This is a genomic window from Tissierella sp. (assembly GCF_031460495.1).
Lineage (GTDB): Bacteria > Bacillota > Clostridia > Tissierellales > Tissierellaceae > JAVKTS01.
Window position 1 is genome coordinate 115343 of sequence record NZ_JAVKTS010000002.1, and the last position, 230686, is coordinate 346028.

General features: G+C 32.5%; 226 protein-coding genes and 1 other annotated feature (2 of these 227 cut by a window edge). Of the genes, 208 read left to right on the plus strand and 18 right to left on the minus strand.

Translation table 11 applies throughout. The features are described from left to right. The 10 genes from RIN63_RS04305 to RIN63_RS04350 all read left to right on the plus strand — a co-directional run. Positions 1–1015 carry the 3' portion of an iron-containing alcohol dehydrogenase gene (locus tag RIN63_RS04305; protein WP_310443447.1) on the plus strand. 155 nt of this gene lie to the left of the window's left edge, so the window shows 1015 of its 1170 coding nt (coding positions 156–1170); its start codon lies off the left edge, out of view; it ends in the stop codon at positions 1013–1015. Positions 1016–1131: 116 nt separating this feature from the next. Further along, positions 1132–2064 carry a PfkB family carbohydrate kinase gene (locus tag RIN63_RS04310; protein ID WP_310443448.1) on the plus strand — a complete coding sequence of 311 codons (933 nt, stop codon included), beginning with the start codon at positions 1132–1134 and terminating at the stop codon, positions 2062–2064. Between the two features lie 106 nt (positions 2065–2170). Next, the gene (locus tag RIN63_RS04315; protein WP_310443449.1) at positions 2171–3259 is read left to right on the plus strand and encodes a DNA repair exonuclease; all 1089 of its coding nucleotides are present in this window, start codon (positions 2171–2173) and stop codon (positions 3257–3259) included. 1 nt (position 3260) lies between these two features. Then, positions 3261–5699, plus strand: coding sequence for an AAA family ATPase (locus RIN63_RS04320; RefSeq protein ID WP_310443450.1), 2439 nt, complete (start codon positions 3261–3263; stop codon positions 5697–5699). An 81-nt stretch (positions 5700–5780) separates the two neighbouring features. Beyond that, on the plus strand, positions 5781–6464 hold the full coding sequence (locus tag RIN63_RS04325) for a metallophosphoesterase (RefSeq protein WP_310443451.1): 684 nt from the start codon (positions 5781–5783) through the stop codon (positions 6462–6464). Between the two features lie 11 nt (positions 6465–6475). After that, on the plus strand, positions 6476–7198 hold the full coding sequence (nagB, locus tag RIN63_RS04330; protein WP_310443452.1) for a glucosamine-6-phosphate deaminase: 723 nt from the start codon (positions 6476–6478) through the stop codon (positions 7196–7198). 14 nt (positions 7199–7212) lie between these two features. After that, complete coding sequence (locus RIN63_RS04335) at positions 7213–7755, plus strand: class IV adenylate cyclase (protein WP_310443453.1); 543 nt, start codon at positions 7213–7215, stop codon at positions 7753–7755. Between the two features lie 55 nt (positions 7756–7810). Beyond that, positions 7811–8011 carry a hypothetical protein gene (locus tag RIN63_RS04340; protein WP_310443454.1) on the plus strand — a complete coding sequence of 67 codons (201 nt, stop codon included), beginning with the start codon at positions 7811–7813 and terminating at the stop codon, positions 8009–8011. Positions 8012–8225: 214 nt separating this feature from the next. Beyond that, positions 8226–9617 carry a TldD/PmbA family protein gene (locus RIN63_RS04345; protein ID WP_310443455.1) on the plus strand — a complete coding sequence of 464 codons (1392 nt, stop codon included), beginning with the start codon at positions 8226–8228 and terminating at the stop codon, positions 9615–9617. Beyond that, complete coding sequence (locus RIN63_RS04350; protein ID WP_310443456.1) at positions 9610–10968, plus strand: TldD/PmbA family protein; 1359 nt, start codon at positions 9610–9612, stop codon at positions 10966–10968. The genes RIN63_RS04345 and RIN63_RS04350 overlap by 8 nt, the downstream gene beginning before the upstream one ends. 18 nt (positions 10969–10986) lie before the next feature. On the opposite strand, the gene RIN63_RS04355 is transcribed toward RIN63_RS04350, so the two are convergent. Next, positions 10987–11190: a DUF378 domain-containing protein gene (locus RIN63_RS04355; RefSeq protein ID WP_310443457.1), complete on the minus strand. Its 204-nt coding sequence runs from the start codon at positions 11188–11190 to the stop codon at positions 10987–10989. 165 nt (positions 11191–11355) lie between these two features. Here RIN63_RS04355 and eutH point away from each other — a divergent pair, with 165 nt between their 5' ends. The 12 genes from eutH to RIN63_RS04415 all read left to right on the plus strand — a co-directional run bounded on the left by eutH (position 11356) and on the right by RIN63_RS04415 (position 26944). Next, positions 11356–12426 (plus strand): ethanolamine utilization protein EutH, encoded by a 1071-nt coding sequence (eutH, locus tag RIN63_RS04360; RefSeq protein WP_310443458.1) that lies wholly within the window; start codon positions 11356–11358, stop codon positions 12424–12426. A gap of 5 nt (positions 12427–12431) precedes the next feature. After that, entirely contained in the window at positions 12432–14207 is a 1776-nt protein-coding gene (locus RIN63_RS04365) for an aminopeptidase P family protein (RefSeq protein ID WP_310443459.1), read from the plus strand. A 19-nt stretch (positions 14208–14226) separates the two neighbouring features. After that, positions 14227–15471, plus strand: a complete 1245-nt coding sequence (locus tag RIN63_RS04370) for an FprA family A-type flavoprotein (protein WP_310443460.1) — start codon at positions 14227–14229, stop codon at positions 15469–15471. A 175-nt stretch (positions 15472–15646) separates the two neighbouring features. Continuing rightward, positions 15647–17521, plus strand: a complete 1875-nt coding sequence (gene uvrC / locus RIN63_RS04375) for an excinuclease ABC subunit UvrC (RefSeq protein WP_310443461.1) — start codon at positions 15647–15649, stop codon at positions 17519–17521. Continuing rightward, positions 17521–17709, plus strand: coding sequence for a PspC domain-containing protein (locus RIN63_RS04380; RefSeq protein ID WP_310443462.1), 189 nt, complete (start codon positions 17521–17523; stop codon positions 17707–17709). Before uvrC ends, RIN63_RS04380 begins: the two co-directional genes overlap by 1 nt. 150 nt (positions 17710–17859) lie before the next feature. Beyond that, positions 17860–21381 carry a pyruvate:ferredoxin (flavodoxin) oxidoreductase gene (gene nifJ / locus RIN63_RS04385; protein WP_310443463.1) on the plus strand — a complete coding sequence of 1174 codons (3522 nt, stop codon included), beginning with the start codon at positions 17860–17862 and terminating at the stop codon, positions 21379–21381. A gap of 187 nt (positions 21382–21568) precedes the next feature. Further along, a complete protein-coding gene (locus RIN63_RS04390) occupies positions 21569–22804 on the plus strand; it encodes a S41 family peptidase (protein WP_310443464.1) in 1236 nt (411 codons plus the stop codon). A gap of 51 nt (positions 22805–22855) precedes the next feature. Next, the gene (locus RIN63_RS04395) at positions 22856–23212 is read left to right on the plus strand and encodes a hypothetical protein (protein ID WP_310443465.1); all 357 of its coding nucleotides are present in this window, start codon (positions 22856–22858) and stop codon (positions 23210–23212) included. Between the two features lie 165 nt (positions 23213–23377). After that, a complete protein-coding gene (gene murB, locus RIN63_RS04400; protein ID WP_310443466.1) occupies positions 23378–24289 on the plus strand; it encodes a UDP-N-acetylmuramate dehydrogenase in 912 nt (303 codons plus the stop codon). Then, positions 24290–25057: a PHP domain-containing protein gene (locus tag RIN63_RS04405; protein WP_310443467.1), complete on the plus strand. Its 768-nt coding sequence runs from the start codon at positions 24290–24292 to the stop codon at positions 25055–25057. Between the two features lie 12 nt (positions 25058–25069). Further along, a complete protein-coding gene (gene rapZ, locus RIN63_RS04410) occupies positions 25070–25927 on the plus strand; it encodes an RNase adapter RapZ (RefSeq protein ID WP_310443468.1) in 858 nt (285 codons plus the stop codon). A 12-nt stretch (positions 25928–25939) separates the two neighbouring features. After that, the gene (locus RIN63_RS04415; protein WP_310443469.1) at positions 25940–26944 is read left to right on the plus strand and encodes a YvcK family protein; all 1005 of its coding nucleotides are present in this window, start codon (positions 25940–25942) and stop codon (positions 26942–26944) included. 10 nt (positions 26945–26954) lie between these two features. Here RIN63_RS04415 and RIN63_RS04420 read toward each other — a convergent pair whose 3' ends face one another. Continuing rightward, positions 26955–27476, minus strand: a complete 522-nt coding sequence (locus RIN63_RS04420) for a hypothetical protein (protein WP_310443470.1) — start codon at positions 27474–27476, stop codon at positions 26955–26957. 229 nt (positions 27477–27705) lie between these two features. Further along, a complete protein-coding gene (locus RIN63_RS04425; RefSeq protein WP_310443471.1) occupies positions 27706–28731 on the minus strand; it encodes a M42 family metallopeptidase in 1026 nt (341 codons plus the stop codon). Between the two features lie 158 nt (positions 28732–28889). Between RIN63_RS04425 and RIN63_RS04430 the strand changes: the two genes are divergently transcribed. From RIN63_RS04430 to RIN63_RS04670, 49 genes are all read left to right on the plus strand, one after another. Further along, positions 28890–29297, plus strand: a complete 408-nt coding sequence (locus RIN63_RS04430) for an NUDIX hydrolase (protein ID WP_310443472.1) — start codon at positions 28890–28892, stop codon at positions 29295–29297. A 16-nt stretch (positions 29298–29313) separates the two neighbouring features. Then, positions 29314–30273, plus strand: a complete 960-nt coding sequence (gene whiA, locus RIN63_RS04435) for a DNA-binding protein WhiA (RefSeq protein WP_310443473.1) — start codon at positions 29314–29316, stop codon at positions 30271–30273. After that, the gene (locus RIN63_RS04440) at positions 30266–30652 is read left to right on the plus strand and encodes a GrdX family protein (protein WP_310443474.1); all 387 of its coding nucleotides are present in this window, start codon (positions 30266–30268) and stop codon (positions 30650–30652) included. The genes whiA and RIN63_RS04440 overlap by 8 nt, the downstream gene beginning before the upstream one ends. A 134-nt stretch (positions 30653–30786) precedes the next feature. After that, positions 30787–34257, plus strand: coding sequence for a DNA polymerase III subunit alpha (locus tag RIN63_RS04445; protein WP_310443475.1), 3471 nt, complete (start codon positions 30787–30789; stop codon positions 34255–34257). A gap of 62 nt (positions 34258–34319) precedes the next feature. Then, positions 34320–34514: a hypothetical protein gene (locus tag RIN63_RS04450; RefSeq protein WP_310443476.1), complete on the plus strand. Its 195-nt coding sequence runs from the start codon at positions 34320–34322 to the stop codon at positions 34512–34514. Positions 34515–34535: 21 nt separating this feature from the next. Beyond that, positions 34536–35495, plus strand: coding sequence for a 6-phosphofructokinase (gene pfkA / locus RIN63_RS04455; protein WP_310443477.1), 960 nt, complete (start codon positions 34536–34538; stop codon positions 35493–35495). A 14-nt stretch (positions 35496–35509) separates the two neighbouring features. Continuing rightward, on the plus strand, positions 35510–37267 hold the full coding sequence (gene pyk / locus RIN63_RS04460) for a pyruvate kinase (RefSeq protein ID WP_310443478.1): 1758 nt from the start codon (positions 35510–35512) through the stop codon (positions 37265–37267). A gap of 22 nt (positions 37268–37289) precedes the next feature. Further along, on the plus strand, positions 37290–38300 hold the full coding sequence (locus RIN63_RS04465) for an aldo/keto reductase (RefSeq protein ID WP_310443480.1): 1011 nt from the start codon (positions 37290–37292) through the stop codon (positions 38298–38300). Between the two features lie 141 nt (positions 38301–38441). Further along, positions 38442–39083, plus strand: coding sequence for a GntR family transcriptional regulator (locus tag RIN63_RS04470; RefSeq protein ID WP_310443481.1), 642 nt, complete (start codon positions 38442–38444; stop codon positions 39081–39083). Between the two features lie 189 nt (positions 39084–39272). Beyond that, positions 39273–39746, plus strand: a complete 474-nt coding sequence (grdA, locus tag RIN63_RS04475) for a glycine/sarcosine/betaine reductase complex selenoprotein A (RefSeq protein ID WP_310443482.1) — start codon at positions 39273–39275, stop codon at positions 39744–39746. A 57-nt stretch (positions 39747–39803) separates the two neighbouring features. After that, positions 39804–40187 (plus strand): GrdX family protein, encoded by a 384-nt coding sequence (locus tag RIN63_RS04480; RefSeq protein WP_310443483.1) that lies wholly within the window; start codon positions 39804–39806, stop codon positions 40185–40187. Between the two features lie 30 nt (positions 40188–40217). Then, positions 40218–41504: a glycine/sarcosine/betaine reductase component B subunit gene (locus RIN63_RS04485; RefSeq protein WP_310443484.1), complete on the plus strand. Its 1287-nt coding sequence runs from the start codon at positions 40218–40220 to the stop codon at positions 41502–41504. Positions 41505–41528: 24 nt separating this feature from the next. Further along, positions 41529–42827 (plus strand): glycine/betaine/sarcosine/D-proline family reductase selenoprotein B, encoded by a 1299-nt coding sequence (locus RIN63_RS04490; RefSeq protein WP_310443485.1) that lies wholly within the window; start codon positions 41529–41531, stop codon positions 42825–42827. A 97-nt stretch (positions 42828–42924) separates the two neighbouring features. Further along, on the plus strand, positions 42925–44007 hold the full coding sequence (locus tag RIN63_RS04495; RefSeq protein ID WP_310443486.1) for a hypothetical protein: 1083 nt from the start codon (positions 42925–42927) through the stop codon (positions 44005–44007). Positions 44008–44278: 271 nt separating this feature from the next. Next, positions 44279–45673 carry an MATE family efflux transporter gene (locus RIN63_RS04500; RefSeq protein WP_310443487.1) on the plus strand — a complete coding sequence of 465 codons (1395 nt, stop codon included), beginning with the start codon at positions 44279–44281 and terminating at the stop codon, positions 45671–45673. Between the two features lie 109 nt (positions 45674–45782). Then, positions 45783–47669, plus strand: a complete 1887-nt coding sequence (locus tag RIN63_RS04505) for an ABC-F family ATP-binding cassette domain-containing protein (protein WP_310443488.1) — start codon at positions 45783–45785, stop codon at positions 47667–47669. A gap of 15 nt (positions 47670–47684) precedes the next feature. Beyond that, positions 47685–49871: a DNA topoisomerase III gene (locus RIN63_RS04510; protein ID WP_310443489.1), complete on the plus strand. Its 2187-nt coding sequence runs from the start codon at positions 47685–47687 to the stop codon at positions 49869–49871. Positions 49872–50020: 149 nt separating this feature from the next. Beyond that, complete coding sequence (locus tag RIN63_RS04515; RefSeq protein ID WP_310443490.1) at positions 50021–51676, plus strand: phosphoenolpyruvate carboxykinase (ATP); 1656 nt, start codon at positions 50021–50023, stop codon at positions 51674–51676. 198 nt (positions 51677–51874) lie between these two features. Continuing rightward, positions 51875–52711, plus strand: a complete 837-nt coding sequence (locus tag RIN63_RS04520; RefSeq protein WP_310443491.1) for a S1-like domain-containing RNA-binding protein — start codon at positions 51875–51877, stop codon at positions 52709–52711. An 18-nt stretch (positions 52712–52729) separates the two neighbouring features. Continuing rightward, entirely contained in the window at positions 52730–53257 is a 528-nt protein-coding gene (locus RIN63_RS04525; RefSeq protein WP_310443493.1) for a hypothetical protein, read from the plus strand. A 20-nt stretch (positions 53258–53277) separates the two neighbouring features. Continuing rightward, a complete protein-coding gene (locus RIN63_RS04530; protein ID WP_310443494.1) occupies positions 53278–53598 on the plus strand; it encodes a putative heavy metal-binding protein in 321 nt (106 codons plus the stop codon). Between the two features lie 78 nt (positions 53599–53676). Further along, positions 53677–55044, plus strand: a complete 1368-nt coding sequence (rlmD, locus tag RIN63_RS04535; RefSeq protein WP_310443495.1) for a 23S rRNA (uracil(1939)-C(5))-methyltransferase RlmD — start codon at positions 53677–53679, stop codon at positions 55042–55044. Positions 55045–55432: 388 nt separating this feature from the next. Further along, positions 55433–55981 carry an RNA polymerase sigma factor gene (locus RIN63_RS04540; protein WP_310443496.1) on the plus strand — a complete coding sequence of 183 codons (549 nt, stop codon included), beginning with the start codon at positions 55433–55435 and terminating at the stop codon, positions 55979–55981. After that, positions 55968–56699, plus strand: coding sequence for a hypothetical protein (locus RIN63_RS04545; RefSeq protein ID WP_310443497.1), 732 nt, complete (start codon positions 55968–55970; stop codon positions 56697–56699). The genes RIN63_RS04540 and RIN63_RS04545 overlap by 14 nt, the downstream gene beginning before the upstream one ends. After that, positions 56686–57537 carry an ABC transporter ATP-binding protein gene (locus RIN63_RS04550; RefSeq protein WP_310443499.1) on the plus strand — a complete coding sequence of 284 codons (852 nt, stop codon included), beginning with the start codon at positions 56686–56688 and terminating at the stop codon, positions 57535–57537. The genes RIN63_RS04545 and RIN63_RS04550 overlap by 14 nt, the downstream gene beginning before the upstream one ends. 2 nt (positions 57538–57539) lie before the next feature. Then, a complete protein-coding gene (locus tag RIN63_RS04555; RefSeq protein WP_310443500.1) occupies positions 57540–58700 on the plus strand; it encodes a hypothetical protein in 1161 nt (386 codons plus the stop codon). Beyond that, a complete protein-coding gene (locus tag RIN63_RS04560; RefSeq protein WP_310443501.1) occupies positions 58697–59881 on the plus strand; it encodes a hypothetical protein in 1185 nt (394 codons plus the stop codon). Before RIN63_RS04555 ends, RIN63_RS04560 begins: the two co-directional genes overlap by 4 nt. A 22-nt stretch (positions 59882–59903) precedes the next feature. Beyond that, on the plus strand, positions 59904–60761 hold the full coding sequence (locus tag RIN63_RS04565) for a metallophosphoesterase (RefSeq protein ID WP_310443502.1): 858 nt from the start codon (positions 59904–59906) through the stop codon (positions 60759–60761). A 315-nt stretch (positions 60762–61076) separates the two neighbouring features. Next, positions 61077–61766 (plus strand): hypothetical protein, encoded by a 690-nt coding sequence (locus RIN63_RS04570; RefSeq protein WP_310443503.1) that lies wholly within the window; start codon positions 61077–61079, stop codon positions 61764–61766. A 14-nt stretch (positions 61767–61780) separates the two neighbouring features. Beyond that, positions 61781–63451 (plus strand): antirestriction protein ArdA, encoded by a 1671-nt coding sequence (locus RIN63_RS04575; RefSeq protein WP_310443504.1) that lies wholly within the window; start codon positions 61781–61783, stop codon positions 63449–63451. Then, on the plus strand, positions 63444–63740 hold the full coding sequence (locus tag RIN63_RS04580; RefSeq protein ID WP_310443505.1) for a DUF4314 domain-containing protein: 297 nt from the start codon (positions 63444–63446) through the stop codon (positions 63738–63740). Before RIN63_RS04575 ends, RIN63_RS04580 begins: the two co-directional genes overlap by 8 nt. A gap of 182 nt (positions 63741–63922) precedes the next feature. Further along, positions 63923–64261 (plus strand): hypothetical protein, encoded by a 339-nt coding sequence (locus RIN63_RS04585; RefSeq protein WP_310443507.1) that lies wholly within the window; start codon positions 63923–63925, stop codon positions 64259–64261. 18 nt (positions 64262–64279) lie between these two features. Beyond that, on the plus strand, positions 64280–65140 hold the full coding sequence (locus RIN63_RS04590; RefSeq protein ID WP_310443509.1) for a DNA adenine methylase: 861 nt from the start codon (positions 64280–64282) through the stop codon (positions 65138–65140). Beyond that, positions 65127–65624: a hypothetical protein gene (locus RIN63_RS04595; RefSeq protein WP_310443510.1), complete on the plus strand. Its 498-nt coding sequence runs from the start codon at positions 65127–65129 to the stop codon at positions 65622–65624. Before RIN63_RS04590 ends, RIN63_RS04595 begins: the two co-directional genes overlap by 14 nt. A 17-nt stretch (positions 65625–65641) precedes the next feature. Continuing rightward, positions 65642–66199, plus strand: a complete 558-nt coding sequence (locus tag RIN63_RS04600; RefSeq protein ID WP_310443511.1) for a YodL domain-containing protein — start codon at positions 65642–65644, stop codon at positions 66197–66199. Positions 66200–66260: 61 nt separating this feature from the next. Continuing rightward, positions 66261–66458, plus strand: a complete 198-nt coding sequence (locus RIN63_RS04605) for a DUF6133 family protein (protein ID WP_399324538.1) — start codon at positions 66261–66263, stop codon at positions 66456–66458. A 17-nt stretch (positions 66459–66475) separates the two neighbouring features. Continuing rightward, a complete protein-coding gene (locus RIN63_RS04610; RefSeq protein WP_310443513.1) occupies positions 66476–70204 on the plus strand; it encodes an S-layer homology domain-containing protein in 3729 nt (1242 codons plus the stop codon). A 14-nt stretch (positions 70205–70218) separates the two neighbouring features. After that, entirely contained in the window at positions 70219–70449 is a 231-nt protein-coding gene (locus RIN63_RS04615) for a DUF6133 family protein (RefSeq protein WP_310443514.1), read from the plus strand. Further along, entirely contained in the window at positions 70439–70867 is a 429-nt protein-coding gene (locus RIN63_RS04620) for an A24 family peptidase (RefSeq protein ID WP_310443515.1), read from the plus strand. Before RIN63_RS04615 ends, RIN63_RS04620 begins: the two co-directional genes overlap by 11 nt. A 12-nt stretch (positions 70868–70879) precedes the next feature. Next, positions 70880–71725 carry an RcpC/CpaB family pilus assembly protein gene (locus tag RIN63_RS04625; RefSeq protein ID WP_310443516.1) on the plus strand — a complete coding sequence of 282 codons (846 nt, stop codon included), beginning with the start codon at positions 70880–70882 and terminating at the stop codon, positions 71723–71725. 2 nt (positions 71726–71727) lie between these two features. Further along, the gene (locus tag RIN63_RS04630) at positions 71728–72540 is read left to right on the plus strand and encodes an AAA family ATPase (RefSeq protein WP_310443517.1); all 813 of its coding nucleotides are present in this window, start codon (positions 71728–71730) and stop codon (positions 72538–72540) included. Then, positions 72534–74087 (plus strand): CpaF/VirB11 family protein, encoded by a 1554-nt coding sequence (locus RIN63_RS04635; RefSeq protein ID WP_310443518.1) that lies wholly within the window; start codon positions 72534–72536, stop codon positions 74085–74087. Before RIN63_RS04630 ends, RIN63_RS04635 begins: the two co-directional genes overlap by 7 nt. Further along, the gene (locus RIN63_RS04640) at positions 74084–75013 is read left to right on the plus strand and encodes a hypothetical protein (protein WP_310443519.1); all 930 of its coding nucleotides are present in this window, start codon (positions 74084–74086) and stop codon (positions 75011–75013) included. Before RIN63_RS04635 ends, RIN63_RS04640 begins: the two co-directional genes overlap by 4 nt. A gap of 6 nt (positions 75014–75019) precedes the next feature. Further along, on the plus strand, positions 75020–75892 hold the full coding sequence (locus RIN63_RS04645; RefSeq protein ID WP_310443520.1) for a hypothetical protein: 873 nt from the start codon (positions 75020–75022) through the stop codon (positions 75890–75892). A gap of 13 nt (positions 75893–75905) precedes the next feature. Continuing rightward, a complete protein-coding gene (locus tag RIN63_RS04650) occupies positions 75906–76301 on the plus strand; it encodes a DUF4320 family protein (protein WP_310443521.1) in 396 nt (131 codons plus the stop codon). 8 nt (positions 76302–76309) lie between these two features. Beyond that, positions 76310–76855 (plus strand): hypothetical protein, encoded by a 546-nt coding sequence (locus tag RIN63_RS04655; RefSeq protein ID WP_310443522.1) that lies wholly within the window; start codon positions 76310–76312, stop codon positions 76853–76855. Positions 76856–76951: 96 nt separating this feature from the next. Continuing rightward, positions 76952–77518, plus strand: a complete 567-nt coding sequence (locus RIN63_RS04660) for a DUF6550 family protein (protein ID WP_310443523.1) — start codon at positions 76952–76954, stop codon at positions 77516–77518. A gap of 64 nt (positions 77519–77582) precedes the next feature. Next, positions 77583–79274, plus strand: a complete 1692-nt coding sequence (locus RIN63_RS04665; RefSeq protein ID WP_310443524.1) for a hypothetical protein — start codon at positions 77583–77585, stop codon at positions 79272–79274. Positions 79275–79302: 28 nt separating this feature from the next. After that, the gene (locus RIN63_RS04670; RefSeq protein ID WP_310443525.1) at positions 79303–79644 is read left to right on the plus strand and encodes a DUF3852 domain-containing protein; all 342 of its coding nucleotides are present in this window, start codon (positions 79303–79305) and stop codon (positions 79642–79644) included. Positions 79645–79745: 101 nt separating this feature from the next. On the opposite strand, the gene RIN63_RS04675 is transcribed toward RIN63_RS04670, so the two are convergent. Next, positions 79746–79979, minus strand: coding sequence for a hypothetical protein (locus RIN63_RS04675; RefSeq protein WP_310443526.1), 234 nt, complete (start codon positions 79977–79979; stop codon positions 79746–79748). 115 nt (positions 79980–80094) lie between these two features. Between RIN63_RS04675 and RIN63_RS04680 the strand changes: the two genes are divergently transcribed. The 35 genes from RIN63_RS04680 to RIN63_RS04850 all read left to right on the plus strand — a co-directional run bounded on the left by RIN63_RS04680 (position 80095) and on the right by RIN63_RS04850 (position 118995). Continuing rightward, positions 80095–80352, plus strand: a complete 258-nt coding sequence (locus tag RIN63_RS04680; RefSeq protein WP_310443527.1) for a hypothetical protein — start codon at positions 80095–80097, stop codon at positions 80350–80352. 176 nt (positions 80353–80528) lie between these two features. Continuing rightward, the gene (locus RIN63_RS04685) at positions 80529–81431 is read left to right on the plus strand and encodes a conjugal transfer protein TrbL family protein (protein ID WP_310443528.1); all 903 of its coding nucleotides are present in this window, start codon (positions 80529–80531) and stop codon (positions 81429–81431) included. Positions 81432–81451: 20 nt separating this feature from the next. After that, positions 81452–81808, plus strand: a complete 357-nt coding sequence (locus tag RIN63_RS04690; RefSeq protein ID WP_310443529.1) for a DUF4406 domain-containing protein — start codon at positions 81452–81454, stop codon at positions 81806–81808. Continuing rightward, a complete protein-coding gene (locus tag RIN63_RS04695) occupies positions 81805–82467 on the plus strand; it encodes a DNA cytosine methyltransferase (RefSeq protein ID WP_310443530.1) in 663 nt (220 codons plus the stop codon). The genes RIN63_RS04690 and RIN63_RS04695 overlap by 4 nt, the downstream gene beginning before the upstream one ends. Further along, positions 82436–83542 (plus strand): DNA cytosine methyltransferase, encoded by a 1107-nt coding sequence (locus RIN63_RS04700; protein WP_310443531.1) that lies wholly within the window; start codon positions 82436–82438, stop codon positions 83540–83542. The genes RIN63_RS04695 and RIN63_RS04700 overlap by 32 nt, the downstream gene beginning before the upstream one ends. A 3-nt stretch (positions 83543–83545) precedes the next feature. Beyond that, on the plus strand, positions 83546–83803 hold the full coding sequence (locus RIN63_RS04705) for a hypothetical protein (protein WP_310443532.1): 258 nt from the start codon (positions 83546–83548) through the stop codon (positions 83801–83803). Between the two features lie 2 nt (positions 83804–83805). Then, entirely contained in the window at positions 83806–84396 is a 591-nt protein-coding gene (locus RIN63_RS04710) for a hypothetical protein (RefSeq protein ID WP_310443533.1), read from the plus strand. Positions 84397–84475: 79 nt separating this feature from the next. Beyond that, the gene (locus RIN63_RS04715; protein WP_310443534.1) at positions 84476–84862 is read left to right on the plus strand and encodes a hypothetical protein; all 387 of its coding nucleotides are present in this window, start codon (positions 84476–84478) and stop codon (positions 84860–84862) included. Positions 84863–84986: 124 nt separating this feature from the next. Further along, positions 84987–86807 carry a helicase HerA domain-containing protein gene (locus RIN63_RS04720; protein ID WP_310443535.1) on the plus strand — a complete coding sequence of 607 codons (1821 nt, stop codon included), beginning with the start codon at positions 84987–84989 and terminating at the stop codon, positions 86805–86807. Continuing rightward, positions 86807–87319, plus strand: coding sequence for a hypothetical protein (locus tag RIN63_RS04725; protein ID WP_310443536.1), 513 nt, complete (start codon positions 86807–86809; stop codon positions 87317–87319). Before RIN63_RS04720 ends, RIN63_RS04725 begins: the two co-directional genes overlap by 1 nt. A gap of 51 nt (positions 87320–87370) precedes the next feature. Further along, complete coding sequence (locus RIN63_RS04730) at positions 87371–88378, plus strand: amidoligase family protein (RefSeq protein WP_399324541.1); 1008 nt, start codon at positions 87371–87373, stop codon at positions 88376–88378. Positions 88379–88387: 9 nt separating this feature from the next. Further along, positions 88388–88915 carry a gamma-glutamylcyclotransferase family protein gene (locus RIN63_RS04735; protein WP_310443538.1) on the plus strand — a complete coding sequence of 176 codons (528 nt, stop codon included), beginning with the start codon at positions 88388–88390 and terminating at the stop codon, positions 88913–88915. A 6-nt stretch (positions 88916–88921) separates the two neighbouring features. Then, entirely contained in the window at positions 88922–90031 is a 1110-nt protein-coding gene (locus tag RIN63_RS04740; RefSeq protein ID WP_310443539.1) for a C40 family peptidase, read from the plus strand. Positions 90032–90043: 12 nt separating this feature from the next. Further along, positions 90044–90622: a DUF6329 domain-containing protein gene (locus RIN63_RS04745; protein WP_310443540.1), complete on the plus strand. Its 579-nt coding sequence runs from the start codon at positions 90044–90046 to the stop codon at positions 90620–90622. A gap of 12 nt (positions 90623–90634) precedes the next feature. Further along, positions 90635–91015, plus strand: coding sequence for a DUF3846 domain-containing protein (locus RIN63_RS04750; protein ID WP_310443541.1), 381 nt, complete (start codon positions 90635–90637; stop codon positions 91013–91015). 96 nt (positions 91016–91111) lie between these two features. Then, the gene (locus RIN63_RS04755) at positions 91112–92065 is read left to right on the plus strand and encodes a DUF5688 family protein (protein WP_310443542.1); all 954 of its coding nucleotides are present in this window, start codon (positions 91112–91114) and stop codon (positions 92063–92065) included. Between the two features lie 22 nt (positions 92066–92087). Next, positions 92088–92486, plus strand: a complete 399-nt coding sequence (locus tag RIN63_RS04760; protein ID WP_310443543.1) for a DUF6103 family protein — start codon at positions 92088–92090, stop codon at positions 92484–92486. A gap of 70 nt (positions 92487–92556) precedes the next feature. Further along, positions 92557–92811: a DUF6103 family protein gene (locus tag RIN63_RS04765; protein ID WP_310443544.1), complete on the plus strand. Its 255-nt coding sequence runs from the start codon at positions 92557–92559 to the stop codon at positions 92809–92811. Positions 92812–93222: 411 nt separating this feature from the next. Further along, positions 93223–93645 (plus strand): hypothetical protein, encoded by a 423-nt coding sequence (locus RIN63_RS04770; protein WP_310443545.1) that lies wholly within the window; start codon positions 93223–93225, stop codon positions 93643–93645. A gap of 6 nt (positions 93646–93651) precedes the next feature. After that, positions 93652–95358 carry a MobP3 family relaxase gene (gene mobP3, locus RIN63_RS04775; RefSeq protein ID WP_310443546.1) on the plus strand — a complete coding sequence of 569 codons (1707 nt, stop codon included), beginning with the start codon at positions 93652–93654 and terminating at the stop codon, positions 95356–95358. Between the two features lie 164 nt (positions 95359–95522). Next, positions 95523–96290 (plus strand): Cthe_2314 family HEPN domain-containing protein, encoded by a 768-nt coding sequence (locus RIN63_RS04780; RefSeq protein ID WP_310443547.1) that lies wholly within the window; start codon positions 95523–95525, stop codon positions 96288–96290. Between the two features lie 386 nt (positions 96291–96676). Next, on the plus strand, positions 96677–98623 hold the full coding sequence (locus tag RIN63_RS04785) for an SEC-C metal-binding domain-containing protein (RefSeq protein WP_310443548.1): 1947 nt from the start codon (positions 96677–96679) through the stop codon (positions 98621–98623). 459 nt (positions 98624–99082) lie between these two features. Beyond that, positions 99083–100492: a DUF3991 domain-containing protein gene (locus RIN63_RS04790; protein ID WP_310443549.1), complete on the plus strand. Its 1410-nt coding sequence runs from the start codon at positions 99083–99085 to the stop codon at positions 100490–100492. Between the two features lie 59 nt (positions 100493–100551). Further along, entirely contained in the window at positions 100552–102399 is a 1848-nt protein-coding gene (locus RIN63_RS04795) for a VirD4-like conjugal transfer protein, CD1115 family (protein ID WP_310443550.1), read from the plus strand. Positions 102400–102411: 12 nt separating this feature from the next. Further along, complete coding sequence (locus RIN63_RS04800) at positions 102412–102672, plus strand: helix-turn-helix domain-containing protein (protein WP_310443551.1); 261 nt, start codon at positions 102412–102414, stop codon at positions 102670–102672. A gap of 427 nt (positions 102673–103099) precedes the next feature. Further along, on the plus strand, positions 103100–103309 hold the full coding sequence (locus tag RIN63_RS04805; protein WP_310443552.1) for a helix-turn-helix transcriptional regulator: 210 nt from the start codon (positions 103100–103102) through the stop codon (positions 103307–103309). A gap of 63 nt (positions 103310–103372) precedes the next feature. Next, complete coding sequence (locus tag RIN63_RS04810; protein ID WP_310443553.1) at positions 103373–103969, plus strand: DUF1819 family protein; 597 nt, start codon at positions 103373–103375, stop codon at positions 103967–103969. After that, positions 103970–104554, plus strand: coding sequence for a DUF1788 domain-containing protein (locus RIN63_RS04815; RefSeq protein WP_310443554.1), 585 nt, complete (start codon positions 103970–103972; stop codon positions 104552–104554). A 28-nt stretch (positions 104555–104582) separates the two neighbouring features. After that, positions 104583–108194 carry a BREX system P-loop protein BrxC gene (gene brxC / locus RIN63_RS04820; RefSeq protein ID WP_310443555.1) on the plus strand — a complete coding sequence of 1204 codons (3612 nt, stop codon included), beginning with the start codon at positions 104583–104585 and terminating at the stop codon, positions 108192–108194. A gap of 12 nt (positions 108195–108206) precedes the next feature. Next, complete coding sequence (gene pglX / locus RIN63_RS04825; protein ID WP_310443556.1) at positions 108207–111779, plus strand: BREX-1 system adenine-specific DNA-methyltransferase PglX; 3573 nt, start codon at positions 108207–108209, stop codon at positions 111777–111779. A gap of 11 nt (positions 111780–111790) precedes the next feature. After that, on the plus strand, positions 111791–112510 hold the full coding sequence (locus tag RIN63_RS04830) for a phospholipase D-like domain-containing protein (RefSeq protein WP_310443557.1): 720 nt from the start codon (positions 111791–111793) through the stop codon (positions 112508–112510). Positions 112511–112521: 11 nt separating this feature from the next. Beyond that, the gene (gene pglZ / locus RIN63_RS04835) at positions 112522–115041 is read left to right on the plus strand and encodes a BREX-1 system phosphatase PglZ type A (RefSeq protein WP_310443558.1); all 2520 of its coding nucleotides are present in this window, start codon (positions 112522–112524) and stop codon (positions 115039–115041) included. Between the two features lie 17 nt (positions 115042–115058). Beyond that, complete coding sequence (brxL, locus tag RIN63_RS04840) at positions 115059–117128, plus strand: protease Lon-related BREX system protein BrxL (RefSeq protein ID WP_310443559.1); 2070 nt, start codon at positions 115059–115061, stop codon at positions 117126–117128. Positions 117129–117226: 98 nt separating this feature from the next. Continuing rightward, complete coding sequence (locus RIN63_RS04845; protein ID WP_310443560.1) at positions 117227–117967, plus strand: hypothetical protein; 741 nt, start codon at positions 117227–117229, stop codon at positions 117965–117967. Further along, a complete protein-coding gene (locus RIN63_RS04850) occupies positions 117964–118995 on the plus strand; it encodes a hypothetical protein (protein ID WP_310443561.1) in 1032 nt (343 codons plus the stop codon). Before RIN63_RS04845 ends, RIN63_RS04850 begins: the two co-directional genes overlap by 4 nt. 54 nt (positions 118996–119049) lie before the next feature. Here RIN63_RS04850 and RIN63_RS04855 read toward each other — a convergent pair whose 3' ends face one another. Together RIN63_RS04855 and RIN63_RS04860 are read right to left on the minus strand one after the other, a co-directional pair. Further along, positions 119050–119589 carry an ImmA/IrrE family metallo-endopeptidase gene (locus tag RIN63_RS04855; protein WP_310443563.1) on the minus strand — a complete coding sequence of 180 codons (540 nt, stop codon included), beginning with the start codon at positions 119587–119589 and terminating at the stop codon, positions 119050–119052. Between the two features lie 38 nt (positions 119590–119627). Continuing rightward, on the minus strand, positions 119628–120083 hold the full coding sequence (locus RIN63_RS04860; protein ID WP_310443564.1) for a helix-turn-helix transcriptional regulator: 456 nt from the start codon (positions 120081–120083) through the stop codon (positions 119628–119630). Positions 120084–120256: 173 nt separating this feature from the next. Here RIN63_RS04860 and RIN63_RS04865 point away from each other — a divergent pair, with 173 nt between their 5' ends. The 25 genes from RIN63_RS04865 (at position 120257) to RIN63_RS04985 (ending at position 142661) form a co-directional block, all read left to right on the plus strand. Further along, positions 120257–120838, plus strand: coding sequence for a hypothetical protein (locus tag RIN63_RS04865; protein ID WP_285628531.1), 582 nt, complete (start codon positions 120257–120259; stop codon positions 120836–120838). Between the two features lie 338 nt (positions 120839–121176). After that, positions 121177–121650 (plus strand): sigma factor-like helix-turn-helix DNA-binding protein, encoded by a 474-nt coding sequence (locus RIN63_RS04870; protein WP_310443565.1) that lies wholly within the window; start codon positions 121177–121179, stop codon positions 121648–121650. A gap of 639 nt (positions 121651–122289) precedes the next feature. Further along, positions 122290–122451: an SHOCT domain-containing protein gene (locus RIN63_RS04875; RefSeq protein ID WP_310443566.1), complete on the plus strand. Its 162-nt coding sequence runs from the start codon at positions 122290–122292 to the stop codon at positions 122449–122451. Between the two features lie 81 nt (positions 122452–122532). Then, positions 122533–124122, plus strand: a complete 1590-nt coding sequence (locus RIN63_RS04880; protein ID WP_310443568.1) for a recombinase family protein — start codon at positions 122533–122535, stop codon at positions 124120–124122. Positions 124123–124132: 10 nt separating this feature from the next. Continuing rightward, positions 124133–125053 (plus strand): recombinase family protein, encoded by a 921-nt coding sequence (locus RIN63_RS04885; protein WP_310443569.1) that lies wholly within the window; start codon positions 124133–124135, stop codon positions 125051–125053. Next, positions 125046–126716 carry a recombinase family protein gene (locus RIN63_RS04890; protein WP_310443570.1) on the plus strand — a complete coding sequence of 557 codons (1671 nt, stop codon included), beginning with the start codon at positions 125046–125048 and terminating at the stop codon, positions 126714–126716. Before RIN63_RS04885 ends, RIN63_RS04890 begins: the two co-directional genes overlap by 8 nt. Positions 126717–126979: 263 nt before the next feature. After that, complete coding sequence (locus tag RIN63_RS04895; RefSeq protein WP_310443571.1) at positions 126980–127219, plus strand: single-stranded DNA-binding protein; 240 nt, start codon at positions 126980–126982, stop codon at positions 127217–127219. A 122-nt stretch (positions 127220–127341) separates the two neighbouring features. Beyond that, a complete protein-coding gene (locus RIN63_RS04900; protein ID WP_310443572.1) occupies positions 127342–128172 on the plus strand; it encodes a GIY-YIG nuclease family protein in 831 nt (276 codons plus the stop codon). A gap of 18 nt (positions 128173–128190) precedes the next feature. Continuing rightward, on the plus strand, positions 128191–128499 hold the full coding sequence (locus tag RIN63_RS04905) for a DUF6508 domain-containing protein (RefSeq protein WP_310443573.1): 309 nt from the start codon (positions 128191–128193) through the stop codon (positions 128497–128499). A 103-nt stretch (positions 128500–128602) separates the two neighbouring features. Further along, entirely contained in the window at positions 128603–128845 is a 243-nt protein-coding gene (locus RIN63_RS04910; protein ID WP_310443574.1) for a DUF6414 family protein, read from the plus strand. After that, positions 128838–129350, plus strand: a complete 513-nt coding sequence (locus tag RIN63_RS04915; RefSeq protein ID WP_310443575.1) for a DUF6414 family protein — start codon at positions 128838–128840, stop codon at positions 129348–129350. Before RIN63_RS04910 ends, RIN63_RS04915 begins: the two co-directional genes overlap by 8 nt. Next, positions 129347–130453: an AAA family ATPase gene (locus RIN63_RS04920; protein WP_310443576.1), complete on the plus strand. Its 1107-nt coding sequence runs from the start codon at positions 129347–129349 to the stop codon at positions 130451–130453. Before RIN63_RS04915 ends, RIN63_RS04920 begins: the two co-directional genes overlap by 4 nt. Before the next feature lie 51 nt (positions 130454–130504). Further along, positions 130505–131551, plus strand: a complete 1047-nt coding sequence (locus RIN63_RS04925; RefSeq protein ID WP_310443577.1) for a hypothetical protein — start codon at positions 130505–130507, stop codon at positions 131549–131551. Then, positions 131548–132201 carry an SIMPL domain-containing protein gene (locus RIN63_RS04930; protein WP_310443578.1) on the plus strand — a complete coding sequence of 218 codons (654 nt, stop codon included), beginning with the start codon at positions 131548–131550 and terminating at the stop codon, positions 132199–132201. The genes RIN63_RS04925 and RIN63_RS04930 overlap by 4 nt, the downstream gene beginning before the upstream one ends. After that, positions 132201–132542, plus strand: a complete 342-nt coding sequence (locus tag RIN63_RS04935) for a hypothetical protein (protein WP_310443579.1) — start codon at positions 132201–132203, stop codon at positions 132540–132542. Before RIN63_RS04930 ends, RIN63_RS04935 begins: the two co-directional genes overlap by 1 nt. Before the next feature lie 114 nt (positions 132543–132656). Next, entirely contained in the window at positions 132657–133217 is a 561-nt protein-coding gene (locus RIN63_RS04940) for a hypothetical protein (protein ID WP_310443580.1), read from the plus strand. 243 nt (positions 133218–133460) lie between these two features. After that, a complete protein-coding gene (locus RIN63_RS04945; protein ID WP_310443581.1) occupies positions 133461–134618 on the plus strand; it encodes an SAP domain-containing protein in 1158 nt (385 codons plus the stop codon). A gap of 18 nt (positions 134619–134636) precedes the next feature. Further along, positions 134637–135218, plus strand: a complete 582-nt coding sequence (locus RIN63_RS04950; RefSeq protein WP_310443582.1) for an SEC-C metal-binding domain-containing protein — start codon at positions 134637–134639, stop codon at positions 135216–135218. A gap of 634 nt (positions 135219–135852) precedes the next feature. Beyond that, positions 135853–135981, plus strand: a complete 129-nt coding sequence (locus tag RIN63_RS04955) for a hypothetical protein (RefSeq protein ID WP_310443583.1) — start codon at positions 135853–135855, stop codon at positions 135979–135981. Between the two features lie 57 nt (positions 135982–136038). Continuing rightward, on the plus strand, positions 136039–136587 hold the full coding sequence (locus tag RIN63_RS04960; protein WP_310443584.1) for a GNAT family protein: 549 nt from the start codon (positions 136039–136041) through the stop codon (positions 136585–136587). Next, on the plus strand, positions 136577–137200 hold the full coding sequence (locus tag RIN63_RS04965; RefSeq protein ID WP_310443585.1) for a class I SAM-dependent methyltransferase: 624 nt from the start codon (positions 136577–136579) through the stop codon (positions 137198–137200). Before RIN63_RS04960 ends, RIN63_RS04965 begins: the two co-directional genes overlap by 11 nt. A 123-nt stretch (positions 137201–137323) precedes the next feature. Next, positions 137324–137662 carry an ATP-binding cassette domain-containing protein gene (locus RIN63_RS04970; protein WP_310443586.1) on the plus strand — a complete coding sequence of 113 codons (339 nt, stop codon included), beginning with the start codon at positions 137324–137326 and terminating at the stop codon, positions 137660–137662. 1036 nt (positions 137663–138698) lie between these two features. Then, the gene (locus RIN63_RS04975) at positions 138699–140825 is read left to right on the plus strand and encodes an ABC transporter substrate-binding protein (protein ID WP_310443587.1); all 2127 of its coding nucleotides are present in this window, start codon (positions 138699–138701) and stop codon (positions 140823–140825) included. Positions 140826–141838: 1013 nt separating this feature from the next. Continuing rightward, positions 141839–142306: a hypothetical protein gene (locus RIN63_RS04980; protein WP_310443588.1), complete on the plus strand. Its 468-nt coding sequence runs from the start codon at positions 141839–141841 to the stop codon at positions 142304–142306. Positions 142307–142355: 49 nt separating this feature from the next. Beyond that, entirely contained in the window at positions 142356–142661 is a 306-nt protein-coding gene (locus RIN63_RS04985) for a hypothetical protein (RefSeq protein WP_310443589.1), read from the plus strand. A 29-nt stretch (positions 142662–142690) separates the two neighbouring features. Here RIN63_RS04985 and RIN63_RS04990 read toward each other — a convergent pair whose 3' ends face one another. Further along, positions 142691–143791, minus strand: coding sequence for a hypothetical protein (locus tag RIN63_RS04990; RefSeq protein WP_310443590.1), 1101 nt, complete (start codon positions 143789–143791; stop codon positions 142691–142693). Between the two features lie 4 nt (positions 143792–143795). Beyond that, positions 143796–145922, minus strand: coding sequence for a CapA family protein (locus tag RIN63_RS04995; RefSeq protein ID WP_310443591.1), 2127 nt, complete (start codon positions 145920–145922; stop codon positions 143796–143798). 307 nt (positions 145923–146229) lie between these two features. Then, positions 146230–146487 (plus strand) — a binding site (T-box leader). 143 nt (positions 146488–146630) lie between these two features. Between RIN63_RS04995 and RIN63_RS05000 the strand changes: the two genes are divergently transcribed. The 5 genes from RIN63_RS05000 to RIN63_RS05020 all read left to right on the plus strand — a co-directional run bounded on the left by RIN63_RS05000 (position 146631) and on the right by RIN63_RS05020 (position 150678). Beyond that, entirely contained in the window at positions 146631–147260 is a 630-nt protein-coding gene (locus RIN63_RS05000) for a branched-chain amino acid transport system II carrier protein (RefSeq protein WP_310444098.1), read from the plus strand. 317 nt (positions 147261–147577) lie between these two features. Next, the gene (locus tag RIN63_RS05005) at positions 147578–147868 is read left to right on the plus strand and encodes a hypothetical protein (protein WP_310443592.1); all 291 of its coding nucleotides are present in this window, start codon (positions 147578–147580) and stop codon (positions 147866–147868) included. A gap of 31 nt (positions 147869–147899) precedes the next feature. Then, complete coding sequence (locus RIN63_RS05010) at positions 147900–148571, plus strand: response regulator transcription factor (protein WP_310443593.1); 672 nt, start codon at positions 147900–147902, stop codon at positions 148569–148571. Then, positions 148571–149872, plus strand: a complete 1302-nt coding sequence (locus RIN63_RS05015; protein WP_310443594.1) for a HAMP domain-containing sensor histidine kinase — start codon at positions 148571–148573, stop codon at positions 149870–149872. The genes RIN63_RS05010 and RIN63_RS05015 overlap by 1 nt, the downstream gene beginning before the upstream one ends. Positions 149873–149997: 125 nt before the next feature. Continuing rightward, positions 149998–150678, plus strand: coding sequence for a hypothetical protein (locus RIN63_RS05020; protein ID WP_310443595.1), 681 nt, complete (start codon positions 149998–150000; stop codon positions 150676–150678). A 590-nt stretch (positions 150679–151268) separates the two neighbouring features. Here the strand turns inward: RIN63_RS05020 and RIN63_RS05025 are convergent. Together RIN63_RS05025 and RIN63_RS05030 are read right to left on the minus strand one after the other, a co-directional pair. Then, entirely contained in the window at positions 151269–152435 is a 1167-nt protein-coding gene (locus RIN63_RS05025) for an iron-containing alcohol dehydrogenase (RefSeq protein WP_310443596.1), read from the minus strand. Positions 152436–152690: 255 nt separating this feature from the next. After that, entirely contained in the window at positions 152691–153041 is a 351-nt protein-coding gene (locus RIN63_RS05030) for a winged helix-turn-helix transcriptional regulator (protein WP_310443597.1), read from the minus strand. Between the two features lie 285 nt (positions 153042–153326). Between RIN63_RS05030 and RIN63_RS05035 the strand changes: the two genes are divergently transcribed. Together RIN63_RS05035 and RIN63_RS05040 are read left to right on the plus strand one after the other, a co-directional pair. Further along, a complete protein-coding gene (locus RIN63_RS05035; protein WP_310443598.1) occupies positions 153327–153671 on the plus strand; it encodes a (2Fe-2S)-binding protein in 345 nt (114 codons plus the stop codon). A gap of 278 nt (positions 153672–153949) precedes the next feature. Then, on the plus strand, positions 153950–155497 hold the full coding sequence (locus RIN63_RS05040; RefSeq protein WP_310443599.1) for a WG repeat-containing protein: 1548 nt from the start codon (positions 153950–153952) through the stop codon (positions 155495–155497). A 69-nt stretch (positions 155498–155566) separates the two neighbouring features. On the opposite strand, the gene RIN63_RS05045 is transcribed toward RIN63_RS05040, so the two are convergent. Beyond that, the gene (locus RIN63_RS05045) at positions 155567–156904 is read right to left on the minus strand and encodes an MATE family efflux transporter (RefSeq protein ID WP_310443600.1); all 1338 of its coding nucleotides are present in this window, start codon (positions 156902–156904) and stop codon (positions 155567–155569) included. Between the two features lie 317 nt (positions 156905–157221). Here RIN63_RS05045 and RIN63_RS05050 point away from each other — a divergent pair, with 317 nt between their 5' ends. The 20 genes from RIN63_RS05050 (at position 157222) to RIN63_RS05145 (ending at position 179096) form a co-directional block, all read left to right on the plus strand. After that, positions 157222–157689: a flavodoxin domain-containing protein gene (locus RIN63_RS05050; RefSeq protein WP_310443601.1), complete on the plus strand. Its 468-nt coding sequence runs from the start codon at positions 157222–157224 to the stop codon at positions 157687–157689. A 159-nt stretch (positions 157690–157848) separates the two neighbouring features. Beyond that, positions 157849–158004: a hypothetical protein gene (locus RIN63_RS05055; RefSeq protein WP_310443602.1), complete on the plus strand. Its 156-nt coding sequence runs from the start codon at positions 157849–157851 to the stop codon at positions 158002–158004. Continuing rightward, positions 158001–158702: a hypothetical protein gene (locus RIN63_RS05060; protein WP_310443603.1), complete on the plus strand. Its 702-nt coding sequence runs from the start codon at positions 158001–158003 to the stop codon at positions 158700–158702. Before RIN63_RS05055 ends, RIN63_RS05060 begins: the two co-directional genes overlap by 4 nt. A gap of 201 nt (positions 158703–158903) precedes the next feature. Next, positions 158904–159860, plus strand: a complete 957-nt coding sequence (gene uvsE, locus RIN63_RS05065; protein ID WP_310443604.1) for a UV DNA damage repair endonuclease UvsE — start codon at positions 158904–158906, stop codon at positions 159858–159860. A 188-nt stretch (positions 159861–160048) separates the two neighbouring features. After that, positions 160049–160582, plus strand: a complete 534-nt coding sequence (gene thpR / locus RIN63_RS05070; protein WP_310443605.1) for an RNA 2',3'-cyclic phosphodiesterase — start codon at positions 160049–160051, stop codon at positions 160580–160582. 152 nt (positions 160583–160734) lie between these two features. Continuing rightward, positions 160735–161613, plus strand: a complete 879-nt coding sequence (locus tag RIN63_RS05075; RefSeq protein ID WP_310443606.1) for a pirin family protein — start codon at positions 160735–160737, stop codon at positions 161611–161613. A gap of 62 nt (positions 161614–161675) precedes the next feature. Next, positions 161676–163289: a potassium/proton antiporter gene (locus RIN63_RS05080; RefSeq protein WP_310443607.1), complete on the plus strand. Its 1614-nt coding sequence runs from the start codon at positions 161676–161678 to the stop codon at positions 163287–163289. Between the two features lie 197 nt (positions 163290–163486). Next, positions 163487–164320: a glycoside hydrolase family 16 protein gene (locus RIN63_RS05085; RefSeq protein WP_310443608.1), complete on the plus strand. Its 834-nt coding sequence runs from the start codon at positions 163487–163489 to the stop codon at positions 164318–164320. A 111-nt stretch (positions 164321–164431) separates the two neighbouring features. Beyond that, complete coding sequence (locus tag RIN63_RS05090; protein ID WP_310443609.1) at positions 164432–165607, plus strand: glycosyltransferase family 2 protein; 1176 nt, start codon at positions 164432–164434, stop codon at positions 165605–165607. Between the two features lie 18 nt (positions 165608–165625). Further along, complete coding sequence (locus RIN63_RS05095) at positions 165626–166324, plus strand: polyphosphate polymerase domain-containing protein (RefSeq protein WP_310443610.1); 699 nt, start codon at positions 165626–165628, stop codon at positions 166322–166324. 14 nt (positions 166325–166338) lie between these two features. Next, on the plus strand, positions 166339–167004 hold the full coding sequence (locus RIN63_RS05100) for a DUF4956 domain-containing protein (protein WP_310443611.1): 666 nt from the start codon (positions 166339–166341) through the stop codon (positions 167002–167004). A 23-nt stretch (positions 167005–167027) separates the two neighbouring features. Further along, entirely contained in the window at positions 167028–169436 is a 2409-nt protein-coding gene (locus tag RIN63_RS05105) for a CotH kinase family protein (RefSeq protein ID WP_310443612.1), read from the plus strand. Positions 169437–169455: 19 nt separating this feature from the next. After that, on the plus strand, positions 169456–170280 hold the full coding sequence (locus RIN63_RS05110) for a polysaccharide deacetylase family protein (protein WP_310443613.1): 825 nt from the start codon (positions 169456–169458) through the stop codon (positions 170278–170280). Positions 170281–170361: 81 nt separating this feature from the next. After that, complete coding sequence (locus RIN63_RS05115; protein WP_310443614.1) at positions 170362–171087, plus strand: hypothetical protein; 726 nt, start codon at positions 170362–170364, stop codon at positions 171085–171087. 261 nt (positions 171088–171348) lie between these two features. Beyond that, positions 171349–173043: a DUF4932 domain-containing protein gene (locus RIN63_RS05120; RefSeq protein WP_310443615.1), complete on the plus strand. Its 1695-nt coding sequence runs from the start codon at positions 171349–171351 to the stop codon at positions 173041–173043. 213 nt (positions 173044–173256) lie between these two features. Further along, positions 173257–174141: a radical SAM protein gene (locus tag RIN63_RS05125; protein ID WP_310443616.1), complete on the plus strand. Its 885-nt coding sequence runs from the start codon at positions 173257–173259 to the stop codon at positions 174139–174141. Between the two features lie 4 nt (positions 174142–174145). Further along, positions 174146–174715, plus strand: coding sequence for a class I SAM-dependent methyltransferase (locus tag RIN63_RS05130; protein ID WP_310443617.1), 570 nt, complete (start codon positions 174146–174148; stop codon positions 174713–174715). Beyond that, a complete protein-coding gene (locus RIN63_RS05135; RefSeq protein ID WP_310443618.1) occupies positions 174708–175571 on the plus strand; it encodes a class I SAM-dependent methyltransferase in 864 nt (287 codons plus the stop codon). Before RIN63_RS05130 ends, RIN63_RS05135 begins: the two co-directional genes overlap by 8 nt. Positions 175572–175592: 21 nt before the next feature. Beyond that, positions 175593–176867: a radical SAM protein gene (locus tag RIN63_RS05140; protein WP_310443619.1), complete on the plus strand. Its 1275-nt coding sequence runs from the start codon at positions 175593–175595 to the stop codon at positions 176865–176867. 60 nt (positions 176868–176927) lie between these two features. After that, entirely contained in the window at positions 176928–179096 is a 2169-nt protein-coding gene (locus tag RIN63_RS05145) for a DNA topoisomerase (protein ID WP_310443620.1), read from the plus strand. Positions 179097–179106: 10 nt separating this feature from the next. On the opposite strand, the gene RIN63_RS05150 is transcribed toward RIN63_RS05145, so the two are convergent. From RIN63_RS05150 to RIN63_RS05160, 3 genes are read right to left on the minus strand one after another with little or no spacing between them, the layout of a single operon-like run. Next, the gene (locus RIN63_RS05150; RefSeq protein WP_310443621.1) at positions 179107–181404 is read right to left on the minus strand and encodes a transglutaminase domain-containing protein; all 2298 of its coding nucleotides are present in this window, start codon (positions 181402–181404) and stop codon (positions 179107–179109) included. Next, the gene (locus RIN63_RS05155; protein WP_310443622.1) at positions 181397–182602 is read right to left on the minus strand and encodes a DUF58 domain-containing protein; all 1206 of its coding nucleotides are present in this window, start codon (positions 182600–182602) and stop codon (positions 181397–181399) included. Before RIN63_RS05155 ends, RIN63_RS05150 begins: the two co-directional genes overlap by 8 nt. Next, the gene (locus RIN63_RS05160) at positions 182595–183536 is read right to left on the minus strand and encodes a MoxR family ATPase (protein WP_310443623.1); all 942 of its coding nucleotides are present in this window, start codon (positions 183534–183536) and stop codon (positions 182595–182597) included. The genes RIN63_RS05155 and RIN63_RS05160 overlap by 8 nt, the downstream gene beginning before the upstream one ends. Positions 183537–183740: 204 nt before the next feature. On the opposite strand from RIN63_RS05160, the gene RIN63_RS05165 reads away from it, so the two are divergent. From RIN63_RS05165 to RIN63_RS05210, 10 genes are all read left to right on the plus strand, one after another. Next, entirely contained in the window at positions 183741–183947 is a 207-nt protein-coding gene (locus RIN63_RS05165) for a DUF1657 domain-containing protein (protein ID WP_310443624.1), read from the plus strand. A gap of 219 nt (positions 183948–184166) precedes the next feature. Next, a complete protein-coding gene (locus RIN63_RS05170) occupies positions 184167–185900 on the plus strand; it encodes a trypsin-like peptidase domain-containing protein (RefSeq protein WP_310443625.1) in 1734 nt (577 codons plus the stop codon). Between the two features lie 192 nt (positions 185901–186092). Further along, positions 186093–186611: an adenine phosphoribosyltransferase gene (locus RIN63_RS05175; RefSeq protein WP_310443626.1), complete on the plus strand. Its 519-nt coding sequence runs from the start codon at positions 186093–186095 to the stop codon at positions 186609–186611. Between the two features lie 196 nt (positions 186612–186807). Next, positions 186808–187512: an ABC transporter ATP-binding protein gene (locus RIN63_RS05180; protein WP_399324317.1), complete on the plus strand. Its 705-nt coding sequence runs from the start codon at positions 186808–186810 to the stop codon at positions 187510–187512. Continuing rightward, complete coding sequence (locus RIN63_RS05185) at positions 187512–190718, plus strand: FtsX-like permease family protein (protein ID WP_310443627.1); 3207 nt, start codon at positions 187512–187514, stop codon at positions 190716–190718. Before RIN63_RS05180 ends, RIN63_RS05185 begins: the two co-directional genes overlap by 1 nt. A 165-nt stretch (positions 190719–190883) precedes the next feature. Beyond that, a complete protein-coding gene (locus RIN63_RS05190; RefSeq protein ID WP_310443628.1) occupies positions 190884–192077 on the plus strand; it encodes an SPFH domain-containing protein in 1194 nt (397 codons plus the stop codon). Positions 192078–192107: 30 nt separating this feature from the next. Then, positions 192108–193163 carry a hypothetical protein gene (locus tag RIN63_RS05195; RefSeq protein WP_310443629.1) on the plus strand — a complete coding sequence of 352 codons (1056 nt, stop codon included), beginning with the start codon at positions 192108–192110 and terminating at the stop codon, positions 193161–193163. Next, a complete protein-coding gene (locus tag RIN63_RS05200) occupies positions 193157–193990 on the plus strand; it encodes a TPM domain-containing protein (RefSeq protein ID WP_310443630.1) in 834 nt (277 codons plus the stop codon). The genes RIN63_RS05195 and RIN63_RS05200 overlap by 7 nt, the downstream gene beginning before the upstream one ends. A 133-nt stretch (positions 193991–194123) precedes the next feature. Further along, positions 194124–195080 (plus strand): L-threonine 3-dehydrogenase, encoded by a 957-nt coding sequence (locus RIN63_RS05205; RefSeq protein WP_310443631.1) that lies wholly within the window; start codon positions 194124–194126, stop codon positions 195078–195080. Between the two features lie 139 nt (positions 195081–195219). Next, entirely contained in the window at positions 195220–195492 is a 273-nt protein-coding gene (locus RIN63_RS05210) for a DUF3343 domain-containing protein (RefSeq protein ID WP_310443632.1), read from the plus strand. A 1-nt stretch (position 195493) separates the two neighbouring features. Here the strand turns inward: RIN63_RS05210 and RIN63_RS05215 are convergent, their stop codons facing one another. Then, on the minus strand, positions 195494–196759 hold the full coding sequence (locus RIN63_RS05215) for a hypothetical protein (protein ID WP_310443633.1): 1266 nt from the start codon (positions 196757–196759) through the stop codon (positions 195494–195496). 95 nt (positions 196760–196854) lie between these two features. Here RIN63_RS05215 and RIN63_RS05220 point away from each other — a divergent pair, with 95 nt between their 5' ends. The 23 genes from RIN63_RS05220 (at position 196855) to sigK (ending at position 217944) form a co-directional block, all read left to right on the plus strand. Then, on the plus strand, positions 196855–197514 hold the full coding sequence (locus RIN63_RS05220; RefSeq protein WP_310443634.1) for a hypothetical protein: 660 nt from the start codon (positions 196855–196857) through the stop codon (positions 197512–197514). Between the two features lie 119 nt (positions 197515–197633). Next, on the plus strand, positions 197634–198062 hold the full coding sequence (locus RIN63_RS05225; RefSeq protein WP_310443635.1) for an Rrf2 family transcriptional regulator: 429 nt from the start codon (positions 197634–197636) through the stop codon (positions 198060–198062). An 18-nt stretch (positions 198063–198080) separates the two neighbouring features. Further along, a complete protein-coding gene (nifS, locus tag RIN63_RS05230) occupies positions 198081–199259 on the plus strand; it encodes a cysteine desulfurase NifS (RefSeq protein ID WP_310443636.1) in 1179 nt (392 codons plus the stop codon). Then, positions 199260–199697 carry a Fe-S cluster assembly scaffold protein NifU gene (gene nifU, locus RIN63_RS05235; protein ID WP_310443637.1) on the plus strand — a complete coding sequence of 146 codons (438 nt, stop codon included), beginning with the start codon at positions 199260–199262 and terminating at the stop codon, positions 199695–199697. Between the two features lie 176 nt (positions 199698–199873). Then, positions 199874–200044: a hypothetical protein gene (locus RIN63_RS05240; protein ID WP_310443638.1), complete on the plus strand. Its 171-nt coding sequence runs from the start codon at positions 199874–199876 to the stop codon at positions 200042–200044. Between the two features lie 42 nt (positions 200045–200086). Next, positions 200087–201286 carry an AI-2E family transporter gene (locus RIN63_RS05245; protein ID WP_310443639.1) on the plus strand — a complete coding sequence of 400 codons (1200 nt, stop codon included), beginning with the start codon at positions 200087–200089 and terminating at the stop codon, positions 201284–201286. Between the two features lie 136 nt (positions 201287–201422). Next, positions 201423–204062 carry an alanine--tRNA ligase gene (gene alaS / locus RIN63_RS05250; RefSeq protein ID WP_310443640.1) on the plus strand — a complete coding sequence of 880 codons (2640 nt, stop codon included), beginning with the start codon at positions 201423–201425 and terminating at the stop codon, positions 204060–204062. Positions 204063–204182: 120 nt separating this feature from the next. Next, positions 204183–204419 carry an IreB family regulatory phosphoprotein gene (locus RIN63_RS05255; RefSeq protein ID WP_310444100.1) on the plus strand — a complete coding sequence of 79 codons (237 nt, stop codon included), beginning with the start codon at positions 204183–204185 and terminating at the stop codon, positions 204417–204419. A gap of 17 nt (positions 204420–204436) precedes the next feature. Next, entirely contained in the window at positions 204437–206482 is a 2046-nt protein-coding gene (locus tag RIN63_RS05260; protein ID WP_310443641.1) for a hypothetical protein, read from the plus strand. Positions 206483–206497: 15 nt separating this feature from the next. After that, complete coding sequence (locus RIN63_RS05265) at positions 206498–207445, plus strand: aldo/keto reductase (RefSeq protein ID WP_310443642.1); 948 nt, start codon at positions 206498–206500, stop codon at positions 207443–207445. A gap of 15 nt (positions 207446–207460) precedes the next feature. Beyond that, complete coding sequence (gene ruvX, locus RIN63_RS05270; protein WP_310443643.1) at positions 207461–207883, plus strand: Holliday junction resolvase RuvX; 423 nt, start codon at positions 207461–207463, stop codon at positions 207881–207883. Next, positions 207883–208134 (plus strand): DUF1292 domain-containing protein, encoded by a 252-nt coding sequence (locus RIN63_RS05275; protein ID WP_310443644.1) that lies wholly within the window; start codon positions 207883–207885, stop codon positions 208132–208134. Before ruvX ends, RIN63_RS05275 begins: the two co-directional genes overlap by 1 nt. 57 nt (positions 208135–208191) lie before the next feature. Then, positions 208192–208638 (plus strand): Fur family transcriptional regulator, encoded by a 447-nt coding sequence (locus tag RIN63_RS05280; protein ID WP_310443645.1) that lies wholly within the window; start codon positions 208192–208194, stop codon positions 208636–208638. An 87-nt stretch (positions 208639–208725) separates the two neighbouring features. Next, complete coding sequence (locus RIN63_RS05285) at positions 208726–210387, plus strand: ribonuclease J (RefSeq protein ID WP_310443646.1); 1662 nt, start codon at positions 208726–208728, stop codon at positions 210385–210387. Between the two features lie 75 nt (positions 210388–210462). Then, the gene (locus RIN63_RS05290; RefSeq protein WP_310443647.1) at positions 210463–210762 is read left to right on the plus strand and encodes a LysO family transporter; all 300 of its coding nucleotides are present in this window, start codon (positions 210463–210465) and stop codon (positions 210760–210762) included. Continuing rightward, a complete protein-coding gene (locus RIN63_RS05295) occupies positions 210743–211348 on the plus strand; it encodes a lysine exporter LysO family protein (protein ID WP_310443648.1) in 606 nt (201 codons plus the stop codon). Before RIN63_RS05290 ends, RIN63_RS05295 begins: the two co-directional genes overlap by 20 nt. A gap of 25 nt (positions 211349–211373) precedes the next feature. Next, on the plus strand, positions 211374–211865 hold the full coding sequence (locus RIN63_RS05300; protein WP_310443649.1) for a QueT transporter family protein: 492 nt from the start codon (positions 211374–211376) through the stop codon (positions 211863–211865). 33 nt (positions 211866–211898) lie between these two features. After that, positions 211899–212966 (plus strand): endolytic transglycosylase MltG, encoded by a 1068-nt coding sequence (mltG, locus tag RIN63_RS05305; RefSeq protein WP_310443650.1) that lies wholly within the window; start codon positions 211899–211901, stop codon positions 212964–212966. A 5-nt stretch (positions 212967–212971) separates the two neighbouring features. Then, complete coding sequence (locus RIN63_RS05310; protein WP_310443651.1) at positions 212972–213628, plus strand: O-methyltransferase; 657 nt, start codon at positions 212972–212974, stop codon at positions 213626–213628. 4 nt (positions 213629–213632) lie between these two features. Continuing rightward, the gene (locus RIN63_RS05315) at positions 213633–214865 is read left to right on the plus strand and encodes a U32 family peptidase (protein ID WP_310443652.1); all 1233 of its coding nucleotides are present in this window, start codon (positions 213633–213635) and stop codon (positions 214863–214865) included. A gap of 2 nt (positions 214866–214867) precedes the next feature. Next, positions 214868–215488 (plus strand): uridine kinase, encoded by a 621-nt coding sequence (gene udk / locus RIN63_RS05320; RefSeq protein WP_310443653.1) that lies wholly within the window; start codon positions 214868–214870, stop codon positions 215486–215488. A gap of 46 nt (positions 215489–215534) precedes the next feature. Continuing rightward, positions 215535–217181: a penicillin-binding protein 2 gene (locus RIN63_RS05325; protein WP_310443654.1), complete on the plus strand. Its 1647-nt coding sequence runs from the start codon at positions 215535–215537 to the stop codon at positions 217179–217181. Positions 217182–217251: 70 nt separating this feature from the next. Continuing rightward, positions 217252–217944: an RNA polymerase sporulation sigma factor SigK gene (gene sigK / locus RIN63_RS05330; protein WP_310444101.1), complete on the plus strand. Its 693-nt coding sequence runs from the start codon at positions 217252–217254 to the stop codon at positions 217942–217944. A gap of 161 nt (positions 217945–218105) precedes the next feature. Here sigK and RIN63_RS05335 read toward each other — a convergent pair whose 3' ends face one another. Then, a complete protein-coding gene (locus RIN63_RS05335; RefSeq protein ID WP_310443655.1) occupies positions 218106–218774 on the minus strand; it encodes a YhcN/YlaJ family sporulation lipoprotein in 669 nt (222 codons plus the stop codon). 191 nt (positions 218775–218965) lie between these two features. Here RIN63_RS05335 and aroE point away from each other — a divergent pair, with 191 nt between their 5' ends. Both aroE and RIN63_RS05345 read left to right on the plus strand, forming a co-directional pair. Further along, positions 218966–219829, plus strand: coding sequence for a shikimate dehydrogenase (gene aroE / locus RIN63_RS05340; protein ID WP_310443656.1), 864 nt, complete (start codon positions 218966–218968; stop codon positions 219827–219829). Between the two features lie 71 nt (positions 219830–219900). Further along, positions 219901–220779 carry an ATPase, T2SS/T4P/T4SS family gene (locus tag RIN63_RS05345; RefSeq protein ID WP_310443658.1) on the plus strand — a complete coding sequence of 293 codons (879 nt, stop codon included), beginning with the start codon at positions 219901–219903 and terminating at the stop codon, positions 220777–220779. Here RIN63_RS05345 and RIN63_RS05350 read toward each other — a convergent pair. Together RIN63_RS05350 and RIN63_RS05355 are read right to left on the minus strand one after the other, a co-directional pair. Then, positions 220672–222387, minus strand: a complete 1716-nt coding sequence (locus RIN63_RS05350) for a recombinase family protein (RefSeq protein WP_310443659.1) — start codon at positions 222385–222387, stop codon at positions 220672–220674. The two genes, RIN63_RS05345 and RIN63_RS05350, sit on opposite strands and share 108 nt — an antisense overlap. 17 nt (positions 222388–222404) lie before the next feature. Further along, a complete protein-coding gene (locus RIN63_RS05355; protein WP_310443660.1) occupies positions 222405–223022 on the minus strand; it encodes an XRE family transcriptional regulator in 618 nt (205 codons plus the stop codon). A 164-nt stretch (positions 223023–223186) separates the two neighbouring features. Between RIN63_RS05355 and RIN63_RS05360 the strand changes: the two genes are divergently transcribed. The 15 genes in view from RIN63_RS05360 to RIN63_RS05430 are tightly spaced (at most 42 nt apart) and all read left to right on the plus strand, a layout consistent with a single transcriptional unit that may run on beyond the window. Then, positions 223187–223387 (plus strand): DUF739 family protein, encoded by a 201-nt coding sequence (locus tag RIN63_RS05360; RefSeq protein WP_310443661.1) that lies wholly within the window; start codon positions 223187–223189, stop codon positions 223385–223387. Between the two features lie 36 nt (positions 223388–223423). Next, complete coding sequence (locus tag RIN63_RS05365) at positions 223424–223615, plus strand: hypothetical protein (protein WP_310443662.1); 192 nt, start codon at positions 223424–223426, stop codon at positions 223613–223615. Further along, positions 223616–223774, plus strand: a complete 159-nt coding sequence (locus RIN63_RS05370; protein ID WP_310443663.1) for a hypothetical protein — start codon at positions 223616–223618, stop codon at positions 223772–223774. 17 nt (positions 223775–223791) lie between these two features. After that, complete coding sequence (locus RIN63_RS05375) at positions 223792–223995, plus strand: hypothetical protein (RefSeq protein ID WP_310443664.1); 204 nt, start codon at positions 223792–223794, stop codon at positions 223993–223995. Further along, a complete protein-coding gene (locus RIN63_RS05380; protein ID WP_310443665.1) occupies positions 223995–224231 on the plus strand; it encodes a hypothetical protein in 237 nt (78 codons plus the stop codon). Before RIN63_RS05375 ends, RIN63_RS05380 begins: the two co-directional genes overlap by 1 nt. Further along, positions 224232–224444, plus strand: a complete 213-nt coding sequence (locus RIN63_RS05385; protein ID WP_310443666.1) for a hypothetical protein — start codon at positions 224232–224234, stop codon at positions 224442–224444. 42 nt (positions 224445–224486) lie between these two features. Further along, positions 224487–225209 (plus strand): DUF5839 family protein, encoded by a 723-nt coding sequence (locus RIN63_RS05390; protein WP_310443667.1) that lies wholly within the window; start codon positions 224487–224489, stop codon positions 225207–225209. Beyond that, entirely contained in the window at positions 225209–225568 is a 360-nt protein-coding gene (locus RIN63_RS05395; RefSeq protein ID WP_310443668.1) for a hypothetical protein, read from the plus strand. Before RIN63_RS05390 ends, RIN63_RS05395 begins: the two co-directional genes overlap by 1 nt. Next, positions 225568–227661 carry an AAA family ATPase gene (locus RIN63_RS05400; protein ID WP_310443670.1) on the plus strand — a complete coding sequence of 698 codons (2094 nt, stop codon included), beginning with the start codon at positions 225568–225570 and terminating at the stop codon, positions 227659–227661. Before RIN63_RS05395 ends, RIN63_RS05400 begins: the two co-directional genes overlap by 1 nt. After that, complete coding sequence (locus RIN63_RS05405) at positions 227661–227864, plus strand: hypothetical protein (RefSeq protein ID WP_310443671.1); 204 nt, start codon at positions 227661–227663, stop codon at positions 227862–227864. The genes RIN63_RS05400 and RIN63_RS05405 overlap by 1 nt, the downstream gene beginning before the upstream one ends. Then, positions 227865–228749, plus strand: a complete 885-nt coding sequence (locus tag RIN63_RS05410; protein WP_310443672.1) for a recombinase RecT — start codon at positions 227865–227867, stop codon at positions 228747–228749. After that, positions 228749–229105: a YkgJ family cysteine cluster protein gene (locus tag RIN63_RS05415; RefSeq protein WP_310443674.1), complete on the plus strand. Its 357-nt coding sequence runs from the start codon at positions 228749–228751 to the stop codon at positions 229103–229105. Before RIN63_RS05410 ends, RIN63_RS05415 begins: the two co-directional genes overlap by 1 nt. Further along, complete coding sequence (locus tag RIN63_RS05420; protein WP_310443675.1) at positions 229102–229842, plus strand: MBL fold metallo-hydrolase; 741 nt, start codon at positions 229102–229104, stop codon at positions 229840–229842. Before RIN63_RS05415 ends, RIN63_RS05420 begins: the two co-directional genes overlap by 4 nt. 11 nt (positions 229843–229853) lie before the next feature. Further along, positions 229854–230174, plus strand: a complete 321-nt coding sequence (locus RIN63_RS05425; protein WP_310443676.1) for a hypothetical protein — start codon at positions 229854–229856, stop codon at positions 230172–230174. A 27-nt stretch (positions 230175–230201) separates the two neighbouring features. Then, positions 230202–230686, plus strand: the 5' portion of a protein-coding gene (locus RIN63_RS05430; protein ID WP_310443677.1) for a hypothetical protein. 259 nt of this gene lie beyond the right edge of the window; only the first 485 of its 744 coding nucleotides appear in the window; the start codon lies at positions 230202–230204; its stop codon lies off the right edge, out of view.

Below are 230686 nucleotides of genomic sequence, written 5' to 3' on the forward strand. Positions count from 1 at the left end.
TCAAATATTAAAGGAAAATGATATACCTTATTTTGAACTATCTGGAATTGAACCTAATCCAAAGGTTGAATCAGTAGTTGAAGGTGTTAGAATATGTAGAGAAAATAATATTGATTTCATTCTAGCAGTAGGTGGAGGAAGTACAATAGATTGTTCTAAAGCAATATCTGCAGCCTATTATTATGAAGGAGATCCCTGGGATTTAGTTCTTGGTAAATCAAAGATAACTAATACATTGCCTATTGGAACTATATTAACTATTGCAGCCACAGGTTCAGAGATGAATGCAGGTGCTGTTATATCTAATCCGAAAACTAACCAAAAATATGGTTTCGGGCATCCTGGTTTTTTTCCTAAGTTTTCAATACTAGATCCAACTTACACATATTCATTGCCAAAATATCAAACTGCCTCAGGGGTAGCGGATATTATGAGTCATACCTTTGAAGAATATTTCAGTAATGTAAAAGGTGCATATTTGCAAGATAGATTAGCAGAAGGAGTTTTGAAGACTTGCATAAAATATGGTCCTATTGCTATAAACAATCCTGAGAATTACGAGGCCAGAGCAAACATAATGTGGGCATCTTCATTAGGCCTTAATGGACTATTAGGATATGGAAAAGACTCCAACTGGACAGTGCATCCATTGGAGCATGAACTTTCTGCATATTATGATATTACCCATGGAATAGGTTTAGCTATATTAACTCCTCACTGGATGGAACATGTATTAGATGAAAACAATCTATGGAAATTTGTGGAATATGGTGTCAATGTATGGGATATAGACCCTAGTCTTGCTCATATGGACATTGCTAAACTTGCTATTGAAAAAACCAGTGAGTTCTTAAAGTATTTAGGTATTCCAATGACTCTTAGAGAAGTTGGTATTGGAGAAGAAAAATTAGAGACCATGGCAGCAGATGTAATAGAATATATGGAAGGACCAGTAGGAAATTTTAAAGCATTAAATTATGAAGATATTTTAAGTATCTTTAAAAAATCATTGTAGCTAGTATGAGGGCAAGGGCTGGTTCGTAAACCAGCCTACATAATCATTTTATTATTTTTAGCGTAAATTGTACACTATTAATTGCTAATTGCTAATTGCTAAATGGGGGGAGATATATGATATTAACTATTGATTTGAATCCAGCTATTGATAGGAAATATACTTTAGATAGGATTTGTATTGGAAAAGATACAGCCCTTAAATCTTCAGTCTACAGCCCAGGAGGAAATGGGATAGTATCTTCTGCCTTATTAGATACATTTAATGAGGACTCTTTTATTACTGGCTTTCTTGGAGGAATCAATGGAGAGTATTATCACAGGTCTTTAGTAGAAATAGGAATTATGCATGAGTTTGTGCCTATTAAGGATGAGACTAGAGCCAATATTAAGATATTGGATCAAGAGGACAATTTAACTTCATTTTCAGAAGAAGGTCCAAGGGTTAGTAGGGAAGAGATAGTAAAGTTCTATGAGCTATATAGTAGGCTAATGTCAGATGCAAATATTGTTTGCGGAGTAGGAAGCGTACCTATGGGAGTACCAAAGGATATTTATTTTGATTTTGTTTCTTTAGCCAATAAAAACAAGAAGAAGTTTATTTTAAATGTTAAGGGAGATAGTTTAGCCTCTGGCATTGATGCTTCTCCATATATGGTGATTTTAAAGCAAAGAGAACTTGAAGACTTGATGAAATTGAGTCTAAGTTTTGAGAATGAAGTCATTAAAGCTGGTAGATATCTTCTTGATAAAGGAGTACCATATATAGTTATTGACCTTGAGAAGAAAGGGAGTATTGTACTAGGCCAAGATAAAGGTTTCAGAATCGAGGTTCCATATTTAAGCAATGCAATTAATATAACTGATAATAGTGGAATGTCAGCAGGACTTGCCCTAGGTATTTCTAGAAATTATGATATGGAAATGACTTTAAGGCTAGGACAAGCCTTTAGCATAGCTCCGTATTTAAACCATAATATTATGAAGATTGAGATGAGTGATGTAAAAAGGATAATGAGTGAAATAGAGATATTTCCTATAAACTATTGATTAGACAACCAATCATTATTTGATTGGTTGTTTTTATTAATTTGGTAAAGGTTTTAACTTCATTCTATGATATAATTTTATTAGTATTATCGGGAGGGGGATAATTTTGATTAAATTTGTTCATACTGGAGATTTGCATCTGGGGCTAAAATTTAATAATGTTTCTTTTCAAGGGGATAAGGCTTCAGAGAGAAGAAGAGAATTGTGGTCTACCTTTGAAAGAATAGTTGATTACGCTAAAGATGAAAAAGCCGATTTTTTATTAATTGCTGGTGATTTATTTGAGGAATCCTACTTTACAATAGGGGATATAAATAGAATAAGAGATGTATTTAAAAATGCAGAGGATGTTAATATAATTATTTCTGCAGGCAATCATGATTTTATAGGAAAAAATTCATTATATAATAGGGTTCAATGGACTGATAATGTGACTATATTTAATGGAGAGGGAATACAGCAAAAGGAGTTCAAAGAATTAAATACAGTAATATATGGATATAGTTGGGATATGGTTGAAATTCGTGAAAATAATTTACTTAATGGATTGAATAATAAAGTGGATAAAGAAAAAAACAATATATTAGTAATCCATGGCGATGTAAGTAATAATTCGTCCTATCTTCCCCTAAATATTCAAGACTTAAATAGTCTAAATATGGATTATATAGCTTTAGGTCATATCCATAAGCCACAGATTATATCTAATAAAATTGCTTATTGTGGTTGTCCAGAGCCACTAGACTTTGGAGAAACAGGTGAGAGAGGCATTATTAAAGTAAGTATAGATAATAAAAAACTTGAGTTTGAGTTATTTCCTTTTAGTAAGAGGAAGTTTCTTGAAATAGAAGTAGAAATAGATGAAAGTATGGGATATGTGGATATAGTCCAAAAGTTAAAAAATATTAATATAGGAAATAAGAGTATGGATTTTTATAGAATAAATCTAAAGGGTTTTATTCAAAGGAATATTGTAATAGAAGATTTACATAAGGATATAGAGAGTGAATTTTATCATATAGAGCTAGTAGATAAGACTATTTGGGACTATGATTTGCAACTATTGGAAGAAGATAATAGGGATAATATAATAGGACAATTCATATCCTCCATGAAGGAAAAGGGATTGGATAATCCTATGATAAAGGATGCTTTATACTTTGGGCTTGAAGCACTATTAAAGGAGAGAGAATAGCATGATTCTTAAGGAACTAAATTTAATAGGCTTTGGAAAATTTAAGAATAAAGATATTCAATTCAAAGATGGCATAAACCTTATCTATGGAGAGAATGAATCAGGGAAATCAACCTTACATAGCTTTATTGATGGTATGTTCTATGGTTTTCTAAAGCCAAATGCTAAATCCACTATTTATTCTGAGGAACATGATAAGTATAATCCTTGGGATAAAAGCAAGTATGCAGGTATTATTAGATTTGAATACAATGGAAAGACTTATAGAATTGAAAGGACCTTTTCCAAAGGATCGGAAAGTACCATAGTGTTAGATGAAAATACTGGGTCAGATATTACTAAAAATATAGATGTAGGCACTGGAAAGATATTACAACCAGGAATTCACTTTTTTGGCTTTAATTCTAGAATATTTTCTAATACCATTTCTATTAAACAGCTAGCTACTAAGACAGAGGATAAGCTAGCCAATGAAGTCACAGAAAAGCTAGTCAATGTAGCTACTACACTAGATGATAGTATTTCTGTAGATAATGCCATATCTCACTTAAAAGTAAAAATGGGAGAAATAGGTACAGATAAAGCTCCGACAAAGCCTTATGCAAGAAATTTAAAGGATATAGAAGTTTTACAGGAAGAGAAAAGGAAGATACTAGAAGAAAAAAACGGCTATGAAGATTATTTAGAAAAAGAGAGTATATTAAAGGATAATCTTTTATTAGAAGAGGAAAATTTACTTAGATTAAGAGAAGAACTTGCTAAAGCTGAAACCCTAGAAAGGGCAAAAAAGCTTGAAGAAGCAAAAATATTAACAGATGAGATAGGTAATTTAGAGACTAAAGTAGAAAAACTATCTATATATTCAAATATATCTATGGAGCAATATAAAGAATCCATCAAATTAAGTAATTCTATTGATTTTATAGAGAAAGATATAGCTGAACTTAAATCTGAATTATATAATATAGAAGAAGACTTAAAATCTAGAGATCTAGCATTTGGAGAGAATAGGCAAGATAATGAGATAGAAGAAATCAGCAATGATTATAGCAAATATGAGGAACTAGAAGAGGAAAAAAATTCAATATCATATAATAAAGAAGATCACAAACTAGAGTTTTTAAAAAGGGATTACAAGGATTATAAAAGTAAAGTATCAAAGCATAAACTTTTTCAGTTTGCTTTAATCATATTGTCAATTATAGTAGCAGCTATAGGAATAGTATCAAATTACTATATTATATTTGCTATAATTGTTGGATTTATGCCTATGTTTGGATATTCTGCTTATAGGGCAAATGCAATTAAATCCAGTATTGAGGATATAAATACACAAATAAATAATATCCAGACTAAAGAAACAGAAAGGTTAAACAAGATTAATAGTATTGAAAAACTTCAAGATTCTCTATTGAATAAAAACAAGGTTCAAAGCAAAATGGAGTTTAAAAGATTATTAGAGAGTATTAAATTCGATGCTATTAGAAGAAAAAATAATAAGGAGTTATATAATTCATTAATCCTTAAGAAAAATTCTTTAAGTGAAAAGATTACTAGTGACGAATTTAATAAAGAAGAGAATTTAAAATTGTTAGACCACATATTTGAAGAAAATAAAGTACAGGATATAAATGAATTTAGCTATGCTTTAGATAAAAGAGCTTTAAGAGAAAAATATATTGGAGAATTAGAAAGTAAAGAAGAAATTCTTAGATCTGTCTTGGGAGGAGTCTCAATAAAAGGACTAATGGCTGAAATAGGTGAATTTAATTTTGATAGAATAAATATATCTGAAATTATGGACAAAAACCAAGCAAAGTATAAAATTGAGAGAGCAAATGAAAATATTACAGATTTGAAAATTTCACTAAAGGGAGTAGAAGAGAACCTTAATATCCTAAGTAAAAACATAGAGAGATTAGCAGCAATTGAGGAAGAGCTAGATAGAAAAGCTGCTTATAAAGAAGAGTTAGAGAATAAATATAATGCTCTTGATATTGCTGCCCAGACTATAGAAGAATTATCTAAGGATATCCATAGTCAGTTTGCTCCAGATATAAATAGAAAGGTTAGCAATATTATTCACCAGATTACTAATGGGAAATATACAAATGTTAAGATTAGTGAGTCATTAGGTATTAGTGTGGAAAATCCTATTACAAAAGAAATAATCCCACTAAATTCTTTAAGTGGTGGGACCATAGACCAACTATACTTTTCCCTAAGATTTGGTATAATAAATTCAATGGTGGAAAATAATTTTCCCTTGATTTTGGACGATTGTTTTATTCAATATGATGATATAAGGCTAAGAAATATAATGAAATTTTTAGATACCATTGGAAATGAAAGGCAGGTTATTTTATTTTCCTGCCATAATCGTGAGAGAAAACTATTAGATGATTTAGCTATGGATTTCAATTATATAGACTTAACTTAAAGTAGTACATTAACTAAAAATATGTTGAAAACACTAGATTTTATCTTAATGTTCATCAACAAGATTAACTGAGGTGATGTTTTGATATTCGCTATTGGAGATTTGCATTTTGATAATACTGGAGAAAAACCAATGGATATCTTTGGTGATAAATGGTTAGCTCATGAGGATAATATAATTAATAACTGGAAGTCTATTGTAGGCCATGATGATTTAGTCCTAATAGCAGGAGATATTTCTTGGGCATTGAAGCTAGAAGATGCCTATGAGGATTTACTAAAAATAGAAAAGTTACCAGGAAAAAAGATAATGATTAAGGGAAATCATGATTATTGGTGGAATAGCTTAAAAAAAATAAATGATCTTGGATTTAAAACTATAGATTTTATTCAAAATAATTGTTTTATATATGATGATATAGCAATAGTAGGCACTAGAGGATGGTCGTCAATTGATTTTGATGACTCAAATGCTCAGGATCATAAGATATTTATCAGAGAAATCAATAGGCTAAAACTATCTTTAGAATGTATCAAGGATAAAGTCAACAAAAAAATAGTAATGTTACATTACCCACCATTTAATATTGATTTTACTCCAAATGAATTTGTAAATATAATGAAAGAATATAATGTTGATATTTGCTTATATGGACATTTACACTCTGAAGGACATAAATACGCAGTTGAAGGATTGATTGAAGGAATTGAATTCCACTGTATATCAAGTGATTTTATTGATTTTATTCCAAAAAAAATATTATAGGGAGTGAAGAGATGAAGGTATTAGTAAAGAGAAATTATGAAGAAGTAAGTAAAGTTGCAGGAGAAATATTTATTGAAGCTATAAAAAACAAGCCTAATATAGTGCTAGGATTAGCCACAGGAAGTACACCTATGGGATTGTATAAGGAAATAATTAGGGCTCACCAGGAAGGACTTGATTTTTCTAAAGTTAAGACCTTTAATTTAGATGAATATGTGGGATTATCTCAAGATCACCCTAGTAGCTATGGATATTTCATGAATGATGAACTTTTTAAATATATTAATATAGTTAAAAGTAACACTCATGTACCAGATGGGAAGGCTGAAAACCTAGAGGATTATTGTAGAAAATATGATGAAATGATAATAGATGCTGGTGGAATAGATATTCAAGTATTGGGAATAGGCGAGAATGGTCATATTGCTTTTAATGAGCCAGCAGAGGCTTTGTCCCCAGGTACTAATATTGCAAGATTAACGGAAAATACCATAGAAGTAAACTCTAGGTTTTTTGATTCCATGGATGAAGTGCCTAAGACTGCCATTACAATGGGCATGGGCAGTATATTAAAAGCAAAGAAGATTGTGCTTTTAGCAAGTGGAAAGAGAAAGGCTCCAGTAATAAAAAGATTACTTAATGAAAATAAGGTAACTACTCAGCTGCCAGTATCATTTTTACACCTTCATCCAGATGTGACTATTATAGTTGATGAAGAAGCTTATAATGGTTAGTGGAGGAGATGAATATGAGAGAGCTTGAAGTAAAGATTTTGAATGTAGATTTAGAGGAGATGGAATCAAAATTAATAGCTTTAGATGCTACATTAATTAGCAGAGAAAGGCAAGTAAATACATTAATTGATTCTGAAGATGGTTTTATAGAGAATAATTTAGATAGTTATTTGAGAATCAGAGAGACTAAATCCTACTTAAACAATGACATTAAGTATACATTAACTATGAAGAAGAATATCAATAGAGAAGGTTTAAGAGAAAATATTGAAAGCAATGTAGATATCTCAGATAAGGATACTATGTTATCTATTCTAGAAGATTTAGGATATGTTGTAGTACAAGAAGGATTTAAAGAAAGAACTTCTTACACTTTAGGAAATGTAAGATTTGATTTAGATAGATGGGATGAAAACACATATCCTTACCCTTATATGGAGATTGAGGTTAATGATGAAGATGAACTTAAAGAAATGATTAAGCTACTAGATATTCCTAAAGAAAATATTTCTACTAAATCCATTGTAGAACTTAGAAGAGAAGCAAAGCTTATGTAACCAAAACCTCCCCATTAGAATAAGATATATTAATCTAATGCAAGGAGGTTTTTACATGTTAAATAATTTATTTGGTGGCGACGACAATAATATGATATTGATCATTATCTTAATCTTTTTATTGTTAAGCGGAGGGGATATTTTCGGAGGCAAATGCAAAGACAGAGACAGAGACAGATGTGATGACGGAATATTTGGAGGAGACAACATAATCTTGATAATTGTACTATTATTCTTAATAGGCGATATTTTCTAAAAAAACAGCAGAAATTCTGCTGTTTTCTTTATGACCTAACACAACGAAGGATACTGAGTTGATGTAGGTCAAACGCAATGAGCACCAAATCTATACGACCGATAGGGAGTAAATAGATTTGTGTTGCGAAACTGAGGGAAATTTTGAAAGAATATTTCAAGTTGTGAAATAATAATGTATAATGTATATATATCCAATTAAAGGAGGGGTTTAGTTGCTAGATAAAAAAGTAATAGAAAATGTACTTTGTGCTGCCTTATCAAAAGGTGGTGACTTTGCAGAGGTTTTTGTGGAGGATAAATACAACTCCAACATAAAACTAGTGGGAGGACAAATAGAAAATATCGTTTCAGGTAGGGACTACGGTGTAGGAATTAGGATATTCGATAAATACAATTGTATTTATGCTTTTACCAATGATTCCACAGAGGACAATCTAGTAAAAGTTGCAAAGGAAGCAGCATCGGCGTTACAAGGAACAACTATTGATTTAAGATTAAGCTTTATGAAGGCTAATTCAACTAATTATAATCCAATTAAAATAATGCCTTCTAGTGTGGAGAAAAAAGCAAAGATAGATTTAATGAGAAAAGGCTATGAAGTAGCTAAAAATTATGATTCTAGTATATCTCAAGTAACAGTAAACTATCTTGATGGAGAACAAAATGTACTTATAGCTAATTCAGATGGATTATTTGCAGAAGATAAAAGAGTTAGAACTAGATATTCTGTTTCATCAGTTGCATCTAAGGATGGAGAAATGCAAGAAGGTTTTTATGGACCAGGTGCATCCATGGGGTTTGAATTCTTTGACAAGATCAATGTAGAAGAAGTAGCTACAGAAGCTTCTAGAATTGCTAAGACTATGGTTCATGCTGAATACTGTCCATCGGGGGTTATGCCTGTTATCATGGATAATGAATTCGGAGGAGTATTATTCCATGAAGCTTGTGGACACGCTTTAGAAGCAACATCAGTGGCTAAGGGAGGGTCTGCTCTATGTAATAAATTAGGAGAGACCATAGCATCCACTTTAGTTACAGCTATAGATGATGGAACTATGCCAAATGAATGGGGTACTACAAATATAGATGATGAAGGTACTCCAACACAAAAAAATGTACTGATAGAAAATGGAGTTTTAAAATCATATATGATAGATAAATTAAATGGTAGAAGAATGGGAATGGACTCTACAGGCTCAGCTAGAAGACAATCCTATAAATTTGCTCCTACTTCTAGAATGAATAATACCTATATTGCTGCTGGAAATTCAAATCTAGAAGAAATAATTGCAAATACTGAAAAAGGTCTATATGCTAAAAAATTAGGTGGTGGGTCTGTAAATACTTCAACCTGTGATTTTAACTTTGCAGTTATGGAAGGCTATTTAATAGAGAATGGAAAGATACTAAAACCAGTTAGAGGCGCTACACTTATTGGGAACGGAGTAAAGGTATTACAATATATTGATATGGTTGGAGATGATTTGTCACTGGGTCAAGGTATGTGTGGATCATTAAGTGGGTCTATTCCTGCAGGATTAGGTCAACCTCCTATAAGAGTAAAATCATTAACCGTTGGTGGAAGAAAGGGGGATGAATAATTTGGATTACAAATTGCTAGCTAACAAGATATTTGAAAAAGGCAAGGAAAAACTAGAAGAACTTGAAGTATATATACAAAGCTCTAAGGATATTGAAATTGGAATCTTTGGTGGAGAAATAGATAATTATGCCATTTCTGAATCAGGAGGTCTATCTCTAAGGGGTATAGTTAATGATAAAATGGGATACTCCTATACAGAAAAAATAGATGAATCTTCTATAGATATGCTAGTAGATGAGGCTTTGGAAAATGGTAAATATATAGATTCTGCTGATAAGGAATCTATATTCTCAGGCTCAGATAAATACGAAAAAACCAACACTTATTCTGATTCCTTGGAGAAAACACCTATGGAAGATAAAATCAATTTCTTGAAAAATCTAGAAAAAGAAGCATTAAGCTTAGATAGCAGAGTATCAAATGTACAAATGTGTATTTATCAAGAAATGTCTGCTGAAAAGTATTTGATAAATACTAAAGGCTTAGATTTAGCTGATAAGATGAGTGGAGCTTTTGCTTTTGTTTATGTCATAGTAAAGGATGGAGAAGAAGTAAAAAATGGAACTAGTTTTAGAGGATTCAATGATTTCTCCAAATTTGATTATAAGGAAATGGCCAAGGAAGCTGTAGATGAAGCTATTTCAATGCTTGGTGCTTCATCCATAAAATCCAGTGATTATCCTGTGATTATTAGAAATACTACATTTGCAGATATTATATCTGCCTTTTCACCAGTATTTTCAGCAGATAATGTACAAAAAGGCTTGTCATTATTAAAAGATAAAATTGGCAGCCAGGTGGCAAATGAATTGTTGACTATGGTAGATAATCCTTTCTTAGAAGGGGGATTTGGAACTAGATCCTTTGATGATGAAGGTACAGCTACTAGAGTAAATAAAATCATAGATAAAGGGGTTCTAAAGACTCATTTACACAATTGGAAAACAGCTGAAAAGGATAAAATTGAATCCACAGGAAATGGAACAAGATCCTCATATAAAGGCTCATTATCTATTTCACCTTCTAATCTTTATATTGAAAAAGGAAATAATACTTATGATGAGTTAGTAGGGAGTATAGATAAAGGCCTGATAATAATAGATGTAGCAGGATTACATTCAGGTCTAAATACAGTATCAGGTGATTTTTCATTGTCTGCCTATGGATATGAAATAGAAAATGGTAAAATAAAGAGACCGGTAGATTTAATAACAATAGCTGGTAATCTATATGAAGTACTCAATAATATAGAAGCTATAGGAGATGATTTAAAATTTGGTTGGCCAGGTGCTGGATATATAGGCTCACCATCAATAAAGATAAAGTCACTTTCAGTGGCAGGAGAATAGAACTAGAGAAAGGATAGATTAATCTATCCTTTCTCTAGTTCTATCATTAACTAAGAATTTAATTGAATAAATTCCTGCAAGGCCAACTAATCCATATACTATTCTACTTAGTGCAGAAGCAGATCCTCCGAATAAGGTTGCTACTAAATCAAGTTGAAATAATGCAATTAGTCCCCAGTTTACAGCACCAACAATTACAAGTATTAAAGCTAGTTTATCCATTGTATTCCTCCTTATATTTTGTATAATTAATATCTCCAATTAAATTAATCTTATTCAAATATAATATTAAAAGTTTCAGCCATAAATCCTCTATATTAAGGGATTTTTCTTTTATTAAAGAGATAAATATAGTATAATATTGTTATTATAATTATGAGGTGTGAAATGCTTTATATAATGGTTGTTTTTTCAGTTTTAGCTGCTATTGACAAAATACTAAATAATAGATTTGGTTATGGTGAAAAATTTGATGAGGGATTTAAAGGCTTGGGGGGACTCGCTTTAACTATTATAGGAATATACAGTATATCTCCTATTATTGCAAAGGGTTTGACACCTATACTGTATCCTCTTGCAAATCTAGTGGGCACTGACCCATCTGTATTTATAGGCAGTATATTAGCTCCAGATTTAGGTGGCTATCCGACAAGTGTTGGAATAGCTAGCACAAGGGCTATTGGGAATTTTAATGGCGTCATATTGTCATCTATGCTCGGAACTACAATATCATTTACTATACCAGTTGCAGTTGGCTTAATATCCAAGGATGATTTTAATTATTTTGCAAAGGGTGTTTTAGCAGGTATAATGACAATACCTATAGGAATGGCTGTGGGTGGAATTATGATGGGTATAAATTTCATAGGGATAATTACTAGCTTAGTGCCAGTGGTAGTATTTTCCATATTAGTAATTTTTGGTTTGCTTAAGGCACCAGATAGTATGATTAAAGTATTTAATGTATTAGGTAAGATTGTTATTACTGTTAGTACTTTAGGATTAATCATGAGTATTATTAATTTTATGTCAGGAGTAGAAGTATTTAAGGATATGATTCCCTTAGAAGAAGGAGCTATACTAATAGTTAAGATAGGTATTATATTATCAGGAGCTTATCCAATGTTCTATTTTTTATCAAGAAAGTTACACAGGTTTTTATCTAAAATAGGTAATAAATTTGAATTAGATCAATATTCTATACTTGGGATATTTTCTTCTTTAGCAAATTGTATACCTATGTTAGGAATTTATGATAAGATGAATGAAAAAGGGAAGGTACTAAATGCTGCTTTTTCAGTATCTGGTGCATTTGTTTTTGGTGGACAGCTAGGATATATATCTTCAGTATCACCAAATGCAGTTAATCCATTTATAGTTAGTAAACTTGTTGCAGGAATTTCTGCTATTATTGTAGCAATATTATTAGTTAAATTTGAAAAACCTAAGGAGGTATAGTTATCATGATAAATGAAAGAGTAAAGAGCTTAAGAAATTTGATGAAGGATAGAGGTATAGATGCATATATAGTGAATACTTCAGATCCTCACCAGTCTGAATATGTGGCAGATCATTACAAAGGAAGAGTATGGATATCAGGATTTACAGGTTCAGCTGGTACTGTTGTAATTACTCAAGATGAAGCAATTCTATGGACAGATGGTAGATATTTTATCCAAGCAGAAAAGGAATTAAAAGATAGTGAATACAAATTATTTAAAATTGCAATTCCAGGATTTCCAACCTATACTGAATGGTTGAAGTCTAAGTTAAGTGATGGAGATAATATCGGATTTGATGGTAAGGTATTTGCTCAATCCTCAGTAGAAAATCTAGAAAAAGAATTAAAGGGAAAAAAAATTGGCTTTATAGATGAGTTTGATTTAGTTGGAGAGATATGGAAGGAAAGACCAAGCTTATCCACAGAAGAAGCTTTTTCCCATGATTTAAAATATACTGGCAAGTCTACTAGAGAGAAGTTAGATGAAGTAAGAGAAGAAATGAAGAAGTATGATGCAAATTACTTTATCCTCGGTAGCTTAGACGATATTGCTTGGCTATACAATATAAGGGGCTATGATGTAGCAAACAATCCTGTTGTCATATCCTATGCTTTAATTTCAATGGATAAGGCATATTTGTTTACAGAGAAAATAAAGATAAATAAAGAAGTAGAAGTTTTCCTAAAGGAAAATGGAGTAGAAGTAGCAGAGTATGAAGCAATAGTAAATCATATAAAAGCTATAGATAAGAATTCCACAATATATGTAGATAAAGAAAGAACCAATAGATGGATATATAAAGCAATTCCAGTAGAATGTAAAATAATTAGTGGCATAAATATAACTACAAAACTAAAAGCTATAAAAAATCCAGTTGAAATTAAAAATCAAAGAAACGCATACATCAAAGATGGAGTTGCATTAGTGAAATTCCTTCATTGGTTAGATAAATCTGTTGGGAGTACTAATTTGACAGAAATGTCAGCACAAGAAAGACTTTTAGAGTTTAGAAAAGAACAAGATGGATTTATTGAGCCAAGCTTTGGAACTATTTCTGCATATAAGGGAAATGCAGCTATGATGCATTATTCAGCTAGTGAATCTTCTAATGCTGAAATTAAGAAAGAGGGTCTATATTTAGTGGACTCAGGTGGACAATATTTTGATGGTACTACTGATATTACTAGAACAGTAGCTATGGGTCCTATAACTGACGAAGAAAAGAAAGACTTTACTCTAACTTTGAAGGGGCATATTAATTTAGGTAATGCAAGATTCCTTTATGGTGCTACAGGTCACAGTCTTGATGTATTAGCCAGATATCCATTATGGCAAGAAGGAATTGACTATAAATGTGGTACTGGACACGGTATAGGATTTTTATTGAATGTACACGAAGGACCACATAGGATTGCTACTGTAGTAAATTCTGTAGTATTGGAAAAAGGTATGGTAGTAAGTATAGAACCAGGGGTATATAAAGCAGGTAGCCATGGAATTAGAATTGAAAATATAGTGGTAGTAGAAGAAGATATAGAAACTGACTCTGGTCAATTTATGAAATTTGAGACCTTGTCCTTTGTGCCAATAGACTTAGAGGCTATTGATGTGGCTTTATTATCAGAGAAAGAAAGACAATGGTTGAATGATTATCATGAAGAAGTATACACTAAACTTTCACCATATTTGAATGAAGAAGAAAAATCATGGTTAAAAGAAGAGACAAGAAAGATTTAGGATAGTTAGGAGTGATTAATTGAACCCAACAAAAGTAGTAGATGGAATATTTAAACTATCAGTAAATGTAGAAGACATACTGTTTGAGGGATTATGGGAAATGCCAAATGGAGTTGCAATAAACTCCTATATTATAAAAGGTGAAAAAACTGCCATAGTAGATGGAGTATGCGGATGGGATGGAGTGCCTGAATCTATGTTTGCTCTCTTAGACAAGCTGGATATAGATCCTAATTCAATCGAGTATCTCATAATTAATCATATGGAACCTGATCATTCAGGATGGATTGAAGATTTCAAAAAAATTAATTCAAATTTTAAAGTCGTATGTAGTCAAAAATCTGCTGATCTATTAGAAGCTTTCTATGGGCATACAGAAAATGTAAGAGTTGTAAAGGATAACGATACCTTGGATTTAGGCAATGGTCATGTCCTAGAATTTCTAGAGATACCTAATGTACATTGGCCAGATACAATAGTGACTTTTGATACTTTGACAGGGACTTTATTTTCCTGTGATGCTTTCGGTTCCTTTGGAAAAGCTACAGAATTAAATTATGATGATATGTTAAGTGATGAAGAAATAGACTTTTATGAAAATGAAGCAGTAAGATACTACGCAAACATTGTAGCAGCATTTTCTAATCCTGTAAAAAAGGCTATAGAAAAATGTACTAGCTTGCCTGTTGAAATCGTAGCTCCAGGCCATGGAATTGTCTGGAGAAAGAATCCAAGTAAGATCATAGAAGACTATTCAAGATATGCTTCATATCAAAATGGTCCTGCAAAAGAAGAAATAACACTTATCTGGGGATCTATGTATGGTATGACAGAAAAGGCAGTAAATCATGCAATTAATGTGCTGGAAGGAGAAAACATTAAGGTTCATGTTCACAATGTTCCAGAGACTTCATGGGGAACAATATTAGCATCAGCTTGGACATCAACAGGAATAATACTGGCTATGCCAACCTATGAATACAAAATGTTTCCACCAATGGCAGCTGTATTAGAAGAATTAGGAAACAAAAAGGTCTATGGAAGAAAGGCCTTTAGACTTGGATCCTACGGATGGTCTGGTGGAGCACAAAAGCATTTAGATAAAATAGTAACTGAGTGTAAGATGAATTGGGATTTTCTTGAACCAGTGGAGTTTAAGGGAAATCCAAAGGAAGAGGATTTTAAGTTAATAGGAGAAAGAATTAAGGAACTGGTAGTTAAAGTAAGAGAAGCAGTAGTAGAAGATTTGTCATCCAAAGCCTAGTGAAAGATCTTCTTGATGAAAAAATGCGATGCTAAGATTGAGTATCGCATTTTTTGCAACTAAAATTAGTTAAATTTGTTATAATATAATTGTAGTGATTATAAAATAAATAGATAATAGAAGGAATTGTCAATTGTACATTGTCAATATTCTAGCAAGCTTAAAGGGTGATTAAATGTTTAATATAGAAGAAGAGTTAAAAAAGCTTCCTGATAAACCAGGAGTTTATATAATGAAGGATAAAAATGATGAGATAATTTATGTAGGTAAAGCCATATCATTAAAAAAGAGGGTAAGGCAATATTTTCAATCTGGAAAAAACACTCATCCCAAAGTCAATGCTATGGTTAAAAACATAGTGGAATTTGAATATATAATAGTAGACAATGAAATAGAGGCTTTAATACTTGAAGCTAATTTAATTAAGAAACATAAACCTAAATACAATATTTTATTGAGGGATGATAAGCAATATCCTTATATAAAAGTGACTACAAATGAGAAATATCCTAGAGTTATGAAGACTAGACAGATAATGAAAGATGGAGCTAGATATTTCGGACCCTATCCAAGTGTATATGCAGTAAATGATGCCATAGAGATTATTAGAAATCTATATCCCCTAAGGACATGCAATCGTAATCTAGAAAAGGATATTGGTAAAACGAGACCATGTCTAAACTTTTATATAGGTAGATGTTTAGGTCCTTGCCAAGGTAATGTAGATGAATCAAAGTATATGGAGATGATTGATGAGATACTTTTATTTTTAAATGGCAAAGAGGATAAATTAGCAGATATAATAGAGAGCAAGATGAAAGAAGCCTCTAAAAATCTTGACTTTGAATTAGCAGCTAAATACAGAGATCAGATTAATTCCTTAAATGTACTTCATGAAAAACAAAAGATAGTATCTACTACTAATTTAGTTGATCAAGATGTAATAGGGATGGCTAGAGGTATAGAGGAAGTATGTATTCAAATTTTCTTTATTAGGGGAGGAAAGATATTAGGAAGAGAACATTTCATAATGGAAGATACCTTTGAAGAAGATAAAAAAGAAATACTATCTTCATTTGTTAAGCAGTTTTATATAGGTGCTTCTTATGTACCAAAGGAAATAATAGTAGAAGAAGAAATAGAGGATTTAGAGACGGTATCTAAGTGGCTTGGAGAAAAGAAAGGTTCTAAAGTAAGCATATTGATTCCAAAGCGAGGAGATAAGATTGATTTAATAGATATGGTGAAGAAAAATGCTATAGACATGTTAAATCAGTATGGTGATAGATTCTTAAAAAAAGCTAGAGAAAATAAAAAGGTTCTAGAAGAATTACAGACAGCTATTGGTCTTGATAAGGAGTTGAGCAGAATAGAAGCCTTTGATATCTCCAATATCAGTGGTGTAGAATCTGTAGGCTCAATGGTAGTATTTGAAAAAGGCGAAGCCAAAAAATCCGACTACAGAAGATTCAAGATAAGAACCATCAGTACACCCGATGATTATGGTAGTATGGAGGAAATATTGTCTAGGAGATTTATTAGGGGACTTGAAGAAAGAGAGCTTATGAGAGATAATAAAATAGAGGTAAAGGGCTTTTCAAACTTTCCAGATTTGATAATGATGGATGGTGGCAAGGGTCAAGTAAATGTAGCACTTAGAGTACTTAGAGAACTAAAAATTGATATTCCAGTATGTGGTCTGGTGAAGGATGATTTTCACAAAACAAGGGGAATTATATATAATAATAAAGAAATTAATCTTGATGAAGATTCTTTAGCATTTAGGTTAATATATAGAATCCAAGAGGAGGCTCATCGTTTTGCAATATCTTACCATAGATCCCTTAGATCTAAGAAAATGTTTAAATCTGAATTAGATGATATAAGGGGAATAGGGGAGAAACGAAAGGTTGAACTCTTGAGACATTTTCAAAGCATCGAAAAGATAAAAAAAGCATCAGTGGAAGATTTAGTAGAAGTAAAGGGTATGAATAGATTAGTTGCAGAGGAATTGTATAATCATTTTAATAAAAACAAGGGGGCTAAGTAATGAAAAAATTATATTTATCAGATACGGACAAAAAGATTACTGGAGTTTGTGGTGGAATTGCAGAGTATTTTGAAATGGATTCCACCTTAGTAAGATTAGGTTGGGTAGTATTAACTTTCCTTCCACCATTTCCAGGAATATTAGGTTATATCATTGCTTCTATAATAATTCCAAAAAGGAGTTTCTAGATTTTATTATGCTATTAATTGATTGACTTTCATTCCGATTTTACTTATACTTAAAATGTAGTACTATACAATAATTAACAATAGCTCTAATAAGTAGAATGTTAATTTTTCTACAAACTTTATTGATTTATTATAAAAGGAGGCTTACAAATGGCAAAAGTAATGAAGACCATGGATGGAAATACCGCAGCTTCTCATGTGGCTTATGCATTTACAGATGTAGCTGCAATCTATCCAATTACACCATCCTCAACCATGGCAGAATTAGTAGACGAATGGTCTGCTAACGACAGAAAAAACATATTCGGGCAGGAAGTATTAGTTACAGAAATGCAATCTGAAGCAGGAGCAGCAGGTGCAGTTCATGGATCACTTTCAGCAGGTGCGTTAACTACTACTTTTACAGCTTCACAAGGTTTATTACTTATGATTCCAAACATGTACAAAATGGCAGGTGAGCTATTACCAGCAGTATTTCATGTAACTGCAAGAGCTATAGCTGGTCATGCCCTTAGTATATTTGGAGATCACCAAGATGTTATGGCAGCAAGACAAACAGGATTTGCTATGCTTGCTTCAGGTTCTGTTCAAGAAACAATGGATTTAGCAGGAGTTGCACATCTTTCAGCTATAAAAGGAAGAGTTCCTTTTATGCATTTCTTTGATGGATTTAGGACTTCACATGAAATCCAAAAAATTGAAGTCATGGACTATGACGATTTAGCAAAGCTTGTTGATTATGATGCATTAAATGAATTTAGAAATAGAGCATTAAACCCAAACAATCCATATACAAAAGGTACTGCTCAAAATCCAGATATTTATTTCCAAGCTGCAGAAGCTGCTAACCCATTCTATGAAAAAATAGTAGATGTTGTAGTAGATTATATGGGAGAAATAAATAAAATTACTGGAAGAGAATATAAACCTTTCAACTATTATGGACATCCAGAAGCTGAAAGAGTTATAGTTGCAATGGGTTCAGTTACTGAAACTATAGAAGAAACTATAGATTACTTAATGGCAAAGGGTGAAAAAGTAGGAGTTATTAAAGTTCACCTATACAGACCTTTTGCACCAAAATATTTCTTTGATGTATTACCTAAGACTGTAAAGAAAATATCAGTATTAGATAGAACTAAGGAAAAAGGCGCAGTTGCAGAGCCTTTACACCTTGATGTAAAGAATATATTCTATGATTCAGATATAAGACCAGTTATTGTTGGTGGTAGATACGGATTAGGTTCAAAAGATACTACTCCATCACAAATATTAGCTGTATTCGAAAACTTAAAAGCAGATAAGCCAAGAGATAGATTTACACTTGGTATAATTGATGATGTAACTAATTTATCATTAGAAATTAAAGAAGAAATCAAAACTGAGCCAGAAGGAACAATAAAATGTAAATTCTGGGGATTTGGTTCTGATGGAACAGTTGGAGCTAACAAATCTGCTATAAAAATCATTGGTGATGACACAGATATGTATGCCCAAGGATATTTCTCCTATGATAGTAAAAAATCAGGCGGAGTTACTATATCTCACTTAAGATTTGGACATAAGCCAATAAAATCAACTTATTTAATTTCCGATGCAGATTTTACATCATGTTCAAAACAATCCTATGTATATCAATATGATCTATTAAAGGGATTAAAAGATGGAGGAACTTTCCTTCTAAACTGTACTTGGAATGAAGAAGAGTTAGATAAACATCTACCTGCATTAATGAAAAAATACATTGCTGACCACAAAATTAACTTCTACACAATAGACGCTACTAAGATGGCTGTAGAAATTGGTTTAGGTGGAAGAATCAATATGATAATGCAATCAGCATTCTTCAAATTATCAGAAGTATTACCTCTAGAAGAAGCTATTGATCACCTAAAGAAATCCATAGTAGCTGAATATGGTATTAAGGGTGAAGAGATTGTTGAAATGAACTACGAAGCAGTAGATAAAGGTATTGAGTCCTTAGTGAAGATAGAAGTTCCAGAGTCATGGAAAAATGTAGAAGAAATGAAGGAAAAAGAAAAAGAACTACCAGAGTTCATTCAAAATGTATTAATACCAATGAATAGACAAGAAGGAGATGACCTACCTGTAAGTACTTTCGTAGGTAGAGAAGATGGATCCTTCCCACATGGTACTGCTGCATATGAAAAGCGTGGTATAGCAGTAGATGTACCTAAGTGGATTAGTGAAAACTGTATTCAATGTAATCAATGTTCATTAGTTTGTCCACATGCAGTTATCAGACCATTCTTATTAAATGAAGAAGAAAAAGCTAATGCGCCTGACACATTCAATACATTAAAAGCTACAGGAAAAGGATTAGAAAACTTAGAGTTTAAGATCCAAATTAGCCCATTAGATTGTACAGGATGTGGAAACTGTGCTGATGTATGTCCAGCTAAGCAAAAAGCTTTAGTTATGACACCATTTGAAGAAGAACTTGAAGTTCAAGCTAAGAACTGGGAATATGCTATGACAGTTAAAGCTAAAACAGATGTAATGGACGAATATAGCATTAAAGGATCACAATTCCAAGAGCCATTACTACAATTCTCAGGAGCATGTGCAGGTTGTGGTGAAACAGCATATCCTAAGCTAATCACTCAATTATTTGGTGATAGAATGATGATTGCCAATGCTACAGGTTGTTCATCAATCTGGGGAGCATCTGCACCATCTACACCATATTGCACAAACCAAGCAGGCAAAGGACCATCATGGGCAAATTCATTATTTGAAGATAATGCTGAATATGGCTATGGAATGGCAGTAGCAGTTATGCAAATGAGAGATAAACTAAAAGTATTAATGGAAGAATTTATCGCTTTAAATATAGATGAAGAATTAAACGGATACTTCAATGAATGGGTAGCAGGCATGAAAGATGCAAAAGCTTCAAAGGCTGCTACTGGTATGATTTTACCAAAATTAAATAAAGAAGTAGCAAATGCAAGAGGTAAAGAAATCCTTGCTGAAATCTCTGAATTAAAGGATTATCTAATTAAGAGATCAATGTGGATATTTGGTGGAGACGGTTGGGCTTATGATATTGGATTTGGTGGTTTAGACCATGTTCTAGCATCAGGAGCAGATATCAATATATTAGTAATGGATACAGAAGTTTATTCCAATACTGGTGGTCAATCATCAAAAGCAACACCAACAGCAGCAGTTGCTAAATTTGCAGCTTCTGGTAAGAAAGTAACTAAGAAAAACCTAGGTCTAATGATGACATCCTATGGATATGTTTATGTAGCTCAAGTAGCTATGGGATCAAATATGAACCAAGTTATAAAAGCATTAAAAGAAGCAGAATCCTATGATGGACCATCCTTAGTTATAGCTTATGCACCATGTATCAACCATGGTATCAGAACTGGTATGGGTACTACTATTGCTCAAGAAAAGAAAGCAGTAGACACAGGATACTGGCACCTATACAGATTTGACCCAAGACTAAAAGATGAAGGAAAGAATCCATTTGTACTTGACTCCAAAGAGCCAACACAACCATTCATGGACTTCATCAACTCTGAGGTAAGATATACTTCACTAAGACAAACATTCCCAGAGTTAGCAGATGAATTATTTGCATCAGCAGAAGCAGATGCAAAAGCAAGATACGAACAATATAAGAGATTAGCTGAATAGGATAAAACAAAAAGGTTATTGCGAAAAAGCAATAACCTTTTTACATATAATTAGCTAAGATTAAAATTAAGTTTGACGATAATTGTCGAGAATTGTGAGAAATGAAAGATTGACTTGATTTGTGCTGATAGAATAGAATGGGTATAAATGGTAAAATTACAAACTACTAAATACAGGGGGAGATTCAATGAAGTTCAGATTTAGAAGAAAGAAGTATAAACCAATTTATTTAGTTGTTATTTTATTAGTATTTAGCTTGATAGTTTATATAAAAAGTACAAATGGAAATACTAGAGTTAAGCCACTTACTATGGAGCAGAAACTAGAGGATTTTGAGTATTTGTATGATTTTATTTCTGAAAACTATCCATTCTTGAAGGTTAATGAGAGGGTTAATGGAATTGATTGGTTAGGAGAAAAAGAAGTATTTAAAAATGCAATTAAAAATACAAATGCAGACTATGAGTTTGAATATGAAATTAGTAATATTATAAGACAATTAAATAATGATCATACACATATACTAACAAAAGATATGTTTGGATATTTTTATACTGCTTATGCAGATTTAGAATACGAAGATCATTATAAACCTTGGGCAGATGTTCTTAAGGATGAAGATGTTTTGAACCGATATGCTTTCGATGAAAAGAAGTTAGAAGAATATGAAGCGAAACAAACTTTCTATGCTGATTTATCTTATTGTAAAACAGATATTATAGTCCCTGATGAAGTAGCATATTTGAAAATTAGTCAAATGAATACAGAAAGCATAGAAAATGATGGTCTAATAATAAGGGAATTTTTTGGAGAAATAAAAGATTATGAGAAGCTTATAATAGACATAAGAGGGAACCAAGGTGGAAATGATCTTTATTGGATAAAAAATGTAATAGAACCTCTAGCCAATAAAGAATTATCAGTCAAAAACTATTTGTTTTTAAGATATGAATATGCAAAGTATTTCTATGAACATAGAGGAATTGCTTTTTCTCCAATTACAGAATTAGATAAGAATATTTTTGATAGTTTTCCTGAAGAAATAAAGATAGATTTTAATTATTATTCATTATCACCGAAAACAATTAAACCAGTAGACCCTGTGGGATTCAGCGGGAAGATATATTTGCTAGTAGATGAAAGAGTGTTTTCTTCCGCAGAAAGTTTTGCTTCATTTAGTAAAGATAGCGGTTTTGCTACTTTAGTAGGAGAAACCACAGGTGGTGATGGGATAGGGCTGGATCCAATACTTTTCTCTTTACCTAATAGCAAGATGGTGATTAGGTATAGTGGTATGCTTGTTTTAAATAATGATGGAACAATAAACGAGGAAGTGCATACTATCCCAAATGTTGTAATAGATGCTACAATTGGATCAATGTATGAAAAAGATATTTCAATTCAATATGTAATAAATGATTAAATATGGGTATAAATAAGCTGTAGATAAATAAAAAAAGAGGGGGATTGTTAAATGAAAGGAATAGGGGAAAAGAGAATTTTGAGAGATGGGTTAGTTGGGTACATACAAAGGATAATCATAGCAGTTATACTAACATTGATTGTAGCTTTTATTCTGAATCAATTTGTCCAAATAGAATATAGTAGACTATTGGAGTATACTGCTTTAGGAGTTGCGGGAATAGGGGCTTTATCTGTATTAGGAGGTACAAGTACTACTTATAATGGTGCTTATGCTTATCATAAATCTCAAACCGGGATGACAGGCACAACTAAAAATGATATAAAATTACTTCAAGGTAGCTATGCATTCTGCATATTTATGGGGATTACTGCTGTAATTGTATATATAATATCCTTATTATTGTAATAAAATAATATAACCTGGTAGGGCTTAGGCCCTACCTTTTCTTTGTACATAAAGATATTTGTATGAGAATATTATATTATTAAGGGTAGAAAATAGATTAGTAATACTAGGTCAAATTTGATACAATAAGAATAGGATTTAGCTTATTTTAAGGAGTGGTCTAATTTGAATAGAGATGAAGTACAAAAAATGTTTGAAAGTAAATCCTTTGGAAAAATATTATTTGATGAACCAATGAAAAATCATACTACATTTAAAATTGGTGGACCAGTAGATGTAATGATTATTCCAAGAGATGAGGAAGAACTAACTAAGGCAATTATATTCTGTAGGGAAAATAATATAGATTTTTTAATCATGGGAAATGGAAGTAACCTGCTCATCAAAGATGGAGGCATAAGAGGTGCAGTGATAAAGATAAATGAAGGATTTAATAATATCACCATTAATGGTACTAAGATTTATTGTGAAGCAGGTGCTTTGTTATCAACTGTTAGCAAAACAGCTCTAAAGCATAGTTTGAAAAACTTCGAGTTTGCATCTGGGATACCAGGGACTATAGGAGGAGCTATAACTATGAATGCAGGTGCTTATGGTGGAGAAATGAAGGATGTAGTAAGTAAAGTCAAAGTAATGGATAGAAACAATGAAATTAGAGAGTATACTAATGAAGAAATGAATTTTAGATATAGAAATAGTAGAGTATGGGATGAAGGTTTGATTGTATTAGGAGTAGAGTTAGATTTGGAAGCAGGAGAATATTCAACAATTGAAGAAATAATGAAAGATCTAACATACAAAAGAACATCAAAACAACCCCTTGAACTACCTAGTGGAGGAAGTACATTTAAAAGACCAGAGGGATATTTTGCAGGTAAACTAATTGAAGATTCAGGGCTTCGTGGGCTAAGACATGGCGGAGCTGGGATATCTGAAAAACACTGTGGATTTGTAGTAAATGTAGATAATGCAACATGTAAAGATGTGCTACATTTAATATCTGTAGTACAAAAAGTTGTAAGAGATAACTATGATGTAGAATTAGAAACGGAGATAAAGCTATTAGGGGAGGATTAGATGATAAAACTAATTGGTGATTATCATACCCATACTGTATATAGTAGTGGTTTTAGAGAGCAGGGCAAGCATGCAATTGGTACTATTAGGAGCAATGCAGAAGCTGCATTGGCTAAGGGACTCAAGGAAATTGCCATAACTGAACATGGACCAGGACATTATCTATATGGGGTTAGAAAAAAGAGAATCCCTATTATAAGGGATGAAATAAATAGACTAAATGAAGAATTTGTACCAAAAGGGTTAAAGATTCTGCTAGGGGTAGAGTCTAATTTAGTAGGAATAGATGGAACCCTAGATATAGATGAAGAATTCCTTAAGTATACTGATATTTTGCTTATGGGATATCATTATGGTGCTACACCTAGAAGAGTAGTTGACGGACTAGGGCTTTATGTATTAAATCCCATATCCAAGATAGTGAATTTAGGAAGAGAAAGAGCTAAGGAAATGAATACAAAGGCTTATATTAAAGCTTTAAATAAATATCCAGTCAATATGATTTCTCATCCAGGCTCAAAAGCAGCAGTAGATATTGTAGAAGTTGCAAAGGAAGCATATAAGCATGGTACAGCACTTGAAATATCTTCAAAGCATAGTGAGTTATCTGTAGAGAGCATTAAGCTTTTGCTTGATATGGATGTCATATATATGGTAAATAGTGACGCTCATCGGCCTGAAGATGTAGGTAATGTAGAAAATGCCATAAGAAAAGCTAAGGAGGCAAATTTGCCTCTTCATAGGATAAAAAATATTGAGATCAACTAAGGATGTGGTTTTATGGAATTTGTTTTGATTACCGGAATGTCAGGAGCAGGCAAATCTCAAGCTATGAAGGTAATGGAGGATATGAATTATTTTTGTATGGATAATCTACCTCCAGCTCTTTTATCAAAGTTTGCAGAACTATGCTATGAATCTAAAAAGGGTGTTAAAAAGGTTGCAGTTGTGGTGGATATTAGGTCTGGAGAATTCTTCGATCATCTTTTTAAGGCATTGCAAGGATTAAGTGATAATGGCATTTCACACAAGATACTTTTTCTTGATGCAGCTGACAAGGTGCTTATAAAAAGGTACAAAGAGCTTAGGCGGCCTCATCCATTAAATCCAGAAGGTAGTATAATTGAAGGAATAAATGAGGAAAGAGATCTACTATATGAAGTAAGGAGTAGGGCAGATTATATAATAGATACATCTAATTTGACTTTAGGTATGCTTAAAGAGGAAATGACTAAGATATTTTTAGAGGGGAAGGAATCAAGAAATATATCTATTTCAATAAATTCCTTTGGATTTAAACATGGAACATTGTTAGATGGAGATTTGGTATTTGATGTAAGGTTTATTCCAAATCCATTCTACATTCCTGAGTTAAAGGAATATACTGGTGAAGATGAAGGTGTTAAGGATTATGTGTTCAAATGGCCTCAGACCAATATATTTGTATCTAAGCTTATAGATATGTTAGAGTTTTTAATACCTCATTATATTAGGGAAGGTAAGACTCAATTGATTATAGGAATAGGTTGCACTGGAGGGGTTCATAGGTCAGTTGCAATTGCCAATAGAATTGGTGAAATATTAAGTACAAATGGTCATAGGGTAGCTGTTAGTCACAGGGACTCAAGACTTAAATAAAGGGGAATTTTTATGCGAGATTTACAATTGGAAAAAGAACTATCCATGGGACCCAAGGTTGTCGTTATAGGAGGTGGAACTGGTCTTTCAATTTTGCTAAGAGGCCTAAAGAAGTTTACCTCCAATATAACTGCAATAGTTACAGTGGCTGATGATGGAGGAGGCTCTGGTAAACTAAGGGAAGACCTTGGAATGTTGCCTCCTGGAGATATTCGTTCTTGTTTACTTGCTTTAGCAAATACTGAACCTACTATGGAGAAACTTTTGCAATATAGATTTACAGAGGGAATATTAAAGGGACAAAATTTTGGTAATCTATTTATAGCTGCCATGAATGAAATATATGGAAGCTTTGAGTTAGCGATAAGAGAAACCAGCAATGTACTAGCAGTGACTGGTAAAGTATTACCTATGACTTTAGAAGATGTAAAACTATGTGCTGTTTTAGAAAATGGAGATATACTAAATGGAGAATCCCATATTCCAGTAGATGCAATTAAGGCAGGTAGTAGGATTGACTATATTTATATGAATCCAAAGATATCCTATCCACTAGATGAATCTGTAGAAGCTATCAATGATGCAGATATAATTGTACTTGGACCTGGAAGTCTATATACTAGCGTAATACCAAATCTCCTGGTCAATAATGTAGTAGATACAATATATAATGTTAAGGCTCCAAAAGTATATATTGCAAATGTAATGACTCAACCTGGTGAAACTGAAGGCTATGATGTATTAGATCATGTAAATGCAATACTGAAGCATAGTACTGGTGATTTTTTAGATTATGTAATAGCTAACACGGAAGAGATACCAATAGATATATTGGAAAAGTATATAATGGATGGTTCTAGACCTGTATTAAAGGGAGTTCATGATGAAGAAGTATTAAATTCTAAGAATATAAAATTAATTGGAGAAAATTTAATAGATATTAGAAAAGATTATATAAGGCATGATAATATTCTTTTAAGTAAATTGCTGATGGATATAGCCAAAAAAGAAAAATAAGCAGAGATGCTTATTTTTTCTTTTCATCTATTAGCTTTGATATTATATTTCCTGCAGTTCTTTTTGTTAATGTATCATAATTTACTTGATAGTTTAGTTCTCCTGCCAGTTTCTTTATCGTCTCTACTTGTCTAGTGGTAGGAGGCTCTTCTTGATATACTTGATAATTTTCATCATTTTCTGATACCACACCATCTTCCATAGATAATTCTTCAACAGCAGTCATCCCTACATTAGTTAAATCTCTAAGAACACGAGCCTTTGCACGAGTTGACGCCATTCTAATTAAATGTGGGACTAAAGCTGAATTAACAGATCTTGGTGAAGCATCCCCTATATCTTGGTATCTTTCTTTCTCTGTAGTTGCAATAGCCTTACATATAGCAGTCATATTATTATCATTAGTAGGTATTTGAATTACCTCTACTTCTAAAGACAAAAGGCTACGCTGATGGGCCAAATCTAGAAGCCCTTCGTAGGTCACAAAAGATTTCCCCTGCAAGTTAATAATAAATTTCTCATTAACTGTCATAAAATCACCTCAATATATATATTTCCCTAAGAAAATCAAATTAGTCATTTGTATTCTAAAATAGAGTAAGTTAAACTTAAATACAAGGATTTCCATCAAGGGAGAACATGAGTTCTTTATATAAATATATCAGATTTAAGTAAAGAAATCAATATATAATTTAAAAAACGAAAAACAGCCACCATTTCTTTATAAAAATAAAACCCAGAATCAATCTGGGTTTTATTCATTACTTAGTTAAATATGCTATTCCTAATTTTATTGTATTATCAATTGCTTCCTTGTGAGTTCTTTCAAAGCTATGGGAAGCATCAACTCCAGGGCCTATTAATCCAACTTTAAAATCATAGCCTGCTCTTAAAGCAGCTGAACCATCAGAACCATAGAATGGGTAAATATCTATCTTATAATTTAAGTTTTCTTCTTTAGCTAAATCAATAAGTCTCTTTCTTAGGTCATAATCGTATGGTCCAGAGCTATCCTTAGCACAGATTGTAACTGAGAATTCATCTGATGTTTGGCCATCTCCAGGAGCTGCCATATCGATTGCTATAAATTCAAAAGTCTTTTCTGGAATAGAAGTCGCTGCACCATGGCCAACTTCTTCATATGTAGAAATAAAGAAATTAGTTGTATAATTAGGTTTTATATTATTATCTACTAAATATTTAGCAATACCAAGTATGGATATAACTCCAGCCTTATCATCTAAATGTCTTGATTTTACATATCCTGATTCAGTAACTACTACTCTTGGATCAAAGGATACAAAATCCCCTACATTAATTCCAAGCTTTAAAGTATCTTCTTTTGATGAGACTTTTTCATCAATTCTAATTTCCATATTGTCAGCATTTCTTTCTATGCTCTTAGTTCCTTCTCCATGTACATGGGAGGATGCTTTAGTAGTCATTAGAGTACCTGTATATGTTTTTCCTTCAAGGGTTTCAATAGTCACATGTTCACCTTCAACTGTGTTCCATACATAGCCACCTAGTTGAGTGATTTTGAGTTTTCCATTACCTTTGATTTCTTTTACCATAGCACCTAAAGTGTCTACATGGCCAGATAAAGTTACTTCTTTATCTGTATTTTTTCCTTCAATAGTAGCTATTAAAGCCCCCTTGCAAGTTCTTCTAGTTGAAATACCTAGAGAATTAAATTTCTCCTCTACAAATTGGATAGCTTTCTCAGTATTTCCAGTTGGACTTGAGATTTTAAGTAATTCTACTAAATTATTAATAATATAATCCACTATAATTCCTCCTTTTGCCATTTTATATAAGAATATTATATCTTTATTATAATTATAAGTCAAAATCATTTAGTAAATCTAATGATTATATAGTATAATATAATGAGAAGAATATATATTTAAAATAAATTTAATTAATATATTGGGAGTGGGTTTCAATGATGGAAGAGATAAGTTCTGGAGGTGTTGTAATTTTTGGGAATACCATATTATTATTAAAAAAATTTAATGGTGATTGGGTATTACCTAAAGGTAGAATAGAGAAAAATGAAACTGTAAAAGATGCAGCCTTAAGAGAAGTCCTAGAGGAATCGGGCGTAAAAGCTGAGATATTAAAATATATAGGAAAGGCTAATTACAAGTACAAGAATTTACAAGAAAATGAGATGGTTAATAAAACCGTTCATTGGTATTTGATGAAAGCAAATAGCATGGATTGTACCCCACAAAAAAAAGAAGGGTTTATCGATGCATTATTTGTTCATGTAGATAAGGCTACAGACTTAGTAAGATATGAAGATGAGAAAAATATGATTATTAAAGGATTAAAAATGATTAAATTATAGAAAATGAGGTGATGTAATGTCATTTTCATCCACGACAAAAAATGAGCTATCTAGAATTCCTTTAACTCAGGATTGTTGTGCTATAGGAGAGTTAGCAGCCTTAGTTAGAATGAATGGTACTATACAAATATCTGGAATGAAGAGAATCAATCTTAAATTTACCACTGAAAATGCAGCTATTGCTAGAAGAATATTTTCATTATTAAAGATTATCTATAATGCAGAAGTAGAGGTAATGGTAAGAAGGAACAAGCAGTTGAAAAAGAATAATAATTATTTAGTAATTATAAATAATAAGGATATATCAAAAAAAATCTTGGATGATGTAGGATTTATTCGTGGAGAATCAAGTGTTTTCAATCCTAATTATACTATTCCCGAAGAACTAATAGAAAACAGATGTTGTAAAAGAGCTTATATAAGAGGAGCCTTTTTAGGTGGAGGGTCTATTAGTAACCCAGAGAAAACATATCACTTGGAATTTGTTACCAGTAATGAAGAGCATAGTAAAGACCTATCAAATGTAATCAATTCCTTTGGACTGAATTCAAAGGTCGTAATTAGAAAGGAAAATTATGTAATTTATATCAAAGAAGGTGAGCAAATAGTAGATTTATTAAATATTATTGGTGCTCATCAAGCTCTTTTAAAACTTGAGGATATTAGAGTTTTAAAAAATGTAAGAAATAATATTAATAGAATAGTAAATTGTGAAACTGCAAATTTAGGTAAGACCATAGATGCTTCTATGAGGCAGGTAGAAAATATAAAGTATATTGACCAAAGAATTGGATTGAACAAATTACCTAATAATCTAAGGGAAATTGCTGAGCTTAGGTTAGAATATGATGATGCCAGCTTAAAGGAGCTAGGTATGATGCTAAGTCCACCTGTAGGAAAATCAGGAATAAATCATAGATTTAGAAAAATTGAACAATTAGCAGATGAATTGAGAGGAGATAGAAAGAATGTCTAGTGTAATAATCACAAATAATCCTTATGTAAATGAAAAATACAAGGATACTATGGAAATAATATATAAAGAGGAATTAAATTATTTAGAAATCTTAGAGTTTTTGAGAGATAAAATTCATGCAGGTCATGAATTACTTACCCATCCTTTGTCAGGAAGTATAAAACCAAATGAAACTCCTTACAAAACAATTATGATATCAAAGGAAAAAGGGGAATTAGATCAATCTGGTATTTTAATAGTTGAGGAAAGCATAGCTACTGCAAAGAAATTCCAAACTAACAAGCCTACTCCAGATTGGCTAGAGCATGTATTAGATGATTTTAGAGTAATTGATTTATCATTAATAGAAAATGTCATTGATAAACTAGGGCATAAATAACAATTAGCAATTAACAAAGAACTATTAGTAATGGAAAATTTATAGTACTATAATTAAAAAATTTCTCTTATATAGGGAAATTTTTCTTTTTTATGATAGAATATATCTATGAGATACAATAGAGAGGGATTTTTATGAACTATAAGGATAAATTCGTCCATCTACATGTGCATACTGAATATAGCTTGTTAGATGGCTCGATTAAAATAAAAAATATAATGAAAAGAACCAAGGAGCTAGGTATGGATTCAATCGCCATAACGGATCATGGTTCTATGTTTGGCGTTGTTCAATTTTATAAAGAGGCTAAAAAACATGGAGTAAAGCCTATACTGGGATCTGAAGTATATGTTGCCATAGATAAATATACCGATAGAGATCCTAAGGATAAAAACCAATATCATTTAGTACTTTTAGCTGAAAGCAATGAAGGATACCAAAATTTGATGAAGATTGTATCTGAAGGCTATGTAAATGGTTTTTATTATAAGCCTAGAGTTGATCATGAGGTCCTAAGAAAATATAGCAAAGGAATCATTGCCTTGTCCGCTTGTTTAGGTGGAGAGATTTCTCAGCATATATTGAACAACAATATAGATAAAGCAAAAAGAATTGCCTTGGAATACCAAAATATATTTGGCAAAGACAACTATTTTCTTGAGTTACAGGATTTTGGTGTAGAAGATCAGAGAATGGTAAATCGACAACTTATTAAAATATCTAAGGAAACGGGTATACCTTTAGTAGCTACAAATGATGTCCATTATCTTAAAAAAGAAGATGCAAGGGTTCATGATGTGCTTTTATGTATTCAAACGGCTAAAACAGTAGATGATACTGATAGGATGAAATTTCCTACAAATGAATTTTATTTAAAATCACCAGAAGAGATGCAAAATATATTTAGTGATAATCTAATGGCTTTAGAGAATACTGCATGGGTAGCTGATAGATGTAATGTAGAGCTAGATTTTAACACCCTGCATTTGCCGGGTTTTGATGTACCCCAAGGTTTTACTAATGAAGAATACTTAAAACATCTTACCTTGGAAGGATTAAATAGTAGGTATAAGGATATTACCCAGGAAATTGAGGATAGATTTAATTATGAGTTTAATACAATTATTCAGATGGGTTATACAGACTATTTCCTCATAGTATGGGATTTTATAAAATTTGCTAAGGATAATGGTATAATGGTAGGTCCAGGTAGGGGATCTGCTGCTGGTAGTATAGTATCCTATGCCCTAGGGATTATTGATATTGATCCTTTGGAGTATGGATTATTATTTGAAAGGTTTTTAAATCCTGAGAGAGTATCTATGCCTGATATAGATATTGATTTTTGCTATGAGAGGCGAGAAGAAGTCATTCAATATGTGGTGAGAAAATATGGAGCTGATAGAGTTGCCCAAATCGCCACTTTTGGTACAATGGCAGCTCGTGGAGCAATTAGAGATGTAGGTAGGGCAATAAATATGCCTTATGGGCAAGTAGATTCAATAGCAAAACAAATCCCAATGGATTTGGGAATGAACATAGAGAAGGCTCTTGAAGTTAATAAGAGTTTACGAGATATTTACGATGATGACCATGATGTTGAAAATTTAATAGATTTAGCAAAGGCTGTGGAAGGACTACCTAGACATACTTCTACCCATGCTGCAGGGGTTTTGATTTCCAAAGAGCCTGTTACCAATTATGTACCTTTATTGAGGAATGGTGACTCATTAACTACACAGTTTAATATGATTGAGCTAGAGGAATTAGGCCTGCTTAAAATGGACTTTCTAGGCTTAAGGACTTTGACAGTAATAAGAGATGCTGTTAATCTCATTGCAGAAAATAAAGAGATAGAAGTTGATTTTGATAATATAGACTATGAGGATCCATTAATTCTTGAAATGTTTGCAAAGGCTGAAACCTTGGGTATATTTCAATTTGAATCGCCAGGTATGAGAGCATTTTTAAAGGAATTAAAGCCAAATGTATTTGAAAACCTTATAGCAGCCAATTCACTATTTAGACCAGGCCCTATGAATCAGATACCTACTTTCGTAGCCTGTAAACATGATCCATCAAAGATTGAATATTTACATCCAAAGCTAGAACATATCCTTGATGTTACCTACGGTTGTATTGTGTATCAGGAGCAAGTAATGCAAATTGTTAGAGATATTGGTGGATACTCAATGGGAAGAGCAGATTTAGTAAGGCGTGCTATGGGTAAGAAAAAAATGGATGTAATGGAAGAGGAGAGAAAGAATTTTATTTATGGGCAGGTTGATGAAAATGGAGAGGTTATTTTAGCTGGAGCCATAAGAAATGGAGTAGATGAAAAATCTGCGTCCAAGATATATGATTTAATGATTGATTTTGCTAATTATGCTTTTAATAAATCACATTCAGCTGCTTATGCAGTAGTAGCTTATAGAACTGCTTGGCTTAAATACTATTATCCAGTAGAATTTATGGCAGCTTTAATATCATCTGTCATGGGAAGTACAAATTCAGTATCCCTATATATACAGGAATGTAAAAGGTTAGGAATAGAAATATTGCCTCCAGATATTAATGAATCTTATAATAAATTTACTGTATTAGCTGGGAAAATTCGATATGGTCTTTCTGCAGTTAAGAATGTGGGCGTAAATTTTATTAACGCTGTTGTAAAAGCTAGGGAGCAAGGTAGATTTAAATCTTTTACAGATTTTATAGAAAGAGTAGATAAGATAGATTCTTCTTCCATGAATAAAAGAGCTGTAGAATCCTTGATTAAATGTGGTGCCATGGATAGTTTAGGTGGTAATAGAGCTCAGTTTTTAGCCATATTTGAAAAGACAATAGACAGTGTTCATTCTGATAGAAAGAGAAATATAGAGGGACAGTTCTCCATATTTGATACTGTGGATGATAGTGTATCAAAGGATAACTTACCAGATTTAAAAGAATTTCCAAAAAATATTTTGCTTACAATGGAAAAAGAAATGGTTGGTATATATATTTCTGGACATCCATTAGAGCCATATAAATCAGAATTAGAAAAAGTTTCTACTATAACAACTGTTGACCTTTTAAATAGTGGAGAAGATATAGGAGAAAAGCTAGATGGCCCAAATGATGGAGATAGGGTTATAATTGGAGGAATAATTGTTGAGAAGAAGAACAAGATAACTAGAAACAACAATATGATGGCTTTTGTTACCTTAGAGGATTTGTATGGGGCTATAGAATGTATTGTATTTCCTACGACCTTCGATAGGTATAATAAGTATCTCAAAGAAGATGGACTGGTAGTCGTAGAAGGTAGAATCAGTATGTCTGAGGTTGAAGAGCCTAAGATTTTAGTGGAAAAGATTAGGGAATTAAATACATTTAAGAGAGGAAAACTTTATCTAAAAATCTCCTCAAGTAGTGTTGCTAATGTATTTAGCAAGATTAAGGAGATTCTAAGGAAGTACAAAGGTGATACTCCAGTATATATATATCTAGAAAAGGAAAAGAAAACTATTGTATCTGATAGAGAATTGTGGATTGATGTCAGTGAAAAGGCTATAATGGAATTAAAGGACTTACTAGGGGAAGAATCAGTAAAATTATCTTAGATTATCTAAATTAGTGATTATATTTTAACTATTACTTGATATTAAAAGAGGAGTGCTATAACATGTGGACAACAATTTACATGGCCATAGGATTAGAAAATGCAGAAATAATTGAGAGAAAGCTCAAGGAAGAAGGATTTTTAGTTAAGATAAGATATTTTTCTTTAGAAGGGGAAGAGGAGCTTTATGAGATATTAGCTCCTGAATTTGAAGCAGAAGAAGTTCAAGAAGCAATGATTGAACTAGGTATCATGTAGTAGAATATGAGGGGGAATTAGATGAAGACCATAGGAGTGTTGACTAGTGGGGGAGATGCCCCAGGCATGAATGCAGCCATTAGAGCGGTTGTAAGATCTGGAATATATAATGATTTTAGAGTTATGGGAATAAGACAAGGCTATAGTGGTTTAATTGAGGGAGATATAGATGATATGAATCTTTCCTCTGTTGCTGATATAATTCATAGAGGAGGAACTACACTTAGATCAGCTAGGTCTGATGAGTTTAAGACAGAAAAAGGATTTAAAAAGGCTTTAAATGTACTAAATGTATTTGGAATAGATGGACTTGTAGTACTAGGTGGAGATGGTACTTTAAAGGGAGCTAGAGAATTGTCAAATGCAGGAATACCTACTATTGGAATACCCTGCACAATTGACAATGATTGTGGGTATTCTGATTATACTATAGGATTTTATACTGCTGTTGAAACTGTAGTAGATGCTATATCCAAGATAAGAGATACATCTACATCCCATGGTAGAGCAAATGTAATTGAAGTCATGGGAAGAAATTGTGGAGATATAGCTCTTTATGCTGGATTAGCAGGCGGCGCTGAAAGTATAATTATTCCTGAAGTAGAATTTGATATAGATGAAGTATGTAAAAGAGCAATACAAGGTAAAAATAGAGGAAAATTGCATCATATTATAGTTTTAGCAGAAGGTGTCGGAAATGCCTATGATGTATCAAAATCCATAAGTGATAAAACAGGTATTGATACTAGGGTAACTATATTAGGATATATCCAAAGAGGAGGTACACCTACTTCCTTTGATAGGATATTAGCTAGTAGAATGGGCAATAAGGCTATAGATTTACTTAAAGCAGGGAAATCTGGAAGGGCTTTAGGTGTTAAATGCAATCAGATAATTGATTTAGATATTAATGAGGCATTAGAAGTAAAGAAATCATTTGATATTGAGATGTATAATACTGCAAAGATATTATCAATTTAATGGAGGGGTAACAGATGAAAAAGACTAAGATAGTATGTACAATAGGTCCTGCTTCAGAATCAGAGAAAGTTTTAAAAGAACTTTTCTTAAATGGGTTAAATGTTTGTAGACTCAATTTTTCCCATGGTTCCCATGAGGAACATAAGCAAAGAATTGATAATATTAAAAGAGTTAGGGAAGAACTTAAGATGCCTATAGGAATTATGCTAGATACAAAAGGTCCTGAAATTAGGCTAGGTGATTTTAAGGATGGCACTATAGAAATTGAAGAAGGAGATATATTTACATTAACGACTAGAGATATACTAGGGGATAAGAGTATTGTATCGGTTTCTTACAAAGGCTTGCCTAATGATATTGAAAAGGATAGTAGAATCTTAATTGACGATGGCTTAGTGGAATTTAAGGTTATGGAGATTATAAATGATACAGATATTAAATGTATAGCATTGAATAATGGTACATTAAAAAATCATAAAGGTGTAAATGTGCCTGGGGTAAAAATCAATCTACCAGCCGTAACTCAAAAAGATGTAGATGATATTTTATTTGGTATTGAGAATGGTATAGATTTCATAGCTGCTTCCTTTGTGAGAAAGGCAGCTGATGTCCTAGAGATTAGAAAGCTATTAGAAGAAAATAATGTAAATACAATAGAGATAATATCCAAGATAGAAAATCAAGAGGGTGTTGATAATATTGATGAGATATTAGCAGCTTCAGATGGGATAATGGTGGCGAGGGGAGATTTAGGAGTAGAGATCCAGACTGAAGAAATCCCTATAGTACAAAAAGAGTTAATTAGAAAATCTAATATAGCAGGTAAACCTGTAATAACAGCAACTCAGATGCTTGATTCCATGATGAGAAATCCAAGACCAACAAGGGCTGAAGTAACGGATGTTGCTAATGCTATTCTCGATGGAAGTAGTGCTATTATGTTATCCGGAGAAACAGCCGCAGGAAAATATCCTATTGAGTCAGTAAAGACTATGTACAATATAGCCAAAAGGACAGAAGATTCACTGGATTATGGTGAGATACTTAATTCCAAAGTTGCTGTTAGTGAGATATCAACAACTAATGCCATAAGTAAAGCTACTTGTACAACGGCAATGGACCTAGGAGCATCTGCAATAATAACTGCTACCTCATCTGGATATACATCAAAAGCAATATCTAAATTTAGACCAAAAGCACCTATAATAGCAGCAACTACTACTGAATCAGTAATGAGAAGATTGTCCTTAGTGTGGGGAGTCTATCCCGTACTGTCACCTTATAGCAATTCAACGGATGATGTAATTGAATTATCTATTCAATCAACTGTTGATGAAGGATATGTAAAGGAAGGAGATTTGGTTGTAATTACAGCGGGTATTCCTGTTGGAACAGCCGGTTCAACTAATCTTATAAAGGTTCATACTATAGGAAAAGTACTATTGAAGGGAACAGGTATAGGCAAGCACTCAACCCTTGGAAGAATCTGCATTGCATATAATGCAGAGGAACTAAAAGAGAAATTTAAAGATGGAGATATAATAGTTAGTAAGGATACAGATAGGGATATGGTAAGTTATATGGAGAGAGCCTCAGCAATAATAACAGAACATGGTGGACTTACTTCCCATGCAGCCATAGTAGGATTAAATCTTCACAAGCCAACAATAGTAGGAGCAGATGGTGCCACATCTATATTGAGAGATGGAGATATAGTTACAGTAGATAGTACTACTGGACTTATATACAAAGGAGAAGCCAGAGTATTATAGAAAGAGTTAGGAGGAAATGTTCTTGGAAAAAAGATTGTTAGGGAAAACTAATTTAGAAGTATCGGTAATTGGATTTGGTGGTATTCCAATTCAAAGAGTAGATAGTCATATGTCAACAAGTTTGCTAGAGGAAGCAAGCAAATTAGGGATTAACTTCATCGATACTGCTCGTGGATATAATGAATCTGAAAATCTAATAGGTGAGGCTCTAGAGAAAATAGGTAGAGAAAAGTTTTTTCTAGCTACAAAGACCATGAAAAGAGATTATCAAGGAATGCTTGATGATATAAATATTAGCTTAAAAAACCTAAGAACTGATTATATAGATTTATATCAGCTCCACAATGTAAAAAGTATAGAAGAGTTAGAACTAGTATTAAGTGAGAATGGTGCCCTAAAGGCATTAAAAGAAGCTAAGGAAAAGGGTATAGTTAGAAATATAGGAATAACAGGACATAATCCAGATATCCTAGATAAGGCTATAGATACAGATGAGTTTGCTACTATACAATGTCCTTATAATCCTGTTGAGCAACAGGCAGATGAATTATTCAAAAAGGCAAAAGCTAAAGATATTGGAGTAATTGTTATGAAGCCCTTAGCAGGTGGTGCTATTACAAAAGGCGAGTTATCCTTAAGATTTATTATTGACAATCCCAATGTAACTGTAGCTATTCCAGGGATGGATTCTATAGAACAAATAAATGAAAATGCCATGGTAGGTATTGATGTAAGGAAATTAACTGATGAAGAAGAAAAGATTTTGTTTGAAGAAGCTAATTCCCTAGGGTCTGAATTTTGTAGGCGCTGTGGATATTGCATGCCATGTCCACAAAATATAGATATACCAACACAATTTTTAATGGAAGGGTATTATACTAGATATAATCTAAAGGAATGGGCTCAAGGAAGGTATGACGCTATGGAAAAAAGAGCAGTACATTGCATAGAATGTGGACAATGTGAGCCAAGATGTCCATATAATCTTCCAATAAGAAAGATGATGAAGAAAGTAGTGGCAACATTAGGATAGGCACAGTTTAACTGTGCTTTTTTTATAACGAATAAGAAAGCTCTATTTTAAAGGATCATATTATAAAGAATTTTTAATTGCTTATTTTGTATTTAACCAATATAATTATATGAGAAATATTTATAGACGAGGGGTATGTAAATGAGTGACAGTAAATTAGATACAGATAGTATATATGAACTATTGAAAAAAAGAATTATACATCTTGAGTATGAACCGGGTTTAGTCTTAAATGAGGTAGATGTTGCAGAGGAGTTCAATACTAGTAGAACACCTATTAGAAGAGTTTTTCAACTATTACATGGTGATAAACTTTTAAATATCGTTCCAAGATTTGGTGCTCAGGTTGCACCTATAGATTTTAAACAAATGAAATCTATATTCGAGGTAACTAGAGAGCTAGATCCATTTGCTACAAGACTTGCAGTAGAGAGAATAAGTGACGAAAAGATTAAAGAACTTGAGGAGATTATGTCTAGGTTAGAAAACTATGATATTACTAAAGATTACCAGAATGCAATTAACGATGATGAACTTTTTCATGATATTATATTTTCTAGTTGCGATAACCCCTGGTTACAAGAAATTTTAACATCCCTGCATTATCATACTGAAAGATTGTGGCATTATTGTGAGAGTTATTTTGATAGTATGGATCTTTTTACTCATTCATTGGGAAAGGTATTAGAAGCAGTAAAAGAAAAGGATGTAGAAAAAGCTGAAAAATATACTAGAGAACATATAGATGAATTTGTTCTCAAAATAAAAAAGGAAATGTTATAGAGATTTTAGAAACCCCTAATTTTAGATGATTTAGTCAATCTAGAATTAGGGGTTTCTATATTTTTTCATAAATTAAAAATATTTTTGTAAAATACACTTGAAATACACAAGAAAAACATATACAATGTAGTTGTAGAACAAGTGAAAAACATTTAACAAAGTGAATTGATTATGAAAGGAAGTGGCTAAATGTCAATTTTTAATGAAAACACAAAAGTTATCATTATTGGAGACAGAGATGGTATACCCGGACCAGCTATGGAAGAATGCGTAAAAACCACTCCTGCAGAAGTAGTATTTTCATCTACTGAATGTTTCGTCTGAACGGCTGCAGGTGCAATGGACTTAGAAAATCAAAAAAGGGTTAAAGACTTAACTGAAAAATACGGAGCAGAAAACATGCTTGTATTAATTGGTGGAGCTGAAGCTGAAGCAGCAGGATTAGCGGCTGAAACAGTAACAGCAGGTGACCCTACATTTGCAGGTCCATTAGCAGGAGTCTCGTTGGGACTTAAAGTTTACCATGCAGTAGAACCAGATTTCAAAGAATCTGTAGAGGCTGATGTATATGATGAGCAAATTGGTATGATGGAAATGGTTCTTGAAGTTGATGAAATAGTTGAAGAAGTAAAGGGTATAAGGGAAGAATTTACAAAATTTTAATATCTAATTTATAGACAAGTATATTCCTATAAGAACAATATGAGAGGAGGGAATCCTATGACAAATGAGATGAATTATCAAATTGTGACTAACAATCCCACTGTAAAAGATGATTATGAAGAAGTAATTTTCGTTGAAGGTGGCTTTGGAGATGTGTTATTAAAAGTTAGAGATTTAGTTCACTCAGGTTTTGAACTTATTAATCATCCCCTAGGAGCAAGTAGCAGAATGTTTTTCTCTCCATATCGTTCGATTGCAATTCGTGAGAAATCACAGGGAAAACATGATATTCATGTAGAAACAATAGAAAACAGCATAGAAAACTATAATAAACATACCAGTATGAAAAAAGCAGACATGGCAAATAGTGAAGATTACGCTTTAATTGACAGTGAACTTTTAAAATCTTCATTACATGAGTTTGAAAGGATTTACAATTAAAAATTAAAAATAAAACGGAGGTGACTTTCCTTGAAACTTGAACTTAGAAGAATCCATATTAAAGATATTCAATTAGGAAATGAAACAACTGTAAAAAATGGAGTTCTAACAGTAAATAAAGAGGAATTAATCAATAAGCTTAAAGAAGATGAAAGAATTAAAGATGTTAAGCTTGATGTAGCAAGACCTGGAGAAAAGGTAAGAATTATTCCAGTTAAAGACGTAATTGAACCAAGAGTGAAAATTGAAGGAACAGGAAATGGTTTTCCAGGAGTATCCACTAAAATCGCTCAATTAGGAGATGGAAAGGTTAATGTACTTCATGGTGCAGCTGTTGTAACGATTGGTGACATTGTAGGATTCCAGGAAGGCGTAGTTGACATGTGGGGTGAAGGTGCAAAATGGACTCCATTTTCAAAGACTTTCAACCTAGTAGTTGATATTATACCTGTAGAAGGATTAGCACCACATGCTCATGAAACAACTGTTAGATTAGCAGGGCTTAAAGCAGCAGAGTTTGTAGGAGAAGCTGGAAGAAATGTAGAACCAGATGAAGTATTAGTATATGAAATGGGTAGCCACGCTGAAGAAAGCAAGAAATATCCAGATCTACCAAAGGTAGCATATGTAGAAATGCTTATTTCTCAAGGGTTATTACATGATGGATATATCTATGGAGTTAACAGCCAATTAATCTTACCAACTCTACTACATCCAAATGAGGAATTAGATGGAGCAGTAATCAGTGGTAACTGTGTTGCAGCATGTGATAAGATAACAACTTACCAACATCAAAACAATTCAGCAATCCTTGACTTATATGCACAACATGGAAAAACTATTAACTTCTTAGGAGTAATACTTACTCCAGAGTTAACTACTCTTGAAGGTAAATTTAGAACATGTGATTACACAGCTAAATTATGTAAGAGTCTAGGAGCAGACGGTGTTATTATATCTGAAGAAGGTTATGGTAACCCAGACTCAGACTTATTAATGATTTGTAAGAGATTAGAAGATTCAGGAATAAAGACAGTTCTAATAACTGACGAATGCTCAGGTTGGGACGGAATGAGTCAACCATTGGCAGATACAGCAAAAGAAGCAGTAGCCGTAGTGTCTACAGGTAATGTAAGTCATGTTGTTAAACTATCACCTGCTGATAGAGTAATAGGAAATGCAGCTGCTATTGCAACCTTAGCTGGTGGATGGGAAGGTTCATTAGAAGAAGATGGAACTTTAAGCTGTGAATTAAATGCAGTAATTGGAGCAACATCAGAGATTGGATATCATAACTGTACAGTTAAATTATATTAATTAGCTCAGAAAGGAGGAGAAAATATGAAATTCAAAGTATTATATTATGTTAATCAATTCTTTGGACAAATAGGTGGAGAAGAAAAAGCAGGGATAGAGCCTGTTTTCAAGAAAGAAACAATAGGACCAGCATTAGGATTTAATGGGCTTCTTGGAGAAGAGGGAGAAGTAGTAGGTACACTAATATGTGGTGATAACTACTTTAATGAACATAAAGAAGAAGCTTTAGAATATATAATGAAGGTAATTAAAGAGGAAAATCCAGATATAGTTGTTGCAGGACCAGCATTTAATGCAGGTAGATATGGTATGGCTTGCTCTGGAGTAGTAAATGCTGTAGTAGATGAATTAAATATTCCAGTAGTTACTGGTATGTATATAGAAAATCCTGGTTTAGATTCATGCAGAGGTAAAGCAATAGTAGTAAATGTTTCAGACTCAGCGGCAGGCATGAGAAAAGCACTACCAGTAATGGCAAATATAGTAAAGAAGATAATGAATGGCGAGGAACTAGGTCTTCCAGAGGAAGAAGGATATATATCACAAGGTAAGAGACTTACTGTTTTCTCAGATAAGAGAGGTTCGCAAAGAGCGGTAGAGATGTTATTATCTAGATTAAATAATGAACCATTTGAGACTGAACTACCAATGCCTGTATTTGATAAGGTAGATCCAGCAGTAGCAATTAAGGATTTAAGTAAAGCTACTATAGCTCTGGTAACTAGTGGTGGAATGGTACCATTAGGAAACCCAGATAGAATCCAATCAGCTAGTGCTCAAAAATGGGGCAAGTATGATGTAAGTGGAATAGATGCATTAACTGGAGAATATTGCACAATTCACGGTGGGTTTGACCCAGTATATGCAAATGAAATACCAGATAGAGTAGCACCGCTTGACATGCTAAAGGAATATCAAAAAGAAGGACTTATTGGTAATGTGTTTGAGTACTTCTATACTACTACAGGTACTGGAACATCGGTTGGAAACTCAGTGAAATTTGGTACTGAAATAGGAAAAGAGCTTAAAGAAGCTGGAGTAGATGGAGTTATATTAACTTCAACTTGAGGCACCTGTACACGTTGCGGTGCAACAATGGTAAAAGAAATAGAAAGATATGGTATCCCTATAGTTCATATGGCTACTATTACTACAATTTCCGAATCAGTAGGTGCTAATAGAATAGTTCCAACTATTGCAATTCCTTATCCAGTAGGAAACCCGAATCTTCCAAAAGAAGAAGAATATACAATGAGAAAGAAAATGGTTGGAAGAGCATTAAAAGCTTTAGCTACAGAAATAACTGAAGTAACTCAATTCTAAGACGATTTTCCATTATTAAATAAAAGGGGCTGGCAAAGCCCCTTTTTCCTAAAAGAGTTGAATGTGTTAGAATTAACAATGATAGGAGATGGTAAATATGGAAAAACAGCAACTAAACTGGGGAAGAGTTATGACATACGCAGGTGCATTTATTGCATTCCTCATAGGCTCTGGGTTTGCAACTGGCCAAGAAGTCTTACAATATTTTAGTTCATATGGTTACCTAGGAATATTAGGAGTAATAGTAGTGTTTTTATTATTTCTTTATGTAGGTATTGACTTTGTAATTGTAGGGAAAGAAAATCAGTTTCCAAAGGGAAGCGATGTATACAAATATTATTGCGGAAATATAATAGGAAATTTTTATGATTACTTTTCTATTGCTTTTATCTATATGTCATTTATAGTTATGATAGGAGGAGCAGGTGCTACAGTACATCAACAATATGGTCTTCCAGCAGAGTTTGGTGGAATTATGATGGGAATTTTAGCAGCAGGTACTGTAATATTCGGATTAGGAAAGATAGTAGATGTAATAGGGAAGATTGGTCCAGCAATAATTTTTTTAACAATTATACTAGGTATAACTGCTATATTAAAAAATCCTGAGGGATTAGTTAAGGCAAATGAAGTAATACCAAAATTAAACTTATTGAGGGCTTCCTCTAACTGGTTTTATGCAGCAGCTTCATATGTAGGATTTTGTATGCTGTGGTTAGCGGGATTTATGACATCCATGGGTGCCTCTAGTGAAAGTAAAAAAGAATCTGTTCTTGGAGTAACTTTTGGTGCCATAGGATTTAGTGTGGCTTTGGTAATTATCACATTAGGTATGATTGCAAATATAGAACAATTAGCTGGTTCAATGGTGCCATCATTAATATTAGCTGGAAATATAAATTCAACATTAGCTATAGTATTCTCATTTATAGTGGTAGCAGGAATTTATACAACAGCAGTTCCTCTTTTATGGCAAGTTGTTGCCAGGTTTTCAGAGGAAAAAACTAATAAATTTAGAATGTTGACTGTAGTATTAGCTATAGTTGGTGTTTTTATTGGTTTAAGGGTTCCATTTGATAAATTAGTAAATATAATATATGTAATAAACGGCTATGTAGGTATTATTCTATTAGGATTTATGATAGTAAAAACTATTAGGAATAAATTAGCTAATAATTAAACTAATTAAGTGGGTAAACTCAATATGAGTTCTCAATAGATTCAAAAGAGACCCTTTTCCCCATAAAGGTTCTCTCCTCTTAAAAATATTTTAGCAAGATATTTATAAGTATTGGGTGTTTTAAATTTTGTTACACATGGTAAAATAACTTCGGCTTCTGACTCTGGAAATCGAAGTTATTTTATTTTCATTTACTACTTTTCTTTTTCCTATAATATGATATAATAGCTATATGTTTAGTGACTCGAAATACATAAAAAGGTGGTAGAATATGAACAAACAAAACAAGACAGAATTGATTTTAAAAGGTAGCATTTATAAGGTACTTATTACACTGTCTATTCCAATCATGATAAACAGCCTTATACAAACATTATACAATTTGGTAGATGGATTATATGTAAGTATGCTTTCATCAGTTCATTTTGCAGCTACTGCTTTTGTATGGCCAGTTAACTTCTTATTTATTTCTTTAGGTATAGGGCTTTCTATAGCAGGTACTTCTCTTCTTGCACAGTTAGTTGGTGCAAATAAATTAGAGAGGGCTAATGAATACGCTACCCAACTAATAGCAGTTAGCGTACTTAGTTCAGTTGTATTTACTATATTAGGATATCTTGTAAGTCCTCATATTATTAGGCTAATGGGTGGAACAGGAGAACTAGCAGAGCTTGGAAACATATATTTAAGGATTACTTTTTTAGATATGCCTTTTATGTTTCTGTTTTTTAACATAAGTTCTATAATGAATTCTCAAGGAAATACTTTTATAACCATGATTCTTAGTGGAATTTCTGCAATAATAAATGTAATACTAGATCCAATATTTATTTTTACTTTAGATATGGGAATAGCAGGTGCAGCATGGGCAACATTAATCTCTAGGGGTGTGTTGGCAATGCTTGGATTTGTTTTGTTGTTTAATAAAAAGAATAAGATTATACCATCTTTTAAGGAATTTAAGTTTGATAAAGAAGTAATTAAAGAAATATTTACTGTAGGATTACCATCCTCCATAGGTCAAACAGGAGCTTCTTTAGGATTTATCGTACTTAATGGCTTTATTGGGTCCTATGGAACAGCAACCTTAGCTGCTTATGCTATGGTAAACAGAATAACATCCTTGGTTATGCAACCAGCAATGGGTATTGGATCTGCATTAACTGCAATAGTAGGGCAGAATATGGGAGCAAATCAAATCGATAGGGTAAAAGAAGCATTTTACAAAGCATTAAAACTTACAATCCTTATCGGTGGATTGGGTTGCATAATATTGATTGCATTTGATACTCAAATAATTAACTTTTTCATGCAATCAAAAGATGATCCAACTGTAATAGATTTGAGTTTAGTATATCTGGTGTATGTGTCGCTATCCATGCCTTTAATGGGAATTTTCTCTGTATTCCAAGGAATATTCCAAGGCTCTGGAAATACTAAATATTCTATGTCCATGGAAGTGGGTAGACTTTGGTTTGTGAGACTTCCCATGATTTTAGTTTTTAAACATTTTACAAACTGGGGCTCTACAGGCATTTGGTTCTCAATGAGCTTTAGTAATCTAATAGTTTGCTTATATGGATATTGGATATATAGAAGAAATGGATGGCAAAAGAAAATAATTAAGAGTAATGATGAGTGTCAAAGTGATAGCACCTTAGCATAAGTTAATAAATTGAAGTTAGTAGCGGAGAATTTATTCTCCGTTTTTTGTTTGTAACTTAAAAATATGTTATAATACTTAGTTAGGAAAACAAATAGGGAAGTGAGATAATATGAATTTAATAGCTATAGAAAATTTATCTAAAGCATATAGTGAGAAACAGTTATTTAATAATATTAATATGGGCATTGATGATGGAGATAAGATAGGGCTTATAGGCATTAATGGAACTGGAAAAACTACATTTTTAAAGATTATTGCTGGTATAGAAGAATCAGATACTGGAAAAGTAATAAAAGGAAGTAATGTAAATATTGAATATTTACCTCAAGATATAGACTTTGATTTAAATGCTACAGTAGTGGAACAAGTTTTCAAAGGTAATTCTAAAAACATTCAACTAGTTAGGAGATATGAAGAAGCCCTAATGAATTCTAATACTAAAACTGAAGAAATACTAATTCTCACTCAAGAGATGGATGCAGCAAACGCCTGGGGACTAGAAGCTGAAGCAAAATCTGTATTAACAAAACTTGGAGTGAATGATTTTAATGAGAAAATTGGGAATCTATCTGGTGGACAGAGGAAAAGAGTTGCCCTAGCATCTGCCTTAATTAATCCTGCAGATTTACTCATATTAGATGAGCCTACAAACCATTTAGATAACGATACAATAGATTGGCTTGAAGAATATCTTAGTAGAAAAAAAGGTGCTTTGCTCATGATTACACATGATAGGTACTTTTTAGATAGAGTCGTAAATCAAATAATTGAATTAGACGGTGGAAATTTATATTCCTATAAAGGAAACTACAACTATTTCTTGGAGAAGAAACTTGAAAGAGAAGAAATGGATATAGCTAGTGAAAGAAAAAGGCAATCATTGCTTAGAACAGAATTAGCCTGGATGATGAGAGGTGCAAGGGCTAGATCTACGAAGCAGAAAGCTAGGATTGAACGATTTAATGAACTAAATGATAGAGAAATAGATATATCTGATGATAAATTTGATATATCTGTGGGTGGGACTAGACTTGGCAAGAAGATAATAGAAATAGATAATATAGAAAAAGCTTTTGATGGAAAAAAAGTCATAGATAATTTTAGCTATATTCTCTTAAGAGATGATAGAATTGGAATACTAGGACCAAATGGTAGCGGAAAATCAACTTTAATGAATATTATATCAGGTAGGATAGAACCAGATAAAGGTACAGTAGATATAGGAGAAACTGTAAAGATAGGAATCTTTGCTCAAGAAAATTCTCATATGGACAAGGATACTAGAGCTATTGAATATATAAGAGAAGGTGGAGAATATATAGAGACATCAGATGGTGAAAAGATATCTGCATCTCAAATGATGGAAAGATTCTTGTTTCCTAAAGAATTACAATGGACACCAATAGGTAAGCTCTCTGGTGGAGAAAAGAGAAGATTACATCTTCTTCGAGTACTAATGGAAGCTCCAAATGTATTACTTCTTGATGAGCCTACAAATGATTTAGATATAGATACTTTAACAGTATTAGAAGACTATATTGAAGAATTTCCTGGAGCAGTAATTGTGGTATCCCATGATAGATACCTATTAGATAAAGTAGTGGAAAAATTATTCGTTTTCGAAGGTAATGGAAAGATAGTAGGATATACTGGAAACTATGAATATTTTAAGGAAATAGTTGAAACTAAAAGAGAGAATCAGCAGTTAGAGAAAAAACCAGAAAAAAAAGAAAGACAAAAAGAAAATAATAAGCCCTTAAAGTTCTCTTTTAATGAACAAAGGGAATGGAATGAGATAGATACTATAATCTCCAAATTAGAGGATGAAATAGTAGAATTAGATGGTGAAATAGAGAAATCATCTAGTGATTACACAAGGTTACAGGAACTACTTGAAAAGAAAGAAAAGATAGAAAACAAGCTAGAAGAAAAGATGGAGCGATGGATGTATCTAAGTGAGCTAGCAGAGAAAATAGAGGAACAAAATAGAAATTAATGAAAGGATGTTTATATGAATAAGATCTTAGTATTAGCAGAAAAACCTTCAGTAGGTAGAGATATTGCAAGAGTACTAAACTGCAAGAAAAAGGGAAACGGATTTCTAGAAGGAGACAAATATATTGTAACTTGGGCATTAGGCCATTTAGTTACCTTAGCTGATCCAGAACAATACAATAAAAAATACAAGACCTGGAATATGGAAGACTTACCTATGCTGCCTGAGCCTATGAAACTTGAAGTAATAAAACAGACTAGCAAGCAGTTCTATGCTGTGAAAGAGCAAATGTATCGTAAAGATGTAGGACAAATAATTATAGCCACAGATGCAGGTAGAGAAGGTGAACTGGTAGCTAGATGGATTATAGAAAAAGCTAATGTAAAAAAACCAATTAAAAGACTATGGATTTCATCTGTCACAGATAAAGCAATAAAAGATGGCTTTAATAATTTAAAAGATGGTAAAGCATATGAAAACTTATATCATTCAGCCGTGGCAAGATCTGAAGCAGATTGGGTAGTAGGTATCAATGCCACTCGTGCACTTACTGTAAAATATAATTCTCAATTGTCATGTGGTAGAGTACAGACTCCTACATTATCTATGATAGCTCAGAGAGAAGAGGAAATTAAAAAGTTTATACCAAAAGAGTATTATGGGATATTAGCCAACACAAAGGATATAAAATTAACATGGCAAGATAGTAGTTCCAAGGATACCAGGACATTTGACATTACCAAGTCTAACAAGATCCTAGAAATACTTAAAGGTAAAGATGCTAAGGTCATGGATATAGAAAAGGCTCTTAAAAAAACATATTCTCCAGCACTATACAATTTAACAGAGTTACAAAGAGATGCCAATAGGATATTTGGTTATTCAGCAAAAGAGACTCTATCCATAATGCAAAGATTATATGAAAACCATAAGATACTAACTTATCCTAGGACGGATTCTAGATATATATCTGATGATGTAGTAGGTACATTAAAGGATAGGGTAAAATCTTGTGGCATAGGTCCTTACCAAAAAGTAGCATCAAAGATATTGATGTCTCCAATAAAAGCAAATAAGTCTTTTGTTGATAATGGTAAAGTAACAGATCATCATGCAATAATACCTACAGAGCAAAGAGTGTCTTTATCTGAACTAAATGATAGTGAAAGAAAAATATATGATTTAGTAGTAAAAAGATTTTTATCAATACTTTATTTGCCTTTTGAATATGAGCAAACAACAATAAAAGCTAAAATAGGTGATGAAAACTTTATAGCCAAAGGTAAAAGAGTTATATCACAAGGGTGGAAAGAAGTATATTCAAATAATTATAGAGATGAAGACGAAGAAGATGATAGCGATGATCAAAGCCTTCCTTTAATCAACAAAGGAGATACACTAAAGGTAATATCATTAGTGCAAACAACAGGAAAGACTAAACCACCTGCACCATTTAATGAGGGCTCTTTACTTCAAGCAATGGAAAATCCAGCAAAATATATGGCTGATGAAAGCAAAGCTCTAATAAAGATAATAGGAGAAACTGGAGGTATTGGTACAGTAGCCACTAGAGCAGATATAATTGAAAAATTGTTTAATACATTTTTATTAGAGAAAAATGGTAAGGATATTTTCATTACATCTAAAGGTAAACAGTTACTAGAGCTAGTACCAGAAGAATTAAAGTCCCCAGCCTTAACTGCAGAATGGGAACAAAAACTAGGTCTAATTTCACAAGGGAAGTTAAAAAAAGATAGTTTTATAAAAGAAATGAAAGAATACTCAAAAACTGTTGTAAAAGAAATAAAGAATAGTGATGAGACATTTAGACATGATAATATGACTAGGAATAAATGTCCTGAATGCGGTAAGTTCATGTTAGAAGTTAAAGGTAAAAAAGGAAAAATGTATGTATGCCAAGATAGAGAGTGTGGATACAGAAAAAGTATTTCTAGAGAAACAAATGCTAGATGTCCAAACTGTAAAAAGAAAATGGAGATGAGGGGTGAAGGAGACGGGCAAATGTTTGCTTGTTCTTGTGGATATAGAGAAAAACTTTCTACCTTCAATGAAAGAAGAGCTAAGGAAAAGAGCAATGTATCTAAGAAAGATGTAGCTAACTTTTTAAAAGATCAAAAGAAGGCAAAAACTGAGCCTCTGAATACTGATTTAGCAGATGCATTATCAAAATTGAAGTTTTAATATAGTATCACACTAAACAGATAAAAACTCTTAAATAGAATAACACAAATAATTTAAAAATATGACATATTACCCTTCCAAATTGTATTGATATTTGTTACAATAGGATTGATAAAAATTTCTTTATAATATATTACGGAGGGATGTAAATGTCAACAATATCAAATTATAGCAGAAAAGATATAATAAAGAATAATTCTATTTTTTCTGCTATACGTACTACAGTTGAATCCACTTTTTATGGCAACAATGTGGTTAAGGTTTCTTCTTTGTCTGAAGCTTATAAATTAGCTAAAACTTCACCTGGTACTATAGAGACAGATATGCCTGTATATAGACCAACAGAATTAGGCTTAGATGAAGGTTCGAAGATACTGTTATTTAATGATGGTGAAATAACTGGTCGTTTTGCAGGTGCCAGAGTTATCATTGGTGAAAATAATGTTGATGTAGGAAAATTTGCAGGTATTGCAAGAGAAGCCTCTTTTCATACAAGATACAAGAAATTATACCATGCTCAAGTAGTCATAGGACTTGATAAGGATTTTATGGTTAAAGCACATTTACTAATTCCAGAAGGATATGAAAATACAATGTATAGTTGGATGCTCAACTTCCAATATATAACAGAAGAATATATAAAAATGTATAAGGATTCTGTAAAATTGCCAGAAGGGGATATATATATATTATCAGACCCAGACTATTATCCACCAACTCATCCAAACGGATTAGCTTTATTTGATCCTCAAAATAACTGTGCTCTTCTATGTGGTATGAGATATTTTGGAGAGCATAAAAAAGGAACATTGACTTTGGCGTGGGGTATTGCAAATAGAAATGGATTTGCATCATGTCATGGTGGTATTAAGAGATACAATTTCCCAGGGAATGAAAAATATACAATAGGTGTATTTGGACTATCTGGTTCAGGAAAATCAACTTTAACCCATGACAAACATGATGGAAAATATGATATTACAATTTTACATGATGATGCATATGTAATTTCAACTGATGATGGGTCATCAGTAGCTTTAGAGCCATCATATTTTGATAAAACTCAAGATTATCCTACAGATCATCCTGCAAATAAATATTTAATTACAGTACAAAATTGCGGTGTAACACTGGATGATGAAGGAAATAAAGTAATAGTAACTGAAGATATTAGAAATGGTAATGGTAGAGCTGTAAAATCTAAACTATGGGCAGAAAATAGAGTAGATAAAATTGAAGAACCAGTAGATGCAATTGCATGGTTGATGAAAGATGCAACAATTCCTCCAGTAATTAAAATAAATAATCCTGTACTAGCTTCTGTAATGGGTGCAACTCTTGCTACCAAAAGATCTACTGCAGAAAGATTAGCAGATAATGTTGATATGAATGCTTTAGTTATAGAACCATATGCTAACCCATTTAGAACATATCCATTGGAGAATGATTATGAAAAATTCAAGGAACTGTTTGCTAATAGAAATGTAGAGTGTTATATATTTAATACAGGACATTTTCTAGATAAGAAGATACCAAAAGAAGTTACACTAAAGGCATTAGAAGAAATAGTAACTAAAAAAGCTGAATTCAAGCAATTAGGGGACTTCTCTGATATTGAGTATCTTGAAATTGAAGGTTTTGTACCAGATACAGCATCAGTTGAATATCAAAAGATGTGGATAAATAGTATTAATTATAGAAAAGAATTTTTAAAGGATATGGAAACCTTCAAGGCTGGAAGGGACAAGCTACCTAAGGAATCCATGGAAGCTCTAGAAAAACTAGAAAAAGAAGTATACGACTAAGAGTAGAATATAAAGATAGTTAATTTAATTGGAGTAGCAAAATATTAAACCAAGATACTTTTCTATGCTTATGGAAATGATATTACTATCATTCTAAAAATAGAAAGGATCTTGGTTTTTAATAATTTTAAATAGTTGAGATAATTTATTATTTTTGTGATAAAATAACAATAGAAATAATAATAGAGGAAGTGAAATATGATTAGTCTTGGAGAAGTTCAGAAATTAAAAATTAAAAGATTTACATCTATAGGTGCTTATTTAAATGTTGATGAAGAGTCAGATGACGATATATTACTACCAAAATCTCAAATACCAGAAAACTCTAATGTAGGAGATACAGTAGAAGTAATGGTCTATAATGATTCTAAGGATAGAATAATAGCTACTACAAATAGGTCAAAGCTACAGGTTGGTGAGATGGGACATTTAATGGTAGTCAGTCAAACGAAAATAGGCTCATTCTTAGATTGGGGATTGGAGAAAGATTTATTCTTGCCTTTCAGTGAAACCGTTGGATCAATTGAAAAGGGCAAATCATATCTAGTTGGTGTTTATGTAGATAAATCTGATAGAATCTGTGCTACTATGAAGATAAAAGATATGCTTAGCACAGAATCACCATATAAGGAAAATGACAAAGTAAGTGGGACTATTTATAGTATCAACAGAGATATTGGTGCATTTGTAGCAGTAGATGATAAATATGATGGATTAATTCCTAAAAAAGAGTTACTTGGAGCATATGAAGTTGGCGATACTATAGAAGTAAGGGTAGCTAAAGTAAAAGAAGATGGTAAATTAGATTTGAGCTTAAGGGATAGAAGTTATGTCCAAATGGATGAAGATTCAAAAGTGATATTATCCAAATTGAAGGAGCAATCAGGATTTTTACCACTTAACGACAATAGCCCACCTGAAGAAATAAAAAAACAATTAAAGATGAGCAAATCAGGATTTAAAAGAGCGGTAGGTAGACTATATAAAGAAGGCATAATAGAAATTAAAGATAATGGGATTAAATTAAATAATTAATGAATGGAGACGACAAAAATGATAAACACAATAAAAATTAATTTTGATGTAGTAGAGATGATGTTATTCATCTGGCAATCAGTGGCAGAGAGAGAAAAGATATCAGAAACTTTCATGCTGGAAGTTGCTAATAAAAAAGAGATGGATTATTTATATGATGAGGAATTCAGCAAAGAGTCAGTAAGAAAAGTCTTGTCTGCAATATCAAATAGAGAATTATTAAATCATCCAACAAAAAAAGAAAGTAGATTTTGGAATAATAATATGTGGATGTTAGAAGACTTAGATAATATGAACAATATGGTTAAGCCTGTCAAGACTTTAAATTTAGATCACTTAAAAGAAAAATTAGATAATGCTAAGTTTAATGATGTTGAAATAATATTCATACCAGGTCATGTTGATGAATATATAATTGATGAGAATAAATTAGTGGTAAATTTCTTTAAGATAATGGTAAATCCTATGGAAAGTACTGATGTTAAAATACTAGGCAAACCACTTAAAGAATATATTGAAGAGAAAGTATTAGAGATGGTAAAATAGTGTATTAGGAGGAGTAGAATATGATAACCACTACAACACCAAATATTGAAGGAAGAAAAATCCTTGAATACAAAGGTATAGTCTTTGGAGAAGTTATTTCTGGTGTAGATTTTATTAAGGACTTTGCTGCAAGCTTGACAAATTTCTTTGGTGGTAGGTCAGGAAGCTATGAAGGCGAACTTATTCAAGCTAGAGAAAATGCCCTTAGGGAAATGGAATCTCGAGCAATGAAAATGGGAGCTAATGCTGTAGTAGGAGTGGACATTGACTATGAAGTATTAGGTCAAGGCGGAAATATGATAATGGTAACAGCTTCAGGTACAGCAGTTATAGTAGAATAAGCAAAAATACCCTTTTAACAAAGGGTATTTATTTTTAAGGGGTATATACTAACTAAAAGTGCAAAATAGGAGGTAAAAATGTTTAAGGATATAGGAGATATAGTAGAGGGAGAAATAATTGATTTCACCCATGAGGGTAATGGAGTATTGAAGATTGACAATTTTGCTGTATTTGTAGCTGGAGGAATAATAGGTGATAAAGTAGCAGTGAAGATAGATGAAATTAAAAAGAATTTTGCCATAGGCTCAATAACCAAATTAATTGAGCCTTCAAAAGATAGAGTAAATAATAATTATAATATTGGAAGTGGAGAAATACCATTAGTGGGATATAAGTATGATAGGCAGCTTGAATGGAAAAAAAACAAAGTAAAAATGGATCTTCTAAAATTTGCAGAACTATCCAATGTGAATATTCATGATGCAATCGGAATGGATAATCCATATAGATATAGAAATCATATTCAAATACCTGTAGGAAATAGAAATGGAAAAGCAATATTAGGATTTTACGGAAGAGGCAGTCATAATATTGTAGATATGGAAGGTAGTATATTACAACCAGAAATTGGGGATATGATTTTAACTATTATTAGAGAATGGATAAATAAATATAATATACAAGCCTATGATAGGAGAACAAAGAAGGGAATTTTACGCCATATAGGAATTAGAACTAATGATAAAAATGAGGCTATGGTAATTATAGTGACAGCCACTGATTATTTACCAAATAGCAGTGATTTAATTCAATTGTTGAATACTAAGATAAAAGGAATTGTGAGCATTTATCATAATATCAATAATCTGCAATCAGCTCCTACATATGGGAGAAAGTATAAAAAACTTTATGGGGAAGATAGACTAAAGGATCATCTAGGAGATTTGAAATTTAACATATCTCCAAACTCTTTCTTTCAAGTGAATAGAAAGCAAGCAGAAGTATTATATAGTAAAGCTATTGAGTATTTAGACTTAAATAAAGAAGATATTGTATTTGATATTTATAGTGGAATTGGTACAATTTCATTATTTATAGCAGCTAAATCAAAGAAAGTATATGGAATAGAATCAGTAGGAGCTGCAATTGATGATGCAAAAGAAAATGCTAAATTAAATAATGTCAACAATGTAGAATTTGTATTAGGTAACGCAGAAGAAATGTTACCAAAGCTCATGGATAAAGGCATAAAATCCAACAAGATAGTAGTAGACCCACCAAGAAAAGGATGCGAAAAGGAAGTATTAGAAGCAATAATTAAGATTTCACCAGAAAGAATAGTATATGTTTCTTGTAATTCAACTACTATGGCCAGAGATGTTAAGATATTACTAGAAAGTGGATATAAGGTGGGGGAAGTTCAACCAGTTGATATGTTTCCTCATACTGCACACGTTGAGAGTATAATTCTGATGACGTATTGTGGTTCGGAGGGCAAAAAGTAGAACTCGACCACAACATATAGTGGTTCGAGGACGATTTTTTGCCAAAAAATGAGCAAAAAAACACCGTTTTTTGACCCCTATTTTTGGGGTGAAATATAGATGACATAGGGGAATTTGGGTAATGAGAGCATAATAGTTGAAATTAACCTTCAATTTCATAAAAAATACTCTTAGTTTCAATTTCATTTGATTAGGGTAAAAAGTAAAGACTTTATCAGGGGACAGAGTGTACGCTATCTGTCCTCTTTCTTTTTTAATGATCATATTTCCATAGAAGGAAATTAGATGATAAAATAAATTATTTAATTTATTTTATAATTTTTGAAACTTTTAACTTTTCTTATACGAATATAAGATTAAGAGGATAAACAAAAGGGGTGGTGATGTCTTGGATGAGGAAAATAGATTAATAAGCCGTATACAAAGAACAGGTAATAGAAAAGCAGCTGACGAACTTATTAGAAAATACTATGATGAAATCTACACTTATGTATATAAACAGATCTCAGACAAGCACACTGCTATGGATGTGACTCAGAATATTTTTATATCTATGCTTCAATCTATTTCAAATTTTGACAATAAGAAAGCTGGGTTCCGTACTTGGTTGTATCGGATTGGTACAAATAAAATCATTGACTATTTTAGAAAGAATTCTGTTGAAAGGAGAAGAATAGCTGATATAGGAGAATATGATATTCAAGATCAAACGATGTTTACAATAAATATTGAAAATAAAGAATTATTGCTGAGGCTGCAAGATTATATTAATTCACTGGACGTAAATTCACAGCAGATTTTTAGATTAAAGATATTCGCAGAATACACCTTTCCCCAGATTGCTTCTGTCTTATCCTTGCCAGAATCAACGGTAAAATCAAAATATTACAGGTTATTAAAAATTATAAGGGAGGAGTTTAAGGATGAATATTATTAAACCTACAAATAGTGAAAAAGAAAATGCAATAGAAAATATCCTATCACAGGGATTATCCAAGCCTGATGGACTTTGGGATTTTTGCTACAGAATGTACTGTTCATTAGGATTTAAATTTATTTTCTTTGATATATCACAGGCAATAATAATGGCAGTTGCTATAACAATTGGATTTATTCTGTTTTACCCCTTATCATCACAGCAACATGTATACTCAACGTTATTTGCAGTATCACCATTGTTTTTTATCACAGTTATATTCTTTACAGAGTTTATTGAGAGAAATGATAGTTTGCATGAACTGAAAATGACCTTTAAACATACCATTCAGAAGATAATTATCTTTCGAATTTTGTGCTATTCGCTGATAAGTATGGTAATATGCATTTTCTTAAGTATTAGTATGCCAGATAAATATAATTTTCTTAGGGCAGCTTCCATTACCCTAAGTGCACTATTTATATGTGCCCTTCTTACTATATATATTATGAGGCGTTTAAAAGGTCGCTGGATTCATTTTACTTCACTAGTGGCATGGGTGGCAACTGCATTTCTACCAGTTTTGATTCTTGGTGAAAGATGGGAATTATTATTATCACAAATCCCTATAGGAATAACTATTACTGTAGGTGTAATTGGGTTTATTTTATATCTGAATGAAATAAAGAAATTAATTAATATGAATAAAATGGAGGTTGCATATTATGTTGGCAGTTAATAATGTTACAAAAAAATACAATGACTTCACTGCTCTTGAGGATATAAGTCTTGAATTTGATAATGGAGTATATGGTCTTCTTGCACCAAATGGAGCTGGCAAAACTACTTTGATAAAAATGCTTACCACGCTTCTTTTTCCCACAAAAGGTGAAATACTTTGGGAGGGTACAGATATCAGAGCACTAGATGAGAAATACAGGGATATAATTGGGTACCTTCCACAGGAATTTGGATATTATAAGAACTATTCACCGCGACAGTTTCTTGACTATCTGGCAGCATTAAAGGGCATTGATAGACATGATTCAAAGAAAAAAATAACAGAACTTATGGAGCTAGTTGCATTGGAAGATGTAACGGATAAGAAAATGCGAAAGTTTTCAGGTGGGATGATTCAGCGGGTTGGTATAGCACAAGCACTTTTAAATGACCCAAGGATCCTAATACTGGACGAACCTACAGCAGGTCTTGACCCAAAGGAAAGAGTTCGCTTTAGAAATATGATTTCCAGTCTATCAAAAGACAGAATAGTTATCTTATCAACTCATATAGTTTCTGATATAGAAACAATTGCAAATCAGGTAATCATGTTTAAAGACCACAAGTTGTTTTGCAATGATTCCCCATCCCATATATGCAGCACTTTAGAAGGAAAGATATATGAAACCTGGGAGATTGAAAAGGTAAATGTACCTCATATTCTGTTAACTCAGAGACAGGAGGGGGACAATACCCTTGTAAGATTTGCAACTGATACAGAATATAATGGTGAGGCACGTAGAGTAACTCCTACCTTAGAGGATGTGTTTCTATATGTGTATAATGATGGGGTGTAATAATGAATATTTATAGACTTGAGTTTAAGAAATTATATTCATCAGTTACATTATGGACTTTAATCATACTTTTTCTTATATTCAATATCTTTCTGGTGGTAAGTAGTTCAGGCAATAAATATACTGATTTTTTAGGGGAAGTATCCCATGAAACAGGATATGTGCTAAATAGGTCCTTTCATAACAGACTTTCCCAGACATACGTAAGCGATATACAATCTGATTATTTAGAACAGCTTAAACTTGATACTTACAAGATTGAAGATATATTTGATAATTATGAAATAAGTGACGTAGGTGAAAAGTATATAGCAGCCACAGGTGCACCAGATAAATTTGCGGAAACTATGAGAAACAAATACTCTGATTTGCAAATGGTAGTAGATAAAAAGGCAGAGAGTAATGAATCTATGACACTTTATTTTGCAGGTGCTACTTATAATATGCACCAACTATTATTTAAAAATCTTATGGGATGGTTGATTATTGAAGGGGTGCTTATCTCAGCGCTCTTGGTTTTACTTTCATTAGGATATGAAAATAGCAACAAGACTGAAAATATAATATATTCAACAAAAACAGGAAGAAATATCCTAAGGGCTAAATTTACTGCTTCAATATCAGCAGGGCTGGGAGCCTATTTGATTTTATCTATTATTACCTTTGTTATTTTTTTTAGTCTTAATGATTATAGTGGAATTTTGGGTAGCAGTGTTTCTAGTATATTTAATTATAGATTTGATATTATTGCAGGATTAAGACCCTTCGTTACATGGCATAGCCATAGTGTTTTTACCTATTTATTAGCAACAATAGGTATGAGTATTGGTCTGATTTTTTCCTTTTGTCTTATGGCATTTCCCATAGGAATTATTATAAAAAACAGCTATATAAGCTTCTTTGTATTCCTAATCATTAATGCAGGAATAGTTGCTTTACCGTTTATGATACCAGACACAACTTTGATGAGTCATTATATTAGTTACTATTCCATGCTTTCACCAGTTTGGCTGTGGCTGAAGCGTAGTATTTGGTTTACAGATGGAGATATGGATACCCTGTGGAAATATTTTGAGACTATGGGGCTTTGTGTTTCAATGCTTACCTTAGCAGCTCTTTCTATATTGGTAACTATTAGATTTAAAAGGAGGGATATAATATGAGAGTAATTATTAATGAGATTAAAAAGATATGGAATATAAAGCTTCTTCTAGTAGCTATTATAATTAGTGGCTTATTTTACACGATTTTCATGAGCAACTATATAACTTACTTTAAAACAGGACATTCTATAACTGAAGAAACAGAATATGCTATGGAAATGACAAATAATTATGGAGCTACAATTACAGATGGGGAGTTTTCTAATTTTATGGAAGAAAGAGAGGCTCTTATATCTGAAGCAGAAGAGTATATAAATGCATTACCTATTTTTGCTGAAGTAGGCATATATAATTTTGAAGATTATGAAAGAGTTCACGATAAAGGAGATACAAGTGAGAGAGAAACAGAAGCTGTATGGACCTTGCTTGGAGAGGAAGGTAATTTTGTAAGATTTCAACTTCAGGCACTGGATTCAATTGAAGAGCGATATTATAACTATCCTAAATATACATTGGATAATGCTTTAAACTCAGAAGATACACCTAAAAAAGAGCTAGTTCGTCTACAGGAGATAAAAGAAAAAGAAGAGTATAGGAATATTATGGATGTATATTCATTTGAGAATACAGTCTCATATTCAATCTATTTAGCTATTTTGACTATCTTGATAACACTTGTATTGGTTTCACCACTTATTGTTAATGATCGTTCAAGTAATATTCATTTGCTACAATATAGTTCGAAAAATGGAAGAAGGATTTTATCCCAGCAGCTTATTTCCATTATTATCTCAGCATTTATGGTCACTACATTATCTGTTTTAATCTTTGGAGCTATTTATACCATAAATAATACATTTGTTTTCTGGAACAATGGACTCACCTCCTTTTTGAATGTAGCAGTAGATTTTTTCTGGTTTGATTTAACTTATGGTCAGTATATTATATTTTATATTTTACTACTTTATATTTTAAGCATTGGATTAGCCATGGTGGCTTTTGGAATTTCAAGATTCAGTCAGAATCTAATAGCATTGATTATGAAGCTTATCCCTGTATTTGGTGTATTTTGCTTAATCAGCTATGTAGTATTCTACAAGACCTTCAGTAATATAAATCTACTATATAGGAGCATTGGAATCCCATGGTTGGAGCCAATAGTGTGCTTATCTGTACTATTGAGTGGACTAGGTTCATCAATATATATATTGCATAGAGAAAAAAATAATGATTTACTATGATGAAATGTTGAAGGAGTAACCAATGATAAAAAAGAAAAGAAAGAAGTTATTTATAATACTTGTAATAATAGCATCAATCGCATTATTTCTTTATGCTCAACTCAACTGGATATCAATAACTAAAGAAGATATCTATATAAATAATTTACCGTCTGCTTTTAATGGATTTAAAATTTTGCAGTTGTCAGACTTGCATAGCAAATCATTTGGTAATGATAGCAATGGTATTATTAAAAAGATTAATAATATCGAACCAAATATTATTGTAATGACGGGAGATATGAGAACTAACACGCCTGATGATAATGGTGAGGTGTTAATTACTCTTTTAGAAAATCTTAACGGTGAATATCCTGTCTATTATGTAACAGGTGAGCATGAAGAAGGAAAATACTTTGAGGATGAAAATAAATATATGAAAGAAGGAACGAAAGAAGCCTACGAAGATAGACTTGAAGAACTTGGGGTTATAGTTCTTAATGATGAAAAAGTGCAATTAGGTAATGGGAAAGAAGTGATGAACATATATGGATTAAAAGAAAAGCTGAGTGGGAGTATTAATATAGATAATAGATTAAGTAAACCTAATTCACAAGAGGTAAATATTCTATTAGCTCATACACCTGATCATTTCAATGAATACGTAGGTTGGGGAGCAGATGTAATATTTTCAGGAGATAAACATGGAGGCCTAATTAGATTACCTTTTGTAGGAGGTATGATTTCGTCTGATGGCACATTTTTCCCAGAGTATGATGGTGGTTTATATAGAGTTGATGATTCTACAATGGTTGTTAGCAGAGGTCTTGGGAATTATTTTATAAATATAAGGGTTTTCAATAGACCGGAGATAGTAGTAACAACATTAAAAAATAAATAATGAATTAAATAGTATCGAGTATTATCAGCAAAGAAGCCATGGACATATTTGTGTATTTTTCAATAGTATTGCTGTGTATGCAGAAAAATATTATAATAAGCAAGGGAAAATAGATTTATTTGCCTGAAACTAAGGGGTAATCACCTCAGTTACAGGGATAAACCACAATATGTAGTGGTAAAAATAAAAGTATTTTGTTATTTATATAAAAAAACTAGATATAGAAACTAAAAGAGGCGAAGTCTTCGGTCAATTTATGATCGATAGTCTTCGCCTCTTTTTTATTTCAAAAATAAAAAGAAAGGACTGAGAACAATGTCAAGATATTTTATGTATGGTACATCACTGGGAGGTATAGAGCAGCTGATGATGCTGACACCTAATTTCCCTCAAAGAAGAAGTGGAATAGTCATTAATAATCATTTTAATTGTAAGAGAGGTATTAAGATTTGTAATGGTTGTGTAGCAAAGGTTGAAAGCAGAGGTAATACTAATGATTGCTTTTGTTTCAAAGAAAAAATAGAGGCAGATGAAATTAAATATACAGATCTGATAAAAGATTGCTTTGGAAGAATAAAAAACTATGCTCTAAAGGAAAGATTGAAATTACTTAGTAATAGATTTACTGGTGAACTATTTTTAAATCATAACCACAGGGGAAGATTTTATCATTTAATTCAGAAACAAGATGTTGATATAGAGGGTGGATCGCCAAGCTACCTTGCAGTAATATTTCTTCTAACTGCAGATGAAGTATTATGGAATATTTCAGAGCATGCGATCGGCTTAAATGGATTCGATTTTTCACAGATACATCTTAGACAAATTAGTACAGAAGGCTATGCTCTTTACCAAACGGCAAAAACTATATCGACAGGAAAAGAATATATAAGAATAAGTGAGATAGCAGATAAAGAACTTATTGATGATACTGCATTTAAGATAATAATCAACGCATCAATAATTGCAAAGTATGGTGCAGATGTATTTTCAATTATGAAATAGAATGGAGGAGAGATATGCTAATTAGATTAAGAGGGATTGACAGGAAAGAAGAAGAATCAATTATGTTTAATTTTCCTTATGATGAAAGTGAAATATCCAATGTATATAATCAACTGGAGCTTGAAACTTCAACTGCTCCCAACTGTTATATTGAAGAAGTGGTCTATGATTCAGATATGAATGAAATTCTAAAAGGTAAACAGTGTAACATAGATGAAGTAAATTTCTTATTTAAGAGGATGGATAGTTTCGATACAAAGGAAAGAAAAGTGTTTTTTGCTTCTGCCTTTGCAGAAAATCCTGAAACAATAGCAGAATTAATCAATCTAAGCTTTAATACTCATTGCTATAGTCTTGTAAGTGACTTTAATAATCTAGAAACTGTAGGAAAGGATTTATATATATCAGAAAAGCAAGCAGTAGCAACTAGAGAATTAGATGAACTTGACGGTGGATCCTTTGCAATGGAGGTAATAAAAAATAATCCTAATTCTAGAATTACTCCTTATGGAGTCTTATATAAAAATTCAAATGTACCAGAGCAAATATATAATGGCAAGCAGTTTCCCACATACCATTGGAAAGAAACTGTAGCAACAATACAGCTGACCGCAAAAGGTGCAAATGAATTTATATATCTTCCTTGTTCTGATTTTGAAATTGAAAAGGCACTGTTGAGATTAGAAACTCCTTACTTACATGATTGTGAAGTTGCAATTGCTAGCCATAACTTTTCAGATAGAATAATAAATATTATTTCTGCTGATACAACACCATTAATTAAGATTGATACCTTAAATAAATTAGCAAAGCACTATAAGGAAATAGGCAACCATGATATAGAATATTTTGAAAAACTTATGAATCATGTTAAACCTCGAACTGTTGATGAAACCTTTGCACTAGCAGATTCTATGTATGAATTTGAACTATTTGATGGTATCCATAGTGTAGAAGCCTATGGAAGATATATGATTTGTGACTCAGGACATTTTGAATATGATTCAAATCTTGAAGAATATATTGATTTTAAAAGATATGGACAGGAGAAAATGGCACATGAATTTGGAGCGTTTTCAGAGAAAGGATATATTACTTACCATGGATATAATCAAAAGCTTGCCAATTTATTATTTGAAAGGCTTGGAATGGTATTTCCTGAACAAGAAGAATTGCAGACCTTAAAACTGTATATGCCTCTCGAAATAACTACCTATGATATAGAAAATGAATATGGTTATAAAGAATATGCAAATGAACCACAGAAAATTTCAAATGCTGAAGTAGTTGAATATCTAGATGTAATTCTAAAGGCAATAGAAGAAAACAATCTTCCAGAAGAAGAACAAAGAGGTCTGATGAGATATTATGATGACCATGACAGTGTGAATGCAAAAGTATCCAAGTATGTGTTTTCCGTTGAACTTATAGAAGGAGAACTAATGGGAGTAGCTGTTCTTACTTTAAATGATGAATTGACTCCAAAGGAGCTTGAAAAAATCAAAGATAATATAACTGGACAGGCATCAGATGGCTGGTGTGAAGGCTTTGAACAGAGAGAAATTAGTACTGATATGGGAGATATTTATGTTAGCTTTTGGAATAGTGATAACTGGTTTATTAAAACAGTTGAGGAAATGGGTATAGAAGAAAATCAAAAAATGGGAGGTATGAAATTTGAATAATAGAAATCAAGTAGAAAGAATTAAGAAAGGCTATCCTGTAGGTACACGAATTGAATTGATTCAGGCAATGGATGATGTGCAAGGTGTTGAAAAAGGTGCAAAGGGAACAGTAATAGGGGTAGATGACATTGGAACCATACACATGAAATGGGATAACGGAAGAGGTCTTGGTCTTATTCCTGGAGAAGATAATTTTAAAGTGTTATCTCGTCCGCAGGAAGAAGAGATGAAAGAGTCGGATGAGCCTTCCAAAGAGCAATCACAAGGCATGGGGGGAATAAGTTTATAAAATAAAAGAGAACTTGGTGTACTAAGGTAGCACGGAATATGTCCGTGTTTTTTTAATATCTAAAAACATATAAGGCCGATTGTTTGCTGTAAATTACAGCATAGTAGTCGGCCTTTTTTTGTTGCCAAAAACAATAATATCCACAGTGTTATGAATCATGGCATGAGAAAGGAGGCGAGGAGGTGGAACATGATTTTTTAATTTATATGAAAGAGTATCATATTGGAACCTCTAAGGCAGTCCCCAGCGCATATCTACAAAGTAGATTTTGTATTAGTTCAAGAACTGTCAGGAAATTAGTCAATCAATTAAGAAATGATGGCAATCCCATATGCAGTGGTGACAATGGATATTATTATGCCGCTGATAGAAAGGAACTGCTTGCAAGTATAGGGCAGATGACAAGTCGAATTAGAGAAATTGCAAAAGCAAAGAGAGGACTAGTCAAAGCTTTAGAGCATTTTCCAGATACAAACGGACAATTGAGATTAGACCTTGATAAAGAGGTAAAAGAGAGGTGATGAAGTATTAATAGTTTTATGAGTTGGATAGGTGGCAAGAAATCTTTAAGAGAATTAATTGTATCTCTCTTTCCCTTATATTATGAACGATATATAGAAGTGTTTGGAGGCGGAGGCTGGGTATTATTTCATAAGCCACCGGGCAATGATTTTGAAGTATATAACGATTTTAATGGATTGCTAACCAATCTTTATCGCTGTGTAAGAGAGAAACCAAACGAATTAATAGATGCACTATATTTTGTGTTAAACTCCCGTGAGGATTTCAACATAGTAAAGGAGGCACTTGCAAGAGACAGCCCTACAAGTGATGTAATAAGAGCCTCATATTTTTATCAATTGATTCGCTATAGCTATGCATCAGGCCTTACTAGCTTCGGCAGTCAGCCTCATGATATGTGGACTAACTTTCCTTTAATTGAACAGGCACATAGAAGACTTAGTAAAGTAGTGGTTGAAAATAAAGATTTTGAAAAGCTGATAAGGCAGTATGACCGCCCTGTCAGCTTTTTCTATGCAGATCCACCGTATTTTGAAACAGAAAAGTATTATAAAAATGTTGGTGAAGATGGATTTAAGAAAGAAGATCATATAAGACTTCGAGATACCCTGATGGGTATTGAGGGAAAGTTCTTACTTTCCTATAATGACTGTTCTTTTATTAGAGAGCTATACGATGCTCCAAACATCCAGATTGAAAGCTATACCCGTATCAATAATATTAAACAACGCTATGATAATGGTGCCCAGTTTCCTGAAATACTGGTGGCAAATTATGATATGCACGAAAGGGAGATAAATTCTCCATCACAAATTAATTTATTTGAAATGAAAAATGGAATAGGAAACAAGGAGGAATTTTATAATGAAAATGATTAAAGAATGCTTTGACAACAACGTTAGTTTACCAAATGAAATACTTAATGCAGCAGACCTTACAGGGTGTGAAGAAATTGAATTTAATACCTTAGAGAATGCTGTTGTAGCTATGAAAACAACTATGAATGCAATGGAGCTTATAAAGGTGGCAGAAGGACTTAAAAATCTCTCAGAAGAGTTAATTGTTCATCTAGCAGGGATTTGTGGGAGATGTCATGATTGCTCCTATTGTGAGAGATTTGAAGAATTTGATGAGATTATTGTCCCAGATTATCTCCTTGAAGAAGCTGGTATTCCAAAGGATGCAAAGCTTTGTGCTTGTACTGAGGAAGACAGTGGGGAAATCATAGTGATGCAGGCAGATTATGACTATGATATAGCCGATGTACCTAAGTTTGTTATTGATATCTTTGAGATGTCAGGTATCTGCATCAGAGAATTAGAAGAAAGGATTATAATGGAGGATATTGTCTATGGAGATTAAATGATGGGAGGTAAATCATGACAGGAATTGAGCTAAAGTATGGCTGTATATTTTATTATGGAAATCCGTCTGGATATGTGGAAGACGGTACTGCAATAGTAGATTCTATGTTTCAAAATGAAGAATTCAGTCAGTGGCTTGGTAACCGTAAGCTTACAGCAAAATGGACAGAGGGTGTATTTGAAAGACTTTCAAAAGAAGGTGTACTCCTTATTAATAATGAAAGACCAGTACCTCTTAAAGACTGTCGTATCTGGCAGCTAAGAGCTGATATAAGTCCTGAATGTAAGTTTATAGGATATGAGGAACTTAAAGAAAACTTTGGAGAGCCAGATAAAAATAACTATGAGCTTGTATATGAAGGAGAAATAGAAACAAATGATTTAGAATCTATCTATTCAAAGTTTAATCTAAATCATCCTCATGGGTTTACTGGTCACTCACTGTCAATGTCTGATGTAGTTGAGCTATATGATGACAATGGCAGTGAGTTTTATTATGTAGATCGTTTTGGATTTAAAGAAATTGATTTTGAAGGAAAGGGTCAGATACAAGATATTAATATGAGTATTTAAAAAAAATAAAATAATGGAGGAAAACAGGATGAAAAATATCTTAAGAAAATCAAATGAATTTATGATAAGAAAGGCTATTGCAGCAAAGGTAGCAGCTAGTAATAACCGTGGAGAAGGATATATTGATACAGCTGTTAAGATTTTAATTGCCGTAGTTTTGGGAGCATTACTCCTTGCTGGACTTTATGCATTATTTGGTGAAGTAGTAATGCCAACATTAGAAGAGCGTATCAATGAAATGTTTAACTATGCAGGCTAAAAGGGGGAAAGTTTAAAATGAATCATAAATCAAAGAGAATAATAAATATTCTTTTGGTAATTTGTATTTTAATTACGAGTTTTGTAGGATCTGCCTATGCAACAAGGTTTGTATTTTCTGATAGTGTAGGTCATTGGGCTGAGGATGCAATTAATAATCTTTCAAAAAAGGGTGTAATTCATGGATATCCGGATGGACTTTCTCATCCAGATGAAATAATTACAAGAGGAGAATTTTCTGCTCTTTTGGCAAGAATTATGGAACTTGAGGTAAAGGAAACAAATACGGTTAATATAGTATTTGAGGATATTGCAGGACATTTTGCTCAAAAAGAAATTGAGGCACTTATTGATGAAGGTATTATCATCAAAGAAGAATATGGTGCTAAATATTTTCCTGATGAGCCTATTACTCGAATGGAAATGATTAAAATGTTAGTTAGAGCTATAGGTAAAGAAGATCATAATATCGATTGTGCTTGTAACACAGGGTTTGTTGATGAAGATAATTTGACGGAAGAAGATCGTGAGTATATCTGTGCTGGCAAACATTACAATATTATCTCTGGTTATCCAGACGGAACAATACGTCCTGACGGAGAGGCAACACGAGGTGAAGCCTTTGAAATCCTTGATAAGCATGATGAAATTAAAGAGATAATCGAGCAAGAAGAAGCCACTGATAAAATAGAAGAAGATGTTGTAGATTCTCCTGATGTGGAGCAAGAAGATAAGGCTTCAGATAATGGTTCATCCTCAAATGGAGGTTCATATTATGTTCCTGCACCGAAATATGATTATACACTTCCAAATACTGCTTATGTTGAAGAAGAAATAAAAATTATTCCAACTAGTAGTAATGTAAAATCTGTAGCATGGACAGTTACTAAAAATGGTATTCCTACTGAAATTTCCTCTGTGTTAGATGGAGAATTGAAAGAAGAAGGTGGAGTAATTAAAATTAAGTCTGCAGGTAGCTATACATTTTCAGCTACGGCATTAAACAGTAGGGGCAGAACAGTTGTCTGTGAACAGACTGTCAGCATCTATCCAGTTATATCAGCACAATTTAGCTTGCCTGAAACAGCACATACTGATACAACAGTAGCTGTGGATCTTGTCACTGAGAATCTAGGAGATAATTCCTTGATATGGACAATTAAAAAAGATGGCAAAGAAATAGACCTTGAAACTGTAATTACAGGAGAGCTTATAGGTAGTGGTGGTTTAATATTATTTAAAACTAATGGAGTATATAAACTAAGTGCCACAATTACTGATGAGTTAGGTAAAGAAGTTACAGTATCAGATATTACTACTGTATATCCATTGGCAGAAATAAAAATGGAGCTTGCAAATATTACCCATACGGATAAGACCATCACTTTAAATACAGAAACAAAGAATGCAGAAGAGATGGAGATTGAATGGTCACTTACTCAAAATGGCAAAGAAGTTATTATTGAAGATTTCATTGAGGGCAACATCTCAATAGGAGAAAGCAATATACGTTTTAAAGAAAAAGGAGTATATAACCTAAGTATTTCATTGAGTGATAAGACCGGAAGAGTATTTAAGGAAACTGTAGCTATTACAGTATATCCTGTAGGCTCAGCCGGTTTTTATCTTCCCGAAATATTTCATACAGACGATATCATAAAGGTTGAAGCTACATTTGGAGAAATCGGAGATCATATTGCTGATTGGTACCTTGTAAAAGATGGTAAGGAGGTTAAGCTTTCTGATTTCATCATTAGTAAACTTTCAAATGATGGTGGAATGATCCAATTTAATCAGAAGGGAGAATACACTCTAAAGGCATCATTCACTGATGATGGAGGAAGAACTTATAATTATAAGCAAGCGCTCAAAGTCTATCCTGTGCCATCCGTGAGCTATACACTCCCTAAATATGTTCATACTGATAGTGATATTAGGGTAGATGTAGATAGTACAGAACTTGATGGACTAAAGATTGAATGGCTAGTTGATAATACCTTTGGTTTTCAAGACTGGTCAACCTATGTAGATGGTAAGTTAGATAACAACGGAGGAAACATTCGATTCAAAAGAGCTGGCATATATGAATTGGTAGCTAGAATTACCGATGAAACAGGCAGAGTATTTCTTTTTGAAGTGGGTGGTAAAACAGAAGTACTTCCTGTGTTAAGCATAGGATTCGAACTGCCTGCCCTTGCATACACCGACAGCATAATTGATATTAGAACTCATGGCAGCAATAACGTACTGCCAGTGGAATGGGGTATTACAAAAGACGATAAACCTATTTCTGAAAGTAAAGCATTTGATGGCAGCTTAAATGCACATGGTGGAAAAATCACTTTTCTTGAAGAAGGGGAATATGTTCTAACTGCAACAATGACAGATTTTCTAAAAAGGAGTTTCTCACATTCCCAAAACATAACCATAAAGCCTGTTATAAAATATAATTTTACAATGCCTGAATCAATTCATTATGGCAAAGAGTTTGAAGTAGAAACCACTTCTGAAAACCTTGGAAATAATGAGGTTCAGTGGAAATTAGAAAAAATAAGCGAACCAGTTTCTTTTAGTGGAGAGCTTACAAACGATGGAGGTAAGATTTTAATATCAGATATAGGGATATTTACTCTTATCGCTACAATTACAGATAGTGAAAGTAGGATATTTACTCATTCGGAAAATATCTCTGTTACTAATACAGCACCAACAGTGACGATAACAGCTACACCAACTAGAACCGTTAAAAATGGTAAATTCTTCGTTGATATCAAGGTAGCTGCTAATGATGCAGATGGGGATTCAACTACCTTGGAATATGAAGGAACAACAGCTGATAACTACTATTCAGTAGGTACACACACCATTAAAGTACGAGCAAAGGACATAGCTGGTGCTTATTCACCATGGATGGAAAAGAGCTTTACAGTTATAAATTCAGCACCAACAGTAACACTAACAGCTACACCAACTAGAATAGTTAAAAATGGTAAGTTTTTTGTTGATATCAAGGCAACTTCTAATGATGCTGATGGAGATGCAACAACCTTGGAATATGACGGAACAACTGCTGATAACTATTATTCAGTAGGTACACACACCATCCGAGTGAGAGCAAAAGATATAGCCGGAACATATTCGCCATGGGTAGAAAAAAGCTTTACAATTGTAAACTCAGCTCCAACGGCTCCTGTAATTAGTAGAACTCCAAATGGAAATAGTGTTGCCCCTGGAACAAAGGTGACTATTACAGCTAGTAGTACTGATGCAGATAAGGATCCAATCACTTATATTTGGGAAGGGCGTAATGCAGAACAACAGGTATATCCGTTAGGGAAAAATGTAGTTCGTGTAAAGGCTGTGGATTCCACAGGTGCAGAATCTCCTTGGGCAGCAATTGTGTTCTTTGTGGCTGACTCTAATGGTGGTGGCGGGATGACATTAACAGGCCCTGATTCTGTTATTTTAGAAAATGGATTAGAAGGTGCAACTATAACAGAATATACTTTTACTGTTCCACCTGTATCAGGACATAGCGGAAGTGACCATGGCCGAGTTAGAGGATACAATGTATTGACAAAGCAGTGGGATCAGCTTGATTATGGAACGACAAGCAATGGCATCACATTTAGTAGAAGTCTTGGTGCTGGTGTTTACTCCAAACTAGAATTTTATTACTATACCAACCATAACTGTATGTATAACAAATCAAATATCACCTATTCCGTTAACTACCACTTTGAATAAATGGAGGGATCACTATGAGTAATATATTGATAAAAACAAAAAACCTTTTAGTCAGACAAGCAGTGGCTGTAAAGATTGCAATTAACAATAACCGTGGAGAAGGGTATATTGATACTGCAGTAAAAATCCTTATTGCCGTAGTTTTAGGAGCATTGCTCCTTGCAGGACTGTATGCATTATTCGGTGAAGTGGTTATGCCGACATTGGAAGAACAAATCAAAGAAATGTTTAACTATGCAGGCTAATAGCATCCTACAAGGGGTGCTGTTTTCTTTTCTGCTTTTGGCAGCATCTTATACAGACATTAAAAAAAGAGAAATTCCAGATATGGTCTGCGTTCTCCTTGCATTGACAGGGTTCCTGCAATTTAATTATCCAAATTTATTAGGAATATTTGTTGCTTTGCCTTTTCTTATAGCAGCAATGTTTAAAGAAAATAGTATTGGAGGCGGAGATATTAAGCTAACTGCCACAGTTGGGTTTGTCCTTGGATTTTGGAAAGGAATCTATGGATTAATAATAGGACTTACCTTATTGATATTGTTTTATATCATGTTAAGAATTTCATTAATTATCAGAAAAAAGCAGGTAGCAAAGAATTTATCTATGCCACTTGCTCCCTTTTTAGGGATAGGTTTTTTAATCATGTATTTTATAAATTAGGGGGAATATACTATGAGTTTTTTAAGGAATAGAACAGTAGTTGGAGTGATTTGTATCGTATTATCACTCCTTATTTGTTTTGGGATCACACCATTATTTAATAAAGAGATAAGTCAAAAGATAGAAATTGTCCGTGTGACAAAGGAGATAAAATCAGGTGATGAAATCACAAAGGATATGGTCCAAGTAGTAGAAGTAGGTGGATTTAATCTGCCTGAAAATGTGATTCGTACCAAAGAAACAGTGATCGGTAAGTTTGCAGTTTCAGATTTAGGAATTGGAGATTATATTTTAAGTACAAAATTATCAGAGATACCAGCAGCTGAAAATGCCTATTTATATAATCTAAATGGAAGTAAACAAGCAATGTCCATAACCATTAAGACCTTTGCAAATGGTCTTTCAGGAAAGCTACAAAGTGGAGATGTTGTATCTGTTATTGCACCTGATTATAAAAAGCAAGGTGCAACAGTTATTCCAGCAGAGCTTAAATATGTAGAGGTAATTTCTGTTACTGCCTCATCAGGATATGATGCTAATACAAATGAACAAGGAACAGAAGATGAAAGAGAACTTCCATCAACAGTAACACTCCTTGTAACCCCTGAACAAGGTAATATTCTAGCAGAATTAGAGGCGGATTCTAAATCACACCTATCACTTGTATATCGTGGAAGTCCAGAGAACACAAAGAAATTTATTTATATGCAAGAAGAAATTATAGAAGCCCTCTATTATCCAGAACCAGAAGAACAGATGGAAGATGTATCTGAAGAAGACAAAGTAGAAGAGGCAATAGATAACTCAAACACATCCTCTGAAGGAGTAGAAGAAGAAACAGGAAGTGAGGTAGAGTAAAGATGTTAAACTTTAAGAAAAATAGTATTTTTACTCGCAATTTAAAGGGAGAAAATGTTCAGGAAGAAATCTTACATGGTGGTGTTTTATCTGTTTGGGGAAGTCCCGGGAGTGGAAAAACAACAGTAGCTACAAAGATTGCAAAATATCTTGCGGATAAGAAAAAGAATGTAGTACTGGTATTATGCGATATGACAGCTCCAATGTTACCTTGTATCTGTCCTTCACAAGAACTTGAATGCGAAAAATCATTAGGAAGTATCCTTGCTGCAACCCATGTCACAGAGCCACTTGTAAAACACAATATGATTACCCATAAAAAGCTATCATACCTTACTATCCTTGGCATGTTAAAGGGAGAAAACGAATATACCTATCCGCCCTATTCAGAAGTGCAAGCAAGAGAGCTGATTGATAGCCTTCGTGAAATCGCACCATTTATTATTATAGATTGTGGCAGTTATATAGCAAATGATGTTTTATCTGCTGTTGCACTAATGGAGTCGGATTCCGTATTAAGACTTGCCAATTGTGATTTAAAAAGCATCAGTTATTTATCAAGTCAATTACCTCTTCTTCGTGATGGGAAATGGGATGCAGATAAGCAATATAAAATAGCTTCAAACATTAAACCACAGCAAGGGGTAGACCATATGAGTCAAGCACTTGGAAGTGTAGCCTTTAAGCTTCCACATTCACAGGAACTTGAGGAACAATACCTAGCTGGAAATCTATTCGATGAATTATCCATGAAGGACAGCAAGGCATTTCGCAAAGAAATTGAGAAGATAGCAAGGGAGGTGTTTGGGTGTTAGGCAAAATAAGAAATAGTTCTGTGTTTCTAAAGACAAAAGGGCAACAAAACGTGTCATCTACAAATGAAAAGACAATATCAAAGACCTCCAAAAGGGCAATTGAAATGCTGGAAACTCAAGGAGCAGAGAAAAAAATAAAAGAGATACAAGAATCACGAGAAGCTCAAAAAACACAAAGGGAGTTAGGTTCTGAAAATAGAACTCACTCCCTATTTTTTGCCCCTGAAACAGAGGGTAAGGACTTTTCTACTGTTCTAAAGGACGTTCAAGAATATATTTCAAGTAATTATTCTGTTCTTATTACCGATGGAACTATGAAGGATTCTAAAGAGCAGATGAAACGATATATCTCTAAATACGTTCAGGATAGCAGAATCTCAGTAAAAGGTATGAGTGGCAATGAATTAATAGATGCACTTTATACTGAAATGGCTGAGTATGGTTTTTTAACAAAATATATATATGGAGAAGGTATTGAAGAAATAGACATCAACTCTTGGAAAGATATCGAAGTGCAGTATTCTGATGGAAGAAATGAAAAGCTTAAAGAACATTTTGATTCTCCTGAACATGCAATTAATGTAATAAGGAGAATACTCCATGTTTCTGGTATGGTACTTGATAATGCCAGTCCAGCTGTTCTTGGGCATTTAACAAAAAATATTCGTATTGCAGTACTTAAAACCCCCTTAGTGGATGAAGATGTTGGGATTTCAGCCTCTATTCGTATTGTAAATCCTCAAAGTATGAAAAAGGAGGATTTTGTAGATGGTGGTACAGCAACAAATCCTATGCTTGAATTTTTATCAGAGTGTATTCGCTATGGTATTTCTGTCTGTGTGGCAGGAGCAACCAGCTCTGGTAAAACAACAATTGCTGGATGGTTACTTACTACCATTCCTGATAATAAGCGAATATTTACTATTGAAAACGGCTCACGTGAGCTTGCCTTAGTTCGTGAACAAGAAGGAAGAGTAACTAATTCTGTTATTCATACCATAACACGTGACAGTGAGAATGAAAGGCAAAGAGTAGATCAGATTACTTTGCTTGATATGTCTTTAAGATTTAATCCAGATATTATTGTAGTAGGGGAAATGCGTGGAGCAGAGGCTAATGCAGCACAGGAGGCAGCGAGGACAGGGGTAGCTGTTCTTACTACCATCCATTCAAACTCTTGTGAGGCAACCTATCGCAGAATGGTATCCCTTTGCAAACGAGCAGTAGATATGTCAGATGAAACCCTAATGGGATATGTAACAGAGGCTTATCCTATTGTTGTGTTTTGTAAACAACTTGAAAATAAGGAAAGAAAGATGATGGAGATAATGGAATGCGAGATCCTTCCAGATGGCACAAGGAATTACCGTCCATTATATCAATATGTGATTACTGAAAATCGGATGGAGGATGGGAAATTTATAATTAATGGTTACCATGAGCAGATCAATAGTATTTCAGATAGCCTTAGTAAAAGATTCTTGGAAAATGGAATGCCAATTGACATCATAGAAAAACTGAAAACAAAGGAGGTGGAAACTCTATGAGTACCATCTTGTTGATTGCCTGTATCGGAATGATTACAGGTTTTTTTATTTTATTTGGAATCTCACCAATGGAGTTCACGGAAAACATATTTAAAAAGCTGATAAGTAAGCCAAGGAGCATTAAGGATGAGATAAATGAGACTACAAAACGAAAGAAAGTATCTTTTTTAAGACGAGAAATCATGGAGGTACAAGAGATTTTAAAAGTAACAGGGAGAGAAAAGAAATTTCCAATGCTTTGTGCCTTATCCTTGTTATTGTTTGCTATGGGAGGATCTATTGCTATCATGCTCGATAACTTTTTCTTAGTACCAGTGATGGCAATAGGCTTTATGTTTCTGCCATTTTGGTATATAAGGCTTACTCAAAGTTATTTTAAAAGGGATATTGCTGCAGAGTTAGAAACAGCACTGAGTATTATAACAACTGCTTATTTAAGAAATGAGGATATTCTTACAGCAGTTGAGGAAAATATGAACTACTTAAATCCACCAGTTCTGTCTATATTTAAGGGTTTCGTTTCAAGGATAAAGCTGATAAACCCAGATATTATGGGAGCTTTGCAAGCTATGAAAGAACAGATTGATAATGCTGTGTTTCGTGAATGGTGTGATGCTTTAATCGCTTGTCAGCTTGATAGAAGCTTAAAGACAACCTTAACACCCATTGTAAGTAAGCTATCGGATATGCGTGTAGTAAATGGAGAACTTGAAAACATGGTCTTTGAACCAAGAAAAGAATTTATTACTATGGTAATATTGGTCATTGGAAATATACCTCTTTTGTATTTTCTAAACAAAGACTGGTACTACACACTCATGCACTCAGCTTTGGGACAGATTATTCTTTCTATTTGTGCTATGGCTATTTTTATATCAACAGCTTTCGTAATTAAATTAACCCATCCAATTGAGTATAGGAGGTAGCCGAATATGACAATTTTAATCTTTATATTTGGCATACTGCTTGCCATTGGTTTGTTTCTAATTTCTGCTGATTTGCTAAAATTGCCAAGCCTTGCAACACAAAAGGCTATGTTATCTGCTGGCAAACAAGGGAAAGAAAAAGCGAAAACTGTAGATGTACTTCTTATGGGATGGGCAGTGAAGCTTGCTAAATATATTCCTATGGATGAGTATAAAAAAAGCAGAATGAAAAACACATTAAATGCTGCTGGAATGAATCTGACTCCAGAAGAGTTTATTTCATCAGCAATATTAGAGTCGGGAATAATTGCGATTCTAATTATCCCTTGCCTTATGATACTTCCACTCATTGCACCAATACTTATGTTTTTAAGCATTATCATATATTTTAAGGAAATTCGTAAAGCAGATGAGATATTAAAGATAAAGAAAGAAAAAATTGAAGTAGAACTGCCAAGATTTGTAGCAACCATTACTCAGGAGTTAAAGGCAAGTAGGGATGTATTGTCTATTATAGAGAACTATAAGAAGAATGCAGGAGAGGAATTTGCTGATGAGCTGGATATCTTAACAGCAGATATGCGCTCCTCTTCCTATGAGGCATCACTTACAAGATTTGAGGCAAGGATTAACTCACCGATGCTATCAGATATAACGAGAGGGTTAATTGGTGTTCTTCGTGGGGATGATGGATCCATGTATTTTCAAATGCTATCCCATGATATGAAACAGCTTGAACTTCAACGATTAAAAGCACAGGCAATGAAAATACCACCTAAGATTAGAGTGTTTTCCTTTGTAATGCTTATGTGTTTCTTGATGACCTATATGGCCATCATTGTATATGAAATTATACGTTCCCTTAGTGGAATGTTCTAGGGGGGGTGTCTATGTGATAAAAATATTAAAGTCAAAGCAAGGCGAAGGATATATAGATGTTGCAATTCTTGTGCTTTGCGCCATGCTTGTTATTGCTCTTGCAGTGAGAGTATTTCCAGCTTATATCATAAAACAACAGGTAGATACCTTTGCTACAGAGCTTGTAAGGGAATCAGAAATTGCAGGAAGGGTAGGATCTGAAACTACAAACAGGGAGCTTTTACTTCGAGAAAAAACAGGTATTACACCAACGGTTAAATGGTCAAAGTCAGGAAGAATTCAGTTAAATGAAGAGATAACTGTTACAGTTACCTTTGAAACAAATATAGGTATATTTGGAGGATTTGGTTCTTTTCCTGTTACCTTAAGAGCTGATGCCGCTGGGAAATCAGAAGTATATTGGAAGTAGGTGAAATCTTGAATAAAATAAAAAGAATATTAACCGATAAAAAAGGTAGTTCCTTTCCTTTAATTGTTGCAGTGACTTTGTGTCTTGTAATGATTTTTACAGGAATATCAGAATACTTTAGGCTCATGATTATAGCGCAGGGTGTGCGTGATGCTGTACAAGATGCAGTAATTTCTACTGTAAATGACAATTATGATGATGTATATCATGGAGTTCGTGAAGGGTATTCAGGAGGATACCAGCCTATGGCAGATGAATTTGAAGAATCTCTTGATTATGGAGTGATTTATGATAGACTAGATACAATTCTTGGATTAAGTCAAGAAAGTGGATATCATGTTAAGACCACATCAGAAGGAAAAATAGAGTTTAAAATATGGAATCTAGAAGTGGATATAAGAAATGCTCCTTTAGCTTTAGGGGACAAATCAGATTCAAGATTTGAGGTAGATAGTAGCATAATGCTTGAAGTACCAGTATCCTTTGGAGGCAAACTTCTTCCAAGTATGAAGATGAAAATAAAGACAAGTGCTGGCTATATGCCTAAGTTTTAAAAGAATTGAAAAATTTAATAGACTTTCAGGAAATCTTGTGGTAGTTTGTAGCTTGAAAGAAACAGATAATTAAGATTAATAAGGAGGCAGAAACCTATGAACAATATAAATGATAAGACAAAAAGAAGACTAATTGTAGCAAGTGGCTTAATAATTAGTGTAATACTTATAGTTTTAATAAGTGCTCAGTTTAAGAAAGAACCCATAGAGGATACAGTACTGCCAAATCAAAGTATAGAAACTAGTGATGTCATAGTAGAAAAACCTGTAATTACAGAAAAAGAAGATGAAATAATAGTGCCAGAAATTAAGATTCCAGAGGATGAAACGATAGATAATGGTGCGATAGATACAGGCACAGAGCAAACCATTCAAGGAGATGTAGAAAAACCGAAAGAGCCTACAGAGGAACAGATTACAGATCCAACACAGAAACCAAATGGTGAGAAAGTAGAAACACCACCTGAACCTGTAGAACATAATAAAGTGGAGAAACCAGCAGAAACACCGAAAGGTAATGATGTACCGCAAGGTGGAGATACCAATAATCAAGGGAAAACTTACTTGCCTGGTTTTGGATGGATAGAGAATAGTGGAGAAAATCAAGGGACTGCAGTAGATGGGGATGGAGATATTAATAAGCAAATAGGAAACATGGATTAAATATATATAGCAATGATGAACACTGCAGAGATGTAGTGTTTTTTCTTTGCGGAAAGGAGAATAGATGAAGCAGATATTAATAATATTGATGATATTTATAATGATACTTAGTTTAATGATGCCAATTACTGTATTTGCCGTTGGAGATGGAAATATAGATTCAGGTGGTGGAGGTATGGGAGATGGAACAAGTACAGATAAATGGTCTCCTGGTTATGATGGTGTGCGTGTAACTGTGGTTCGTGCCAGTGATCATGCTGTAGTAACTACCCCTATTGACTTTACAAATAAACAACCACCATCTACTATGTTTCATTTTGGTAAAGTATCTAAAATTCAATATAATGGTGGAAGAAATCTGTCACCTATTCAAGGAGCATATTCTTATGTAAATCCTGCACAAGAGATGCCAAGAATAGTGAGTACGAATGGTAGTAGCAACATAGAAGCAATAAAGAAATACTTTTGCTCTGAATATACAATTAAAAGAGTTGCTGAAATTACAGGCATGAATTATGACATTTTAATTGGTGGGGATTACAAATTACTTTTAGAACCAATGGCATATTACACATTTCAAGGAGTTATGATTGCTACAACTGCAACGGAAGCTGCCATATATGATGAACAGTTAAGTGGATTGCTTAGAAATAAGATGGTATCTTTATCCCATAAAAACTTGCCCCTTGCAATGTTTCTAGAGGTAGGAGATTTGGGATATCCAGCATGGAGCGGCAGTACTACAAAAGCGGCCTCAAATGCAGATATAAAATCCTCTCTGGGACTTGGCATTGTGCGATTTACAGAACAACCTGAACCACCAATCGTAAGTGCATATGATTATGAATATAGAGTAAATACAGAGGTAATTACTTCCGTTATGATTAGTGGAGGACAGTCCGATCCTGACAGACCCACTCGTGTAAGCTTTATTATTGATGGAAGAACTTATAATGTTGGGAATGTATATTACCCAAGTGGCGACTCTCAGCTTGCATGGGTGAAGTGGACAACTCCTGATACGGAACAAGATATGGTAATTGATGTAATAGTGAATGGACCAGGTAGTACTAGTAAATCAATTATCAATGTTAGGATTGTTGATTTAGATAAAAATCCACCACCAAATCCTGTAGCAGATGATAGAAATGACTCTTTTTCTCATTCCTCTGTTCCAAACAGAGAAGAAAAAATAAATGCAAATTGGAGCATATGGAGTCCTTGGTGGCGGGCATATTGGGTGTGGCATAGTACAGGAGAGGACTCAGGTTATTGGTGTGACCATGGTTGGTGGGAGTTTGATCTTGACCAATATACAGCGAGGCTTTCTAGTGATATGAGTATTAAAAACGATAGTAAAAACCCTACTGCAAGTGGAAGTGTTTTTAAAAGTGGATATGGGATTAATCAAACATTGACTGCAAATGTGAGCAGTAATCAAAGCTCGGCTATAACCTATGCCCAAAATGCTGTTTCCTATTTTCCGGAATTTCGCTATGAAACCTATTGGAGATTGTTAGAACGTGTTTCAAGTGGTTCGAATGCTAGGTTTGAGTTTAAGAAAAACAATTATTCTACTTATAAGAATCGAACTCATTTTACTCCAATATGGATGCCAGACGGTGAATATACAGTAAGCACTTGGCTAATAGATGCATGGACACCTGATGGAATGCTCTCAGCGAATCTTACAGACACATTAACAATAAAGGGGAATTTGTGGCAGGATTGGCACATTGCACCCTTAAACCCTTAAATAATATAGAAAAAGAAAGGTGGATTTCATGAAGACAAATAAGATAATAGCACTAACTATGTGCTTGGTGCTGATTGGCATATTGATGTTTAGCACTACAGTATTAGCTTCAGGTACAGGAGATGTAGCAGGGGCAATTGAAGATACTTGGAGCGATGCATCAGGACAAATAAAAACGGTTGTGAATAAGGTTGTATTCCCTGCAATTGACCTTGTTTTGGCAGTGTTCTTCTTTGCAAAACTTGGTACTGCTTATTTTGACTATAGAAAGCATGGGCAGTTTGAATGGGCAGCACCTGCAATCCTGTTTGCCTGTTTGGTATTTACGCTAACTGCACCAGCATATATTTGGACGATACTTGGAATGTAATGAAAAAAAGCAGACTGAATTCGTATGAATGACGGGTTCAGTCCGCTCTATAAATTGGAATTTGTAGCCTCGTAATATATGCTCGTAATAGACAGTGCGATTCACTTTTTTGTTTTTATATGTAATATGAGAGATAATATCAAGCATATTGCAGTTGGAGGCAAAAACAATACGCTGTGAATTAGAGCATCAAGATCAGCCCCCGTAGAAGCATAGGGGTTATACTCTTGAATATTGTAAATATAAAATATCCCTCCGAAATAACACATTAATAGTACGATCCCAATTCCAAATAAAATTCTTGGCTTAATATTTTTTTTAATTTTAGACCTCATTTAGTAACCTCCTGCACAAAATATAGATAATTCTTGATTAAAATCTGATCGATAAATTCAAATTTATTTGTTTCTCAACATTCGCTTTTTTAATAGCCAAGAAAAAATATATGCTATGGCAGTAAAGAAAATAACAACAACTAATTGCATGGGTATTGATATTCTCCAAAATATAGAACTTTCAGGGACGGTTAATAGATCAGGCATAACCAATAGGCTATATATTATTGATAGTCCTGTTGAGATAATTGGAGAAATCCAGAGTACTTTCCTCTTTAGAAAAAACATCAATAGAACTGATGTAATTGGAAAAATAAAAAAGATTAATACTTGCCACGAATCCATAAATACCTCCTGTGTATTGATAATTTAATCAAATTCCTGTTTGCTGTTATAATACCACATTCTATTGGCACTTTCAATCAGTTATGCTGATTAGTTTGTGGCTAGCAGGTACTCAGTTTTTAATAAGTTAGAAAAGTATCATCTTATTTTGTACATCCAGTAGTATGATGTGTTTTTTTATTTCAAAGAAAGGAGGCGATAAAAATGTTTATTTGGGATTTTCTCTTGGGTGATGTAATGGATCAAATCATCGATTGGTTTTATGGTCAGCTTGTAGGCTTTCTTGCAGATTTCTTTGCCCAAATGGGAAATATGGGAGTAGAACTTTTTGAGATGAGCTGGGTTCAATCAATCGTTTTGTTCTTCTCTTACCTTGCTTGGTCACTCTATGGAACAGGACTTGTAGTGTCCTGCTTTGAAACGGGAATTGAGTATCAATATGGTAGGGGTAACATGAAAGATGCTGCTTTAAATGCAATTAAAGGATTTATGGCAGTCAGCCTTTTTACTACAGTGCCTATAGAACTATTTAAGCTCTCGGTCAATTTACAAGCAAGTTTAACCGCTGGTATCACAGGATATGGAAGTGGAATCGGAGAACTGGCAACATCTATTATTGGAGAGTTAAATAATGTGGGTGATATTACAAACATAGGTGGTTCAGGTATATTCGGTGGCATTTCTATGATAACAAGTCCATTTATGGCTCTATTTATTATTATCCTAATGGGTTATGCAGTAATTAAAGTGTTTTTTGCAAACCTAAAAAGGGGAGGGATTCTACTTATACAGATAGCAGTTGGAAGCCTATATATGTTTTCTGTTCCTCGTGGTTATATTGATGGCTTTATTCTGTGGTGCAAGCAGATAATCGGTCTATGCCTTACCACATTTCTTCAGGCAACTATATTAACTGCAGGACTTATGGTAGTAAAAGATCATGCACTACTCGGATTAGGATTAATGCTATCAGCAGGAGAAGTACCACGGATTGCTGGAGCATTTGGACTTGATACATCCACTCGTGCCAATGTAATGAGTGCAGTTTATACAGCACAGGCAGCTGTAAACACAACTAAAACTATAGTACAAGCAGTACCAAAATAAAAATAGAAAGAGAGGATTTAATGAAACTAATATATGTTGCATCTCCATATAAAGGAGATATAAAAAAGAATATAGAATATGCTAAACAGGCTTGCCGATATGTATTAAACGAAGGCAATGCCTTTTTTTGTCCCCATCTTCTCTACCCCCAGATTTTAGATGATAATAATCCAGAAGAAAGAAGATTGGGAATCAACATAGGAAAAGAATTCTTGGCAAAATGCGATGAACTATGGGCATTTGGCGGCAATATTTCTCAAGGAATGTTTGAGGAGATTGAATTTGCTAGAGTGATAGGCATTCCTATAAAAAGAATTATGAAACTAGATTTTGAAATAAAAAAAGAGGCTCTATTTTGTATGAGGATGGATAGATGATTACCTTGGGGAGTCTTTTCGATGGGATTGGAGGATTTCCCCTTGCTGCTGTCCATAATGGAATTACTCCCATATGGGCAAGCGAAATTGAATCTTTTCCCATTGAGGTGACTAAAATACGCTTCCCCGATATGCTCCATGTTGGTGATATTACAAAATTAAAAGGAGAAGATCTACCCTCTGTTGATATTATAACAGGTGGTTCACCATGCCAAGATTTATCTGTTGCAGGTGCAAGGGCAGGGTTTGCTGGTGAACGTTCAGGATTATTTATGGAGCAGATAAGAATAACAAAGGAAATGAGGTGGGCAAATGCAAGAAGAGGAAAGGCAAATCACCTTATCAGACCTCGATACTTCGTTTGGGAAAATGTCCCCGGAGCATTCTCAAGTACAAACGGAGAAGACTTCCATGCGGTCCTTGAAGAAACCACAAGAATTGCAGACAGCAGCGTATCTATACCTAGACCTCCGGGAGGGATATGGAAATCTGTTGGGTGCATATTGGGATATGAATTCACCATTGCTTGGAGAGTTCTCGATGCTCAATACTGGGGTGTCCCCCAAAGACGTAAAAGAATCTTTCTTGTCGCAGATTTTGGAGGACACACCGCACCCAAAATATTATTTGAGCAAGACAGCTTGTTTGGGAATACTTAGAAGAGCTAGAGCAAGAGGAAAGGAACTGCCTAAACAATTAAAAATAGCTTTAGAAATTCAAGGAGAAGCTGAAGGAATAGAGGAAGATTCCAATGACAATATGATTACTGAATATAAAGCATATCATATCAATCAACGAAATGAGGGTATCGACTTAAATGGAATTTCAGGAGCCTTGATGGCAACTCAAAATATGCAGATGCAGACATTTGTCACAGAACCTATGCTATGTCTAAATGATCAGGGTGGTGACCGAATGGATATAACAGAGAATATTACTTCAACACTAAGGGCTAGTATGGGAGGAAATCAACCTATCGTCATAGCAACACAGCAAGGTGGTGCAGAGATATGCTTTGACCTTTGTCCTACTATTACATCAGCATCAGGAACAAGTGGCAATAATCAACCTGTTCTATTCGATAATCATGCAAAAGACTGTAGATATAATGGACCCCTTGATGTAGCTCCAACAATAGCAGCCACCTATGGAACAGGAGGAAATAATGTACCATTAGTATCAAAACCAATTGATTCAGACAGTTATTGTATTGCGGGAAATACGATTGATAGACAAGATCATAACGGTGGAAATGGATGTGGATTTCAAGAGAATATAAGTTATACTCTTACTACAAGTGATATTCATGCAGTTTGTTTTCCAGCTAAAACTTATCAAGATACAGTAGGAGCATTATGTGGAAGCGATGAAAAAGGCATTGGTAATCAATATGTCAGTCAAGGCAAATGTATAGTAGATAATGAAAAGATGATGTTTGGACAATCAGAATTTGCTAATTACAAAGTAGGTTGTGCAACACTCCGAGCAGAGGGTGGAGATAATGGAGGAGGAAGTGAAAACCTTGTAACTACTAAGAATCTTGTACGCAGACTAACACCAATGGAATGCGAAAGACTTCAAGGATTTCCCGATGGGTGGACTAAAATAGAAAAATCATCCGATAGTGCAAGATATAAGGCATTAGGTAATAGTGTAGCAATCCCATGTGTAGATTTTATAATGCAAGGGATTGCTTATTTTTTAAAGAAATTTAAGGAAGAAGCGGAGGAATAGACAGTGTATATGTATCCTGATAATTTAAAGGCTAAAGCAACCCTATGGCTATGGGAGTTAAAAGTCATTGGCATCATTGGAGTAGGGCTTCTTATTTCTGTATTTGCGTTAGCACAGCTTGGATTTATGCCACCTATTGTAATAACGGCAGTATATGCCTTTTTAACTATACAATTTGAAGACACAAGCATACTAAATTTTATTCGTTATGCCTGTGCCTTTTTTCTTTTAAAGCAGCAGATGTTTGAATGGAGGTTATAAGATTGAGTAGAAAACAGAAACAAAAAGAAAGACAAAAAAAGTCTACGAGAGAGCTAGTTGGTATTGATGAAATCACAGATTATAGTATTAAAACTCCCTATGGAGAGCTAGTATATTTTATGATTCATCCAACTAATATATCAGTATTATCTAATGAGAGTGTAAGTGCTAGAATCTATGCACTTATGACAGTATTAAAAGGAATTGCCGAAATTGAAATGCTTTGTCTAAATTCAAAGGAAAACTTTGAGGATAATAAGCAGTATCTAAAAAGAAGAATGGAGATGGAGCAAAATCCTGTTATAAGAAAACTACTACAGCAAGATAGTACCAATCTTGATAGAATGCAGGTACAGATGGCTACTGCTCGTGAGTTTTTAATTATAATACGACTTAAAAATGAAAAAGAATCCAATGTATTTCCTTATCTTTCAAGGATTGAAAAGAGCTTAAAAGACCAAGGATTTGCAACTAGAAGAGCAGATAATACAGATATTAAAAGACTTCTTGGAGTTTATTATGAGCAGAATGTAACAACGGAAAGGTATGAGGACTATGATGGTGAGCGATGGGTGGTATTTGGAGATGTGTAAATGTTAATAAAGTGTAAGTTTATTTGATAGAATGGATGTGCTATAATATGTATAAATAGGAATTTGGGAGTGGAATAATATGAAGAAAAAATCTATTATCATATTAGTTTTTGTAATTTTAGTTGCTGTGGCTTGGATAATCGGCAGTGGTTTTATTAAGAGAAAAAATGTATATTTGGTGGATTACTCTTTGTCTGAGGATGGAAGTGAAATAACGTTGCAAGTTGGTGTTGCAGGTTCTATGGGCTATGTCAGAGATTTTTTGAATGACACAAACGAAACTGAGATTATGGAGATGCAATTTTATTCTGCTTTCGGAGGCTTTAATAGCTCCATTGGGGCAAAGAACGAATTTGTAATATTACTAAATTCCGAATGCCGTGAAATATATTTCTACCATAATGATGGATTTGATTTAGTATTGCAGAAAAACCAAAATACAGGAGAATGGGAAAGACCACGCTAAATTCCAATTTGTCGATGAAATTATGGAACAATCTTAAAAATAAAATTCATCTATTATATGTTAAAACCTTGCACTAATGTGTGGGGTTTTTTAATGCAAAAAAGAAATGGAGGTAGATAATATCATGGTAAAAAAGAAATTACCGATTACTGAAGATGGAAAAATCAAAACCTTTGTAGACATGATTGCACCATCCATCATCAAATTCAACACAGACCATTTTATCTGTGGAAATACCTATAGATGCGTATGGGCACTCAGAGAATACCCTACAAGCACCAATGAACAGGCAATCCTTCGTCATCTTGGAGAAAAAGATGGGGTAACCCTTAGAATCTATACAAGACAGGTAACTCCAAATGAGGAAAAGAAAATTATTCATAATGCAGCCAATAAAAACAGGATGAATACGGCAAATACAAATGATTTACAACAGACCGTAACAGCAGAAAGCAACTTACAAGATGTTGTTACCCTTGTATCATCAATGCATAGAAATAGAGAACCACTCCTTCATTGTGCAGTATATATTGAACTTACTGCAAGTGATTATGACAGCTTGAAACTGCTACAGACCGATGTATTAACAGAGCTTGTTCGTTCTAAGTTAAATGTTGATAGACTTATACTACGACAACAGCAAGGCTTTTTGTGTGTTGGTCCAACAGGCAGAAATGCATTTGGTAGTCAATATGAAAGAGTACTTCCTGCATCCTCAGTAGCAAACCTATATCCCTTTAACTATTCTGGTAAGACCGATAGCAACGGATTTTATTTAGGCAGAGATAAATTTGGTTCTAATATTCTTGTGGATTTTGATAAACGAGATGATGATAAAACCAATCCTTGTATCCTTATTCTTGGTAATTCAGGACAAGGAAAAAGCTATTTATTAAAGCTAATATTATGCAATATCTTAGAGTCAGGAAAGAATGTTATATGCCTTGATCCAGAGCATGAGTATGTGGAGCTTGCAGAAAATATAGGTGGATGTTTTGTAGATTTAATGAGTGGGGAGTATATGATAAATCCATTAGAACCAAAGACTTGGGATGAGGGTGGCAGCCCACAGGACAGAGATGCTCCCCTTGCATTTAGACAAGCAACAAAGTTAAGTCAGCATATTAGTTTTTTAAAAGACTTCTTCCGTTGCTATAAAGATTTTGATGATAAGCATATTGATGTTATAGAAATTATGCTTGGCAAACTCTACACTAAATGGAGCATCAGTGACAGCACAAATTTCAACCAATTAGAATCTGTTGATTATCCTATTCTTTCAGACCTTTATACGTTAATAGAGGAAGAATATAAAGGTTATGATAAGGGAAAATATCAGCTTTACACGGCAGAATTACTACAAGAAATCTTACTTGGACTTCATTCCATGTGCCAAGGCGCAGAAAGTAAGTTCTTTAATGGGCATACCAATATAACCTCCAATCGATTTATTGTATTTGGTGTAAAGGGGTTATTACAGGCCAGTAAAAATGTAAAAAATGCATTGCTGTTTAATGTATTATCCTTTATGTCAGATAAACTGTTAACGGAAGGTAATACTGCAGCTGGAATTGATGAATTGTATTTATTCCTTACTAATCTTACAGCAATAGAATATATCCGTAATTTTATGAAGCGAGTGCGAAAAAAAGAATCAGCAGTAATACTTAGCAGTCAAAACCTTGAGGACTTCAATATTGAAGGCATTAAGGAGCTGACTAAACCGCTGTTTTCTATTCCAGCACACGCTTTTTTATTTAATGCAGGAAATATTGATAAGCAGTTTTATATGGATACCTTACAGCTTGAAGAATCAGAATATAATCTTATTAGATTTCCACAGCGAGGGGTGTGCTTATATAAATGTGGTAACGAACGTTACAATTTGGCTGTCCATGCTCCAGCATATAAAGAAAAGTTATTTGGAAAGGCAGGTGGAAGGTAATGACTATTGAAAGTGCAGAATGGGTAAAGAAACAAGAAAAAATTAAATCCTACCGGGAACAAAAGCAAGGCATTATAGATGATTTGAGGGTATGCATCAGATATACTCCAAACAGGGATAATGACTTGCTTTGTTTTATGGAACAGTATTTAAAGGCAGAAACAAAGAATCGACCAAGATTATTGGAGCAGATAAAGCACTGTATTAATGGCGAAGAATATGAAAATCCCTTCCTTGCATATAACCATTATGATGAAAGACACATTGAAGAATTTGACCATATTTTTAATGAATATATTGATAAGCTAAAACTATCTGGTGGAGAATCTACGCAAGTATCTAGGATTATTGAAAGCACAATTATAAAAATAAATGAACTACATGATATATGCCGTGGACAGCTAATAGACTCTTGGAGGAATGAAAGACTTACAGAATATATTGTCACTGCTTCTAGGTATGCAGGATTTCAAAATGCTGAGGGCATCATCGAAGCAAAAAAGCAATGGTAAGGTGGTGAGGCTGTGGATTTAAGAGATCAGAACTTTGGAATTGAAATTGAGATGACAGGCATAACAAGAAGAAGAGCTGCTGAAGTAGTTGCCGAATATCTCAATGAGATAGCTGAACATGAAGGTGGTGGTTATGACACTTATAGTGTAAGGGATAATGAAAACCGAAAGTGGAAGTTTGTAAGTGATGGTAGCATAAGCTGTCAGAAAAAAGTGGGAAATAGAAAGCAAATAGCTGACAGAGAATACAGTGTAGAGCTTGTTAGTCCCATTTGTAAGTATGAAGATATTGAAAAGATACAGGAGATCGTGCGTAAACTTAGAGAGGCTGGAGCATTTAGTAATAAGTCCTGTGGAATCCATATTCACATTAATGCGGCGCCTTTTGAAGCATATCAATTAAGAAATCTTGTTAATATTGTAGCTGCAAAAGAAAATATGATATACAAGGCATTGCAGGTGGATTCAGATAGGGAAAGACGTTATTGCAAAAAGATAGATACGGATTTTTTAGAGAAGTTAAATAAGCAGAAACCAAAAACAAAGAGTGGAATTCAAAAGTTATGGTACAAAGGTAGTGATGGCAGTCATCAGCATTATCATGATAGTAGATACCATTGCCTAAATCTTCATTCTGTCTTTCAAAAGGGAACAATCGAGTTTCGTGCTTTTAATGGCTCACTCCATGCTGGGAAGATGAAAGCGTATCTGCAATTTTGTATGGCTATTACAGCTCAAGCATACAACCAAAGGTCTGCAAGTCCAATAAAAACAGTATCCGAAAATGAAAAATATACATTCAGAGTATGGCTATTAAGACTTGGTTTAATAGGAGATGAATTTAAAACAGCAAGGAAACATCTCCTTGACCATTTAGAAGGAAATATTGCATGGAAGTCACCTGAACAAGCAGAAGCACAGAAGGAAAGGTTAAGAAAAAAGAGAGAAGTTGAGCTTTCAGATTCACAAGAAGAAACAATAGAAACACAAAATAATGATATGGCAATAGATGAGCAGGAGGAAGAACCTCCTGCTTTTACTATGTCTATGAATCAGTAGGAGGTCAGGATGAAAAATAAAAAATCAAATGAGTCAGTACCAGAAATATTATATATCGCCTATGGAAGTAATTTAAATCTATCACAAATGGAACAACGATGCCCTACTGCAAGAGTCATTGGAACATCAGAAATAAAGGATTATGAGCTTGTATTTCGTGGTTCAAGATATAGTGCAGTGGCAACTATTGAACTATGTGAGGGCAGTAATGTTCCTGTTCTGTTGTGGGGAATCCAACCAGAAGATGAGAAATCACTAGATAGGTATGAAGGCTACCCTAATTTTTATGAAAAGGAAAACATGGAGATTGTGTTAAATGGTAGTACTGTTTCAGCAATGGTTTATGTGATGACACCTGGTCATGAACTTGGAATACCATCAGAACGTTACAAAACATCCATTGAAGAAGGATATATGGATGCAGGATTTGATACAGATATTTTACAAAATGCGGTAGATAAAACTGTAGGTAGGATAGAAAATAGTATGGAGGAAAAAGCAGAACAGGGAAGCTTATTCGGGATGAAATGGTGGTGATATTAAATGGCAGACCCTACAACCATAGGACTTATTGCAAAAGCAGCTATAACAGCATTATCAGATGAAAGGCTGAGAAAAGGTATAGGGTGGACTATTGCTGCAATCCTATCTCCATTTATTCTAATCATTGTTATTATCTGTGGATTGCTTTCAGGAACAGCAAATCACAACAACACCGCCATCCAATTGTCCTTTTATAGAGGTGCTATATCAGAAAATATTCCTGAAGAATATCGAGGTCAGATAGAAGATATGCGTAACAGCTTTACAATGATTGATGAAAGAATAGAGGAAGTAAATGGTCAAATGGAAGATGGAGATAGTCTGGACTCTATAAGGGTTAAGGCTATTTTTTATTCTCTGTATTTCGCCTCTGACCAGCCATCTGGTGTAGATCAAGTTAAATATATTGACTGCTTTGTCACTTATGAGGAACGAACAAGAATCATAATTGATGCAGACGGAAATGAAGTGGAAGAAACATATATTGTGGCAGTACCAATTGATACTCTCCCAGAAGTCTATACAAATATTGAAACGATTATGGGAAAGGCAACTACTTATGAGGATATGGCAAATGCCAATGAAATTTATTACCGAATCCAGTATGGAGTTCCAGCACCAAGTGAAGGAGATGGTTTTGGGGAATGGGGAGATTGGACATATAGTATTACTCCAGAAGAACTAGAGCAATTGTATCATGATTTGCCAGAAGGAGAGAATGGATCAGAGATAGTAAAGCTTGCTATGACAAGGCTTGGAGATCCCTATTCACAAGAAAAAAGAGGGCAAGGAAATTATACGGATTGCAGTTATTTGACCATGTGGAGTTATAGAAAGATTGGAATTATAATACCAGCAACTGCTGCGGAGCAAGGAAGATTTTGTGTGAATAATAATCTTACTGTTTCAAAAGAAGATTTAGTTCCTGGAGATTTAGTTTTTTGGAGTCACAAGCCAAACGGCAGATTTATGAACATTACACATGTAGGAGTCTATGCTGGAAATGGAAAAGTAATAGATGCTGCATACTCGAAAGGACAGGTGGTATACAGAGATATATTTGATTCAAACAAACAGGTTCTATATGGTAGGCCGCATATTTTAAAATAAAAGGAGGAGCTTATGCTAACTACAAAAGCAATATTTGAACGAAAGATTTCAGCATTTGATGCACAAGTATGTGTGATTAATGGAATTGAAGTAATGGATGAAAATGAATTTGAGGAATTTAGCAACAATCTATTAGATGACAGAACCTTTATTGCAGATAGAAAAGAAGAAATGTATATAGATTCAACAGGACAAATCCATGGACTGCTTGCACTAAATATAGATAGTGGAGATGGGATTTTAATTGATAGTCAAGGATATGATTATCCAAGATATGTTGCATTTATGCCAAACATTAAGCCATATATAGATAAGCAAATTTCTATTGTTGCAGAGCAAATAATTAAGGAATCTGCTGAAAATACTTCAAATGGTAGTTGGGCTATATATTTTGATGAGATAGAAGAATCCTATGGAATAGTTGTAAAAGAAAACAATGGTATTGGAACTTTACTCTTAGATGAACTAACAAGCAGAGATGAAGTCGCAGAAATTGAAGTACTCGATGACTGCTTTGATATGACAATATATCTTGACTATTGTAGTAATTTAGAAGAAGAAATAAAGCCAAGTCAAAACATGAATATGTAGGAGGATGAGAGAATGGATAATATAGAAAAGACAATTCGTATCTTAAAGATTGAGCCACAAAAACTACCTTATGAAAAAGAAATATTTAATGACTTGGAAGGTATTCAAGGAGAGGTCGAAGGATTATTTGAATGTATTTATTTAGATGATAATTGTATTTTAGTATGTAATGAAGAAGGAAAATTAAATGGGATGGAACTAAATCGGAGGGTTGGTAATGACATTATTGACGGTCCTTTTTTTATTGTAGGTGATAGCACAGATGGAGAATTTGTATCCTTAAGTGATGAGCAAATAGAAAGATACACACAAGAATTTGGTAAAATTCAAGAATTTACAGGAGAAGAACCAGAGGCTGAGCCAAGGATGGAGTTTATAGGATTTGATTTTTAAAACAAGATTATGAGTTTCAAGTAGCACGTAGTAATGAAAATAACTATAAAAAGCAGCTTGTTTCAATGAGAACAGCAAAAGTAAAGGAGAATGTACATGACATTTAACGAATATGTAGAAACAGTAAAAAGAGAAATTAAAGATTATTTACCAGAAGAATACAAAGATGTAAACCCAGAGATTAATAGGTTCAGTAAAAATAATGGAATGGAATTAACAGGACTTACCTTGCGTGGAGAAAGCAATATTTGTCCTAACATATATCTAGAATCCTTTTATGATTTATATCAGGATGGTATGAAGACCAGTGATACTATGAGCAAGATTAGTGAGATTTTTCAAAGAGAAATAAAAAGAACACCACAGTTTAATTTAGAAGACTTCACCTACAATAATATGAAAGATAATCTATACTATACGGTCATCAACGCAGAGAAAAATGAAAAGTTGTTACAAGATATTCCCCATCAAAGAAGAGAGGATCTAGCAATCGTGTATCGAGTGCATTTGAGTGTATCGGAAGAAGGGACCGGAAGTATTTTATTAAATAATGCACATTTAAAACTTTGGGGCGTAGATCAGGATACTATTCATGAGCAAGCAGTAATGAATATGCCAAAGATATTGCCTCCTACATTTGAAAATATGAATGATATCATGGCAGAAATGATGGGTGCAGAGATAGAGGAATTTGAGGAAATGTCAGGAGAAAATGTAATGTGGGTACTTAGCAATGATAGAAAAATGCAAGGTGCAGCTTATATATTTGACGAAGAAGTAATGTCCTCTATTGCTGAGAAATTGGATGGAGATTTTATTGTGTTACCCTCTTCTCTCCATGAAGTAATCATAATAAAAGAAGAAGATATTATGGTAGAAGAAAACATAGATTTAGAATTTATTCAAAGGATGGTTTCAGAAGTAAATGAGAGCCAAGTAGAACCTGATGAAGTGTTATCTGATGCAATTTATCGCTATAGTTCTAAGAATAATAAGCTATCACTTATAGAAGAATTTGGGCAGTCACAAGGTATGGATATGCAAATGTAAGTAGAAAAGGAGGATTTATAGAATGAGTATATCAACGGAAAAAGCAACACTACAGGTGACTTTTCAAAAGGAAAAGTTAGAAGCATTACGGTTTTATATGAACGAAAAGGATCTAACTGTAGAGGGAGAATTGCAGAAACATATTAGTAGTATCTACGAGAAATACGTTCCATCAGCTACTAGAAGATATCTAGAGAGAAATGATAATGAGCAGGAGAACCAGACGGAAATAACGGGCCCTATTAGTGAAAGCCCATCAGAAGTTACTCCAAGAGCTACCTCTAATCGTGGCAGAAGAAGGACTGAAAGGGTGCAAAGTGAACAGACAGAAGTTCCTACAGAAACTACAAATGCAGAAGAAATTGAAGAGTCTCAAGAGCAGACAGAGGATGAAAATCAGGGAATGGTCATGAGTATGTAGTGGCTATTCCTTTTCTGTTTTTGCAATGGAAACCATAAAAAAGTTAATAAAATGAAGGAGGCATGTTTGGATGAAAAAAGATACTATTAGCGTAAGTCTTGAAGCTGAAAAGCTAAGAGCAATCAAGAAATATATGGAGAAGAAAGAGATTGATGTACAAGATGAACTAGCAGAACAGCTACAAAAGCTTTATGAGAAGCATGTGCCAGTCAATGTCAGAGAATATATTGATGAAAAGAATGAGGAAGAAAGTAGAGCTAAAATGACAAGGAAACCAGCTAAAAATACTGGTGCAGCTACTTCTACATCTACACCACAGGAATAAAACCATTTTTGGGGCGATATTTACCCCTGTGTGCGATTGTATGAACGAGAGTGGCACAAGTTATCCTTAAGGAAAGATAAAACGATTTGTGGGCGAATTTGCCCAGAGTTATGAATAGAGCAGATTAAGCCTTATGATACTTGGATTTTAGGAGAATATGAGCCTAAAAGGTAAGTGAACCCCCCTATTGATTTTGGTGCAGGATAAAGGAAGGTGGTCAAAAGATTCCACCTTCCATCCACATCCCCCGGCAGTGCCGTGGGTTAAAGAAATAAAAACAGGTGGTCGAAAAATACGGTTTGTGTCTATCTAGGTGGTCAGTAATTAGAATAAAACCCATAAAATGAGCATTTGTAGGTGTAATGCTTAGGTGGTCAAGTTAAAACATGAGATATTTGAGGTGAGATGAAATTGGCAGAAATAAAGAATAATGTAAAGAAACGGACAGCAGTATGGCTCTATCCTGAAACAATAGAGAAAATGGATAACCTTCTGGAAAAAGATAATTGTAAAAGCCGAAGTGAGTTTATAGATAAAGCTTTAAATTTTTATATAGGATACCTTGTAAGTGAGGATACCACAGGATATTTGTCTAAGATTTTGATATCCGCTATGCAAGGAACATTAAAAGAAACAGAAAATAGAAATTCAAGCAATCTATTTCGTCTATCCGTTGAAATGAGTATGATGATGAATATACTTGCAGCTGGTTTAGAAATTAATGAAGAAGAACTTCATAGTCTTAGAGGAAGATGCGTACAGCAAGTGAAAAAGACAAGAGGTAAAGTATCTATGGAGGAGGCGATAAAGTTTCAACAAGGAATTGGAGAGTGATAATCTATGCCAAGACTTATTTTAAAATGCCCCTATATAAAAGGTGGGAGTGAGAATACATCAGCTCATCTTGGAAATTTAGTAAATTATATTGCTACCAGAGATGGAGTAGAAAGAATACGAGTTGAAGATAAAAATTTTCCATCTACAATTAAGCAAGAGGAATTAATTGCTCAGATAATAAAAGAGCTTCCAAGCACTAAAAACCTGTTTGAGTATGAGGATTATATTAGTAATTCTACAATTGAAAATGCATCTGAATTTATTTCAGTTGCACTAGAGCAAAACTTTGATAAGATAGGGAAACGAAAAAATTATGTAGATTATATTGCAAATAGACCAAGGGTAGAGAAAATGGGAAAGCATGGCTTGTTTACAGGTGGAGATGATGCTCTTGTACTTAGTAGGATTGTAGATGAAGTTGCAAATCATACAGGCAACATATGGACTCCTATTGTTTCCTTAAGGCGAGAAGATGCTGCAAGACTTGGTTTTGATCAAGCTGAGAGCTGGCACAATATGATTTCTTACTATGCCATAGACATAGCTGAGTGTTTAAAAATAAAACCTGAAAACTTTCAGTGGTATGCAGCCTTTCATAACGAAGGGCATCATCCTCATGTTCATATGATTTGTTATTCAGCAGATCCTAAAGAAGGATACCTGACTAAAAAAGGTATAGAGAAAATGAAATCGGGATTTGTAAAAAATATATTTGGTCAGGAACTAGAGAAAATTTATATAGAGCAAAGTAAAAGACGAGATGAGCTGAAACATGAGTCGAGAGAAGTGTTGATGCAATTAATTTCTGAAATGAAAAATGGCACAATGCAGAATAGCAATATTGAAGAAAAGTTAATAAATCTTTCCGACCGTCTGAAATTTACTAATGGAAAAAAACAATATGGTTATTTACAGCCACAGTTAAAAGAAATGGTAGATGACATTGTAGATGAGCTGGCTAAGGATGAAAGAATAAGCAAGGCATATAAGTTATGGTATGAAATGCGTAATGAGGTACTTCATAGTTATATGGATAGTTTACCCGAGTCTCTACCTTTATCGGAGCAAAAGGAATTTAAGTTAATTAAGAACATGATAATTAAGGAAGCAGATAATTTAAATAAAGGGGTTATTACTTTTGAAGAACTTGATGATGCTGATGAAATGATTGCAGAAGAAATATATACAGATGATTTATTTATGCATGATACAGTTGTTATTAATGAAGATTTAGGTAATATAAATATAAATTTGAAAAGTTCATTTCTTTATTATGGCAAGGCAAAGGTAATTCTTAAGGAAGAGAATCCCGATGAAGATGATATAAAAAGAGCTGTTAATTTTCTAGAGATAGCATCTGACAATGGGAATCAGTTTGCACAATATATGCTAGGAAAACTATACTTGTTGGGAAGGTATGTATCAGAAGATAAAGAGATGGCTAAAGAGTATTTTACCTTATCCGCTGAACAAGGAAATGAATATGCAAAGTTTTTTCTTGAAAATATGGATAAGATCCATAATCCAACTGTTTGTCTTGTAGCATCGAGGATGCTTCATCATATGAGTAAAATATTTGAGGATAGTATTCCGTTTAAATCATCAGAGGTAGGACATAAAATTGATAGTAAGCTTATGAAGAGGTTGAGAGAAAAGAAAGTTGCTCAGGGACATAAGAGAGATGATAAGGAACAGGAGATCATACTTTAAAATTGAGAGTTGAAAATTGCTTGTTTATAAAGTTATCCTTTAAAAAGATATAAAGCTATCGTATAATATATATTATCAAAATATTTAGATAACATGAAATAATTGAAAGAATAAAAGTCAAATACTATTTTATAATTTATTAAACAAGAATAGGGGTTACTAATATGCTGGAAGAAGTGCAGGATAAGGAAATTAATTATCTATTAGATACAGTTAATAGGGTACAATATGATAAAGATAGGTTCAAGGTAATAATTGGAGAAGAAAAGTATTTATTTGGTATTGTTTCTGGTGTGAATTCCGCTTCTGCTCCCTTAAGTAAATTAATGCAATATAAAACTCTTTACGATACATTAAGAGATCTAGATTATAAGATCAAAATATCATTAAAAAAGGCGATAGAATATGCGTATTCAGATAGATTGCAAGATGATTTCACCTTATTTCAAGAGAGCTCAATTGAAGAAACAAACAGTTATTATTTTATAGAAAATGCTTTATTTAGAACATCAAGTTTATGGGATATGCTAGCTCAATTTTATCGACTCTATTATAATATTGAGATTGAAGCCCATAATGTGTTTTATAAAAAAATATTTAACCCTAAATTAAACTATTGTGATTCGTTTAAGGAACAAGCAAAGGAAATTGATAATTACTTGAATCAAAGTAATGATACAGAATGTCAAGAGAAGTGGAAAGGAAATCATAGATATTCAAATGATTGTCGAAATAAAATGACACATAGAAATTCTCCAAATGTGGCATCGATGAGCGATTTTGATGTTAATTTTAAGCAACACCCAGCTTATATGCTTAAAAGAATTATAGAAGATTATAGTATGGCATCAAATTACATAGGGAAGATATTAAATGAAATTGAAAAAGAAGTTATGAAAGAGTTTGAGAATATATGCTCTGAGGATGAGTAAAAATTTCAAATCAATAGTTTGTTTATGGTTGCATTATAGAATGGGAAGGAAGTTAAGAAAAAATAATAAATTAATTTTGAAAAGGTAGCAGAATTGCTGGAAAGGTTATATACTATCTGAAACAAGACTGAACAAACAATAATCATCTTCACCCAGATAATCGATTTAACGGTAGTAAAAATGATTTGTGGTCCGTTGACGACTATAATGATACGAATGATGAGTAGAAATTGGAGATTCGAAAGCAGGCAATGCTAACGGATGGTATTTCTCTTGATATTGAGAATATTAATAGTTCAGTGTGTCAAGAATTGAAATACTCACAGAACGAATACGTGAGTTGTTTGGATGATAAGAGGTTGCTTAACTGTATTAAATTAAATTGATTGGAGATTGGGGTTGTGAAAATAGGGAGAAATGATTCATGTCCTTGTGGCAGCGGAAAAAAATATAAAAAATGTTGTATTGACAAACTCTCAGAAGAAATAATAAAGCAAATGTATATAGAGCAACTAGAATTAACAAAGGAACTGAAAGATGAAGAAATTTGTTATACTGTTCTTAGAATTGGTGAAGAGATAATAGTTAATAACCAAGACAGTGTTTGTATGACAGGTACATATGTAAACATGGCTGTAGCAAAGAGAGTATTATATTATTTACATCAGAATATTAATGATTTAAATGACGCAAAAACATATTGCACCAAAGCACTTGATTTGAAACCTACCAATCAAGCAGCTATCAAAATGATGTATGGTATTTGCTTAGAATTAAAAGAATATCAAAACGCCTATTTAGCTATAGAAAAATATGAGGATGTAAATATTTTTTCCCCTATGAGTACTCAAATTGTCATGGAATATCAATATGCAGTTGATGTGGCGAATCATGGTGAACATTCTGAGACAACAAGAGAATGGTTAAATAAAATTACGAATGCGTTATTTGAAAAATTCGGAATGAGCGCAGGTTTGTGCGGAGTATCTATTATGTATTATCTTGGCATAGGAAATGATGCATTAAGAGCGTATGAACTTGGAAAACGGTGTGTTGAAGATTGGCCAAATTCTGCTACTTATAATAGTTTAGGATGGGTATGTTTGAGTCCGGAAATCAATCGAAAAGATGATGCAATCACGTACTTTCTCAAAGCTTTAGAACTTTCAGATGAAGAGAAACAAAAAACTGAAATAAGTGGAAATTATTTTATTGCACTGATGGAAACCGAACGTTTTGAAGAAGCAGAAGAATTAATGCGTAATCTAATCCACGAAAACCCTTGCAATCAAAATTTTTCTAACTATGCTGAATTATTGAAACGACGTGGAAACTTTGAAGAAGCATTAGAGTGGGGCAAGAAGGCACTTTTCTTGATTGAAGATGATACTACATTATTGGTAGTTGCTGATATTTATAAAAGGATGGCAAATTATAAGGATGCTATAGAAATGTACAAGCTGTGTCTTGGGCATATAAATGCCAGGGAAAATGTTTGTAGATTTGATGATGTTAATGAATACACAATGTATTCTATGGCATCTAACAGCAGTTTAAAAATGACTCTATATGAAGTTTTGAAAGGGATAATATCATCTTTTAGTTCACAAAGGGATTATGAGAATGCAAAAGCTTATTTGGAAATAGCTAAAGAGAAACTTCCTAAAAAGAGTGATTGGGAAATATGGAATCAAACATTACCGGAGATTGAGGTTACAGAACAAAAGCACAAAGAAATTCAAGAACAATTTAATGAAATTAAGAAAGATATTGATAATCATAAAAATTTTGTTAGACAGTGGGCGTTGAAACTTATTCAACTTCAGAGTAACTCAGGGCAATTAGATTTGGATGAAGAGGATGATTGGTCAAAATATGAAATAGAAATGGATAAGATCCTAAATGAAATGGCTCAGATTATTAACAAGGATAGCATTGTCTATAAAAATACAGAGAGCATGGTTAATTCAATATATCCGAATTTAGATGATGCTTCTAAAAAGTTTTTAATCACGGCAGAAACGCTCTATGAAATCCACAAGTCAAGCACTATAGATTTCGCCCCTATTGTGGTAGAATATTGTAAGGTTGTAGAAAAACAACTAAGAGTGCTACTAGCGAATAGAATTCCGTGTAATGTAAAGATGTTAGGTGATGTGATTTCTGAAATTGCAAATAATAGAATTTCTCCATATAACAGATATTTGACTGATCTAAATAAGATAAATGGTCTAAGAAGAAAAAGTGCTCATACTGGTGTTTTAGGAAAATGTGATGCAGATAAAATAAGAGATATTTTTTATACGAATAATTTGCTGAATAAACTTACGTAGTTTCCAATATATGAAGTTAAGTGTACCAAGATATTGATGGTGCCGAGATGCATAGTAATAACATATTTATCAATAAGAAAAAGTCTACCGCCATTCCATCATCTATCGCTGACTCAGACTATCCTACGGACTATTATTGAATGTTATATCATGTCTCGATAAGGGTGCTCATTTGATAGAAAGTGGACATTATAAAGTTCTATCGAGCCATGTAGAAAGGTAGTATTATTGTTGGAATTCTAATAAACTGCCTATTACATGGATAATGTGAACTTCCCATTTTTTTATAATGCGAAGTTGACAAATTGCAATTTAAAATAAAAAAGTAAGGCATATTAAAAAATATATGTATTTAAAAACTACGGTCTTTCAAATGAGAGGCTGTTTTTTCATACCTAAAATTATATAAAAAGGGTTAGACAATTGAAAATAAGAAACTAGAAATACAAGGAGGTGCTTATGAGTACTTATATTCATTTTACAGAAGAACAAAAGCAAAGAGCCAATTCAGTTGACCTTGTAGAATTTTTGCAAAGACAAGGTGAAAAACTATTGCCATCAGGTAGAGAAAAAAGACTTGCAAGTGATCGCAGTATTACAGTCAGAGGTAATGAGTGGTATGACCATGCGTTAGAACAGGGTGGACTTGCTATTGATTTTGTACAAAACTTTTATGGTTTGTCTTTCCCAGAGGCAGTAACAATGCTACTTGGTGGTGAGCAAGGCGGGGTATACAGTAAGGCAAAAGAAAGAAAACAAACGGAACAAAAAAACTTTGTACTCCCTCCGAAGAATTCAGATATGCGAAGAGTTTTTGCATATCTCATTAAAAATCGTTATATTGACCGTGATGTGGTAAGTTTCTTCGCTAAGCAAAATTTACTCTATGAAAGCTGTGAGCAATCAGTAGATAGGGTAAAAGAATACCATAACGCAGTATTTGTAGGATATGATGAAAATGGAGTTCCTTGTCACGCTCACAAACGTGGAATTTATTCTAATGGTAAAAGCTTCAAAGGTAATGTTGAGAGCAGTAATCCTTGTTATAGCTTTCATTACACAGGAATAAGTAATAGGCTTTATGTATTTGAAGCACCTATTGATATGATGTCTTTCATTACAATAAATAAAAATACCAATTGGCAGAAACACAGCTATGTCGCATTGTGTGGAGTATCGGAACAAGCAATGCTTAAAATGCTTGAAAATAATCCCAATTTAAATCATGTTATATTATGTTTAGACCATGATACTGCTGGAATAGAATCAACTGAAAAGTTTCAAGATATTCTTTACGAGAAGATAATTGAATGCAGTAGAATGAGTTCTAAGTGCAAGGATTGGAATGAAGATATAAAAGAAAGCCTCAATCTCCCAGCAATTCCATCAGAGGAACACCCACAATATATTATTCGTGATGAAGTTTGCTCTGAAATCAAAGTATATGTCTTAGAAACAAGAAAGAATGATAATTCACATTCAAAACTAAATACCTTATTTGAAAAATGTAATACTGATGATGCAGAGCAGATAGTTGGAAATTTAAAACAACTGTCTGCTCTTTCTTTATGCCTTGCATCCAATGAATACAGACAGATGGGCTATCCTTCAGAAAAGGACAAATTGCTTACTAGATTACATGATGGCTTCAAAGCATATGAAAATCGTAGCAAACATAATAATCGTTTATTAGATATTAAAAAGGAACTTGAAAAGTTTGGGAAACATCAGGGTGTTATTTGTGAAAATGAAAAGAAAGATGCTGCTAAGAGGTATGAAGTTATTGCTAGTCACTGCCTAAAGGCAATTATTACTATTGAAATCCAACAGCAAAAACAAGAACAAAAGCAGTTAATTGTGATGTCATAAAAAACCATAGGATTGATTAATCTGTGAATAAAATATTTTTGGGAATGGAGGTAAATGTAATGCAATCACAAGTGTTTTTATTAATAGGAATTGGTGCCTTAATGTTCATAATAATTGGTGGGTTGTCTTTAATTGCTCACTATTATACCCTAAATGGAATCAAATCTAAAACAGTAGGAGATGGGCAACATGGAGTCGCTCGATTTGCTACGCAAAAGGAAATTATTAAAACGTATGAGCATATTTCTTTTCAAGTATCACAGTGGAGGAAAGGTAAGAATCTTCCATGTGATGAGAATGGAAACTTGATACAGGGATTAGTAGTTGGGTGTAAAGGAAATAAAGGAGATATTGTAGGTCTTGTAGATACAGGAGATGTTCACTGTCTTATGATTGGTGCAGCAGGAGTTGGTAAAACAGCCTTTTTTCTATATCCAAACCTAGAATATGCATGTGCGAGTGGGATGAGTTTTATAACCACTGATACAAAGGGAGATTTAGCTAGAAAATATGGAACTATAGCAAAAGAGAATTATGGATATAAAGTTGCAGTTATAGATTTAAGAAATCCCACACGCAGTGATGGAAATAACCTTCTACATTTAGTAAATAAGTATATGGATGCATATCGAGAGAATAACAATAATCTATCTGCAAGAGCCAAGGCAGAAAAATATGCAAAGATAATTTCAAAGACAATCATAAATTCAGGTGGTGACAGTTCAGCTTATGGACAAAATGCATTCTTCTATGATGCTGCAGAAGGACTTCTGACAGCAGTTATTTTGCTTATAGCAGAATATCTCCCACCTACTGAGGAAGATGGACATATAATAGATACAAGACATATCATAAGTGTGTTTAAATTGGTTCAGGATTTAATGGCACCAAGCAAGGTGAAAGGGAAAAGCCAGTTTCAATTATTGATGGATAAACTTCCTCCTGATCATAAAGCTAGATGGTTTGCTGGTGCAGCTCTTAATTCAGCAGAGCAGGCAATGGCTTCTGTTCTTTCTACAGTACTATCAAGACTCAATGCATTTCTTGATTCTGAAATGGAGCAGATATTGTGCTTTGATACAACAATTGATGCGGAAACTTTCTGCTACGAAAAGTCTGCAATCTTTCTTATACTCCCGGAAGAAGATAATACAAAGTATTTCATGGTCAGTTTATTTTTGCAACAGTTCTACCGTGAAATGTTAACAGTAGCGGATGAAAATGGTGGTAAGCTTCCTAATCGTGTGATGATATATGCAGATGAAATAGGTACTATCCCAAAGATAGAATCCTTCGAAATGATGCTTAGTGCAGGGAGATCAAGAAGAATTTCTATTGTACCAATCATTCAATCCTTTGCACAGCTTGATAAAAACTATGGAAAAGAAGGTAGTGAGATTATAACTGATAACTGTCAACTCACTATATTTGGAGGGTTTGCACCAAATTCAGAAACAGCTCAGGTGTTATCTAAAGCACTTGGCAGTAGAACAGTTATGAGTGGAAGCATCAGCAGAGGGAAAAATGATCCCTCTCAAAGTTTACAGATGATTGAGCGACCACTTCTTACGGCAGATGAGTTAAAATCCTTGCCTAAAGGAAACTTTGTAATTATGAAAACAGGTGTACATCCAATGCAAACAAAACTTCGATTGTTTTTGGATTGGGGCATCACTTTTGACAAGCCATATGAGATGGAGGAAAAGTCCCATCGTAAGGTACGCTATGCCGACAAGCAGACCTTAGAAGAAAATGTTCTTTGTCAGCATATGACTGATGCAATAGATGAAGAAGAAACTACCGAATCCACGGTAAAGAGACAAGGAGGTATACTTCATACTCCTGGGCATGAACAAACAGATGGAAGTAAAGTAGATCCAAAACGTAAACCAATACTAAGGACATAAGGGGGTATTTCATTGAGCTTTTTTGGAAGTATTTATAAAGAGGAACTTCCATCTCGTGCTAAGTGTGTGTATATGTATCTAAAAGATAGGTGTGATGCAAAGGGTGAGTGCTGGCCAGCAATTAATACTATTGCAAAAGATACATCGATGTCAAGGAGTACAGTAAAGAGAGCTATAGCCGATTTAATCCGTTGTGGTTTGCTTAGAAAAGAATCACGTTATAGGGAGAATGGCAGTAATTCCTCTAATCAATATTTTTTAATTATAGAATAATTTTTAAGTATAGATTAAGGTACATGAAAAAGCACGTATTTCCCACCAAGGGGAAACTGCGTGTTTTTTGTGGACTGAGGTGAGGTTCATATTGAACCTACCAGAAGGACTCACTTTAACAATATACTTAACATCAGAAAAAGAACAATTATAAATATAGATATACTATTTACTTTTATATTAATCAGTTTAATAACAGATTAAGTATGATAATTTCAATACCAATCCAATACCCAATAAATAATATTCTAATAATATTCTAATAATATTCTGATATTTAATAATTTAGATATGATAATGATATATTTTTTGAGATATTGAACGATTATGTTGAAGTTTTTATAATAGTCCTATATAATATAATCATGTTGCTATAATCGTTATATGGAAATTTGTGAAAAGATAAGATGAGTAAAGAGGTGCTATGATGAGCGTAAGTTATAAAAAATTATGGAAGCTGATTATTGATAAAGATATGACCAACGTTGAAGTTCGAAAAGCTACAGGAATTAGCCCCGCTACTTTTACCAAGCTTAAGAAAAATGAAATTGTATCTCTAGATATTTTATTAAAGATATGCAAATTGTTGGATTGTAATATTGGCGATATTGTAGATGTTGTAAAGGATGCAGAGTGATGTCCGTTTTATGGTACAGCTCTTCTGTTATATTAATATGGGTAAGTTTTTGGAGGAAGATCTATGGAAAAATATAGTTCAGGACTTGTATCAGAATCTTTTTGGTTTATCGAATTCAAAAAGATAATAAAGTTGAGAAATGACGGTAAATCTTGGGATGACATTAGAGATCTATGTTTAAATGATAATTTGCTTGGCATCTCGAAGGAGTATAGAGCAAGGCGTATTTATGGATACTTAAAAAATCGAGTCGATGTAATTGATGAAGGTCTAATAAATATATTTATCAATGCGGATTTAACAACTCAGAAGATTATCAATATTATTGCCATAGCAAAGAAAAATAGATTGTTTTTTGAGTTTTTATATGAGGTATATCGTGAAAAGGTACTACTTGGCGCTATAGAGCTTACAGATAGTGACATTAATATCTTTTTCAAAAATAAGCAGGGGCAAGATGAAGATATTAGCAAATGGACAGATGTGACATTAAAAAGACTTCGTAGCACGTACATGAATTTTTTAACTGATGCAGGATTTTTAACCGGAATAGATAAACAAAGAAGTATCACACCACCGATCTTAGAAATCTCACTGGAGAATTATCTTAAAGATAATGGCGAAAAGCAGATGCTTAAAGCTATAAGGGGGGCAGATTAATTGCGTAATTTAGAGAGTAGGCTTAATGAATTAGAAGATAAGATAAAACAGCCAAATTTTAGAAAGAATAAAGGTCTTGGAAATGAAGTAGGTTATTATGTATTCGATTACCCAGCAGAGCAAGAGCTTACTGTGAGAGAAAGAGTGCATTATCTTGTATCAAAGTATGAAAAAAATGTTCATGATTTTAAGTTAATTGTATTTGATTTGTATGACATTATTATAGATTTGTTGATACAAGAAGGCTTTTTAGAAATTTGCGAAGAATTTGAAAAGACGAAAGGTTTACAAGAGATTACAAGGGCAGTCAACGAGATGCTTCGTATGGAAGAAGATAACCAAAGTAATGAGATATTGGCGCATATTAAGAAAAATACACCAAAGGATTCAATTGTGTTTTTAACAGGTGTTGGGAAATGCTTTCCTATTTTGCGTTCACATAAAATTCTAAACAATTTACATCAATTTATAGATGAGGTTCCAGTTGTAATGTTTTTTCCTGGAAAGTACGATGGTCAATCATTGATGCTTTTTTCTGAAATTAAAGATGATAATTATTACAGAGCATTTAAGCTCGTAGATTGAGAGGTGGAGGATTATGTTTATAAAGAATATGTTTGCTAAACCAATTGACAGAAATATAAAAGGTGTTATTAAAGTTGGACAAGGTGATGATGAAAATGTAAAGCAAGAGCTTGAAGAATATGTAGTAACAAGAGAGCTACAAAAACACTTTGCAGATTTTTTTTCTAGTTATAAAAGAGGAATTGTTGGAAATACAGATGCAATGGGTGTTTGGATTTCTGGTTTCTTTGGAAGTGGTAAATCACATTTCTTAAAAATACTATCTTACCTATTGGAAAATCGTGTTGTTGATGGAAAAACAGCACTTAATTATTTTATCGAAGACAAAAAAATAAAAGATGAAATGGTACTTGCGGATATGCAACTTGCAGCCAACGTATCAAGTGATGTTATTTTGTTTAATATTGATTCTAAAAGTGGAATGGGTGATACTCAGAATAACAAGGAAGCTATTCTTTCTGTATTTTTAAAAGTCTTTAATCAACATTTAGGGTTCTATGGGGCTAACCCTTTTTTGGCAGATTTAGAAAGGCAACTTACAGAGGAAGGTAAATATGAAGATTTCAAAAAAGCATTTGCAGAAATACGTGGTAAGAAATGGTTAGACTCTAGACATCAATTTAGATTTATTCAGGATGATGTATGTAAGACATTGGTTCAAATAGATTTTATGAGTATGGATGCTGCAAAAAATTGGTGTGAAAGTTCTACAGGTACCTATAATATCGACATTATGACTTTTGCAAATATGGTTAAGAAATACATAAATAAGAAAGGTAACAATCATCACATTGTATTTCTAGTGGACGAAATTGGACAATATATTGGTGATGATTCAAAATTAATGTTAAATCTACAGACAGTTACTGAAGATTTAGGATCTGCTTGCCACGGTAAAGCTTGGGTTGTAGTTACTAGTCAGCAGGATATTGATAGCATTACAAAAACGAAGGGAAATGATTTCTCCAAGATTCAAGGTAGATTTGATACAAGACTTTCTTTGTCATCAGCAAACGTTGATGAAGTAATACGAAAGAGAATACTTGAAAAAACAGAAACAGGAAGACAAACATTGGGGCTTCTCTACGATGAAAAAGATACGATAATCAAAAACCTTATTATTTTTAATGACGGCATAGAAAAGAAACTATATTCGGATAGAAATGATTTTTCTGCTGTTTACCCTTTCGTTCCTTATCAGTTTAATTTGCTGGCAAGTGTACTTACTTCAATACGGACTCATGGAGCAAGCGGTAAGCATCTAGCAGAAGGTGAGAGATCTATGCTGGCATTATTTAAAGAGTCTGCTATGAAGATTATGGAGAATTCTGAAGGATCAATTGTTCCTTTTAATCTGTTCTATGATGCTCTTGAACAATTTTTAGATCATAGTCATAAGGGCGTTATTATCCGTGCCTATGATAATGAATACTTAAATCCTGACAAATTAGAGGATTGTTTTGATGTCAATGTTTTAAAGACACTTTTTATGATTAAATATGTCAAAGAAATTGTTGCGAATTTAGAGAACATCACAAGCTTAATGATTTCTAATATTGATGATGATAGAATTGTACTAAAAGATAAAGTTGAGCAGTCTTTAAAACGTCTTGTTCGCCAAACTCTCATACAAAAAACTGGTGAGGTATACGTGTTTTTAACTGATGAAGAACAGGAGATTAATAGAGAAATTGAAAGTCAAAATGTTGAAATTTCTGAAGTTATTGGGAAAGTATCAGAGATGATTTTTGATGGGTTATATTCAGAGAAAAAATACAGATATCCAGCATTTAACGGTCGATATAATTTTGGGTTTAATCAGATTGTAGATGACAGACCTTATAAGGGAAATCAAAATTACGATATCTCACTTAGAATATTAACACCAAATTATGAATCAGGTACAGATGAAACAACACTTCGCATGATGAGTGGTCAGAGTAAATGTGTTATTGTAGCACTACCAGATGATAAAGCATTTATAGATGAGATTCGCTCTGCCCTAAAGATAGAAAAGTATTTAAGATTGAATACGTCCAATAGGGTAAGTAAATATGAGCAAATCAAAGAAGCAAAACGTGTTGAAATGCGTGAGAGGAATTCAAATGCTCGCATTTTTCTGGAAGAATCTTTGAAGGATGCTGATATTTATACTAATAGTGACAAAATACAGAATGTATCAAAAGATATAGCTGTGCGTATTAATGATGCTCTTGGTAGACTTGTACATACCGTATATCACAAGCTATCTTATATTGATACTTCAGTGGGAGAATCTCATATCAGATCAGTTTTGAAAGGAAATAATAATAATCAACTTTCCCTTGATGGTACTGATCAAACACCTAATAAACTTGCTTTAAAAGATGTCTTAGATTTTATAAGTATGAATACTCAAAGACATGCGAAGACATCTATGAAGTCCATAATGGAGCGATTTACAAAAGCACCATACGGATTTATAGAGGATGACGTTCAATGGCTAATTGCTAAATTATTTAAAGATGGTGATATAGCATTATTTGTGAACAATGATGTGGTTACCCTATTAACCAAATCTGAGGATGAGGTCTATCGCTACCTTAGTCGTAAAGAATATCTCGAAAAGCTTCTTACAGAACAAAGAGAGAAAGCAAATGATAAGCAGAAGAAAGCTGTGAGAGAAGTTATGAAAGAGCTGTTTAATGTGTCACCAATGAGTGATGAAGATGATTCCATGTTAAAGAGCTTTCAGCAATATGCAACTAACTTAAAAAATGATCTTGAAAAGTTAGAAATTCATTACAAAAACGAACCAAGCTATCCGGGTAACAATGTTGTCAAAGATGGAAAGTCTGAGCTTATGAACTTGTTGGAAATTAAGTACTCAGTGGAATTTTTTAAGACAGTTGATGATAAATTGGATAAAATATTGGGATTTGCAGAAGATTATGAACCTGTAAAAGCTTTCTTTGGTGGGGAACAGATTGAGATTTGGAATCGAAGTCTACGCTTGCTAAAGATATATGATGATAGTAAGACATTTATAGTCAACAAAGAAATTGAAACAGTGGTTGCTGAAATAAAAGGAATCATGAAGAAATCATATCCTTATAGTGAAATCAGAAAGATACCTGAACTTCTTGAGCGTTATACAGAACATTATAATAGAATGCTCGATGAAATGGAGCAACCTGTTCTTGCTGCCATTAAAGAAGCACACTCTCGTGTTGTGGAAGAACTTGAAGGAAAAGAGTGCAAAGATATATTTTCTAAAAAGGTATATGAACGTTTTAATGAAATTAGTGAAAAAGCAAAAAGCTGTAATAATGTAGCTACCTTACAAAATATAAAAGTGGAAGCTGATGCTTTAAAAGTCCGATTGCTCAATGAGATTAGTACAGAAGAAACACGCATTATAGAATCAAAACTACTAAAACCAACACCTGAATCAGGAGCCGACAAAGTCGCTGAAAATCATATGCCTTTTATTAATAAGCCAAAGATGAAAACCCAAAAGACTGTTAGTATCAAATCAATCAATTCAGAGACTACTTGGAGGATTGAAACAGAAGCAGATGTAGACCGTTATGTTGAAACCTTAAAGGCAAAATTAAAGCAAAGTATTAAAGAAAATACAATCTTGAATATAGAATTTTAACGGGAGGAAGTTATGAATAAGACAGCAATTAAGAACTTTGCCATATGGGCTAGATGTAAACTCATCAGCGATATCACATATAAAGCAGGGGTTATAGGTATCAATGAAAAATGCATATTACAGCCATTGCCAATATCCACAGATAATGTACAATTTTTTGACATTGGTACAGGAAAACCTACTGAGATTTCAAATCATGAAATTAAGCAACGTAATGCTCTTGTACATAGAATCAAAGAAAAAGAAAGTACATCTGATTATAGAACGGCTTTTCAATTTGTTATGGAAGAAGTTGCATATACGTGGTTTAATCGCTTGGTTGCTATTCGTTTTATGGAAGTCAATGATTATCTACCTTCACGTATTCGTGTACTTTCAAGTGAAACAAAGGGAAAGTCAGAACCAGATATGGTGACGACACCCTTTGATACGGATATGAATTTCTCACCATATGAAAAAGATAGAATCGTACAGTTAAAAGATGAGAATAAATTGAATGAACTATTCCGTATGCTATTTATTAAGCAATGTAATAAATTAAATGAGGTGCTTCCCGAACTCTTCGAAGAGACATCGGACTATACAGAATTCTTACTTAATATTTCTTTTACAGATAAAGATGGAGTTGTAAGTCATCTTATAAATGATATTGAAGAGAAAGATTTTACTGAGGCAGTAGAAATTATCGGATGGCTTTACCAGTATTATAATGAAGAACGTAAGAATGAGGTCATAAATATTTATAAAGGAACAATTAAAAAGGATGACATACCAGCAGCCACGCAGTTATTTACAACGGATTGGGTTGTTCGTTATATGGTTGATAATTCTCTAGGTCGTTATTGGATAGAAAGAAATCCTCAGAGTAAATTACAAGATAAATTACAATATTTTTTGACACCTAAAAATGGTGAAATTCAATTTATTAATGAAAAAGTTACCCCTGAAGAGATGACGTTTTTTGACCCTTGTATGGGAAGTGGTCATATTCTTGTATATGCCTTTGATGTACTTATGGAAATATATAGAGAGTGTGGTTATGTAGATAGAGATGCAGCACAGGCAATTGTTGAAAACAATCTATTTGGGTTGGATATTGATAACCGCGCTTATCAACTTGCTTATTTTGCAGTTATGATGAAAGCACGTAGTTATGATAGAAGATTTTTAACTAGAAAAATCGAACCTAATATTTCTGTAATTGAAGAAACCAATACAATTAAAAAGTTTAGCTGTGATGGTGTTACTAACGACAGAGAACAGAATAAAGTTGGTGAATATCTTGTTAATGCCTATAAGCATGCAAAAGAAATAGGTAGTTTAATACCTATTGAAAATAGAGATTATAATGCGTTTGAAGAATATTTAAATACCTGTAACCTTTCTGGTCAGATTACAATTGATAGCGATCATTGGAACAGAGATACTTTACCAGTAATGATAAAGGTTGTAAAACAAGCACGTATTATGATACAAAAGTATTCAGTTGTTTGTACCAATCCTCCTTATATGAACAAATTAGAGGGGAATCTCAAAAAGTTTGTGGTTGAGAAATACAAACCATATAGTGGAGATTTATTCTCTGTGTTTATATATAAAAATTTTGATTACTGTAAGCCAAACGGTTATTCAGCATTCATGACACCATTTGTATGGATGTTTATAAAAACTTATGAAAAACTGAGGGAATATATCATCAATCAAAAATCAATTACTACACTTGTGCAGATGGAATATTCTGCTTTTGAGGAAGCTACTGTACCTATATGCTCTTTTGTTTTGAAAAATGGCAAAATAGAAAAAGGATTGTATTTTAAGCTGTCTGATTTTAAAGGTGGAATGGAAGTACAGAAACAAAAAGTGTTAGAAGCAATTGAGGATAAAGAGTGTGGATACTTTTATGAAACAAGTTCAGAAAACTTCTCCAAAATCCCTGGTTCGCCGATTGCGTATTGGGTAACTGAGAAAATTCATTTATGTTTTGAAAAAGGGAGTATTCTTGGTGAAATTGCGAAACCTCGACAAGGTATGGCAACAACAAATAACAATCTTTTCTTAAGGCAATGGTATGAAGTTAATAATATGAAAACTTTTTTTATTGCAAAAAATAGCAAAGAAGCTTATGAGAGCAGTAAGAAATGGTTTCCATATAATAAAGGCGGAGAATATAGAAAGTGGTATGGAAATAATGATTGTTTAGTTAATTGGGAAGATGATGGCAGAGATATAAAAAAATACCTCGAAGGCAAAAATCCGAACATTCCAAGAGGTGAATCTCTTTATTTTGACAAGTGCTTTTCTTGGTCGTTAATTTCTTCTGCATCACCTGCTTTTAGATTTAAAGATTATGGAAATATATTTGATATTGCAGGAATGAGTTGTTTTTCCACCAATAATCTCTGGTATCTGTTAGCATTGTGCAATAGTAAAATTGCACTAAAAATTCTTAGAATTTTAGCGCCTACGATTAATTTCCAAGCGGGAGATATCGCAAATATACCTGTTATTTTTTCCAAAGAACACGAGGCACAAATAAATATTTTAGTCGATCAAAATATTTCCATCTCTAAAACTGATTGGGATTCCTTCGAAACATCATGGGATTTTATTACTCATCCACTCATTATCTATCGTAGTAGTGCAGATTATGCCGATGTACAGATGGATAAATGGCAGTTTAAAATAGTTGATGCTTTTAGAAGTTGGGAAAGTAATACAGAAACGCAATTTAATATCCTCAAAGCCAACGAAGAAGAACTTAATCGTATTTTCATAGAAATATACGGCTTACAAGATGAACTTACTCCCGAGGTAGAAGATAAGGATGTTACTGTCCGAAAGGCAGACCTACAAAGAGATATTAAAAGCCTTATATCCTATGCAGTTGGATGCATGTTCGGGAGATATTCCCTTGATGTAGATGGCCTTGCTTACGCAGGTGGCGAATGGAATGATAGCAAATACACCACTTTTATACCTGATGAGGATAACTGTGTTCCAATTACCGATGAAGAATATTTTGAAGATGACATTGTTGGTTTATTTGTTGCATTTGTAAAGAAAGTGTACGGAATTGAAACTCTTGAAGAAAATCTTGATTTTATTGCAAAAGCGCTAGGCAATAAAGGTGATACTTCAAGAGAGGTAATTCGTAACTACTTTGTAAAAGATTTTTATAAAGATCATTTAAAGATTTATCAGAAACGTCCAATTTATTGGTTATATGACAGTGGTAAACAAGATGGATTCAAAGCTCTAATATACATGCACCGTTATAATGCTGATACAACAGGTATTGTTCGTGTTGACTACCTTCACAAAATGCAGAAAATTTATATGGGTGAAATTGATCGTATGCAGGATATGGTGGAAAATGGTACTCAAGTTCGTGAAATTGCACAGGCAGAAAAACGGAAAGAGAAACTTATTAAACAGCTTAAAGAAACAAAAGAATATGATGAGAAAATTGCCCATATTGCTCTTAGTCGAATAGATATAGATCTTGATGATGGAGTAAAGGTTAATTATGAAAAAGCTCAAACAGCTCAAGATGGCAAGAAACTTGATATTCTTGGAAAGATCTAGGGTGATGATTTATGGAGAAGGAAATGATAATTTCTGATATTAATCACTTGCTTAATACTGTTAGTACCGCTATTGAGGATGAAGATTCAAATATGTCTTCGTTTATTTATGATAATTATATTAGAATTGCCGAAGTATGCAAAAGTAATTACTTTTTAAATATTCCGTTACTTTCATTGAATGATATTCTGAATTATGAAGAAAAGGGTGGTATGCGAGGAACATATTCTGCAATTCAAACGAGTTTAAAGCAGATTAAGAGTAGAATAGAAATATATATAAGTTATAATCCGAGAACTTATACTAAACCGTATTTTATGGATATTAAAGATTCAATTATTTCAGAAATCGAACGAGCAAGTTTTGTTATTTGGATTGCTATTGCTTGGTTTACGGATCTTGATATTTATAAAGCTTTATTATCTGCTAAAGAGCAAGGTGTAAATGTTCAAATATTAACACTCAACCATGAAAATAATAAAAATAGAGATGGTAGCTATAAGTTGGACTTTAGAAAGAAAATTGAAACTAAATACTTTTCCGGATATGTTGTAGGGCAAGAAAATTTACATCATAAATTTTGCATGATTGATTTTGAAATGGTTATTACTGGATCATATAATTGGACTATAAGTGCAAGTAAAAATTCAGAAGATGTAATATTTGTTTATGATATAGAAACAGCAAAAAATTATGCTGAAAAATTTGTAGATTTAAAGAAAAAAGTTTAAGGTGGTGAAAAATGGCAGAACTTAATTTAAAACAGATAACAGATAAACTAAATAGCGAATTTGCATCAGATATCCGTAAGCTAGTCTTCTGGTATGATGCTAATGCAGAATTTGTATCAGATATAGATACATTGGAACTTGAGAATGCAAAGATTTTCAGACTTGAGAGAGACAATCAGTTTCATACGAAATATTTCTTAGAGCGTAAAGATACAAAAACTAATTATTTAATATATGCACCTTTTCCAAAGCCAGCACTAAAGGACAATCATCTGGCAGATACAATACGCTATTCCAAAGAGTTTTTTGCAGACAGAGCCTCATTACTGGCGATCGATTTAGGTATTGATGAGAAGTATAAGCCTGTGCTACAACATTATATTAAGTTCTTTGGGGCGAAAGATAGAACACAAAAGTTTTATGAATTGGAAATTGAGAATTTTAATAAACCAGTTATAGAAACAGCACTTATGAGTGTAATTTGCAAGACTAAGGTTGTTTCATTTGAGGAAATTGTCAGGACCATGATTTCAGAGGGAGAGTTAGAGAATAATAAATATTTGGCTGAATTTGAGAAGTATGATTTGATAGAACCTTTCTGGAAGATGTGTGAGGAAACCTTTGGATACACAGATATTGTACCGTCTTTATCAAAACTTATTTACACATTGTTTGTGACCTATACCTCAAAGGTGATTCATACAGAGCTTCCACAAGCATGGAGAAATTATTGTTCTTATAAATCAGGGAATATCATAGCTTTTTTGGATAGTTTAATGAATAGCCTGATTTATAATGAGAACTTCGATGAACTTTCACAGATGGTATATGACAGCTTAAAAGGTGACGATATCTTTGAAAGAATAGGGACAGATAATATAGTTGATTGTGAAATATTCCGTAAGGTTGATATCTTCATAATTAAATGGCTTATTGCAAGGCTTGAGAATGAAGATACCGATGCTAAATTGCATGGATATACTATACCGGAAATTTGTCGTTTAAGAAGAAAGATGCACTATAGAAAGATATATTATTCCCATTACTATATTATTGAAAATGCCTATTACCTGATTCTTGCAGCTCACTTTGAGCCTAAGAAAACAATAGAAGAAATAGCAAATCAATATATTGTAAAAGATTATATGATTGACCAGAAATATCGCTATTTCTATTTTCACTTTGATAAAGTGTTAAATAATACCCCATATGAATCTCTTCGTGATTTGGTAGAGAATATTTATACAAATAAATTCTTAGATGAATTGTCCGTAGAGTGGAACAAGGCCTTAGTAGATGCGAAAGCAGATACAGGGCTTATAAAACAGCAGGAATTTTTTAATAGATATATAAGAAACTCCAAAGAACGTGTTGTTGTTATTATATCCGATGCACTCCGCTTTGAAGTAGGGCAAACCCTAATGAAAAGGTTGCAGGAAGATGAAAAATGTACAGCGAAGATTGCAGCAATGCAAAGTGTCTTACCTTCCTATACGAGATTTGGTATGTCAGCATTACTCCCACATAAAGAACTTTCTATGAGTGATGACTATAAGATTTTAGTAGATGGTAAGGTATGTGATGATTTAAAGTCGAGAGAACAAATACTACAAACTTATGTGCCAAATAGTCGAACAGTCCAATTTGATGACATAAAAACAATGAAGATAGCTGATTTGAAGGAGATATTCGTTGGACAGGATGTTGTATATATATATCATAATCAGATAGATGCCAGAGGTGATAAGCTAAATACTGAAAATGAAGTCTTTATTGCCTGCGAAGAAGCTGTAGAAGAGATTCATACTATGATAAAAAGACTTACAAGTGCCAATAACATTCATTTTATAATAACGGCAGATCATGGATTCATCTATAAACGTGACAAACTAGCTGAAAGTGATAAAATTGGTGGCTTTCATAAGAATAATGCTTTGGTTGGCAGACGATATGTTGTTGCAAACGAAAGAGTGAATGCAGATGGTATTGGAAGTGTTACACTAGGGGATATATTAGGGAGTGATGATCAAAGGGTAGTTTCAGTTCCAATAGGCAGCGATGTTTTCAAAGTGTCTGGAGGAGGCCAAAACTATGTGCATGGCGGTTCTTCATTACAGGAATTGATTATCCCTGTCATAGATGTAAGAACTAACAAATATCATACAGAAACTAAAACGGTAAGTATTGGACTTGTGAGCTTGGTGCATAAGATTACCAATCTTATGACTAATCTTGATTTTATCCAGACAGATCCAGTTACTGATATTAATAAAGAGACGGTTTATAAACTGTTCTTTATCTCAGATGATAATGAAAAAATTTCAAATGATAATATCTACGTTGCAGATAAAAAAGATAAAGATGCAAGTAAGCGAATATTCCGATTAAAGTTTACTTTTAAGAATAAACAATATGGTAAAAACAGAAAATATTACCTTGTTGCCTATGATGAAAAAAATGCACTTGAAGTGATTCGTCATGAGGTAAAGATGGACTTAGCATTTGTTGATGATTTCGGGTTTAATGTTTAGTTTAGGAGGATGGCAGAATGGCTGATTTAAATAAATTTGATGAAGTAGATAATCCCAATACTGTCATAAATAAAAAGCTAAGACAGTATTTTGACGGGAAGATAGTCCGAAAGGATTTGACAAAATCTATTAAAGAGGGAGCTAATGTACCCATTTACGTTCTGGAATTTTTATTGGGGCAATATTGTAGCTCTGATGATCCGGACATTATTGAAGAAGGAGTAAAAACAGTAAAAAAAATTCTAGCAGATAATTTTGTTCGCCCTGATGAAGCACAGAAGGTTTTATCTATTTTGCGTGAACAAGGTAGTTATACAGTAATAGACCGTATTACTGCTAAACTTAATATTAAGCAAGATCGATACGAAGCAGAATTCTCGAATCTAGGAGTTAGGGAAATACTCCTTGCTCCTGATTATGTATCTAAGTTCGACAGATTACTTTGTGGTGGTATTTGGTGCATTGTTCAACTTGAATATGAATTTTTAGAAGAAGACAAAAGAGCAACTCCCATTCGTGTGAGGAAATTGACACCAATTCAGATGCCTCATATTGAGTTAGATGAAATAAAGGAAGCCAGAAAAGAATTTACAAAAGATGAGTGGATTAATATTTTACTTCGTTCTACAGGTATGGAACCAGATAAATTTACTGAACGTGAAAAATGGCTTCTCCTTGCTCGTATGATTCCACTTGTAGAAAACAATTTTAATCTTTGTGAACTTGGTCCTCGTAGTACAGGTAAGTCCCATATTTACAAAGAGATATCACCTAATAGCATTCTTGTATCTGGAGGTCAAACTACAGTTGCTAATCTTTTTTATAACATGGCCAATAAGACAATTGGTCTGGTTGGAATGTGGGATTGTGTTGCTTTTGATGAGGTTGCAGGGATTACCTTTAAAGATAAAGACGGTATTCAGATTATGAAGGATTATATGGCATCAGGTTCATTTGCTCGTGGGAAAGAGGAAAAGGCTGCGAGTGCATCTATGGTTTTTGTAGGTAATATTAATCAAAGTGTGGATGTACTACTAAAAACCTCTCATTTATTCGAGCCATTTCCAGAAGCTATGGCTTATGATACTGCTTTCCTTGACCGTATGCATTGTTATATCCCTGGTTGGGAAATACCGAAGTATAGACCAGATTTCTTTACAAATGAATATGGATTTATAACGGATTATTTTTCTGAATTTATGCGTGAAATGCGTAAAGAACAGTTTAGTGATATAAGTGATAAATATTTTAGATTTGGTTCTAACTTAAACCAACGTGATGTTATTGGTGTCAGAAAAATGATATCAGGGTTTGCTAAGCTTCTCTATCCAAACGAGGAATTTACAAAAGAAGATATAGCTGAGATAGTGACTATATCACTTGAACTAAGAAGACGTGTAAAAGAACAGCTTAAAAAGATAGGTGGAATGGAATTTTATGATGTGAATTTCTCCTACATAGATAATGAAACCTTTGAAGAACATTATGTATCAGTTCCAGAACAAGGTGGAGGCAAATTGATTCCTGAAGGCATCAGTAACCCTGGACATGTGTATACCATATCAAGAGGTAAAACTGGTATGATAGGAGTCTATCGTTTGGAAACACAAGTTTTACCGGGCAATGGAAAATTTGAACGCACTGGTCTTGGTACTGATAGAGAAGCTAGAGAGGCTACTAATACTGCATTTAACTATCTAAAAGCTAATGGTCATTCAATCAGCAACTCTATTAGTACGACAACAAAAGATTACATCATAAATTATCAGGATTTAAATGGAATAGGAATTACTAAATACTTAACCTTACCTACACTAATTGCAATTGCATCAGCAGCACTAAATAAGCCAACCTTAAGTAGTCTTGCTGTTTTAGGTGATATCAGTATCAGTGGAACAATTTTAAAAGTAGAGGAATTGGCCAGTGTATTGCAAGTATGCCTAGATAGCGGAGCAAAGAAGGTGTTACTACCAATTACATCTGCAGCAGAGATGGGAACAGTGCCATCGGATTTGATGGGTGCTTTTAGCATAATATTTTATTCAACGCCACAAGAAGCAGTGTTTAAAGCTTTAGGTGTAGAGTAAAGGGGATTTTGTGGAGAAGAGAAAGAATCAAAAAAAGACTGTATACGAGGCGAAAGTATAACTATCTCAATAATGCGGATATGGAGGGGCAAGTCATTATGACTACTACACTAGTTAATTTTTTATTGATAAATAGTAGTGCTTTATCAATTGATATGTTTAGCTATACAGAAGACATTATGAAAGTACTATTCAAAAAAGGGTTAATAACTCAATTTAGTATTAGTGATGCAAGAGCAGATTTTGGCGATGGTACATGTATTGTTGAGATTGTGGATACTATATACACATCAGAATATATTTACATAAAAGGCGAAGAAAAAACACATTGGCAGTTGATTTTCGAATTTGGAACATTTACATCATCTAGTCAGTTGCAAATAAAAATTAACTCGAATGATTATGACGTAAAAGTTGCTGATAACTATTTAGAACAACTAAAACTTTCTATCAAGAATATTGTCAAATCAGATTGGGAAAGAACTATTTGGCTAATGGATAAGGACTCTGAAATTTTGTCAATTACTCTTTATCCGAGTGTTTATAGAGTAGAAAACATGACACGACAGTTGATAAGTGAAATAATGACTAAGGAGTATGGTATTGGTTGGTGGGATGCATATGTTCCGATACAAATAAGAAATAAGCACAAAGTCAGATTGAGTGGGTATAAATCAATTGCCCCAGGATTTGCGAATGTCGATGAAAGACTAATGTCTATTGATATTGGGGATTTAAATTCCATACTCACTTTGAAAGAGAAAAAGTGGAACCCATCATTCAGCACAGAAATAAACAATTTCTTAATAACCAGTCAGATATTAAGCTTGAAAAAATGAAAGAAGTATTATCTGACCAAATGGAAGTTACCCTCGATCTGTGGGGAGAACAGTTTTCAAAATATTTATCAGAAGATTTTATAAAGAATTTTAAAACATTTGAGTTAAACCGTAACCATGTTGTTCATAACAAATTGATTGATCGTACGGCATATAGTAGTATATTCAACTCTATAAATATAGTAGAAGTAGAACTAAAAAAAGCATTGCAGAAAGTCGGGGAAATTGTTGTTTCCAGAGAACAAAGGGATGCAATTGAAGAACAAATGTATATAGCTCAACAGGAATCAGAAGCCGCGCTACATGAAATAATGGAGTCAGAGACTGGTGTTGAAATTAGGAATTCAGAGGAAATCATCGACTTGTATGACGAGTATTTATATCAATTTCACTCAGAACTTCAAGATTATTTAAGATTTCGCAATGACTTAGAAGTTGGAGAATATCAAAATATTTTATCTAAAAATAATGCTGGTACATTGTTTGAAATTACATATAAAATTAACGATAAAGTAGCCATAGTTAGCTATTCTATTGAATCTATTGATGATTCTCAGGGCGGAGAAAGTACTGTCGAGATAATAATTACATTAGATGAAAAAAGCGAATCTCATTCAATTACTTATAGGAATGGAGAGGTGGTTTTTAACTCATACCAAGGGTGCTATTTACCAGAAACTCAAGATGCTATTTCCACAGAAGACATAGGTTTGCTAAAGGATTATCTTGTAGAATTTCTCGATACTTATTTTGAAAATATTCGTGAGAAAGTGGATTCAGAAATGTATTCGATTATAAAAGATGGTGGGAATAGTCCCGTGGCGGACATTTCATGCTGTGAGTGTGGTGAAGAGTATATCTGTGTAGATGAAAATTATGGTGTATTTGGACAATGTCTAAATTGCGGAGAGATGAACGAAATTTGTTTATGCGACAGGTGTGGTTGCTATTTTGAAGGTGAATCAAACGAATATAGAGATGCTCCAAACTTGTGTGATAGTTGTCAAGACTATTACGAAAATCAATGAAAGGACAAAAGAATTCTAAATTAAGCTCCCACTGTTCTAAGAATAGCAGGAGCTTTACACTTTTATCTTCTTTAAAAAATCACCTTCAGGACGATAAGGTACATTAAAATCATATCCCATTTTATTCATTTCCTGCATTTTTATTAGAAGTAGATTAATATGTGAATTTAACATGCTTGAAATTTGCACTATATCATAACCATCTCGTGCTAGAGCTAATACCTCATCATTATCAATTAACAAATGAGAACCAAAGATATTGGCTTCGTATTCGGTAGTATTTTTCATATCAAAAAGTTCAAATTCCTTAAGACCATTACTGGCTAAATTTCTATGAAAAATATCATGACCGATTTCATGAGCTAATACCATCTGCCGCATGTGGTCATCTAAATTATTATTAATAAAGATAATACGTTGTTTCCAACGATAGGTATACATGCCAAGTAGGTCATCATAATTCTCATAATAAATTTTGATACCAAGTTCATTGGCAATCTGTCTGGTATCCCTTGTCCCTATACGGTTGACAAGAGCATTTGCTTTCTTATATATTCTGAAAGAGTCAATCAAAGCAGCACCCCCTGTATACAATCTACTATTCCCCTGTTATTATACTAAAAAAGTTGGACTTATTCATTATTATCGTCATCTGTTCTATATTTTTTAGGAGTGTACTTTTTGTTTTCCTCTTTGGCGTCCCAATAAGCTTGTTGTAAGGAGCGCATAACAGCATCCTTATCTGCTTCTGATAATTCACCACCTGCAAATAATCCACCAATTTCAGCAACTAAGTCTTCAGCTTGTCTTGCACCATGATTGCCATATTTAGTTTTTGCCTTTGTGATAAATTCTTCATCTTCGGTTAAAAGATAATTAATATCGACATTAAAAAGTGTAGCTAATTTGGAATAAACTTCTCGTTTCTTTGGATAGCTGTTACTATTTTCGTAGCTAATAATTGTACGTAGTGAAACACCGATTTCTTTTGCCAAATCAGTCTGGGTCATATCTTTCCCTTTCCGTAAGTCTCTAAGTTTTTCTCCAAATCTCATAATATCCTCCTTGAATATGAAGTTATATTTCATAAAACGTATTTTACTATTGACATATGATGGTTATCTTCATATAATATAAATGTGAAGAATAACTACACATACTATAGTACATAAATCTTCACATTTTGTCAATAGTCAATAAAAATATGGGGTGGGGAATATAACATGTAAATTAAATACCCCTAAAACAACGGAGGTATGGGATGAGACTTACAAGAAACATGAAGAATATTTCAAAGATGTATGAGGGTATGAACCTTGATGAGGAACAGGTTTTTCATAAATCAAAACTTGTTCTTGCTATATACAGGGATGTAGTATGGAGAACCATTCAAGAAGCTAATTATGTAAGGGAAGCATGTGAGTCATATTATAGCAATGAACTTGCTACAGCTTTAACATATTTAAATGATTTTGCACCTACTGAAAAGAAGGACAAGTTTAGTGATAAAGTTTCCTGTATTTTTGAGACTAAATGGATGATAGATCTTGTAGATACAGCAATGATTAAAATTTATAATTATCATACAAATGGAAAGCTGTATCATGAAATATTGTCAAAATGCTATATTACAGCATATCCAATGACAGAAACAGAAATACTAGAATATCTTTCTATTGAGCGGACAAGTTTCTATACAAAAAAGAAAGAGGCAATAAAACTATTTGGAATTGCACTTTGGGGATATTCCTTGCCAAAATATCAAGCTATATTTAATGGGACAAGTACTATAGAAGAAAATGAGTTACTATATTTCTTTGAAGAAAAACAAAATGCGTACTAAGTGTGAACTAAAGTTGAACTAGATACGAACCATATACGTACTGACTTTGAATTGTCAATAGCCTATACTCTGTATTATGGGGAAGTAATGGCCTAAAATAAAATAACAATCAAGAACCTCGGCATTTATGTCGGGGTTATTTTTATGCCCATTTCTCCAAATATATGGTGCTGAAGAAGCCTGGAATAACAAATTAATGTTGTTCCGGGCTTTTTCTTTACCCAAAAACAGGGGGAAACATGGAACAGCCAAAGTCTAGCTTACATACTAAATGCCGTTCTCCTCCTTTTTCTGATGATTACATTCATTTTTAAAAATCAGAAAACGGAGGAATTAGAATGGGTTTTAATTATAGTAGAGAAAAGTTGATATTTGATAGAGAATGGGAAAAGTTACGTGGACAATACAAAAAAGCAGGAATGAATGATGAAGCAATACAGGAGCTATATGATTTTGATTGGAGCTGGTTTCGTATGAGAAGAAACTATGAAAATCGCGTACAAGCATTGCCAGAAGAAGGGATAGATGAACAGAAGGCTGAAACACGCTCCAATCTGTTTCAAAGGTTTACATCACTATACACAAGTTTTGATGAAATAGAGCTTTCAGGACGGTATGCTTGGATAGATACTATTTCTGATGATGCACTTTCTAGAAAACTAAGAGATTTAAGTGAGGATGAATTAGAGCTTTTAACTTTGTTGGCTATAGAAGGCTATACACAGCGTGAAATTGCAAGGAAAGTGCACTGTTCACAAAATGCCATCTCCAAAAGATTAATCAAAATAAAAAGAATTTTAAAAGAAAAATAAAATATTTACAAAAATGGTTGTCAAAAAGGTCTTCTCGTTGCCTACACATTGAGGGGATCTTTTTTATTCCCTGTCTTGAACTTTGAAAACTAAATATCCGATTACATAAATACGTTAGCTGATGAGCCAGAAATGGAAAAGCGACAATGGAGGATGCGCCAAGACCACCTGTAAGAACAGATATTTTAATCTCTGTTTTTATTAAAGTCGGCAAAATAAGGTGCAAAGCGATACCCATCCGTCCCAAGAAACAATCTATGGTAGATTGTTCGCAATAACCCTCATCAGTCTATAATGATACTTCTGCCCAGCCACAGACATCGCAATGGGGGCAGCCAGCGGAGATCCCGGTGGAGGTGAGAGTCCTATGATGCAATAACTGTTAAAGCAGTTACAACCAGTTGCAGTTTATGTAATCGCCCTTTAAGTCTTGCTTGCAAGACTTTGTGTGTTGGGGATGGTAGTGTCTAAGTACAACACAAAATCTTAATATTAGAAGCAATGGGGATCGCTTGAAATAGACGAGAGTCTATTTATAAGTTTTTTATTTAAAATGGCGGTCCCTATTTTTGTGATATTAAGCAGATGAAAAATACTTACATAAACAATAATAAAATTTACATGAATGGAGGAATGGTGATGACAAAAGAGCAAACAGCGAAAGAAGTAGAATATAAAATGGCTTTAAAACTGTTAAAGATCTTACTTTGTAGGGGAATTATAACTGATGAAGAATATGCAGAAATTGATGAATTAAACCGTCAGACCTTTTCTCCACAACTTGCAAAAGTATATGTGTAATAACACTAGCTATATTTGAATTCTTATGGTAATGTGTGTTGCTAACAGGAACTAAAGTTCTAAAGGAAAGGAGGAAAAACCATGGCAAAGAAAGTAAGAAGAATAGAGCCTGTAAAGCAAAGGGTTATCCTAGAATTGCAACCTAAAAAACGAGTTTGTGCCTACTGCAGAGTAAGTACTGATTCAAGAGAACAACAGAATTCCTTTTCTGCACAAGTAGAATATTACAAGACTTTTATCGGAAAAAGAGATGACTGGGAATACACAGGAATCTACGCTGATGAAGCCAAAAGTGGTACACAAGTAAAAAAACGTGATGAATTTCTACGGATGATAAAAGACTGTGAAGACGGCAAAATTGATATGATCATTACAAAATCCGTTACAAGGTTTGCTAGAAATACGGTAGACAGTATTGAGTCTATCAGAAAGCTAAAAGCACTTGGTATCGGGGTATATTTTGAGAAAGAACATATTAATACCCTATCAGAAAAAAGTGAGCAGATGATTACCATACTAAGCTCCCTTGCACAAGGAGAGGCAGAAAGCATCTCCACTAATAACAAATGGGCAGTTAAAAAGAGATTTCAAGATGGAACATTTAAGCTTAGCGATCCTGCTTATGGATATACCAAGGATGAAGATGGAAATCTCATAATAAAAGAAGATGAAGCAAAGATTGTTCGTAGGATTTTTCATGAATATCTAAATGGAAAAGGCTCATATGTAATAGCAAGGCATTTAAAAGACGATAATATCCCAACCATACGCTCAGCAGAAGAATGGCAGGACAGTGTAGTAAAAGCAATCTTACAAAATCCCATCTATGAGGGAGACTTATTATTACAAAAGACATATACAACTGAGGTGCTTCCCTTTGAAAGAAAAACAAATAAAGGGGAATTGCCTCAGTATTTTATTGAAAACAATCACGAACCCATTATTACAAGAGAAGAAGGGCAGATGGTCCGAGAGATATATGAATATCGAAGAAATCAAATGAGAGTAGATGATAGTGGAAAATACCAAAACAGATATGAATTTAGTAGCAAAATCATCTGCAAGGAATGTGGTAGCACCTTTAGGAGACAAAAGATTTATATAGGTAAACCATATGAAAAAATTCAGTGGTGCTGTGTCCAGCATATAAGAGATATAAGTAAATGCAGTATAAAAGCTGTAAGGGAGGATATTATAAAAGAAACCTTCCTAACCATGTGGAATAAGCTTCTAAGCAATCATACAGATATCCTTTATCCCCTACTTGAATCTTTAAGAAATCTAAGAACAGATCATGAGCAGGAAGAAGAAATAGAAAAACTAAATAATAGAATAATGGAATTAACAGAGCAGAGTCATATCCTAAGTAGAGTTGTATCGAAAGGATATATTGACTCTGCTATTTTTATAGAAAGACAAAATGCTCTGACTGTAGAACTTGAAGCCGTTAAGAAAATGAGGAATCAAAGCCTTGATGATAACGGTTATGAAAAAGAAATTTTAGGAACGGTAAGGTTACTTGAAATCATAAGGTATAACCCAGAGATTATAGAAGAGTATGACGAAAACCTATTTCTCAATACGGTGGAAAATATCATTGTTGGAGAAAATCATGAGATTACATTTAAGCTAATTAACAACCTAGAACTGACAGAGCATTATGGAAAGTGAGGTGAGGTAGATGATGCAAAGACATATGCCACATGGCTATAAGATAGAAGATGGAAAAGTAATATTTGATGATGAAAAGGCAGCAGTAATAAAAAAGATATTTGAGGAGTACCATAAAGGATCATCCTTACATGCCATAGCGAAAGAACTTACAAGTGCAGGATTTTTAAATGCTAATAACAAATCTAATTGGAATCATGGCTCCGTAGGAAAAATACTTCAAAATATTAAGTACTTAGGAGATGACTTTTATCCTCAGATGATAGATAAGGAAATCTTTGAATCTGTACAGAAAAGAAGAAAGAAAAAGGAAGAGGGACTAGGAAGAACCCTACAACCAAATAGTATGAAAAATCAAAGTTTATTTAGTAGTAAATTAATATGTGGAGAATGTGGTGATGTTTATCGCAAATATATTGAACATGCTGGCAGACCATCTGAGAAGAGCAACTGGAAGTGTAAGAGGTACATCTATCAAAATAGAGTACACTGTAGAAATTTATTTTTAACTGAAAAGGATATAGTAAATGCCTTTTTATCAGCATCCAATAAAGTCTTATCAAGAAAGTGGATGCTAGACAAAGGTAAGAAAAAAGAACCTCCAAGGATTACCTTAGAAATTAGAAAGTTGGAAGAACGAATCAAAGAGCTAGAGTATGAAGAACATTTCTCATCAAAGGAACTATCAGAGCTAATCTTTAAAAGGGCAAAGGCTTATTATAGCATAGCTAAAATTGATGATTATGATTATAACACTGAAAAAATAAAACAAGCACTGGCTGATAAAGAACAGCTAATAGAGTTTGAAGAAGATATATTTATAACCATAATAAAGCAGATAGTTATTTATAAAGATGGAAGAATCCTAGTAGAATTTATCAATGGCATAACTATGGAGGAAGATCATGAAAAAATAAGAGAGGATGAATGAAATGGCAGTAGCAGTAGCAAAAAAAAATGTAGCATTTATTCCGGCACAAACCATATATGACAGGAATGTAAGGGTGGAGCTAAAGACCCTAAGAGTAGCAGCATACTGTAGAGTTAGTACCACATTAGAACAACAGGAAGGCAGTTATGAGGCTCAAATATCCTACTACACAGAGAAAATTAAAAGTAACCCAAATTGGAAGTGTGCTGGAATTTATGCAGATGATGGAAAGTCAGCCACTAATACAAAAAAGAGAGATGATTTTAATGCTATGATTGATGACTGTATGGCTGGGAAAATAGACATGGTCATAACAAAATCAGTCAGCAGATTTGCAAGAAATACAGTAGATTCCCTTCAGACCATAAGGAAACTCAAAGAAAAGAATATCGCCATATACTTTGAAAAAGAGGGTGTTAATACTCTAGAAAGCACAGGAGAATTACTGATTACAATCTTAAGTAGTCAAGCACAAGAAGAAAGCAGAAACCTAAGTGAAAATACAAAATGGGGAATCGTAAGAAGATATGAAAATGGAATCATCACGGTTAATCATAAGAAATTTATGGGATATACCAAAGATAAAAAAACTGGCGAACTGGTTATAGTACCTGAACAAGCAGATATTGTGAGACGAATTTTTAGATTGTATTTAGAAGGAAGTAGTATAGGAGAGATTATAAAAGCTTTAGAGGCAGATAAAATCAAAACAGTTACAGGCAAGGAAACATGGCATCCTGGAGTAATAGAAAAAATGTTAGTAAACGAAAAATATATGGGAGATGCCCTAATGCAGAAAACCTACACCGTAGACTTCCTAACAAAGAAACGAGTTAAGAATAACGGAATTGTACCTCAGTATTATATAGAAGATAATCATGAGGCCATTATACCAAAGGAATTATTCTATAAAGTACAGGAAGAAAAGGCCAGAAGAGCCAGCCTTAATAAAGCAGCAGTTACAAGAAAAGCAAATAAACTAAAAAAGGAAAAGAGCAAATTTAGCTCCAAATATGCACTAACTGAGATCTTAGTATGTACCGAGTGTGGACATCCATACCGCAGACAGACATGGTCAAAATACGGGCAGAAAAGTGCAGTATGGAGATGTGAGAATAGGCTAAAGAATGGAACAAAGGCATCTTGCAAGCATTCACCTACCTTAAAAGAAGAACCGCTACATAATGCCATTATGACAGCCATTAATAATGTAGTAGAAAACAATGGAGATTTTATAGGAGCTTTCAGAGAAAATGTCATCAGAGTCATCGGCGGATACTCAACCAAAGATATCCCTACAGAATATGACGAACAGATTGAATCCCTGCAAAAGGAGATGCTAGCCTTAATCGAAGAAAACGCAAAACAAGGAGCTGTAGCAGAAGATTTTGATAATGAGTACAAAAGAATATCAGAGAAGATAAACGAGCTTAAACAGGCGAAATTAAAGCTTGTAAGGGAGAAGAAACAGGCTGAGAACTATAAACAGAAACTAACGGAAATGGACACTACCCTAAAGACTGTAAGACCACAGGTAAGAGAGTTTGATGAAGACTTAGTCAGAAGATTAATAAACACCATCAAAGTGAATAAGGGAGAGAGACTGGAGATACAGTTTGAATCAGGCATAGTGATGGAGCAGATGGTAGATTATTATGATTAAAAATAACAGGGGCAGTAGCTAGGATACATAAAGGAGTTACTGTTCTAATAATAACAAGAATCTGGTAAGACTAAAATCCTCAGAAAATGCTGAGGGTTTTATTGTTGGCAGATAGTAATGGAAGTTGAGATTTATATTACGTTAATTGGCTTGTGTCAAAATTTAGAATATTATACACAATTATCTTGTAAAAAAGTTCCCTTAGAGATACAATTATTACAACAATGTTGTTTATATGATTGTTCTCATTGGGAGGAATAAAAGTGTTAAATGCAAATGAGTTACTGGAAATTGCAAAAGAAGAACTAAAAAATTTGAATTCTGAAGAAATATTTTTAGTACGTGATTTATTCAAAGGTTATGAGTGGAATAGAATATCTAGGAGTAATCGATTGTTGCTTGGCACCCTATTCATCAATTATATTAAATCAACTGATATAGGAATCGTTCCGATTGAAAAGACATCATCAGGACAGCAGAGATATAAGAAGGAAAATTATTAGCTTAAAAATATTGATAAATATTTATGGCAACAAGAAAAAAAATCTCTAAAATGTATTGATTATTTGTTAGGAATAGAGTGAAATTAATATTGGATCAATCGATAATGTAAAAGAGGTGACTTATGGAAAAGATATATTTGAATAACTTGCTCCATTTTAATCAAGCAGATTATGGGAATATTAAAATAAAGTTTAACCAATCAAATGGTTATGAAGATCCTATGGAATTATATCAAAATAATCCGGATATTGTTAATAACCAATGGCTGTTTTGGAGAAGTAAGCAACGTTATTTTTATGTAGGACAAATAGCGATATGCTTTTTAAAATTATCATATGATACATGGTTGCTTACCACAATTAAAAAGGTTACCAAAGAACTGAATATTTATGATGGTATCAATTACGAAGGTGAGGAACTAGAACAGTATAAATCCTACTTTGGACGAGTTGTTATTAAGTACCATAAGACTTTTCAGCAGCAAGGGAGGTATTATGGTGAAATATGTAATGACTTAGAAGTGCAACAAATACTCCCGACTGTCTTTGATGGAGATGATTTTCCTGGATATGATAAGGTTAGACTTTCGTACAGACAGTTAGAGACTGTTTTAAATCGTGGTAAGAGAGATTGGATTGCAGCTCTTGAAAACCAAAAAGCAGTATATTTAATTACCGATAAAGAGAATGGAAAGATGTATGTAGGTTCTGCAACAAGTGACTATGGAATGCTACTTCAAAGATGGAGGAGTTATGTTGCTAATGGTCACGGTGGGAATAAAGAATTAGTTGATATTGTTAATGGAAAAGGCTATGAGTACATTAAAGCTAATTTTCAATATTCTATCCTTGAGAATTATAATGCAAAGGTTGATGACCATATTATCTTAGAAAGGGAGTCATGGTGGAAAGAAACTTTGCAGACAAGAAAGTATGGATATAACAGCAATTAAACCAGTGGAGGAAGCTCAATGACTAATATAGAGAAGAAGGAAAAACTTCAAAACCTATTGGCAAAGAATACAGGAAGTGAAGAATTTTATTATACTTGTTTAGAAGAAATGGATGATCTTAAAACAAATTACAATGACTATATGACAACAGGCCCAATAGATGTGGAAACAGAGTTAAAGCGTTTACCGGGTGCAGATTATGATTTGTGTGCAGCATTTCTAACAATGCTTTTAAGAGAAGACTATTTTAGTAATGGAGCGTTTGAAAGAAGATATCGTAATGGTCAAGTCACCGCCATTGTGGAACGTATGATAGAATTATTATAAAAAATGAGTCAGCATGTAACGGAGTAAGTTGGCAAAAAATAAGAAAGGTATTGGGTCAAACCCCCAGTATAATCTTATAAGAAGGTTTAGAGGGGGGAGAGGAATGGCAAGAAAAGTTCAGGAAAGAAAAATGATAAAAGTAGTATACTTTGATGAGCAATCTGCGAGTGATTATATTGATATTGTAAATGGTGGTCATTTGGATTGGAGTACAGAGAAGGATAAAGAAAAGTTAGCAAAAATAATAGCGGAGATCGATGCCGAAATCGGGGGTGGGTTTAATTTCTTAACTTGGATAAAAGCATCTATTGGTGGTAAGACAAGTTCTTCATATGATCATGACTAAAACAGTCATTGGAACAAAAATTACAAATACACTGTTAACGGACTATTTAATTATTGCCAACGAGGACAAAAATATTAGAAAATTTATTGATTTAGTATATGCTCCTGAGAACTCTATATCAATGTATAAAATGTATAGTCCTTATACTATTATTGTTCCAAAGGATGAAAGTCCAATAGATTTAGAAAGATTGAATGAAGCTCTTGAAAATGCACGAGGATATTATGAGATGTTATTAGGCAGTGAAAAGATTCCGAAAACTGTTTTAAGATTAAATAACAAAGCATTCAGAAATAACTATAACCTATCAGATTTAACAAAAATGAAACTCGTTTACTATGGTATTTATGTTGGGGTTTGTGACATATCTAAACTGGATATGTCTAAGGAATTTGATTTTTCGAGAGTATCACCAACAGCAGAAGAGGTGGTTGACGGTAAAAGTGGGGTAGGCGATACACAACTGAAGGTTTATGACATTGTATTGGCAGGTGTGGAGCGATGAATAAGGTAATAATTTTTTATGGTTCACGTTCTGCTTTTGAAAAGGTAATCCCTGAAAATAACTGTAGAAATTTAACTGATTTAGTTATGGAGATTGATACTGATAGTCGAAGTTTTATTATAGAAATACCGGATAAACCAATTCCAGAAAAGAAGAAAACATTTGTTGAGAATTTCATTATAGAATCTGATGAATATTCTGGGGTAAGGGAACATGTTATTTTAAATTTTGCTAATTTCTTAGCAAAATTAGATGTAGAAAACTTATATGTTCAAAATCCTCCAATTGCGATAAGTTCACAAATAGAAAAATTATACTCACAAGTGGAAATAATTAAGCAAGAATATAAAACAATTAATAAAGTAGATTTAATCAAGATTTATAACACTTATCAAACCAAGATTAAAGGGCAAGAAAATGTACTGAAACGTTTATTACAAGCACTTTATCCACTAACTAATCCTAATCGTAATAAGCCCGTGGTGATACTATTTTATGGAGATACTGGGCTGGGTAAGACAGAAACAGCTCATGCCATTAGTGATGTTGTTGAAGAGAAAATATTCCGTAAACAATTTTCTATGTTCCAGAACAATCAATTTGCTACATATTTATTTGGAGGTGCTCATTATGAAAAAAGTTTTGCAAAAGAATTACTTGATAGAGAATCAAATGTAATACTTTTAGATGAGTTTGACAAAGCGAATTCTACTTTTCATAGTGCTTTTTATCAACTTTTTGATGAGGGTATATATGAGGATCAGAACTATCACTTAGAGCTAAAAAAATCGATTATCATATGTACATCGAATTATAAAACAATAGATGATATAAAAAACAAGCTCGGAAAAGCAATATTCTCAAGATTTGATTCTGTAATAAAGTTTGATGACTTGTCAGCTGATTCAAAAAAGGAAATAGCTAATATGCAGTTTGAACAGAAGTATAGATCATATACAAATTCTGAACAAGAAATAATTGACAGTCTAGCTATTAGAGACAAATTAATAGAAAGCTGTACATATTGCAATAATGCAAGGGAGATCTCTCACCTGATTGATGACTCGTTTGCCTTGGTATTAATAAGAAGTCTTATATCATAACATTTGAATTTATGAGTACAAATACAATATATTGAATAGGAGTTTCTAACAATGAAAATTGAAATGGGAGAATCGCTTATATTATCTTGGCTTAAGCATGTTAAAAAGTGTCAAATAGTTCAACTTAATTGGGCAGTGTCACCAAGTTGGACATTTGAAAATAAGGACATAATAGATCAGCTCATGATTAAATCTAATAATTTATTTCAAGAAAAATATGGATACAATATATACAAAAATAATTCTCTGGATCAACTAATTGGACAAAGTGAAGCTGATGTTGTTGGAGTTTCATTTGATGAAAATGGAGATCATATCTATGCTGTTGATATTGCTTTCCATGAAGCGGGATTAAATTATGGTTCTCGTGCTGAAACTGTTTCAAGGGTAGTAAAAAAATGTATTCGTACTGCCATGTGCATGCTTGGTTGTTTTAATATTTCATATGGAGATATCATATTTGCTTCCCCTAAAATTAATCCTTCAGTCTTTAATGATTTGATTGACGTTATAGAAGATGTTAATGCTGTATTATTAGGATTGGGGTTAGAGTATGATGTCAAGATATTAGCTAATGGAGCGTTTGAAGAAGAAATCCTTGATCCAGTATTAAAATTATCAAAGGAAATTTCTGATACTAATGAATTATTTATGCGTAGTATTCAAATGTGCAACCTTTTTTCATTTAATGCAGAAAGAAGAAATTTACTCCCTAAGGCTAAAGTAAATATCGATAATAAGATTGCACAAAGTTTGGCTGATATTATACCGGGTTTTGAAAATCTGAAAATTGCGGAAATTGTACGTACTGAATTGGTTAGGATTTTGGAAAATGAGGTTCACTCTCCTGATATTATAGGGAAAATGCAGACTAAGGAATATTCCAAAGAAAATTTTGATTTGCAGTATCCGTTATTGTTGAAGAAAAAGGATTTACAGACACGGCCGGTTAGATATATGGCAAAACCGATTGTTAATATTAATGGTGAAGAATACTATTTGTGTTCGGAATGGTTTGAAAAGCCAGGTGGAAATAATGATAGGCCATATTTGCTCAATTGGATAAAAACTCACAGAGAAGGAGGAGTAGAAGTATGAACCGATTAATTACAGTAAAGGGAACAGGTAATGTAAGTGTAAAGACAGACTTAATAATTATAACGATGAATTTAGAAAGCCAACAGCTGGAATATGATCAAACAATGCAGTTCGCAACAGATTCAGTTAACATAATTACTTCTGCAATTGAAACTGTAGGCTTTGACAAAAAGGATTTAAAGACAACAAGCTTCAATGTTAGAACTCATTATGAGAGTTATAGAGATAAAGATAATAACTATAAAAGTAGGTTTGATGGATATATTTGTGAGCAAGGATTAAAACTAGAGTTTGATTTTGATCCAAAAGTCATGTCAAATGTATTATCTGCTATTGCTAAAGCGACAGTTAATCCCAAATTAAATATTCAGTTTTCTGTTAAGGACAAGGCTGCTGTAAGTGAAGAATTACTTATTCAAGCAACAGAAAATGCAAGGAAAAAGGCTGAAATTTTATCAAAGGCTTCTGGTGTTGATTTAGGCAATCTGATTAATATTGATTATAATTGGGGTGAACTTCATTTGTACTCACCTACTAGGTATGACATGGAGGATAGGTGTATGGTAATGGAGTCATCCTGTGCACCTGAGATAGAGCCTGATGATATTAGCATAAGTGACACTGTTACTTTCGTGTGGGAGATTAAGTGATGGATGAAATCAAACCAAAGTATTATATACCGTACAATTCTAGTAATCCAGCTAAGAAATACGCGCTCATCGAAGAAGAAGTAAAGTTCCTTGATAAGTTGCTTGAAAAAAGTAGTCACTTAAAAGGAGAATTCCAACTTTCTCGTTTGTCTGATGGGACAGTAAATGTGGCTTATAATAGATACCCTGTTGGAAAGATAAAATTGCAAGGAAGAAAACATACAATGCTTGTGCTTACAAGTTTATATAAGAACAAAACAATTGAAGGCGGTTTAGATGAGTTTATAATTGCAATTGACATCTGGATAAAATATATTAGCAATACTTTGAAACTAAAATAGGACTTGTATAAATTACTGGTTTAGCAAGAACATTAATTTCAGAAGTCTGTCCTAAACGGCAAACACAAACTGAGTCTAGATACTATAACATAATATGGGATCGAGGTGACTATATTGCTTGAATTAAAACGCTTAGTATCTGATTTTTTTAAATTGGTTACAAGACAAAATATCGAAATTTACAATGAATTTAGCCTGCAACATGAACTCGGCATTTTTTTAAGGGAAGCTCTTCCTACATATAAAGTGCAATTTGAAAGAAATATAACTTTTTTTACTACTGACACTAATACAATTAAGAAAGAAATTGATATTTCAATTTTTTCAGAGGATAAAAAAGAGAAATATGCCATTGAACTTAAATGCCCATTAAATGGTCAGTATCCTGAGCAGATGTACTCGTTTGTTAAAGACATTAGATTCATGGAGCAGTTGAGACAAAGAGGGTTTGTAAAGACATGCTGTGTAACATTGGTTTCAGACAAGCCATTTTATCAAGGAAAATTGAATGATGGCATTTATCGATTTTTCAGAGAAGAATATTCAGTTTATGGTGAAGTTTTCAAACCTACCGGTATCGGAAAGAACGAAGAATGTATCACATTATTTGGTAGGCATGATTTTATATGGAATGATTTTAATGGGAATCGCAAATATTACATAATTGAGATTTAGAATGTGCCACAGTTTTATTATTTACTGATATATCACTGTAAGATTTAAATGAAGATGAGGAAATAATGATTGCTAATTAGAAGTATGGTGTTTTTGAAAAGCATAAAGAAATTGAATTTAAAAATAACTCAAGTAAAGAATAATTTGATGGAGATTATCAATGCAGATTATTTTAATGCTGATTAATATCAACTTAGAATTTGATAGGGTGTAAAAAGTATTAACAAGAGAGGTGAATTTACAATGTCATTTTTTAACCTTTTTAAAGGAAAATCGAAACCAGTTAAAAGTGAAGTAACATCTGCACAGAATAGGGTACAGTCCGGAGTTATAAAACAGCCAAAAGCAAATATATCATCGTTCATAAAGGTGACTACTGAAATAATACCATCCGTTGCAGAAGAAATTGTTCCAGCCGAAAAGAGAATGCAAACTGCAATTGCTAGCAAGCATGGCTTATATCCACACGAGGTACTGGTTCTCGATTATGCCAGTTCATATTATATGGGAGGTAATTCCTTTCAAGGCTTTTGGTGGTACAGGTATGGTGTGAGGGATGTCGACAAATATCTTCTTTCCCTGCTTGATCGAGGATTTCTGGAAGTTGGAGATTTACAGAATGCTATTGAAAAAGAAAATGCCACAGTTATAAAGGATGAATTGAGGAAACACGGACTTAAAGTGAGCGGTAGAAAAGATGAATTGGTAAAGCGGCTAATGGAAGAGATATCCCATGAAGAACTAAACACCCGTTTCGCTAAAAGAACATACCAGTTAACTGAGCTCGGAAAGCAAGCACTTGAAGAAGAAGGTTATGTACCATACATACACCGTCATACGCTTGAAGATCTAGATATATGGTCACTCAACAAAATAATTCATGAACCACCATATATGCCCTATCGGGATAAGATATGGGGTTATCTTAATAAACGAAGCATGGAGCATTTTGCAGCTCGTGACTTTGGCTTATACAGAAACTGTAGGTATCATATGTCAACTTTTCTGGTAGAAGAAAATAAGATACACGATGCGCTGGGTATGTTATCAGAAGTCGTATTCTATGATTTAAGCGGTCTTGGTAATGGCTACGATCCGCAGTTTCTTGATATATACGCACATAACTTTTTCCCTTACAAAGAATCTACAGTTACAATGGCGCCAGGTATCACAAGTGCGGTTATCCATTGTCAGAATGAACTTGATTTATCGGACGAAGAACTAAGAACAGCAATGCTTGGCCAAATGAACCACTTGAGTGTACCATTTCATCTTTTTACACCGGAAGAATGTGTTGACATTGTTTTAATGGAAAGCCATGAAGATATTGAAACATTGACCAAAATGTATGCCAAAGCAAAACGGCGATTTAAGCAGAAATTTCCGGACATTAAGTGTTGATAAAGGAGATAGATATTCATGGGTAAAGTGAAAACTCCACATGTAATTACACCAAAGATAAGAGAATTATGTCGATTCATATCTGAGCATGAACCTGTATTTGTTACGGTTATCGATGAATCAAGTAGCATTATCAACGAGTGTTTTCAAAATGTTGACACATATATAAAAGAGCACGGTGGTCAAAGAGTTCTCGGCTGGAGCATTTGGCAAAGGGCGAATGTCCTAATTGAAGCAGAGGCTCATGCTATATGGAAATCTCCCACAGGTGAAATGTTTGATATTACTCCACATATAAATAATGAAACATCAATACTGTTTTTACTTGACAATCAAATGACTTATAGCGGGTATTGTATACCTAATATCCGTAAAGCACTGACCTCATCACCGCTAGTGGCTGAGTTTATCGGTTTGTTTAATGAACGTGATCGAATAGCATCAGAGTCACTACAAAATACATTTTCATTACCGGCTGATATGGTCAAAAGGATGATTGAAATAGAACAAGTTCTTAACCAGCGAGTTGGCCGCAATGATCCGTGTCCATGCCAATCAGGATTAAAGTATAAAAAGTGCTGCTGGAAGTACGATACATAATATGGATGGTGAAAAGTTGAATGATAAAAGCTATACAGTTACTTCCATGAAAAAGAAGAACAAAAAGAAAGAATTCTGAAATGGAGGAGAAGGCAAAGTAATATATGATTTTTGGTTTTTGGCTTTCTCTGACTTTGTAGGCAATACGGAACAATGCGAGTTGTTGGAAAAATATCCTTACAATGGTGAGATGAATAGAAAGATAATTACAACAAAATCTATTTTTGTAAGTTCTAATGAGATTGTTTTAAATTGTATCGAATAAAGCCTTTAAGAGTTCAAGAACTTTTGAAGGTTTTATTGCTTACAATTTACAAGTATTATAATGCAAATTGCAGGCACTGAATTGCAAAAAAACGGCACAACAATGTCTACTATTTAAGAAATATATCCTTCCACCAAGGGGATACCAGATACTTACGACATCATTATTGTACTCTCAAGGCACGTTGAGGCAATCGTGAAGATGGAAAAACTATAGAATATAGCAATAGCAAGAGTTTAAGGCATTGAATGTACAGATGACATTCAATGCCTTTCTGTTCTCGGGAACATGTCCATTAAAAAACATATTGTATATACTGATGCAAAATTCAATATTAATTATTATAAGGATATGTGGAATAGGAAATATATGTTTATTAGATATAGGCTGTATGGTACAATAATTATGAGTAGAATATTGATTATTGTAATGTTTGTGAAAGTTTCCGTAAATCGTGAAAGGAGTGGTTGGTATGATGAAAACAACAATGAAAACTAAGCGTGCAGGGAGGGTGCATGTCTTATAAACCCTCGGAATAATTTACTGGAGGAAAGTATGAGAATAAAAAAAGAGAATATTATAATTAGAAGTGCTAGTGTAGATGATGCTATTCAATTAAACAAGTGGTGGAATGATGGTGAAGTTATGGAGCATGCAGGATTTTCCAAAGGATTAGGACAATCCTTGGAAGAAACCATAGATGAAATTGGAAACTGGGAAGGAAAATTAAGCCAGCTTTGTATAATTGAAATTGATGGCAAGCTCGTTGGGGAGCTGAGTTATAGAATTAAAGGTGATGGTGCTGCATATCCTGGATGGAAAATATGTGATTCTGGTTATCAAAACCAAGGGTATGATCCACAAATTATTAAACTGTTATTTGAATTTCTATTTATAGATGAAAATATTAATTCTAAATTCCCTATAGATAGAATTATATGGGACACTATGCTTGAGAATAAAAGAGCACAATATGTATATGAATATAAGATTAAGGCAAGAAAGATAGGAATAAAAGAAAACTCCTTTAAAGTCCAGCTTGGTAATTGGCGAGGCTCAGTAGACTATGAAATAAGCAGGGGGGAGTTTTTAAATGCTAGATAAGAAAGGCTTTGATTTATGGGCAGATGGATATGACAAAAGTGTAGAGTTAAGTGAAGAAAATGATGAATACCCATTTGCAGGTTATAAAGATGTTTTAAATACTATTTATAATATAGCCCGCAAGAGAGAGGGAGCAAAAATATTAGATATTGGATTTGGTACAGGGGTATTAACTAAAAAACTCTATGATGATGGCTATGAAATATATGGTATAGATTTTTCCCAAAAGATGATAGAAATAGCAAAGGAAAAAATGCCTATTGCAAATTTAATTAAATATGATTTTTCAAAAGGGTTACCAGAAGAAATGAAAGATAATTCCTTTGACTATATTATTAGTACCTATGCAATGCACCATTTAAAGGATGAAGAAAAAATTAAGTTTATTGAAAAACTTGAAAACTACCTTAATAAAGATGGAAAAATTATCATCGGTGATATAGCCTTTGAGACAAGAGAATTATTAGAAAAATGCAAAATAAATTATAATAAATATTGGGATGATGAAGAAGTTTATTTTGTTTTCGAAGAGTTGAGGAAATCTTTATTGAATAAGAATATTAGTTTTACTGAGATATCCCATTGTTCAGGAGTTATTCAAATTTCAAAGTGATAATGTGTTGAAAAGATATGAAAAATTAAGAAGGACAAATTCAAAAGCTAAATAGATTACAACAAGTAAGTATGAGACTAATGATATTTTAGGAGATAAAAAAATGAGACCTTACTAGAATTCTTGCTAGAAGATTCCGATTATAAACCAAGTGAATTAATAGCAATGTTAGTTCAGATGGGTTTTGAAAAAGATGACATCAGAAAATCACTATTTCAATTAAGTGGTGGAGAGTTAACGAAGTTAATGTTATTAAAAATACTATCTGGGGAGTACAATATACTTATTATGGATGAGCCTTCTACTTTTCTAGATACCTATGCTGTAAATGCATTAGAAGCAATGATGAAGGAGTATAAGGGAACAATCCTATTTGTAACCCATGATAAGACTTTAATTAATAATGTTGCAGATATAATTTATGAAATAAAAGATAGAAAGATAAATAGGATTAAGGGTTAATCGCAATATAAATGCATCCAGATGCAAAAGTCTAGATGCATTTATTATATATAAATCCAGAACAAATCAATGGAATTTAATCAATTGTACTAAGACAAGAAGATAGCACACAAGTTTCGATGAACAAAGTATTCAAAATATAAATATCTTTTGAGGGGTTTGTTGATTTCAATTTAAAATAATTGTAATTTTAAAGTATGGCCAAGTAATATCAAAAAAACTAGATGTGTTCCAGGGTTATTCTGCCTTCAAAGATGCAAATTATAGCTTTTATCAGAAATTTACCTTGCCGCCAAGGGGATAATATCTGTCTACGACATCATTATTACCCTCTCAAGGCTCGTTGAAGTCGTAACGCTGCTTGTGAAGTAAGTTGTCCTCCCCTAATTAAGTCCTGCTCTTTAAAATAATCTCCTGATTCTCATATAATAAAGTCCTGCTTCCATGAAAATCAGGAAAAGAATAGGGGAACAATTGGGGAATAAATAGGAGAAAGAAAAAAGAGAAAATGAAAAAAGAGGGAAAATAAGCAGAACTTTATTATAAAGGAACACTGAATCCTTGATAAATCAAGAATTTAAGTGCATTTGTGATCCTCGAAATTACTATGGGACTCTTGAGATGATAAAAAAGATTAAATAGTCCTTAATCGGAATAGAGACAAGCTTAGAGGCTTGTTTCTTGTTTATTGAGAATTATGTTTTTGATGGTAATTATAAATGCAAAATTGTCATTCGGTATAAAATTGAGAAGATTGTATATTGATAATGCAAATATTGGCAAAATATAGTATAATCAGAGTAATTATACACTGCTTTTACAAAGGAAAGGCAGTAGAAAAATTTCTAGACATGGATTACATGGAAGCAGGGAGTATGAAAGAGAGCTTCAAAAGAGGATGCAAGAGGTCCTAGCAGCAAAGGAATTGAAGCTGGAAACTGTAAAAGAAGATAGGGTATTGATGGGATAGGTAGTCAGAGAACTAAATTTTGGTAACGTGAGTACCTAATCACTATATAGGGAAAGGGGATTAAAAATGACAAAGGTTATAAAAAGACTATGTTTGATGCTTTCTGTTTTTATGGTTTTCACAACCGTACAAACAAGTGGGAATAAGGTGTTTGGCTATACAGGTGTTGTACAGGAGCGGTTAAGGAATGCGGTTGTACTTTACTTGGAAAATCCAAATGCATTTGTAAATAATACTAAAGTAAAGATCGATCCAACCAACCCGGATGTCATTCCGGTCACCCGAAATCAAAGAACACTTGTTCCTGTAAGATTTATTGCTGAAAATTTCGGTGGCAAGGTTGGTTGGGACAATGAAACGTCCACAGTTACGATAAATCTCGATAAGAAGATCGTCAAACTTACACTTGGAAGCAATAGAATGTATGTAAATGACAAAGAGGTCACACTGGATGTACCAGCTCAAAGCATAGGAGATAGGATATATATTCCTCTCCGGAGGTTGGCGGAAGACGCTTTTGGCAAAAAGGTCTTTTTTGACCGGGGGTTAATTATTATCAGTGATATTGAAAATATTTTTTCTCCTACTTCCGAGAAAGAATGGATCGATGAAATAATCGGTCTTTTCACTGGTGCTGTAAATGTAAAAAGTTCAAGGGATTATATAAATGTCAGTGTAGGCGGAGAGTCGTATACTATGGACCCTGCAAAGAGTGTATTCATTGAGGAAGGTACATATATACTTCATGCTTTTGAAGGATTAACCAGGATGGGAAAGGATGGAAGTATCCAGCCCGGTATCGCTGAAAGATGGGAGGTATCTCCGGATGGTACGGTATATACCTTCTATCTGCGTGGATCAAAGTGGTCCGATGGAGTGCCCGTCAAGGCCCAGGATTTTGAATATGCTTGGAAACGGGCTTTGAATCCTGAAACTGCGAGTGAATATGCGTTCATGCTTTATGATATCAAAAACGCAGAGGCGTACAATTCTTCCAGTTTGCAAGGAAGTCTATCAACAGATGCTGTAGGAATAAAGGCGTTGGATGATAAAACGCTGAGGGTGGAACTAAAGGCTCCTGCATCCCATTGGATCACTATGATCGGCCATCCTATCTATATGCCTGTGCGAAAGGATATTATTGAAAGATATGGAGATGAGTGGTATGCGAAAGCGCAATCTTTTGTATCCAACGGGGCCTATACAATGACATATTGGGAAGCTAATTCAAAGATGGTTTTTGAAAAGAATCCTTTCTACTGGGATAACGAAAGAATTATAGTAAATAGAATTAACTGGATACTAATTGAAGAGGGTAATGATGCGGTGAATGCATATAAATTTAACGAGGTAGATGGTGTTTACAGCAGTATTTCAGCGGATTTAGAGCTTGAATTGAAGAAGAATGAGGACTTTCATATCTATGATTATATCGGCACATACTACCTGCTATTTAATACAACGAAGGCCCCAATGAATGATTCCAAAGTACGAAAAGCTTTAGCATTAGCAATTGATAGGAAGTTTATAACGGAGGAAGTAATGAAATTAGGTCAAAAACCTGCAGTAGGGGTTGTCCCGTATGGAATGCCTGGCTTGTTGCCTGAGAAGGATTTCCGGACAGAAGCGAAAGATAATGGGATACTTGCAACTACAGCAAAAATTCATGAGGCAAAAATACTGTTAGCCGAAGCTGGATATGCCGATGGAAAAGGGTTCCCAGAAATTGAAATGATTTATAATACCAATAATGGCCATAAGGCTATTATGGAAGCTATTCAGCAGCAGTGGAAGGATAACCTGGGTATTACGGTAAAAATTAGAGATATGGAATTTATGCAACTTATCGATAGTAGTCACTCCGGAAACTATATGATTGCCAAAAGTGGTTGGATTTCAGATTATAATGATCCCATGTCGATGCTTGAATTGTGGACGACGGATAATTCACTCAATGAAACCGGATGGACCAATTTAAGATATGATGAACTTATCAGAGCAGCGAAGCATAGTATGGATAAAGTAACCAGGATTAGGGCAATGCATGAGGCTGAAGATATTCTTATAAACGAAATGCCGGTTTGCCCCATTTATTCATTCGTCCGGGGTGGTGTACTTCAAAGCCCCAACTTGAAGGGGGTACAGGTCAGCCCGACAGGTTATGTTTATTTTCATAATGCATATGTTGAATAAAGTTTGACGAAAGTGTGCATTGATAGGGGAATACACTCTATCAATGCTTTTTATTTACATTTTAAGGATGTCTACATCTCCATTTATATATTTAAATCCGACAAATCCAAGAAGAAATAGAATTAACAAAAGACATAAAACAAATAGAATTAAACGCATCATGGTTCTTTTCACAATTAAAGGGTATATGGTAAAATTACAGATAAATTTGATCCGAGTTCTATTATTTATGTTAGAAGTGACAAATTAAATTCAATCTATAGGCCGTGTAAAAGATACCAAACTAAGAGAAATTCTGCACAGCATGTAATAATTCTTCTGCGCTAGATAATGTGGTCTTAACATTTGATAATGCAACCAGTACTTCTGACCCGAATGAGGGTCAGTGTAAATGCATTGCTCGTACTAAAAGGAAAAAATAAATTCTAATAAAAATTTTTAAGTAGATGCTATTTTCATCTAGATAAAATGAGAAAGTATGTATCAAGTAGCTTTCATTGATTGGTACTCTGCCACCAAGGATTTACTAGGTCTTGTTGACATCATTATTATCCTCTCAAGGCACATGGAGAGGGTAGTTAGAATGCAAAGGAAAGATACGTAGAAATAAAAGATAAAAAGCCGTTTGCTTTATCGATGATAAAGTGAGCGGCTTTTTGCGTGAAAGGAGGAAAGTCAATCTTGGTATCAGTTTTGAGTACAAGAGAATAAGGTACTTCCCATAGATGCAGACACATAGGTAAAGCTTATGATTATCATACCAATGAAGAGAAAGTAATGGAGATGCTGCACTTTGCAATAAAAGGTGGAGCTAAAGAAATTAAAAAGATTCGATATAGTGTAAATTTTCTCGGTACTAATCTAAGATGTAACCAAATTTTATAAGGCACATATTATATAGTAGACATCAAATTTTTTGCAACTTAGGAGAATAAGTCATTTGTACAATATGAAATAAAGAGAAAATTATGTACTAATGTGTTAAAGAAAATAAAAATAGGGAGGATAAAAAAGTGAGAGAGGATTTAATAATATTACAAGATGAAGATAGAACTTGCCCTGCTGAAGCATTTGTACGTGGCACTGTATGTGCACCCGTTGATATCACTCCATTTGTAAATGAACTTCCAACAACTACTTTTTGTTGTGGGGAACCAGATATAGTGATTGTAGATCCTGAAAACCCTGTAACTTGCATAGGAACAGACAGTGTTAGAATTTTAATTACTCAGGATATTTGTGTAACAATTCCTGTTGAAATAGGTGTAACAACTGATGTTGGGGATGCTTTGATTAGTAATGTAAGATTAGTTGATGATTGCGATGATTGTAATGGCGATGACGACGATGACGACGATGACGACGATGACGACGATGACGACGATGACGACGATGATGATGACGACGATGATGACGATGATGACGACGATGACGATGACGATGACGACGACGACGATGACGATGACGATGATGACAATTAATGATGACAATAGTGATTTAGGTTAATCCTATCCACAAGGGGGGTTGCGTATGAGTAATCAAAATATGGTTGCTAATCAGACATGTAAATCAGTGGCTTGTGTGCCAATGAAAGTAAGTACTCCAATTGACCTAAAACCATTTGTCAGGAGTCTTCCTATTTCAGCATGTATCTGTGAAGAACCCGAACTAACTCCAACGCCGTGTGGTACCTTCATTCTAACACAAAAAATATGCTTTGAGGTTCCTATTGAAATTGGAGTAAAGACGAAAATTGGCAATCCACTTGTCAATGGAAAACACAAATCGCCTAAAAAAAAGTATTATAACTGGAGAACTCCTAATATAGTATATTGAATACAAAAGTCCCTCTCATGAGGGACTTTTTAATCTAGCTTAGATAATATTTTGTAATAAGCAATCATACTTGATATATTGTGCTGAGTGAAATCGATTCTTAAATCATATTGCTTTAAACCTCGTTGAAAGGCACCTATGCAGAGGTTTTTATTTTTGTAATTAACGACTGATTCAGGTCGTAACTGGGTTTGTAGCTGAAATCGTATGCCTTCTTCAATAGCTGTTTTAATCTTGTTAGCTTCTATGTCATTTCCTTCGTCATGAAATAGACTATAAGCAGCACATAAACCTTCACTGCGACAGGCAGTAGGAGTTGATTCAAGACGGATATGTGGTATGCTGTATGCTCCATTCCAATAAGGATACTCTTTATTATCTATAACCTGACTTTTCATGATGGATTTGGTGATTAGCATAACATGGTTAAAATAAAGCTCCTGAGGTCGTGATTTGTAAAGTTCATTTAATCCATATAATAGCCAGTGATCATGGAGAATTGTATCCATATCTTTGCTTTTATCCCGTATTTTTATAAGATAGTGGGCTGCAAGCTCTGCACAATCAAGCCAGTCTTCGTTGCCATCTATTTCGTAAAGTCGTACTAATGAAAGGATTGCCTCTCCTGGATAATAATCTGAAGTGAAATTATACACTTCTTTAGTAGAAAATTGCTGCTTTTGAATAATAAATCTTCCCAATTCATCTTGAGTTTCACAGATCCATCTTGCCATTCTTTGCATCAATGTCAGATGCCCAAAATTACCGGTTATTTGTGTATATTTAGCTAACATAATAATACCAAGGGCATTTCCACCTAATTTTATAATGTCCCTATCAATTACTGCACTAACTAAATTTCCATTAATCTCAAAATTTTTGACTTTATCAATAAAGAAATTGATAGCTAACTCAGCTGTTTTTAACAATTCTTCATCAGGCATTAATTCGTAGGTTTCTAGGATTGAGTATGTTGTTCCAGCATGACGTAAGATATTGTATTGATTTTCTTTTTTATTCTTATCTGGTAAATAAGAATAAATGTATTTTCCGTTTTTATTAACAACATTCTTAAAATAGAAATTTTTTGTAAATACTATTGCTTCAATAAGTGTTTCTTTAGTAATCATTAGACTAATTCCTTTCCTTTAGTGCTCTACTAATACAGTATTCTACAATATCTTTTGCAACATTTCTCGGTTTACCATACATAGGGAAATGATGTCCGCCAATTCCAGGTCTTGTGTTGACTTCTAAAATAGCATAGCGATTTTTTTGAGGTTCTTGGAAAAGATTGTCTGCAATAATATCAACTCCAACGACGAATAAACTTGGAATTGAATTGGCAGCTTTTACTGCAATTTCTTTGTAAAACGGATGAATTTCATCTGTTATATCTAGGCTGTCGCCACCTGTTCCAACATTTCTATTCCAGTCTATAATAACATTAATTCCTTTATCCGGTATATTAGAAAGAGTATATCCTTGAGTGTTAATAATAGATAGTCGGTGATTATCGATTTCAATCAACCTATTTCTTAAATGAGGATTTTTTAATCTGATTTTATTTTTTTGTTTAATTAGTTCTTCAATAGTATCAATGCCATTACTTACAATGTTTGGAGATATTGAAGAAAAAGCAGCTAAACAACAACCTCCCACAACTAAACATCTGGCTTCTGTACCCCCAATAAATTGTTCTTCAACTATAATTTTTTTATTGGTAAATGAAATTGCTTTGTTCCAAGCATTTTCGAATTCTTCTCTAGTCTTGACTCCAACGGTAATTCCTATTCCCTTATGGCCATCAGAAGGTTTTATAACACACGCTGTTAAAGACAGTGCATAGGCTAAAGCTTTTTCTTTTTGTTGAATTGAAAAACTCTCACCTTTTGCAATACTCAGGTCGGCTTTTTTTAAGAATTCTCTTGCAAGAGTTTTATCTTTAGCTATACGTGCTCCTATTGATGAATCATAAGATGATTCTGTTTCATCAAAGGCCAAAGTTTTTTCACCAATATTAACAATAAGGTATTTTCCTACAGAAGTAGATGTATATCCTTTTTTAAAAAATTCTTTTGAAATTAGGTATTTTGAAGAAAAAATTTGATTATTATATTCATTTGGTTTTGGCAATGTAATATTATTGATTATAAAATCATTGGTTTTCTTGCCTTGGAAAACCAAGGGTAGTTCTGAGTTACTTCTATTTGAGGAAATGTAAAATCCTCGAGAATCTTTTCCGTGCCAAAAACTTTCTTCTTTTCTTGAAAGAACTTTTATTAGATTTTCAAATTCCTGTTCATTAACAGGTCTTGACTGATAATCAGTAATTCTATTATCAGTTACAATGGGATAAAAACGAGATTCAATACTCCAATTAAATTCTTTCTCCTCAAATTGCAGCCTTCCTATGGCACTATAAGGTGGTGCTTGAAGTTTTTTATAACGCCCCTTAGCGTTCCAGACAAAATTTCCAATAGAATATGCAATATTGCCGGTATCTCTTTTTTCAAAATGATTTAATATATGTGGACCTTGACCGATTATATAGTTGACGCCATTTTCAATAAATTTAGAACATAATTCATGTATATCTTTACTTTCTGAAGCCCATTTATAATCAATACCTTGCCAATGTGGAAACAAGATAATGAATGAAGAAGGATCTTCATTACGGATTTTCTTTATTTGTTCACATATTCTGTTGAAATTCAAGGAATTGACCCCTGGTTTATCATTAGAAGCAAAAAAATTGTACTTCTCATGATAGAGTTTTGAAGCCCTCAGCCCACTAATGATATAAATATTTTTCAAGCTTTTTTCCCCGAGAAGAGTTATTTTCAATGGTTGTTCTGCCTCTTGAAGACTATTACTAGCTCCAAAAGTCTTGAAGTCATTTTCTTCTAATAATTCTTTAGTTTTCAACATTACTTCAGGACCAAAATCCATTGTATGGTTATTGGCCAAGTTTACAGCTGTTACACCAATACTTCTAAGTGTTCTTAGTAGACGTTCTGATTTGTCCCAGTTTGGATAACCTTTGTCTGGAAAGTAAATTGTCGGCTCAGAATCTACTAAAACAGTTTCAAAATTTATAATGAAATAATCACTATTCTTAATAATTGGCTCAACCCCATTAAAAAAAGATTCAGGATTACTTTCAAGTCTTTGAATCAAATCTTCATTACCTGTTTTATTTACATACCAGTCTCCTAAGCTTGTATCTCCAGCAAAAGTGATAACAAATTTCTTACTCATTCCTAATCCTCCTAATATATATTTATAATTCATTTATTAGTTACATAATATGTGATATTCATTTGTTCTGTGATGACAAACATACTACCAGATAGGGCTACCGCTAAGGAACCACCAGGTCCTGACAACATCATTATTGTACTCTCAGGCATGTTGAAGCAGTAACACTAGTTGTGAAGGAGTGAAACTGTAGGAGAAGTAGATGTCCATCTCATGCCAGGATTGTCCAAAAACTGTAGAGTAAATTTAATTGTTGACAATCAGTTTAGTACATGTTATAAAATATATAAATTCAATAATTTAATATATAATTTCTATGAAGAGAAAGAGTAGGCTATTTTTTTGTCCCACAGAGAGTTGGCATTATGCTGAGAGCCAATGTTTAAAGATTAGTTGAAAATCATCTCTGAGAAGCAGAGCTGAAATTTATTCAAGTAAGTAATGCAGGTAGTCCGCCGTTAAAAGGAACACATATTATAATGTATGTTGAAGAGTGTTATAAATTAATTTTTGAATTATAATTTATAGAACTAGGGTGGTAACGCGAGTATAACTCGTCCCTTTTTGGGGGCGAGTTTTTTAGTGTTCAAAAATAAGTAAATAGGGGGTGTATTATGGAAAGTGATATTGGTATTATAAATTTTATTCATAATATGAAAAAAACAACTCGGAGGTTTTTAAAGTGGAAAAAATGGACAAAAAAAAGCTATTACTTGTAAGTTTAATGTAGTTTGTTTTGGGATTGCCTATTGGCTATGTATGACACCATCAAAACTGGTTGATAGATTTGGAAAAGTTTTAACACCTGCACTATTGGTTTTAATAACGAGTATATTTGTATTTAGCATGTTTAAACCAATAGGTGAATTTGCAGCACCTATTGGTGATTATGCACATTTTCCTTTACCTAAAGGATTTTTAGTTTTACTAGGGATAATATTTTCACTTGCTTGTTTAACAACATCAGTAGGGCTTTTAACATCATGCAGTCAATACTTTGCAAAGCTAATGCTTAAGGTATCATATAAAGTTTGGATTACAATACTATCTGTATCAAGCATGATATTTGCAAATGTAGGATTGACACAAATACTTAAAATTTCATTTCCCTCATTGACTGCTATATACCCAATGACAATTGTGCTTATTGTACTTACACTTACTAATGATTTTTACAAGGGAAATTCTTATGTATATTTATTTGCTATGATATGTACTTCCTTTGTCAGTATCTTAGAGGCCTTAGAGCAATTTGGACTAAAAGTTATTATCCTCAACAGTCTACCATTTTATTCAAAGGGACTTGGTTGGATTATCCAGCAGCTGTTGGCGCTATAGCAGGACTTATTTATGGGAACCTAAGGAATAAAGGATTTGAGGAAAAACATATGCTGAAATCCGAATAGGTAAAGATAAATGCTAAAGAAAAAGAACACTTTTAAACTGCCTATAAAGAAAATAATGCATACAATCAAAAAAAAATTGGGCATAATGTCACCATATCAACAAAAGAGTGATATTATGCCCTGTGTTGTAGCAGTTAAAATAGTTCATATTAAGTTCATATATATAGTTTATTATTATTATATAAAACATATGGAGGTATTAAAATAAAATGGCGAAAAGAATAAATAGGGAGTAGTATAAATAAGGAAATGTTTTTAGGAAAAGATCCAGTAGGTGAAGAACTACTTATAAATAGTATGCAACTACAATTCATTATTGAATCAATTTTTCTATCTGTATTTGGAGGAATACTAAGTCTTATAGTAGGAATGCTCATAGCCTTTGTAGAATCTATTTACATTGGATTTAGCTTGACAATTATAATGTCTACAGTCATCTTAGCAATAAGTTTCTCAGGAATAATAGGTATAGTATTTGGATTTATGCCAGCTAGAAAGGCTAGTAGATTAAATCCTATAGATACATTAAGACATATTTAACAGTACTTAATCTTATTAAGGAGGTGAATCTATGACCAATATTCTTATAGTAGATGATAATGAAAAGATAAGAAAATTAATAGAAATTTATTTAAAAAGAGAAGGATTAAAAATTTTTCATGGAGAAGATGGTGAAGCAGCACTAGATATTCTTGAAAATATAAAGATTGATTTAATCATAGCTGATATAATGATGCCTAATATGGATGGATATGAATTGGTAGAGGAACTTAGAATGGCAAATTATAATTTACCAATACTTATGGTAACTGCAAAGAACACATACCCTGATAAAAAGACGGGATTTGAATTAGGTGCTGATGACTATATGACAAAACCTATAGATATGGATGAATTAGTTCTTAGGGTTAAAGCTTTACTTCGTCGCTCAAAGATTTGCATAGATAAATATATAGGTATAGGTGATATTATAATTGATTATGAGGCCTTAGAAGTAAGGACGGCAACAGATACTATATTATTGCCCAAGAAGGAGTTTTATTTACTCTATAAGCTATTATCCTATCCAAATAAGATATTTACTCGTCAAGAGTTAATCGATGATATATGGGGGTTTGATAGTGAAGCAGATGAAAGAACTGTAGATGTCCATATAAAGAGACTCAGGGAAAAATTTAAAGATGTTAGTGAATTTGAGATAATAACTATAAGGGGATTAGGTTACAAGGGAGTGTTCAAATAATGAGGAAATCTATCTACAGCCAGTTAGTCCTAAGTTTCATCTGTGTTTTCATTATAAGTAATATATTGGCTTCAATACTTTCTTTTTTTAGTACAGAGATAAACACTTTAGAGCAGTTGAGCAAACAATTAATAGAAGGTGTGGAAATAGTAAAGGAAGAATATGAAAGAGAAAATATTTCAATAGGAAGCATTGAAAAATTTTTTAAAGATAATTATATTACTATAAGTTTTGAAGAAAACATAGAAGAATATGCTGTTGAAAAAGAAAAAATGTCATTATTGGAAACTGGAAAGACCTTATCACTGCGCACAAATGAGCTTGGGAATACTACTGTTTCCACTCCTATAGCTATAACCAAGACAGGAGATTATTATATAGTAGCTAAGCCTGAGTTTGAAAATTTGGGATTTAGTACTAGAGATATCATAATGTCTATAAATATTAGGGCTATCATTATCGGGAGTATGCTATTTTTATTTGTAGGAAGATTAATGGTAAATCCTATAAAAAAATTAATTAAAGCAACAGAAAAAGTTGCTGAAGGAAATTTTGATATAGAATTGGAGAGTCGTAGGACAGATGAAATGGGGATTCTTATCTCCAGCTTCAATACTATGGCTAAGGAATTAAAATCTATAGAAATTTTTAGAAATGATTTTATATCTGACATCTCTCATGAATTTAGAACACCATTAACTTCTATAGGGGGATATACAAAACTTTTAAGGGATTGCAATGAAGAAGAAAGAAGGGAATATGTAGATATAATTATAGAAGAAACTGAGAGATTATCTAGATTAACTACAAATATTCTTACATTAAATAAAATTGACAATCAAAATATATCTACCCACATAGAAAATTTTACAATAGATGAACAAATAAGGAAGGCAATTCTTCTGCTGGAAAATAAGTGGGTTGAAAAGGATATTGAACTAGAAATAGATTTAGAAAATATTCAATATAAGGGTAATCCAAATTTAATGTATCAGGTTTGGATAAATTTAATTGATAATGCAATTAAGTTCTCTCCAAAAGGTGGAAAAATTGAAATAAAATTATATGAAGAACAAGGAAATATTATTTTTTCAATCAAAGACAATGGTGTTGGAATATCTAAAGAAGATCAAAAAAGAATATTTGAAAAGTTTTATAAAGGGGATAAGTCAAGAAATACAGATGGTAATGGTCTAGGCCTTTCTATTGTCCGAAGAATAATTGAAATCCATAAAGGAAAAATATCATTAGAATCTAACATAGGTATGGGAGCAAATATAATGATAAACCTATACAAATAGATTTGGATAGTCAGTTATTAGAGATAAAACACATATTAGATTTTAAATGAAGAGATCTATAGTATTATATATTATAGATTTAAGATTCAAAAGTAAATACTATAAATTTAAAGAGGAGACTTATTATGCAAGCGATTATTGAAACTTTGTTTGATGTTGTATATCTTTCTACTGTAATTATTATGGGAGTTTTAATGATAAAAAACAGTAATGGTAATAAGCAATATAAATTATTTGGAATTATGGCGGTGACACTGGGACTAGGTGATTCATTCCACTTAGTACCTAGAGTATTGGCTCTTAACACAATAGGACTTGAAAACTTTACTGCAGCGTTAGGAATTGGCAAATTTATTACCTCAATTACAATGACCATATTTTATGTAATATTGTATTATGTTTGGCGTTTACGTTACAAGATAGAGGGAAAGAAGGGCTTAACTATTTCAGTATATGCCTTAGGGATTATAAGAATCGCACTTAGCCTAATGCCACAAAATGCATGGACTAGTGCTACACCACCATTATCTTGGGGTGTGTATCGAAATATTCCTTTTGCAGCAATGGGTATTTTTATTATTATCCTATTTTATCAGAGTGCCAAGAAAGCAAATGATATAGCTTTTAAGAATATGTGGTTGACAATTGTTCTTAGTTTTGCATTTTATGTACCAGTAGTTTTATGGGGTGATATAAATCCTCTTATTGGGATGCTTATGATACCTAAGACTTGTGCTTATGTATGGACAGTATTAATTGGCTATAATGAGATGAAAGGATTAAAAAAACACAAAGAAGCTTATTAATTAACAAATGAAAATGTTAAAGCTATAAGGGCAAAAGAAGAATTTTATGAACTTGGAGTCATTACAGTTCTAACTCCTGCAGGTAATCCAGTAAGAACATATGGTAGAGAAAAGACTTCGTTCTTATTTGGAGGTATTAATATGAAGAATGCTATGAAGGGGAAGATAAAGAAGAGGTATCTATTGCTCGTACATGGGCAAAGAGTCTTGGCTGGAGTGCTACAAAAGTTTTTAATTAAAAGATGCTGTAATTAAAAGCGTAGTTTAATAAATATCCTTAAGAATTCTAGAGTAAAGGGAGGATTTTAAAGTGGATAAAACAACTCCTGAAAAGGCAATGAAAGAATTGACAATGATTCTAATGTATCTATCAAGATTTAATGAAAGCAACCGTTTTGATTTAAGCATGGATATGGATTGGTGAGGGTATAATTTTGATATTATAATGAATTAGATAATGAAGATTATCATTGGAGCTTATTCACTAAGAATTATATGTAAGAAAATGGGTTTGCACTAATTCCTAAATAAGGATTAGTGTAAACCCATAATATTTATCTTTATAATTATGTTATTTCTGTTTTAATGGGTTAGAAATTTACTTCTTTTCCATAATAAACAGCTTCAAATAATCTTTTCATTTCAGCTACAGATATTTCTCTTGGGTTCGTACTTGTGCATGCATCAGCTACAGCACCTTCAGAGATTTTATCTAAGTTAGACTTGAAATCTTCTTCTGACACTCCAAATTCTTTTAAAGTAGAAGGCATATTCATAGTAACTCTAAAATCTTTAACTAGTTGAATTAATGATTCAACTAATTCATCAGTTGTTGTTCCTTTTAGACCTAATCTTTTAGCTATATCAGCATAAGCTGTTCCTGCTGTTTTAGCATTATATTGTATTGCATATGGCAAATAAATTGCATTTGCAAGTCCATGAGGAACATTGAATATCTTTCCTGTCTTATGAGCCATTGAGTGAACTATTCCCAGTATTGCATTTGAGAATGCCATACCAGCTAAGTTCTGAGCTATATGCATTTCACTTCTAGCTTTTGAATCTCCCTTAAAGGAATTAACTAAATTATCAACTGTCATTTCAATTGATTTCATAGCTAATGCATCAGTTATTGGATTTCTAACTGTTGAAACATAAGCTTCAAACGCATGAGTTAAAGCATCCATTCCAGTATTAGCAACTAATTTTGGTGATAAGCTTTGAACTAAATTAGTATCAACAATAGCAACATCTGGAGTTATGTTGTAGTCAGCTATTGGATATTTAACACCAGTTTTTTCATCAGTTATTACTGAGAATGAAGTAACTTCTGAACCAGTACCACTTGTAGTTGCTATAGCTATAAATTTAGCTTTTTGTCTTAATTCAGGTAAATTAAATGGTTTTGCAGCTTCTTCAAAGGTGAATTTTGGATACTCGTAAAATATCCACATTGCCTTAGCAGCATCTATTGGTGAACCACCACCGATACCAATAATTAAATCAGGATTAAATTCATTCATTGCTTTAACGCCCTTCATAACAGTTTCAACTGAAGGATCATTTTCAACTCCTGAAAATATTGAAGTTACAATATTAGCTTCTTTTAGTAATTCTTGTATTTTTGGAACAGTTCCATCCTTTATCAGTCTTTCAGAACCAATAACGAGCATTGCCTTAGTTCCTTTTACTGATTTTAAATAATCTATTGCATTTTCTCCAAAATAAACATCTCTTGGTATAGTAAATCTTTGCATTTATATTTCCTCCTGTATATGGTTTTTAATAATATTGAATTCAATTCAAATATCTCTTGTGCACAAATATTATTATAAATCAAATGATTCATAATGGGAAGTACGCACTTTATTTTCATATACTAACAAATAAGTTACATAGTATACAAAATGATACTATGTGATTATAAAAAAATAGCCTTCAACAGTGATAATTTAAGATCACTACTAGAGACTAATTTATCCTAGTAAAAACTTTTTATGCTAAAACACTTATTAACTCTCAGTGTCCTTTTCTATTACATTCTTAATATAATCTTTACCCCAATCATACATTGCATCTAAAATCGGTAAAAGACTTTTTCCATGCTCAGTAAGTGAATATTCAACCTTTGGAGGAACTACAGGATAAACTTCACGATGAACAATTAAGTGATCCTCAAGTTCTCGCAATTGATTAACAAGCATTTTTTGGGTAATACCAGGCATAAGAGCTTTTAATTCTCCAAATCGTTTTGTTCCTTCTTTGCCTAAATACCACAAAATCAGCATTTTCCATTTACCACCAATTATTGCAAGAGTTAATTCCTTTTCGCAATTAAATGTTTTACCGCCTAAATTTGGCATTATGTCACCTCGTTTATTATGTTACACTTTTTATTTAATGATTATACTGAAAAAATTGCTGATAATCAAATAATATATATCAATATCTAAATAGAGCTAGTAAATGCATTACTTAATCCAATAAGCAAGGAAGAAGTTAATAAACATCTCTTGGTATAGTTATACCTCTTTCTTAAAGCCATTAAGAGTGTTTTTTACAAATGAACGGTTCATTCATGATTAGTATTAATTAATAGAAAATGATATACTAGATAATAAATATATATGAGAAGGAGACAGTTTAAAATGGCAAAAAATAAAGTAATTTGTATTAAAAATGATGTTGATTATCTTTCAATCAGAAAAGCAATGACTTCTGGTGCAAGAACTATAGATGAATTAGTTGAGCTTGCAGGCGTATGTACTGAATGTGAGGGATGTAAAAGTGAATTAGAAGGTATACTCTCTTCTGTTTGTGGTTGTAAGAAGGTTTCTTTAGAGGCAGTAGTAAATGCAGTTAAGAATGGTGCTGACACAGTAGAAAAGGTTGGAGAAATAACAGGTGCTGGAACAGGTGCAGATGAAGTGACTGGAGAAGAATGTGGAAAATGTAAAGGCCTTATTCAAAACATTATTGATTTAGGAAGATAAACAACTAAAAAATTTATGAACTCCCTTAGACTTAGGTTTGAGGGACTTTTTTATTCAAAAACCGCCTGTTTTGTAGACTTTGATCACATGAGCAGGAGAAATCATGATTGGTGCAAATCAACTGAATTATATATTAAATATCAACCTGAGAGGATTATTAGAGCGTAAATCTTAGAGTGGTGAATTCTCTATAAGATCGCTTGATATACCTAAGTATTTTATGTATAATTCAAAGAGTAAGCCAAATGGAAAAATAATGAAGATTGGGAGGCACTAAAATGGGACAAACTAAAAAAAGAGTTTTTTTTCTTTGTTTAACAGTTATTATAATTTTGACTATCTTACCATGTGCGTATGCGAAGTCCTATACTCAAGAAGAACTTGAAACAATTGAATTGACTACAGAATATTCAAGTGTAGGACCTTTTTTAAACAGGGTGGCACGAGTCAATAAGGATGGGCGATATGGTTTTATTAATGAAAATGGACTTGAAGTAATACCTATAGAATATTTATATGCAGGTAATTTTTCTGATGGATTAGCTTTGATAAGAACATTTAATGGATATGCTTATATTGATAATAGGGGAAATGAAATTATTTCTACTAATTATCCTCTAGACTATAATTTTTCAGATGGGCTTTCTAAGATCATGATTAATAATAAAACTGTATTTATTGATAAAACAGGAAAAGAAGTTTTCAATCTTGCGGAGGGTTTTGCTGACAACTTTTCTGAAGGAATGAGTAGATTTTTAAATGGTTCATCAGCTCCCTCAGATGGATTTGTAATAAATACAGGGAAATGGGGTTTTCTTGATAAAAACGGAAAACTAGCTATACCAGCTATATATGCAAATGTTAATGGTTTTTCTGAAGGTCTGGCAGGGGTGTATAAAAATTCAAACGGAAGAAGTCTTTCCGGCTTTATTGACAAAACTGGAAAAATAGTTATTCCGATAAAATATAATTATGTAAGATATTTTAATGAAGGATTGGCCTGGGTTGAAAAAGTTGATGGTGGAGAGGCTTTTATTGATAAAACTGGAAGAGAAGTAATTTCTCTAGATGATTATGATGAAGTAAAGAATTTTTCCGAAGGTCTAGCGTTAGTTGCTAAGGATATAGATGATAATTATTCTACAGGACATTATGGAATAGATAAATATGGTTTTATTGACAAAAGCGGAAAGCTAATCATTCCTTTGATTTATGACTCTGCAAATAGTTTTTCTGAGGGTCTAGCTCTAGTAAAAAAGGATGGTAAGTATGGATATATTGATAAAACAGGAGAAGTAGTCATTCCTTTAATTTATGATGACGCTCAAGTCTTTTCCCAAGGATCTGCTTGGGTTAAAAAAGATGATAAACAGATGATTATTCGTAATCCAATTTTACTGGAATTAGCATCAAAGAAACAAGCAATTCCAACAAAGTCTCAAGTATTTGTCAATGGAAAAAAGATAGATTTTGATGCATATCTAATTGATAATAACAATTATTTCAAGCTTCGTGATATTGCAAAGGTTCTTAGTGATACGAAAAGCCAGTTTGATGTAGTATGGGACAAAGAGAAAAATGACATCACCTTGAATTTAGGAATGCCTTATACTATGGTAGGCAGTGAGCTTGCCAAGGGAGACGGAGTTCCAAGGATTGGATTATTATCCAAGTCTAAAATATATATTAACGGTATTGATGTTAGTATAGCAGGATATGTTATTAATGGAAATAATTATTTTAAGCTTAGAGAATTAGGTCATTTCTTGAAGTTTGATGTTTATTGGGATGACATAAATAAAAATGTTCAGATTAATACGAAATAATATTTAATTTAAGTTCAAAAGCGAAATCTTATCAGGTAAGCTGTCATTCCTAAAATGCAAAAAGGAAGTTTAAAAAACTTCCTTTTTTACATTAAACTCCGTTAACAAATTCGTTTTCTTATAATATACAATAAATGCAGCTGAGCTAATTAACCAAGTAAGAGGATATGCCCAGAAAACTACCCTTATATCTGGTATTATTTTTACCATTACAGTTATATAGGTTATTCTGATAAGACACCAGCTTACTAACATAACAATCATCGGTATTTTAGTTTTTCCAGCTCCACGAAGTATACCAGATAAACAATGTGAAAGTGCTAGTAAGAAGTAGAAAAGGCATATAATCCTTGCTCTCATAACTCCCTGTTCAATAACTGCTGGATCTGAATTAAAGAAACTTATTAGTTTTGGTGCCAAGAACCATATTATTACACCAATTATTTGTGCCAAGGAACAACCAGCTATCAATCCAAAACGGGCACCTTCTTTTACTCGGTCATATTTTTTAGCACCGATATTCTGGCCGATGAAGGTTGTAAGAGCGATACTAAAACTTGTAATTGGTAAAAATGCAAATCCTTCAAGTTTTGTATAACTACCGCTACCAGCCATAGCAATAGATCCGAATTGATTAATATTTGATTGGACTATAACATTAGCAAATGCAACTACGGAGTTTTGAACACCCGTAGGTAAACCCATTTTCATTAAGCTTTTTAGCATTTCACCATCAATCTTTATTTTCTTTATATATAATTTGTAATCACCATCTACTTTGGTAAGTTTAGTAAAGCCCAGTATTGCACTGACAAATTGAGATATGACTGTAGCAACAGCTACACCACCTACACCAAAGTTAAATACAGCTACAAACAATATATCTAATACTACATTTATAATTGATGCTATAATCAGATAGTAGAGAGGCCGTTTACTATCGCCAACTGCCTGAAATATGCCCATACAAGCATTATACATAACAATGCCTATTCCGCCAGTAAAATACAATCTTAAATATGTAACTGAATCTGCAAAGACATCATCTGGTGTACCCATTAACTTTAATAACCATGGGGTAAATACAACTCCAATTACTGTTACTATTGCTCCAGCTATAAATGCAAATGCAATAGTGGTATGAACAGCTATGGATAGACTTTTTTGGTTTTTTGCCCCATAATAGCGGGCGATTATTACACCTGCCCCTACGAATATTCCACCAATTAAACCTATAATTAAGTGAATTAAACTGCCAGTGGAGCTAACTGCAGCAAGAGCTTCCTTACCTAATACATTACCAACTACAAGGGAATCTACTACATTATAAAGCTGCTGAAATAGATTACCTAATAAGATTGGAAATGCAAATAATATTATTGATTTTGAAATTTTTCCTTCTGTCAAAGTTATCCCTTCTTGTCATTTTATTTATACATATATTATCATAGATTAAAGGAGTAAAATATGCAAGTTTAAGAATTTAATGGACTGTTCATTGTATTATTAATTAAAGAGTGTTACACTGATTTAAATGCGACAAATGCTCTATTTAAAACTGCAAAATCAAATGCAAAAGGACGCAGAACTGAGGGAGGATTTGTTACTTATGCAAGTGCCAATGGAATTGTTATGTGGCTAGTAGAACTTTCGCAGTTAAGCTTAAGGTGTTTTAATGGCAGCAGTGCCTGATGAATTTAAATTTTTAGTTAGGAGATGCATATATGAAGGTCTTAATTTTATATTTCTCAGAGTATAGAAAGCAAACTGAAAAAATCGCAAATATATTTGCTAAAAATATTGATTGTGACTTAATTAATATAAAGGATTTTAAAGATATTAATATAGAAAGTTACGACCTTATTGGATTTGGTTCCGGAGTATATAGAGAGAGTACGCATCAGAAATTATATAGATTGGTAGAAAAATTAGACTTAGAGAGAAAGTATACTTTTGTGTTTTCTACCAGTGGAGTTGGAATGAAGTTCTATAACAATGGTCTAATTAAACTTATAGAATCTATAGGAGGGATCAATAAAGGAAGTTTTGCCTGTAAAGGTAGCTTCTCTCCAAGTGAGTTTACTGATAAAAAGATATTCAATTTTATGGGAAGATTATCCCAGGGACATCCTAACGAAAAAGACTTAATAAAAGCAGAAATATTTATAAGAGAGCTAATAGCATCTCTTTAAATTTTGCTGTTTCGGAAAACCAATTAAGATAATAAGTTAATAAGACATGAGCAAGATATGGTTATTAATACCAGTATCTTGCTACCGCACACCTCTGGATAGGTTATAATAAAAATAAGGTAATGTAAATTATTAGTAGAAAAAGGAGAGAGAGTTTATATGATAAATAATCAAAAAGGCATAGCAAAGGCTTTTCTTCAAGGGGTTGTAACGGATAAAGTTCGTGAAGTTTATGATTTATATACATCACCCAATTTTAAACATCATAATGGATTTTATAGTGGTGATAGAGAATCTAGGAGGATTAGTAAATGAATGAAATTAGGATTTCGAGCATTAAGATTTCTAATATTGATATGGAAAAGTGTTATTTTAATCCAGGATGTGCATTAAGTATTTACAAACCTGAATCTGAACATAATATATTAAATATGCTTAATAAATACTTTGGACCGGTGAAGCTTCACAACATTTGCTGCCGCCATGATCCACAACTACCTCATGGCTCTACTATTATTAATAATTGTGCAGGCTGTGATAGAAGATTTCGTTCCATATATGAAGGAATACAAACAATTTCTTTATGGGAAGTATTGGACAGCATCGAAAATCTCGCTTTGCCGGATCATACCGGGCTGACAGTTTCGGTGCAGGACTCTTGTTCATACCGACCCAAGCCACAGGTTCATGAAGCAGTCAGAAGCATTTTGCAGAAAATGAAGATAGAAATTATTGACTCTAAATTTAGTGGGACAAAATCAATATGCTGTGGTGATAATTTTTATCCAAAGCTGCCAATCGAAAAAGTCACAGAACTACAGAAAAAGCGTGCCTCCCAGATGCCTTGTCAGGATGTGGTGGTCTATTGCGTTTCCTGCATTAAATCCATGGCTATCGGCGGAAAAACTCCGCATCACATGGTGGATCTTGTTTTGAATGAAGAAACTGAACCCCAGGAGACAAAAATTGATGTGTACCATGATGCGTTGAATCTATACATTAATATGCACTAATTAAATAATAATAAAATAACCGATATAAACCCTCTTAAAGACCTTAGCCAATTAGAATCATTACTACTTAATGAAAATCATATACTTGATTATAGTCCTGTAGGGGAGTATTATCCAAAGCTTCATAATAAAGATTTTTAATAATACTAACATATCAAAAAATACACATACTATACCCATAATCAAAAGGTGGTGTCTTTTATGATAGTTAGGCTAGGCTATGTTGCCATTGCACTGGGGCTTCCTAAAGTTACATCCTCTAGTAATGTAACATATACATATTATCAGAAGTTATTCAGTGAAGAAGAAAAGATATCAAAGCTTAAACGGGTTACCTATTCAAATATTTTAGCTTTAAAAGATATCCTAGAATATAATGTAAAGAATAATATTCATTTTTATAGAATTACCTCTGCCCTTGTACCATTAGCAACTCATCCAGAAGTAAATTGGGATTATAGAAGATATTTTGAAATTGATTTTCAAATAATCGGAGATTTTATTAAAAAAAACAACATGAGAGTTGACACTCATCCAGACCAATTTAATGTAATAAATAGTGTGGATAAAAGGATAGTTGAAAACACAAAAAACAATCTATGGTTTCACGCAAATCTCTTTAAGGATATAGATTATCCTTTAGGTAAAATGGTACTTCATGTGGGAAGTGGAGCTGGTGGTAAAGATGAATCCTTAGAAAGATTTAAGAAAAATTTCAATACTTATCCAAGGGAAATTACATCTAAAATAATCTTAGAAAATGATGATAAAACTTTTACTGCTAAAGAGACTCTTGAATTATGTAAGAATTTAAGTATCCCAATGGTCTTAGATGCTCACCATCATCTTTGCAATAATGAAGGTGAAGATGTTAAGGAACTATTAGGTGAAATATTTCTTACATGGAGTAAGGAAAAACTTCCACCAAAACTACACTTTTCAAGTCCTAAGGATACTCCTACTGATAGAAGACATGCAGATTTTATTAACCCAAATGAATTTATTGATTTTATAGAGACCTGTAGGGATTTTAATACAGATATAGATATAATGATTGAAGCCAAGATGAAAGATTTAGCCCTCTTCGATCTTGTAAAATCTATTAAGGATATTAGAAAGGACTTTGAATGGATTGATACTTCTACATTTAAAGTATAATGTAAAAGGCCTAAATTAACTTAAGTTAGTTAGGTCTTTTCTATAATCAAAACTAATCTATATATATATGTTTAATAATGGAGGTTTGAAAGGACATCTAAATCCGATTATAAGAATAATTTCTGGGGAATATAAGTAGTACTTAAGAGAACTACAAATTTATTTAATAAAATAATAGGAGTGATAATTTGAGATTGTTTATAGCTATTGACTTTGATGAGTATGTTAAAAATAATATTAATAATATAATGGAAAGCATTAAGAAATATGCTAAACAGGGAAGATTTGTAAGTACAGATCATATGCATTTGACATTGGAGTTCCTAGGAGAGATATCTGAGGAAAGAGTACAGGATATTATATCTGCAATGAAACTTTTAAACGCTGCTCCGTTTACTCTTTCTTTGTCTGATTTAGGATACTTTAAGCGTAATGATGGGAATATTTACTGGTTTGGGATTACTGAGAATAAAGATTTAATGGATATACAAGAAGAACTTCATAATCTACTACAGGAAAGAAGATTTAAACTAGAAGAAAGAGACTATAAACCACATCTTACTATTGGGAGAAAAGTTAAATTGATAAATACCTTTAATTCAGATGAGCTAAAGGAATCAATTAGTAAAATTCAATTTGAAGTGAATTCAATAGATTTAATGGAAAGTGAAAACATTAACGGAAAGCTAGTTCATACAACACTTTTTTCTAAAACCTTGTGATTAGCTTTATATTTTCTGTCACATTAACCAAAAATATATGTTTGAATTGTTTATTAAAAGATTATTCAAACTTGATTATAAGAATTATTTAAGGGTAAGTTAATAGATGGGAGAATTTTTGATTTATTTTATAAAAGAACAGGAGTGTCTATATGCCAGTATTGAGAGAAATTGAAACAATTTTTGAAGGGTCTCGTACCCATTGGGTAGGAAGTGGATTTAAGGTTAGTAATTACTTCCCTTCAGGTAAAAATTTACTTGAGAGATTTTCTCCATTTATACTAATGGATTATAATATACCTATAGAATTTCCGCCTAGCAAAACACCAAAGGGAATAGGACCACACCCTCACAGAGGCTTTGAAACTGTAACTTTTGCTTTTGAAGGTGCTGTTGAACATCATGATAATAAGGGTAATCATGGGGTTATATATCCCGGAGATGTACAGTGGATGACTGCAGGATCTGGAATACTCCATAAGGAGTATCATGAAGAGCAATTCCGTTTGAAAGGCGGTATTTTCCATGTAATTCAGTTATGGGTAAATCTTCCGAAAAAATATAAAATGGTTGAACCAAGATATCAAGCAATAACCAAGGAAGATATGGGGAAAATAGTTTTACCAGATGAAAAAGGAAATGTTATAATTGTTGCAGGAACATTTAATGGAGTAGAAGGGCCAGCAAAGACATTTTCACCAATGAATATTTATACTGTAGAAATTACCAACAATACTTATGTAAAAATAAATGAACCAAGTAATTTTAACATGGGGATTTTAGTACTTGATGGTGAGATAAAGATAAATAAAGAATTGTGTAAGGCAAAGGATTTTATTCTATTTAAGAATGAAGATGGGGATGTAAATATTGAAGGAATAAGTGAAAATGCTAAGGTATTCATTTTAAGTGGCGAGCCAATTAATGAACCTATTGCTGCTGGTGGTCCTTTTGTAATGAATACGAAGGAAGAATTGAGTATGGCAAACGAAGACTTTAATAATGGAAAATTTGGCACATCTGACTTTTAATTAAATTTCATTGCAATATAAGAAAATATTTTAATATTAAGTCTCATATGAAAGGAGAATATATGAATTATTTAATTGTAGGAATTATTTTAATACTTGCGCTTTTTGCCATCCGTTTTTCCAACAAGCACGGGATACCTGCGTTATTATTATTTATTGTACTAGGTATGGCATTTGGTGCACTAGGATTTGACTTTGAGGATTTCAAATTTGCGGATAACTTTGCTACAGTTTCACTTATGGTCATCATGTTTTACGGCGGCTTTGGTACTAACTGGAATATGGCCAAACCAGTTGCAAAAGAAGCAATTATACTTAGTTCTTTAGGCGTTGTGGGCACTGCTTTATTGACAGGCTTATTTTGTCATCTCATTCTAGGTTTTGAATTATTAGAAGGTATGCTCATTGGTTCTATTGTCGGTTCCACTGACTTTGCAAGTGTATCGAATATTTTACGTTCGAAAAACTTGAACTTGAAATACAATACTGCATCATTACTTGAACTAGAAAGTGGCTCAAATGACCCGACTGCATATACAATGACCATGGTATTTTTATCCGTAATTGCAGGCACGAAAGTATCTATACCAATTCTGATTTTATCTCAGGTAGCCCTTGGAATTATCATGGGTTTTGTCTTCGCTTTTATTATTGGAAAATTACTTAAAAATCATAGATTCAAAGCAGATGGTATTTATTCAGTCTTTATGGCTTCTGTCGTGCTTATTACTTATGCTTCGACAAATCTTTTCGGTGGTAATGGCTATTTGGCCCTATATATCCTAGGTATTTATCTTGGAAATATGGAGTTTCGAGGTAAGCGTGATATTGTGTTTTTCTTTGACGGGCTTACTGAGATCATGCAGATTGGGCTGTTTTTCATCTTGGGTTTATTGTCCAACTTTACAAAATTCTTAGGAACATTTCCAATAGCACTTGCTATTATGTTATTTATGACTATCATTGCACGGCCAGCAACGGTTTATGGACTTATGTTGCCATTTCGTCTCAAAGGCAATCAATTAAAAATGATTTCACTGGCTGGTATTCGTGGTGCTGCAGCCATTGCTTTTGCCATCATGGCCGTAAATAGTGATGCCATAATCTCAGTTGATATTTACCATATAGTATTCGGTATCTGTGTACTTTCCTCACTGGCTCAAGGTTCCTTAATGCCACCTGCAGCAAAACGATGGGATATGCTAGATCCCAATGATACAGTCTTGCAGACCTTCAACTACTATCAAAACAAAGCGGAAATTGGCTTCTTGGAAACAAGAATTCATCCTAATAGTAGCTTAATAGGTACTCAGATAAAGGATTTGAACTTAACTTTTGATTTTATCGTTGCGAAAATCGAACGCGATGGCAAAACCATTGTTCCAAGAGGACAAATAACCATAGAAGAAAATGACCTAATTATCTTAGGCGGTGAAATACACTTTGATGAGAGTGGGCAAGATCTAACTGAGTTTACCATTCCAAGTGGTCATGAATGGGAGAACCAATACATCAAAGACTTAGAATTACCACCTGACCATCTTATCATCATGGTGCAACGTAAAGGTAGTGACATCATTGTTCCAATTGGTGATACATTACTCTTAGAAGATGATAAAGTCATCATGATTAAGGCTGAGAATGCCCTTGAATTTCCAAGGGTTGACAAAATGTAGGGAGAAGCCCTAAGGTTTTATATATAAAAAGCCTTGCACACAAAGTGCAGGGCTTTTTTAGTGCAAAAAAACAAAGGTACAAATTTTTAAATTGAATCATAAAATTAAGATACCCTCAATAAGATATATAATCAAGATCCTAAAGCTAAGTATATTTAAGCTTTAAATCTTTATGAAAAAGTAAAAGGGGTACCTTTATGTTTAGGAAATATATTAAAACTACTTTAATATCTTTATTGTTAGTGGTTATCTTACTTGTACTTATGAAAGAGTTTAAAAATAGTATACAACAAATTAGAGTGATAGATAAAGAAAATCAAAATGAAGAGATTATAACAAAGGTACAGAAACCGAATATAGATTTGCCTGAAATATTCGTTGATGAGACTGAACATATAGATAAAGATAAGATAGAAAGTTGGATAGCTATTGATAGAGAAGAAAAATACAATAATGAACTGCAGTCATATAGCAAAGATAATGTATTTTTTGACAAAGATATCATAGTTATTAGCTCAACAAAAGAAAATAGAGAAGTAGAAATATATACTTCAGGACTAGTAGAAAGTACAGAGTCATTTAAATATGGCCGCTTTGAGTTTGATATTGTGATTTCTAAGGGGAGGGGGATATTTCCAGCAATCTGGCTCTTGCCCATAAATGGAGAGGCACTTCCGGAAATAGATATCTTTGAGATGATAGGAAGTGAACCAGATATATTTTATGGTGTAGTTCACTTTGAAGAAAATGGTATTCAAAGAAGAGATTATTTTGTACATAGGGTAATAGAAAAACAGCAATACTCTGTGGCCTTAGAGTGGGAAGCTGAGTCCCTAACATGGTATATAGATGAGGAGGAACTATATACTACAAGCTTGGGGGTACCACAGGAATATATGTATTTAATAATAAATCAAGCTATTGGAGGAAATTGGCCAGGAAGTCCTGATGGAGATACTATATTTCCTAATGAATTCAAGATTCTTTCTACCTCTATTGAACCAGTGTTTAGGAAAGGTAGGAATTTATAAATGTTATTCTTTCTAATTCTTTTTTTAAGTACATTTTTCTCTATATACCATTTGATAAGCTCTTGCAGACTGAGAGATAAGGGTATTCTATACAAAGTGCCTCAAAAAGGGATGTCTATCTTAGTGCCATGCTATAATGAGGCACTAATACTTAAACATACAATACAAGGCTTGTTTAATATTGAGTATGATAACTTTGAGGTAATATTTATAAATGATGGGTCAATAGACAATACTCTGGAAATTCTTAATGAGATATTAGATTTAGAACAATTAGAAGTTAGTACTTTGTCTTTATTTCCAGATGAAGTAAAAGGCATATATAAATCTAATAGGTATTCATTTATTTCTGTAATAGACAAATATAATAGCGGAAAAGCAAATAGTATAAATATTGGAGCTCTGCATTCAAAACATGAACTGATAGTGACAATGGATGGTGATTGTGTTCTTGAGAAAGATGCCTTAGAGAGTATGAACAGGACATTTCATGATGAAGATATTATCGCATCAGGGGGAGTAGTTCATATTATGCAAATGTTTAAATTGGATGGGAAGCAGAAACTAATTGTTTTAATGCAAGCACTAGACTATATTAAGGGATTTTATATCTACAAGGCGTCACTGGCTTATAATGATGCTTTAAGTATAATTTCAGGAGCCTTTGGTGTATTTACAAAAAGTATCCTGATGGAAATTGGTGGATTTAAGGTAGGTTTAGGTGAAGATATTGATATAACTATACGCTTCCAAGAATATGCAAGAAACCACAATAAAAAAGTAGTCTTTGATAGAAATGCAATTTGCTATACAGAATGCCCTGAAAGTCTAAAGGGATTAATAAGTCAACGGATTCGATGGCAAAAAGGTTTTATTGATGCTATTTTAAATAATAGTAGATTCTTATTTAAAAATGTTTTTAGGAGCAATGTATGTTTCTATATGATCATAGATGCTTTACTAAGCAACTCCTTTGCCACTATTGTGTTTTTAATTAATGGCATCTTAGTATTAATGAAAGTTTTATATGCTTATCCTCTGAAGACATATATTTATATATTGACCACAATAGTATTCAATATTATTGCTTCAATTATAGCTATTAAAGAGGCTAAAAAAAATGTACCACATATGAAAACAAGATCACTTTATTTTATGATTATTTTTGATATGTTATTTTTTCAGTTTTTAAGAATTTACTTTTTTATAAAGGGAGCTGTTACTTATTATTTTGATAATAAGCATTGGCATAAGGTAGATAGGACTAATAATGATTATAATGTATAATTCGATGGGGGATTCAATTTGAAGGAGCAAACTAATAAATACAGACATGAGATAAAGTATTTTATTAGCAAAAGACAGGCAGCTGAGTTAAGAATATTTTTGAAGAAGAATATGTGTATAGATTCCAACGCAGATATAGCAGGCTCATATTGGATTAGAAGCTTATATTTTGATACTGTAGGAAATAGAGATTACTACGAGAAAACCATGGGATACAACATTAGAAAAAAAATAAGACTTCGTATATATGATATATCAACAACATATGTAAAGCTAGAATTGAAGAATAAATCTGATAACTATGTTTTAAAGGAAACCGTTACTATATCTCGGGAAGATGCTAATAAACTCATAAAAGGAGATAGCAACCCCTTGCTTAACTACAATCAAAAGGTTGCTAATAAGATTTTTGTTTTTATGCATCATGAAATCTATCAACCAAAGGTTATTATAGATTATGAAAGAGAAGCATATGTATATGATATTCAAAACATTAGGGTGACCTTAGATAAAAATATACATGCTTCTTTTAGTTCGTGGGATTTATTTAAAGATGGTTTGTCCATGGTACCAGTATTTAATGATGATATTTATGTATTAGAAATAAAGTACAATTTTATGTTGCCTATTTTTTTGAGGAGAGCATTATCTAATTTTACTACTCAGAAATCACAAATAAGCAAATATTGTATGGGAAGAAATATTCTAGGTATATAAAGGGGGATAAGCTAATGAGTCAAGAAATCCTGTTTAACATAATTGGAGGTATGGACACTTTTAGTATTGAGAGGATTGTTTTTAATATAATAATGGCAACATTACTAGGGTTATTCATCTACTTTGTCTACAAGAAAACCTTTTCAGGTGTTATTTATTCCCAAAGTTTCAACATTACAATAGTTATGGTATGTGTTATTATAGCTATTATTATGATGTTAATTGGAAAAAATATTGCTCTTTCCCTTGGACTAGTAGGGTCCCTTTCTATTATTCGTTTTCGTACTGTGATTAAAGACCCCAGAGATATGGGTTTTTTATTTTGGGGAATTGCTGTAGGCTTGGCTGCAGGTACAGGAGAGTTCTTGATTGCCATTATTGGTAGTATTGTTATTGCATTAGTGTTATTTATTTTCAGCAAGCTTATATACATAGATTATTGCTACTTACTTGTACTACGGGGAGTTGAAATAGAATCCAAAATAATATCAGATGTTCTAAGGGAATATAAAATTCCATATAAGATGCGTATGAAAACTACCAATAGAGATTTTACTGAGGTTACTTATGAAATTACTTTAAAATCTGTAAAAGAAGACTTTTTAGTCAAGACTTTTAGATCAATTGATGGTATTGAAGAAGTTCATATTGTCTCATATGATGGCGAAGTAACTGGATAGACTTAGATGAGAAGGTGATAACAATGTCTTGGAAGTTAAGATATGTATTTGTTGCTTTATGCATAGGAGTAGTATTGTATTTAGGGTTTAAAAGAGACATGTTAGTAGGATTTAATCAAGAATATATAGATTATCAGTTAGTTATAAATGAGGTAATGACAAACAATCGTAATAGCATAAGGGATGGTGAAGGGGATTTTGAGGATTGGATTGAGATCTATAATGGGGGAAAAGCATCTGTGAATTTGCAGAACTTTGGATTATCTAATGAGCCAAGACAGCCTTTTTTATGGACATTTCCTAATGTGGTAATAGAACCAGAATCATTCTGCATTGTATGGATATCAGGCAAAAATAAAGGGACTTCTGATACTGAACTACATGCAAGTTTTAAACTTAAAAGCAAAGATAAAGCAATAATTCTTACTGCACCTAATAATGATTGGAAAGATATTTTTGTACTAGGAACTATGGGAGAGAACATTTCTTATGGGAGAGTTCATGATGGAGGTTGTAGTTTATATGGCTTTGATGAGGGAACTCCAAGTAAATCTAATGATATGGAGACTTTGACAGAAGGGCCTAATACAAAAAGATTAAGTAGTCCGACTTTCTCTCATAGTGATGGATTTTACACGAAAGGATTTAGCTTAACTCTAAGCAAATATGACGAGGATACAGAAATTTATTATACATTAGATGGATCTATTCCAACAAAAAAGTCAATAAAGTATACTGAGTCAATACTAATTCCAGAGAAAACTAATGCTGCTACTGTAGTTCGAGTTAGAGCATATAAGGAAGGTTATCCTAAAAGTAAAGTGCTTACACAGAGTTACTTCGTGGAAAAAAACATATATAAGAACTATAATGTGCCAGTTATCTCTTTGGTAATAGATCCAGATAATTTATTCGATTACGAAAAGGGTATTTATATTGCTGGAAAGATTTTTGATGAATGGATAATAAATAATCCTAATAGTGAAATAACTAGAGATACACCTGCTAATTACAATCAAAAGGGAAAGAATTGGGAGAGAGAAGCTAGCGTAGAACTCATTGAGCCTGATGGAGTAGTGGGTTTAACTCAAAAGATAGGTATTAGTATTCATGGTGGAACATCTAGAGCTGCTGAATTAAAAACATTATCACTAAAACCTAGTAAAGACTATGATGATAAAGATTACTTTGACTATGATTTTTTTAATGGCAAGACAAAAAGCCTTGTAAATAATAAAGAAATAAATCAATTTTCTCGTATATTGCTTAGAGCTTCAGCCACAGATAGAAGATATTCTCTATTTCGAGATGCCCTTATTCAAAGTTTAATAGAGACACCTATCCCTTTGGATACACAGAGTTCGAAAGCCAGTATATTATATATAAATGGAGAGTACTATGGGATTCATAATATTAGAGAAGCCTATGATTCAAACTATTTAAGTCACTATTATCATATGGATCCAGAGGATGTAGTTATAATAAAAAACCCAACGGGGTATCCAGAAGTTGAAATTCAAGAAGGATATGCTGGTGATGAAATGGATTATAATCAAATAATTAAATATATAAAAGAACATGGAGTAACAAGTGAGAAGGACTATGAGTATATTAAGACCAAAATGGATGTTGATAATTTTATAGAATATAATGTATTACAAATTTACTGTGATAATGATGACTGGCCAGGAAATAATGTTCGGATATGGCGTAAAAGAACACAAACCTATAAATCCAATGTACCCTATGGTCATGATGGACGATGGCGATGGTTGACATTTGATTTAGATCATGGATTTGGTTTATATCAAGGTGAAATTGCAGCTAGAAATAACTCAATAAAAAGAGCAACCGAGGAAAATGGACCAATTTGGCCAAATCCTCCATGGTCTACTTTTCTGTTAAGATCATTGCTTGAGAATGATGAGTTTAAAAGTCAATTTATCAATATCTTTGCAGATAGATTGAATACTATTTATTCCCCAGAAGTTGTAGTAGATAAAATTGAAACTATGGAAGACATCTATTATCCTAATATAGAAAGTCATATAATGAGATGGAACCTCCATGGCAAAAATGTTGAGAACTGGAAAAATGAAGTTGAAGTTATGAAGAAGTTTGCATTAGGTAGACCCTCATACATTTATCAGCATATATTAGATTATTTTGGTTTAACTGGTACAGCTACTATTAGAGTTGAGACAAAAGAGGGGGGAAAAGTAAGGATTAATTCTGTAGATATATTAGGTAAAAGTACTATTTGGAAAGGTACTTATTTCACAGATGTTCCAATAACAGTGCAAGCTATACCAAGTCCTGGTTTTGTATTTGTAGGTTGGGATGGTGTAGTTCAGTCAGAGGAAAAGACTGTTGAAATATATCTAGAGCAGGACTCATACTTAAAAGCAGATTTTAAGAAAGTCAAAAAATAATTTGTTGCAATAGTGGAGGATGATCAAAATTAAGATAAAAATAAAAATTGTCCTATTATCTTTTATCGTTGCTATACTCATGTATCCGAGAACTATTACATTTTTGATAAATAGTATTAAGGATTTTTATATTGCAAGGAATCTAAGCTTAAATGCCATACAAAGCCATAGTCCTACCATTGATACAGATAAAACTAGAATACTTTTTATATTTGATGATGGTTGGAAGAGTGTATATTCAGAGGCTTATGATGTTATGAAAGAATATGGTTATAAAGGAAGTGTATGCATAATTCCTTCACTAACTGTTGAAAAAGAGTATATATCTTATAGAGAACTTGCTGAATTATATTTAGATGGGTGGGATCTACTAAATCATTCTTATTCTCATAAAGTCAATTTATATCAGAATACTGACGAACTTCTTTCAGATTTCAATAGGGCAAGACGGTGGATGGATAATAGATATCTTGCGAAATCTAGTGATATGGTGGTAATGCCCTATGGAGAAGTTAACCCATACTTAATTAATCAACTGAAAAATGAGGGATATAGAAATATTAGAACATCAAATAATATTATTATATTAGATGGTCTTGATACTTCTTATTTTCCAATTAAGGCAATAAATTTGCTAACTGATATGACTGAATATGAAGTTATATCTCAACTCAAGAAAACCCTTAATGAATCTAAAACAGTCCTTTTAATACTGCATAAAATTGGAGATGAAGATGATGAATTTGGCATGACATACAGTAATGATAAGCTTAAACAGATTATTAAGTTTATTAATGAGCATAATAATGATTTTGAAGTAATAACCTATTCTCAATTATTTTAATTTAACTCATATAATTTATGATATTCCAAATTACTTAAACTCCAACTAAATATAACTCAAGGCCAACCGTGCGTTCTAGTAGTGGATTATAGTACTGTAACTAATGGTAAAATATTACCATTTGCAAATGAACTTGATTTAGCAGCCTCAAATTTGGACCCAGATCCCGGTGAAAACCAGAGATTTTGTTATAATATAACTGGTGTGGGTGAAGATAATAGCGACTTTGCTGATTTAAGTCACTTTGTATTCAGCATTTGTGAAGACATTACAGAAGATCAGCTTGAAAATGTAACTGTAACTATTGATGGAGTCCCACAAACTGTAATAATTGGTGATAATGTAGAAATATTTAACCCACCTGATGTAGACCCGCCTACAGGATGTTCTGGACTTAAGTTTGACTTTGGATTAGATAAAGTAGAAGGTGAAATGACTGTATGCTATGAATTAAATGTGGTTTATCCCATAGGTCCTACTGAACTTTGCTTATTTGGAGCTAGCGAAACAAGAAGAGGTTTAAGTATTTGTGGACCAGTATGTAATGGAGAACCTGTTGAAGAAACATGTCCTGCTACTACATTTGTTCGTATATCAGCAGAAATTTGTGGAGAACCGGAACTGACACCAACACCTTGTGGCACATATATTCTAACTCAGGATTTATGTGTTAAAGTTGCATTAGAAATTGATATAAACTCTGCCAGTAGCAACAAATATCCTCATCCTAATACCTCACAGGCTCAACCAAGGTATCGCAATGTAGGGATACCAAATGTTATAATGGGCAACAACCGTTCTTTCTAAAGAGAAGACTATAGTTTGTCCATTAAAAAAGCAGCTAGAAACCTAACTAGAAGTTTCTAGCTGCTTGCCTTGTTTTTAATGTCTTAAGAAATATCAAAAATAGGACTTTTGTTCTGTAAAAGATTGATAAATCATAAATTAATATATTGTAAACAATAATAATAGAAGGTATGATTGATATGAAAGAAGGTAAAACTTGTAATTAAATTGGAAAATCATAATTGCTTTAAAAAGCAATAATAGGAAGGAATGATTATTATTATGAAAAGAAAAGTGTTTTTACTATCTTCATGCATTATTTTATTACTTTTAATTTACATAGTTTCTGCTAATGTTAACAAAGAGGAGGATGTCTTTAAGAAATCGGACCAATTTCATAGTTTCAATTTAGTTGAAGCTGTGAGTCAAAACTTAGGAACACTTAATATTACTGTTGACCCGAGGATTGAGTTGCTTACCGTAGTGCAGCAGCAAGCTAAATATGATGTATTAACACGATTTGATTTTGATTATAAGGATAAAATGAAAGAGCATTTTAAAAAATATAAGAATCACAAGGCTGTAAAAACCTTTCATAAATTAAGTAAAAAAGGATTCAGTTATGATGCACCACCAAACCTTATGTTGAATCTTTCGAGTAATCTAAACTTAAAGGAAAACAATATATTACCAAAGGATTTGACTGGTAGAATATCAGGAGAGAATGAAGTATTTAAATTTATTGATGAATTAAGAGATTTTACTGTGAAATCTGATTTTAATAAATACTATGAACAGAATATTCCTTTTTATCAGGCCATGATTGATAATGTATACAAGGACATTAAGGACATGGAATTAATTGAGAAACTAGATGATTACTATGGTATGGGAGTAAACTCCTATAACTTGATCTTAGCACCTATGCTTCATGCAGGAGGTTATGGTCCTAGAGTAGAGGCGGAAAATGGACTATACGATGTCTATGGTATAATCGGTCCCCAAAGCATAATGGAAGACATTAATAGGAAAATAGTTCCGGTTTACTCAAGTGAAACTATTCGCTATATTGTATGGCATGAGTTTAGTCATTCCTTTATTAATCCTATTACTGAAAATCATATCGATGAGATTAATAAATATAATAATTTGTATTCAAAGATAAAAAATCAGATGAGTTCTCAGGCGTATCCGAGTTGGGAAATTTCTGTAAACGAACATATTATAAGAGCAATTACTGCAAGATTAGTGTATCTAGATCAAGGGCAGTCAGCATATGATGCAATAATCGCAAATGAAATAACAAATGGTTTTTACTATGTCCCTGCACTGTGTGAAAGCTTTGCACTCTACGAGATAAGTCGAGATGATTATCCTACTTTGGAAAGCTATTATCCAGAAATTATTAAGGTTTTTAAAGAGCTATCTGAACAAAATCTAGATGATGATTTCTTCAAAATGGATTTTTTAGGACCAATTAATGCCGCCTTTATTAATAAAGACTCTATGAAAGTAGCAATAATAGTCTCAACACAGGAGGAAGATGCAAAAATTCAGGAGGGTATTTATTCCTATGTGGAAAAAATAAAAAGTAAGTTCTTTCCTAAAGCTGAAATAATAAATGATACTGATGCTGTTACCCTTGATCTTAGTGACTATATAATTCTTGCATATGGCACAATGGAGGGCAACTTGTGGCTAGAAGAACATAAGGATATATTCCCCTTTAAAGTTGAGGAAGATAAGATAATTGCAGACAAAACCTATGAGGACACTGGTATGATAATGATTAGCGCAATGCCAAATCCTCAGAACTATAAGAATCCTTTATTAATTTATACTGCCCAAGATGCAAAGGACATCATAGATATCAACAGTATTTTCCATGGACCAACTGATTATATAGTTGCGAAGGATGGAGAAGAATTGCATTCTGGATTTTATAATAAGGATAAAGAAACTTGGAGCTTTCAGTAGTTAGGCAATAAGAGATTAATCCAAATAAAAACAATACCTGTAGACTTGATACAGGTATTGTTTTTATTCCATTAGATATAAACATTAATAATGTGTAAGTTTATTTGATAGAATCTATGTGATATAATATGGACAATTAGAAATTTGTAGTAGGGTGGAAAGAGACTAGATTAAGAAATAGAATTAACCCTTTTTCTGAGAGGAGGAAAAATAGTGCATGAGGTCATAGCAAAAGGATTATTATCAGCTAAAAACGGAATGAATATATATCGAGGATGCTCTCATGGATGTATTTATTGTGATTCTAGGAGTCGATGTTATCAAATCAATCATGATTTTGAAGATATCGAAGTAAAGAAAAATGCACCAGAATTACTAGAACAAGCCCTTCGAAAAAAGCGAAAAAAGTGTATGATAGGTACAGGTGCAATGACTGATCCATATATACCATTAGAATTACAACTTAATCATACAAGAAAATGTTTAGAAATAATAAATTCATATGGATTTGGATTAGCAATTCAGACGAAATCAAACATGATTCTAAGAGATTTAGACTTATTAAAAAGCATCAATAAAAAATCAAAATGTGTTGTACAAATGACCTTAACAACATACGATGAAGATTTGTGTAAAATCCTAGAACCTAATGTATCAACTACTAGAGAAAGATTTGAAGTATTGAAGATTATGAGAGATAATAATATACCTACAGTGGTTTGGATATGTCCAATTTTACCATATATAAATGACACTGAGGACAATATAAAGGGACTTTTAAGCTATTGCATAGAAGCGAAGGTAAAGGGAATTATTTGCTTTGGTATGGGGTTGACTTTGAGAGACGGCAACAGGGAGTTTTATTATAAAAATCTAGATATTCATTTTCCTGGACTAAAAGAAAGATATATAAGAGAATATGGAAATAGTTATGAGGTAGGTAGTCCAAATAATAATTACTTAATGGAATTAGTAAAGAATGCCTGCAAGGAAAATAATATTCTATTTGGACCCAACAAGGTTTTTGAATACATGCATACTTTTGAAGAAAAACAGTATGAGCAACTGAGCTTTTCATTTCTCAATCTGAAGGAGTGATGTATTGAAAAAATTTGATAGGGTATATAAACATTATGATAATTTCATAAAGCTATTTAATTTAAATAAGATGGATGAAATAAAAGATGTCTTGGAATTACAGGGAGAAGAAATAGTTTTGGATATAGGAGGAGGAACAGGCAAATTAGCAGAATATATTTGTAAAGACTGCAAGATTGTATATGTACTAGATGAGAGCAAAGGAATGCTTACAAAGGTTGAGGCAAATACAAGAGTAGCTCCTGTCTTGGGAGATGCATTAAATACAAACTTTGAAAATAATAGCATGGATATAGTTATATTATCTGATATATTGCATCATATAGAGAATCAGCAAAGACTTATAGAAGAAATCCATAGAGTACTTAAGAAAAACGGGAAATTAATTATATTAGATTTTGAAAAAAACCATATAAAAACTAAAATACTAAAAGCTTTTGAATTTACTTTGTTTGGGAGGCTATATTTTAGGACTAGCAAAGATGTGATTAATCTTATAAGTGGCAAGTTCACAATCACAAAATTCATTGATAAAAAGTATTTTTTTATTATTAGGGGAGAAAAAAATGCTTAAAAAAATACTGTTTTATATTAAATTGGGTCTCAAACTTATGAAAAAAGATGTCATAGATAAAGAAAACTATAGAGATGAATACAACAAGGTTTCAAATACATATATTAAGTGGATTGAGGAAATGGGTAAATTTACTGATATGATAATAAAACTTGAAGAGATGGAAAGAGAGGAAGAATTAAAGATATTAGATTTTGCTTGTGGAACAGGCTATATTAGCAAAAACCTTTTGAAGAAAAATATAGATTGCCAAATAACAGCGGTGGATTACTCTGACAAAATGCTTGATCAACTGAGGATACTAAAAGATAATAGAATTAATATTGTTAATTGTGATGGAGTTGAATTTTTAAAGAATACAGAAGAAAAATACGATATGATATTTTTTGGATGGGCACTTTCATATTTTAACTACAAAGAACTATTTAAGCTTTTTAAAAGAGTACTAAATGACGAAGGAATAATATGTATAATAACAAATGTTCAAGGAACTCTTTCTGGGATAGAAGATATATTCTTAAAGGTAATGCAGGACAACCAAGATAAAGTTATTAGACCTATGGGCATTAGATTAAATTTACCATATGGAAAAGAAGGTCTAATTAAGTGGTTTAATAGATATGGATTCGAAGGAGTAGAGGTAGAAGAAGAGGAGGTATTACTTTCTTTTCATGAACCAGGGCAGCTTTTAGACTGGTTAAATAAAACTGGTGCAGCAGCAGGAACTGCATGTATATTTAACGATTATGACTTAATAAAAGACAAGTTAATTAAAGAGATTAAAGAGAAAAAATATAGAGATGGTAAGTATGAAGTTAATCATAAATTTGCATATGGGATATTTAAGCTAAGATAGTTCATGAAAGGGGAAATGAGAGTGCATTTAAATAATTTAAAAGTTTTGACGAAGATGTCCTTTGATAGGGCTGTCATTGATTCTCTATACAAGATGTATAATATTTTCAAAGAAGATAGTAATTTCAATATACATAAATATATTAAATTAATTTCAAGTATGTTAAGGGGAGAGAAAATAGTAAACTTTGAGGATAAATATATAATAAGTGCTTTCCTACCTCCATTTCCTTCAAGAGCATTTTATACAAATATAATGGCTGTTGAGAAAGCAGAAAACATATTTACTCAACAAATACAGGCAAAGAGATCTGCTCCCATTTCTATGTATCTAAGCTTAACAAATAAATGTCCTAATAACTGTGTTTATTGTAGTGCTAAAAACAGAATAGATGAAAAGGATTTAACTACGGAAGAATGGATTAATATTATTAATGATATCCAAGACATGAAAACTCCTATTATAGGCCTCACTGGAGGAGAGCCTATGGTAAGAGAAGATATATTTGATATAGTAGGTGCTATAGATGATAGAAGTATATCTACTTTATTTACTAGTGGATATAATTTGACATTTGATAAGGCTAAGGAATTAAAAGATAGAGGATTATTTAGTATTGGAATAAGCCTTGATTCATATGATAAGGAAAAGCATAATCATAATAGAAATAGCCCCAAGGCACATGATTTTGCTCTAAATGCTATTGAAAATTCAAGAAAAGTAGGTCTTTATACTCTAGCACAAACAGTTGTCCTAAAAGAAGAAATAGACCAAGAGGAACTCTTTAAATTATTTAAATTAGCGAAAGAAAGTGGTGCTCATGAAGTAAAAATATTAGAGCCTATTTTAAGTGGAAAGCTTCTAACTGAAAAAGATTTGAGTAAAGTGCTATATAGCACTGAAGATAGAAAAAGATTAATAGATATACAGCATAAAGCCAATAAAAAGAGTGATCTCCCTAAGATTACAACCTTTGCATATACAGAAAGCGAAGAGAAATACGGTTGTGGTGCTGGGGCACAACACTCATATATTAGTGCTTCTGGGCAGCTATATCCATGTGATTTTGTACCAATGAATTTTGGATACATAGGTGAAAAAAGAATAAATGAATTATGGAAAGAAATGAATGAAATAATAGGAATGCCAAAGATCGGATGTTTTGCTCAAAAAGTAAATGCAGAAGTCTATAGTAAGGCAGGAGGAGAGCTACCATTGTGTAAGGAAGAATCTATAGCCATCTGCAAAAAATGCAAATCAAATAAATTACCTGAGTATTATAGGAATCTTCAATAGATATATTCGAAAAATAATTTATTTAGGGAAGAAAAGATTTTGATATAGGAGATGTATTAATTGAAAAAAGTAATCATAGCAGAAAAACCCTCAGTAGCAAAAAACATAGCTGATGCTCTAAATATCAAATTAAGAAAAGATGGCTATTTTGAAGGAGAAGACTATATCATTACATGGGCTTTTGGTCATTTGTTACAGTTATTTGACGCAAAAGACTACGATGAAAATATGAAAGGTTGGAGAATGGATAAGTTTCCCTTTATTCCAGAGAAATTTCAATACAAGATAAAATGCCATAATACTGATAGAAATTCAGTGGATAAGGGTGCAGAAAAACAACTTAATACAATAAAAGGACTTATTGATAGAACTGATGTTGATGCAATTATATCTGCCACAGATTTTGATAGAGAAGGGCAGGTTATTGGGGATGAATTATTTATCTATTTCAATGAGAAAAAGCCTGTATTCAGAATGTTATTGAACGAGTGGACAGAAGACGAAGTGAAAAAGGGTATTGCAAATTTAAAACCTAATGAAGAAATGCAAACACTTCAAGATGCAGGTATTGGAAGACAATTGGCAGATTGGATTATAGGAATAAATTTAACTTCTGTAGCAACATTAAGATATAGCACTGATAATAAGAAAATATTAAACATAGGCCGAGTACTGTTACCAACATTAAAGATTATTTATGATAGAGATAAGGAAATAGAAACATTTGAATCTTCAACTTATTATAAGTTAATAGCAAGATTTAAAACAAAAGATAATGAGGAATTTGAAGGACTTTATTATGAATCTGACAATGAGAAATTTGATGATAAAAAAACACTAGAAGATATAAGTAAAGTTTTAAAAGATAATAATGCAGAAATTATAGAAAAACAAATAGATAAGAAAAGAGATTATGCACCTCTGTTATTCAATCTAACAAATTTACAAGGATATGTAACCAGCAAGTATAAAGGATGGACATCTGATAAGGTATTAAAAGTGGCACAATCCCTATATGAGAATAAGTTTATTACATATCCTAGGACTGGCAGTGTTGCATTAGAGGAAAGTTTAAAAGAAAAAACTGAGAAAGTATTGAATGTATTGAAGAAGGGTTTACCATATGTAAATCAAATTGAATTTGTTGATAACAAAAGGGTGTTTGATAATACAAAGGTAGAAGGCCATAGTGCCATAACTCCAACCTATATTAAGCCAACTAAATTGAATAATGATGAATCTGTTGTATATAATGCAATTAAAGATAGATTTATAATGCAATTTTTACCTATTGCTGAGTATGAAGAGACTAAACTTGTATCAAAAGCAAATGAGGATGCTATTAAAGGTATATTTATTTCAAAGGGAAAGGTTCAGATAGTAGAAGGATGGCGTGTTGTTGAGAAAACAGAAAACAAGGACACTATTTTACCAATGGTTTCTGAAAGAGAAATCGTAAATGTCGTAGATAGCAATGTAAATTCAGTAACTAAAAAGCCTCCTAAACTTCATATTGAAAAGACACTTTTAAGGATTATGGAGACATGTGGTAAGAATTTTAAAGATGAAGAAGATACAGAAAATACTGAAGAAATGATGGCTTCTATCTTAAGTGGCTTTTCTATTGGAACTCCTGCTACTAGAGCAGAGACCATAAAAAAATTGAAAGATATAGGATATATACAAACAAAAGGTAAAAGTCTAACTTGCACAGAGCTTGGTAGAACAATAGTTGAAATATTTCCATGCAAGGAATTATTAGATTTAGAATATACTGGCAGGTTAGAAAAAACATTATCCGATATAGAAAAAAACAGGTTTAATAAAGAAGAATTCTTGAATATGATTAAGGATTTTACCATAGATGCAGTAAATGCTATAAAAAATGATACATCTATGTTAAGTAAATTTAAGGTTGAGTTAGAAGATGGAGTAGAGAGCATAGGTAAATGTCCTACATGTGGAAATGATGTAGTAGAAAATGAAAAAAACTTTGGGTGTATTAATTGGAAGAATGGCTGTAAATTCACAATTTGGAAAGAGGATAAATATATTCAATCTTTTGGTAAGAAGGTTTCTAAGGAAATGGTAGAACTACTATTAGTGAATGGTAAGGTTGGGTTTAGAAATTTAAAAAGCAGAAAAGGAAAAATATTTTCTGCTTATTTTAAATATGTTTATAAAGAGGAAACTGGTTATTATAATTGGGAAATAGAGTTTATAAGCTAAAGTAGTTTCCTCAATTTTTCATATATCCAAATCCTAGATATTTGCGATAAAAGTAGAGAAGAGGACCCCAATTTTTTCTTAGGTGGTTTTCCATACTCTTTCTATATTCAATTAGGCTTTGTACATCTTCGTTGAATGTAGGAGAGTTGCTATATTTACTCTTTACAAATATTTCTGTGATTTCTTTTATTCCCTTTTCATCAAATTTAGAAAACCTATGTGCTACACGATTAGAGTAGTCAAAATGTGTTTCACCATGTTTTTGTGGATGGCCAAGTAGTTCCGCAAGTTGAAGTATCTGATTATATAGATAGACTATCCTTTCTTTATTATTTAATTTTTGAGAATTCAATTCCTTATAATTAAATAGTATGAAAGTAATTATAAACTTCACTGGTATAAATAATAATAAAATTCCTATAAATATCATTATATTATTTTTAGATATATCTGTAGCGTTATCTGTTTGATCTGTATTATTACTAGGATTTATTTTACCATCTTCTATATCAGTAGAATTTTCAAATATATCTTCTCCTACATCCCTAATGACATTATTTTGATTTTCATTTACTTTTTCCGGATTTACACTGCTATCTATAATTGGGCTATTTTCTATAAATCTTGGTTCTATAGAATAAGCTGGTGTGGATTCAAATGTCATCCAACCAACAGGCTCTATAAATGCTTCAACCCAAGTATGAGCATTTTCATGTTTTACTTCATATAATCCAGGCTCTACTAAATCTTGAGCCAAATAGCCCTCTATGTATCTGCTTGGAATACCTTCTAATCTAAGCATAATAGCCATAGCAGTTGCATAATAAGTACAGTATCCTTCTTTTCCTTCAAAGAGAAAATAATCAATGAATTCTTGATTGTTAGGCACTTCATCTACATCTATACTATATTGATAATTCTTTCTAAGATAAGTCTCAATAGCAACAGCCTTTTCAAAGTCATCTTTTGAATCTTTTACAATCTCCTTTACTAAGTTTTTTGTCCTTTCGGTTATTTTGTCCTCAGGCAGATGTAAATAAGAATCTAGATTTTTCACTTGATCCTTTTTATTAAGAATCCCTAGAGATACTATTTTTTCATAGGAAAGAGGTTTTTGTATTTTGATTAAGTAAGACTCCCTTTGGTAAACACCATTATCAAAAAACATGGTTTCATCAGAACTGACCTTGACTTTATGATTGCCATTATAAAAAACTGCTGATGGCTTATAGGGAGAAAATAGTGTAGTTGAGGCAAAAGAATGATTGACAATGGTAATATCTGATTCATCGTAGTACATTTCCTTATCAAATAGTGAAAGCTTGCTAAAATCTTGTCGTAAAGAATAATCTTCCCAAAAAGTCTCAGTATTCACCCAGGAATTCCCAGTGTAGCTTTTCTTTACATTTCCACGCAAATAAGTAGGGCCATCAGCGTATACAGACATTATTTTTCTACTATTTAAGACTACTGGACCTCCTAATCGTGATGTCGTTCCTTGATAGCCAGTTGTGGAAAAATCAAAGAGATAAGCATGACCTGAACTTCTCAAAAAATTATTATAGGAACGCAATTCTTCTACAATAGGGAATTTTGTATAGATTTTATGTTGAAGCCATGGCCATTGAATATAGTTATTACTTTTAGGAAGTATAAGGGCTAAAACAACAATCAAAATACTATATTTAATGGCTGTCCCAATCCAAAGATTATAAGTTCTATCATAATCATCAGAACTGACACTTTGAGAGTCAAGTTCTTTTTTGTTGTATCTATTCATCCCCATTAAAATAAAAAAGCCTAGTAAAAAGATAGCAATCATCAAATAAGCTTGATCATAGAAAGCATACCAATAATATATAAAAGCTCCAATATATAGAGGAAGAAGCAAGTAAATATTTTTTGCTTTAAATAGTATATTTGCAGTGAAGAGGCTTACTAAAGCTATGAGGATTATCCAAAATGGTAATAGATTAGATGTAGCAATATTTTCTTTGCCTTGGAGATTATCTATTATATTAGAAATTAAAAAGTAAGACCTCTCTAAGAAATCGGGAATAAAGGGAGTAATGTAATGGTTTACTAAAATAGAAGAAATAAAGCTAAGTACTAATAGGCCATAAAGCACCAAAGGATATAAAAGAAAAAACTTAACTAAAGCACTTTCTAATAAGATAATGAGTAGTTGTAGTGTAATGTTTAAATCTAATCCTATTCCCAGAGCTAGCATATATACAAGAGAAAAGACAAAAACTATGTAAATTGTATTAAGCATAAATGCTTGTTTATTAGATGAAAGTTTATTCATGGGTAACCTCCAAAGCTTCTTTTATACTTGTATAGTGGTCTATAATGTATACTGTAATTCCATCTTCATTCAACCTTTTCTTAACCAATAGGTCTATATATCCATTTTTATTTTCTATATCTGTAATAGCTATGAATAAGGGCTTTAGACCTTTCATTTTTAAATCAATTCCATAAGCTCCCATTTCTTTATCTAAATGTGGAGTAATAATGATAATGGTTGAACCTTTTTTGATATATTCAATTTTTGATGAATAAATAGATGTAAAACTATGTAAACCATTACCCTTAAACCTTGCTAATACTTCAATAAAAGGTTTTATATCAGATTTATGCTGGCCTTGAATTACAATTGGAGCCTCACTATTTTGAGTCTCTAAAATGACTTCTACATTTTGATTTAAAAAATAATTAATAAGACTAAGTGCAGTATGTGCTACCTTATCTTCTATTTGACGATTTACATCTTTTAAATATAGTTCCTTATAATTATCGATTAATATTATTGCATTTGTATCTCCTCGATTTTCAAAATCTTTAATAATTAGATTATCAGATTTTGATGATAGCTTCCAATGTATTTGTTTTATAGAATCACCTTCTCTATAATTTCGAAAAGAAGTAGTTCGACTTCGGTCTTGGAAAGCAGAATTATGTACTAACAATTCCCCTGATTGTTGACTAACAATTACTTTAAAAGTAGATAGATTAACTATTTCAGGATATACAATAAGAGATGTTTCACTGGATAGTTTCTTTTTAAAAGAATAAAACCCAAAGATATCTCGTACATTAACTTCAATATCACCAATATCATAGGAACCCCTTTTCCTTAATACCAATCTCTCCTTCTCTGAATAAGCTTGTCTCTTATCAAGAGATAAGATTATCTTAGGAGATTTTATTCCTGTTAATTCCTCAGAAATATAGCTTTGTATTTCCATAAAAGGAATAGGAAAAGGGCTATTATTTTCTATTGTATACTCTATATCTATATTGTCTCCAATAAATAGAGAACCAGATGGAATACTAATATTTCCACTGATTTTTCTAATTATATATATACAATGAATTAAAGGAAGTAATAGAGCTAGTAGAGATATATATAAAATAAAATATGGCATATCACCACCAACTAATACTACAAAAGCAAATATAATAAAAATGATAAAAAGTTTCCAATATTTAAAGCTAGTCATTTACTATCACCGGGATAAATATATTTTTTATAACTCCATTTAATATATCATCAATGTTCTTTCGTTCAATTCTAGCTTCAGATGAAAGAATTAATCTATGTCCAAGTACAGGGATTACCATTTCTTTTACATCATCTGGTATGACATAGTCTCGTCCAGATAAAAATGCTTTAGCTTTAGATGCTTTTAATAAGTCAATAGAAGCTCTTGGACTAACCCCTAACTGTAGGTCTTTATAATTCCTTGTAGTATTAGCGATATTTACTATGTAATCCATTATGTCATTATGTACTGTTACTTGATCAGTCATGCTCTGCATTTCTAATATATCTTCCTGAGATACTACAGCTTCAATGGAATCCAGGTTCTTAATAGTTTGATAGTTTTTTAGTATTTCTATTTCATTAGGTTTATCTGGGTATCCCATAGATAATCTCATTAGAAATCTATCCAATTGTGCCTCTGGTAATGGGAAAGTACCTTGAAATTCCAATGGGTTTTGAGTTGCTAGTACCATAAAGGGTTTTTCTAAAATATAATGATTGTCTTCAGTAGATATTTCTCCTTCTTCCATAGCCTGCAAGAGACTAGATTGAGTTTTTGGAGAGGTTCTATTAATTTCATCAGCAAGAAATATTTGGTTAAAGATAGGACCTTTTTTAAAATGAAATGTACCTGTGTTTTTATCATAAACACTAATACCTACAATATCTGAAGGCATTAAATCTGGAGTAAATTGTACCCTCTTATAGGATAAGTTCATACTTTTTGCAAGAGACTTAACCAAGGTTGTTTTTCCTACTCCTGGTATATCTTCAATCAATAGATGTCCACGAGCAAGTAATGCGATTATAACCTTTTCCAAGACTTGATCTTTTCCTATTATTACTTTTTTCAAATTGTCTAAAATCCTTAAAGCATTTTCATTAAACATATTTTTCCCTCCTAAAAAATTATAATAGATGAGCTGATGCAACTTGTCCAAGCAAATTGTTTTAAAATAGGTAATATTTTCAATTATCTAACTAATAATATATCACAAAACTCAAGAGTATTACATTGTTATTTTATTTTGTAATTCTTTGCGAATTTTTAAGATATTTTTGGTTAACCTAATTTAGAATGTGAGGTGATAAAAATGACAGTACAAAGTGATTTACAACAAGCAATTGCCTCTTGTGAAGCAATGAAAGGCAGTTATAGTATGATGGCTCAAGCAACAGAGGATAATCAAGCTAAAAACATGTTCAATAGAATGGGAACTGAAGTAGAAAGTCATCTTCAATTTCTAAATACTAGATTAGACTATCTGAATCAAAATAATACTTTAAATCAGCAACAGTAGAAATACTTAGAATTGAAAACGAGGGGCAGGAAAAAATCCTGTCCCTCTAAATATTCCTATATGTAGGGTGCTTTTTTCTTTTATATAATCTTAATTAAAGGCAATTATATATAAATTTTATGATTGTATTTTTACATGCATTAAGAAATTAATAGAATATATTATAATTAGAATTATTTTTTGTGAAAAGTAGTGATATTTAAAAAAGGAGGAGTTTTTTTGAGAAGATCTGCATTACGATTTCCTTGTCAGTTTATAGTCATTATATTATTATTTACATTTATTATGATACCTAATGTTGAAGCAAAATCTGGGCTAGAAAACATAGTTTTAGATACTCGTTCTCTAGCAATGATAAATAAGCCTGGGGTAGTATTAGTTCAAACAGTTTGGACGGCGGACCTTACATTATACGAATTTGCTTTTACAAGTGGATTTGAAGATGATTTAACCAATGCAGTTGGTAGTTTGGTAGAAAGCGGTGAAATTCCAAATACTGAACAGGCTATGTATTCAGTAATGGTGCAATTAATGATTGAGAACATGGCTTCATATATCTTTACTACAGGAAATACTTATGTGGAGGAAGCTAGCACTGCTGCTGTAGGAACAGGATTTATTGTTACTCCTGATGGCTATTTGATTACAAATGCTCATGTGGTAGCTACAAATGAAGAAGAATTATATTATAACTTCGTTGTAAATACACTTCAAGATTATGCCATTGAAGGCACCAATAGTTTTGCATCAGAAATGAGAACTGTGGGTTATGACATGAGTCAAGAAGAAATTGATGGACTAATGAATGCATTTTATAATATTTTATCTTATCAAATTGATATTAATAATCTTCAAACAAGCTACCAGTGTTATTTAGGTAATGTAATCCCAGGCTCAGATGTTAGTGCTAAAGGTGTAGGACTTGATTTGCGTAAAATGGGTGTACCTATCCCTGGTAAAGATGTAGCTATATTGAAGATAGATAAAACAAATTTACCTACTGTTACATTAGGAGATGATACGAAATTACGTACAGGGGATAAGGTCTATGCCATGGGTTATCCTGCAGTTGCTACCTTGTCTGATGCACTAAATGTAGCACAGGCAATTCAAGAACCGACACTAACTAGTGGAATTATTTCTGCCCGTAAAGAAATGTCAGGAGGTTGGAGTATTCTTCAAACAGATGCAGCAATCCATGGAGGGAATTCTGGAGGGCCATTATTTAACGAAGCTGGAGAGGTAATTGGCATCAATACATTTGGTATGCTTGATCAAAATAGTGGGGCTCAAGTTGCTGGTATGAATTTTGCAGTCCCTATTAGCGTGGTAAATCAATTTTTGAATGAGATAAATGTTAAACCAATTGAGAGCCAGTTCACAACTCAATACAAAAAAGCTTTATCATTTTTTCAAGGTGAAAAATATTCAGAAGCCTTAGATATATTACGTGGATTAAACGAGACAAATCCGGGGTATCCAGTAGTAGCGGAATTGCTTGCAGAAGCTCGTTCTTTGGCAGATCAACAACCAAAAGGTGAGCCGACTAATGCTGTCCCTACAATATCAACTAATATAGAAATTGATGAAAATACAACTAATATGAAAAGAATCTTATTAATTGTAGGTGGTGCAATAAGTATAATAGTATTGATTTTAGTCATAGTATTTTTAGTTACTAGCAAGAAAAGAAGGAAATCTAAGGAAGATATAATATCAGTAGATTCTACACCTAAGCCTAAGAGTTTAGATAGTAATAGCAAGAATTGTGTTAAATGTGGTAAAACACTATCAATAGATTCAAGATTTTGTAGTGGATGTGGATATGATTTTTCTTCCCAAAATCAATATCCTAGTAACTGTGTAAAATGTAATCAACCAATTGAAGCAAGTGATAAGTTTTGTAAAGGATGTGGAACAAAGGTTGATGAAGTGGTTAAAGATACTAATTAAATAGGGAAATAAATGGTGTTTCAATATTATAAGAACCTATAGATTTGCTTTTTCTAGAGTGAATCTGTAGGTTCTTTATGTTCAAAAGATTAAAACAATATAATTAATGTAAAAAATATACAAGAAAAAAGTAAGAATATATGATAGACTAATGTAGTAATAATTTTAATTCCAATTTAGGAGGGATTTTGTTTGGATCTTAAATCTAAAATTAGAGTAATCGAGGATTTTCCAGAGAAAGGTATTAGTTTTAAGGATATAACTACTTTGACTAAGGATAAGGACGCATTTAAAGAAGTTGTTGACCTTATAGTATCCGATTTAGAGGATAAAGAAGTGGACTACATAGCAGGTCCAGAAGCTAGAGGATTTTTATTAGGTGCAGCAGTGGCTTATGCTTTAGGCGTTGGATTTATTCCTGTTAGGAAACCTGGGAAATTACCAGCTGAAACCATTAGTCATGAATATGAATTAGAATATGGTAGCAATACTCTTGAAATACATCGTGATGCAATAGAAGAAGGCAAAAGAATTGCCATAGTAGACGATCTACTAGCTACAGGAGGCACGGTATTATCAGCTACAAAGTTAATAGAGTCAATAGGTGGAGAAGTCGTTGCATTAGAATTTTTAATTGAACTTGAGTTTCTAAAAGGAAGAGATAAACTAGAAAAGTATCATGTTAATTCCTTGGTTAAATATGATGAATAGTACAGATAAGATAGAATAACAAATTAACAAAAAATATACGATTGATTAGGGCTATCTTTTTATAGGAATAAATCTATAAGAGATAGTCTTTTTGTTTACATATGAGCTTTATCTTTGATAATGGTTAATATAAAATAATATTTAATAGAATTATATTAGTATATAATATGTATCTTTGATAAGGAGTAGATGAAAATTGGAAAGCTATATTGAATTTAAAGATGTAAAAAAGATATATAGAATGGGTGAAGTAGAGATAGAGGCATTAAGCGGAGTTGATTTTTCTATTGATAAAGGAGAATTTGTTATAGTAGCTGGTGCAAGTGGAGCAGGGAAGAGTACTATACTAAATATACTAGGTGGTATGGATACAGTTAGCTCTGGAACCGTAATAGTGGATAATAATGAAGTAAGCTCTTTTTCTAATAAGGAACTTATTACCTATAGAAGACACGGTATAGGTTTTGTATTTCAATTTTATAATTTAGTACAAAACTTAACTGCTATTGAGAATGTAGAATTGGCAACACAAATATGTAAACATCCTTTAAATCCTGAGGAGATATTAGAAGCAGTAGGGCTTAGTAATAGAAAGAAGAATTTTCCCGCGCAACTATCAGGAGGAGAACAGCAAAGAGTTGCAATAGCAAGAGCATTAGCAAAGAATCCCAAGCTTCTTCTTTGTGATGAACCTACTGGAGCATTAGATTATAATACAGGGAAATCTATATTAAAGCTTCTACAAGATACATGTCGAAATATGGGAATGACTGTAGTTGTAATCACTCACAATCTAGCTATAACTCCTATGGGAGATAAGGTGATTAAAGTTAGAAATGGTAAGGTTGAAAGTCAAACTATAAATAGCAATCCTATTTCCGTAGAAAGGATTGAGTGGTAGTGGAAATAAATGCATTAAGTAAAGATATTGTAAGGGATATAAAAAAATCTCTAGGTAGGTTTTTATCTATTGCAGCAATTATAGCTTTGGGAGTAGCTTTCTTTTCAGGACTAAAAATAGCTCCAGAGGATATGAAATTTACTGCGGATAAATATTATGATGATTATAATTTAATGGATATAAGAATTTTGTCAACATTAGGTTTAACGGAAAAAGATTTAGATGAAATAAGTAAAATAGAAGGAATAAAGGAGACCTTTGCTACCTATACAATAGATGCTTTGGCAAGATTTAATGATGCAGAAGCTGTACTTAGGGTGCACGGTATTGCCTCAGATAATATAGTAAATAGAGTGAGATTAGTAAAGGGAAGATTACCAGAAAAACCAAATGAATGTGTTATTGAAGAAGGAAAAAATGGTTCTATTAGCGTACCTTTAGGTTCTACAATTCAACTGTCCTCAGGTAAGGATGAGCTTCTATCTGAGAGTCTTAAAAATACAGGGTATAAGGTAGTAGGTACTGTTCAAACACCATATTACTTATCCTTCGAAAAAGGGAGTAGCAATATAGGCAATGGACAGGTAAGAAACTTCATTATGATTCCACAGGAAAACTTTAAGCTTGAAGTATATACAGATATATTTGCTACTGTAGACGGTGCAACAGAACTAAATTCTTACAAAGATGAATATTTTCATATAGTTGATAATGTTACAGACGAGTTAAAGAACTTAGCTAAGGATAGGGAAATAATAAGGCATAAGGAGATATTATCTGAAGGAAGAGCAGAAATAGAAAAAGGTAAAAATGAATATTTAGAGGAGAAAGTGAAAGTAGAGGAAAAATTATCGGATGTATTAAGAGATATTGAAGATGCAAAAATTGATATAGCCAGTGGAGAAATGAAACTTAGTGGAGAGGAAAAGGAGTTTAATGTAAAAATCCAAGATGGTAAAGAAAAAATAGCCAATGCAGAAAAGGATTTGTCAGCTGGAGAAATAGAATACGAAAATGGATTAAAAGCTTTCAGTGAACAGAAGGCTATAGCAGAGGAAAACTTTAAAAATGCTGAAAATGAAATAGAAAAGGGAGAAGAAGGATTACTTAAATTAGAAGAGAGTATTTCACAAATTAACTCAGCTTTAGAAAACCCTTTATTAGCAGATGAACAAAGGCAAAAAATTAATTCTGATTTACAAACTGCAATTGCTATGTTAGAAGGTACAAAAAAATCAGTGGAAGATGGAAAAAGACAATTAGAAGCAGGAAGATTTGAATTAAATAAAGGAGAAGAGGAGCTAAATAATGCAAAGGAGCTGCTATTATCCTCAAGGAAAGCTTTAGAAGAAGAAAAAGTAAAACTTATAGAAGGCGAAGAGACAGGTATCGCTGAATTTAAAAAAGCAAGAAGAGATATTGAAGAAGCAAAAATCAAACTTTTGGATGGTGAAAAGGAATATTTAGAGGGAAAGAATAAAGCTGACAAAGAATTAGCAGATGCTTGGAAAAAGATAGAGGATGGGGAGAGAAAATTAAGTAAGGTAGAGAAGGGAAAATGGTATGTTCTAGATAGAGATAGCCACTATTCTTATGTGGATTATGGTGGGGCAGCTGATAGAATTGATGCTTTGTCTAAAGTTTTTCCAATTTTCTTTGCCTTAGTAGCAGCTTTAGTTTGTTTAACTACAATGACAAGAATGGTAGATGAGCAAAGGGTAAATATTGGAACACTTAAGGCCTTGGGGTATAGTAAGGGATCTATTGCGTCTAAGTACATTATTTATGCGCTAACTGCAACGGTATTAGGATGCATAATAGGAATTGGAGTAGGATACACATTATTTCCAACGGTTATTTTTAATGCCTATGGAATTATGTATATATTACCACCTGTTACTCTAAATTTTAATATAGGATTGGCAACTGCTATTTCATTAGGAGCAATAGGATTAATAACCATGACTACTTTCCTTGCTTGTAACAATGAACTAAAAGAATCTCCATCTTCACTAATGAGACCGAGGGCACCAAAAATGGGAAAAAGAATTCTTCTTGAAAGGATACCTTTTATTTGGAATAGATTTAGTTTTAGCTATAAGGTTACAACTAGAAATATATTCAGATATAAAAGAAGATTCTTCATGACTGTAATAGGAATAGCAGGATGTACTGCATTGATGCTTACTGCTTTTGGTATTAAAGATTCCATTAGAACTGTAGTAGATAGGCAATATGGGGTTCTCTTTACCTATGATATGACAGTAGGAATAAAACCAAGTAAAGCAAAATATTTAGATGAAGTTGATAAAATAAATAGCTATGAATTAATTCTTAGGGAGAGTGGTACTCTTTCATCGAATAATATAAAGAAAGATATTTCGATTGTTGTTCCAAAAGATATCAAAAATATAGATAGTTTTATTCACCTACAGGAACGAAAAAAAGAGAATAAAATTAATATCCCAGAAGAAGGTATAGTCATCACTGAACAAGTAGGTAAAAGTCTAGATGTAAAGGTTGGAGATGAAATCACATTTATCAATGTTGATAATGATGAGGCATTAGTTAAAATTATAGGAATTACAGAGAATTATACTTTTAATTATGTATATTTATCAGCAAATTATTATGAGGAAATCTTTGACAAGGAAGTGGAATTTAATGAAGCAATTGCCATATTAGAAGATACTTCTAAGGATATTGAAGATCAATTATCGACAGAGTTATTAAGCTTGGAGGGTATTTCAGGTGTAAATTTCAATAGAACAGTTAAGGAAGATTTTGAAAACACAATAAGAAGCTTGAACTATGTTGTAATGGTAATGATCATATCTGCTGGAGCATTGGCTTTTGTAGTCTTATATAATTTAACAAATGTGAACATCAGCGAAAGAATAAGAGAAATCGCAACTATAAAAGTCTTAGGCTTTTATGATTCAGAGGTATCTGCATATATCTATAGGGAAAATACTATCCTTACTATTATTGGAACTATGGTAGGGCTTGTAATGGGCGTGATTTTGCACAGATTTATTATGATAACAGTAGAGATGGATAATATAATGTTTGGGCTAAAGTTAAGTTTTAAGTCACATATTATATCCATAATATTGACATTAGTTTTCGCAATTCTTGTAAATTTTGCAATGTACTATAAGCTTAAAAATGTTGAAATGGTAGAATCATTGAAATCAGTGGATTAGAAAATAAAAGAACACAGAGGATTTTAAACAACTAAAAGCTATTGTGAAAAAAATTCATAATAGCTTTTAGCAATTATTTATGACATGGATTAATTATATAAATGTTTTTAGGGTATAAACTAATATGTTATAATAATGAATATAATTATATAGGGAGGTAGAAAAATGGGATTAATTAAAGCATTAACTTCAGCTATAGGTGGATCTTTAGCTGATCAATGGTTAGAGGTAATTGAACCAAATGATATGGGAGATAATACTGTATTTACATCTGGGGTAAAAGTTAGAAAAGATGATAAGAGAGGGTCAAATAAAAAAGGTACAGAGAATACAGTATCAAATGGATCTGTCATACATGTCTATCCTAATCAATTTATGATTTTAGTAGATGGTGGTAAAGTAGTAGATTATACAGCTGAAGAAGGCTATTATAAGGTAGATAATACATCCTTACCATCGCTATTTAATGGGACTTTTAAGGATTCTTTAATGGAGTCATTTGAAAGAATTAAATATGGTGGAGTTACACCAACTGCTCAAAAAGTTTATTATATAAATCTACAAGAGATAAAAGGAATTAAATTTGGTACTCCAAATCCCTTGAATTATTTTGATAACTTTTATAACTCTGAATTATTTTTAAGAACACATGGGAATTATTCTATAAAGATTACTGATCCTCTACTTTTTTTTGCAGAAGCAATTCCAAGGAATGAGGATAAGGTAGAGATTCAAGATATAAATGAACAATACTTATCAGAATTCTTAGAGGCTTTACAATCAACTATGAATCAGATGTCTGTTGATGGAATTCGTATATCCCATGTAGCATCTAGAGGTAGAGAATTAAGTCAATATATGGCTAATATATTAGATGAAGATTGGAAAAGAATGAGAGGTATGGAAATTCAGGCTGTTGGTATCTCTAGTATCTCCTATGATGATGAGTCTAAAGAATTAATAAATATGAGAAATAAAGGCGCTATGTTAGGTGACCCATCTGTTAGAGAAGGCTATGTTCAAGGGTCTATTGCAAGAGGTATGGAAGCAGCTGGATCAAATGAAGGTGGGGCTGCAGCTGCGTTTATGGGTATGGGCGTAGGTATGCAAGGTGCAGGTAACTTTATGGGTGCTGCGTCTCAGTCAAATCAACAGCAAATGAATCAACAGGGTCAACAAAAACAAGTGGAGCAAAAAGGCAATGAGTGGTATTGTACTGAATGTGGCCAGAAAAATTCTGGTAATTTTTGTTCAGATTGTGGCACAAAACGAGCTACAACATCTCAATGCTCAAAATGTGGGTTCAAACCTGAAGGGGAGATTCCAAAGTTTTGTCCAGAATGTGGAAATAAGTTTTAGTTTACTAGATACTAATTAAGAGGTGAATTTATGGCTACTAAATCTTATAAATGCCCTAGTTGTGGTGCAGGAATCTTGTTTAAACCTGCATTACAAAAGTTTCATTGTGACTATTGTCTAAGTGAATATACAGAAGAAGAGATTGCTAATATATATAAGGATGTAGATGAGGAAAATGGGATAGATGAGAGCCCAGATACTACTGAAGACCATAAACATTTATCATCATATGAATGTAATAGTTGTGGAGCAAAAGTTGTTACAGATAACACAACAACGGCTACATTTTGCTACTATTGCCATAATCCAGTGATTATATCTGATAGACTTTCAGGAAGTTTTCAACCTGATAAATTAATACCATTTTCCATTGATAAGGAGAAGGCGACAAAAACCTTTTTCAATTGGGCTAAGAATAAAAGCTTTGTTCCCAAGGATTTCCACAGTAATTCTCAATTAGAAAAGATAACAGGTGTATATTTGCCTTATTGGTGGGCCGATTGCAAGATAGATATTGACTATGTTGGAGAGGGAAGAAACATAAGAATATGGCGTAGTGGAGACAGGGAGTATACAGAAACAAAGAAGTTTCAGATAGAGAGAAAAGGGAAAATAGATATTAGCAATGTGGAGGAATTAGCATTTACTAAAATAGATAAAAACCTCTTAAGTGGTATTGCACCATATAATGAAGACGAAGCGAAAAAATTTTCGATGCCATATCTGTCAGGTTTTTTTGCAGAGCAATATGATATTAGTAAAGAAGAGATAACTCCAAAAATAGAAGAACAAGTCAACAGATATTCTAAAAGTTTAATATCTGAGACAATAACGGGATTTAATCATGTCAATGATATAAGTAATAATGTAGATATTCTCTCTAAAGAGTGGAATTATACACTTTTACCTGCGTGGATATTAACTTTTATCTATAATGATAAAACTTATGTATATGCTGTAAATGGGCAAACCGGAAAATCCTTTGGAGAACTTCCATTAGATAAAGGAAAATTATTTAAAGTATCATCAATAATATTTGGAATCACTTCTGCAGTTCTTGCAATAGGAGGTGCCCTAATATGGTAGGCTTAGCTGGTAAATCAATAAAAGGTATGTTCTTTATTTTGATAATTTTGATTCTCTTCTCTTCTATAACAGTTTTTGCAGACAAATCTTTTGTTTTTGATGACGCTATGCTATTTAATGAGGAAGGAATAATAGGTTTAGAGGAAAAAGCAAATTTATTATCTACTTCTTACAATATGGATATAATTATTGTAACTACAAATGATGCTATGGGCAAGACTTCAATGGAATATGCAGATGATTTCTTTGATTATAACGGGTTTGGTGTAGGAGATAATTTCGATGGGATATTATTTTTAATAGATATGGATAACGGAGAGGCATATATATCAACATCAGGTATTGGGATTAAGTATTTGACTGATGAGAGGATAGAAAGAGTACTTGATGATGTATTTGATAGCGGCTTAGTAGAGGGAGATTACTACGGAGCAACTTTGGGATTTTTAAAAGGAACAGAAGAATATCTTAAGGCTGGTATACCCTCAGATCAACATAATTATCCAGAAGAACCTAAGGAGAAAAACAGACTAACATTCTTTGATCTTATTATTAGCCTTTTAGGAGGACTAGGATCTTTTGGAATATTTTTTATTAGCATTAAATCCAAGTACAAAATGAAGAAACCGGTGAAACCATTGAATTTTAGGAATAATAGCATTGTAAGTTTTACAGAAAATGAAGATAAGTTAATTGATTCGTTTGTAACCACCAGAGTAATACCAAAACCACAGAACAATTCATCATCTTCTTCAAGTGGAAGAAGTACCACCCACAAATCTTCAAGTGGGAGAAGCCATGGAGGCGGAGGAAGAAAGTTTAAATAAGATTTAAAAGTCCCATTTAATATTATTTTCTTAAATGGGCTTTTATTATTTTTAAAACTACTATGTAATTTTTTATAATTATGATATAATTGTAACGAATTACATAGTTTTATAATATTTGGAGGTGTATTTAGTGAGAAAAATTTTAATTACTGGAGCATTAGGACAAATTGGCTCAGAACTTACTACAGAAATGAGAAGAGTGTATGGCGCTAACAATGTTATAGCAAGTGGTAGAAGGATAAAAGACGGACATGAGAAACTCATAGAATCAGGACCTTTTGAAATCGTAAATATAAATGATCCTAAAACATTGGCTGAAGTAGTAAGAAAAAATAAAGTTGACACTATAGTAAATCTTGCAGCTATATTATCTGCTGTTGGTGAACAACATCCTGATCAATGTTGGGATATTAATATGAATGGATTATATAATATTCTTGAAGTTGGAAGGGAAGAAAATTGTATGGTCTATACACCATCTTCAATCGCAGCTTTTGGACCTTCTACACCACCCGATAATACACCACAGGATACAATTCAAAGACCTAGTACTATGTACGGTGTAACAAAAGTAGCTGGAGAATTGCTATGTGACTATTATTTTAAAAGATTTGGAGTAGATACAAGAGGAGTACGCTTCCCAGGGTTAATATCTTATGAGACACTACCTGGTGGAGGAACTACAGACTATGCAGTGCATATTTACTATGATGCATTAAAGAATAAGAAATATACAAGCTTTATTGATAAAGGTACTTACATGGACATGATGTACATGCCTGATGCTTTAGATGCAATTATTGATTTAATGGAAGCAGATCCATCTAAGTTAATTCACAGAAATGCATTTAATGTTTCAGCTATGAGTTTTGATCCAGAGATGTTAGCTGCATCAATAAAGAAATATATTCCTGAATTTGAGTTGGATTATGATGTGGATCCTGTAAGACAAGGTATTGCAAATACTTGGCCAAACTCATTAGATGATTCAGCTGCTAGAGAAGAGTGGGGTTGGAATCCAAAATACAACCTAGACTCCATGACTAAGGATATGCTTGAAAAATTAAAAATTAAATTAGGGCTATAATTAAGATGGACAGGATACTTTAGGTATTCCTGTCCTGTTTAATTTTAAAATCCTCCTATAAAATATATATTTATCCAGTAAAAACTGTAACACTTATAAGGCAAAGTAAATACTTATAGTATATAAAGGAGGTAATCATATGAGTAACAATTATTATTTATCCGTTTTTAAAACTAAAAATCAAGCTGTCTTCCTATACTCAATATTAGAGTCCATGGGATATGATAATTTTCAAATAATTTCTACTCCTTGCACTATAAAGGCTGGGTGCAATTATTCAATTAAATTCAGCAATTTAAAATATACTGATATTCTATATAAAGAAGCTAAGGAATTGGGTATAGAAGCTCCTGATATATATATTGCCGAAAGAAAAGATGGTAAATTTAGGTACAAGAGAGTTTTTATTTAATTCAGTTGAATAATCTGCTTAAAATAGACCTTTTTTTTGAATCAACTGACTTTTGAATTTCATCTAATTTACCTTTTAGACTTTCTTGATTAGCCAATAATTTGCTTAATTGAGATTCGAAATTTTTGTAATTACTCAATAGTTCATTTAACTTAGTGTCCAACTCATTAGAAATAGTATCTTCAGTATGGATAATTTCTAAAGAAATATTTTTATTTTCTGTTTCTAATGGCAGTTCATTAGTCGAATTTTTAGATTCTTTATGCAATAATGAATCTAAAAAGTAAAACTTAAGTTCATTAAAAGGATAGCAATATAGATAACTAATATTATTTGAATTCTTTTTAACTTTAGATAATATAATATTTTCATCAATATCTTGACTATTTTCACCTTTTGACCATGTGCAACCGTAGTCATTGGAATAAAGAAGATTAATACTATTATTTGATATAAATATTAATTTTAAAACATTATTTTCTTCAAAAATAATTGGTAAGAATTTTGAAAATTGTATATATGGGAGTAGAACATCCTTCCATATATACTTTTCCTTACCTTTAGAGCTCATTCTTAGGTATTTGAGTTGATATCTACCATCTAATGCTTCTATCCATAGTCCATGTAGATTATCTTTGGAATCTATAAATAAGAAAGGTAAAGAGGTATTGCTATTATCAGAAGATACTTGTTTCGGTAGTGAGCTCCATGTTCTAGTATAAGGACTATAAAAACAATGATATATTTGAGGATTGTTAATATCATTTCTATAAAGTATATGAATAGTACCTTGACTATCATAACTTAAGACAAAAGGATCAGTTGATTTTTTTGATAGATATCTAATAGCATTATGTTTTTCTTCACTTTCATAGACTACATGCTGGATGGTCCATATATTTGAATTAATTAAATTTGAATAGTTATAAATAATATGTAGTTTGTTATTAATTTTTAATACTTCAATTTGGTTATATATATTTGATTTTGTATCAAATTTTGCAATAGTTAATTTAGACCATATTTTTTCGCTGAATTTGTAGTAGTTTAAATCCCCTGTATTTAATAAGGCAACGAGATGTATTGTATCATATTCATCTATAAGTGTAGAAAACTTTAATATATCTTTATCCTTAAGACTATTTGATTCCATATAATGCAATGACGAATCAAAAATTGTATAAGAAATTATTCCTCCAGTTTCTAATTGGAATACAAAAACATCATCTTTGGAATTGAAAATAATATTGATATTTGGTTCAAACATTTAATTCACCTCCATAATTAATTAGTAGCACATTAGCTTATCAATACATAATATGTTAGTGGATACGAATTTATTAAATAAAAGGAGTGAAAAGCATGGCTGAATTTAATATGAGCGAAAAGATTATGGAAGTATTTCCAGAGTTAGACTGTGATTGTGTTATTGTTGATAAAGTCTTCGCAAGTTGTCAACAAAGAGAATGTTTTCCAGAAGTAGAAGTAGAAGTATGCGATAAGAATTTCGATAGGATAAGATTTAGACCAGGTTTTATAGTACCTAATACTTTGATCGTAACTGATACTGATACACCAAACTTTAGAAGAGTTAGATTTACGATAAAAATTCCTTTTCAAGCATTAGATATTAATGGGAACATAATAGAAGAAGGATTCTTACCAGATATATTTAAAGACATAATATTATACATTCCAGATGCTAGAGATGAATTTGATTTTAGAATAGTAATAGAAACTAGTTCGGAAGTTTTACTACCACCAGTACAAACAGGAGATACAGTAGTGTTTACAGCAGGAGTATTTATAATAATTAAGGTCGTAGGAACAGTTCAACTTATGATACCAACATTTGGATATTGTCCGGAACCACCACTATGTGATGAATTTAGTCCACAAGATATATGTGAAGATTTCATAGAATACGCAACATTCCCAAGATTTTTCCCATGTCAAATAAATGACACAGATGAAGATTGTATTCAACCAGAGTATAGGAACGGTAATATAAGGAAGAGCTAATAGCTCTTCCTTTTTTTATGAAAAATAATTTTATATGAATGTTGACAAAAATACTAGGGTATAATATACTTATTAATGATATCCAAGTGAATTAGTTGGAATTAAAAGAGGTGAAAAAAATGAAATTATCTACAAGGGGAAGATATGGGTTAAAAGCAATGTTTCAGTTAGCCTTACATTATGGAGAAGGACCAATATCTTTAAACCAGATTGCAGAGAAGCAGAATCTATCTGAAAGCTACTTAGAACAATTGTTTTCAACTTTAAGAAAAGAAGGGTTGTTAAATAGCGTTAGAGGAGCTCAAGGTGGTTATATGTTATCAGAAAGTCCGCATAAAATTACAGTAGGTTGTATACTTAGAGCTCTTGAAGGAAGTATGGCACCCTCTGACTGTGTAATAGATGATAATAATGAATGTAATAAAGAAGATGGCTGTGCAACAAGGCTAGTTTGGGTTAGAATCAAGGACAGTATAGATGAAGTAATTGACTCTATAACATTACAGGATATGGTAGATGATGAAATTAAATTAAATAATAAACAATAATCTTAGGAGGAGAATAAGATGAAAAAATATATATACATGGATAATGCAGCAACAACTCCCGTTAAGCAAGAAGTTTTGGATGAAATGCTACCATACTTTACAGAAAAATATGGAAATCCTTCATCAGTATATTCCTTAAGTAGCATGTCCAAAAGAGCAATTGAAGATTCAAGAGAAAAAATAGCAAATGTAATTAATGCAGATAGAAGAGAAATATATTTTACTGCTGGTGGTTCAGAAGCTGATAACTGGGCAATAAAAGGTATAGCTTTTGGAAATAAGCAAAAAGGCAATCATATTATAACTACTAAAATCGAGCATCATGCTGTACTACACACTTGTGAATACTTAGGGAAAAATGGATTTGATATTACTTACTTAGATGTTGATGAATATGGGTTGATTGATTTACAACAATTAAAAAATGCAATAACAGATAAGACTATACTTATCTCAATAATGTATGCAAATAATGAAATTGGGACAATACAACCTATTAAGGAAATAGGTGAAATAGCAAAATCAAACAAGATATATTTCCACACAGATGCTGTTCAAGCAATTGGAAATATTAAGATAGATGTTAAAGAACTTAATATTGATGCATTATCCATGTCTGCTCACAAATTTTATGGACCTAAAGGAATTGGGGTATTGTATATAAAACAGGGTGTAAAAATAGATCCTCTTATATCAGGAGGAGGACAAGAGCGAAATAAAAGAGCTGGAACTGAGAATGTCCCAGCAATAGTTGGAATGCGAAAAGCTATAGAATTGGCTTATGAAAACTTAGATGAACATAATGAAAAACTAAGAAAGCTCAGAAATTATTTAATTAGTAAAATAGAATCTAATATTGATAATGTAAAACTAAACGGACATCCAACTCTTCGACTACCTGGAAATGTAAATATGTGTTTTCGATTTATAGAAGGAGAATCTTTATTACTTAGTTTAGATATGGAAGGGATAGCAGGTTCAAGTGGTTCTGCTTGTACTTCTGGTTCTCTAGATCCTTCTCATGTACTGTTAGCAATAGGATTACCTCATGAAATTGCTCATGGCTCTCTTAGATTGTCTTTAGGAGATTTTAATACTGAAGAAGAGATAGATTTTGTAGTAGAAAAATTAGTTAAAATAGTTGAGAGATTAAGAATGATGTCTCCACTATATGACAAAAATAAGGAGGAAAAATAAATGTACTCAGAAAAAGTAATGGAGCATTTTCAAAATCCTAAAAATGTGGGTGAACTAATAGATGCAGATGGTATAGGTGAAGTAGGTAATGCAAAATGTGGGGATATAATGAAAATGTACCTTAAAATAGAAGATGATATTATAAAGGATGTTAAGTTTAAAACTTTTGGATGTGGTTCTGCAATAGCATCATCTAGTATGGCAACAGAATTAATAAAAGGAAAAACTATAGAAGATGCAATGAAACTAACTAATAAAGCAGTTGCAGAAGCTCTTGATGGATTACCACCAGTGAAAATGCATTGTTCTGTTTTAGCAGAGCAAGCTATTAAATCTGCACTACTTGATTATTCTAAGAAGAACAATGTTCATATAGAAGGCTTAGACAATGTAGATTTTGATGAAGATCATCATAATCATGAAGAAGACTTAGATTAGTATCAAATTTGAAAATAAATTCTATAATATCTCAATTATAGATAATATTGATAGAATTTTAATCCTCTTTTAGTGAGAACATATATTATATAGAGCGAAAGGAAAATGTACTTATTATATAATTTGCATTTTCTTTAACTATACTAAATAAAATCCTAGAAGAGGAGATGATTTGCATGCTTAACAATAGATATAAAAATGGAGCTTTTTGGGGAACTGTCATTGGTACATCTATAGGTATTATACTTACTTCAAAGATGACACCTATGAGTAGAAAACGAATGATGAAATCTGCTAGAAAAGTAAGGTCAAGTTTAAAAGATGGTATGAACTCATTGTGGAACTAGGCGGCATTAGCTGCCTTTTCCAAATCCAAAGGGGAGATACATATGATTGAATATAATCAACCTGTTTTTTTATTTAAAGTGATTTGGTCATTATCTATTCTTTTATTAATATTAATTATTTATTATCTAGTAAATATTGGTAATAAATATGTGGAAGATAATAGAAAGATAAAAATAAATAATAAAAAAGTTATGCCAATATTATTAGGTTTGATTTTCGTATTTGCATTTTATAGTCTTTTGAAAAAATACACAGTACTTTCGGATACATTTTATACTATTATATTATCTGCAATTCTAGCTTATCTTTTTAACCCAATCATTAATCGTTTAGAAAAAAAAGGAATAAAGAGAGTATGGGGAGTATTGCTATTATATCTATGTATTATTTTAGTTATAATGTTTTTTTTCTTTTTAGTAGTTCCAAGGTCCACTACGGAAATAAAAAGATTAGTTTCTGATATGCCAAAGTACCTTGAACAGGCATCAAGTCTAATAGATGCAATGTACAATAAATATTATTCAACCTTAGGAGATTTACCACCAATGTTTCAAGGTGTTCAACAGGTAGTTATGGAAAATATCGTAGGGTTAGAAAGTATAGTTGTAAATGGTCTTAAAACCTTTATAGGTGGGATAATAAATACTTTTTCAAAGGTCGTAAGTATTGTATTAACCCCTATATTGACATTATACTTCTTAGTGGATAAAGATTATTTTAAAGTTAAGATAATGGGATTAATTCCTGAGAAAAGAAGAAAAGAGTATAAGAAATTATTTAATGAAATGGATTACTCTCTCTCTAAATTTGTTAGGGGAAAGATAATTATGGCAACTTATGTTGGCATTGCGACTTCAATAGTATTATTAATTATTGGAGTTGATTTTGCAATAGTTATTGGATTTATTACAGGTATTGCAGATATTATACCTTATATTGGTCCATTTTTAGGTTTTGCACCTGCAGTATTTTTTGCCTATTTATCCAGCCCTTTAAAGGCAATATGGGTAAGTTTGTTTTTCTTATCTATTCAATGGATAGAGAATAATATAATGGCTCCTAAAATATTAGGTGATACAACTGGCATACATCCTATGGTAGTTTTACTATCTATTATCATTGGTGGAGGAATATTTGGTGTGGTAGGAATGATTTTAGCAGTCCCAGTAGTTGCCGTATCAATCATTCTATTTAAATTTATAGTTGAGAAACTTAAAAGACCACCTGAAACTGACAATTAATCTTTGGATTTATTGACAAAATTAGTATATTAAATTATAATCCAAATATAGAAAGAAGGAATTTCGTCCCTCTATTGGGGACGATTTTTTGCAATTACAACTTGCGGATAATCTTAAATGGAGAGGTGTATATATAATGAAAAAAATAGGATTGCACGAAATCAGAAGAGAATTTTTAGACTTTTTTAGAGAAAAAGAGCATTTAGTAGCTCCGTCATATTCACTTGTACCTAAGAATGATAAATCGCTATTATTAATAGGGGCTGGTATGGCTCCAATTAAAAAATACTTCACAGGTGAGCAAACACCTCCAAGTAAAAGAATGGCAACATGCCAAAAATGCATTAGAACAGGGGACATTGAAAATGTAGGGAAAACAGACAGGCATGCTACATTTTTTGAGATGTTAGGAAATTTTTCTTTTGGTGATTATTTTAAGAAAGAAGCAACTGCATGGGCATGGGAATTTCTTACAGAGAAATTGGAAATACCTAAAGAAGATTTATGGGTTACAATTTACTTAGAGGATGATGAAGCCTTTGAAATATGGAATAAAAATGTAGGAGTTCCTGCAGAGAGAATAGTTAGATTAGGGAAAGAAGATAATTTTTGGGAGTTGGAAATAGGGCCATCAGGTCCATGTTCTGAGATTTATGTAGATCGAGGAGAAAAGCATGGTTGTGGTAGTGCTGATTGTAAGCCGGGATGTGAATGCGATAGATTTATTGAAGTTTGGAATTTGGTATTTACTCAATTTGATAAAGATGAAAATGGAAAGTATAATCCGTTACCAAATCCAAATATAGATACTGGTATGGGACTTGAAAGAATTACTGCCGTAATGGAAGGCGCAAAAACCATTTTTGATGTAGAAGCAGTTAGGGAGATACTAAAGAAGGTTGAAAAAATAGCTAATATTACTTATGGGCAAGATAAAAATAGAGATGTTTCTGTAAGGGTAATAACAGATCATAGTAGAGCTATGACTTTCTTGGTATCTGATGGAATAATTCCAAGTAATGAAGGAAGAGGCTATGTCCTTAGAAGATTAATCCGGAGAGCTGCTAGACATGGTAAACTTTTAGGGATTGAAAATGCTTTTTTATCTGAGGTAGTAGATATAGTTATAAACTCATGGAAAGTAGAATATCCAGAGCTAAAAGATAGAGAACAACAAATAAAGAAAGTAATTAAGGCTGAAGAAGATAAGTTCCAAGAAACAATTCATCAAGGAATGTCTATATTAGAAGATTATATTAATGCGATGAAGGATGAAAATAAAACTGTACTTTCTGGAGAAAAAGCATTTAAACTCTATGATACTTATGGTTTCCCATTGGATTTAACGAAGGAAATTCTTGAAGAGAAGTCCTTAGTAGTAGATGAAGAAGAGTTTAATTTAAATATGGAAGCTCAAAGAGATAGAGCAAGAAAGGCCAGAGAAGATGGAGATAATATTGGCTGGTCTACAGGAAATGAACATGATATCTTTGAAGGATTGGATACTTTTTTTAGAGGATATGAACGAACAAATATTGTATCTGAAATAGCAGGACTATCTGTTAATAATGAAAAAGTTACTGAGTTAAATCCTGGAGATGAGGGAGTTATAATATTAACTGAGTCCCCTTTCTATGGAGAATCGGGAGGCCAAGTAGGAGATATCGGAATAATTGAATCATCCAATTTTAAAGCTATGGTATTAGATACTAAACACTCAAAGAGTGGTAGTTTAATTCATATAGTTAAAGTAATTGAAGGGATAGGAAAAGTTGGAGATAAAATTATTGCTCAGGTAGATGAAGAAAGAAGAAATTCAACCAGAAGGAATCACTCAGCTACTCATTTGCTGCATAGAGCATTGAAAGATGTATTAGGTGAACATGTTAACCAAGCTGGATCTATTGTAACTCCTAATAGATTAAGATTTGACTTTACTCATTTTGAAGGTGTAACAAAAGAGGAGTTAAATCAGATTGAAAAAATCGTTAATTCTAAGATATTTGATGGATTAGAAGTTAATACTTTAGTGACTTCATTAAAAAATGCACAAGAAATGGGTGTAGTAGGTTTGTTTGAAGATAAATATGGTGATGAAGTAAGGGTATTAAGTATGGGAGATTATTCTCGTGAATTATGTGGTGGTACCCATGTTGATAATACTGGAACCATAGGTATGTTTAAAATAATTTCTGAAGCTAGTATCGCTTCTGGAGTGAGAAGAATTGAAGCTATAACAGGTATAGGTGTATATGAATACTTGAGCCATTTGGACAGTAGTATGGAAGAATTAAGTAATATATTTAAGACTAACAAAACTAAATTAATAGATAGAGCTAAAGTTTTATCTGAAGAACTCAAAGAAAAGGATGTAGAAATAAACTCTCTTAAATCAAAGATGGCTTCATCCATAGCAGATGAGATTCTAGCATCTAAAGTAGATATAGATGGCATATCATTAATCACCTACAAAGTAGATAATATGGATATGAATAGTTTGAGAAATTTAGGTGATAAAATTAGAGATGGCCTTGAGCAAGGAGTTATTGTTCTTGCAACAGTTAAAGATGAAAAAATATCTTTTCTAGGTATGGTAACTAAGGATTTAATTGAAAAGGGTATTCATGCAGGGAATATAATAAAAGAAGTGGCTAATGTTACAGGTGGCTCTGGTGGAGGAAGACCAGATATGGCACAAGCAGGAGGTAAGGATACTTCAAAAATTAAAGAAGCATTATCAATAGTTCCAGATATAATCAAGATGCAAATTAAATAGGAAACAGTTGGAAACAAATATTAGCAAAATCAATATTTGTTTCCAACTATATAGGGATTATATGGTATAATATATAGTATATTAGGGGGTGTTTCTGTGAACAATAGGTTAAATGAAACTATGAAGTTTGAACCACCAAAGGACAATATCAACTCAGCAAAAGAAATAATATTATCTGTCTATAATTCTTTAGAAGAAAAAGGTTATGATCCAATTAATCAGATTATTGGATATATACTATCAGGAGATCCAACCTATATTACTAGCTATAATAACGCTAGATCAGCTGTTTGTAGTATAGAAAGAGATGAACTATTAGAAGAACTTTTAAAGGAGTATCTAAAGAAGGGTCAGTAGTTTAGGAGAGAATTGATTTGAGAATAAGAAAGTTTCTATTTTGCATATTTTTATCAATATTATTACTGCCTCATATTTCCTATGGGGCAAGCAATAATCCTAAGGTATATCTAGTAGTCATGAATAAATTGACATTAAAGGATATTGAAGCTATGGATTATTTAAATACAATTATCTTAGATGGTAGTATTGGTTTAATGAACACTAGAGGTACAACAGGTTATACAGGGGCAGAAAGCTTTCTTACTATCAATTCTTCAAGAAAAGCCTATGCTAATTATAGTAGTATAGATTTTCAGTTTCAAAATATGGAGAATTCTTTAGTAAATAACTCTATAAGCAAAATATACAATTTGAATAAAGAGAATAATTATTTACCAAGTATCGGAGCAATTGGTGATAATTTACATAATAGTGGATTGAAAACAGCAATATATGGTAACGGTGATGTAAGGGATATTCCCAATAGAACTTCAGCCTTGATTCCTATGGATTCCAAAGGTTTAATTGATTATGGGAATATAGATAATATAACATTGGAAGAAAGTGAATACCCATTTGGATATAAAACAGATTATGAAACGTTATTAACTGAGGTGGTAAGTAGTCAGGCAGATTTTATTGTGGTAGATACAGGTGATTTGCAGCGGATGTATAGTTATAGTGCTAATATTTCTGATGAAGATTTTATAAGTATAAGAGAGAGAATTCTTAGGGATTTAGATAATTTTTTAAAGGATTTGATTGATTTATTAGACAGTAATAATTCCTTGTTGATAATTACAAGTCCTAATAGTGGAGATATGAATGTTGATGATAGTAGGTTATCTCCAATTGTATTATGGGGTGAAGGAATTGAAAGGGGGACCATAGCATCCTTAACTACCAATAGACAAAGTCTAGTGACTAATTTAGATATTGGACCTACTGTTATGGAATATTTAAAGGCTCCAAAAGAAAAAATGTCTGGCAACCCAATAGAGACAATTAGAGTGGACATTGAGCTAGATGATATAATAAAATTGAATAAGCAAATAAATACTACATCTAGAGTTAGATTTAATACATTATATTATTATGGATTGATTTCAATAATTCTATTATCTATAGCTATCATTATAGTACTTACAAAGATAAAGATAACAAGTAAAATAGAAACTGTTATAAAGAGTTTTGTGGCTACCTTACTCTTTATTCCTAACATTCTTTTTATAGTTTCATTATTTAAGCCAGTTAATATACTTATCTACATAATGTTATTGTTAATTTTCTTATTATTGTTTTTTATTATTATTTGGAGAACTAAGGAGAATAATAATCAATTGATGTATATTTCAGCATTTTCTGTATTTGTAATATTCCTAGATTTATTGTTGAAAGGTAGTATTAGCAAGTATTCCGTACTATCTCATGATCCCATTATAGGGGCTAGATATTATGGTATAGGCAATGAGATGGTAGGTATTCTCTTGGGGTCGGTAACTTTGCTATCAATTAGAATTTCAGAGAAAAACAATAAGAGTTTATTACCATTAATTTTATTTTCTATATCAGTAATTATGGTAGGACATCCACTTTATGGGGCTAATGTAGGTGGAACTATGGCATTTATCATGGCAACGATAATCTATATCTTTAATTTTATGGATAAGGAAATTACTATCAAAAGAGCGCTCTATCTATTGTTGTGTATTATAATATCTATATCTTTATTGGGCTATATTGATATAAAGTTTAATGAAAATACTACACATTTAGGAAATTCTATTCTACTCATTAAGAATAATGGAATAGAATATTTAACTAATATTGTAATAAGAAAAGTACTTATGAATATCAAACTAATAGGTAATTCCTTTTGGACTTATGTTTTATTATTTAATATGATTTTTCATTTAATTGTATTTAATGCATTAAAAGAGATTAATAAAAAAGCATTGATAGCATTGATAGCTGGTATAGCAGGAATAATAGGGGGGTTCTTATTAAATGATTCAGGATTATTATTAGCTAGCATAGCTATGAATTTAATTTCTACAGGACTTTATTTAGAATATATGTGAAACTAGGTGGAATAATTGGAAAGAACAAGATTAGGAAATACAGATATAGATGTATCAAGGCTTTGTTTTGGTTCACTAACAATGACTCCTTTTCAAGCAAATTTAAGTGTAGAAGAAGGAGCATACCTTATAGAATATGCCTATAACCAAGGAATTAATTTTATTGATACAGCTGAAATATATGAGAATTATAATTACATTAAAGCTGCATTAAAGGGTATTAAGAGGGAAGACTTTGTAATTGCTACTAAAACCTACGCATATACAGAGGAAATGGCAAAAACCAGCTTAGAGCTGGCACTTAAGGAATTAGGTACTGATTATATAGATTTGTTTTTACTACATGAACAGGAAAGCATTTATACTGTTAGAGGCCATTTTGAGGCTATAGAATATTTTTTAAAAGCTAAGAAAGAGGGTAAGATTAGAAGTATAGGATTATCTACCCATCGGGTTGCGGGAGCAATAGCAGCTAGAGATGTTCAAGAAATAGATGTTATTCATCCAATAGTAAACAAATATGGAATTGGAATTCAAGACGGTAATATAGAAGATATGTTATCCGTATTAAAGGAAATACATGATTTGGGTAAGGGTATTTATGCTATGAAACCATTAGGTGGAGGACATTTAATTAAGGAAGCAGAATCTGCATTTAATTTTGTAAGATCAATTCCTTTTATTAACTCCATAGCCATTGGAATGCAGTCTGTGAATGAAATTGATGCAAATATTCTTCTTCTTGAGAAAGGAGTTTTGGAGGAGGATGTTAAAGATAAATTACAAAAAAAGAAGAGACGATTAATTGTGGCTGATTATTGTATTGGGTGCGGTAATTGTGTTAAGAGATGTAATCAACAAGGTATTGAGATTATAGATGGAGTAGCAACTCCTAATGATAAATGTATTTTATGTGGATATTGTGCAAAGGTATGTCCAGAATTTTGTATAAAGGTAATCTAATTGTGGAGGTGAAGTATGGAGCGGATAATGGGATTGGATGTAGGAGATAAGACTATAGGTGTAGCAATCTCTGATTTGTTACAGATGACAGCGCAAGGTCTAACAACCATAAGACGAGAAGGGAAAGCAAAAGATGAAGCAGCCTTAGAAACAATCATCAATGAGTATAATATTAATAAAGTAGTCATAGGTTTACCAAAAAACATGAATGGGTCTATAGGACCACAGGGAGAAAAGACTATTAAATTTGCTGAAAGGCTTAAGAATAAATATAAATTAGATATAATATATGAAGATGAGAGATTAACAACTATGGCAGCTGAGAAGATGCTTATATCAGGTGATGTACGAAGAGAAAAGAGAAAAACTGTAATAGATAAAGTTGCAGCTACTTTTATTTTGCAAATATATTTAGATAAGAAAGGAAGTGTATTATAGTGAAAGAAAGGATTTTTCTATTAGATGAACTAGGTAAGGAGCAAGAATTTATTATCTTGGCTACTTTTGGTTTGGATGATGAAGATTATGCCGCATTAATGCCAGCAGATGATATTGAAAGTCCCACTTATATACTAAGGATGGAGACAGATGAAAATGGAGACATGCTTTTTGCTGGAATAGATGATGATGAAGAATTAGAAGATGCCATAGAAGCATATGAGGAAATGCAAAAGGAGAATTTGCAATAGTTGACAAAGTAAGAAAATAATAGTATGCTTAATATAGGATTATAGTCGGGTGAAAAAATGGAAATTAATATGAATGTTATAAAAGAGAAACTTCAAAAGGGCGGGTATAAACTCACAACTCAAAGGCGAGGGATTTTGAAAGTTATTGTGGATAACTTTGATGAACATCTAAGCTGTGATGAGGTATATAGTATTGTTAAAAACGATTACCCTGATATAGGTATTGCCACAGTGTATAGAACATTACAGTTATTTGAGAAATTAAATATAGTCTACAAGTTAAATTTTGATGATGGGTGTAGTCGATATGAGTTAAGTGCTGGTTCGGAGAATCATCATCACCATCATTTGATTTGTTTACACTGCGGAAAGGTTAAAGAAGTTAAACTTGATTTACTAGAATCATTAGAAGAAAAAATAGAGAGTGAGGGTATATTTACTATAGTAAATCATAATGTGAAGTTTTATGGATATTGTAGCGAATGCAAAAATAAATCCCTATAGGGGTTTTTTTTTAACTTATATTAATTTTACAGACTAAAAACTATTAGAATGGTAAAAATATAAAAGAGAAAAAGAGGAGTTGATATAATGAGGAAACCGAACAAACTTAAAATCATACCCATTGGCGGAATGGGAGAGATAGGTAAAAACATTACTGCTATAGAATACAAAGAAGATATTATATTAATAGATTGTGGTATGAGTTTTCCAGAAGATGAAATGTTAGGAATTGATGTTGTAATCCCTGATGTAACATATCTAGTTAAAAACAAAGAAAAAATAAGAGGAATTGTTCTGACACATGGACATGAGGATCATATAGGAGCATTGCCATATATATTAACAAAATTAAATTTGCCTATATATGGAACAAAGTTAACCTTAGGTATTGTAGAAACTAAATTTAAGGAACATAGATTAGATAATGTAAGTATGAATGTAGTAAAACATGGTGATATTATAAAACTTGGAAGTATGGATGTTGAATTTATAAGAACAGGTCATAGTATACCAGATAGTTCTGCCTTAGCTATTCATACTCCAATAGGTATAATAGTTCATACTGGAGATTTTAAAGTTGACTATACACCAATTGGTGGAGATGTCATAGATTTAAACAGATTTGCTGAACTAGGAAAAAAGGGTGTATTGGCCTTGATGTCAGATAGCACAAATGCTGAGAGACCTGGATTTACTATGAGTGAAAAGACTGTTGGAGCTACATTTAATGATATTTTTTCTAATCATAAACATAGAATTATAGTAGCTACTTTTGCTTCAAATGTCCATAGAATCCAACAAATAATTAATGCAGCCGAGCAAAATAACAGGAAAGTAGTTTTATCTGGTAGGTCCATGCTAAATACTATTGGAGTAGCATCAGAACTAGGTTATCTTCATATGAAAGAAGATACTTTAATAGATATTAATGATATGAATAAATATCATAGTGATGAGATAACTATAATAACCACTGGCAGCCAAGGAGAGCCAATGTCTGCTCTCTCTAGAATTGCTGCTTCTGAGCATAAGAAAATACAAATTCAACCAGGAGATTTAGTAATATTATCTGCTACCCCAATACCTGGAAATGAAAAAACAGTATCAAAAGTTATAAATAATCTAGTAGTAAGAGGAACAAAGGTTATATATGAATCTCTAGCAGATGTTCATGTCTCAGGTCATGCTTGTCAAGAAGAATTAAAATTGATGCAAACTCTAGTTAAACCTAAATTCTTCTTGCCTGTACATGGAGAATTTAGACATTTGAAAAAACACGCAGAGATAGCAGAGTCATTAGGTACACCTAAAGAAAACATATTTATTCTTGAAAATGGATCAGTATTAGAGTTAACTAAAGATGAAGCTAAATTAGCTGGAACAGTACCTTCAGGCAATATATTGGTTGATGGATTGGGTATAGGAGATGTGGGAAACATTGTCTTAAGGGATAGAAAACATCTATCAGAAGATGGTCTAATTGTTGTAGTTGTGACAATGAGTAAAAAAGAAGGAACAGTAATAGCAGGACCAGATATTATATCTAGGGGATTTGTATATGTTAGAGAATCTGAGGATCTAATGGAAGAAGCTAGAAATATTGTGAAATCTGTACTGGCAGATTGCGAAAAGAAAAATATAACTGATTGGGCTACCCTTAAATCTAATATAAGAGATACCTTAAGAAATCATCTATATGGAAAAATAAAAAGAAATCCAATGATACTACCAATAATAATGGAAGTATAATATTATCCCTGGTATAGATTTATACCAGGGATTTTGGTATAATAGATGAGGATAATTTACAAAGGAGGATTTTTCATGGGAATAAGATTATTTCTATATCTAGGAGTATTGTTATTAGGTGGATTAATTGGATATAAGGATAAAGTCAGTGAAAGGTTACAAAAAAATTTAAATTTGATTCAAAATATTTGTTTGTTGTTTTTATTATTTGTTATGGGAATTACTATAGGAATAAATGATGAAGTTATTTCTAATATATTTTCAATAGGATTTAAAGCAGGAATAATATCTATATTTACAGTTGTTTTTAGTATAATTTCAGTACATTTAATTAAAAGACTAATTGCATTGGAGAGTGATAGGATTGAGTCTTAAGATATTTCTTGCCGTTCTATTAGGCACAGGTGCAGGCTACTTTTTTCTACCAGATACCTTTTCCTCAAGTATAGGAGTTATTATAGATATTGGACTTATGCTTTTACTATTTTTTGTGGGTATGGATATTGGAAAACAAAAAGATGTATTTGGGAAAATAAAGAAGATGGGTTTGAGAATATTATTAGTACCTTTTGCTGTAATAATTGGTTCTGTTGTAGGAAGCATGATTGCAGGGATGCTTCTTAAGATGCCATTAAATGAATCAGGTGCCATAGGAGCAGGATTAGGGTGGTATACTTTAAGTTCAACTATGCTTTTAGCAGATGGATATATAGAACTTAGTGCATTAGCATTTTTATCGAATGTTTTTAGGGAGGTAATTGGCTTAATTACAATACCATTAATAGCAAAATATATTGGGAAATTAGAATCCGTATCAGCTGCAGGGGCTACTGCAATGGATACTTCACTCCCTGTAATATCTTCTTCAACAGATCCTCATACTACAATAATTGCGTTTATTACAGGAGTAATTTGTACAACAACGGTTCCAATAATTTTGCCAATTATATTAAAATTTTAATTAACTTAAGTGTAGGAGGTAAACTATGAACACTAAATACTTAACCAAAGCAAGTTTGATTGCTGCTTTATATATAGTATTAGTTCTAATTCAGATGCTACCATTTCCAATTATGAATCTAACTTTTGGTCCAATACAACTTAGGATTGCAGAAGGACTGGCGTTATTGCCATTAGTAGAAGCTGCAGCTGTCCCTGGTGTTTTTGTTGGATGTCTATTGTCTAATTTACTATTAGCATCATATTCAGGGTTTGGATTAGTAGACATACTAGGGGGTAGCCTAATTACTTTAGTTGCTGCGTATCTAACAAGAAAGATGAAGAGTAAGATAACTGGCATAATACCACCAGTAGTATTAAATGGATTAATTGTATCCATTTGGGTATCATATTTTACGAAGGTACCATATTTACTTACTGTACTAGGTATTGGTGGCGGGGAATTATTATCAGTAGCGCTATTTGGTAGTCTAATCTTATCAGTTTATGATAAAGCTACAAATTTAAAAGAGTACTAGAAGACAGTGAAGAGTGAAAAGTGGGGTGTAGAAATGGAAAATGCTAAGATGAAAAATAAAAAAACAAAGAAAAAAGAAACTAAGAGTATTAGATTGTTTAGAATACTATTTATATTTGCAGTTCTTGCAATTGTAGGGTTTGGAGCCTTTGATTATTATAAACAAGCCTTAGGTCCCATGTCTAAGCACAGCCCTCAAGAAGTAAGTATAACTATTCCTGTAGCAAGTTCATCCACACAAATAGCTGATATCTTATATGATAATGGACTTATAAAAAATCAATTGCTATTCAAGTATCAAGTTAAGAATAAAAATGTAGCTAGTAAGCTAAAAGCTGGAGAATATAATTTATCTACAGGTATGGATCTAGACACTATTATTGATAAATTAACTATTGGAGTAAAAAATTATAATACTGTTAGATTTACAATACCAGAGGGATATGAAATTCGACAAATGGCAGATAAACTATCAAATGAAGGAATTATTGATAAAGAAAGATTCTTGGAATTAGTAGGCAATAAGGATAATTTTGAAGACAAGTTTATTTTCTTGAAAGAATTAGATAATAATCAAAGTCTTGAAGGATTTTTATTTCCATCAACATATGAAATTTATATTGGTTCATCAGAAGAAGAAATAATAGAAAAAATGCTAAATGAATTCGATAAAATATATAAGAAAGATATAGAACCAAGGCTAAAAGATATTGATTTAACTTTAAACGAGGCTATTACCCTTGCATCCATAGTAGAGAGAGAGGGTAAAGTGGATAAAGAGAGACCCTTAATGTCTGCAGTATTTCACAATAGACTAGACCAAGGAATGATGTTGCAATCATGTGCGACTGTTCAATATATTTTAGGGGAAAGAAAAGAAGTTCTAAGTAACGAAGATACTAGAACTCCATCCCCATATAATACCTATATTCACGAAGGTTTGCCGCCAGCACCAATAGCATCACCGGGTAAAGCTTCTTTAATTGCAGCAGTGCAACCAGCAGATGTAGATTATTTATTCTTTGTACTAACAGGGAATGATGGCACTCATACATTTACTACTACTTATAAAGATCATTTAAATGCTAAACCAAAGAAATAAAGAGGATGATAAAATTGAGTCAGATAAACGAAGAGTATATTGAAGGCTATATACGAGGTTTGTTGCCCGATAATAATTGTAATCTAAAAGCAATGGAAAAATACGCAGAAGATAATCATGTTCCTATTGTTCAGCCTGAAGTGGCGCAATTATTAAAGGTTTTATTAAAGATTAAATGTCCAAAGAATATATTGGAGATAGGCACTGCAATTGGATACTCTGCTTTAATTATGGCAGAAAATACATCTGTTGAATGCAAAATTACTACTATCGAACGGCGAAAAGATATGATAGAATTAGCAATAGAAAATATATCTAAAACTAAGTATCTGGAAAGAATTAAAATATTAGAGGGAGAAGCAGAAGATATATTATCTACTTTAGAAGAAAAATATGATTTTATATTTCTAGATGCTGCTAAAGGTCAATATATGGATTTTTTCAAAGAATGTATAAGGTTACTTAATCCAGGCGGTATTATTGTCTCAGATAACGTTCTTTATAAGGGAATGGTTGCAACAGATGACCTTGTTATAAGAAGGAAAAAGACCATAGTAAAAAGACTTAGACAATTTCTACAATATATAAATCATATAGAAGGTTATACATCTTCCATAATTCCAATTGGTGATGGAATAGCAATAACTTATAGAGAGGAGTAACATTTTGAATAATATAGAACTATTAGCTCCAGCAGGAGATTTAGAAAAGTTAAAAATGGCAATTACTTACGGTGCAGATGCAGTATATCTTGGAGGAGATAGCTTTGGCCTTAGGAAGGCGTCAAAGAATTTTTCAATTGATCAAATCGAGGAAGGAATAAGATTTGCTCATGAAAGAGGAAAAAAAGTATATATTACATTGAACATCGTCCCTCATGATGAGGATATGAATGGTCTAGAGGAATATGTAACTAAGCTTCATGAAATAAATACAGATGCAGTTATTGTTTCTGATCCGGGAATGTTTTCTATAATTAAGAGGACAGTGCCTAACTTACCTATTCATTTAAGTACTCAGGCTTCCGTAACTAATTATGAAACAATAATGTTTTGGTATAATCTTGGAATAAGGAGAATAGTCCTCGCTAGGGAATTGTCTTTTAAAGAAATAGAGGCTATGACTGATAGGCTTCCAAAGGATTTAGAAATTGAAACCTTTGTACATGGAGCAATGTGCATGTCATATTCAGGTAGATGTCTAATAAGCAACTATATGACTGGTAGAGATTCCAATAGAGGAGATTGTGCCCATGGATGTAGATATAAATACAATCTAGTTGAAGAAAAGAGACCAGGAGAATATTTTCCAGTTTATGAAGATGAAGATGGAACATTTATTATGAATTCAAAGGACCTTTGCATGATAGAGTATATTCCTGAGTTGGTTAAATCTGGTATTGTTAGTTTTAAAATTGAAGGTAGAGTAAAGAGTTCTTACTATGTAGCCACTGTAATTAGAGCATATAGAATGGCCATAGATGAATATCTTAAAAATCCAGAAAACTATAAATACGATGATAAATGGTTACATGAAATAAAGAAAGCTAGTCATAGAGATTTTACTACAGGTTTTTATTTTGGAAAGCCAAGTACTGATGCCCAAGTATATACAACATCGTCTTATATTAGAGGTTATGATTTTGTTGGACTTATTTTAGATTATGATGAGGAAACTAAGATTGCAACTGTAGAGCAAAGAAATAGAATGTTTGTAGGTGAGACTATTGAAGTATTTGGACCAAAGAAAGAGTACTTTAGTCAAACTATTGAAAAAATGTGGGATGAAGAAGGAACTGAAATAGATGTGGCACCTCATCCACAGCAAATAGTGAAAATTCTCATGGCAGAACCTGTAAATAAAATGGATATGATTAGAAAGGGAAGGGAGGATGAGTAAGATTGAAAAGACCAATACTCATAGGAATAACAGGTGGGACAGGCTCGGGAAAATCTACTGTATCTAAAGAAATCTTTAAATCAATCCATGAAAAGAAAATTTGTATAATTGAGCAAGATTCATATTATAAGGATCAATCTAACTTAACCTATGAGGAAAGAGTTAAAACAAATTATGATCATCCTTTTGCTTTTGATAATGAACTATTAGTTGAACATTTAAAATGTTTATTAAGTAGCAAATCCATAGAAAAGCCCATATATGATTTTGAGAAGCATACTAGAAAAATAGACACAATAACCGTAGAACCTAAAGATATAATAATATTAGAGGGTATTTTAATATTATCTGAAAAAGATATACGCGACTTATTAGATATCAAAATATTTGTAGATACTGATTCTGATGTAAGGGTTATTAGAAGAATACTAAGAGATATTAAAGATAGAGGTAGAACTCTTGATTCTGTGATATTCCAGTATATGGAAACAGTAAGACCAGCACATCTTCAATTTATTGAACCTACTAAAAGATATGCAGATATTATAATACCAGAAGGCGGATACAATAAGGTAGCTATAGATATAATAGTAGCTAAAATAAATGCAATATTAAATAATTAGTTTTAATCTCCCTGAAAGTGGAAACACTAACTAGGGAGGTTTTTTTATGGCAAGATCTAAGAAGAATGTAATTCATACTAGAATAAAGCTATTTAAATATATTAGTTCTATAGTCTTTTTAGTACTATTGATAAGGCTATATGATTTACAAGTAAATGATAAGGAAAACCTTAAGTTGCAAGGATTAAGACAGAGGAGTACTGAAATAAATTTAAGCTCCAAAAGAGGAATAATATATGATCGAAATTTGATTCCAATGACAAATATAGAAAAGACTAAAACATTAATTGCTTCAAAAGGAGAAATATTAAAAAATGAAGAGCTTTTGGATAAAATTGTAAAAAATACGAGTTTATCTATTAATGAATTGAATATAATACTGAATTCTCCAGAAAAATTAGCATATATTCCATTAAAAAAAGTAATAGATATTGAAGATGCAAATAATATATTTATACTTGATATTGTAGATAGATATTCAAAATCCAATTTATTATCTCATGTTATTGGATATGTAAATAAAGCAGAAAATAAGGGAGAATATGGGATAGAAAAGATATATGATGAATTTTTGAGTAAATCAGATAAAGCTTCCTTGTTTATAGAATATGACAAAAGAAGGTCTTTAATTCTTGGATCTGCTTACCATGTAGATAATACTATAGACTCTGAAGATCCTGCTGGTGTTCAATTAACAATAGATTCAAAAATACAGCAAATAGTAGAAGAAATCCTTGATAAGAATAATATTAAAGGAGCTGTTATAGTATCAGAAGTAAGTTCAGGAGAGATATTATCATTAGTTAGTAGGCCGAATTTTGATCAAGATAATATTGCTGATTACTTCAATAAAGATGATATGGCATTATATAACAAAGCAATACAAGTATCATATCCTCCTGGCTCAATTTTTAAAATTGTGGTTCTTTTAGCAATCTTAGAAGAAAATCCTACCTATTTAAACCACCAATTTTACTGTAATGGATACGAGAATATTAATTCATTAACAATAAAATGCAATAGTACTCATGGTCATATATCTTTAAAAGATGGTTTTGCCAAATCATGCAATTCAGTTTTTATTCAGATAGGCAAAGAAATTGGATCTAAGAAAATAATAGATATGGCCAAAACCTTAGGTCTTGGTGAGAAGATAAATATTGGACTCATTGAAGAAGTAGAAGGTTCACTACCAGAAGGAGAAGAATTATTGGGACCTGCAATAGGAAATATATCCATTGGTCAGGGAAAGATAGAAACCACTCCATTACAAATTTCGAATTTACTATTGATTATTGCAAACAATGGTATCCAAAAGGATATGACAATAGTTCAAGGCATTACTACAAAGGATGGAAAAATAATTAAAAGATATAATAAAAATGAAAATGAAATGCTAATAAGCAATTACTCAGCTGAAGTAGTACAGGAATTATTGGAGGAAGTAATGTTAACAGGAACTGCCAGAGCAATAAATCTAAATGATATTGGTGGAGCAGCAGGTAAAACTGGATCAGCTGAAGGGCTATTAAGAGGAGAAGAAACAATCCATGGTTGGTTTGCAGGATATTATCCTAGAAAAAATCCCAAGTATGTAATTACTGTATTAGTAGAAGAGGCAAATTCAGGATCAAAATCTGCAGCTCCAGTATTTAAGAATATTTGTGAAGAAATATATAGGTTAAATTATTAGGACTTGCACAAAACTAACTCCATTTACATATATTTATATATGAGTAATGGGGGTGAAAAGTTTGAAAAATATGCTTTTATTGGTTCTAAGCATTGTATTAAGACCATTTGTAATTCTCTGTGGTTATATGATCAACTCGAATTCTTTTCCGAAACCACTCTCTAGTGATGAAGAAAAAATGTTTTTAGATCTTTATTCAAAAGGAGATGAAAGAGCAAGAAATGTGTTAATAGAAAGAAACTTAAGATTAGTAGCCCATATTGTAAAAAAATATAATAACACTGGTAAAGATACGGATGATCTAATCTCTATAGGAACCATAGGATTAATTAAAGCGATATCAACTTATAACCCTACAAAAGGAACAAGACTTGCTACATATGCTGCTAGATGTATTGAAAATGAAATTCTCATGACAATACGTTCAGCAAAAAAGACTAAGGTAGAATTATCTTTATACGAACCAATTGGTATGGATAAAGAAGGAAACGAGATAAACTTATTGGATATATTGGGTTCAGATGTAGATGAAGTTCTAGATGAGGTACATTTAAAACTGCAAGTCAAAAACTTATATAAAGCTATAAACCAAACTTTGAAAGATAGAGAAAAAGTTATAATTGAGCTTAGATATGGACTTATTGATGGATCTTGTAAAACTCAGAGAGAAATAGCTGCAATGTTAGGGATTTCTCGATCTTATGTATCTAGAATTGAAACAAGAGCACTTGGTAAGCTAAATAAAGTTTTAATGAATAAATAAAATAATCTAGATGAATTATATAATCCCCCTAATATAAAAAGGATTAAGCAGCCTTCCTTCGATAGAATATCGAACTTAGGCTGCTTAATTACTTCCTTTAAATAACTTAACATTTTTCAAAATTTACAATTTGATTATTATTTGAATTATCTAATCTTTTCTTATCTTATCGGAGCTGTTATTCTTCTAATTATATCTTCTACTTCTGTAGCAAATCCAGATATTGGATTCCCATTGTTTATTCTTGTATTCATGTTCTTAATTCTAGTATTAATATTAGGGTCAGCGGTTACTTGTATAGTTTCTATATTTCTATCAGCAACCTTTACAGCAGCATCTATTTTTTGTTTAAGATTAGAACTTATAGTTCTGTTATTATTGTTGCTTAAATTACATCCAACTACAGCAGTATTTCCATTAATTAAAACTGAAGCACTTTCTACCTCTGGTAATGCTGCTACTCTTTTAGCTATAGCGTTTGCTCTAGTTCCTAAATTGTTAGTGTTAGTAGTTAGATTATTGTTGTTAGTAGCTAGATTATTATTGTTAATCATACCTAAATCACTATTGGTGTTATTTCTTACCATTCCATTGTTAAGATTTAGGTCATTACCTAACATCCCATTATTTAGATTATCTCTCCTACCATTGTTTAGGCTGGTATTTAATCTATTATTGGTATTGCCATCATTCATCCAACGGTTGTTAGCATTATTAGGTAATCTTGCCTGTGTAGACATATTTCCCATTCTGCCATTAGTACCACATCCTGCTACTGCTGCTACCAAAATTAAAGATAAAACTATTAGACTTATTTTATTTTTTTTCAAATTATCCACCTCCTAAGAATAGTCTTACACATAATAGATATATTATTTAGACTAATTTTTATCCAATTTGTATAATCTAACCAACTTTTTAAATTTATGTTTATTCATTAGTGTAATTATGAGCATAAACGAGTGTTCTCTATTATTTGCCAAAATATGATGCTATAATTTTTATAATTAGGAGGTATTTTATGAACATAACATATGAAACTAATCTTTATTGTTTAATTGGTAATCCCATAGAAAAATCCTTATCTCCAATAATACATAATAGTATTTTTGAAATTTTTGATAGAAATTGTGTATATCTATCATTTAATATTAATGGAGAAGATTTAGAAAATACTATTAATGCTTTTAGGGCAATGAAAGTAAAAGGGTTTAATGTAACAATTCCACATAAAAAAAATATAATAAAATATTTAGATGATATAACTACAGAAGCTAAAATAATGGGAGCTGTTAATACTGTAAAGAATGAAAATGGTAAATTTGTTGGTTACAATACAGATGGAGAAGGTTTTATTCAAACTTTTTCTAATAATAACATAGATTTAAAGGATAAAAATATTCTACTTTTAGGTTCAGGTGGCGCTGCATTTTCTATTGGAGTAACATTAGCTATGCAAGACATAAATAGCATATATATAGGAAATAGAAATATAGAGTCTTGCATTTTACTTAAAGAAAAGATTAACTCAATAAATAATAAAATTATAACTAATGTAGATAATTTACAACTCGAAAATATAGATAAAAAATCCATTGATATTATTATTAATTCCACACCTATAGGTATGTATCCTATGGAAGATATGTCTCCTATAGAATTAAATGGATATTCTAAAGAAACCATTGTTTACGATATAGTATATAAGCCACTGGAAACAAAACTACTATACGAATCAAAATTAAAGGGTTTTAAGGTTTTTTCGGGTATATCAATGCTATTAAATCAAGCTATTTTAAGTCAAAAAATTTGGTTTGATCTAAAAGAAATTAATTTTAAAATAATTGAAAAACTAGCAGGAAATTTAAGCTCTTATGTCGAATAGTATAATAAATCATAATATTTTGAATTTACATTAATTCCTATATATTTTTACTAAACTTAAGAGGTGAGAATATGGCAAATACAAAATTGAAACTAGGGGAACTTTTAGTTTCTGCTGGAAAATCAACAGAAGAGCAATTAGGCATACCTCATGTAGATTTAGACAAATATCCAATTAATGCAAAGGTAGCAACGATTATTCCGGAAATTATAGTTAGAAGATACGAACTTATTGCAATCGATAAACATGAGGAAGTACTGGTTGTGGCAATGGTTGATCCATTAAATATATTTGCACTAGATGATGTAAGATTATTTGTTAAATCGGAGATTCAGCCAGTTATTGCCAATAAAGAAAAGTTACTTAAAGTTGTAGATGAGTTTTACAGTAGTCATATTGCAATAAAGGTATTAGAAGAATTTGAAGACAATTATTCCCCAATAAACACTGATGATATCCAAAATCAAGAATTACTTGAGGTAACTTCAGCTCCAATTGTAAAATTACTTAATTCAATAATCGAACAAGCTGTAAGGGATAGAGCTAGTGATATACATATAGAGCCAAATGCAGATGATATAAGGGTAAGATTTCGTATTGATGGAGAGCTTAATGAAATAATGACTTTAGCTCGCCATAGCTTGTCTCCTATAATAACAAGGATAAAGATAATGGGTAAGATGAATATTGCAGAAAAAAGAATATCCCAAGATGGTAGAGTAGAGACAATGATAAATAATAAAGAAATAGATATGAGAATTTCAACTTTGCCTACAATATATGGGGAGAAAACAGTAATAAGATTATTGGATAGATCTAACTTTGGTTATTCAAAAGAATCACTAGGATTCAGTAATAAAGATCTGGAAAGATTTGATAATATCCTGGCTCAACCTTATGGAATGATTTTGGTTACTGGACCTACTGGAAGTGGAACGGTATTTAGATAGTTTTATATCTTTATTAGTAAAGAATTGTATTCCTAATAATTCATCCTCACCATTCCAATATATTTTATCCACTATAGTTTGAATAAAGCATTTTTTCTGCTCATTGTCTAATTCATTTGCTAGTTTCGCAAAGTTGACAATATTGTTTACAACAAAATTTACATTATCAGATTCTTTTTTAGTTTTTTCATTTGATTTTTCTAGCTCAATTATCTCTTCTTTGATTTTTTGTAACTCTTTATCTTTATTTTCAATTTGAGGAAGTATGTAATTTGACGCAATAGAATTTTTAGGTAATTCATTGACCAATATGTCTATTTCATTTAAAAGTTCTTTTTTACGGTTTTCTAACTTATTTATAATATTTCTATTATTATCATTTTCATCATCTTTATTTATTTCTTTCATTTTTTTCAAAAATATCTCTTTTGATTGTGATAATTCCAGTATTTTTTCTATAATTGTATAATCAATATCAATTCCATTGACATTAGGATTGTTACATTTATCCATACCCGATGCAGTTTTTAAATTACAAACATAATAATGAGGTGATGTGCCATCTTCTCTTTTACGACCATACATTATATTCATAGCAGACCCACAGTGAGCACACTTTAAAATACCACCTAATAGTGCAACTGTAGAAGTGCCGGTTCTTGTAATTTCCATATTATTTACATCTAATTGTTTTTGTACTTCTAACCATTTATCTGGATTTATAGTCCCGATATGCTTTGCAACAGCACCTATCCATTCGCTTTTATCATTCTTCATACCTTTCCCATTTATTTTATTGTATATGAGAATACCTCTTTGGCCATTCAATCTGTCTTTTCCTGCAATTGAAATACCTCTATCTTCTAAGTAATCAGATATTTCCTCGTTAGCCTTAGAATAAGCTGGGTTTCTTAATATATCAGATATAACTCTAGTAGAAAAATAAGCATCATTTTTAGTTTTATAATTGTTTTGTATTAAGAATTTTCGAACTTGATGAATCGAACCTAACTCTAAATACTTATCATAAAAAAACTCTACCAAATCCATTTCTTTACTTATTGGTTTTAACTTTGTTAGTGACTTCTCTTTATAATCCTTATCTAAATATGGTACTTTTTCCGATTCAAATCCCAAAGGAGGAACTCCGCCAAGCCATCTTCCAGTTGTGGCTAATTGAAGCATATTGTCTTTAATTCTCTCAGATATGGTTTCTCTTTCTAATTGAGAAAAGACACTAGCTATATACATCATAGCCCTTCCCATTGGTGTAGATGTATCAAATTGCTCTTTAATTGATACAAAAGCTATATTATAATTATTTAATTCTTCTATAGTAGATGAAAAATCAGCAACATCTCTAGAAACTCTATCTAACCTATAACAGATTAGGACATCAAATTTCTTCTCTCTAGCATCATTCATAAGTTCTTGGAATTTAGGCCTATTGATATTTCCACCAGAGAAACCCTCATCCTCATACACATAAATATCTTTTATGTTCTCAAAATGTCTATTTGCATATTCTTTACACATTAAAATTTGATTCTCTATACTTTCTCCTTTGCCAGTAAATTTTGATTTACGGGAGTATATAGCTATTTTCATAATATCACTCCTGATTATTATATTTTTCTTCTAAGTTCTTTTACTATTCCTACAATCTTGACTTCTCCAGGGTGATTATATGTTCTTGGTGAATAATTAGGATTTATAGGCTTTAATTCAATTTTGCCTGTTGTTTTCTTTACTGTTTTTAGGGTAGCTTCAAATCCATTAACATAGCAAGCACAATCATCACCCGTCTCACAGTCAGGCTGCACTAAAATAATTACTGTATCTCCTTCTAAATATTTTGGATACATAGAATCTCCTTTAACTTTCAATGCTATATACTTTTTATTTCCCTTCATCCACTCTACTGGAATATCAACCTCGCCTTGAATATCTTCAATGGCTTCAAGTGGCATGCCAGCAGGTATAGATCCATATACAGGAATTGTTATGGAATTGTTATATTCATCTGACATTTCCCAACCTAACAGATGGGCAGGAAGAACCCCCAGTGCTTTAGCAAATTTTTTTACCATTTCGATATCCACATTTTTTATTTTACCTTTTTCGTATCTTTGAACTGTGCTTTCACTAAGGTCAACCAAATCACCTAATTGTTTTAAAGTTATTTCTTTATTAATTCTTGCTTTGTAGATTCTTTTTCCCAATTCTAAATTATATTCGCTCATATAGAACACCTCCATAATGCAATTATACCTATATCTGATGTGTTATGCAAGAAATATTATACAAATTATAAAAAAACTTGCACATAGTGCTTGACAATAATCGACCGTTAAATTATACTTAAATCACAACTTGTACAACATGCAAGTTTAAAGGAGGTGTTTGAATGAATATTGACAAGTTAAAAGGGAAGTTAGTTGAAAAAAAGAAAACTTATGAAGATTGTGCAAATGCATTAGATGTTAGTATTACAACATTTAGCAACAAAATGAATGGAAGAGGTAGCTTATACATTGAAGAAGTTAATATCTTATCCAACTTTCTTGATTTGACAAATACTGAAAAAATAGATATTTTTTTAGACTAAAACTTGTACAACACGCAAGAAAGGAGAGGAGTCAAGATGAGTATTAAAAAAAGGAAAAGGCGGGAACCAAGATTACTAAATTGTATCATCTTAAATCCAATCGAAGATACTGAAAGCCAAGAATTCTATGATGACTTAGTATTCGGAGCATTAGCAACAGCATTAAAAAAATGTTTGACTTCAAGTCAAATAAAGCAAATCATATCTCAAATTGAAGGGGCAGATTAAATGCTAAATCTAATATGTAGCCTAATAGCTAAAATAGTTTTTACTAGCATCAATGGAGTTGTACTCATACTTTTACTAGGTTTTATTTTTTACATCTATTTAGGACAAGCAGAGGACTTTAGAAAGATAGCAAAACAAATAATAAGAGAGGGGAGATAATCGTGGGTTTAGAAAAATTGGATTTTGTGAGAGTAGTTGGTTCTAATGACGAAACTAAAGAGTTTATTGGAGCAGAAGGAATTATCGTAAATACTTTTGGTGATTCTGGCCATCGACATGATGTGGTTTTCTTTAACATGAGTTTACAGAAAAAAGCTATGGACGGTGGAGGGTTACTTTGGAGAGATGAAGATTTAGAAAAATTGGAAGAGATGCTGTAATGGAAAGGTTTGTATTTACATTTAGGGCAGGACACCCACTTTGCCATTGTTATCAAACAGTGCATGCACCTAATAAATCTAAGGCTATTAAAAAAATGAAAGAAACTTATGGCAATTGTTTTGATTTCATACTTTCACAAGATGACTTCTTCACAAGAGAAAACCAGTTAGCTAGAGCAGGGGTGCCTTATAGAAAAGAATTATCACATATTTATTGCAGGGAGGAAGCGAGTTAAATGGATCTAACAATGAAATCACTAGTAGATGATGTAAAAATTGCTAGAAATAAATTAAACGAAATTTCAATAACAGAACCAGACCATATGGATAACGCAATATATAAGTTAAATGAGGCAGAGGAAAAGCTGAATAACTATATCAGAGAAAAGAAGCATAAAGAACAAATAGAAAAGACCTTCCAGCTACCAACTGAAAAAGGTCTTAGGTAAAAACACTCAACTAAATTATATCAAATAAGGGGGAATTAGCAAGTGAAATATAAAGCTGGAGACAAAGTGAGAATTGTATCAAAAAGAATGACAAATATGGCAGATAATGGGGCTATGGATAAGTATTTAGGGACTGTAATGACAATAGATAGAATCATGGGAAGGTCTTATTATATGAAAGAAGATAATAGGCGTTGGTCTTGGTCTGATGCAAATATACAAGGATTAGCTGAGCAGATGAATACTATGACTTTAGATGAATTTAAAAAGAGAGGTCTAAAAGAAGGAGATATTGCTTATTTTGAATGTTTTAATGATTGGGGAATGGTATCAGGAGAAAGGTCTTGCGAGAGTATTAACTCGAAATATTCAGGTTACGCATGGTCTAAAACATTTAGCATAATAGAAAGCGTTTCTAAAATAATATTTAAAGAAGATTGGTTAAGAGCAAACCATATTGAAATAATGAATTTTTTTAGAGGGTATGAAAATTATTCATCTTTTCCTATCATTCGAATAATCAATAAAAAAATGACCAAATACATCCATGCAGTACATTTTGGAAGTACAAAGATTTACACATGGAGAGTTCCAAAAGAATTTGAATATCTTGATTTCAGAGCTGGAGATATTGCTGAAGTAGACACAGTTAAAGGAAGGCAGTATGTAGAAGTTAGAGAAACAGCGGAGTATGAGCATGACGAAAAAACCAAAGAAATTAGGAAGCTTGTAGAAGTATGTGACTATGAGAGGAGATTTAGATAATGAAAAAATATCAAATTAGCCCAGGACAAATACCACATCTAGTTAGGCTTACTGCTGATTTATTTAACACTATGAATAAAGAAGTAGCTTACAGCCCAAATAAAGGTGAAAAAGCAACTCAAATGCATTTTGTAGTAGACCTATTAAAGGATTTAGTAGATACAGCCTATCCAGTAGCAAATGGTGGAGTAATAAGTAAAGAAACCTTGGGGGAAATAGGGGGATTTCAAGGACAAGAGATTCATGTAATTCAAATGGGTGAATCAACTTCATTTACAAACGAAAGCTTAGATAAAGCTATGGAAAATATAGCTAAGATTATGAAAAGCTACAAACCACCAAAGGCAGGTGAGTTTTAATGAATATCAAATTAAATTACCTACATCTAAAGAATTTCAAAGGTATCAAGGATTTCAAGCTAACAGCAGATGGTAAAAATGTTTCAGTATTTGCAGACAATGGCAAAGGCAAAACAACTTTAATGGACGGATTCCTATGGTTACTTTTTTCAAAAGACAGCAACGACAACACAACTTTTACAGTCAAGCCACAAGACGAACTAGGACAAGATATTCACCATCTACAAACAGAAGTAGAAGCTGAAATGTTAATAGATGGAAAACCATTGAAAATAAAGAAAATGCAAGAGGAAAAATGGGTTACTAAAAGGGGTTCAGATACAGCCGAATTAACAGGCAATACCGCTTCATATTGGTATGACGAAGTACCTCAAAAGGCTACAGAGTACAAAGAAAAAATAGACAGTTTAATCAATGAAAATATATTCAAAATGATAACCAATCCTTTATATTTTAACACCAAACTGAAATGGGAAGAAAGAAGAAAAATCTTGCTAGAGATATCTGGTAACAGAACAGATGAAGAAGTAATAGCTTCAGATGAAGGCCTTTCAAAATTAACAGATATTCTTAATGGTAAAAGCATTGAAGATTACAAATTAGTCCTAGCAGATAAACTCAAAGGATTTAAGAAGGAAAGAGATAATCTTCCACCTAGAATAGATGAACTGACTAGGTCATTACCTCAGGAAGAACCTGATTATACAGCTATAGAAGAAGATTTAAAGGATTACAGGGATGAATTAGCTACAGTTGAATCTATGATGACTAATGCAGCTAATAAGACTAATGAACTAAATAAAAAACACCAAGAATTATATTCACTTAAATCTAAACTAGAAGAAGTAAAGGCAAAGGTTAATGAAGAATCAGGAACAGATATAAAAAAACTCATTGATAAAAAAACAGAGTTACAAGGTGGACAATATCTTATCAAATCTGGGATAGACAACTTAAAAATGCAAATAGACGATGCTAATAGAACTTTAGAGTTCAATTCAGTTACTAGACAAAGCTTGCTAAATACATGGAGAGAATTAAACGACAAGGACTTAGAAATAAGGTCAGAAGAGTTTATTGTTCCAGATTTAAATAAAAGCTGCCCGACTTGCGGACGAGATGCTCCTGAAGAAATCATTGAATCCCAAATGGAGGAACTGAAAGTTAATTTTGAGAAAGAAAAGAATTCTAGACTAAGTTTACTTCAATGTAAAATCAATGCAAATAAGGTAGAAGGCACATCATTAAAAGAAAGGACAGAGAAAGCTAAATCTACTTTAGACGATTTGAAAAATGAATTATCGGTCAAAGAAGGAAATCTAAAAGAGATTACTATTACAATAGATGAACTAAACAAAGAAATATCAAAGCCAGTTCCAGAACCAGATTATAGTAAATATGCAGATTATACTGTATTGTTCCATAAAATGTATGCACTCCAAGCTGAATTAGATAAGCCAGTAGAAGATAAATCATCAGAGTTATTGGCTAGAAAATCAGATATTCAAGCCCAGATTGATGAACTTAATAAAATTCTTAATGGCAAATCAGAAGTAGAAAAGAAAAAAGCTAGGATAGAAGAACTTAAAGCAGAAGAAAAAAGAGTATCTTCACTCATAGCCGAATTAGAAGGTCATAAATTCCTCTTAGAGCGATTTACAGTAGCCAAGGTTAACTTGCTAGAGGATAGTATCAATAGTCAATTTAAGCATGTGAAATTCAAGCTATTTGAGGAAAATATCACCAATGATGGCATAAAAGATACTTGCATTGCCTTAGTAAATACCAATGGAGCATATGTCAAATTTGAAGATGGTAATTTAGCAGGGAAGATAAATGCAGGGTTAGATATAATACAAGCTTTATCTAAATTCTATGGAGTTATGGCTCCAATATTTGTGGACAATCGTGAATCAGTCAGTAAAATAATGGAAACTGATAGCCAAATAATCAATTTAATTAAGCCACCTACATGGGATGAACTAGACAAAGAGGTACAAGATACCTTGATATCAAAATACGGAGATAAGGAAACGGCTAAAAAAATTAGGAATGACAGAAATAAAACTTTAAGAGTGGAGGTTAGGGAATAGTGAAATTAATAATATCAGATATAAGGGAATACCAAAATAAAATGGAAACAGTAAAATCCAATGGATTTAAAGCAAATGACTTCAAAGAATTAGGTAGAGAGTTGAGAGACAAATTTAATCTGTCAGATAGAGAAGCAATAAGCATATTAAATGGAAAAGATGAAGAAATATTAAAAATATTGGAAAGACAGGAGGAATGTTAAATGTCAAATCAAGTAGCAGTAGTAGAGAAAAATGTTGTTGATATTGTAGCAGGCAAAGTAAAAGGATTTCAAGATAAAGGAGAATTAGTATTCCCAGAAAACTATATACCAGAAAATGCTTTAAAATCGGCATACCTTATGTTACAGGAAACTGTTGATAGAGATAAGAAACCAGTGTTGCAAAGTTGTACTACTCCAAGCATAGCAAATGCACTTCTGTCAATGACGGTTCAAGGACTTAACCCCGATAAAAAACAATGCTACTTTATAGCATACGGAAATAAGTTGCAATTACACAGGTCTTACTTTGGTGCAATGCATGTAGCTAAGATGGTAGATCCTAATATTCAAGACATATATGGAAAGGCAATATACCAAGATGATGATTTTGAATATGAAATCAAACATGGTAAAGAAAGAATAGTTAAGCATATTCAAAAGCTAGGAAACATCAATAAAGATAAAATTGTGGGTGCTTATGGGACAATCCTATACAAAGATGGAACTGAATTGTCAACGGTTATGACATTCGACCAGATTAAACAGGCATGGAGCAAATCCTCAATGAAGCCAGTTGATGATAAAGGCAATATTAAGCCATACTCCACTCATGCACAATTCACGGCTGATATGGCAGAAAAGACAGCTATAAATAAGGTTTGTAAGTATGTGATTAATAGTTCTAGTGATAGCAACATAACAGCTAAATTTGCAAAGGCATTGGATAGTGAAATAGCTGAAGCTGAAACAGAAATGATTATTGAGGAAAATGCAAATCAAGAGTATATCGACTTTGAAAGTGGAGAAATCATTGAGGGTGAAATAGAAGAAATTGAAGAATCAGAGATAGTGGAAGAAGAAAATGAAAAGGAACCAGGATATTAATGTATGACTTGTTAAATATCCCAAAGCACAAGAATTGCAGTAATTGTGGTGAATGTTGTGGTCCTGTTCCAGCTAATAAAAAGGAAATAGAAAATATCAAGAAGTACCTAAAAGATAATCCAGAGTTAATGAATCAACTAGGAGAGGTTAGGAGTTTAACTTGCATGCTTAGGGATGAAGAGGAAAAGAAGTGCCTTATATATCCAGTTAGACCACTAGTATGTAGGTTGATGGGAGTAGCTGAAGGATTGGTTTGTAGCAAAGGTAACTCATCTGACATTGATGGAGTTAAGTTTCTGAATGAGAGTTTTACTGATAAGCCAGAATTATTAAACTTTGTGAGGTGGGGTGAATGAAGCTAAAAGTCTTAGCTAGTGGAAGTAAAGGCAACTCATACATCCTTGAATCTCCAACAGGGAGCCTGCTAATTGAGGCAGGAATCCCTTGGAGAGAAATATTAAAAGGCTTGAATTATGACATATCAAAAGTAGTAGGGTGTTTAGTCAGTCACGAACACAAAGACCACTCAAAGGCAGTAGATGATGTGATGAAAGCTGGAATTGATGTTTATATGAGTGGTGGAACTATGGATTTATGGCCTATGTTTAACCATAGAATGAATCTCATTAGAAGTGGAAAGCAGTTTTATGTAGATGACTTTATGATATTACCTTTTGATGTTGAACACGATGCTCAAGAGCCACTAGGCTTTCTAATTCAGTATAAACCTACAAAAGAAAAGTTATTATTTATCACTGACAGCTACTACAGTAAATACAAATTCAAGGATTTAAACTACATTCTCATAGAGTGCAACTACATCAAGGAAACTCTAGATTCAAATATAGAAAACGGATATATACCAGAATCTATGAAACCTAGGCTACTACAAAGTCACTTTAGTTTAGAGAATGTAAAAGAGTTCCTAAAGGCTAATGACTTAATGGATTGCAGAGAGATTATACTCTTACATCTTTCAGACCGTAATAGCGATTCTAAGCAGATGATAAAAGGGATTGAGGAAGTAACTGGGATTACACCAAAGATTGCGGATAAGGGGTTAATTTTAGACCTACAGTTATTTCCGTATTAGGAGTTGATGAAATGAAGTACAGAAAAATAACTCAAGAAGATGTATATAAGTTACTCGTAGGTATTAGCGTTAGTGTAATGAATACTTTCGATTGCATAAATATTGTCAATATTGCAAGCCTTTTAAAGACAAGTCGTTATCAGGTGAAGAAATATATTGATGAATTGAAAAATCAAGGAATGGTCGAATTGGTATGCGTTGATATTTCAAGTGAAGATGAGCCTTATCCTCCATATTTGGGATATGTACTAACCAAAAAAGGCAGAGATACACATTTCTACAGAGAGGCAGAACAGAAGGAAACTGAATTAATAAAAGAAATCTTTGGATAAGGAAAATAAAAAATAGGGGGAATTATTGTGAACTTAGAAAACAGTATCAAAGATGTTATAACTAAAAAAATTGAAGATGGCATTATTGAAAAGGTAATTGCAGAAGAATTAGAAAAAGTCATAAGGAAATCACTTGACGATTTATTCAGCTATGGTGGAGCAGCCAAGAAGGTTATTAAGGAAAAAATAGAATCTGTAATAGTGCCTTACCTAGAGAACTATGATTACTCAAATTACATCTTGAAACTAGATACAGTCTTAGTAGAGATATTGAAAAATACATCACTAGATAATAAGAAGATGTTGGAGAATTTCAAGGATTTAATGATGGTTGAAGAAAGAAAAACAATAAAAGTTTCAGAAATATTCGATGTATGGAAAAAGCGTGTAGCTAAAGATATAGATACTTCCGAATTGGGGATATGTTACGACGATGGAGTTAGTTATAATTACGCAAATGTTACCCTAGAAGTCGAGTATGAGGAAGATAGAAGCTGGAGTATTTATAAATA

Coding starts and splice junctions, on each gene's coding strand:
- RIN63_RS04745 (WP_310443540.1), top strand. CDS start 90,044: ATGCTAACTACAAAAGCAATATTTGAACGAAAGATTTCAGCATTTGAT.
- RIN63_RS05015 (WP_310443594.1), top strand. CDS start 148,571: ATGAGGAAATCTATCTACAGCCAGTTAGTCCTAAGTTTCATCTGTGTT.
- RIN63_RS04495 (WP_310443486.1), top strand. CDS start 42,925: ATGGAAAAACAGCAACTAAACTGGGGAAGAGTTATGACATACGCAGGT.
- eutH (WP_310443458.1), top strand. CDS start 11,356: ATGCTTTATATAATGGTTGTTTTTTCAGTTTTAGCTGCTATTGACAAA.
- RIN63_RS05120 (WP_310443615.1), top strand. CDS start 171,349: ATGAAAAGAAAAGTGTTTTTACTATCTTCATGCATTATTTTATTACTT.
- RIN63_RS04660 (WP_310443523.1), top strand. CDS start 76,952: ATGAACAATATAAATGATAAGACAAAAAGAAGACTAATTGTAGCAAGT.
- RIN63_RS04620 (WP_310443515.1), top strand. CDS start 70,439: ATGCAGGCTAATAGCATCCTACAAGGGGTGCTGTTTTCTTTTCTGCTT.
- RIN63_RS04565 (WP_310443502.1), top strand. CDS start 59,904: ATGATAAAAAAGAAAAGAAAGAAGTTATTTATAATACTTGTAATAATA.
- RIN63_RS05055 (WP_310443602.1), top strand. CDS start 157,849: ATGATAAATAATCAAAAAGGCATAGCAAAGGCTTTTCTTCAAGGGGTT.
- RIN63_RS05160 (WP_310443623.1), bottom strand. CDS start 183,536: ATGTTTAATGAAAATGCTTTAAGGATTTTAGACAATTTGAAAAAAGTA.
- RIN63_RS04715 (WP_310443534.1), top strand. CDS start 84,476: ATGAAGAAAAAATCTATTATCATATTAGTTTTTGTAATTTTAGTTGCT.
- pyk (WP_310443478.1), top strand. CDS start 35,510: ATGAAAAAGACTAAGATAGTATGTACAATAGGTCCTGCTTCAGAATCA.
- RIN63_RS04850 (WP_310443561.1), top strand. CDS start 117,964: ATGAAAGAAGTATTATCTGACCAAATGGAAGTTACCCTCGATCTGTGG.
- RIN63_RS04470 (WP_310443481.1), top strand. CDS start 38,442: ATGAGTGACAGTAAATTAGATACAGATAGTATATATGAACTATTGAAA.
- RIN63_RS04880 (WP_310443568.1), top strand. CDS start 122,533: ATGGCAAAGAAAGTAAGAAGAATAGAGCCTGTAAAGCAAAGGGTTATC.
- RIN63_RS04830 (WP_310443557.1), top strand. CDS start 111,791: ATGGAGAAGGAAATGATAATTTCTGATATTAATCACTTGCTTAATACT.
- RIN63_RS04405 (WP_310443467.1), top strand. CDS start 24,290: ATGATAAAACTAATTGGTGATTATCATACCCATACTGTATATAGTAGT.
- RIN63_RS04680 (WP_310443527.1), top strand. CDS start 80,095: ATGGCAGTAAAGAAAATAACAACAACTAATTGCATGGGTATTGATATT.
- RIN63_RS04910 (WP_310443574.1), top strand. CDS start 128,603: ATGGCAAGAAAAGTTCAGGAAAGAAAAATGATAAAAGTAGTATACTTT.
- RIN63_RS04575 (WP_310443504.1), top strand. CDS start 61,781: ATGCTAATTAGATTAAGAGGGATTGACAGGAAAGAAGAAGAATCAATT.
- RIN63_RS04445 (WP_310443475.1), top strand. CDS start 30,787: ATGAACTATAAGGATAAATTCGTCCATCTACATGTGCATACTGAATAT.
- RIN63_RS04735 (WP_310443538.1), top strand. CDS start 88,388: ATGAAAAATAAAAAATCAAATGAGTCAGTACCAGAAATATTATATATC.
- RIN63_RS04590 (WP_310443509.1), top strand. CDS start 64,280: ATGAGTTGGATAGGTGGCAAGAAATCTTTAAGAGAATTAATTGTATCT.
- RIN63_RS04875 (WP_310443566.1), top strand. CDS start 122,290: ATGACAAAAGAGCAAACAGCGAAAGAAGTAGAATATAAAATGGCTTTA.
- RIN63_RS04340 (WP_310443454.1), top strand. CDS start 7,811: ATGTTAAATAATTTATTTGGTGGCGACGACAATAATATGATATTGATC.
- RIN63_RS05150 (WP_310443621.1), bottom strand. CDS start 181,404: ATGAATAAACTTTCATCTAATAAACAAGCATTTATGCTTAATACAATT.
- RIN63_RS04415 (WP_310443469.1), top strand. CDS start 25,940: ATGCGAGATTTACAATTGGAAAAAGAACTATCCATGGGACCCAAGGTT.
- RIN63_RS04420 (WP_310443470.1), bottom strand. CDS start 27,476: ATGACAGTTAATGAGAAATTTATTATTAACTTGCAGGGGAAATCTTTT.
- RIN63_RS04520 (WP_310443491.1), top strand. CDS start 51,875: ATGATTAGTCTTGGAGAAGTTCAGAAATTAAAAATTAAAAGATTTACA.
- RIN63_RS05280 (WP_310443645.1), top strand. CDS start 208,192: ATGGAAATTAATATGAATGTTATAAAAGAGAAACTTCAAAAGGGCGGG.
- RIN63_RS04730 (WP_399324541.1), top strand. CDS start 87,371: ATGACAGGCATAACAAGAAGAAGAGCTGCTGAAGTAGTTGCCGAATAT.
- RIN63_RS05370 (WP_310443663.1), top strand. CDS start 223,616: ATGCTAAATCTAATATGTAGCCTAATAGCTAAAATAGTTTTTACTAGC.
- RIN63_RS04625 (WP_310443516.1), top strand. CDS start 70,880: ATGAGTTTTTTAAGGAATAGAACAGTAGTTGGAGTGATTTGTATCGTA.
- RIN63_RS04500 (WP_310443487.1), top strand. CDS start 44,279: ATGAACAAACAAAACAAGACAGAATTGATTTTAAAAGGTAGCATTTAT.
- RIN63_RS04900 (WP_310443572.1), top strand. CDS start 127,342: ATGGAAAAGATATATTTGAATAACTTGCTCCATTTTAATCAAGCAGAT.
- brxC (WP_310443555.1), top strand. CDS start 104,583: ATGTTTGCTAAACCAATTGACAGAAATATAAAAGGTGTTATTAAAGTT.
- whiA (WP_310443473.1), top strand. CDS start 29,314: ATGTCATTTTCATCCACGACAAAAAATGAGCTATCTAGAATTCCTTTA.
- RIN63_RS05310 (WP_310443651.1), top strand. CDS start 212,972: ATGATAAAATTGAGTCAGATAAACGAAGAGTATATTGAAGGCTATATA.
- RIN63_RS04725 (WP_310443536.1), top strand. CDS start 86,807: ATGACTATTGAAAGTGCAGAATGGGTAAAGAAACAAGAAAAAATTAAA.
- RIN63_RS04560 (WP_310443501.1), top strand. CDS start 58,697: ATGAGAGTAATTATTAATGAGATTAAAAAGATATGGAATATAAAGCTT.
- nifU (WP_310443637.1), top strand. CDS start 199,260: ATGTACTCAGAAAAAGTAATGGAGCATTTTCAAAATCCTAAAAATGTG.
- RIN63_RS04965 (WP_310443585.1), top strand. CDS start 136,577: ATGCTAGATAAGAAAGGCTTTGATTTATGGGCAGATGGATATGACAAA.
- RIN63_RS05300 (WP_310443649.1), top strand. CDS start 211,374: ATGAACACTAAATACTTAACCAAAGCAAGTTTGATTGCTGCTTTATAT.
- RIN63_RS04690 (WP_310443529.1), top strand. CDS start 81,452: ATGAAACTAATATATGTTGCATCTCCATATAAAGGAGATATAAAAAAG.
- RIN63_RS04510 (WP_310443489.1), top strand. CDS start 47,685: ATGAATAAGATCTTAGTATTAGCAGAAAAACCTTCAGTAGGTAGAGAT.
- RIN63_RS04505 (WP_310443488.1), top strand. CDS start 45,783: ATGAATTTAATAGCTATAGAAAATTTATCTAAAGCATATAGTGAGAAA.
- RIN63_RS04335 (WP_310443453.1), top strand. CDS start 7,213: ATGAGAGAGCTTGAAGTAAAGATTTTGAATGTAGATTTAGAGGAGATG.
- RIN63_RS04480 (WP_310443483.1), top strand. CDS start 39,804: ATGACAAATGAGATGAATTATCAAATTGTGACTAACAATCCCACTGTA.
- RIN63_RS04525 (WP_310443493.1), top strand. CDS start 52,730: ATGATAAACACAATAAAAATTAATTTTGATGTAGTAGAGATGATGTTA.
- RIN63_RS04640 (WP_310443519.1), top strand. CDS start 74,084: ATGAGTACCATCTTGTTGATTGCCTGTATCGGAATGATTACAGGTTTT.
- RIN63_RS05010 (WP_310443593.1), top strand. CDS start 147,900: ATGACCAATATTCTTATAGTAGATGATAATGAAAAGATAAGAAAATTA.
- RIN63_RS04595 (WP_310443510.1), top strand. CDS start 65,127: ATGAAAATGATTAAAGAATGCTTTGACAACAACGTTAGTTTACCAAAT.
- RIN63_RS04960 (WP_310443584.1), top strand. CDS start 136,039: ATGAGAATAAAAAAAGAGAATATTATAATTAGAAGTGCTAGTGTAGAT.
- RIN63_RS04670 (WP_310443525.1), top strand. CDS start 79,303: ATGAAGACAAATAAGATAATAGCACTAACTATGTGCTTGGTGCTGATT.
- uvrC (WP_310443461.1), top strand. CDS start 15,647: ATGTTTAATATAGAAGAAGAGTTAAAAAAGCTTCCTGATAAACCAGGA.
- RIN63_RS04930 (WP_310443578.1), top strand. CDS start 131,548: ATGAACCGATTAATTACAGTAAAGGGAACAGGTAATGTAAGTGTAAAG.
- RIN63_RS05385 (WP_310443666.1), top strand. CDS start 224,232: ATGGATCTAACAATGAAATCACTAGTAGATGATGTAAAAATTGCTAGA.
- RIN63_RS04765 (WP_310443544.1), top strand. CDS start 92,557: ATGAAAAAAGATACTATTAGCGTAAGTCTTGAAGCTGAAAAGCTAAGA.
- RIN63_RS05345 (WP_310443658.1), top strand. CDS start 219,901: ATGGCAAATACAAAATTGAAACTAGGGGAACTTTTAGTTTCTGCTGGA.
- RIN63_RS04630 (WP_310443517.1), top strand. CDS start 71,728: ATGTTAAACTTTAAGAAAAATAGTATTTTTACTCGCAATTTAAAGGGA.
- RIN63_RS04870 (WP_310443565.1), top strand. CDS start 121,177: ATGGGTTTTAATTATAGTAGAGAAAAGTTGATATTTGATAGAGAATGG.
- RIN63_RS05425 (WP_310443676.1), top strand. CDS start 229,854: ATGAAGTACAGAAAAATAACTCAAGAAGATGTATATAAGTTACTCGTA.
- RIN63_RS05395 (WP_310443668.1), top strand. CDS start 225,209: ATGAAAAAATATCAAATTAGCCCAGGACAAATACCACATCTAGTTAGG.
- RIN63_RS04920 (WP_310443576.1), top strand. CDS start 129,347: ATGAATAAGGTAATAATTTTTTATGGTTCACGTTCTGCTTTTGAAAAG.
- RIN63_RS05210 (WP_310443632.1), top strand. CDS start 195,220: ATGAGTAACAATTATTATTTATCCGTTTTTAAAACTAAAAATCAAGCT.
- RIN63_RS04780 (WP_310443547.1), top strand. CDS start 95,523: ATGCTGGAAGAAGTGCAGGATAAGGAAATTAATTATCTATTAGATACA.
- RIN63_RS04865 (WP_285628531.1), top strand. CDS start 120,257: ATGAGACTTACAAGAAACATGAAGAATATTTCAAAGATGTATGAGGGT.
- RIN63_RS05195 (WP_310443629.1), top strand. CDS start 192,108: ATGGCTACTAAATCTTATAAATGCCCTAGTTGTGGTGCAGGAATCTTG.
- rapZ (WP_310443468.1), top strand. CDS start 25,070: ATGGAATTTGTTTTGATTACCGGAATGTCAGGAGCAGGCAAATCTCAA.
- RIN63_RS04790 (WP_310443549.1), top strand. CDS start 99,083: ATGAGTACTTATATTCATTTTACAGAAGAACAAAAGCAAAGAGCCAAT.
- RIN63_RS04550 (WP_310443499.1), top strand. CDS start 56,686: ATGTTGGCAGTTAATAATGTTACAAAAAAATACAATGACTTCACTGCT.
- RIN63_RS05355 (WP_310443660.1), bottom strand. CDS start 223,022: ATGAGCGAATATAATTTAGAATTGGGAAAAAGAATCTACAAAGCAAGA.
- RIN63_RS04805 (WP_310443552.1), top strand. CDS start 103,100: ATGAGCGTAAGTTATAAAAAATTATGGAAGCTGATTATTGATAAAGAT.
- RIN63_RS05085 (WP_310443608.1), top strand. CDS start 163,487: ATGTTTAGGAAATATATTAAAACTACTTTAATATCTTTATTGTTAGTG.
- RIN63_RS05365 (WP_310443662.1), top strand. CDS start 223,424: ATGAGTATTAAAAAAAGGAAAAGGCGGGAACCAAGATTACTAAATTGT.
- RIN63_RS05100 (WP_310443611.1), top strand. CDS start 166,339: ATGAGTCAAGAAATCCTGTTTAACATAATTGGAGGTATGGACACTTTT.
- RIN63_RS05360 (WP_310443661.1), top strand. CDS start 223,187: ATGAATATTGACAAGTTAAAAGGGAAGTTAGTTGAAAAAAAGAAAACT.
- aroE (WP_310443656.1), top strand. CDS start 218,966: ATGAACATAACATATGAAACTAATCTTTATTGTTTAATTGGTAATCCC.
- RIN63_RS04440 (WP_310443474.1), top strand. CDS start 30,266: ATGTCTAGTGTAATAATCACAAATAATCCTTATGTAAATGAAAAATAC.
- RIN63_RS05325 (WP_310443654.1), top strand. CDS start 215,535: ATGGCAAGATCTAAGAAGAATGTAATTCATACTAGAATAAAGCTATTT.
- RIN63_RS04310 (WP_310443448.1), top strand. CDS start 1,132: ATGATATTAACTATTGATTTGAATCCAGCTATTGATAGGAAATATACT.
- nifS (WP_310443636.1), top strand. CDS start 198,081: ATGAAAAAATATATATACATGGATAATGCAGCAACAACTCCCGTTAAG.
- RIN63_RS04795 (WP_310443550.1), top strand. CDS start 100,552: ATGCAATCACAAGTGTTTTTATTAATAGGAATTGGTGCCTTAATGTTC.
- ruvX (WP_310443643.1), top strand. CDS start 207,461: ATGGAGCGGATAATGGGATTGGATGTAGGAGATAAGACTATAGGTGTA.
- RIN63_RS04320 (WP_310443450.1), top strand. CDS start 3,261: ATGATTCTTAAGGAACTAAATTTAATAGGCTTTGGAAAATTTAAGAAT.
- brxL (WP_310443559.1), top strand. CDS start 115,059: ATGGCTGATTTAAATAAATTTGATGAAGTAGATAATCCCAATACTGTC.
- RIN63_RS04925 (WP_310443577.1), top strand. CDS start 130,505: ATGAAAATTGAAATGGGAGAATCGCTTATATTATCTTGGCTTAAGCAT.
- RIN63_RS05240 (WP_310443638.1), top strand. CDS start 199,874: ATGCTTAACAATAGATATAAAAATGGAGCTTTTTGGGGAACTGTCATT.
- RIN63_RS05135 (WP_310443618.1), top strand. CDS start 174,708: ATGCTTAAAAAAATACTGTTTTATATTAAATTGGGTCTCAAACTTATG.
- RIN63_RS04530 (WP_310443494.1), top strand. CDS start 53,278: ATGATAACCACTACAACACCAAATATTGAAGGAAGAAAAATCCTTGAA.
- RIN63_RS05025 (WP_310443596.1), bottom strand. CDS start 152,435: ATGCAAAGATTTACTATACCAAGAGATGTTTATTTTGGAGAAAATGCA.
- RIN63_RS05105 (WP_310443612.1), top strand. CDS start 167,028: ATGTCTTGGAAGTTAAGATATGTATTTGTTGCTTTATGCATAGGAGTA.
- RIN63_RS04545 (WP_310443497.1), top strand. CDS start 55,968: ATGAATATTATTAAACCTACAAATAGTGAAAAAGAAAATGCAATAGAA.
- RIN63_RS04695 (WP_310443530.1), top strand. CDS start 81,805: ATGATTACCTTGGGGAGTCTTTTCGATGGGATTGGAGGATTTCCCCTT.
- RIN63_RS05030 (WP_310443597.1), bottom strand. CDS start 153,041: ATGCCAAATTTAGGCGGTAAAACATTTAATTGCGAAAAGGAATTAACT.
- RIN63_RS05190 (WP_310443628.1), top strand. CDS start 190,884: ATGGGATTAATTAAAGCATTAACTTCAGCTATAGGTGGATCTTTAGCT.
- RIN63_RS04760 (WP_310443543.1), top strand. CDS start 92,088: ATGAGTATATCAACGGAAAAAGCAACACTACAGGTGACTTTTCAAAAG.
- RIN63_RS05350 (WP_310443659.1), bottom strand. CDS start 222,387: ATGAAAATAGCTATATACTCCCGTAAATCAAAATTTACTGGCAAAGGA.
- RIN63_RS04685 (WP_310443528.1), top strand. CDS start 80,529: ATGTTTATTTGGGATTTTCTCTTGGGTGATGTAATGGATCAAATCATC.
- RIN63_RS04365 (WP_310443459.1), top strand. CDS start 12,432: ATGATAAATGAAAGAGTAAAGAGCTTAAGAAATTTGATGAAGGATAGA.
- RIN63_RS05060 (WP_310443603.1), top strand. CDS start 158,001: ATGAATGAAATTAGGATTTCGAGCATTAAGATTTCTAATATTGATATG.
- alaS (WP_310443640.1), top strand. CDS start 201,423: ATGAAAAAAATAGGATTGCACGAAATCAGAAGAGAATTTTTAGACTTT.
- uvsE (WP_310443604.1), top strand. CDS start 158,904: ATGATAGTTAGGCTAGGCTATGTTGCCATTGCACTGGGGCTTCCTAAA.
- nifJ (WP_310443463.1), top strand. CDS start 17,860: ATGGCAAAAGTAATGAAGACCATGGATGGAAATACCGCAGCTTCTCAT.
- RIN63_RS04390 (WP_310443464.1), top strand. CDS start 21,569: ATGAAGTTCAGATTTAGAAGAAAGAAGTATAAACCAATTTATTTAGTT.
- RIN63_RS05075 (WP_310443606.1), top strand. CDS start 160,735: ATGCCAGTATTGAGAGAAATTGAAACAATTTTTGAAGGGTCTCGTACC.
- pfkA (WP_310443477.1), top strand. CDS start 34,536: ATGAAGACCATAGGAGTGTTGACTAGTGGGGGAGATGCCCCAGGCATG.
- RIN63_RS04845 (WP_310443560.1), top strand. CDS start 117,227: ATGACTACTACACTAGTTAATTTTTTATTGATAAATAGTAGTGCTTTA.
- pglX (WP_310443556.1), top strand. CDS start 108,207: ATGAATAAGACAGCAATTAAGAACTTTGCCATATGGGCTAGATGTAAA.
- RIN63_RS05420 (WP_310443675.1), top strand. CDS start 229,102: ATGAAGCTAAAAGTCTTAGCTAGTGGAAGTAAAGGCAACTCATACATC.
- RIN63_RS05225 (WP_310443635.1), top strand. CDS start 197,634: ATGAAATTATCTACAAGGGGAAGATATGGGTTAAAAGCAATGTTTCAG.
- RIN63_RS04515 (WP_310443490.1), top strand. CDS start 50,021: ATGTCAACAATATCAAATTATAGCAGAAAAGATATAATAAAGAATAAT.
- RIN63_RS04810 (WP_310443553.1), top strand. CDS start 103,373: ATGGAAAAATATAGTTCAGGACTTGTATCAGAATCTTTTTGGTTTATC.
- RIN63_RS05215 (WP_310443633.1), bottom strand. CDS start 196,759: ATGTTTGAACCAAATATCAATATTATTTTCAATTCCAAAGATGATGTT.
- mltG (WP_310443650.1), top strand. CDS start 211,899: ATGGAAAATGCTAAGATGAAAAATAAAAAAACAAAGAAAAAAGAAACT.
- RIN63_RS04665 (WP_310443524.1), top strand. CDS start 77,583: ATGAAGCAGATATTAATAATATTGATGATATTTATAATGATACTTAGT.
- RIN63_RS04950 (WP_310443582.1), top strand. CDS start 134,637: ATGGGTAAAGTGAAAACTCCACATGTAATTACACCAAAGATAAGAGAA.
- RIN63_RS04450 (WP_310443476.1), top strand. CDS start 34,320: ATGTGGACAACAATTTACATGGCCATAGGATTAGAAAATGCAGAAATA.
- RIN63_RS04380 (WP_310443462.1), top strand. CDS start 17,521: ATGAAAAAATTATATTTATCAGATACGGACAAAAAGATTACTGGAGTT.
- mobP3 (WP_310443546.1), top strand. CDS start 93,652: ATGCCAAGACTTATTTTAAAATGCCCCTATATAAAAGGTGGGAGTGAG.
- RIN63_RS04985 (WP_310443589.1), top strand. CDS start 142,356: ATGAGTAATCAAAATATGGTTGCTAATCAGACATGTAAATCAGTGGCT.
- RIN63_RS04645 (WP_310443520.1), top strand. CDS start 75,020: ATGACAATTTTAATCTTTATATTTGGCATACTGCTTGCCATTGGTTTG.
- RIN63_RS04905 (WP_310443573.1), top strand. CDS start 128,191: ATGACTAATATAGAGAAGAAGGAAAAACTTCAAAACCTATTGGCAAAG.
- RIN63_RS05245 (WP_310443639.1), top strand. CDS start 200,087: ATGATTGAATATAATCAACCTGTTTTTTTATTTAAAGTGATTTGGTCA.
- RIN63_RS05410 (WP_310443672.1), top strand. CDS start 227,865: ATGTCAAATCAAGTAGCAGTAGTAGAGAAAAATGTTGTTGATATTGTA.
- RIN63_RS04675 (WP_310443526.1), bottom strand. CDS start 79,979: ATGAGGTCTAAAATTAAAAAAAATATTAAGCCAAGAATTTTATTTGGA.
- RIN63_RS05380 (WP_310443665.1), top strand. CDS start 223,995: ATGGAAAGGTTTGTATTTACATTTAGGGCAGGACACCCACTTTGCCAT.
- RIN63_RS04430 (WP_310443472.1), top strand. CDS start 28,890: ATGATGGAAGAGATAAGTTCTGGAGGTGTTGTAATTTTTGGGAATACC.
- RIN63_RS04615 (WP_310443514.1), top strand. CDS start 70,219: ATGAGTAATATATTGATAAAAACAAAAAACCTTTTAGTCAGACAAGCA.
- RIN63_RS04720 (WP_310443535.1), top strand. CDS start 84,987: ATGGTAAAAAAGAAATTACCGATTACTGAAGATGGAAAAATCAAAACC.
- RIN63_RS05290 (WP_310443647.1), top strand. CDS start 210,463: ATGGGAATAAGATTATTTCTATATCTAGGAGTATTGTTATTAGGTGGA.
- RIN63_RS04355 (WP_310443457.1), bottom strand. CDS start 11,190: ATGGATAAACTAGCTTTAATACTTGTAATTGTTGGTGCTGTAAACTGG.
- RIN63_RS05285 (WP_310443646.1), top strand. CDS start 208,726: ATGAGGAAACCGAACAAACTTAAAATCATACCCATTGGCGGAATGGGA.
- RIN63_RS05255 (WP_310444100.1), top strand. CDS start 204,183: ATGAAGTTTGAACCACCAAAGGACAATATCAACTCAGCAAAAGAAATA.
- pglZ (WP_310443558.1), top strand. CDS start 112,522: ATGGCAGAACTTAATTTAAAACAGATAACAGATAAACTAAATAGCGAA.
- RIN63_RS04755 (WP_310443542.1), top strand. CDS start 91,112: ATGACATTTAACGAATATGTAGAAACAGTAAAAAGAGAAATTAAAGAT.
- RIN63_RS05090 (WP_310443609.1), top strand. CDS start 164,432: ATGTCTATCTTAGTGCCATGCTATAATGAGGCACTAATACTTAAACAT.
- RIN63_RS05080 (WP_310443607.1), top strand. CDS start 161,676: ATGAATTATTTAATTGTAGGAATTATTTTAATACTTGCGCTTTTTGCC.
- RIN63_RS04350 (WP_310443456.1), top strand. CDS start 9,610: ATGAATAATTTGGATTACAAATTGCTAGCTAACAAGATATTTGAAAAA.
- RIN63_RS05020 (WP_310443595.1), top strand. CDS start 149,998: ATGCAAGCGATTATTGAAACTTTGTTTGATGTTGTATATCTTTCTACT.
- RIN63_RS05400 (WP_310443670.1), top strand. CDS start 225,568: ATGAATATCAAATTAAATTACCTACATCTAAAGAATTTCAAAGGTATC.
- RIN63_RS04955 (WP_310443583.1), top strand. CDS start 135,853: ATGTTTATTAGATATAGGCTGTATGGTACAATAATTATGAGTAGAATA.
- RIN63_RS05110 (WP_310443613.1), top strand. CDS start 169,456: ATGATCAAAATTAAGATAAAAATAAAAATTGTCCTATTATCTTTTATC.
- RIN63_RS05005 (WP_310443592.1), top strand. CDS start 147,578: ATGTTTTTAGGAAAAGATCCAGTAGGTGAAGAACTACTTATAAATAGT.
- RIN63_RS04890 (WP_310443570.1), top strand. CDS start 125,046: ATGAATGAAATGGCAGTAGCAGTAGCAAAAAAAAATGTAGCATTTATT.
- RIN63_RS04945 (WP_310443581.1), top strand. CDS start 133,461: ATGTCATTTTTTAACCTTTTTAAAGGAAAATCGAAACCAGTTAAAAGT.
- sigK (WP_310444101.1), top strand. CDS start 217,252: ATGCTTTTATTGGTTCTAAGCATTGTATTAAGACCATTTGTAATTCTC.
- RIN63_RS04555 (WP_310443500.1), top strand. CDS start 57,540: ATGAATATTTATAGACTTGAGTTTAAGAAATTATATTCATCAGTTACA.
- RIN63_RS04935 (WP_310443579.1), top strand. CDS start 132,201: ATGGATGAAATCAAACCAAAGTATTATATACCGTACAATTCTAGTAAT.
- RIN63_RS04860 (WP_310443564.1), bottom strand. CDS start 120,083: ATGAAATATAACTTCATATTCAAGGAGGATATTATGAGATTTGGAGAA.
- RIN63_RS04740 (WP_310443539.1), top strand. CDS start 88,922: ATGGCAGACCCTACAACCATAGGACTTATTGCAAAAGCAGCTATAACA.
- RIN63_RS05415 (WP_310443674.1), top strand. CDS start 228,749: ATGTATGACTTGTTAAATATCCCAAAGCACAAGAATTGCAGTAATTGT.
- RIN63_RS05220 (WP_310443634.1), top strand. CDS start 196,855: ATGGCTGAATTTAATATGAGCGAAAAGATTATGGAAGTATTTCCAGAG.
- RIN63_RS05035 (WP_310443598.1), top strand. CDS start 153,327: ATGGCAAAAAATAAAGTAATTTGTATTAAAAATGATGTTGATTATCTT.
- RIN63_RS04395 (WP_310443465.1), top strand. CDS start 22,856: ATGAAAGGAATAGGGGAAAAGAGAATTTTGAGAGATGGGTTAGTTGGG.
- RIN63_RS05050 (WP_310443601.1), top strand. CDS start 157,222: ATGAAGGTCTTAATTTTATATTTCTCAGAGTATAGAAAGCAAACTGAA.
- RIN63_RS05165 (WP_310443624.1), top strand. CDS start 183,741: ATGACAGTACAAAGTGATTTACAACAAGCAATTGCCTCTTGTGAAGCA.
- RIN63_RS04990 (WP_310443590.1), bottom strand. CDS start 143,791: ATGATTACTAAAGAAACACTTATTGAAGCAATAGTATTTACAAAAAAT.
- RIN63_RS04600 (WP_310443511.1), top strand. CDS start 65,642: ATGACAGGAATTGAGCTAAAGTATGGCTGTATATTTTATTATGGAAAT.
- RIN63_RS04750 (WP_310443541.1), top strand. CDS start 90,635: ATGGATAATATAGAAAAGACAATTCGTATCTTAAAGATTGAGCCACAA.
- RIN63_RS04975 (WP_310443587.1), top strand. CDS start 138,699: ATGACAAAGGTTATAAAAAGACTATGTTTGATGCTTTCTGTTTTTATG.
- RIN63_RS04885 (WP_310443569.1), top strand. CDS start 124,133: ATGATGCAAAGACATATGCCACATGGCTATAAGATAGAAGATGGAAAA.
- nagB (WP_310443452.1), top strand. CDS start 6,476: ATGAAGGTATTAGTAAAGAGAAATTATGAAGAAGTAAGTAAAGTTGCA.
- rlmD (WP_310443495.1), top strand. CDS start 53,677: ATGTTTAAGGATATAGGAGATATAGTAGAGGGAGAAATAATTGATTTC.
- RIN63_RS05040 (WP_310443599.1), top strand. CDS start 153,950: ATGGGACAAACTAAAAAAAGAGTTTTTTTTCTTTGTTTAACAGTTATT.
- RIN63_RS05200 (WP_310443630.1), top strand. CDS start 193,157: ATGGTAGGCTTAGCTGGTAAATCAATAAAAGGTATGTTCTTTATTTTG.
- RIN63_RS04570 (WP_310443503.1), top strand. CDS start 61,077: ATGTCAAGATATTTTATGTATGGTACATCACTGGGAGGTATAGAGCAG.
- RIN63_RS05155 (WP_310443622.1), bottom strand. CDS start 182,602: ATGACTAGCTTTAAATATTGGAAACTTTTTATCATTTTTATTATATTT.
- RIN63_RS04915 (WP_310443575.1), top strand. CDS start 128,838: ATGACTAAAACAGTCATTGGAACAAAAATTACAAATACACTGTTAACG.
- RIN63_RS04605 (WP_399324538.1), top strand. CDS start 66,261: ATGATAAGAAAGGCTATTGCAGCAAAGGTAGCAGCTAGTAATAACCGT.
- RIN63_RS04995 (WP_310443591.1), bottom strand. CDS start 145,922: ATGAGTAAGAAATTTGTTATCACTTTTGCTGGAGATACAAGCTTAGGA.
- RIN63_RS04610 (WP_310443513.1), top strand. CDS start 66,476: ATGAATCATAAATCAAAGAGAATAATAAATATTCTTTTGGTAATTTGT.